At 63.7% G+C, this 230,686-nt stretch carries 205 protein-coding genes and 4 tRNA genes (1 of these 209 cut by a window edge); 100 read left to right on the forward strand and 109 right to left on the reverse strand.

The features are described from left to right. Positions 1–33 precede the first annotated feature (33 nt). The gene (locus tag DAAJ005_RS09090) at positions 34–843 is read left to right on the forward strand and encodes a GNAT family N-acetyltransferase (protein ID WP_151846841.1); all 810 of its coding nucleotides are present in this window, start codon (positions 34–36) and stop codon (positions 841–843) included. Positions 844–905: 62 nt separating this feature from the next. On the opposite strand, the gene DAAJ005_RS09095 is transcribed toward DAAJ005_RS09090, so the two are convergent. Further along, on the reverse strand, positions 906–2,654 hold the full coding sequence (locus DAAJ005_RS09095; RefSeq protein ID WP_226342657.1) for an HRDC domain-containing protein: 1,749 nt from the start codon (positions 2,652–2,654) through the stop codon (positions 906–908). A 203-nt stretch (positions 2,655–2,857) separates the two neighbouring features. Here DAAJ005_RS09095 and DAAJ005_RS09100 point away from each other — a divergent pair, with 203 nt between their 5' ends. Further along, on the forward strand, positions 2,858–4,069 hold the full coding sequence (locus DAAJ005_RS09100) for a VWA domain-containing protein (RefSeq protein ID WP_151846843.1): 1,212 nt from the start codon (positions 2,858–2,860) through the stop codon (positions 4,067–4,069). A gap of 171 nt (positions 4,070–4,240) precedes the next feature. On the opposite strand, the gene DAAJ005_RS09105 is transcribed toward DAAJ005_RS09100, so the two are convergent. From DAAJ005_RS09105 to DAAJ005_RS09125, 5 genes are all read right to left on the reverse strand, one after another. Continuing rightward, on the reverse strand, positions 4,241–5,320 hold the full coding sequence (locus tag DAAJ005_RS09105; RefSeq protein ID WP_226342658.1) for a diguanylate cyclase: 1,080 nt from the start codon (positions 5,318–5,320) through the stop codon (positions 4,241–4,243). 510 nt (positions 5,321–5,830) lie between these two features. After that, positions 5,831–6,928, reverse strand: coding sequence for a redox-regulated ATPase YchF (ychF, locus tag DAAJ005_RS09110; protein ID WP_151846844.1), 1,098 nt, complete (start codon positions 6,926–6,928; stop codon positions 5,831–5,833). A gap of 276 nt (positions 6,929–7,204) precedes the next feature. After that, complete coding sequence (locus DAAJ005_RS09115; protein WP_151846845.1) at positions 7,205–8,563, reverse strand: hypothetical protein; 1,359 nt, start codon at positions 8,561–8,563, stop codon at positions 7,205–7,207. A gap of 105 nt (positions 8,564–8,668) precedes the next feature. Beyond that, positions 8,669–9,241 carry a nucleotidyltransferase family protein gene (locus DAAJ005_RS09120; RefSeq protein WP_226342659.1) on the reverse strand — a complete coding sequence of 191 codons (573 nt, stop codon included), beginning with the start codon at positions 9,239–9,241 and terminating at the stop codon, positions 8,669–8,671. Next, positions 9,238–10,227 carry an ADP-ribosylglycohydrolase family protein gene (locus DAAJ005_RS09125; protein WP_151846846.1) on the reverse strand — a complete coding sequence of 330 codons (990 nt, stop codon included), beginning with the start codon at positions 10,225–10,227 and terminating at the stop codon, positions 9,238–9,240. Before DAAJ005_RS09125 ends, DAAJ005_RS09120 begins: the two co-directional genes overlap by 4 nt. A gap of 152 nt (positions 10,228–10,379) precedes the next feature. Between DAAJ005_RS09125 and DAAJ005_RS09130 the strand changes: the two genes are divergently transcribed. Continuing rightward, positions 10,380–10,859, forward strand: coding sequence for a DUF4388 domain-containing protein (locus tag DAAJ005_RS09130; RefSeq protein ID WP_255448055.1), 480 nt, complete (start codon positions 10,380–10,382; stop codon positions 10,857–10,859). Between the two features lie 19 nt (positions 10,860–10,878). Here the strand turns inward: DAAJ005_RS09130 and DAAJ005_RS09135 are convergent, their stop codons facing one another. The 6 genes from DAAJ005_RS09135 to DAAJ005_RS09160 all read right to left on the reverse strand — a co-directional run bounded on the left by DAAJ005_RS09135 (position 10,879) and on the right by DAAJ005_RS09160 (position 17,055). Further along, on the reverse strand, positions 10,879–11,172 hold the full coding sequence (locus tag DAAJ005_RS09135; RefSeq protein WP_151846848.1) for an antibiotic biosynthesis monooxygenase: 294 nt from the start codon (positions 11,170–11,172) through the stop codon (positions 10,879–10,881). 395 nt (positions 11,173–11,567) lie between these two features. After that, on the reverse strand, positions 11,568–13,151 hold the full coding sequence (locus DAAJ005_RS09140; protein ID WP_151846849.1) for a 2-isopropylmalate synthase: 1,584 nt from the start codon (positions 13,149–13,151) through the stop codon (positions 11,568–11,570). Positions 13,152–13,359: 208 nt separating this feature from the next. After that, entirely contained in the window at positions 13,360–14,697 is a 1,338-nt protein-coding gene (gene gdhA / locus DAAJ005_RS09145) for an NADP-specific glutamate dehydrogenase (protein WP_370519820.1), read from the reverse strand. Positions 14,698–14,915: 218 nt separating this feature from the next. Continuing rightward, positions 14,916–15,395 carry a PaaI family thioesterase gene (locus DAAJ005_RS09150; RefSeq protein WP_151846850.1) on the reverse strand — a complete coding sequence of 160 codons (480 nt, stop codon included), beginning with the start codon at positions 15,393–15,395 and terminating at the stop codon, positions 14,916–14,918. 28 nt (positions 15,396–15,423) lie between these two features. After that, positions 15,424–16,011 carry a DUF2231 domain-containing protein gene (locus tag DAAJ005_RS09155; RefSeq protein ID WP_151846851.1) on the reverse strand — a complete coding sequence of 196 codons (588 nt, stop codon included), beginning with the start codon at positions 16,009–16,011 and terminating at the stop codon, positions 15,424–15,426. Positions 16,012–16,071: 60 nt separating this feature from the next. Then, positions 16,072–17,055 (reverse strand): GTP-binding protein, encoded by a 984-nt coding sequence (locus tag DAAJ005_RS09160; RefSeq protein ID WP_151846852.1) that lies wholly within the window; start codon positions 17,053–17,055, stop codon positions 16,072–16,074. Between the two features lie 17 nt (positions 17,056–17,072). On the opposite strand from DAAJ005_RS09160, the gene DAAJ005_RS09165 reads away from it, so the two are divergent. The 3 genes from DAAJ005_RS09165 (at position 17,073) to DAAJ005_RS09175 (ending at position 18,427) form a co-directional block, all read left to right on the forward strand. Then, complete coding sequence (locus DAAJ005_RS09165) at positions 17,073–17,291, forward strand: TMEM175 family protein (protein ID WP_192930910.1); 219 nt, start codon at positions 17,073–17,075, stop codon at positions 17,289–17,291. 20 nt (positions 17,292–17,311) lie between these two features. Beyond that, on the forward strand, positions 17,312–17,707 hold the full coding sequence (locus tag DAAJ005_RS09170) for a hypothetical protein (RefSeq protein ID WP_192930911.1): 396 nt from the start codon (positions 17,312–17,314) through the stop codon (positions 17,705–17,707). Between the two features lie 111 nt (positions 17,708–17,818). After that, positions 17,819–18,427 carry a hypothetical protein gene (locus DAAJ005_RS09175; RefSeq protein ID WP_151846855.1) on the forward strand — a complete coding sequence of 203 codons (609 nt, stop codon included), beginning with the start codon at positions 17,819–17,821 and terminating at the stop codon, positions 18,425–18,427. 24 nt (positions 18,428–18,451) lie between these two features. On the opposite strand, the gene DAAJ005_RS09180 is transcribed toward DAAJ005_RS09175, so the two are convergent. Next, positions 18,452–19,504 (reverse strand): Lrp/AsnC family transcriptional regulator, encoded by a 1,053-nt coding sequence (locus DAAJ005_RS09180; protein ID WP_151846856.1) that lies wholly within the window; start codon positions 19,502–19,504, stop codon positions 18,452–18,454. 439 nt (positions 19,505–19,943) lie between these two features. Here DAAJ005_RS09180 and DAAJ005_RS09185 point away from each other — a divergent pair, with 439 nt between their 5' ends. The 4 genes from DAAJ005_RS09185 (at position 19,944) to sufU (ending at position 24,881) form a co-directional block, all read left to right on the forward strand. Then, the gene (locus DAAJ005_RS09185; protein WP_151846857.1) at positions 19,944–22,595 is read left to right on the forward strand and encodes a right-handed parallel beta-helix repeat-containing protein; all 2,652 of its coding nucleotides are present in this window, start codon (positions 19,944–19,946) and stop codon (positions 22,593–22,595) included. 247 nt (positions 22,596–22,842) lie between these two features. Further along, positions 22,843–23,145: an Lrp/AsnC family transcriptional regulator gene (locus DAAJ005_RS09190; RefSeq protein WP_151846858.1), complete on the forward strand. Its 303-nt coding sequence runs from the start codon at positions 22,843–22,845 to the stop codon at positions 23,143–23,145. A gap of 106 nt (positions 23,146–23,251) precedes the next feature. Further along, entirely contained in the window at positions 23,252–24,430 is a 1,179-nt protein-coding gene (locus DAAJ005_RS09195; RefSeq protein ID WP_151846859.1) for a M20 family metallopeptidase, read from the forward strand. Positions 24,431–24,434: 4 nt separating this feature from the next. Further along, on the forward strand, positions 24,435–24,881 hold the full coding sequence (sufU, locus tag DAAJ005_RS09200) for a Fe-S cluster assembly sulfur transfer protein SufU (protein ID WP_151846860.1): 447 nt from the start codon (positions 24,435–24,437) through the stop codon (positions 24,879–24,881). Between the two features lie 160 nt (positions 24,882–25,041). Here the strand turns inward: sufU and DAAJ005_RS09205 are convergent, their stop codons facing one another. Next, a complete protein-coding gene (locus DAAJ005_RS09205; protein WP_151846861.1) occupies positions 25,042–26,220 on the reverse strand; it encodes a LacI family DNA-binding transcriptional regulator in 1,179 nt (392 codons plus the stop codon). Between the two features lie 150 nt (positions 26,221–26,370). Between DAAJ005_RS09205 and DAAJ005_RS09210 the strand changes: the two genes are divergently transcribed. The 3 genes from DAAJ005_RS09210 to DAAJ005_RS09220 all read left to right on the forward strand — a co-directional run bounded on the left by DAAJ005_RS09210 (position 26,371) and on the right by DAAJ005_RS09220 (position 29,199). Further along, a complete protein-coding gene (locus DAAJ005_RS09210; protein WP_151846862.1) occupies positions 26,371–27,594 on the forward strand; it encodes an MFS transporter in 1,224 nt (407 codons plus the stop codon). 334 nt (positions 27,595–27,928) lie between these two features. Beyond that, positions 27,929–28,879 carry a ferritin-like domain-containing protein gene (locus DAAJ005_RS09215; protein WP_151846863.1) on the forward strand — a complete coding sequence of 317 codons (951 nt, stop codon included), beginning with the start codon at positions 27,929–27,931 and terminating at the stop codon, positions 28,877–28,879. Positions 28,880–29,114: 235 nt separating this feature from the next. Continuing rightward, positions 29,115–29,199: transfer RNA gene (locus DAAJ005_RS09220), tRNA-Leu, on the forward strand. A gap of 71 nt (positions 29,200–29,270) precedes the next feature. Here DAAJ005_RS09220 and DAAJ005_RS09225 read toward each other — a convergent pair. The 8 genes from DAAJ005_RS09225 to DAAJ005_RS09260 form a co-directional block, all read right to left on the reverse strand. Beyond that, entirely contained in the window at positions 29,271–30,050 is a 780-nt protein-coding gene (locus DAAJ005_RS09225; RefSeq protein ID WP_151846864.1) for a S9 family peptidase, read from the reverse strand. Continuing rightward, the gene (locus tag DAAJ005_RS09230; RefSeq protein WP_151846865.1) at positions 30,047–30,880 is read right to left on the reverse strand and encodes an RNA methyltransferase; all 834 of its coding nucleotides are present in this window, start codon (positions 30,878–30,880) and stop codon (positions 30,047–30,049) included. The genes DAAJ005_RS09225 and DAAJ005_RS09230 overlap by 4 nt, the downstream gene beginning before the upstream one ends. Then, a complete protein-coding gene (locus tag DAAJ005_RS09235; RefSeq protein ID WP_151846866.1) occupies positions 30,877–31,395 on the reverse strand; it encodes a histidine phosphatase family protein in 519 nt (172 codons plus the stop codon). Before DAAJ005_RS09235 ends, DAAJ005_RS09230 begins: the two co-directional genes overlap by 4 nt. Then, complete coding sequence (locus DAAJ005_RS09240; protein ID WP_151846867.1) at positions 31,392–31,940, reverse strand: DinB family protein; 549 nt, start codon at positions 31,938–31,940, stop codon at positions 31,392–31,394. Before DAAJ005_RS09240 ends, DAAJ005_RS09235 begins: the two co-directional genes overlap by 4 nt. Next, positions 31,937–33,322: an FAD-dependent oxidoreductase gene (locus DAAJ005_RS09245; RefSeq protein WP_151846868.1), complete on the reverse strand. Its 1,386-nt coding sequence runs from the start codon at positions 33,320–33,322 to the stop codon at positions 31,937–31,939. Before DAAJ005_RS09245 ends, DAAJ005_RS09240 begins: the two co-directional genes overlap by 4 nt. A 199-nt stretch (positions 33,323–33,521) precedes the next feature. Next, positions 33,522–34,448 carry a carbohydrate ABC transporter permease gene (locus DAAJ005_RS09250; RefSeq protein ID WP_151846869.1) on the reverse strand — a complete coding sequence of 309 codons (927 nt, stop codon included), beginning with the start codon at positions 34,446–34,448 and terminating at the stop codon, positions 33,522–33,524. Beyond that, entirely contained in the window at positions 34,441–35,373 is a 933-nt protein-coding gene (locus tag DAAJ005_RS09255; protein WP_151846870.1) for a carbohydrate ABC transporter permease, read from the reverse strand. Before DAAJ005_RS09255 ends, DAAJ005_RS09250 begins: the two co-directional genes overlap by 8 nt. A gap of 169 nt (positions 35,374–35,542) precedes the next feature. Beyond that, positions 35,543–35,791: a hypothetical protein gene (locus tag DAAJ005_RS09260; RefSeq protein ID WP_151846871.1), complete on the reverse strand. Its 249-nt coding sequence runs from the start codon at positions 35,789–35,791 to the stop codon at positions 35,543–35,545. Between the two features lie 215 nt (positions 35,792–36,006). On the opposite strand from DAAJ005_RS09260, the gene icd reads away from it, so the two are divergent. From icd to DAAJ005_RS09285, 5 genes are all read left to right on the forward strand, one after another. Beyond that, entirely contained in the window at positions 36,007–37,251 is a 1,245-nt protein-coding gene (icd, locus tag DAAJ005_RS09265; protein WP_151846872.1) for an NADP-dependent isocitrate dehydrogenase, read from the forward strand. 296 nt (positions 37,252–37,547) lie between these two features. Then, complete coding sequence (locus DAAJ005_RS09270) at positions 37,548–37,823, forward strand: hypothetical protein (protein WP_075836496.1); 276 nt, start codon at positions 37,548–37,550, stop codon at positions 37,821–37,823. Beyond that, positions 37,820–38,587, forward strand: a complete 768-nt coding sequence (locus DAAJ005_RS09275; RefSeq protein ID WP_151846873.1) for a class I SAM-dependent methyltransferase — start codon at positions 37,820–37,822, stop codon at positions 38,585–38,587. The genes DAAJ005_RS09270 and DAAJ005_RS09275 overlap by 4 nt, the downstream gene beginning before the upstream one ends. 91 nt (positions 38,588–38,678) lie before the next feature. After that, positions 38,679–39,167 carry a Panacea domain-containing protein gene (locus DAAJ005_RS09280; RefSeq protein ID WP_151846874.1) on the forward strand — a complete coding sequence of 163 codons (489 nt, stop codon included), beginning with the start codon at positions 38,679–38,681 and terminating at the stop codon, positions 39,165–39,167. Between the two features lie 7 nt (positions 39,168–39,174). After that, a complete protein-coding gene (locus tag DAAJ005_RS09285) occupies positions 39,175–39,639 on the forward strand; it encodes a hypothetical protein (protein ID WP_226342661.1) in 465 nt (154 codons plus the stop codon). 221 nt (positions 39,640–39,860) lie between these two features. On the opposite strand, the gene DAAJ005_RS09290 is transcribed toward DAAJ005_RS09285, so the two are convergent. After that, positions 39,861–40,997 carry an acyl-CoA dehydrogenase family protein gene (locus DAAJ005_RS09290; protein ID WP_151846875.1) on the reverse strand — a complete coding sequence of 379 codons (1,137 nt, stop codon included), beginning with the start codon at positions 40,995–40,997 and terminating at the stop codon, positions 39,861–39,863. A gap of 210 nt (positions 40,998–41,207) precedes the next feature. Between DAAJ005_RS09290 and DAAJ005_RS09295 the strand changes: the two genes are divergently transcribed. Next, entirely contained in the window at positions 41,208–42,644 is a 1,437-nt protein-coding gene (locus DAAJ005_RS09295; RefSeq protein ID WP_226342662.1) for an LGFP repeat-containing protein, read from the forward strand. Between the two features lie 26 nt (positions 42,645–42,670). On the opposite strand, the gene holA is transcribed toward DAAJ005_RS09295, so the two are convergent. Both holA and DAAJ005_RS09305 read right to left on the reverse strand, forming a co-directional pair. Then, a complete protein-coding gene (gene holA, locus DAAJ005_RS09300; protein WP_151846877.1) occupies positions 42,671–43,573 on the reverse strand; it encodes a DNA polymerase III subunit delta in 903 nt (300 codons plus the stop codon). Then, positions 43,570–44,433: a serine/threonine-protein kinase gene (locus tag DAAJ005_RS09305; protein ID WP_151848482.1), complete on the reverse strand. Its 864-nt coding sequence runs from the start codon at positions 44,431–44,433 to the stop codon at positions 43,570–43,572. The genes holA and DAAJ005_RS09305 overlap by 4 nt, the downstream gene beginning before the upstream one ends. A gap of 148 nt (positions 44,434–44,581) precedes the next feature. Between DAAJ005_RS09305 and DAAJ005_RS09310 the strand changes: the two genes are divergently transcribed. Continuing rightward, on the forward strand, positions 44,582–45,286 hold the full coding sequence (locus tag DAAJ005_RS09310; protein WP_151846878.1) for an HAD family hydrolase: 705 nt from the start codon (positions 44,582–44,584) through the stop codon (positions 45,284–45,286). A 28-nt stretch (positions 45,287–45,314) separates the two neighbouring features. Here the strand turns inward: DAAJ005_RS09310 and DAAJ005_RS09315 are convergent, their stop codons facing one another. The 3 genes from DAAJ005_RS09315 to cax all read right to left on the reverse strand — a co-directional run bounded on the left by DAAJ005_RS09315 (position 45,315) and on the right by cax (position 48,904). After that, the gene (locus tag DAAJ005_RS09315; RefSeq protein WP_151846879.1) at positions 45,315–46,283 is read right to left on the reverse strand and encodes an NAD(P)/FAD-dependent oxidoreductase; all 969 of its coding nucleotides are present in this window, start codon (positions 46,281–46,283) and stop codon (positions 45,315–45,317) included. A 73-nt stretch (positions 46,284–46,356) separates the two neighbouring features. Further along, positions 46,357–47,724: an FAD-dependent oxidoreductase gene (locus tag DAAJ005_RS09320; RefSeq protein WP_151846880.1), complete on the reverse strand. Its 1,368-nt coding sequence runs from the start codon at positions 47,722–47,724 to the stop codon at positions 46,357–46,359. 10 nt (positions 47,725–47,734) lie between these two features. Then, positions 47,735–48,904, reverse strand: coding sequence for a calcium/proton exchanger (gene cax / locus DAAJ005_RS09325; RefSeq protein ID WP_151848483.1), 1,170 nt, complete (start codon positions 48,902–48,904; stop codon positions 47,735–47,737). A gap of 421 nt (positions 48,905–49,325) precedes the next feature. On the opposite strand from cax, the gene clpS reads away from it, so the two are divergent. The 5 genes from clpS (at position 49,326) to DAAJ005_RS09350 (ending at position 55,620) form a co-directional block, all read left to right on the forward strand. Then, a complete protein-coding gene (clpS, locus tag DAAJ005_RS09330) occupies positions 49,326–49,655 on the forward strand; it encodes an ATP-dependent Clp protease adapter ClpS (protein ID WP_151846881.1) in 330 nt (109 codons plus the stop codon). Continuing rightward, positions 49,652–51,868, forward strand: a complete 2,217-nt coding sequence (locus DAAJ005_RS09335; RefSeq protein WP_151846882.1) for an AAA family ATPase — start codon at positions 49,652–49,654, stop codon at positions 51,866–51,868. Before clpS ends, DAAJ005_RS09335 begins: the two co-directional genes overlap by 4 nt. 215 nt (positions 51,869–52,083) lie before the next feature. Further along, the gene (locus DAAJ005_RS09340) at positions 52,084–52,656 is read left to right on the forward strand and encodes a hypothetical protein (protein WP_151846883.1); all 573 of its coding nucleotides are present in this window, start codon (positions 52,084–52,086) and stop codon (positions 52,654–52,656) included. Positions 52,657–52,787: 131 nt separating this feature from the next. Continuing rightward, entirely contained in the window at positions 52,788–53,921 is a 1,134-nt protein-coding gene (locus DAAJ005_RS09345; protein ID WP_151846884.1) for an LCP family protein, read from the forward strand. 85 nt (positions 53,922–54,006) lie between these two features. After that, positions 54,007–55,620, forward strand: coding sequence for an alpha-amylase family glycosyl hydrolase (locus tag DAAJ005_RS09350; protein WP_151846885.1), 1,614 nt, complete (start codon positions 54,007–54,009; stop codon positions 55,618–55,620). A gap of 79 nt (positions 55,621–55,699) precedes the next feature. Here DAAJ005_RS09350 and DAAJ005_RS09355 read toward each other — a convergent pair whose 3' ends face one another. Then, complete coding sequence (locus tag DAAJ005_RS09355) at positions 55,700–56,452, reverse strand: serine/threonine-protein kinase (protein ID WP_151846886.1); 753 nt, start codon at positions 56,450–56,452, stop codon at positions 55,700–55,702. Between the two features lie 169 nt (positions 56,453–56,621). Between DAAJ005_RS09355 and DAAJ005_RS09360 the strand changes: the two genes are divergently transcribed. Both DAAJ005_RS09360 and lepB read left to right on the forward strand, forming a co-directional pair. After that, a complete protein-coding gene (locus DAAJ005_RS09360) occupies positions 56,622–57,446 on the forward strand; it encodes a patatin-like phospholipase family protein (RefSeq protein ID WP_226342663.1) in 825 nt (274 codons plus the stop codon). An 82-nt stretch (positions 57,447–57,528) separates the two neighbouring features. Then, positions 57,529–58,308: a signal peptidase I gene (gene lepB / locus DAAJ005_RS09365; protein ID WP_151846887.1), complete on the forward strand. Its 780-nt coding sequence runs from the start codon at positions 57,529–57,531 to the stop codon at positions 58,306–58,308. Between the two features lie 153 nt (positions 58,309–58,461). On the opposite strand, the gene DAAJ005_RS09370 is transcribed toward lepB, so the two are convergent. After that, entirely contained in the window at positions 58,462–58,953 is a 492-nt protein-coding gene (locus tag DAAJ005_RS09370) for a hypothetical protein (protein ID WP_151846888.1), read from the reverse strand. A gap of 461 nt (positions 58,954–59,414) precedes the next feature. On the opposite strand from DAAJ005_RS09370, the gene metH reads away from it, so the two are divergent. From metH to DAAJ005_RS09390, 4 genes are all read left to right on the forward strand, one after another. Then, positions 59,415–63,164 (forward strand): methionine synthase, encoded by a 3,750-nt coding sequence (metH, locus tag DAAJ005_RS09375; RefSeq protein ID WP_151846889.1) that lies wholly within the window; start codon positions 59,415–59,417, stop codon positions 63,162–63,164. After that, complete coding sequence (locus tag DAAJ005_RS09380; RefSeq protein ID WP_151846890.1) at positions 63,161–63,901, forward strand: methylenetetrahydrofolate reductase; 741 nt, start codon at positions 63,161–63,163, stop codon at positions 63,899–63,901. Before metH ends, DAAJ005_RS09380 begins: the two co-directional genes overlap by 4 nt. Positions 63,902–64,058: 157 nt before the next feature. After that, positions 64,059–65,606 carry a catalase gene (locus DAAJ005_RS09385; RefSeq protein WP_151846891.1) on the forward strand — a complete coding sequence of 516 codons (1,548 nt, stop codon included), beginning with the start codon at positions 64,059–64,061 and terminating at the stop codon, positions 65,604–65,606. Positions 65,607–65,675: 69 nt separating this feature from the next. Next, positions 65,676–66,125: a Fur family transcriptional regulator gene (locus DAAJ005_RS09390; RefSeq protein ID WP_151846892.1), complete on the forward strand. Its 450-nt coding sequence runs from the start codon at positions 65,676–65,678 to the stop codon at positions 66,123–66,125. Positions 66,126–66,182: 57 nt separating this feature from the next. Here the strand turns inward: DAAJ005_RS09390 and DAAJ005_RS09395 are convergent, their stop codons facing one another. The 9 genes from DAAJ005_RS09395 to DAAJ005_RS09435 all read right to left on the reverse strand — a co-directional run bounded on the left by DAAJ005_RS09395 (position 66,183) and on the right by DAAJ005_RS09435 (position 75,469). Then, positions 66,183–67,481, reverse strand: a complete 1,299-nt coding sequence (locus tag DAAJ005_RS09395) for a DUF4139 domain-containing protein (protein ID WP_151846893.1) — start codon at positions 67,479–67,481, stop codon at positions 66,183–66,185. Between the two features lie 110 nt (positions 67,482–67,591). Further along, on the reverse strand, positions 67,592–68,575 hold the full coding sequence (locus tag DAAJ005_RS09400; RefSeq protein ID WP_151848485.1) for an ABC transporter ATP-binding protein: 984 nt from the start codon (positions 68,573–68,575) through the stop codon (positions 67,592–67,594). Between the two features lie 44 nt (positions 68,576–68,619). Next, on the reverse strand, positions 68,620–69,678 hold the full coding sequence (locus DAAJ005_RS09405; protein ID WP_151846894.1) for an ABC transporter ATP-binding protein: 1,059 nt from the start codon (positions 69,676–69,678) through the stop codon (positions 68,620–68,622). A 73-nt stretch (positions 69,679–69,751) separates the two neighbouring features. After that, complete coding sequence (locus DAAJ005_RS09410) at positions 69,752–70,894, reverse strand: ABC transporter permease (protein ID WP_151846895.1); 1,143 nt, start codon at positions 70,892–70,894, stop codon at positions 69,752–69,754. A 6-nt stretch (positions 70,895–70,900) separates the two neighbouring features. Then, a complete protein-coding gene (locus tag DAAJ005_RS09415) occupies positions 70,901–71,881 on the reverse strand; it encodes an ABC transporter permease (protein WP_151846896.1) in 981 nt (326 codons plus the stop codon). Positions 71,882–71,972: 91 nt separating this feature from the next. Further along, positions 71,973–73,736 carry an ABC transporter substrate-binding protein gene (locus DAAJ005_RS09420; protein WP_151846897.1) on the reverse strand — a complete coding sequence of 588 codons (1,764 nt, stop codon included), beginning with the start codon at positions 73,734–73,736 and terminating at the stop codon, positions 71,973–71,975. A gap of 342 nt (positions 73,737–74,078) precedes the next feature. Continuing rightward, positions 74,079–74,303 carry a preprotein translocase subunit SecG gene (gene secG, locus DAAJ005_RS09425; protein ID WP_075831368.1) on the reverse strand — a complete coding sequence of 75 codons (225 nt, stop codon included), beginning with the start codon at positions 74,301–74,303 and terminating at the stop codon, positions 74,079–74,081. A gap of 18 nt (positions 74,304–74,321) precedes the next feature. Continuing rightward, positions 74,322–74,403: transfer RNA gene (locus DAAJ005_RS09430), tRNA-Leu, on the reverse strand. 106 nt (positions 74,404–74,509) lie between these two features. After that, positions 74,510–75,469, reverse strand: a complete 960-nt coding sequence (locus DAAJ005_RS09435; RefSeq protein WP_192930912.1) for a nucleoside hydrolase — start codon at positions 75,467–75,469, stop codon at positions 74,510–74,512. A gap of 141 nt (positions 75,470–75,610) precedes the next feature. Here DAAJ005_RS09435 and DAAJ005_RS09440 point away from each other — a divergent pair, with 141 nt between their 5' ends. Together DAAJ005_RS09440 and DAAJ005_RS09445 are read left to right on the forward strand one after the other, a co-directional pair. Next, entirely contained in the window at positions 75,611–76,210 is a 600-nt protein-coding gene (locus DAAJ005_RS09440) for a hypothetical protein (RefSeq protein ID WP_151846898.1), read from the forward strand. A gap of 53 nt (positions 76,211–76,263) precedes the next feature. Next, positions 76,264–77,004: a S9 family peptidase gene (locus tag DAAJ005_RS09445; protein WP_151846899.1), complete on the forward strand. Its 741-nt coding sequence runs from the start codon at positions 76,264–76,266 to the stop codon at positions 77,002–77,004. A 104-nt stretch (positions 77,005–77,108) separates the two neighbouring features. On the opposite strand, the gene DAAJ005_RS09450 is transcribed toward DAAJ005_RS09445, so the two are convergent. Further along, entirely contained in the window at positions 77,109–78,017 is a 909-nt protein-coding gene (locus DAAJ005_RS09450) for a ferritin-like domain-containing protein (protein WP_151846900.1), read from the reverse strand. A gap of 202 nt (positions 78,018–78,219) precedes the next feature. Here DAAJ005_RS09450 and DAAJ005_RS09455 point away from each other — a divergent pair, with 202 nt between their 5' ends. The 9 genes from DAAJ005_RS09455 (at position 78,220) to DAAJ005_RS09495 (ending at position 86,410) form a co-directional block, all read left to right on the forward strand. Next, the gene (locus DAAJ005_RS09455) at positions 78,220–78,558 is read left to right on the forward strand and encodes a histidine triad nucleotide-binding protein (protein ID WP_151846901.1); all 339 of its coding nucleotides are present in this window, start codon (positions 78,220–78,222) and stop codon (positions 78,556–78,558) included. Beyond that, complete coding sequence (locus DAAJ005_RS09460) at positions 78,558–79,280, forward strand: HAD family phosphatase (protein WP_151846902.1); 723 nt, start codon at positions 78,558–78,560, stop codon at positions 79,278–79,280. Before DAAJ005_RS09455 ends, DAAJ005_RS09460 begins: the two co-directional genes overlap by 1 nt. A gap of 382 nt (positions 79,281–79,662) precedes the next feature. After that, positions 79,663–80,709 carry an ATP-binding cassette domain-containing protein gene (locus tag DAAJ005_RS09465; protein ID WP_151846903.1) on the forward strand — a complete coding sequence of 349 codons (1,047 nt, stop codon included), beginning with the start codon at positions 79,663–79,665 and terminating at the stop codon, positions 80,707–80,709. A 2-nt stretch (positions 80,710–80,711) separates the two neighbouring features. After that, complete coding sequence (locus tag DAAJ005_RS09470) at positions 80,712–81,506, forward strand: ABC-2 family transporter protein (protein WP_151846904.1); 795 nt, start codon at positions 80,712–80,714, stop codon at positions 81,504–81,506. Then, the gene (locus DAAJ005_RS09475) at positions 81,503–82,288 is read left to right on the forward strand and encodes an ABC transporter permease (protein WP_151846905.1); all 786 of its coding nucleotides are present in this window, start codon (positions 81,503–81,505) and stop codon (positions 82,286–82,288) included. The genes DAAJ005_RS09470 and DAAJ005_RS09475 overlap by 4 nt, the downstream gene beginning before the upstream one ends. Before the next feature lie 2 nt (positions 82,289–82,290). Further along, entirely contained in the window at positions 82,291–82,995 is a 705-nt protein-coding gene (locus DAAJ005_RS09480) for a hypothetical protein (protein ID WP_151846906.1), read from the forward strand. Between the two features lie 10 nt (positions 82,996–83,005). Beyond that, positions 83,006–83,737, forward strand: coding sequence for a hypothetical protein (locus DAAJ005_RS09485; RefSeq protein ID WP_151846907.1), 732 nt, complete (start codon positions 83,006–83,008; stop codon positions 83,735–83,737). A gap of 51 nt (positions 83,738–83,788) precedes the next feature. Further along, the gene (locus tag DAAJ005_RS09490) at positions 83,789–85,918 is read left to right on the forward strand and encodes an ABC-F family ATP-binding cassette domain-containing protein (protein WP_151846908.1); all 2,130 of its coding nucleotides are present in this window, start codon (positions 83,789–83,791) and stop codon (positions 85,916–85,918) included. Positions 85,919–85,954: 36 nt separating this feature from the next. Further along, the gene (locus DAAJ005_RS09495; RefSeq protein ID WP_075830819.1) at positions 85,955–86,410 is read left to right on the forward strand and encodes a hypothetical protein; all 456 of its coding nucleotides are present in this window, start codon (positions 85,955–85,957) and stop codon (positions 86,408–86,410) included. A gap of 69 nt (positions 86,411–86,479) precedes the next feature. On the opposite strand, the gene DAAJ005_RS09500 is transcribed toward DAAJ005_RS09495, so the two are convergent. Further along, positions 86,480–96,451 (reverse strand): translocation/assembly module TamB domain-containing protein, encoded by a 9,972-nt coding sequence (locus tag DAAJ005_RS09500; RefSeq protein ID WP_151846909.1) that lies wholly within the window; start codon positions 96,449–96,451, stop codon positions 86,480–86,482. Positions 96,452–96,574: 123 nt separating this feature from the next. Here DAAJ005_RS09500 and DAAJ005_RS09505 point away from each other — a divergent pair, with 123 nt between their 5' ends. After that, positions 96,575–96,838: an acylphosphatase gene (locus tag DAAJ005_RS09505; RefSeq protein WP_029481445.1), complete on the forward strand. Its 264-nt coding sequence runs from the start codon at positions 96,575–96,577 to the stop codon at positions 96,836–96,838. On the opposite strand, the gene DAAJ005_RS09510 is transcribed toward DAAJ005_RS09505, so the two are convergent. The 6 genes from DAAJ005_RS09510 to pstS form a co-directional block, all read right to left on the reverse strand. Then, positions 96,832–97,410 carry a GNAT family N-acetyltransferase gene (locus tag DAAJ005_RS09510; protein ID WP_151846910.1) on the reverse strand — a complete coding sequence of 193 codons (579 nt, stop codon included), beginning with the start codon at positions 97,408–97,410 and terminating at the stop codon, positions 96,832–96,834. The two genes, DAAJ005_RS09505 and DAAJ005_RS09510, sit on opposite strands and share 7 nt — an antisense overlap. Next, entirely contained in the window at positions 97,407–98,084 is a 678-nt protein-coding gene (locus DAAJ005_RS09515) for a phosphate uptake regulator PhoU (RefSeq protein ID WP_226342664.1), read from the reverse strand. The genes DAAJ005_RS09510 and DAAJ005_RS09515 overlap by 4 nt, the downstream gene beginning before the upstream one ends. A 64-nt stretch (positions 98,085–98,148) precedes the next feature. Beyond that, complete coding sequence (pstB, locus tag DAAJ005_RS09520) at positions 98,149–98,907, reverse strand: phosphate ABC transporter ATP-binding protein PstB (RefSeq protein ID WP_151846911.1); 759 nt, start codon at positions 98,905–98,907, stop codon at positions 98,149–98,151. A gap of 103 nt (positions 98,908–99,010) precedes the next feature. Then, positions 99,011–99,877: a phosphate ABC transporter permease PstA gene (gene pstA, locus DAAJ005_RS09525; RefSeq protein WP_151846912.1), complete on the reverse strand. Its 867-nt coding sequence runs from the start codon at positions 99,875–99,877 to the stop codon at positions 99,011–99,013. After that, positions 99,874–100,884 (reverse strand): phosphate ABC transporter permease subunit PstC, encoded by a 1,011-nt coding sequence (pstC, locus tag DAAJ005_RS09530; RefSeq protein WP_151846913.1) that lies wholly within the window; start codon positions 100,882–100,884, stop codon positions 99,874–99,876. Before pstC ends, pstA begins: the two co-directional genes overlap by 4 nt. 246 nt (positions 100,885–101,130) lie before the next feature. Next, a complete protein-coding gene (gene pstS / locus DAAJ005_RS09535; RefSeq protein WP_151846914.1) occupies positions 101,131–102,153 on the reverse strand; it encodes a phosphate ABC transporter substrate-binding protein PstS in 1,023 nt (340 codons plus the stop codon). A gap of 189 nt (positions 102,154–102,342) precedes the next feature. Between pstS and DAAJ005_RS09540 the strand changes: the two genes are divergently transcribed. From DAAJ005_RS09540 to DAAJ005_RS09550, 3 genes are all read left to right on the forward strand, one after another. Beyond that, positions 102,343–103,899: an ABC transporter ATP-binding protein gene (locus DAAJ005_RS09540; protein WP_226342665.1), complete on the forward strand. Its 1,557-nt coding sequence runs from the start codon at positions 102,343–102,345 to the stop codon at positions 103,897–103,899. 229 nt (positions 103,900–104,128) lie between these two features. Further along, positions 104,129–105,187 carry an ABC transporter permease gene (locus DAAJ005_RS09545; RefSeq protein WP_151846915.1) on the forward strand — a complete coding sequence of 353 codons (1,059 nt, stop codon included), beginning with the start codon at positions 104,129–104,131 and terminating at the stop codon, positions 105,185–105,187. A 36-nt stretch (positions 105,188–105,223) separates the two neighbouring features. Further along, a complete protein-coding gene (locus DAAJ005_RS09550) occupies positions 105,224–106,117 on the forward strand; it encodes an ABC transporter permease (RefSeq protein WP_151846916.1) in 894 nt (297 codons plus the stop codon). A 253-nt stretch (positions 106,118–106,370) separates the two neighbouring features. Here DAAJ005_RS09550 and DAAJ005_RS09555 read toward each other — a convergent pair whose 3' ends face one another. Beyond that, positions 106,371–106,676, reverse strand: coding sequence for a hypothetical protein (locus DAAJ005_RS09555; RefSeq protein WP_151846917.1), 306 nt, complete (start codon positions 106,674–106,676; stop codon positions 106,371–106,373). Positions 106,677–106,760: 84 nt separating this feature from the next. Here DAAJ005_RS09555 and DAAJ005_RS09560 point away from each other — a divergent pair, with 84 nt between their 5' ends. Both DAAJ005_RS09560 and DAAJ005_RS09565 read left to right on the forward strand, forming a co-directional pair. Further along, positions 106,761–107,675: a Gfo/Idh/MocA family oxidoreductase gene (locus DAAJ005_RS09560; RefSeq protein WP_151846918.1), complete on the forward strand. Its 915-nt coding sequence runs from the start codon at positions 106,761–106,763 to the stop codon at positions 107,673–107,675. After that, complete coding sequence (locus tag DAAJ005_RS09565; protein WP_151846919.1) at positions 107,672–108,655, forward strand: Gfo/Idh/MocA family protein; 984 nt, start codon at positions 107,672–107,674, stop codon at positions 108,653–108,655. Before DAAJ005_RS09560 ends, DAAJ005_RS09565 begins: the two co-directional genes overlap by 4 nt. A 55-nt stretch (positions 108,656–108,710) precedes the next feature. Here the strand turns inward: DAAJ005_RS09565 and DAAJ005_RS09570 are convergent, their stop codons facing one another. Further along, positions 108,711–109,838 (reverse strand): N-acetylneuraminate epimerase, encoded by a 1,128-nt coding sequence (locus DAAJ005_RS09570; RefSeq protein ID WP_151846920.1) that lies wholly within the window; start codon positions 109,836–109,838, stop codon positions 108,711–108,713. A 268-nt stretch (positions 109,839–110,106) separates the two neighbouring features. On the opposite strand from DAAJ005_RS09570, the gene DAAJ005_RS09575 reads away from it, so the two are divergent. The 6 genes from DAAJ005_RS09575 to DAAJ005_RS09600 all read left to right on the forward strand — a co-directional run bounded on the left by DAAJ005_RS09575 (position 110,107) and on the right by DAAJ005_RS09600 (position 116,200). Beyond that, positions 110,107–110,841 (forward strand): FadR/GntR family transcriptional regulator, encoded by a 735-nt coding sequence (locus DAAJ005_RS09575; RefSeq protein WP_151846921.1) that lies wholly within the window; start codon positions 110,107–110,109, stop codon positions 110,839–110,841. A 45-nt stretch (positions 110,842–110,886) separates the two neighbouring features. Next, positions 110,887–112,419 carry an ABC transporter substrate-binding protein gene (locus tag DAAJ005_RS09580; RefSeq protein ID WP_151846922.1) on the forward strand — a complete coding sequence of 511 codons (1,533 nt, stop codon included), beginning with the start codon at positions 110,887–110,889 and terminating at the stop codon, positions 112,417–112,419. 162 nt (positions 112,420–112,581) lie between these two features. Then, positions 112,582–113,535 (forward strand): ABC transporter permease, encoded by a 954-nt coding sequence (locus DAAJ005_RS09585; protein WP_151846923.1) that lies wholly within the window; start codon positions 112,582–112,584, stop codon positions 113,533–113,535. Between the two features lie 46 nt (positions 113,536–113,581). Further along, positions 113,582–114,469 (forward strand): oligopeptide ABC transporter permease, encoded by an 888-nt coding sequence (gene opp4C / locus DAAJ005_RS09590; RefSeq protein WP_151846924.1) that lies wholly within the window; start codon positions 113,582–113,584, stop codon positions 114,467–114,469. Between the two features lie 122 nt (positions 114,470–114,591). Beyond that, positions 114,592–115,533 carry a dihydrodipicolinate synthase family protein gene (locus DAAJ005_RS09595; protein WP_151846925.1) on the forward strand — a complete coding sequence of 314 codons (942 nt, stop codon included), beginning with the start codon at positions 114,592–114,594 and terminating at the stop codon, positions 115,531–115,533. Next, on the forward strand, positions 115,526–116,200 hold the full coding sequence (locus tag DAAJ005_RS09600) for an N-acetylmannosamine-6-phosphate 2-epimerase (RefSeq protein ID WP_151846926.1): 675 nt from the start codon (positions 115,526–115,528) through the stop codon (positions 116,198–116,200). Before DAAJ005_RS09595 ends, DAAJ005_RS09600 begins: the two co-directional genes overlap by 8 nt. A gap of 701 nt (positions 116,201–116,901) precedes the next feature. Here the strand turns inward: DAAJ005_RS09600 and DAAJ005_RS09605 are convergent. The 7 genes from DAAJ005_RS09605 to DAAJ005_RS09635 all read right to left on the reverse strand — a co-directional run bounded on the left by DAAJ005_RS09605 (position 116,902) and on the right by DAAJ005_RS09635 (position 123,739). After that, on the reverse strand, positions 116,902–117,558 hold the full coding sequence (locus tag DAAJ005_RS09605) for a CoA transferase subunit B (protein WP_151846927.1): 657 nt from the start codon (positions 117,556–117,558) through the stop codon (positions 116,902–116,904). A 1-nt stretch (position 117,559) separates the two neighbouring features. Further along, a complete protein-coding gene (locus tag DAAJ005_RS09610; RefSeq protein ID WP_151846928.1) occupies positions 117,560–118,294 on the reverse strand; it encodes a CoA transferase subunit A in 735 nt (244 codons plus the stop codon). A gap of 303 nt (positions 118,295–118,597) precedes the next feature. After that, positions 118,598–119,527 (reverse strand): acetamidase/formamidase family protein, encoded by a 930-nt coding sequence (locus DAAJ005_RS09615; RefSeq protein WP_151846929.1) that lies wholly within the window; start codon positions 119,525–119,527, stop codon positions 118,598–118,600. A 155-nt stretch (positions 119,528–119,682) separates the two neighbouring features. Beyond that, positions 119,683–121,290: an ABC transporter substrate-binding protein gene (locus DAAJ005_RS09620; RefSeq protein WP_151846930.1), complete on the reverse strand. Its 1,608-nt coding sequence runs from the start codon at positions 121,288–121,290 to the stop codon at positions 119,683–119,685. 52 nt (positions 121,291–121,342) lie between these two features. Further along, the gene (locus DAAJ005_RS09625) at positions 121,343–122,263 is read right to left on the reverse strand and encodes an ABC transporter permease (protein ID WP_151846931.1); all 921 of its coding nucleotides are present in this window, start codon (positions 122,261–122,263) and stop codon (positions 121,343–121,345) included. Further along, positions 122,263–123,153: an ABC transporter permease gene (locus DAAJ005_RS09630; RefSeq protein WP_151846932.1), complete on the reverse strand. Its 891-nt coding sequence runs from the start codon at positions 123,151–123,153 to the stop codon at positions 122,263–122,265. Before DAAJ005_RS09630 ends, DAAJ005_RS09625 begins: the two co-directional genes overlap by 1 nt. 340 nt (positions 123,154–123,493) lie before the next feature. Beyond that, positions 123,494–123,739: a hypothetical protein gene (locus DAAJ005_RS09635; protein ID WP_151846933.1), complete on the reverse strand. Its 246-nt coding sequence runs from the start codon at positions 123,737–123,739 to the stop codon at positions 123,494–123,496. 233 nt (positions 123,740–123,972) lie between these two features. Here DAAJ005_RS09635 and DAAJ005_RS18920 point away from each other — a divergent pair, with 233 nt between their 5' ends. The 5 genes from DAAJ005_RS18920 (at position 123,973) to DAAJ005_RS09655 (ending at position 125,814) form a co-directional block, all read left to right on the forward strand. After that, on the forward strand, positions 123,973–124,143 hold the full coding sequence (locus tag DAAJ005_RS18920; protein ID WP_192930913.1) for a hypothetical protein: 171 nt from the start codon (positions 123,973–123,975) through the stop codon (positions 124,141–124,143). A 143-nt stretch (positions 124,144–124,286) separates the two neighbouring features. Next, the gene (locus DAAJ005_RS09640) at positions 124,287–124,706 is read left to right on the forward strand and encodes a transposase (protein ID WP_151846934.1); all 420 of its coding nucleotides are present in this window, start codon (positions 124,287–124,289) and stop codon (positions 124,704–124,706) included. A gap of 39 nt (positions 124,707–124,745) precedes the next feature. Next, positions 124,746–125,507: a metallophosphoesterase gene (locus DAAJ005_RS09645; RefSeq protein ID WP_151846935.1), complete on the forward strand. Its 762-nt coding sequence runs from the start codon at positions 124,746–124,748 to the stop codon at positions 125,505–125,507. Positions 125,508–125,635: 128 nt separating this feature from the next. After that, positions 125,636–125,711: transfer RNA gene (locus DAAJ005_RS09650), tRNA-Asp, on the forward strand. A 27-nt stretch (positions 125,712–125,738) separates the two neighbouring features. Then, a tRNA-Phe gene (locus DAAJ005_RS09655) sits at positions 125,739–125,814 on the forward strand. 44 nt (positions 125,815–125,858) lie between these two features. Here the strand turns inward: DAAJ005_RS09655 and DAAJ005_RS19165 are convergent. The 6 genes from DAAJ005_RS19165 to DAAJ005_RS09680 are packed head-to-tail and all read right to left on the reverse strand — an operon-like array spanning position 125,859 to position 130,740. After that, positions 125,859–126,116, reverse strand: coding sequence for a hypothetical protein (locus DAAJ005_RS19165; protein ID WP_226342666.1), 258 nt, complete (start codon positions 126,114–126,116; stop codon positions 125,859–125,861). Between the two features lie 30 nt (positions 126,117–126,146). After that, the gene (locus DAAJ005_RS19170) at positions 126,147–126,323 is read right to left on the reverse strand and encodes a hypothetical protein (RefSeq protein WP_226342667.1); all 177 of its coding nucleotides are present in this window, start codon (positions 126,321–126,323) and stop codon (positions 126,147–126,149) included. Beyond that, entirely contained in the window at positions 126,320–127,729 is a 1,410-nt protein-coding gene (locus DAAJ005_RS09665) for a hypothetical protein (RefSeq protein WP_151846936.1), read from the reverse strand. The genes DAAJ005_RS19170 and DAAJ005_RS09665 overlap by 4 nt, the downstream gene beginning before the upstream one ends. After that, positions 127,716–128,564: an NAD(+) diphosphatase gene (gene nudC / locus DAAJ005_RS09670; RefSeq protein ID WP_151846937.1), complete on the reverse strand. Its 849-nt coding sequence runs from the start codon at positions 128,562–128,564 to the stop codon at positions 127,716–127,718. Before nudC ends, DAAJ005_RS09665 begins: the two co-directional genes overlap by 14 nt. Beyond that, positions 128,564–129,685: a VWA-like domain-containing protein gene (locus tag DAAJ005_RS09675; protein WP_151846938.1), complete on the reverse strand. Its 1,122-nt coding sequence runs from the start codon at positions 129,683–129,685 to the stop codon at positions 128,564–128,566. The genes nudC and DAAJ005_RS09675 overlap by 1 nt, the downstream gene beginning before the upstream one ends. A 29-nt stretch (positions 129,686–129,714) precedes the next feature. Beyond that, complete coding sequence (locus DAAJ005_RS09680; protein WP_151846939.1) at positions 129,715–130,740, reverse strand: ATP-binding protein; 1,026 nt, start codon at positions 130,738–130,740, stop codon at positions 129,715–129,717. Positions 130,741–131,021: 281 nt separating this feature from the next. On the opposite strand from DAAJ005_RS09680, the gene DAAJ005_RS09685 reads away from it, so the two are divergent. From DAAJ005_RS09685 to DAAJ005_RS09700, 4 genes are all read left to right on the forward strand, one after another. Beyond that, positions 131,022–133,874 carry a PhoH family protein gene (locus DAAJ005_RS09685; protein WP_192930914.1) on the forward strand — a complete coding sequence of 951 codons (2,853 nt, stop codon included), beginning with the start codon at positions 131,022–131,024 and terminating at the stop codon, positions 133,872–133,874. A 123-nt stretch (positions 133,875–133,997) separates the two neighbouring features. Next, entirely contained in the window at positions 133,998–137,309 is a 3,312-nt protein-coding gene (locus DAAJ005_RS09690; RefSeq protein ID WP_151846940.1) for a heterodisulfide reductase-related iron-sulfur binding cluster, read from the forward strand. 102 nt (positions 137,310–137,411) lie between these two features. Next, positions 137,412–138,251 carry a DegV family protein gene (locus tag DAAJ005_RS09695; protein ID WP_151846941.1) on the forward strand — a complete coding sequence of 280 codons (840 nt, stop codon included), beginning with the start codon at positions 137,412–137,414 and terminating at the stop codon, positions 138,249–138,251. A 129-nt stretch (positions 138,252–138,380) separates the two neighbouring features. Then, the gene (locus DAAJ005_RS09700; protein ID WP_370519821.1) at positions 138,381–139,475 is read left to right on the forward strand and encodes a serine hydrolase; all 1,095 of its coding nucleotides are present in this window, start codon (positions 138,381–138,383) and stop codon (positions 139,473–139,475) included. 163 nt (positions 139,476–139,638) lie between these two features. On the opposite strand, the gene ddrA is transcribed toward DAAJ005_RS09700, so the two are convergent. After that, complete coding sequence (ddrA, locus tag DAAJ005_RS09705) at positions 139,639–140,241, reverse strand: single-stranded DNA-binding protein DdrA (protein ID WP_075831210.1); 603 nt, start codon at positions 140,239–140,241, stop codon at positions 139,639–139,641. Positions 140,242–140,547: 306 nt separating this feature from the next. On the opposite strand from ddrA, the gene hisB reads away from it, so the two are divergent. Together hisB and hisH are read left to right on the forward strand one after the other, a co-directional pair. Continuing rightward, on the forward strand, positions 140,548–141,153 hold the full coding sequence (gene hisB, locus DAAJ005_RS09710; RefSeq protein ID WP_151846943.1) for an imidazoleglycerol-phosphate dehydratase HisB: 606 nt from the start codon (positions 140,548–140,550) through the stop codon (positions 141,151–141,153). Continuing rightward, positions 141,150–141,791 (forward strand): imidazole glycerol phosphate synthase subunit HisH, encoded by a 642-nt coding sequence (gene hisH, locus DAAJ005_RS09715; RefSeq protein WP_151846944.1) that lies wholly within the window; start codon positions 141,150–141,152, stop codon positions 141,789–141,791. Before hisB ends, hisH begins: the two co-directional genes overlap by 4 nt. Positions 141,792–141,802: 11 nt before the next feature. Here the strand turns inward: hisH and DAAJ005_RS09720 are convergent, their stop codons facing one another. From DAAJ005_RS09720 to DAAJ005_RS09770, 11 genes are all read right to left on the reverse strand, one after another. After that, complete coding sequence (locus DAAJ005_RS09720; protein WP_226342668.1) at positions 141,803–142,846, reverse strand: endo-1,4-beta-xylanase; 1,044 nt, start codon at positions 142,844–142,846, stop codon at positions 141,803–141,805. A 32-nt stretch (positions 142,847–142,878) separates the two neighbouring features. Continuing rightward, positions 142,879–145,098, reverse strand: a complete 2,220-nt coding sequence (locus tag DAAJ005_RS09725; protein WP_151846945.1) for a glycoside hydrolase family 3 N-terminal domain-containing protein — start codon at positions 145,096–145,098, stop codon at positions 142,879–142,881. Positions 145,099–145,407: 309 nt separating this feature from the next. Next, positions 145,408–148,035 carry a glycoside hydrolase family 9 protein gene (locus DAAJ005_RS09730; RefSeq protein ID WP_192930915.1) on the reverse strand — a complete coding sequence of 876 codons (2,628 nt, stop codon included), beginning with the start codon at positions 148,033–148,035 and terminating at the stop codon, positions 145,408–145,410. Positions 148,036–148,148: 113 nt separating this feature from the next. Then, positions 148,149–149,789 carry a glycoside hydrolase family 43 protein gene (locus DAAJ005_RS09735; protein WP_151846946.1) on the reverse strand — a complete coding sequence of 547 codons (1,641 nt, stop codon included), beginning with the start codon at positions 149,787–149,789 and terminating at the stop codon, positions 148,149–148,151. After that, positions 149,786–151,171, reverse strand: coding sequence for a GH1 family beta-glucosidase (locus DAAJ005_RS09740; protein WP_151846947.1), 1,386 nt, complete (start codon positions 151,169–151,171; stop codon positions 149,786–149,788). Before DAAJ005_RS09740 ends, DAAJ005_RS09735 begins: the two co-directional genes overlap by 4 nt. Positions 151,172–151,243: 72 nt before the next feature. Continuing rightward, the gene (locus DAAJ005_RS09745) at positions 151,244–152,506 is read right to left on the reverse strand and encodes a hypothetical protein (RefSeq protein ID WP_151846948.1); all 1,263 of its coding nucleotides are present in this window, start codon (positions 152,504–152,506) and stop codon (positions 151,244–151,246) included. 2 nt (positions 152,507–152,508) lie between these two features. Further along, positions 152,509–153,411 (reverse strand): carbohydrate ABC transporter permease, encoded by a 903-nt coding sequence (locus DAAJ005_RS09750; protein ID WP_151846949.1) that lies wholly within the window; start codon positions 153,409–153,411, stop codon positions 152,509–152,511. Further along, positions 153,408–154,352, reverse strand: a complete 945-nt coding sequence (locus tag DAAJ005_RS09755) for a carbohydrate ABC transporter permease (RefSeq protein ID WP_151846950.1) — start codon at positions 154,350–154,352, stop codon at positions 153,408–153,410. The genes DAAJ005_RS09750 and DAAJ005_RS09755 overlap by 4 nt, the downstream gene beginning before the upstream one ends. A gap of 179 nt (positions 154,353–154,531) precedes the next feature. Next, positions 154,532–155,779, reverse strand: coding sequence for an ABC transporter substrate-binding protein (locus DAAJ005_RS09760; RefSeq protein WP_151846951.1), 1,248 nt, complete (start codon positions 155,777–155,779; stop codon positions 154,532–154,534). An 84-nt stretch (positions 155,780–155,863) separates the two neighbouring features. Next, positions 155,864–156,889 carry a LacI family DNA-binding transcriptional regulator gene (locus DAAJ005_RS09765; RefSeq protein WP_151846952.1) on the reverse strand — a complete coding sequence of 342 codons (1,026 nt, stop codon included), beginning with the start codon at positions 156,887–156,889 and terminating at the stop codon, positions 155,864–155,866. A 318-nt stretch (positions 156,890–157,207) separates the two neighbouring features. Beyond that, on the reverse strand, positions 157,208–157,960 hold the full coding sequence (locus DAAJ005_RS09770; protein WP_151846953.1) for a phosphatase PAP2 family protein: 753 nt from the start codon (positions 157,958–157,960) through the stop codon (positions 157,208–157,210). A 193-nt stretch (positions 157,961–158,153) separates the two neighbouring features. Between DAAJ005_RS09770 and DAAJ005_RS18925 the strand changes: the two genes are divergently transcribed. Further along, positions 158,154–158,306, forward strand: a complete 153-nt coding sequence (locus DAAJ005_RS18925; RefSeq protein WP_192930916.1) for a hypothetical protein — start codon at positions 158,154–158,156, stop codon at positions 158,304–158,306. Between the two features lie 148 nt (positions 158,307–158,454). On the opposite strand, the gene DAAJ005_RS09775 is transcribed toward DAAJ005_RS18925, so the two are convergent. Both DAAJ005_RS09775 and uvrC read right to left on the reverse strand, forming a co-directional pair. Then, positions 158,455–159,369, reverse strand: coding sequence for an SDR family oxidoreductase (locus DAAJ005_RS09775; protein ID WP_151846954.1), 915 nt, complete (start codon positions 159,367–159,369; stop codon positions 158,455–158,457). Between the two features lie 122 nt (positions 159,370–159,491). After that, positions 159,492–161,342, reverse strand: a complete 1,851-nt coding sequence (gene uvrC / locus DAAJ005_RS09780) for an excinuclease ABC subunit UvrC (protein ID WP_151846955.1) — start codon at positions 161,340–161,342, stop codon at positions 159,492–159,494. 132 nt (positions 161,343–161,474) lie between these two features. Between uvrC and DAAJ005_RS18930 the strand changes: the two genes are divergently transcribed. Then, positions 161,475–162,188, forward strand: coding sequence for a spheroidene monooxygenase (locus tag DAAJ005_RS18930; protein WP_192930917.1), 714 nt, complete (start codon positions 161,475–161,477; stop codon positions 162,186–162,188). A 17-nt stretch (positions 162,189–162,205) separates the two neighbouring features. After that, positions 162,206–162,820, forward strand: coding sequence for a histidine phosphatase family protein (locus DAAJ005_RS18935; protein WP_192930918.1), 615 nt, complete (start codon positions 162,206–162,208; stop codon positions 162,818–162,820). A gap of 73 nt (positions 162,821–162,893) precedes the next feature. Here DAAJ005_RS18935 and bshA read toward each other — a convergent pair whose 3' ends face one another. Then, the gene (bshA, locus tag DAAJ005_RS09790; protein ID WP_192930919.1) at positions 162,894–164,018 is read right to left on the reverse strand and encodes an N-acetyl-alpha-D-glucosaminyl L-malate synthase BshA; all 1,125 of its coding nucleotides are present in this window, start codon (positions 164,016–164,018) and stop codon (positions 162,894–162,896) included. A gap of 209 nt (positions 164,019–164,227) precedes the next feature. Here bshA and DAAJ005_RS09795 point away from each other — a divergent pair, with 209 nt between their 5' ends. Beyond that, the gene (locus DAAJ005_RS09795) at positions 164,228–165,067 is read left to right on the forward strand and encodes a DegV family protein (RefSeq protein ID WP_151846958.1); all 840 of its coding nucleotides are present in this window, start codon (positions 164,228–164,230) and stop codon (positions 165,065–165,067) included. Positions 165,068–165,127: 60 nt separating this feature from the next. Here the strand turns inward: DAAJ005_RS09795 and ileS are convergent, their stop codons facing one another. Together ileS and DAAJ005_RS09805 are read right to left on the reverse strand one after the other, a co-directional pair. After that, positions 165,128–168,307 (reverse strand): isoleucine--tRNA ligase, encoded by a 3,180-nt coding sequence (gene ileS / locus DAAJ005_RS09800; RefSeq protein WP_226342669.1) that lies wholly within the window; start codon positions 168,305–168,307, stop codon positions 165,128–165,130. A 41-nt stretch (positions 168,308–168,348) separates the two neighbouring features. After that, positions 168,349–168,678, reverse strand: a complete 330-nt coding sequence (locus DAAJ005_RS09805) for a DHCW motif cupin fold protein (protein ID WP_151846959.1) — start codon at positions 168,676–168,678, stop codon at positions 168,349–168,351. Positions 168,679–169,337: 659 nt separating this feature from the next. Between DAAJ005_RS09805 and rho the strand changes: the two genes are divergently transcribed. The 3 genes from rho (at position 169,338) to pdxT (ending at position 172,292) form a co-directional block, all read left to right on the forward strand. Beyond that, a complete protein-coding gene (gene rho, locus DAAJ005_RS09810; RefSeq protein ID WP_370519822.1) occupies positions 169,338–170,591 on the forward strand; it encodes a transcription termination factor Rho in 1,254 nt (417 codons plus the stop codon). Positions 170,592–170,785: 194 nt separating this feature from the next. Then, complete coding sequence (pdxS, locus tag DAAJ005_RS09815; RefSeq protein WP_075831192.1) at positions 170,786–171,685, forward strand: pyridoxal 5'-phosphate synthase lyase subunit PdxS; 900 nt, start codon at positions 170,786–170,788, stop codon at positions 171,683–171,685. Then, positions 171,675–172,292, forward strand: coding sequence for a pyridoxal 5'-phosphate synthase glutaminase subunit PdxT (gene pdxT / locus DAAJ005_RS09820; RefSeq protein WP_151846960.1), 618 nt, complete (start codon positions 171,675–171,677; stop codon positions 172,290–172,292). The genes pdxS and pdxT overlap by 11 nt, the downstream gene beginning before the upstream one ends. 85 nt (positions 172,293–172,377) lie before the next feature. Here the strand turns inward: pdxT and DAAJ005_RS09825 are convergent, their stop codons facing one another. Genes DAAJ005_RS09825 through DAAJ005_RS09845 form a run of 5 tightly spaced genes read right to left on the reverse strand, consistent with a single transcriptional unit; the run spans position 172,378 to position 177,150 of the window. Then, on the reverse strand, positions 172,378–173,568 hold the full coding sequence (locus DAAJ005_RS09825; protein ID WP_151846961.1) for a Gfo/Idh/MocA family protein: 1,191 nt from the start codon (positions 173,566–173,568) through the stop codon (positions 172,378–172,380). Next, positions 173,565–174,593: a dipeptide epimerase gene (locus DAAJ005_RS09830; protein ID WP_151846962.1), complete on the reverse strand. Its 1,029-nt coding sequence runs from the start codon at positions 174,591–174,593 to the stop codon at positions 173,565–173,567. The genes DAAJ005_RS09825 and DAAJ005_RS09830 overlap by 4 nt, the downstream gene beginning before the upstream one ends. Next, positions 174,581–175,447 (reverse strand): C40 family peptidase, encoded by an 867-nt coding sequence (locus DAAJ005_RS09835; RefSeq protein WP_151846963.1) that lies wholly within the window; start codon positions 175,445–175,447, stop codon positions 174,581–174,583. Before DAAJ005_RS09835 ends, DAAJ005_RS09830 begins: the two co-directional genes overlap by 13 nt. 27 nt (positions 175,448–175,474) lie before the next feature. Further along, positions 175,475–176,452, reverse strand: coding sequence for a dipeptidase (locus DAAJ005_RS09840; RefSeq protein ID WP_151846964.1), 978 nt, complete (start codon positions 176,450–176,452; stop codon positions 175,475–175,477). After that, entirely contained in the window at positions 176,449–177,150 is a 702-nt protein-coding gene (locus tag DAAJ005_RS09845) for an HAD family hydrolase (RefSeq protein ID WP_151846965.1), read from the reverse strand. The genes DAAJ005_RS09840 and DAAJ005_RS09845 overlap by 4 nt, the downstream gene beginning before the upstream one ends. A gap of 190 nt (positions 177,151–177,340) precedes the next feature. Here DAAJ005_RS09845 and DAAJ005_RS09850 point away from each other — a divergent pair, with 190 nt between their 5' ends. Beyond that, positions 177,341–178,498 (forward strand): alanine--glyoxylate aminotransferase family protein, encoded by a 1,158-nt coding sequence (locus DAAJ005_RS09850; RefSeq protein ID WP_151846966.1) that lies wholly within the window; start codon positions 177,341–177,343, stop codon positions 178,496–178,498. Between the two features lie 68 nt (positions 178,499–178,566). On the opposite strand, the gene DAAJ005_RS09855 is transcribed toward DAAJ005_RS09850, so the two are convergent. Next, entirely contained in the window at positions 178,567–179,271 is a 705-nt protein-coding gene (locus DAAJ005_RS09855; RefSeq protein ID WP_151846967.1) for a metallophosphoesterase, read from the reverse strand. An 85-nt stretch (positions 179,272–179,356) separates the two neighbouring features. Between DAAJ005_RS09855 and lnt the strand changes: the two genes are divergently transcribed. After that, positions 179,357–180,841 carry an apolipoprotein N-acyltransferase gene (gene lnt, locus DAAJ005_RS09860; protein WP_226342670.1) on the forward strand — a complete coding sequence of 495 codons (1,485 nt, stop codon included), beginning with the start codon at positions 179,357–179,359 and terminating at the stop codon, positions 180,839–180,841. Here the strand turns inward: lnt and DAAJ005_RS09865 are convergent, their stop codons facing one another. Genes DAAJ005_RS09865 through DAAJ005_RS09875 form a run of 3 tightly spaced genes read right to left on the reverse strand, consistent with a single transcriptional unit; the run spans position 180,842 to position 183,415 of the window. Next, positions 180,842–181,888 carry a tyrosine-type recombinase/integrase gene (locus tag DAAJ005_RS09865; RefSeq protein WP_151846969.1) on the reverse strand — a complete coding sequence of 349 codons (1,047 nt, stop codon included), beginning with the start codon at positions 181,886–181,888 and terminating at the stop codon, positions 180,842–180,844. Positions 181,889–181,943: 55 nt separating this feature from the next. After that, complete coding sequence (locus tag DAAJ005_RS09870) at positions 181,944–182,423, reverse strand: hypothetical protein (RefSeq protein WP_151846970.1); 480 nt, start codon at positions 182,421–182,423, stop codon at positions 181,944–181,946. A gap of 35 nt (positions 182,424–182,458) precedes the next feature. Next, positions 182,459–183,415: a diacylglycerol kinase family protein gene (locus DAAJ005_RS09875; protein ID WP_151846971.1), complete on the reverse strand. Its 957-nt coding sequence runs from the start codon at positions 183,413–183,415 to the stop codon at positions 182,459–182,461. A gap of 39 nt (positions 183,416–183,454) precedes the next feature. Between DAAJ005_RS09875 and DAAJ005_RS09880 the strand changes: the two genes are divergently transcribed. From DAAJ005_RS09880 to aspS, 3 genes are all read left to right on the forward strand, one after another. Continuing rightward, on the forward strand, positions 183,455–183,823 hold the full coding sequence (locus DAAJ005_RS09880) for an IPT/TIG domain-containing protein (protein WP_151846972.1): 369 nt from the start codon (positions 183,455–183,457) through the stop codon (positions 183,821–183,823). Positions 183,824–183,930: 107 nt separating this feature from the next. Further along, positions 183,931–185,274, forward strand: a complete 1,344-nt coding sequence (gene hisS / locus DAAJ005_RS09885; protein WP_151846973.1) for a histidine--tRNA ligase — start codon at positions 183,931–183,933, stop codon at positions 185,272–185,274. Then, positions 185,271–187,001 (forward strand): aspartate--tRNA ligase, encoded by a 1,731-nt coding sequence (gene aspS, locus DAAJ005_RS09890; protein ID WP_151846974.1) that lies wholly within the window; start codon positions 185,271–185,273, stop codon positions 186,999–187,001. Before hisS ends, aspS begins: the two co-directional genes overlap by 4 nt. 88 nt (positions 187,002–187,089) lie before the next feature. On the opposite strand, the gene DAAJ005_RS09895 is transcribed toward aspS, so the two are convergent. The 5 genes from DAAJ005_RS09895 to sucC all read right to left on the reverse strand — a co-directional run bounded on the left by DAAJ005_RS09895 (position 187,090) and on the right by sucC (position 191,588). After that, complete coding sequence (locus DAAJ005_RS09895) at positions 187,090–187,839, reverse strand: alpha/beta fold hydrolase (protein ID WP_151846975.1); 750 nt, start codon at positions 187,837–187,839, stop codon at positions 187,090–187,092. Continuing rightward, on the reverse strand, positions 187,836–188,573 hold the full coding sequence (locus DAAJ005_RS09900; protein ID WP_370519813.1) for an alpha/beta fold hydrolase: 738 nt from the start codon (positions 188,571–188,573) through the stop codon (positions 187,836–187,838). The genes DAAJ005_RS09895 and DAAJ005_RS09900 overlap by 4 nt, the downstream gene beginning before the upstream one ends. Before the next feature lie 214 nt (positions 188,574–188,787). After that, entirely contained in the window at positions 188,788–189,357 is a 570-nt protein-coding gene (locus tag DAAJ005_RS09905; RefSeq protein WP_151846976.1) for a hypothetical protein, read from the reverse strand. Between the two features lie 150 nt (positions 189,358–189,507). Further along, on the reverse strand, positions 189,508–190,413 hold the full coding sequence (sucD, locus tag DAAJ005_RS09910; RefSeq protein ID WP_151846977.1) for a succinate--CoA ligase subunit alpha: 906 nt from the start codon (positions 190,411–190,413) through the stop codon (positions 189,508–189,510). Beyond that, complete coding sequence (sucC, locus tag DAAJ005_RS09915) at positions 190,413–191,588, reverse strand: ADP-forming succinate--CoA ligase subunit beta (protein WP_151846978.1); 1,176 nt, start codon at positions 191,586–191,588, stop codon at positions 190,413–190,415. Before sucC ends, sucD begins: the two co-directional genes overlap by 1 nt. 197 nt (positions 191,589–191,785) lie before the next feature. Between sucC and DAAJ005_RS09920 the strand changes: the two genes are divergently transcribed. From DAAJ005_RS09920 to DAAJ005_RS09930, 3 genes are all read left to right on the forward strand, one after another. Beyond that, positions 191,786–192,835 (forward strand): Xaa-Pro peptidase family protein, encoded by a 1,050-nt coding sequence (locus DAAJ005_RS09920; RefSeq protein WP_151846979.1) that lies wholly within the window; start codon positions 191,786–191,788, stop codon positions 192,833–192,835. A 47-nt stretch (positions 192,836–192,882) separates the two neighbouring features. Next, positions 192,883–193,185, forward strand: coding sequence for a septal ring lytic transglycosylase RlpA family protein (locus tag DAAJ005_RS19295; RefSeq protein WP_151846980.1), 303 nt, complete (start codon positions 192,883–192,885; stop codon positions 193,183–193,185). 159 nt (positions 193,186–193,344) lie between these two features. Continuing rightward, positions 193,345–193,806 (forward strand): YbjN domain-containing protein, encoded by a 462-nt coding sequence (locus DAAJ005_RS09930; RefSeq protein ID WP_151846981.1) that lies wholly within the window; start codon positions 193,345–193,347, stop codon positions 193,804–193,806. Between the two features lie 157 nt (positions 193,807–193,963). Here DAAJ005_RS09930 and pepF read toward each other — a convergent pair whose 3' ends face one another. From pepF to DAAJ005_RS09960, 6 genes are all read right to left on the reverse strand, one after another. Then, on the reverse strand, positions 193,964–195,787 hold the full coding sequence (pepF, locus tag DAAJ005_RS09935) for an oligoendopeptidase F (protein WP_151846982.1): 1,824 nt from the start codon (positions 195,785–195,787) through the stop codon (positions 193,964–193,966). Between the two features lie 66 nt (positions 195,788–195,853). Beyond that, positions 195,854–196,720 (reverse strand): lysine biosynthesis protein LysX, encoded by an 867-nt coding sequence (gene lysX / locus DAAJ005_RS09940; RefSeq protein ID WP_151846983.1) that lies wholly within the window; start codon positions 196,718–196,720, stop codon positions 195,854–195,856. Positions 196,721–196,799: 79 nt separating this feature from the next. Continuing rightward, positions 196,800–196,973, reverse strand: coding sequence for a lysine biosynthesis protein LysW (gene lysW / locus DAAJ005_RS09945; RefSeq protein ID WP_029476825.1), 174 nt, complete (start codon positions 196,971–196,973; stop codon positions 196,800–196,802). A gap of 49 nt (positions 196,974–197,022) precedes the next feature. Further along, positions 197,023–197,379 (reverse strand): hypothetical protein, encoded by a 357-nt coding sequence (locus DAAJ005_RS09950; RefSeq protein ID WP_192930724.1) that lies wholly within the window; start codon positions 197,377–197,379, stop codon positions 197,023–197,025. Between the two features lie 23 nt (positions 197,380–197,402). Then, positions 197,403–197,915: a homoaconitate hydratase gene (locus DAAJ005_RS09955; protein ID WP_151846984.1), complete on the reverse strand. Its 513-nt coding sequence runs from the start codon at positions 197,913–197,915 to the stop codon at positions 197,403–197,405. A 94-nt stretch (positions 197,916–198,009) separates the two neighbouring features. Next, entirely contained in the window at positions 198,010–198,717 is a 708-nt protein-coding gene (locus tag DAAJ005_RS09960; RefSeq protein WP_151846985.1) for a hypothetical protein, read from the reverse strand. Between the two features lie 89 nt (positions 198,718–198,806). Between DAAJ005_RS09960 and DAAJ005_RS09965 the strand changes: the two genes are divergently transcribed. Genes DAAJ005_RS09965 through DAAJ005_RS09985 form a run of 5 tightly spaced genes read left to right on the forward strand, consistent with a single transcriptional unit; the run spans position 198,807 to position 204,086 of the window. Continuing rightward, on the forward strand, positions 198,807–201,059 hold the full coding sequence (locus DAAJ005_RS09965; protein ID WP_151846986.1) for a heavy metal translocating P-type ATPase: 2,253 nt from the start codon (positions 198,807–198,809) through the stop codon (positions 201,057–201,059). Then, positions 201,059–201,307, forward strand: coding sequence for a glutaredoxin family protein (locus DAAJ005_RS09970; protein ID WP_151846987.1), 249 nt, complete (start codon positions 201,059–201,061; stop codon positions 201,305–201,307). The genes DAAJ005_RS09965 and DAAJ005_RS09970 overlap by 1 nt, the downstream gene beginning before the upstream one ends. A gap of 23 nt (positions 201,308–201,330) precedes the next feature. After that, a complete protein-coding gene (locus tag DAAJ005_RS09975; RefSeq protein ID WP_151846988.1) occupies positions 201,331–201,744 on the forward strand; it encodes a helix-turn-helix transcriptional regulator in 414 nt (137 codons plus the stop codon). Next, positions 201,731–202,174, forward strand: coding sequence for a hypothetical protein (locus tag DAAJ005_RS09980; protein WP_226342370.1), 444 nt, complete (start codon positions 201,731–201,733; stop codon positions 202,172–202,174). Before DAAJ005_RS09975 ends, DAAJ005_RS09980 begins: the two co-directional genes overlap by 14 nt. A gap of 40 nt (positions 202,175–202,214) precedes the next feature. Further along, positions 202,215–204,086, forward strand: coding sequence for an ABC transporter ATP-binding protein (locus tag DAAJ005_RS09985; protein WP_151846989.1), 1,872 nt, complete (start codon positions 202,215–202,217; stop codon positions 204,084–204,086). Here DAAJ005_RS09985 and DAAJ005_RS09990 read toward each other — a convergent pair. Further along, positions 204,070–204,996, reverse strand: coding sequence for a hypothetical protein (locus DAAJ005_RS09990; RefSeq protein ID WP_226342371.1), 927 nt, complete (start codon positions 204,994–204,996; stop codon positions 204,070–204,072). The genes DAAJ005_RS09985 and DAAJ005_RS09990 overlap by 17 nt on opposite strands. A gap of 148 nt (positions 204,997–205,144) precedes the next feature. On the opposite strand from DAAJ005_RS09990, the gene gmk reads away from it, so the two are divergent. The 4 genes from gmk to DAAJ005_RS10010 all read left to right on the forward strand — a co-directional run bounded on the left by gmk (position 205,145) and on the right by DAAJ005_RS10010 (position 208,342). Continuing rightward, positions 205,145–205,870 carry a guanylate kinase gene (gene gmk / locus DAAJ005_RS09995; protein ID WP_151846990.1) on the forward strand — a complete coding sequence of 242 codons (726 nt, stop codon included), beginning with the start codon at positions 205,145–205,147 and terminating at the stop codon, positions 205,868–205,870. Positions 205,871–205,878: 8 nt separating this feature from the next. Next, positions 205,879–206,397 (forward strand): macro domain-containing protein, encoded by a 519-nt coding sequence (locus DAAJ005_RS10000; protein WP_151846991.1) that lies wholly within the window; start codon positions 205,879–205,881, stop codon positions 206,395–206,397. Positions 206,398–206,635: 238 nt separating this feature from the next. Then, on the forward strand, positions 206,636–207,451 hold the full coding sequence (locus DAAJ005_RS10005; RefSeq protein ID WP_226342372.1) for a hypothetical protein: 816 nt from the start codon (positions 206,636–206,638) through the stop codon (positions 207,449–207,451). Between the two features lie 210 nt (positions 207,452–207,661). Continuing rightward, on the forward strand, positions 207,662–208,342 hold the full coding sequence (locus DAAJ005_RS10010; protein ID WP_151846992.1) for a PspA/IM30 family protein: 681 nt from the start codon (positions 207,662–207,664) through the stop codon (positions 208,340–208,342). Positions 208,343–208,682: 340 nt separating this feature from the next. Here the strand turns inward: DAAJ005_RS10010 and DAAJ005_RS10015 are convergent, their stop codons facing one another. Both DAAJ005_RS10015 and DAAJ005_RS10020 read right to left on the reverse strand, forming a co-directional pair. After that, on the reverse strand, positions 208,683–209,180 hold the full coding sequence (locus DAAJ005_RS10015) for a pyridoxamine 5'-phosphate oxidase family protein (protein ID WP_151846993.1): 498 nt from the start codon (positions 209,178–209,180) through the stop codon (positions 208,683–208,685). Between the two features lie 109 nt (positions 209,181–209,289). After that, positions 209,290–210,549, reverse strand: coding sequence for an MFS transporter (locus DAAJ005_RS10020; RefSeq protein ID WP_151846994.1), 1,260 nt, complete (start codon positions 210,547–210,549; stop codon positions 209,290–209,292). 173 nt (positions 210,550–210,722) lie between these two features. Here DAAJ005_RS10020 and DAAJ005_RS10025 point away from each other — a divergent pair, with 173 nt between their 5' ends. Further along, the gene (locus DAAJ005_RS10025; RefSeq protein WP_151846995.1) at positions 210,723–211,646 is read left to right on the forward strand and encodes an aldo/keto reductase; all 924 of its coding nucleotides are present in this window, start codon (positions 210,723–210,725) and stop codon (positions 211,644–211,646) included. 339 nt (positions 211,647–211,985) lie between these two features. Here the strand turns inward: DAAJ005_RS10025 and pgl are convergent, their stop codons facing one another. From pgl to gnd, 4 genes are read right to left on the reverse strand one after another with little or no spacing between them, the layout of a single operon-like run. Then, the gene (gene pgl / locus DAAJ005_RS10030) at positions 211,986–212,660 is read right to left on the reverse strand and encodes a 6-phosphogluconolactonase (protein ID WP_151846996.1); all 675 of its coding nucleotides are present in this window, start codon (positions 212,658–212,660) and stop codon (positions 211,986–211,988) included. Between the two features lie 11 nt (positions 212,661–212,671). Continuing rightward, a complete protein-coding gene (locus DAAJ005_RS10035; protein ID WP_151846997.1) occupies positions 212,672–213,622 on the reverse strand; it encodes a glucose-6-phosphate dehydrogenase assembly protein OpcA in 951 nt (316 codons plus the stop codon). Beyond that, the gene (gene zwf / locus DAAJ005_RS10040; protein WP_151846998.1) at positions 213,622–215,394 is read right to left on the reverse strand and encodes a glucose-6-phosphate dehydrogenase; all 1,773 of its coding nucleotides are present in this window, start codon (positions 215,392–215,394) and stop codon (positions 213,622–213,624) included. Before zwf ends, DAAJ005_RS10035 begins: the two co-directional genes overlap by 1 nt. After that, on the reverse strand, positions 215,391–216,467 hold the full coding sequence (gene gnd, locus DAAJ005_RS10045) for a phosphogluconate dehydrogenase (NAD(+)-dependent, decarboxylating) (protein ID WP_151846999.1): 1,077 nt from the start codon (positions 216,465–216,467) through the stop codon (positions 215,391–215,393). Before gnd ends, zwf begins: the two co-directional genes overlap by 4 nt. 209 nt (positions 216,468–216,676) lie before the next feature. Here gnd and mqnC point away from each other — a divergent pair, with 209 nt between their 5' ends. Further along, a complete protein-coding gene (gene mqnC, locus DAAJ005_RS10050) occupies positions 216,677–217,873 on the forward strand; it encodes a cyclic dehypoxanthinyl futalosine synthase (protein ID WP_151847000.1) in 1,197 nt (398 codons plus the stop codon). A 111-nt stretch (positions 217,874–217,984) separates the two neighbouring features. Beyond that, positions 217,985–218,305 (forward strand): hypothetical protein, encoded by a 321-nt coding sequence (locus DAAJ005_RS10055; protein WP_151847001.1) that lies wholly within the window; start codon positions 217,985–217,987, stop codon positions 218,303–218,305. Here DAAJ005_RS10055 and DAAJ005_RS10060 read toward each other — a convergent pair. Next, positions 218,295–218,816, reverse strand: a complete 522-nt coding sequence (locus DAAJ005_RS10060; protein ID WP_151847002.1) for a GNAT family N-acetyltransferase — start codon at positions 218,814–218,816, stop codon at positions 218,295–218,297. The two genes, DAAJ005_RS10055 and DAAJ005_RS10060, sit on opposite strands and share 11 nt — an antisense overlap. Then, complete coding sequence (locus DAAJ005_RS10065; protein ID WP_151847003.1) at positions 218,816–219,748, reverse strand: hypothetical protein; 933 nt, start codon at positions 219,746–219,748, stop codon at positions 218,816–218,818. Before DAAJ005_RS10065 ends, DAAJ005_RS10060 begins: the two co-directional genes overlap by 1 nt. Positions 219,749–219,902: 154 nt before the next feature. Here DAAJ005_RS10065 and DAAJ005_RS10070 point away from each other — a divergent pair, with 154 nt between their 5' ends. Continuing rightward, positions 219,903–220,787 (forward strand): NAD(P)-dependent oxidoreductase, encoded by an 885-nt coding sequence (locus DAAJ005_RS10070; protein ID WP_151847004.1) that lies wholly within the window; start codon positions 219,903–219,905, stop codon positions 220,785–220,787. After that, the gene (locus DAAJ005_RS10075) at positions 220,784–221,692 is read left to right on the forward strand and encodes a DegV family protein (protein WP_151847005.1); all 909 of its coding nucleotides are present in this window, start codon (positions 220,784–220,786) and stop codon (positions 221,690–221,692) included. Before DAAJ005_RS10070 ends, DAAJ005_RS10075 begins: the two co-directional genes overlap by 4 nt. Positions 221,693–221,699: 7 nt before the next feature. Here DAAJ005_RS10075 and DAAJ005_RS10080 read toward each other — a convergent pair whose 3' ends face one another. After that, entirely contained in the window at positions 221,700–223,166 is a 1,467-nt protein-coding gene (locus tag DAAJ005_RS10080) for a glycoside hydrolase family 3 protein (RefSeq protein ID WP_370519699.1), read from the reverse strand. A 142-nt stretch (positions 223,167–223,308) separates the two neighbouring features. Between DAAJ005_RS10080 and DAAJ005_RS10085 the strand changes: the two genes are divergently transcribed. The 6 genes from DAAJ005_RS10085 to DAAJ005_RS10110 all read left to right on the forward strand — a co-directional run. After that, a complete protein-coding gene (locus tag DAAJ005_RS10085; protein ID WP_151847006.1) occupies positions 223,309–224,562 on the forward strand; it encodes a sugar ABC transporter substrate-binding protein in 1,254 nt (417 codons plus the stop codon). 76 nt (positions 224,563–224,638) lie between these two features. Beyond that, on the forward strand, positions 224,639–225,154 hold the full coding sequence (locus DAAJ005_RS10090) for a hypothetical protein (RefSeq protein WP_226342374.1): 516 nt from the start codon (positions 224,639–224,641) through the stop codon (positions 225,152–225,154). A gap of 1 nt (position 225,155) precedes the next feature. Further along, positions 225,156–227,180: a glycoside hydrolase family 20 zincin-like fold domain-containing protein gene (locus DAAJ005_RS10095; RefSeq protein ID WP_151847007.1), complete on the forward strand. Its 2,025-nt coding sequence runs from the start codon at positions 225,156–225,158 to the stop codon at positions 227,178–227,180. 156 nt (positions 227,181–227,336) lie between these two features. Beyond that, a complete protein-coding gene (locus DAAJ005_RS10100; RefSeq protein WP_151847008.1) occupies positions 227,337–228,914 on the forward strand; it encodes an ABC transporter substrate-binding protein in 1,578 nt (525 codons plus the stop codon). Positions 228,915–229,158: 244 nt separating this feature from the next. Continuing rightward, positions 229,159–230,187, forward strand: a complete 1,029-nt coding sequence (locus tag DAAJ005_RS10105; RefSeq protein WP_151847009.1) for an ABC transporter permease — start codon at positions 229,159–229,161, stop codon at positions 230,185–230,187. Positions 230,188–230,320: 133 nt separating this feature from the next. Next, a protein-coding gene (locus tag DAAJ005_RS10110; protein WP_151847010.1) for an ABC transporter permease crosses the window boundary here: on the forward strand, positions 230,321–230,686 show its beginning. The gene runs 639 nt beyond the window's last position; only the first 366 of its 1,005 coding nucleotides appear in the window; the start codon lies at positions 230,321–230,323; the stop codon falls past the right edge of the window.

Raw genomic sequence — 230,686 nt, forward strand, 5'->3', positions numbered from 1 at the left:
CTGTTGCCCGGTGGCTCTTTTCAGAGGTCATCCATGAACACCTTCACCGTTCAGCCCGCCACTGCCGAAACCCTGCCCGATCTCGTCGCCCTGATTGCAGACCGGGAGGACGCCGCCAGACGCCTGAACTTCATGCGTGAACGCCTTGCCGTAGGGCAGTTCAAGCTGGAGAACACGTTAATCCTGCGCTTGGGGCGGGGGGTGGAGGGGCACGCGCTGATTAATGCTGTGCCTCAGATTCCAGTCTTTCCGAACCTGCGGGCCGATGTGTTTGAGGAGGCTGTAATAGCGCTGGGAGGCGCGATTCTGGAGGGAGCTGGACCCGGACAGGGACTGATTCTCGACGATAACCTTGCCCCGCTTCAAGCTGCACCGTTCGAGGCTGCCGGGTGGGTGCTGGACAGTCGGCACGTCATGTACGAAACCGACTTACGCGCCCGAACTTACCCACTAGACTCGCAGGCGCAGACCGTTGACGCGGATCAGCCCGAGATCCGCGAACTGTTGAAACGACTGGGTCAGCCGGACCTCGAATTGTCGGTGGGCTGGATACTGATCGTCCTGCCCGGCGCAGACGGACTGACTGCCGCCCTGGGTGCAGTCGGCCCCGGCGGACGCCTGGACACCGCCAGCATCAACCTGCTCGGCGTGCTGCCGCCGTTTCGTGGACAGGGCCTGGGCACGCGCCTGCACGCGCATCTGCTGGCGCTGGCGGCGCAGCAATTCGCCACCCATGCTGGAGGCACGGAGGCGGAGAATGCCGCCATGCGCCGCATTTTCGATAAGCACGGCTCACGGCTGGCGGCGACGCAGATGTATTTCGTGCAGGGCAGTCAAGACTGAGCTGCTGAGCGCAAAAAAAGCCCTCTCTACGCGGAAGAGGGCCGGGTGCAAAAAGCTTCAGCTCAGCCGCGCACCACTTCCAGAATCTTGTCGCCGTATTTCTTCATGCGCTCCGGCCCCATGCCCTTGACGGCTTTCAGATCGGCGTCGGTGTAGGGCACGCGGCGGGCGATCTCGGCCAGGGTGGCGTTGCTGGCGATGATGAAGCGGCTGATTTCCTGCCGTTTAGCCTCGGCGTTGCGCCATTCGCGCAGGCGGGCGTATACGGCGGCCTGCTCGTCGCTGAGGTTGGCGGCGGGGTCTTCCTTGGCGGCGGGCAGATCAGGGGGCAGGATCACTGGGGTGGAATCGGGCATGTCCTGCGGTTCCTGCCGGGGCTGGCGCTGCCGCCCATTGCCGCGCCGCATGGACTGTTCCTGCGGGGCCGGGGACTCGGGCGCGGCAGTGTTCTGTGGGGCGCTGCTCTGCGCGGCACTTTCCGGCGCGTCATGGTCTTCCGGCGCGGGCGTGCGCTCCGGCTGGTGGCGCACGTCCGGCACCCCGGCGTCCAGGGGCGTGAAATCCGGGCCAGAGCTGATCGGCGTGGGCAGGCGCACGGGCGCACGTTCTGAAGAGCTGTAGACGATTTCCGGCTCCCAGCTTTCCTCGGTCTGTGCGGGGGAGGACTGTGGAGCAGAAGGGGGAGCAGTGGGGGCCTCGAAGGTAAAGCGTTCTGGGGCGCTGGACTGTGAGGGGTTTTGCTGGGGCTGATTGGACTGGAACTGGCTGGACTGGTTCTGATTGGATTCGGCCTGATCGGGCGTGCTGGGACGGTCTCCCCGCTCCGGGCGGTCTCCCTGGCTATCGCTGCGGCTTTCCTCGTTGCGACCCTCCTGGCGGGGTTTGAAGTCGCGCCTTCCATCCCGCTCCCGGCGGCTGTCCCGGCGGCCTTCATTGCGGCCCTGGCGTGAATCACCGTCGTCGCGGGGCTGCTCCTGCCGTGGCGTGGGCTGGGGGGCTTGCACTTCCTCGCGCCCCGCTTGTTCCGCTGCGCCATAGAGCAATGCCAGCGCCATTTCCACGTCTTCCAGGCCAGGAGTCAGGATCACCCCGGCGGGGACGCTGCGGGCGGCAGCCTGCACCCCACCTGGGGGCTGGGCGGTGTCGGGGGCGGCGTCGGGGGCCAGCAGCAGGGCGGTGGGGCCAGCGCCCTGGGCCGCGCCTCCAAGGCGGTCTGCCAGCGTGGACACCGTGCGGGCCGCGCGGGCCAGCCGCAGAGGCAGGGTGGTTACGTCGCGCAGGGCCAGCGCCACGCTCAGCTCGCTGGGGGGATCGGTGACGGGGTCCGGGGCCGAATCTGCGCCGAACAGGACGGCCAACGACACGTCGCCGTGCCCGGTCAGGGTGGCCCCGTCGCGGTACACGATCAACTCTGCGCCCAGGCCCAGCCAGCCGCCGCCGGGGGCCAGCGTGGCATCGGCGATCACCGGCACGCCAGCGCGGCGGGCGCGTTCGATGTCCCCGGCCTCTGGTTCCAGCAGCCACACGCCTTTCGCGCCGCGCCAGTCGCCGTCCAGCGGTGCGGCGGCCAGTCCGGCCACGGCCAGGAAGTCTCGGTTCAGCCGCAGCCGCGAGTCCACGCGCAGTGTGCCCTGGCCCAGGTGGGCGGCCAGTTGCTTGGCCAGCGCCGCCTCGCCGGGCAGCAGCAGACCCCAGGCCGCGCCCTCTAGCGCCGCCAGGGCAGAGGAAAGGCGGGCGTGTGGATCGCCGCGTTCGGCGTGCAGGCGGACCAGCCGGGCATCGGGGCGGATCGAAGATGAAGAGGAGGTCATGCGCCCTATTGTGCCGCACGCGTGGGCCGGGGGAGGCATGTTCACAGTGATGGCCGGGATCTGGTGGAAAAGGTGAACACCGCCCCACTTTCTGTCCAGCGCCGATTCCCGCAACGCTGCCCTCCCGCGCCCAGCCTTACAAACGCCGCTTACAAACGCTGTGGCCCACACGCGCCATGCTGTACGCATACGGAGGTCAAGACATGGCGCGAATTACGCGGTACAGCAAGTTTGAAGGTGAGCTGGATCAACTCGATTCCAGCGAGCTGATGCAGATGATCCAGGAAGCTTTGCTGGGACAGGGCATGAACGATCCCTACGACCCCGATCCCAATGCGCGCCCCAGCATGGACGATCTGTTTGACGCCATCCTGGAAGCCCTGGCCGAGCGCAATATGATTCCCGAAGAGCAGCTCATGGAAGCCATGCAGTCGGCGGACATCCACGACACGGCGCTGGGCCAGCAGATTAAGAACCTGATGGAGAAGTTGCAGCAGGACGGCTTTATCCGCAAGGAATTTGAGGATCAGGACGGTCAGGGCGGTGCGGGCCAGGGCGGCGAGGCCACCTTCCAGCTCACCGACAAGAGCATCGACTTTCTAGGCTACAAGTCCCTGCGCGATCTGATGGGCGGCCTGGGCCGTAGCAGCGCGGGCGCGCACGACACGCGCGAGTACGCCAGCGGCGTGGAGATGTCCGGCGAACTCAAGAATTACGAGTTTGGCGACACCCTGAACTTGGATACCACCGCCACGCTGGGCAACGTGCTGAGCAAGGGCATGGAAAACATGGAGGAATCCGATCTGGTCATCCGCCAGGCCGAGTACAACTCCTCGGCGGCCACCGTGGTGCTGCTGGACTGCTCTCACTCCATGATCCTGTACGGCGAGGACCGCTTTACCCCTGCCAAGCAGGTGGCGCTGGCCTTGGCCCACCTGATTCGCACCCAGTACCCCAGCGACACCGTAAAATTCGTGCTGTTCCACGACAGCGCCGAGGAAGTGCCGATCTCCAAGCTGGCGCAGGCGCAGATCGGGCCGTACCACACCAACACGGCGGGCGGCCTGCGGCTGGCCCAGCAACTCCTGAAGCGTGAAAACAAGGACATGAAGCAGATCGTGATGATCACCGACGGCAAACCCAGCGCCCTGACGCTGCCCGACGGACGCATCTACAAGAACGCTTACGGCCTCGATCCCTACGTGTTAGGCGCAACGCTGCGTGAAGTCGCCAACTGCCGAAGAAGCGGCATTCAGGTCAACACCTTCATGCTGGCCCGCGATCCCGATCTGGTGGGCTTCGTGAAACGTGTCTCCGAGATGACGCGCGGCAAGGCGTACTTCACCACGCCGCAGAACATTGGCCAGTACGTGCTGATGGACTTCGTGACCAACAAGACCAAACTGGTGAATTAAGGTCTGGAAGGAGAAGGGCGGCGGCGAGGGCCTGCCGCCTTTTTTATGGCCCCGTCACAGGCAAACAGCAGGGACGAGAATCTCATCCCGGACAGCCTTCAGAGAAAGTGTCGTGTGCTGCGGAAGCCGCTTGTGCTTCTTCTGATCAGGCAGGACTTCTAAGGCTGTGGCTCAGTACACCGTATTGCGCCGCCACTCGGCCAGACGGATGTCGTTGCGGCCCTGCTGCTTGGCGCTGTACATCGCCTCATCGGCACGGCCCACCACGTCATCGGACGATTCCCCAGCGGCGGCGCTGGCCACTCCGAAGCTGGCCGTGACGCCCACCACCTCGCCGTGGCGTTGCTGCCGTAGTTCGTTGCGCAGATTGTTCAGCAGCTTTCTGACCTGGGTGTCACCCAGCGCGGGCAAGATCAGCAGGAATTCCTCGCCGCCCCAGCGGGCCACCATACCCCCTTGCGGCAACAGGTCCCGGGAGAGTTGTGCCACCGCCCGTAACACCTGATCGCCCGTGGCGTGGCCGTGACGGTCGTTGATCTGCTTGAAATGGTCCAGATCAAAAAGCACCACCGTGTAAGTGGCTCTTTTGCCCGCCAACTCCCGCAGGCGTTCCTCGGCGGCGCGTCGGTTGGCGACGCCCGTCAGCACATCGATCAGCGCCGCCGAGCGCGAGGCCAGAAGCTGCGCCCGCTGCACGCCGAAGGTGGCCTGGATCAGGATCAGCACGCTGCTGCTCAGCAGAAACTGTGCCGTGGCACTGAGCAGATTGAGCTGCATTTCGGGCGGAACCGTCAGGAGCAGGTGCCCGCCGCAGATCGCCGTGGAGATGCCCAGGATCAGCAGAGCGCGCTTGGCGGCGCGGCGCGGCGGGTAGATGTAGAAGATTGACGTGTAGAGGACGGCAAACCAGTAGGTGTTCTCCGAGAGCCGTCTGACCCCTGCGGGCAATGGATCAAACTGGTGGCTCAGGGCCAGCAGCAGATACAGGCCTGCCCCCAGGAAAGCCACTGAAGTGGCAGTCTCAAAGCGGATGACGCCCCGGGCGAGCAGCAGTTGGACCCCCAGCATCGTGACCGACAGCAGCGGCAGCGCCCACACGTCCAGAGTGTCAAAAGCTGGTGCCTGCGACCACAGCGCCATCAGACTGGCACAAACCTCGATGACCACCACCAGCAGGAACATCCGCCGCTGCCCGGTTGGCCAGGCAGGCGGGGATGAAGCGGCTGATGGGCGGCGAGAAGGGGTAGACAAGAAAACTCCACAGGAAGGGGGTTGACAGGTCCGGTCAACGAGAGCGGACACCTTCACACTCTGGCTGACTGGACCACGCATGAATACCAATGCGGGCTGAGAAGTGGGGAGACCGACAGAATGCTGTGTGCAGAATACACGCGTGGCTGCCTGACCATTAGGCTGTTTCGTTCATATAGCGTCTAGGCCAACGGCCCTCCCCCACGATGGGCCGTGGCCGTTCTAGACAGGGCCGCCAGCAGGGAGAACCAGTCCTCTGGGCGCGGAGTGGAGGAGAGCTGCGCTGTACCGATTTTCGCCCCGTTCTGGACGCAATCCGTAGCAACAGTCTGCGCCAGAGGTGCATACTGCCCGACTGCGGCCAGACAGAAGAATCAGAAAAAAGGGGGTGGGAATCTCTTCACTTGAGATTCCCAGCCTCCATCTGAACTACCAGTCTTGTTCAGGAGATGGCAGACCTGCACAGCAGGCGTGCCCAAAAATAAAGTGTGGTCCGCGAGAAGTGCCGCCCTAGGAGCTGTGCAGCACGTTCATGATGTCGCCGTCCTTCATCACGTATTCCTTGCCCTCGGTGCGGACCCAGCCCTTGCCCTTGGCCCCCACCCAGCCCCCGGCTTCCACCATCTTGTCCCACTCGATGACCTCGGCGCGGATAAAGCCCCGCTCCAGATCGCTGTGGATTTCCCCGGCGGCCTCCGGGGCCTTCTCGCCGTCGCGGATGGTCCAGGCGCGCACTTCCTTCTCGCCACTGGTGATGAAGGTGATCAGGCCCAGCGTTTTGTAGCTCACCTGGACCAGTTGGTCCAGCCCACTTTCGGTGACGCCCAGATCGGTCAGGAACTCGCGGGCCTCGTCCTCGGGCATCTCGGCCAGTTCGCCCTCAATCTGCGCGCTGATCTTGACCACCGAAGCGCCTTCGGCGGCGGCGTACTCGCGCACCTGACGCACGAAATCATTGTCGGCAGTCAGATCGTCCTCGCCCACGTTCGCCACGTAGATCACGGGCTTGATGGTGATCAGACCGAATTCTTTGGGAATGGGGGCGTCGTAGCTCCCGGCGCGGGCAGGTTTGCCCTCGCCCAGCACAGCCAGAATGGCCTCGGCCAGTTCGGCGTGTTCGCGCGCTTCCTTGTCGCCGCCCCTGCCCTTTTTCTGGAGGTTGCCCAGGCGTTTTTCCAGCCCCGACAGGTCCGCCAGGATCAGCTCGGTGTTGATGGTCTCGATGTCGTCCAGCGGGTCCACGGTGCCCGCCACATGCACGACGTTGTCGTCGGCGAAGCAGCGCACCACATGGGCAATCGCGTCGGCCTCGCGGATGTTGGCCAGGAACTGGTTGCCCAGGCCCTCACCCGTGCTGGCCCCCTTGACCAGACCCGCGATGTCCACGAATTCCACGAAAGTGGGAATGATCGGCGGCACGCGGTCGCCCTTGGTAAAGACCCGGCTCAGGGCGCTCAGGCGCTCGTCCGGGACCATGACGCGGCCCACGTTCGGCTCGATGGTGGCAAAGGGGTAGTTGGCCGCCAGCGCCCCGGCGCGCGTGATGGCGTTGAACAGCGTGCTTTTTCCGACATTCGGTAATCCGACAATTCCAATCGCTAATCCCATTCGTTCTCTCCTCCGCCTGCGCCAGCCTGACCCGGACTGGGGCGGCGGCGCGGCAACCCTAACAGTGTACGTGATGGCGCGATCTGGCGCAGGTTGACCAGAAGTCCTGTCAGGTCAGACGAAGATGGGGGCCACCCGCCAACGTCCAGCCGACCCTTCGACTACGCTCAGGGTGATCCTGCTGCTCTTGAAATCTTTTCCAGAAAGGTGGACAGCGCAGGCTTCAGCTTTTGCGGACTCTGGCCTGTTCTGGACATTGACCGGAGATGCGCCGGCTCAGGGCCGCGTCGTGGCTGTCTTGGGCGTTCCGGCGACGCCCACCACGATATTCGCGTCCCGCAGTTTCTTCTGCCACAGGGTCAGTTCCTGGCGCTCGACCTCCTGACTGATCGGTACGGGCCAGTCTTGGTTGTCCTTGCAGATATTTCCGCTGGCTGCCAGACAACTGGGTGCCCACAGGTTGTTGTAGTACACCTGACCCCTGGAATCGAAGCGGGTCCAGCCGATCAGGTTGTTCTGCACCGAGTTGTTGAAGAAGGTCGCGGAGCCTTGTGCGCCCCTGGCCTGGCTGTTCCAGACGTAGATCCCGACGTTGGCGTGGGGATTGATCTCGCCTCCCGGAAGCCGGCCACTGGAGATGATCCGGTTGCCGTAGACCCGCTGGTTGTGCCCGCCCGCCACGGCGATTCCCTGATTGGAGGTGCGCAGGATCTGGTTGTTGTACACATCGACGTAGCCGCCGACCACGTTCATGTCGGTCTGAAGCCCGTCGCCCAGCATGATGCCCCCGCCCGAATACTCGCGGTCATCCAGCGGGCGGACGGCGTAGGCCCCGTCGATGTAGTTGTCGTGAATCTGGACCGGGCTGGCCGCCGTGCCCCCGGACTCGTACATGCTGATGTTTTCCTCGACGGCGCTCTGGCCCGGCGCATTGATGATCTCGTTCCACGCAATCTCGATGCCGGGAACCCGGTTGACCGCGTTCAGTTGGATGGCCTGGACGTAATAGCGCTTCCCGGTCAGCTTGCCCATCTGCGTGACATACCGTCCATCGACATTGCTGACCCGGTTGCGAAGAAACTTGAGGGTCTGCCCGGCGGCGGAATCGCCCACGAACAGGTTGACGTACATGCCAGACGTTCCGCGCAGCGTGTTGTTCTCCACCACCAGATTGACCGCCCTGTAGACCGACAGGAAGCGCCCCGGAAACGCGCCGCCCGTCAGGGGATTGAGGCCGTAGCCGGTGGTGTTACGCAGCGTCAGGTCGGCTTCCTCGCCCCGGATCAGGTCGCCCCGTCCCCGCACGACCGAGTTCTCGATGATCACGGGTTCGCGGGTGCGGACCATCACCGCCGGAACCGCTGGGTCGAAACTCTGCCAGTTGCCCTGATAGGTGCCGCCCCGAGTGATGACCAGCGGGCCGGAATAGATTGGCCCCACCGAGGGATCGTTGTCGGGAACGATGGTGCGCGGGTCGGTCATCTGCGTCGGTACGCAGGCGGTCAGCGCCAGCGTGAGTGTCCCCAGGAGGAAACCGGCCCGGAACAGGGTCCGTCCGGTTGCTCTGGCGGGAGCGTGTGCGGCCCTGGCGTTCTCTGTCACAGATCTTTCCTCGTGGTTATTGATGGCTTTCACTTGTGCGCCAGTGTAGGGCCTGGAGCTGACGGTTGTCTGCGTGTGCGCCAGCAGCGGTGCAGACCGGGGCCTGAACCCAGATAGGCAGCCCCCAATTCTCCGCCGTCATGGCGTCCGCAGCCAGGGCCAGCGCCGCACGTAATCGGCGATCTTGGCGGCGCACAGGCCGGGCGTGTGGTTGAGGGGATTGGGGCGCAGAATCCCGGCGGTCATGTCGTCCAGGCCGTAAGGGGCATATACCTCGCCGCGCGCACTGACGCCCACACAGGTGCATTCCACCAGAAACTGATCGATGCCCTCGCGGACGCTGCGTAGTGCCGGGCGGTCCTGCCCGAATTTTTGCTTAAACCACAGGTGGACGCGCGCCTGATTGCGGACCTCGATGGGGGCGTCCAGATGGGCGAACAGCGCCCCGGCCCGGCGGATCACGGCGTCCTCGGCGGCGTAGCTGGGGTCGTCATCCCAGTAGAAGATGTCGTAATCCCTGATCTGGGCGGCTGGCGGTTGCCCGCTCTGCACGTTCCAGACGGTGCCGAACAGCGCCCCAGCCACCAGATGGGCCTGCGCCACACCCAACTCGGGCAGGCGCTCCAGGAGGGACGCATTGACCGGATTCAGGCGCACCAGCCGCAGGAATTCGGCGTCGTTCATGCCCGCCCGTTCATCCTGCTCATTCACTTTGCCTGGGCGGCCTGCACCACGGCTGGAAAATGCCCGGTGCAGGCCCAGTCGCGCTGCCAGCCCGGCCAGGTGTGACCCAGGCGCAGGGGCGCGAGCAGATGGGGGGGCACCTCCAGCCCGCGCGCCCCGGCGACGGCTCCCACCACGCAGGCCACCGTATCGCTGTCGTCGCCCAGCAGCACGGCGGGTTCCACGCAGGCGTGCCAGGTGTCGGCCCCTGCATGTTTCACGGCGGCTTCCAGCGTATCCAGCACGAAACCGCTCTGGGAGGTCAGGTGGCCGCCCAGGCTGGAGCGCACGCGGGCGCGGACCTCGGCGCGGGCCTGCCGCTCGCGGTCCCGGAACGCCGTGTGGGCATCGCGGGTGTCGATCCCGAACAGGCCAGCGTCCAGCAGGGCGGCGCGGGCATCGAAATCGTCGGTGAGTTGCAGCGCGGCGGCGGCGGCCCCGGCGTAGGGCTGCCCCCCAGCCAGCGCCTCCAGAAAGGCCGTCAGAAACACCGAGGCATACACGCAGCGGGGATCGGCGTGGGTCAGGGCGGTCACGGCAGCCGATGCATGGGCCAGCTCAGCGCCCCGGTATCCGGTGATCCACACGGCGGCGATTCGCATCAGACCGCCGTTGCCAGCGCTCTGGAAGCCGCTGCCCTGCCACGCGCGCACGCCCCCATCCAGCGCCGCAAAACGCAGGGCCGCGCCGGTCAGGCCGCCCACGTCCGGTGGCCCCGCCGCCAGCCATTCGCGCAGGGCGGCCAACACGCCTTCCAGGCCAGTTTTGCGGGCGTATCCCAGCAACGTCGCCACCACCATCTGGGTGTCGTCGGTGGCCTCGCCGGGCGCGAAGCCGAACACGCTGCCCGGTTGATAGTCCGTGAAGGTCGGCCCGTAGCGGGACGCGATGGCCTGGGGCGTCTTGAATTCGGTGGCGGCCCCCAGCGCGTCGGCTGCTGCCAGCGAAAAAAGCGTCCTGGTCACATCGGTCATGGAACATTCTGGCATGGCCGCCCCGCTGCGCTTCCCGGCGACCCGCCCACTGGGGGGGGCAAGGACAGCGCGCCTTTCAATTCAAAATCGCATTACACTGTGCTTACTTTATGGTGCGCGGCGACCTTGCAGTTTTCCCCTTCCTTTCCGTCATGCAGATGCTTCTGACCAGTGGCCGCGATGGGCTGCTCAGTGTGGACCATGTGCGCGGGGGTCAACTGTGGCTGGAGCGCGGCGAGATCGTCCACGCCCGCTGCGGCCAGTTGAGCGGCGACCCGGCCCTGCAACTGCTGGCCAGCCTGAGCAGCGGCTCGTTTATTTTCGAGCCAGGGGTCAGCGCCCCCGAACGCAGCCTGCACCTGCACCGCGATTCGGCGCTGCGCCGCCTGTTCGAGGAAACCGACGCCTGGGAGCCGCTGCTGCGGACCTTCCCTGACTGGCAGCGCCGCCTGCGCTTTACCCCCCGCTGGTCCGAGGCGCAGCCCGTCACGCAACCGCAGTTCCGCGCCCTGAAACTGGTCTCACAGGAACTGGATATCCGCAGCATTCTGGAACGCAGCGGCGATTCACCCCGCACCGTGCTGGAAATCCTGCGCCCCTTCGTGATGGCCGGGCTGATCGAGGAATTCTAGCCGCCTGATCTCTAATCCGTTAGAGGTCCACCCGTGCGTAATGCTCCACCGTCGGGAACGGATCGTAGAAATGGTGCAACAGTGAACGCCACTCCCCATATTCCGGGCTACCGCGAAAGCCCTGGGTGTGGTCTTCCAGGGTCTCCCACCACACCAGCAGGGCGTATTTGTGGTCATCTTCCAGGCAGCGTTGCAACTCGTGGCGCACGTAGCCCCCCATGCTGGCAATGATCTGCTGCGCCCTGGCAAAGGCGGTTTCAAACTCGGCAGTCTGGCCGGGGCGAATGTGGAGGAGGGCGATTTCGTGAATCATGGTTGGCCCAGTGTATCCACGCAGAACATCAGCCCACTCACTCAGCCCAGATACACGCTGCCCATGCCTACGCCCGTGCCGAGTTCCAGTATCTGTCCGCCCGGCTTGCTGGCAACCAGGGTGCTGAGAAACTGGCCGGTCAGCGCCTCGCAACTGGCATTGAAACCGAGTTCGGTGGCTTGTTTGTGGAATTGATCGGCGGGGACAGCGTGAGCTGTCTTTTCTGTAGCTGCCTCTGAACTCGTCAGGATGAACTGCGGAGTGGGCAGTCCAGTGGGCTAGGAAACCAGATGTGTTCAAAAGCCGGACAGGAACTGATAAAAGATTCCCGTCCGGCTTTTTTGGCGTTGTTTAAGAACTCAAGATGCTCTCCGCCTCATCTACTGCTCTAAGTCTCAAATCCGCCCCGGCGCAAATTCTCCCTGCCGCCGCTCGGCCCCCATCCCGGCCACGATCATGTTCTGAATACGGATCCAGGCGCGGGCGCTGGCCTCCACCACGTCGGTAGCGACGCCCAGACCGTGCAGCAACGTTTCGCCGTGGCGGGCACTGATGCTGACCTCGCCCAGCGCGTCGCCGCCCTGCGTGACGGCCTGAATGCGGTAACTCTCCAGCGTGGGCGACAGACCGGTGATCTTGTTGATGGCCCCGAACGCGGCCTCCACCGGGCCGTCGCCGTGGGCCGTGGCGTCAATCGGGCCGTCCGGCGTTTGCAGGCGCACAAAGGCCACCGGGGTCATGTTCATGCCAGACGTAATCTGGAAGCCTTCCAGGGAAAAGGTCTGTGGCACGTCGCTGCGGGAATCCACCAGAGCGCGCAGATCGTCACTGAAGATCTGGCCCTTGCGGTCCGCCAGATCCTTGAAGCGTGCGAACAGGTGCTGCACCTTGTCGTCCGGCATATCCGCGTAGCCCAGATCGGTCAATGCCTTGCGGAAGGCGGCGCGTCCCGAGTGCTTGCCCATCACTAGCACGGCGGCCTCGCGGCCCACCAGTTCGGCGTTCATGATCTCGTAGGTCTCGCGCGCCTTGATCACGCCGTCCTGGTGGATGCCGGACTCGTGTGCAAACGCGTTGTCGCCCACGATGGCCTTGTTGGGCTGCACGGGCATTCCGCTCAGGCGGCTGATCATGCGGCTGGAGCGGTACAGCTCGCGGGTCTGAATCCCCGTGGTGTATCCGTAGTGATCGGCGCGGGTATGAAAGGCCATCACAATTTCTTCCAGGCTGGCGTTCCCGGCGCGTTCGCCAATGCCGTTGACCGTACATTCGATCTGCCGCGCCCCGCCCTCCGCCGCCGCGATGGAGTTCGCCACCGCCATGCCCAGATCGTCGTGACAGTGGCTGCTCAGGATGACGTGGGCGGGCAGTTCGGCCTTCAGAAACGCGAACAGCTTCCGCATCTCGTCGGGGGTGGTGTAGCCCACGGTGTCGGGCACGTTGATGGTGGTTGCACCCGCTTCCACCGTTGCCTTGAAAATCCGGCTCAGGAAATCCCAGTCGCTGCGGGTGGCGTCCTCGGCGCTGAATTCCACGTCGTCCACGAAGGAGCGGGCCAGCGTCACGGCCTGCACGGCGCGTTCCACCACGGCGTCGGGTTCCAGATTCAGCTTTTTTGCCATGTGAATGGGACTGGTGGCAATAAAGGTGTGGATGCGGGGCTTCCCGGCAGCTTCTACCGCTCTGGCTGCCGCTTCAATATCGGCCTTCCCGGCCCGCGCCAGACCCGTGATGATCGGCCCACGTACCTCGCGGGCGATGCGGGACACGCCTTCCAAGTCGCCGGGGCTGGCGATAGGAAAGCCCGCCTCGATCACGTCCACGCCCAGCCGCGCCAACTGGTGCGCGATTTCCAGCTTCTGAGAGTGGTTCAGGGCCACGCCGGGAGACTGCTCACCGTCCCGCAGAGTGGTGTCAAAGATGATGATGCGGTCATTACTCTGGGGCTGATGCTGTGTCTGATTCTGGGGCTGTGTCATGTGGACTCCTATTTTTTAGACTTGAGGTAAGAGGCGGCACAAGAAATCCCCCGAAGGGGACTCCTCCGGGGGACTGGGCGGGCCATATTTGCCTGGCCGTTCACTCCACCGGAGGACGGGTAAGCAGGAGGCCAGAGCGGATCATGGGGGGAATGTAACTGATATGGGTGTTGGGAAGCAAGAGGAGTCGTCTAACCTGCTGCGCTCATCACACCACGCCCTGCTCCAGCATCGCCTGAGCCACCTTCACGAATCCAGCCACGTTCGCCCCCTGAAGGTAGCTGAGGCTGCCGTCGGGCCGCCGTCCGTGGATCAGGGCGGCCCGGTGAATGCCGCGCATGATCTCGTGCAATCTCGCGTCTACCTCGTCGCGGGTCCAGTGCAGGCGCTGGGCGTTCTGGCTCATTTCCAGGCCGCTGGTGGCCACGCCGCCAGCGTTGCTGGCTTTGCCAGGGGCATACAGCACGCCTGAGTCCTCAAATCGTTTGGCCGCTTCAAAGGTGCAGGGCATGTTGGCTCCCTCGGCCACGGCCACCACGCCGTTCTTGATCAGGGTGGCGGCGTCGTCCTCGTCCAGCTCGTTCTGGGTGGCGCAGGGCAGGGCCACATCCACCGCTACGCCCCAGGGCCGCGCCCCCGCGTGGTACTGCGCTCCCACCAGCCGGGCGTATTCCTCCACCCGGCCTTGCTGTACGTTGCGAACTTCCATCAGCGTTGCCAGTTTGTCGGGCGTGAAGCCGTCCTCGTCCACGGCAGTTCCGCCCGAATCTGAAACCGTGACCACCTTCGCCCCCAGTTGCATGGCCTTCTCGATGGCGTACTGCGCCACATTGCCCGAACCGGACACCGAAACGCGCATCCCCTCCATCCCACGCCCCTCGTGTTCCAGCATTTCCTGCACAAAGTAGACGGTGCCGTAGCCAGTCGCCTCCGGGCGAATCAGCGAGCCGCCGTAGGTCAGCCCCTTGCCCGTGAACACCGAGTCGGCGCGGTTGGTCAGCTTTTTCATCATGCCGGTCAGGTAGCCGATTTCGCGCCCGCCCACGCCGATGTCCCCGGCGGGCACGTCGGTATCTGCACCAATATGCCGGAACAGTTCGGTCATGAACGCCTGACAGAAGCGCATCACTTCCAGGTCGCTCTTGCCCTTGGGGTCAAAGTCGCTGCCGCCCTTGCCGCCGCCCATCGGCAGCGTGGTCAGGGCGTTCTTGAAGGTCTGTTCAAAGGCCAGGAACTTCAGAATGGACAGGTTGACGCTGGGGTGAAAGCGCAGCCCGCCCTTGTACGGCCCGATGGCGCTGCTGTGCTGGATGCGGTAGCCCCGGTTGACCTGCACCCCGCCGCTGTCGTCGATCCAGCACACTCGGAAGATGATGACGCGCTCGGGTTCTACCAGCCGCTTGAGCAAGCTTTGCCGGGCGTACTGCGGATGCTCCTGAAGGAAGGGCCACAGGCTCTCCATCACTTCCTCAACGGCCTGAAGGAACTCTGGCTGATTGCGGTTCATGTGTGTGACGCTGTTCAGAAAGTCCTGCACGCTGCCCAGGCTGCTGCTGCTCACGGCGTGGCTCAAGCGGAGGCTCCCGGTAGCGGGCCACACAGAAGGGCGACAGGGCGGCGCAATTCAGGGCCGCGCAATTTATGGAGGGGTCTAAGCATCATGTCCCACTATGGCAAAGGGCCGACTTGCACGCGAAAATGCGTCGAGACAGCTCTGGAGATTTGTCTAACCCGGGTGCTGGAAGTGCAACACCGAATCTGCGCTCAGTTCCCCACCGACACCACGTTGCAGGTGCAGCGGGCCAGGCTGGTCAGCCGTCCGCGCCCGTCCCTGATTTCCACTGTCCAGACCATCACGCTGCGCCCCCGGTACGCCAGCGTCGCCTCACCGGTCACCACGCCGCCCGATACGCCCCGAACGTGCGTGCCGCTGAGGTCCACACCCACGGCCACCTGCTTGCGGGGGTCCAGATTGATCCACGAACCCACGCTCGCCAGTTCCTCGGCCAGCGCCAGATTCGCGCCGCCGTGCAGCCGTCCAGCGGGCTGAAGGTTGCCCTCCACCGGCATCTCCGCACGCAGACAGTCACGGGTCACGCTGAGAAAGCGGATGCCCAGTCGTGCGCCCAGGGTGCCGCTCAGGCCGTCCCCCTGCGGGCCGTTGATGCGGGCGGCCACTTCCTCCGGCGTCAGGTGGGCGAAGTCCTCGGGGGCGGGGAAATTGAGATCCGGGTGCAGGGTCATAACGCGAGGATAGGGTGCCGGCGCGGCCTCAGCCCTGCGGGTGATCCAGGGTCTTGCCCACGCCCAGGCCGTGTCGGTAGACTAGTTCGCCGCCCAGGAAGCCCCCGGCCAGCGCCAGCCCCAGCGCCGTCCCCGACAGCACTTTGCCCAGCCCCCGCTTGTTTTTACGTCGCGCCACAATCGAGCCGATGTTCAGAAAAAAGGCCGTTTCGTTCAGCAGGCCGTGAATCAGGCCAGTGCGCCGGGCCTCGCCGCGTGCGCCCGCCCAGTCGGTCCAGCCTGTGGCGATGGTGGCCACTGCGCCCACCGTGCCCAGCGTCAACGCCAGATCGGCGGCCCGCTGGGTTTCCTCCGACTTCTGGCTGGGGAAGAAGTCCAGCATCCCGGCGATCATCCAGCCGCCCAGCGGCAGATGCACCAGAATCGGGTGAATCGGGTGGCCCAGCGGAACGCCGTGCAAAATATCGGTCACGCCGTCTGGCAGCAAGCCTTCCGCGCCGCGCAGGGCCAGTTGAAGTTTCCCGGCCAGTTCCTCAATGGCGTCGTGGTTGACCACCGCGTCCTCGACGACGGAACTGGACTTGTCCTGATCGGCTTGCCAGGGAAGAAGACTCATGCCCAGAGCATAGGCTGGTCATCCCGTTTCGACGTGCCGTCCACGCTCAAGATCGGTTCATCAATCTGGAATCAGGTCTGCCGGATCAGGGGTCAGGCAGGCTTCAAAGGCCGTCGCGTACTCCTCCCGTTCCAGCCCACGTCCGATGAAGACCAGTTCGCTGCCGCCCTTGTTATCGTCCCAGGCGTCGGCGGTGAACAGATCGCGAACCGCCTGAAACAGGATGCGCTGCGGGTAGCCGTGCAAATCCAGCCAGCCTTTGACGCGCAACACCTCGGCAGGCCGGGCCAGGATGAACGAGGTCATGAAGCGCTGCCACTCGTAGGGATCCAGCGGACGGTCTACGCGCAGGGTGAAGGTCTTCAGGTCCGGTGTGTGGGCGTGTGTCTCGGTCTCCTGGCCGTCCAGCACGCGCGGATCGAAGTCGTCGCGGGCCAGCAGGGCGTCGGCATCGATCTGGCCGCGCTCCACGCTGATCACACGGGCCAGCGGATTGACGCCGCGTAATGTCGCTTCGGCCCGTGCCAGTGCCTCCGGGTCGGCCAGATCGGTCTTGTTCAGTACCACCACGTTGGCATAGGCCAGTTGCCGCGCGGCCTCCGGGTGTTCGCGTAGGGTTTGCAACACGTGGCGGGCGTCCACCACCGCCACCAGCGTCGTGACCCGGAAGGCCGCGCGCACCCCGCGTTCCAGCAACGTTGCCAATACGGGCGTCGGGTCGGCCACACCAGACAGTTCCACGATCACGGCATCGGGTTTCTGCTCACGCATCGAGATCGTCACCAGCGCCCGCAGCAGGTCATCGCGCCCGGTGCAGCACAGACAGCCCGCCGTCAGCTCGGTCACGTCGTCCTGCAACCGTTCGATCAGGCTACCGTCCACCCCGGCCTGTCCAAATTCATTGACGATCACGCCCAGCCGGTGCGGCAGGCTGCGGATCAGGTGGTTGACCAACGTGGTCTTGCCCGCGCCCAGAAAGCCGCCGATGACGATGATGGGAATGCGCGGATTGGGAGTGGGGGAGGCGGATGGGGACCGAATCATGCTTTACCTTAAAGCCGATGCCCTCACCCGACAGCAGCATGGCCCTGTTCTTCAGAAGTCCGCAGCGATTGGAAGCCCTCAGCGACGGCGTTTTTGCCATTGCCATCACGTTGCTGGTACTGGAAATCAAAGCGCCACAGGTGGGCGAACATGCCAGCCCGGCGGCATTGTGGCGCGGCCTGGGGCAGCTCTGGCCCTCGTATCTGGCCTATGTCCTGGCGTTTTTACCATCCTGATCGCCTGGATCGGGCATCACATGACCATCGGGCAGGTCAAACGGATGACCCACGGGCTTCTCTATACCAACGGCTTCTTTCTGCTGACCATCTCATTCCTGCCGTTTCCCACATCTGTCGTGGCCGAACACCTGCGTTCTGCATCGGCCAGCGCTGCCGTGGACTTCTATGCTTTTGCCAATCTGCTCACGTCGCTGGCCTTCTATATCCTGCTCCGGGCCTTGATCCAGCAACATCCCGAAAGCCGTAGCCTGCTCCGGCCCTCCAGTCTGAAATCAGCCGTTGGCGGCGTCTGGTGGGTACTGTGCGGCATTCTGGCCCTGCTCAGCCCGTTCCTTTCTCTGCTGCTACTGGGACTGATGTGGCTGTGGTGGACTTTTCCATTCTTTGTGCGGCGGGTTCAGAAGGTGGTCTAAGGGCGTGCTCATGAGGTTATGACCGCAGCACCAGCGCTTTGGTCGGGTGATGATCGTGAGCCGTGATAAGTCTCATGAGCGTTCTCATTCACCTGCCCCGTACCGTGAGGCATGAGAAAGCAAACGGCTGTCCTGACCCTCGTCTCTCTGCTGAGCGCCCCGGCGCTGGCCCAGGCCACCCAGCAGATTTTTATCAATGGCGTGGAGCTTCAGGCCACCGCCACCACAAAAGACGGCGAGACGTACTACCAGTTCAAGGCCAGCGATCTGAAGCGCATCGGGGCCATTACCGCTGGGGGCGTGATCTCCAATATCGAGGCGGTCAAGGGCTGCGTGGGTGACACCCTATTCAATGGGGTCTACACCGTGCAACTCGTCAAGGCTGGGAATGAGGACGGCACCTTTGGCGTCACCCTGAAACTCAGCAGTGCTTCCAGACAACAGCTTTACAATTTCATGGCGTTCTCGCCCTCAGAAGTCGTGGCAGCCACCGATTCCAGCGCTGATCCTCTCAACAACCATGTAGGACCATGGATTGATACGCTGCTCCCCGGCACGTCCGTCACGCTTCACACCAGAACGGGCAATCAGGGAGCGGCGACAAAATGGACGCGCCTGCTGATCCGGCCTGGTGCGGAGTCCATCAAAGAGTTGCAGAAGGCCAAGATGCCACTGGCGAAGGTCTACAACATGGAATTTGACCTGACCTGCAAGAAGTAGGCGGCAGGGCGTTTTTCGGGCCAATTAGGCCAGATGCGCCCGCTCCCACTCGTAAAATTCCGGCTTGTAAAATTCAAGCCGGATTTTCTTGTATTCCTTCGTCGAATACAGGATGTCGTAATCGACGCCATTTGCCACCTCTTCCTCAATGGCCGCGATCTTGCCGAATGCCTCTTCCTTGCTGCGTCCGTGGACCATCGTGAAGATCGTGTAGGGCCATTCCGGGTAGGTGGGGCGCAGGTAGCAGTGAGAGACCGCCTTGAATTCGGCCATCTGGCGGCCCACCTCTGATACGTCCTCCTGCGGCACGGCCCACACGCCCATTGCGTTGAAGGTAAAGCCTGCCTTCTGGTGGCGGAACACGGCAGACACGCGGCGCAAGGCTCCGGCAGCCTTCATCTTCTCGGCGTGCGCGGCCACCTCAGCGATGCTCAGGCCCAGCGCGGCGCAGGCGTCGGCGTAGGGTTCCTCGGTCACAGGCAGGTCTTTCTGAAACTCGGTCACGAAGGCGCGGTCTAAATCGGTGACTTCATAGCCGATATTGCGCTGCTCAGAGGTGTACTGGGGCTTGGATTTGGCGTTCCAGTCTTCCTTTCCGGTCATATCAAATTCCACACCGATCTTGAACAGGTGCAGCGTGGGCATCAGCCGGGTCAGGCGCGCGCCGCTCATTTCGTGCAGCTTTTGCACATGCGCTTCCAGATCGCTCTCGGGTGGCACAGCAATCGTGTACCACAGGTTGAAATCATGGTTTCGCCTGTAGTTGTGGCTGACTCCGGGATGACCGTTGACAATTTCCGCTCCGGCGTCCAGTTGATCCACGTCATGAACTGCCGCTACCAGACTGCTCTGATAGCCCAGCGTGCGCGTGTCGAATATGGCGCTGACCTGTCGCAGCACGCCTTCCGCCTTGACCTCACGCAGAATCTCCAGCGCCTCGGCCTCACTCAGCCCGACTTCCTCGGCAATCACCTGATAAGGGCGCTGCACGATGGGAATGTTTTTCTGAATGCGGTTGAGAAGCTGCTCACGCGCCGTGGGGAGCGTGGTTTCTGGGGCGGGCGAGGTGGCGGTCATGGCCGTAGAATAGGCCGACTGGAGCGGCGAAACGTCCCCGAACGAGCGGTCAGGCGGGGGGGAATCATCGTTGAGCCTGGGGAAGTCGGTCCTGGCTTTCTGAGAGCCGTGTTATAGAGGCAGGTCTCCTGGCGGCAAGCAGAGGAAATAAACGTGTTCCTGGCACAGCAAGAAGGGTCCACGGTACAACGTCTGGCATCTCGCGGCTGCCCGCATTGCGATGCGTTGGATATGTCACAATGTGAATCGTTATCAAATCACATTCACTTCAAAAGTGTGGACTCAGGTCGCCAGAAAATTGGCCCGCCCACGCGTCTCCAAAGTCGAAAGAGGTTGGTCTGAACGGTGCAGGAGGAAAGCGCCGCTACAGTCCTTTCTAACTGGAGTTCTCAGTGTTAATTGACTGCCGTCTAGGGAAGGAACCCCATAGAGGAGATGCATGTACAGGATGCCTTTCAGCCCACTTCGTTCACTGCTGATGTTGCTGATGTTCTGGCTGGCGGCGGCCTCGGCACAGGCCCAGATCAAACTCAACTCGACTGCCGATGTGCTGCGCGTGGTGGTCCAAGTGAGACCAACGGGTATGCCGGGAGTGTCTGGCTCCGGCACGTTGATCAGTCCACGGGGTTACGTGCTGACGAACTGGCATGTCCTGGCCCAGGATCCCAACAAGCTGGACAGCCCTGTTTCCAAATCTGCGCTAATTTTTCTCTCGGATACAGCGACCGCCTCACCAACGCCCCGTTATCTGGCCCGAACGGAAATTGCCAGTGCCAGCCTGGACCTGGCGCTGTTGCGAATTGTGTCAGATGTCAACGGAGATCCCGTGACGTCTGCAACAGTCTTCCCGTATGTGGCCGTCGCTAAACGGGACACCATTCAACTGGGGGCCACCGTCAACGTTTGGGGGTATCCAGGTATTGCTGGACCTACCATCACCAATACCGTGGGGGTCGTCAGTGGCTTTACCGGCGAGAACCTGCAATCGAATGGCGACCGCTGGATCAAGACCGATGCCAAGATCGATCCGGGAAACAGTGGCGGGGCCGGTTTTATCGGGAGCGTTCTTGCCTATGTTCCTACCAAGTTGACATTCAGGCAGATGGGGGAAGACAAGACGCTATTGTCGCAGCAGAACTGGGGGCGTCCAGCCGATCTGCTCAGCGAACTGAAAGTCAGTGTTCCGGGGCTGATGATGGCCGACAGTCGGGGCGCGGCAGCGGGCAGCACGCCCACCAACAGTCCGCCCAGCGGTTCGGCCTCGGCCTCCCCGGCCCTGCCAAAAGATGGAGTCGCCCGCAACAGTGAACAGCTAACCGCCCTGATCGCCCGTGGTGGCACGGTCAAGGTCGCGCGGGGAACATATGCGTTGCTGGACCCGATCATCGTCAACCGGGATCTTGTGCTGGTGGGCGATGGCAGCAAATCCACGGTGATTACCTCAAACGCGGCAGATTTCGTGATGACCGGCGAGGAAGAGATCAATCTTTCTCTGGAAGGGGTCACGGTGCGCCACACGGAAACGCGGAAGGCGGAAGTGCTGTATTTCAAGGCGCTCAAGAGCCTGAGCCTTAAAGACGTAGTAATCAATGGGGCCACCATTGAAAAGGATATTAAGGGCGGTGGATCAGGATTGTGGGTGGAACAGGTGGGAACTGCGATTTTGGAGAATGTCAATAGCTCTGATAACGCATACCAGGGCGTTCTGATAGATGATGCCCGTGCAATCAGCGTCAAGGATTCGACATTTGCCCGCAACGGCACAGAGGGAATCAACGGGAAGGCAAGTGACACTTTTACGGTGCAGTCCACAACCTTTATCAAGAATGGAGGCGTTGGCCTTGCTGCCTTTGGCGATGGGCGACTGACAGCCAGCAAGCTGGAATTTGATGGTAATGGACGTGGCGTTTATTGCGAGATTAAAATATGCTCAGCTCGTGATGTTCAGGTTAAAAGCAACTTCTCCTCTGATAAACTTAACCTTTTTTCTTGTAGGAAAAATGCCAACTGTATATTCACTGCTGTTAAAGTTCGGAATTCTGATATAAATGCAGTATATTGTGGAGAGGATTCAAAATGTGAACTTGATGGATTTGATGGGATTGATACTGCATCGAACAATTCTACATTGACTTGCGCGGATGATGCTGAATGCAACTTCAAGAATATCAAGAACCGCGCTCTTAATTTTACTCTCTTCGTTACTGGCCGTGCTAAAGCCAAACTGAGCGAAGCTGAACTTGATGATCGTGGCTGGCCGAATCTGGTTAAGGGTGACGCTCAGCTCACGATCTCGAACAGCAGTTTCCGCACCCAGGGCATCGTCGCCGATGAGAACGCTCAACTTACGCTGTCTAAGGTTGTGTTTGACCGGAGTGCCAATGCATTGCTTGCCAAAGGACGAAGTAGTGTGACACTCAGTGATATAGATTTTAACGAACCAGGACTCATTAAGGATACAACTTGCAGTCTACTTTTTACTGATCAATCAACTAGTGTGCTGGCGAATGTGAAGATAGATCGAGCTGTCGAGCGCGGCCTATGTGTGGGTGGTACATCTATTTTAAACGGGGCGAAAATTATTATACAAAATTCTCACGGTTCGGGTATGGAGATATACGAGCGTACAAGAGTAGGTATCAATGACCTTAAAACCAAATCAAACGGTGGAACCGGCATTTCCTCAGATAGCGAAACTGAACTAAATATTCAGAAGCTTTATGCGGAAGATAATGCTGGTAGTGGAATATATAGCTTAGGAAGATTGATTTTATCTGATAGTAGTCTAATTAATAATAAGAAATTTGGGGTCAACCTAGAGACATCTAATGCTTCTGTTTTTAATTCTTTAGTGAGCGGCAATACTAGTGGTGGAATATCTATCGGTAAATTCGCTCCCAGCATTCAAGGGTGTGAGATCAGAAATAATCGTATTGGCATCATTCATTCACGGCAAATATCTGTCATTGCGACACCTGCTATGGATGGGTCTTACACTCTTTCGGATGATTATCTAAGTAGGATCGGTAAAGAAAATAGCTTTAGAGATAACCAAGTCGAAAATATCTATACAGGAATATATGGGAAATAATTAAAATTCATGATATGTACTTAGATTCTCAGCCTATCCCCTAAGATTACCTGACGACCGGGACAAAGTTTCATTTCCGCTCTTTGATATACTGGGTAATGATAATTTCAGTTGTCTCATCTCAAAGGCATGGATAGCCTATTTTATAATTAGATAACACTCAATTTATAGCTACAAGGTGAACCCCTTCCCCCTACCATCCTTACCTCTCCTGATCCGTCACAATGTCTTTTATGAGGAATTCAAAATGGTAACGGCCATCGTGATGGTTCAGGCAGACCGCCAGCGCGTGCAGGAGACCGCTGAGGCGCTCGCGGCTATTCCCGCCGTGCGCGAGGTTTATAGCGTCACCGGCGAGTGGGACATTGTGGCAATCCTGAAACTGGCCGAATATGACCAGCTCGACGACGTGGTGACCGGCCACCTGCGAAAAGTGGAGGGCATCGCCCGCACCCAGACCATGCTGGCCTTCCGCACGTACAACGACGCGGTGCTCGATCAGGGCTTCGGCGTGGGGCTGGATGAGGGGCGAGCGAACGGAAGAGGCTAGGTGGCCTATCCTCTGTTGTTCATCCGGTCAGTCTGAGCCGTCCCACATGAATGAATGGTTGCCGGGTGGGCTGACGGCGGTGCTGCCCCCGCGCTAGGCTAGCCCCATGACAGCAACCCAGGAGAGGACGGTGGAGCTGCGCGATCAGCTCGTGGCTTGGCGGCGGCATCTGCACATGAACCCCGAGGTGGGCTTTCACGAGCATGAGACCTCCGCGTACATCGAGGCCGAGCTGAACAAGATGCCGGGCCTGACAGTCACGCGGCCCACCGAAACCAGCGTGCTGGCGGTCCTGAAGGGCGGCAAGCCGGGGCGCACGCTGCTGCTGCGGGCCGACATCGACGCGCTGCCGATCACTGAGGAAAACACCTTCGAGTTTGCCTCCAAGAATGCGGGCGTCATGCACGCCTGCGGTCACGATGGGCACACCGCGATTTTGCTGGGCGTGGCGAAACTGCTGTCCGGCAATCCTGGCGAGGTGCCCGGCGAAGTCCGCATGATCTTCCAGCACGCCGAGGAAATTGGCCCTGGCGGTGCGGAAGAACTGGTGATGCAGACTGAGCTGATGGACGGCGTGGACCTGGTGACGGGCCTGCACCTGAGCAGCCAACTTCCCGCCGGAATGGTGGCGGTCAAGCCGGGGGCGTTCATGGCCTCTCCGGACATGCTGGAACTGACCATCCAGGGCCGGGGCGGGCACGGCGCGCACCCGGAAGAGGCCATCGATCCCATCGCGGTGGGCGCGCAAGTGGTGACCAACCTGCAACACATCGTCAGCCGGGGTGTGGCAGCGCTGGAACCGCTGGTGATCAGCATCACCTCGTTTCACAGCGGCACCACCCACAACGTCATCCCGGACCGCGCCACGATGTTGGGCACCGTTCGTACCTTCGACGCTGAATTGCGTAAGCGTGCGCCGGAACTGATCGAACGCGTGGTCAAGGGCGTGTGCGAGGCCCACGGCGCAACCTACGAGCTGAAGTACGAATTTGGTTACCGCGCCCTGATCAATACCGACTGGGTGGCCGAGCAGCTCAAGGAAATCGCGCTGGAAACGGTGGGGCCGGACCACTTTCGCGACGCCAAGCCCACGATGGGCGGCGAGGATTTCAGCGCTTATCTGGAAAAGGCCCCCGGCGCTTACTTCAACGTCGGTTCTGGCAGCGATGAGCAGGACAGCCGCTGGCCGCACCACCACCCTCGATTCACCATCGACGAGGACAGCCTGGAAACGGGCGTCAAGATGCTGCACGCCGCTGCCCTGCGCCTAACGCTGCCGGAGTAACGCTGTGCTGCCTGACGCCATCTCCCGGCAGATCATCGACGATCACGCGCGGCGGCCCCGGCACGTCGGGGAGTTGCCGGGCATCGCGGGCGTGTCGCGTGACAATCCCGGCTGCGGCGATCAGTTGACCGTCTGGGCCGACGTTCAGGATGGGCAGATCTCTCAATTGAGCTTCAGGGGGCGTGGCTGCGCGATCAGCCAGTCGGCGGCCAGCCTGATGACGGTGGCCTTGACCGGCAAAACGCTGGCTGAGGCGCGGCAGGTGGCTGCCGCCTACCAGGCTATGGTCATGGGCGAGGCAGAACCCGGTGCGTCGCTGGGCGATCTGCAAGCGCTGGCCGGAGTCAGCAAGCTGCACGCTCGCCGCAAGTGTGCACTGCTGGCCTGGGACGCGCTGGCGGAGGCACTGGACGGGGCCTCTGCTCAGGTGGGTGTGGATTCGCCATCCTGAAACAGTTCGGAGGTCAGGAGGGTTTCTACGTTCCTGTCCGCCTTGACCTCCGATAGTTCTGGCCGGTTTCGGCCTCCGGCCTTGGCGGCGAACAGCGCGTCGTCGGCGCGGGAATTGTGGGCTGCTTTATGGGAGCGGGGAAGTTCGGGTGGCCTGAGCGTCAGTCGGGCGTGGCCCTTGCCGCCGTGCTACCGCGCACCACCAGCCGGGTGGGCAGCCGGATATCTGGTGGGGTCTGGCCGCCCAGCAGTTCCAGCATGGCCTCGCCTACCCGTTGCCCCTTCTCCGACGTGGGCTGCCAGACGGTGGTCAGCTTCAGGTCGGCGCTGCCCGGCAGATCGTCGTAGCCGATGACGCTCAGGCGGTGTGGCACGCTCAGGCCCAGACTGTGGGCGGCCCGCAGCGCGCCCTGTGCCAGCACATCGCTCATGCATAGTAGAGCGGTGATCTCCGGCTCAGATTGCAGCAGCTCCAGCGCGCAGGTCTCGCCGTCGCTGGGGGTGTTGCGTTCGGCCTCGGTCAAAAACAGCCGGGTTTCCGACGGCCCGGCAGTCAGCGCTTCACGGTATCCGCGCAGCCGCTCGGCGGTGGGGTGATAGGCCACCTGGCGTTCCCGCTCCGGCGTTACCGGGCCGCCCCCTTGCCGGGGACCGAGTTCCAGGCACAGCACCCCGATGTGGGTGTGGCCCAGGTCGATCAAGTGCTGCGCCGCCAGCCTTGCCCCCCCGGCGTCGTCGATCTGGACGCCGCTGGTCTGGGCGCGGTGGTCCTGTGCTGGCTGACCATCCTGATCTGTCAGCACGGATCGGTCCACAGGCCCTGCCTGATCCACCGGCACAGGCTGATCGACAAGGACCGTGGGCAGGCTGCGCGCCAGCACCGCACGCAGCAGTTCGCTGTCCTGCGCCGCACTGTAGACGATCAGGCCGTCTACACTGGCCCCCTGGACCGGGGCCAGTGGATCGGTCTGCGGGTCGCCGGGGCTGGCCAGCAGCAGCAGATTCAGGGATGCGGCCTGAAGCGCCTGCGCCAGACTGCCCAGGAACAGGGCGGCGGCTGGGTCGGCAAAGGCGTATTCCAGCGGTGCGTCGTACACCACGCCGATCACCCCGGTGCGCCCCCGCCGCAGACTTCGGGCCAGTGGATCGGGACCCCCGTAGCCCAGCGTGCGGGCCGTGTCCAGCACCCGCTCACGTAGCGCAGCCGAGAGCTGATCGGGACGGTTGTAGGCGTTGCTGACGGTGGCCACGCTGACGCCCAGCGCACGCGCCACCTCCCGCAGGGTGATACGCCCGCTGGAGGGGGGCGCGCTGGACGGTGACGCAGACCTGGAAGACATCGTGCGAATAGACTACCCTACTTTCAGAGAGTCTGAATCGTTTCAGATTCCAGACTTGAAGGATTGTGCAAGCCTGCCAGCTTCGTTTCTGAGGGTATTTCGTTAAGTTCTTCACCTTTTCTCTTTCCCCGCTTCTATTGAGGAGTCAGCATGTCCGTCAGTCCTCTCCAACTTGGCCGCGCCGAATCTGCCCGGCGCGCCGTCAGCCTGATCTTTCTGGTCAACGGTGCATTCTTTGCCACTTGGGCTGTGAATATTCCGGGGGTCCGCGACGCCCTCAGCCTCAGCGAGGCGCAGATTGGCGGGGCCTTGCTGGCGATTGGCCTGGGCGCGCTGATCACCATGCCCTTGACCGGTGGCTGGACGGCGCGTTACGGCAGCGGCCCGGTCACGCGCGTGGCCGTGGTGGCCTGCATGGTGTCGCTGGCCCTGCCTTTTCTGTCCCCGAATTACCTGGGCGTGGTGCTGGGCCTGACCGTCATGGGGGCCGCCAACGGCTGCCTGGACGTGGCCATGAACGCGCAGGGCGTGACGGTGGAGCAGGCTCTAAAACGCCCGGTCCTGAGCCGACTGCACGCCTATTTCAGTCTGGGCGGCGTGCTGGGCGCGGCACTGGGAACCCTGCTGGTGGGCCGCGTGCCGATGCTGACGCATGTGCTGCTGGTGGTGGTCATCACGACAGTGGCCGGCGTGCTGGCGGGCCGCCTGATGCTGCCGGATTCACCTGTCACGCAGACGCAGGAAGCGGGGCCGGCGGCTCAGCCTTCCCGCCGCCGCATAGGCATCAGTTCCGCCGCGTTGCTGCTGGGCCTGCTGTGTTTTCTGGGCATGCTCTCGGAGGGGGCCAATTATGACTGGGCCGCGCTGTATTTCCGCGACGTGCTGGGTCAGGCGGGCGGCAACGCGGGCATCGGGTATGCGGCCTTTGCCGTCACCATGACGCTGGGCCGCTGGTTTGGTGACCTTGCGCGCACCCGGCTGGGCGACGAGGCCATCGTGCGGGTGGGCGCGGCAGTGGCGGGCCTGGGGCTGGGAGTCGCGCTGCTGGCGCAGGGGCCGGTGGTTGCCACAATCGGCTTCGCGCTGTCGGGCCTGGGCCTGAGCAACGTGGTGCCCGTGCTGTACGGCGCGGCGGGGCACGCGCTGGCCGGACGCGGCATCGCGCAGGTGGCCACCCTCGGCTACGGCGGCTTTCTGCTGGGGCCGCCGCTGATCGGCTTCGTGGCGCAGGAGGTGGGGCTGCGTCCGGCGCTGGGCGTGGCGCTGGCCGGGGCCGTGCTGGTGGCGCTGCTGGGCGGCGCAGCCTTCGCGCTGGTGCGGCGCACGGGCGCGGGACCGGGTCAGGCGGTGGCTGAGAACAGCTCTCCCTCATGAGCGCGCGTTAAAGGTGCGAGTCCAGCAGGGATGTCAGGCCCGTCAATCCCGGACAGGACGGCTATTCCACTCTTTCTTTTCCGATGGAAAAACAGCGACTGGCAAGGCTATTCTGCGTTCAGAAAGGGCTGGATTGTCCGTGCGGCTCCCATGAGGCTTTACCCAATCTTAAGGCCCACGTTCATGTTGATCCAACCGGCTCCCGCCTGCTTATAGCTGGCCAGAAGGACAACATGGCGAAGGGGTCAATTTCTGAATGACTGGGCAGATCCACCCTTTTGCGTCCTTACTTTGCCCGCTTGTCCCCTCGCCTCTCACCCTTTGGAGGAAGACCATGAGCAACGAAATCAATGAGAAGACACTGAACCGCCGTAAATTCCTGGGAGCTGCTGGCGCTGTCGGCGCAGGCACGCTGTTGGCAAGCTGCGCGCCCGGCATGACCGGCGGCGCGATGGCGGCAGACAAGAAGCCCAACCTGGACGGCACCATTTTCAACTTCGCGCTGAACCTGGAGTACCTGGAAGCGGCCTTCTATCTGGCCGCCGTGGGCCGCCTGGAAGAGCTGGACGCGGTTGGCGGCGACAGCAGCAAGGTCATCCTGCCCGCAGGCTTTACCGGCAAGGGCGGCAAGGGCATCAAGTTCGAGTCGGCAGACGTGGCGGCCTACGCTAACGAAACCGCCTCCGACGAGCTGAACCACGTCCGCATCATCCGCACGGTGCTGGGCAAGGGTGCAGTGGCCCAGCCGATGATCGATCTCGGCCCGGCCTTCCTGGCAGCGGGCAACGCAGCTTCGGGCGGCGCGATCACCGGCTTTAATCCCTTCGCCAACGATCTGTTCTTCCTGCACGGCGCATTCATCTTTGAAGACGTGGGCGTCACCGCGTACAAGGGCGCAGCCCGCTTCCTGTCCGATACCTCGGCAGGCGGCAACCTGGAAAACGCCGCTGGCATCCTGGCCGTCGAGGCCTACCACGCCGGCATGATCCGCACCCTGCTGTACCAGCAGCGCAACACCCAGGTCACCCCGGCCCTCAAGGTCAGTGACGTGGTGGCCGCCATCAGCAACCTGCGCGACTCTGTGGACGGGGCCAGCGACGTGGACCAAGGCATCCTGGACGCAGCGGGCGGCTCGAACATCGTGCTGGCCGACGCCAACTCCATCGCCTTCAGCCGCACCCCCCGTCAGGTGGGCAACATCGTCTTCCTGAAGGTGGACGCGGTCAAGGGCGGCTTCTTCCCCGAAGGCCTGAACGGCGACTTCGCCGCGATCCTGGCCCTGTAAACCTGATTTCTACGCTCCCACGCGCTGTCAACCTCCCTTGACTGTGTCCCGGAGAAGTGAGCGCCCCAACCCCGTTGCGGGCTGGGGCGTTCGCCTTTGTTTGCCACGCTTCCGTGTGCAGACCTGCCGCGCCCCTTGACAGTTGCCAGACTCGCCAGTAAAGTAACTGAGCCTTCCGAAACGCCCCCACGGGCGCAGCTACCAAGCGGGAGGGCAGCACCAAACGAGTAGGATTGCCGAGGTGGCGGAATTGGTAGACGCACTAGTTTCAGGGACTAGCGCCGCGAGGTGTGTGGGTTCAAATCCCATCTTCGGCACCACAGAGCAGGAAAGGAAGACCCCCGATAGAGATGTCGGGGTTTTTCCCATGTGTTGTGAAAGACCATGCGTGTCAGCGCTCCAATACGGGTTCCAGAAAAGCCACCACGGCGTCGCGCATCCCCTGGCTGGTGTAGTGGCCCACGCCCGCGAAGATGAGTTCCTGGAAGAGGTCCGGCTGACCTGCCTGCCTGTACGCAGCTCTCAAAGCCCCAGCAGTGGGTTCATGGTGCGCGCCGGGTGGGAAAGTCGGGTCATTGCCTCCGCTGGCCAGCAGCAGAGGTGTGGGCGCAAAGTTGTCCGCGTGGGTGTTGGGGCGATTGGCCTCCAGAAACGCCCGGATCTCCGGGTCTCTGACTTCTGGCTCGTCCCACACCCCCGAGGTGATCAGCGCCGCCACCTTCTCGATCTGTTTCTCGGTGCGCGCCAGCGTCAGCGCCACGTAGCCGCCCATGCTGGAGCCGACGACGCGGGTGGGCAGTGGGCCGTGCAGCTCCGCGAGTGCGTTAAGCAAAGCCGGAGCCTCGGCCACCGAGCGGCGCACGCTTTCCCAGACATATTCGCGGGCGTTGAACCTGGGCGGGGTATCGGCCAGGCGTTCGCCATGCAGCGGCGCGTCGGGAATGACCACTGCCGTGCCGCGCGTCGCCAGTTCGGAATACACGCTCAGCTTGCCCTCCTTGGCGGTCCAGGCCCCGTGATAGACGAGGCAGACGGCACGTATCGCCTCGCCTTCCGGCGGCAGCTCCAGCAGGCAGGGAATTCCGGCCAGCACTCGGCGCTCAACACGGTAGGGCAGACCGTTTGCTGTGGGTGCGGCGTGCGGATCATCGGGGTTAAAGGGACGGCTCACAGTTTGCCTCTGGCCTGCGCGGACAGGCTCATCTCATACAGCAGAATGGACGTCGCCACCGCCACATTCAGGCTCGACGCCGATCCTGCGATGTCGATTCGCAGCGTCACGTCGCACAGCTCGCGCAGGGCGGCGCTCATCCCGCTCGTCTCGTTCCCGGCCACTAGCACTGTAAATCCAGCAAAGTCGTAGGCCCGTGCCGTCTGCTCGCCATGTTCATCGGTGCCCACCACGCGCACACCCTCCACCCGCTGCTGTACGGTGTCCAGCCACTCCCGGACCTCTGCCGGGCCGGGGAAATGCACTACGGGCACAGCCAGCAGCGAGCCGGTAGAGGCGCGGATGGCCTCGCGGCTGTAGGGATCGACGCCGTGTCCCACCACGCCCACGCCGCCCACCCCGAAGGCGTCGCAGGATCGCACGATGCTGCCCAGGTTGCCCGGATTTCCCGGACGGTCCAGCAGCACCACGCGCCCGTCTGGAGAGGTGGGCAGCCGGGACAGGTCATTGCTGGGCAGCCGCAGCAACGCCATGATCTCGCTGCCGTCGTTGCGGTCCGTCAGCAGTTCGTAGCCCTGAGGGGCAATCAGGAAATGCCGGGCCGCCTGCGCCCGCTCCAGCACGTTGTGTCCCCAGCGCGACAGCGAAGTGTCTTCGGGGATCAGCAGCGCGTCAAAGGTCCAGCCGTGTTGCAGGGCCAGATTGATCGGGCGCACACCCTCCACCACGAGCAGGCCATGTTTGCGCCGTTTCTCGCGGTTGCGGCCCAGCGCCTCCAGAAGCTGGAAGTCGGCGTTCTCGGAATGGATGCGGATGATGTGCGGCGTCAAGGTTCCAGTCTGACGCGTTCGGCCAGCCCCTCCGCCCAGCGCCAGACATCCGGGTTTCTCAGGTCTGCCCAGCCGCCGTAATCCAGCCCCAGCAGCAGCGCCAGCAGGTTGCCGTGGGTGAAGATGGCGGTGAGGCCATGCGGGTTGTGGGCGTCATTCAGAGCGGCCAGGGCGCGGGCCTTCGCAATCCCGCCAGATTCGCCGCCCTCCAGACAGAGTTTGGGATCAAGGAAACTGGCCTTCAGCGCCGTCTGCCAGTGGGGGAGATCGCGCCCGCTCAGCACGCGCTCGGTCAGTCGCTCGTCTGTCTCAATTTCCAGCCCCAGCGCCTGTGCCAGTGGCCGCGCTGTATCCACCGCCCGCACCCACGGACTGCTGACGATCCGGCTGACGGCGTGCTGGGAAAGCTGTTGCGTCAGCTTCTGCGCCTGCTCCTCGCCCTCAGCCGTCAACGGGGCGTCTGGGGCCTGCCCGCTGGCCTTCGCGTGTCGGATGAGCAGAAAGCCGCCGCTCATTCTTTCTTCTTCGGCGCGACGTGTTTCCGCAGAATTCTGATCTGCCCCCGGTGGCTGACCTCATCCTCCATGACGTGAAACCAGGCCCAGTGCTGATTCATGTCGTCGTAGGGGGCGGGCAGACGCGAGGCCAGCCAATCGTCATCTTTGGTCTCAAAGGTTTTCAGGGTGAGTCTGCGGGCAGCTTCCAGCTCGGCCAGTAGCGTGTCCAGACTCTGCCCGGTGGGAGGCGGCGTGCCTTCCTTGCCCATCGTCAGCCCGCCCATGATGGCCCCGTCCATTTCGCCAAAATCGCGGCCCTCGAACGACATCATCTGGTAGATCCGGTCCACCGCCGCGATATGCGCCAGAAGCATTCCGATGGAGTTGCCAAAGCCTTCTGGCACAACGTCCAATTGCTCCGTCGTTAGTCCCTCCACCGTTTGAAGTGTGGTCAGGCGGGCGTAGTTCATCATCTCTGCCAGAGCGCCGATCTGCGGCGTGTACTGCGGTTCGGGTTCAATTCGGTAGGCACGCTCGGATTGCAGGGTTATGGCTCGGCTCATATGTTTCCTCCTAGTCGTCTGAGTTCAGTTTGGAGTGCGTCCATGTCAATATCCCGCACGCGCCCCCCATGATCACGCGCGGCCCAGGCGGCGGCGATTCCGGCAGCCTCGCCCATGCTGTGGCAGTTCTGTTGAACGCGGATGGCCGATTGCGCCTCAAAGGTGCTGCTGGCCGCCCGCCCCGGAACGAGTAGATTGGAAATTCCAACAGGAACGATGGCCCGGAACGGAATCTCGTGGTAGGCGTCCTTCGCAAAATACGGCGCGGTGCCGTCGCGCTCGTGCAGCAGCTTTGCGCCGCCCTTGACGCTGTGAATGTCCACCGGATAGTGGTTGCGGCAGATGGAATCGGGGAAGCGGGCGCAGTCCAGAATGTCGTCCAGCGTCAGCGTGTACTCGCCCACGATGCGCCGCGACTCGCGCACGCCCACCATCGGGGCCACCACGCCGATAAACGCCGTCTCGCAACCGGGTAGGAATTGACGGCAGAAGGCGGTCAGGCGGTCAATCGCCTCGCGTCCGTCCACCTGCGCGGCGCTGAGTTGCCAGGGATTAGCGCCGTCATGCAGATCGGCGCGGATGCGTGGGCAGTTGAAGCTGATCTCGCCGGGCCTGCCCGGAATGCTGAAGCCCTGGAAATAGTCGCCGTCGCGCTCCAGCAATACCCCGTCTGTGACTGCCGCCCGGAACAGCGGTTCCAGCGTGCTGTTCTTGCCCCACACCATCCAGAAGTGCATGAAGTTCTCGCCCGTCTGCCCCTGCCCGTTGCTGTTCAGGAAGGCGCACAGCCGCGCCGTATCCACCCCCGCCAGCGTAAAGCGAAGGCTCATGGCCTGATGAATGCCGTTCTCGTCGCCTGCGTGGAAGGGAACGCCCGAGCGGGTGGCGAGGTCCGCGTCCCCGGTGGCGTCAATGAAAACAGCGGCACTTAAGGCTTGCAGGCCGCCTTTGTTGTGGATGACGAGGGACTCGATCTGCCGTGCCTTCTCGCCATCTGACAGCAACGGCTGAACTATGTGCGTGTGATACAAAACCTCGCCGCCTGCCTCCAGCAGCATCTGCTCCAGCACAAATTTCATGCCTTCGGGGTTAAACCAGTTGTCGTTGCCGCCAGGGTCAACTGCGCCGTCGCCGCGTGCCAGCATTCGGGCTTTCAACTCGTCCGTCAGACCCCGGTTCAGGTTCTCGCCCGCCGAGACATTCCGCATCAGCGGCGTGACCCAGGCGTTGGTTCCGGTCCCGCCCAGACTGCCCAGGGCCTCGATGACCAGCACCCGCGCTCCGGCTCTGGCGGCGGCGATTCCGGCGATTGCGCCAGCCGTGCCACCCCCGGCGACGATCACATCCCAGGTCTGGGACTGGGTGGAGTAGGGAAGGGTCATAGTCGCCCGTTTTCTGGGGTGGTTGCCACGGTTTTACCCCTCAGTCTGCTTCGCAGCCAGCTCCCCTCAAAAGGGAGCCAAGGAGAGCGAAAAACCGCGCAATTCCACAACCCTTGCCTCCCTTCTAAGGGGAGGTGGCGCGTAGCGCCGGAGGGGTTAGGCTGTGATGCAATCCCAGAACACTGAGTAAAAGACAACTTCACCCCTTGACCGCCCCCTCCAGCCCCTTCATAAAGTACTTTTGCCCGAAGGCGAAGACGATCAGGATGGGAATAATCGTGATCACCGCGCCCGCCATCACCGCGCGGCTGTTGGTGCTGAAAGTCCCGCTGAGTTCCAGCAACCCCGCCGAGAGGGGCAGCATGTTCTTGTCGGGCAGCATGATCCGCGCCCACAAGAATGAATTCCAGTACGCCACGAATTCCAGGATGGCAAAGGCCGCGATGGTGGGCATTGCCAGCGGCAGCATGATCCGCCGCCAGATGGTCAATTCCGAGCCGCCGTCGATGCGGGCCGCCTCGATCAGTTCCAGCGGAATGGTCAGGTACGCCTGCCGCAGCAGAAACAGCCCCACGATACTCGCCAACCCCGGCAACACCACCGCCATGTATTGCCGGATGGCGTCAAGAATCGGGTTGGTCTGTTGCAGCAGCCCCAGCTTGATGGTGGTGATGTAATTGACGATCAGCCCCGACTCGTTAGGCAGCACCATCAGCGCCAGAATCGCGTAGAAGATCAGATCACGGCCCGGAAAACGCATCTTTGCCAGTGGGTAAGCGGCCAGCGTCGCCAGCGTCACCGTCAGCGAGACGCCCAGCGTGCAGATGATGACGCTGTTCAGGATCAGCCGCCAGAACGGAACGGTGGTCCCCTTCCACATCTCGGCGTAATTGCGGATGCCCACCGCCTTGGGCAGAATCTTGGCCTCGTAGATGTTCCCGGTGGGTTCAATGCTGGTAATGAATGTCCAGTAAAACGGGTACAGCATGATCAGCGCAATGACGATCAGCACGGCGTAGGCCAGCAGATCAGTCAAAAAGCGGCGTTGCTTGCGCTTGGCCTTCAGTTGCGCCGCCAACAATGCATGTGGATCGTTCTGAATGGCAGGGTGAGAGGCTTTAAGCATCGACTTTGCCCCCCCGCGTCAGGCGGAAGTTGATTAGCCCGAAAATAATGGAGATGAGGGCGATGATGATTCCTCCTGCCGCCGCCAGCCCGTACTTGTAATCCTGAAAGGCCCGCGAATACGTGTAAAAAAGCGCCGTGTACGTGCTGCCCGCCGGATAGCCCTGGGTCATCACGTAAATTTCCTCGAACACCTTGATGGCGCTGATGGTGGACAGCAGGCTGCACACCAGAATCGTGGGCCGCAGCCCCGGCAGCGTGATGTTCCAGAACACCTGCACGCGGCTTGCGCCGTCGATGGTGGCGGCTTCCTCCAGCTCCGGGCTGATGCTTTGCAGGCCCGCCAGATACAGCACCATGTAGTAGCCGATGCCCTTCCACAGCGTCACGAACATCACGGCGTACAGCGCGGTGGCGGGGTTATTCAGAAAACTGCCCTTCTGCGGGAGGCCGATAAAGCCCAGCACCGTATTCACCGCGCCGTCCTGCTGATACATCCAGTTCCACATCAGCCCCACCACGGCAAAACTGGTCACGACGGGCACGTAAAAAGCGGTGCGAAAAAAGCCGATGCCTTTCATGGGCCGGTTGACCAGCAGCGCCACCAGAATGGCGATCACCTGAATCACCGGCACGATCAGGATGTATTTGAGGCTGTTCTTCAGCCCGGACCAGAACTGCTCATCGGCAAACAGCTCCCGGAAGTTTGCCAGCCCCACCCACTCTGGCGGGCTGATGATGTTGTACTTGGTGAACGCCAGATACGTGCCGAAGATGACCGGCCAGGTGTGGTAAACGACCAGCAGGATCAGGAATGGCATCAGGAAGGCGTAGGCGATCAGCGTATTGCGGGTGGTCACTTTCGCACCTGTTCCGCCGACACGGTGCTGTTCTCGGCGCGAGGCTCGCCGGGGGGTTGTGGTCATGTGCGAAGGATAAAGGTTGGATTGGGCTGCGGGGTGTGTTCCGTAGGTGGCAGGCCGCAGTGGAGAGGGTCCGCCCCATCCCTTCCGGTTGTCTGGCATTCAGACCATGAAAAAGCCCCCACCCACATGGGGCAGAGGCCGGGACTACGAGAGCCTGACGTTTCGGGACTTAGTGTCCGTCGCCGTCCTTGGCTTCGTTCTTCCCTTCGTTGTAGCTGGCATTTGCTTCGGCATTGTGGACTTCGGCCTTGGCACGGTCTTCCACGGCTTTCGCCTTGTCGCCCATGTTTTCCAGGGTGCTGCCGCCTACCTTCGATGCCAGATCGTGTCCAGCGGCGCGGGCGCGGTCAGCCCCCTCGTTAATCTTGGCCTTGGCGGCGTCCAGCATGTTCTCGGCAGTGCTTTTATCGTCACTCACGGTTAAATACCTCCTGAAATTGGATTCCTGTTTAAGGTGCCTTCACCATGCGCCCCCGCACTGGGATTGGGATGAGGTCAGGCTTCAGAGACCGTTATCACAGAAGGGTATCCCCGGTGCCAGCCGCTCAGCTTGCACACTGAACCCCCCTCAAACCCGGACGGTAACACCCGGAGCCTCTCCCCGGATGGCCGCGAGGCGCTAGATTGAAGGTTATGAGCAGCCATATTCAGCGGCCCGAACAGGGCGAGAAGATCAGCATGCAGGGCGACAAACTGAACGTCCCCAACCATCCCGTCATTCCCTTTGTGGAGGGCGACGGCACTGGCGCGGATATCTGGAAGGCCAGCGTACGCGTGCTGGACGCCGCCGTCGAAAAGGCATACGGCAACGAGCGCAAGATCGAGTGGATGGAAGTCTACGCGGGTGAGAAGAGCGTGCAGGTCTACGGCGAGGGCCAGTGGCTCCCGCAGGAAACCATCGACGCCTTCGACGAATACCTGATTGGGATCAAGGGGCCGCTGACCACCCCCGTCGGCGGCGGCATCCGCAGCATCAACGTGGCCCTGCGCCAGGAGCTTGACCTGTACGCCTGCGTGCGTCCGGTGCAGTACTTCGCGGGCGTGCCCAGCCCCCTCAAGCACCCCGAATACGTCAACATGACCATCTTCCGCGAGAACACAGAAGACATTTACGCAGGCATCGAGTACATGGCCGGAACCCCCGAGGCCGACAAGGTGCGCGATTTCCTGGTCAAAGAGATGGGCGTGACCAAGATCCGCTTCCCCGACAGCTCGTCTTTCGGTGTCAAGCCCGTCTCCAAGGACGGCACCGAGCGGCTGGTGCGCGCCGCCATCCAGTACGCCATCGACAATGACCGCAAGAGCGTGTCGCTGGTGCATAAGGGCAACATCATGAAGTTCACCGAGGGCGCGTTCCGCGACTGGGGCTATGAACTGGCCAAGAACGAATTCGGCGCGAAGGAAATCGACGGCGGCCCGTGGTGCGAACTGCCCAACGGAATTGTCATCAAGGACGTGATCGCCGACAACTTCCTCCAGCAGATTCTGCTGCGCCCCAAGGAATACGACGTGATCGCCACGCTGAACCTTAACGGCGATTACATCAGTGACGCGCTGGCAGCACAGGTGGGCGGCATCGGCATCGCGCCGGGGGCGAACATCAACTACGTGACTGGCCACGCCATCTTCGAGGCCACCCACGGCACCGCGCCCAAGTACGCGGGCAAGAACGTGATTAACCCCAGCTCCGTGATCCTGTCCGCCGAGATGATGCTGCGCTACATGGGCTGGATCGAAGCCGCCGACATGATCCTGAAGGGTCTGGACGCCACCATTGCCCAGAAAGTGGTGACCTACGACTTTGCCCGCAACATGGAAGGCGCGAAGGAAGTCAAGACCAGCGAATTTGCCGACGCGATCATCGGCAACATGGCGTAAAGCCTGAGTTGAGGGAAGGGGCCGGGGCAGGTGCTTCCGGCCCCTTCTCTTTTTGCTGTCTGGAAAACGAATCATTCAATCAGCTTCACGGCCAGCTCGCCTCAAGGGAAGCCAAGAAAGCGCTATTGGACGGGCAATTCCAAAACTCTTGCCTCCCTTCAGAAAGGAACTGGTGCGGAATGTAGGACTCGCAGAATTGCGAACCAGAGGGGGTTAAACCATGACAGCAACTCTATAAACCCACACAACACGTCTTGTGACCTCCCAGCCCCGCCCAACTGCCCTATCCTTTCAGCATGGCAAGACTGATTCTCGCTGCTGTCGGCGTCGTGCTGCTGGCCATTGCGGCCCTGGCGCTGGTGTGGCTGCTGGGCCAACTGCTGGTGGGCCTGGGCGCGTTTGTGGTGGGAACGGCGGCGGTGCTGTGGCGCTTGCTGGGCTTCTTGATCCTGGCGGGGGCACTGGGCGGGCTGGTGTATTTCCTGGCGAGCGCGTGGCGGCCCTCGGCGCGCGTGGCAGCGGCTCCCGAAACGGTGCGGTTGAAGAAGGCGGCGCGGAAGGCCAGAGCGTGACCAACCCAGACCGCTTTCTGGGCCGCGCGGGTGTGTACGCCTCCGCCCGCCCGACATATCCCCCGGCGCTGGGCGAGTGGCTGGCCGGTTTGGGCCTGCTCTCTGGCCGGGTGACGGATGTGGGGGCGGGAACGGGGTTGTTCACTCGGCTGCTGCTGGCGCACGGAACTGGGCCAGATTTCGCCGTAGACGCCGTGGAACCCAACCCGGAAATGCGCGCCCAGCTTGAAACGGCGCTGGATCATGAAGTGAAGGCAGGGCGTTTGCGGGTCCATGACGGCACTTCAGAGGCCATGTCTCTGGCTTCCGCTTCTGTCTCGCTGATCACTGCTGCTCAAGCTGCTCACTGGTTTTCCCCCGCCCCCACCGTGCAGGAGTTCCGGCGTGTGCTGGTTCCTGGCGGGCGGGTCTTGCTTGTCTGGAACGACTGGCGCGGCGTGGATACACCGTTCAATGCTGCGTACCGCGAAGTCGTAACCCTTTTCAGCCGCGAGGACGGCGAGCTGATTTCGCGCGTGCCGGAGCAGGAATTGCCTGCGCTGATGCCGGGGGGCTTCAAGACCCAGGCTTTCGACAATCCCATTCCCTTTACCCGCGAACGCCTGCGCGCCCTATCGGGAAGCGTCAGCTATCTGCCGTCTCCGAACGATCCTCAGTTTGCGGTTGTGGGGCAGCATTTGGACACAGCCTTCAAAAATCACGCAGTCGAAAATCATGTCACGCTGACCTACCAAACATATGCCTATCTGGGGCGATTGGACTGAACGGCTGGCCTCTTTCTTCTGGCAGTGTTACGCTGTAGTCAGAACGAGTTGCTCTGAATGAACAGCTTTAACACAAAGGAGGACGCCCGCCATGACCATTGCCATCGACGATCCCACACGCACCGGATACGCCGCCGAGGTGGTGGCGAACGCCTTTCTGGAACTGGCCCGCACGGAAGGCCGCAAACTTACGCAGATGCAGGTGCATAAGCTGGTGTACATCGCGCACGGCTACACGCTGGCGCTGCTGGGCCGCCCGCTGATGTACAACGCGGTGCATGCCTGGCAACGTGGCCCGGTGGTGCGTCAGTTGTGGCAACACTGGGGTGAACGGGGCAGGGTGCCGATTGCTGCCCCCCTGCCCGTCGCCCCCGGCGAACCCGAACTGAACGGTGACCAGGAGGCGATGGACGTGATTCGCAGCGTCTGGAACGGCTACGGCGGTATGGACGGCGGCGCACTGTCCGGTCTGACCCACCGCGCGGGCAGTCCGTGGTCCCAGACCTACGGGTTGCAGGACAACCTGATTCCCGACGAGATTACCCGCGAGTACTACACCCGTCTGGCTCGGAGTGCCTGACCAGACGGTGCCTGAACCTTCTGAACTGGAGCGAATTGGCCCCGTCCCGGCACCTCAGCCTCCAGCACCAGCTCTCGCCGCGCACAGTGACACTCAGGCGGCCATTGAGCGGGCCGTGCAGCAGGGTCTGGAGAGCGAACGCCGCTCGCCAGCCCAGGGTGCCGATCTGGAGCGTCTGACCCGCCAACTGCGTTACCGCGAGGCGGTGGATCAGCGTCTGTTGCGGCTGGGCGTGGGCGCAATCGTGTTTATTCTCTCCGCAGGCTGGCTGGCCGCCGACGTAACCCTGACGCTGGCGGCGGGATGGGGAGAGCTGGGCGGGCGGCCCTTCCGTCTGGAAAGCAGCGTGCTGGTGGCTTTTCTGACCACCAGCACGGCGACGGTGATCGGGTTGTTTCTGGTCTTCCTGCGCTGGCTTTATCCGCAGACGAATGGAAATGAGGAGAGGGAGCCGGAGCCGGACAGGCGGTGAAAAGCCCTCTCCGCAGGGCAGGGGAGAGGGCTGGATGTGGGGTCTTTATACGGATTCCGTCTGTTTCATGCAGAAATCGTGATAGCGCCGATTCCTGCACTCCACGCCCGGAATCCATTTTTCTCCTGCTCACTGTCTTGTCCAGAGCAGCGCCCATGAGGACGCTTGGACGTCCATTCAGATTTTCAGGTGTTGTCAACACCTTTCAATCGGAGTCCGTATTACTTCAGCAGATTCCGGGCAATCACCACGCGCTGAATCTCGTTCGTTCCCTCGTAGATCATGTTCAGCTTCACGTCGCGCAGTAGCTTTTCCACTGGGTACTCGCCCACGTAGCCGTAGCCGCCGTGGACCTGAATGCCCTCGTTGGCGGCGCTGAAGGCCATTTCCGAGCAGTATGCCTTGGCAATCGCGCTCTCGAAGCCGTGCGGCATTCCCTGGTCCACCAGCCACGCGGCCTTCTGGTACATCAGGCGGCCCGTTTCAATGCCCATCGCCATCTCGGCCAGCTTGAATTGAATGGCCTGAAATTCGGTAATGGGCTTGCCGAACGCCTCGCGCTCCTTGGCGTACTTGATGCTCTCTTCCATCGCGCGGCGGGCAATGCCCACGGACCCGGCAGCCACCGGAATACGCGTCTTGTCCAGCGTCTTCATGGCGATCTTGAAGCCGTCGCCCAGGCCGCCGAGTTGGTTTTCCTTGGGCACGCGCACGTCCTCGAACACCAGTTCGCTGGTCAGGCTGGCGCGCTGGCCCATCTTGTGCTTGATCTTGTTGTGGCTGAAACCCTCGGCATCTTTCGGCACCACCAGAGCCACCGTCGCCTTATGCCCGCCATTCTTATCGGTGGTGGCAAAGACCACGTTAAACTCGGCCAGCCCGCCATTGCTGATCCACATCTTCGCGCCGTTCAAGATCCAGGCGTCGCCGTCGTCGCGGGCCATTGTCGCCATCCCCGCCGCGTCCGAGCCGTTGCCGGGTTCGGAGAGGGCAAAGGCGGCCAGCCCAGCTTTCTCGGTCAGCGGTCCCAGGAACCGGGCCTGCTGTTCCTCGGTGCCGCCGATCAGGATGGGGGCAATTCCCAGTTCGGAAGCCATCAGCACGGTGTAGATGCCCATGCAGCCGTAGGCCAGTTCCTCGCCGATCAGGCATTCGTCGAACATGCCCAGGCCCAGGCCGCCCGCGTGTTCGGGAATGGTAGGGTTCAGCAGGCCGACTTCAAATGCCTTTTCCACCACCTGCCACGGCAGTTCTTCACGACGGTCATACTCGGCGGCAATCGGAATGATTTCTTTACGGGCAAAGTCGCGGGCGAGTTGCTGGAGCTGGCGCTGTTCATCGTTCAGGGTGAAATCCATGCTGGACACTCCTTGCAAGAGGCTGGGGGAAAAGTGGTGGGAACTTAATTAGACTGGGTTCAATTCTATCATTTCGGGAGGTGGGCGTTGTGTTCTGCCGCCCACTGCATGTCCACCTCTGCCGATCATGGCCCGGTCACGGCCCGCCGGGTACAACCGACTTGCAGCCGGGGGGAGAGCCTTTCCGAAGCCTGCAAGGAGGCGGCAGGGATGCAGAACAGAATCACGCACAGCGTCAGGATGGACATCACCGACGACGAGACCTTCGGCAGCGACGAACATGCCCATGTGACCCGTGGGGGAACGCTGGTGTTGGACACTGCCCGGCCAAAGCTGACCGATCTGACCATCGGCAAGTGCGGCGGCGAGGTGCGGGTGGAACTGAGTGTCACGTATCGGCAGGCGGCGGGCGGCGCGGTCAGTGTGTCGGGCCGCGCCCTGCTGTATGAGGGCACCAGCGAGAACACCACCGATCTGGATGGCCGCGCCAGTTTTGACGGCACGGTGGCCAGCGGGGCCTCGCGCGGCTTCAACGTGCGCGTCCGCAACACCGACGAGGGCGGCGATTTCGCGGATATTCGTGTGGACGTGAACAACCTGGCCCTGAACGAGAACGATCCCTGCCCCAACATCGACGCCAAGGCAGCAGCGCTGGGGGCGGGATTCACTGGCAACGCCGTGTCCGGCTGCGAGGCAGTGCGCGGGGGCCACCGCAAACGCTTTCAGAACGCCGACATTTACTATTCGCCGTCCAGCGGGGCGCATGAGCTTCACGGCGAAATCCGGCGCAAGTACGACAGCAGGGGGGGGCCGGACAGTGATCTGGCGTTGCCCGTCACCGATGAAACCGGCACCCCGGATGGTGTGGGGCGCTACAACCACTGCTCTGGCAACGGCAGTATCTACTGGCATCCCCGCACTGGCCCGATGACGGTGCGCGGCGGCATTCGTGCCCGCTGGGCGCAGACCGGCTGGGAGCGCGGCGCATACGGCTACCCCACATCGGATGAGCTGAACATCGGCCAGAACCCGTGGCAGTGGTACAGCGACTTTCAGAACGGCGTGATCTTCTTCGAGGGGAGCGGCGTGGTGGAACCGGCCACCGCCAGCCTGAGCGGCGCGCAGGTGCTGGCTGCTTTTGCCGCTGCCTTTCGCCGCCGCACTGCCGACGATCCCCGCGTGAACATCGATTCCGTGGTGGTCATTGGCGTCAGCGACAGCGCCTACGACTTCACGCGTAGCGGTAACCGGGTGGTTACCTACCGCGTATCCGGCGAGATCAGCAGCGGTCACTGGTACATCCCTGATCCCAATTTCGAGGTCACGATTCCGGTGCAGTTCGCCGCCTCGCCCCCGCCCGACGCCCGGCGCGAGGTGGCCCTGAGCGCGCGGCAGGCCGGGGTGATCGGCATTCATGTGGACAATTTCGCGGGTCTTGGCATCCACGACGTGGCAAACGCCCTGCATGACAAACTGGCAGCCATCTTTAACCGCCCGATAGCGCTGGGCAGCGTTCCTGCCATTGCCGGTCTGCTGAGCTTCAAGGTCATGAAGGACAGTGGCCTGACCCTGTACTTCCGCCCCGATGTGGCCGGACGTTTTGCCGCCGGGGCGGCGCAGACTATGCTGAACGACATTCGGATTTGAGGGCAAGCGCTCCGGGCGATTCCCTCCTACACGCTCAGTTGCACGATCAGCCGTTCCAGCGTGACCCCGGCGTCCAGGCCACGTTTCATGGCCAGATCGGCGTCCAGAATCCGGCCCATGTGGGTGCGAATCTTGGCCTCGTTCAGCTTGCGGGCCACGTCCAGCGCCTTCTTGGCCGGATACGGCTTGACGCCCAAGCGCTGGGCTGCTGCCGTCTCGGTGACGCGGCCTTCCTCTTGCAGCAGGGCCACGCAGCGGACCACCAGACTGTATTGCCAGACCACCGCGCCCATCAGCTTGAAGGGGTCCTCGCCGGAAGCCAGCAGGCGGCGCAGTTGCCCCACCGCCTCACCGGGGCGGCCTGCCGTCGCCGCGCCCAGCATGGCAAAGCTGTCTCCCGGCGGCTCGCGGCCCACGATGCGCTGCACGCTCTGGCGGGTGTGCGGGCCGCCCAGCAGGGCCAGCTTGGTCAGTTCGCTGGCAATGCCCGCTAGATCGGAGCCGAAGACCTCGGCCAGATAAGCGGCGGCGTCCCTGTCCAGCGGGAGCTTTTGCTTCTTGGCGTACTGCACCACCCAGCCACTGATTTCGCCGGGCTTGCTGGGCGCGGCGGAGACGATCTGCTCGCCGCGTGCCTGATACAGCTTGCTGCGCGTGGCGGGGGCCGTTTCGTCCAGCACGGCCACCGTAATTGCCGCGCCCGCCAGCAGTTCCAGCAGCGCCTTATCGGGCTTGACGCCTTCAAAGTCCACGATCACGCCGCCGTCTCCAAACAGACCGGGGGACAGGTGTGGTCCCAGGGTCTGGGCCGTCACGTCGTCACCGCCCAGCCGGGGCAGATCGCGGGGGTTCAGGCCGCGCTTAATCAGGGTTTCGCGCAGGGCTTCCTCGGCCAGAAAGCGGTTGCCGGTAAAGGCCAGCAGGGTCAAAAGCCGCCGTCCTCCGCCGCACAGTCTTCTCGTGTACCGTGGAGGACTTTCACGGCGGCTTCGGGCAAATCGGCATGGGGCAGGGCGGGCAACCCCAGCGCCAGCCGGGCCTGACACAGCTCGTCGTGCATGCCCACGGCGCTGCCAGGGCGCTGCGCCGGATCGCGCGACAGGGCGGCGCGCAGCAGGGGGTGCAGCGCCTCCGGGCCGGGCAATTCGGCCCGCGTGGTGTGAATACCCGCCAGCCAGCCCAGCGCGTCGGCGTAGGGCGGCTCGCCGGCCAGACAGTCGAACAGCAGCACGCCCACCGAATACAGGTCGCTGCGGGCGTCGCCGCGCATACCGTAAAACTGCTCCGGGGCCATGAAATGCGGCGTGCCCATACGGGTGCCGCTGTGGATGTCCAGCGGCAGGTGCAGGGCGTGGCTCATGCCGAAGTCGATGATCCGCACCGTGTCCCAGCGGGCCAGTCCGCCCTGAAGCAGCACATTTTCTGGTTTCAGGTCCTGATGCGTCACGCCCTGACCGTGCAGGTAAGCCACGCCGCGCAGCAGGCCCATCCCGACGGACGTGGCCTCATCGATATCCAGCGGCCCTTTTTCCAGCCGCTCGCGCAGGGTACCGCCCGTGATGAAGGGGAAGATCAACTGGGTGGGCGAGGCCGCCAGCAGGGGCACCAGGGCCGGATGATTCAGCGCTGCCGCCACCCGGCCCTCGTGTTGAAAGCGGGCCAGGGCATTGGGATCGTCCACCATCAGGGTTTTGACGAACACCGATAGGCCGCGCCACTGCCCCGCCTCGCTCAGAACACCGCCCCGTTCGGCCAGCGGCGTCCGCGCGGTCAGCTCCTGTGGTGTCATCAGTTCCTGCACTCCTTTACTGTAGGTTAAATGCTTCACAAAATCAGTAACCTGATGTAGGGTCCGTCACTCTCGCCAGGTTGTGGCCGTTTCCCCCTTCAGCGCCACGCCACTGCGGCGCAGGGGCACGGCGTTTAGACTGCGGCCCATGCTGTCATCCTCTGCCTCCACGCCTGACGCGCTGCGCGCCGTCGTTTTCGACTTCGACGGCACCATCCTGGACACCGAGACCCGCGAATTCTGGCACTGGCAGCAGCTCTATCAGCAGCATGGGCGCGAGCTGGCGCTGACCGACTGGCAGCGCGGCATCGGCACCTGGGGGGCGTTCGATCCCTGGGCGGGTTTGCCCGAGGAGGTGCAGGCGGACCGCGAGAGCGTCCATGCTGGGCTGCATGAGCGCATCCTGGCCGACATCGCGGGGCAGGATCTGCGCCCCGGCGTGCGCGGCGTGCTGGAGGGCTTGCATGCTGCCGGATGGCCGCTGGCCCTGGCCACAAGCAGTGACCGCCGCTGGGTCACGCGCTGGCTGGAGCAGCACGGGCTGCTGAATCTGTTTGAAGTCCTGTGTACCAGTGACGATGTCCGGCGCGTCAAGCCAGACCCGGAACTGTATGTGCTGGCCGCCCAGCGCCTGGGCCTGCGCGCACAGGACTGTCTGGCCGTGGAGGACAGCCTGAACGGCGGAATCGCTGCTGTCGCTGCTGGAATGAGGCTGGTGGTGGTCCCCAACGACGTGACCCGCACCCAGCCCTTTCCCCCCGAGTGGGCCAGATTGAACGACGGCTTCTCGCTGGGACTGGTGGGCCTGTTGGAGGCGGCGGGCGTGAACGGGCCGCAGACGACTCAGTTCTAGTTCAGGCAGAGAGAGAGGGACAGAGCAGTCAGCGTTTCTCGCTGCTGTGCCCTGGTCTGACCCTCAGTTCGGGCCGGACGTGATGCGCGGCGTGGTTGGCGGCGATGGCGGCCTGCGCAAACGCCACAGAGATCAACTTGAAATCGCCGCCTGACTGCGCCAGATCGCCCACCACGTACACGCCTTCCAGCACGGTGCGTCCGCCGGGAGCGTCCGGGACGTATTCGCCGTGCCAGTCCAGTGGCCACGCTCCAATGGGGCAGAGGTCTGGCAGGTAACCACCCAGAATCAGTACGGTGTCGGCCTTGATGCTGCGGGCTGTGCCGTCCATCTCCAGTTCCGCGCCCTGCGGCGTGAGCCTGAGCAGGCGGGCGGGGGCCAGGATTTCGAAACCTCCACTGGTTCGCGCAGCCTCCAGCTTTTCCAGCGTCATTGGATTTCCCCGGAACAAGGCCCGACTGTGGGTCAGCGTGACGTCCGCTCCAGCCTCCGAAAGCTCCAGCGCCGCCCTCGCTGCCTGCGGGACGCCGCCCACGATCAGCACACGCCGCCCGTTCAATCCAGCGGGATCGGGGAGGTCCGTTTGGACATCAGGATGTGAGTCTGCGCCGGGGACGCGGGCCGCGCGGGGCAACAATGCGCCCAGGCCCGCCGCCAGAATGACCGCGCCCGCTGTGAAAGTGTCCCCGTCCGTGCTGACCCGCCAGCCGTCGTCAACTTTTTCGAGTTCGCGGGCCACCCTATTCACGCTCATGTCCACGTCCAGCCCGTCCAGTTGCCGTAGCAGATGCGCCACCAGTTCCGCCGCCCGCGCTCCGGGCAATCCTGGCACGTCGTACACGCGTTTGTCCGGGTACAGGGCGCTCAGTTGGCCACCCACCTCGCCCCGCGCTTCCAGCACGCGCACCTTCAGGCCGCGCCACGCGGCGTAGAAAGCCGCATGCAGTCCGGCTGGGCCAGCGCCGATGATCAGGATGTCGGAATGCAGGGCGTCCATCAGGGAAAAAGTATGGCAAAGCGGGCGGAGACGAATGCCCGCCCGCTCTGTTTGCCTGACGCTCTACTTCCAGCTACTTCCGGCGGTGGCCCAGCATCTCGTGCTTGTGGACCACTTTCGCGCGGGGGCGGCCCTGCGCCTGGCCCTGCGCCTGTTCATGGGTATCCAGCGCCTGCCAGTCGGCGAAGGTGTAGACGTCTACGTCGCGCTCTTGCAGCAGGGCGTCGATGTCGGCGCGGCTGGCCTTCGCAGCGGGCGGCAGCGCCTCTGCGTCCGCGATCAGGTGGGCCACGGTGTCGGTGGAGTCCTTGCGGTTGGTGCCGATCACGCCGCTGGGACCGCGCTTGATCCAGCCGGAGGTGTACTCGCCTGTGCGTCCCTCCACCCGCCCTTCCGTGTTGGGAATGATGCCGAGTTTCTCATCGAACGGCACGCCCGGCAGGGCCACGCCCCGGTAACCCACCGAGCGCAGGACCATCTGCACGGGCAACACCTCTGTTTCCCCGGTGCCCACCGCGTTGCCGGATGCGTCCAGCGTATTGCGCTCGATTTTCAGACCCGAAACATTGCCATTCTCGTCTCCCAGAATCTCAACCGGAGACACCAAAAAGCGCAGGTGGATGCGGCGCGGCTTGCCTTCCGGGGTGCGGCCCGCGAAGTCGCGGATCACCTCCAGATTCTTCCTGACCACGTTGTCGGTGATGGCGGCCTCGGCAACCTCGTCCACCGCCACCTCTCCGGGCTTGACCACCGGATCGGCGTCCGACAGCTCGCCAAATTCGCGCAGTTCCTTGGTGGTGAACTTGGCCTGCGCCGCGCCACGCCGCCCCAGAATCCAGACGTCCTTGACCGGGCTGTTCTCCAGCACTTCCAGCGCGTGGGGGGCGATGTCCGATGTCTGCAACTCGTCCACCGTCTTCAGCAGGATGCGGCTCACATCCAGCGCCACGTTGCCGACGCCCACCACGGCCACTCCGGTGGCACTCAGCACCATCTCGCGGGCGGCGGCGTCGGGGTGGCCGTTGTACCAGGCCACAAATTCGGTGGCGCTCATGGAGCCGCTCAGGTCCTCGCCGGGAATACCCAGGCGGCGGTCCCCGCTGGCCCCCACGGTGTACATGATCGCGTCGTAATGCGCCTTCAGGTCGTCGTGGGTCAGGTCTTTCCCAAATTCCACGTTGCCCAGAAAGCGCACGCGCGGATCACTGAAGGTCTTCTCGAATCCCTTGGTCACGCTCTTGATGGTCAGGTGATCCGGGGCGACGCCGTAGCGCACCAGACCGTAAGGGGTGGGCAGACGGTCAAACACATCCACTTCGGTGGGCAGGGCGGTCTGCTTGATCAGGGCCTCGGCAGCATACACGCCGCTGGGGCCGCTGCCGATCACGGCGACGCGCAGGGGTCGCTGTGCAGTAAATGGGGGGGTAAACGAATGGCTCATGGGCGCGAGTTTAGAGTCTGAGGCTGTGGACGTGCGCGGGCGGAGTGGACAAAGAGGAAATGGGAAGGGTGGCCGCCTCACCCTCCATCCTGGGCGTGACGAAGAAGAAGGCCAGTGCCAGCAGCAGATACACCGCGATCAGCAGCACGCCCTCGAACCAGGTGGCCTCGCCGTCCTTGGTCACGGTGGTCACCGTCAGCGCCGCCGCCACAATCGCCACCAGTTCCAGCGGACTGGAAAAGACCAGATTCATCGGTTTGCCGATCAGGTACGAGATGATCACCAGCACGGGCGCGGTGAACAGCGCCACCTGAATCGTGGCCCCAACGGCGATATTCACGGCCAGCCCCAGCTTGCCCTGCCGCGCAAAGTAACTGCCCGCAATGTACTCGGCGAAGTTGCCCACCACCGCCAGCACGATGATTCCCAGGAAAAACGGGCTGAGGCCCAGTTGCGTGCTGGTGGCCTCCAGCGCCCCGGACAGCATCTCGGATTCCACCGCGATCAACACGGTTGCGCCCACCATCACGGCGGCGGCCTTCCAGACGGGCCACAGGGTTAGGCTGTCGTCGTGTTCCCCTTCCTCCTCGCCGCGCGCGAACACGTCCTTGTGTGTGACCAGCGTGTACACCAGATTCAGGGCATAGACGGCGATCAGCACGCCTGCCACGCCCAGGCTGAGGTACTCGTCCAGATTGCCGCGGGCCGCTGCGCTGCCCGCCAGGAAATCCGGCAGGCGTTCGGTGTAGTCGAACAGGGCCGGGATCAGCAGGGCGATGACCACCAGAAACAGCATGGAGTTGAGCTGCCCGGCATTCTCGCGGTTAAATTTCTGTCGCTCCCGCCCAAAGCTGCCGATCAGGATGGCGAGGCCCAGCCCCAGCAACGCGTTGCCGATGATGCTGCCGGTGATCTGCGCCTTGACCACCGTGGTGTTGCCGCCCAGCAGAATAAAAATGGCGATGATCAGCTCGGCCAGATTGCCGAAGGTCACGTTCAGCAGCCCGCCGATGGTCTGCCCGGCCCGCGCCGCAATCTGCTCGGTGCCCTGCCGCAGCAGGTCGGCCAGTGGAATGATGGCGATCACGGAGGTGGCAAAAATCCACAGTGGCGGGGCGTGGAAGACCCACTCCAGCAGCAGGCTGATCGGAATAAAGGCCAGCAGCAGTTTCATCCACACGAGTTGCACCACATGGGGCGCAGTTTAGGCGCGTGGGCTGGGGGTGGGGGGAAAGTTGAGGTTTGCTTCAGAGCCAGGAAAGATTGCAGATCGAAGTGATATGGACTCCGATTGAAAGATGTTGAAAACGCCTGGAAATCCGAGCGGGACTCGCAGAGCTGCGCCGCAGAGGAAGAGCGTCCTCATGGGGAGGAGTAGCCCCATAAGGGTGCTCTTCCACGACGACAGTCTGTTGATGACGAATGCGAGAAGGAGAAAAACAGGTTCCGGGCGTGGAGTGTAGAGACCTACGCTTTCCCGATCTCTACCGCGTTACAAACGGAATCTGTATAACCCCTCACCTCGCCTGATCCCCTCAGCATCCCCACCGTCCGTAACCTCTGCCCCGCTACCTGCCCGCCGCGCCCGCTACACTCCCGGTATGACGCGCCGAGACGGTGGCCGTGACGAACAGGGCCGCACCCAGACACTTGAACGCACCACGACGCAGCGCCCCAAGCTGTACCGCGTGCTGCTCCTTAACGACGACTACACCCCGATGGATTTTGTGGTGATGGTCCTCTCCCAGTATTTCCGTAAGACCGAGGGTGACGCAGAAATGATCATGCTGGCGGTACATCACAAGGGCCAGGGTGTGGCCGGGGTTTACACCCGCGACGTGGCCGAGACGAAGGTGGCGCAGGTCACGGCCCACGCCCGCCAGGAAGGCCACCCGCTGCGTGTGGTGGCGGAACCGGAGGCACAGGAATGATCGGCGATCATCTGCAAGTCACGATTGCCCGCGCCGCCGATTACGCGCGGGAGGCCGGGCATGAATACGTGACCCTGGAACACCTGCTGCTGGCGCTGACGCATGACCCGGAAGGCCGTGACGCGCTGCTGGCCGTGGGCGCGGATGTGGAACACCTGCGCGGCGAGTTGGAGGCGCAACTGGATCGGCTGGAATCGGTGGAAGATTCCGAGCCGGATTTCACGCTGGGCTTTCACCGCGTCGTGCAGGGCGCAGTGCTGCAACTGCACGCCAGCGGCAAGGGTAGCCAGGATGCAGATGGGGCGCGCGTGCTGGTGGAACTGCTGGAGGAAGACGACTCCCCGGCCCGCGCCGCGCTGGAAGCCCAGGGCGTGACCCGGCTGGACGTGCTGGCCTACGTGTCACACGGCACCGCCAAGGTGGAAGGCCGGGGCCGGGAACGCCGCGTGGCTGGCACCGAGGAAGGTGCGCCGGAAGCTGAGGCTGAACAGGACCCGCTGGAGGCGTACACCCAGGACCTGACTGCCGCCGCGAAAGCTGGGGAATTTGACCCGGTGATCGGGCGCGACGCCGAACTGACGCGCACGGTGCATATCCTGGCGCGGCGCGGCAAGAACAACCCCGTGCTGGTGGGCGAGCCAGGGGTGGGCAAGACGGCGCTGGCCGAGGGACTGGCGCAACGCGTGGCAGACGGCAAAGCGCCCGGATTTCTGAAAGGCGCATCCGTCTACGCCCTCGATCTCGGGGCGCTGCTGGCCGGAACGCGCTACCGGGGCGACTTTGAACAGCGTTTGAAGGCGGTTCTGGCAGCGCTGGACGGCAAAAACAGCGTCCTCTTTATCGACGAGCTGCACACGCTGGTGGGCGCAGGGGCCACCGAGGGCGGCAACGTGGACGCGGCCAACCTGCTTAAACCCGCGCTGGCACGCGGCAAACTGCGGGTGATGGGGGCCACCACCCCTGCCGAGTTGCGCCATCTGGAAAAGGACCGGGCGCTGTGGCGACGCTTTCAGACCGTGGACGTGGCCGAACCTTCCGAGGACGACGCGCTGGAGATTCTGCGCGGGCTGGCCCCCAAATATGCCCAGCACCACGGCGTCACGTACACGCCCGAGGCGCTGGACGCCGCCGTGCGCCTGAGCGTGCGCCACCTGCGGGACCGCTTTCTGCCCGACAAGGCCATCGACGTGATCGATGAAGCGGGGGCCGCCCGCAGCAGCGCCGGGGTGGGCGGCCAGATCGACGTGGCCGATATGGAGGCCACCGTCGCCCGGATGGCCCGTGTCCCGGTAGGCGCGGTCAAGGCCGAGGAAATCCAGTCGCTCGCCACGCTGGAAACAGACTTGCAGGGGCGCGTGTTCGGGCAGGACGCGGCAGTTCAGGCCGTTGCCAGCGCCGTCAAACTGGCCCGCGCGGGCCTGCGCGATCCGCAAAAGCCGCAGGGCGCGTTCCTGTTCGCCGGGCCGACGGGCGTGGGCAAGACCGAGCTGGCCCGCGCCCTGGCAGACCGCCTGGGCATTCACCTCGCACGCTTTGACATGTCCGAGTATCAGGAAGCGCACACTGTCGCCCGGCTGATCGGCGCTCCCCCCGGCTACGTGGGCTTCGATCAGGGCGGCCTGCTGACCGATGCGGTAGCGAAAAACCCGCACGGCGTACTGCTGCTGGACGAGATCGAGAAGGCGCACCCGGACGTGTACAACGTCTTCCTGCAACTGATGGACCACGGCACGCTGACCGATCACGCGGGCAAGAAGGTGGACGGGCGCGGGCTGATCCTGGTCTTCACCTCCAACGCCGGGGCCGCCGACGCCAGCCGCCCGGCCCTGGGCTTCGGGCGCGAGGGCCGTGCGGGCGAGGAGGCCGAAGCGGTCAAGCGCACCTTCACTCCTGAATTCCGCAACCGGCTGGACGCCGTGATCTACTTCCGCCCGTTGTCCCGTGAGGTCATGGCCGGGATCGTGAACAAGTTCCTACGCGAGCTGGAGGCGCAACTGGCCGAGCGCAAGGTGAGCCTTGAGGTCTCGGCTGAGGCCCGCGCCCGGCTGGCCGAACTGGGTTATGACCCGCAGATGGGCGCGCGTCCGCTGGCCCGCGTGATCGAGGAACAGATCAAACGTCCGCTGGCCGATGAATTGCTCTTTGGCAGGCTCAAAGGCGGAGGCAGGGTCAATGTTTCCGTGGAGGACGGGACTTTTACATTCTCTCCATAATCCCCGGTCCACCCAGGGAAGCCCCCGCCACAAGCAGCCTGACCGCGAGGCCATGTTTCGCCGCTGACACAGGCTTTATCAGACCCGATGGCCGTTCAGCGCAATAAAGATCAGCCTGGATTTTTTTGATTTCATGTTGCCTTTAACCGGCGGGTGTAAAGGTTCATCGGGGGTTTTTTCATGTTGGGCAATGGAACAGAAAGGACAATCGAGGCATGAAAAATATCCTGCTGATCCTGCTGACCGGTTCCATGCTCGCCGCCTGCACGCCCAAGAATGACACTGCGGCCACCACGACGGACACCACCATCGGGGACGCGGCCACCACAGCCGCCGACGCGACGACCGACGCCGCCACCACTGCGGCTGACGCGACTGCCGACGCTGCCACCACCGCTGCCGACGCGGTGACCGGTGCCGCAGACAATGCCGCCGACGCCGTGAGCGACGCCACCACTGACGCTGCCGACAATGCCGCCGATCCTGGCGCGGACAGCACGCTGACCAACGCTGACGATGCAGGCGCAGGTGAGGAAGTCGATATGGCCGTGGGCGACGGCCTGGAAGGAACCGTGGCTGACTTTGACGGTACGGCTCAGACCTTCACCCTGAACGAGAACGACGCCAATTACGCGGTGACGATCAGCCCCGACACGGTGTTTGAGGGGACCGCCACCACCGCCGAGGATTTCTTCGGAACTGACCGCGCCGCCGCCAACGTGGCCGTCGAAGGTGAGATCGATAGCGCCAGCAGCACGCTGAAGGCAAACAAGATCACCCTGAACTGATCTGATCAGGAGTGAGAGGCCGGACCTGAAAAGGCTCGGCCTCTGCTTTTGCTTCCTGCGCGGCAGTTCCTCACTGCCCGTCATCCAAAAGCCGCACGCCTTCCTCACCCCGCAGCCGTTATGCTCTGGGCGTGCGTCGGCGTGTGATTCTTCTGGTGGTTCTAGCAGGTGTGGTGGCGGTGGCGGCTCCAGCCTTTCCCTTTCTGGCGCGTTATGGAACGGTTCCCCACAAGGCCGATGGGCCAGTCACGCTGCTGCTGGCCGGCGTGACCCCCAAGTACGACGAGAGTGCCCCGGTGTGGCCCTGGCCCGCCCGCCCGGAGGACTACAGCGGCCTGACCGATACCATTTTGCTGGCGCAACTGCGCCCTGATGGGACCACCAACATGCTCAGCATTCCGCGCGATACCTGGGTGAATGTGCCGGGCAACGGCTGGGGCAAGATCAACGGCTCCAACCCACACGGCGGCCCCGAAACGCTGGTGGGCGCGGTCCAGAACCTGACTGGCGTGAAGGTGGACGCCTACGCCCTGCTGTCGCTGAACGCCATGCGCGCCATGACCCAGGCGGCAGGCGGCGTGACGCTGGATGTGGCGCAGGACATGAAATACGACGACAACGCGGGTAAACTGCACATTGATCTCAAGGCGGGTCGGCAGCACCTCAGCGGCGAACAGGCCGAGGGCTACCTGCGTTTTCGCAAGGACAATCTGGGCGATATCGGGCGGGTGGCGCGGCAGCAGAATTTTCTGGGTGCGCTTCTGAATAAGATCAAAAGCCCGCTGAACTGGTGGCGTATGCCCGGCATGGTGGGTGCGGTGGACCGCAACATGAAAAGCAACCTGACGCGGGCGCAGGTGGCCGGGATCCTGGGCGCGGCCCTGAGTGGCCCGAAGGTCGCCATGCACACCGTCCCCGGCAATTTTGGCGGCGGCGGCACCTGGGTAGCGGACCGCGCCGCGCTGGCCACCGTGGTGGAGAACAACTTCACCGACCCCAACGACCCGCGCCGCCTGAGTATCGCCGTGATCAACACCGCTGCCCCCAGCGGCAGCGCCCGCCGCCTGCAAGAAAAGCTGGAGGGCCTGGGCTACCTGCGGGTCAGCGTCGCCAATGGGCCGCAGGGCAACGCCACCACCACCATTACCGGTCCCCAGGCAGGCCGCATTTTGCAGGATGTGGGCCACGGGCAGGTGGTGCAGGCCCAAGGCGTGCCGGGCGCAGATGTGACGGTGCGGCTGGGCAGCGACACCCCGGCGAACTGAAGACACCGGACGGGCTATTCCACCTTTGCTCTCTAAGTGTTCTGAATCGATTAAGTCGGTGCCACGTTCCTGCTACCCTCTGCCTATGACAGACACGGTCGAGCAACTCAAGTGGTGGCAGAGCGGCATCATCTACCAGATTTATCCGCGTTCCTTTCAGGACAGTGCAGATCAGGACGCTAGCGGCGACGGCGTGGGCGATCTGCGCGGCATCACGGCGCGGCTGCCGTATCTGAAGAGCCTGGGGGTCCAGGCCGCGTGGCTGTCCCCCATCTTCACCAGTCCCATGCGCGACTTTGGCTATGACGTGGCCGACTACTGCGACATCGACCCACTGTTCGGGGATCTGGCCGACTTCGACGCGCTGGTCGAGGAGGCGCACGGGCTGGGGCTGAAGGTGATGCTGGACTACGTGCCCAACCACACGTCCTCGGATCACGCGTGGTTTCAGGAAGCGCTGACTGGCAAAGGGAGCGAGAAGCGCGACTGGTATGTCTGGCGCGATCCCGGCCCGGACGGTGGGCTGCCCAACAACTGGAAATCTTTTTTTGGCGGCCCAGCCTGGACACTGGATGAGGCCAGCGGGCAGTACTATCTGCACCAGTTTCTGCCCACCCAGCCGGACCTGAACTGGCGCAACCCGGACGTGCGGGCCGCCATGTTCGAGGTGCTGCGCTTCTGGATGCGCCGGGGCGTGGACGGCTTCCGGGTGGACGTGATCTGGCTGCTGGCCGAGGACGAACGCTTTCTGGACGAACCCGCCAACCCGGAGTGGACCCCCGGCGACATCGAACACAACAGCGTTTCTCACATCTACACCCAGGACCAGCCGGAGACCCATCAGTACATCCGCGAGATGCGGGCGGTTCTGGACGAGTTCGATGACCGGATGATGGTGGGCGAGATCTACCTGCCGGTGGAGCAGTTGCTGCCCTACGCCGGAACCCCAGAGGCCCCGATGGTTCATCTGCCCTTCAATTTCCACCTGATCCTGCGGCCCTGGCAGGCGGCGGCGGTGCGCGAATTTGCCGACAGCTACGACGCCGCGTGTCGCAAGATCGGCACCTGGCCCAACTGGGTGCTGGGCAACCACGATCAGCGCCGCTTCAAATCGCGCCTGGGGGCGGCGCAGTACCGTGTGGCCCAGACCCTGCTGCTGACCCTGCGCGGCACGCCCACGGTGTATTACGGCGACGAGATCGGCATGCAGGACGTGGATATTCCCCGAGACCGCATGGTGGACCCGGCGGGCCTGCAACAACCCGACGCCCCCGCTGCCAGCCGCGACCCGGAGCGCACGCCGATGCAGTGGGACGCTTCGCCCAACGCGGGATTCAGCGCAGCGGACACGACACCCTGGCTGCCGCTGGCGGGCGACTTCGCCACCGTGAACGTGCAGGCGCAGGAGGCGGACCCGCAGAGCGACCTGAATTATTTCCGTGTGCTGACACAGCTTCGGCAGCAGCATCCTGCTCTCGTTGGCGGCGACTATCAGAGCGTGGACAGCGGTCACAAGGACGTGTTCGCCTTCCGCCGCACGCTGGACGGGCAGAGCGTGACGGTGCTGCTGAACTTCGGCGCACACGAACGCGATCTGAGCGAGGTGGCAGCAGGTCAGTCGCTGCTCAGCTCATTCAACGATCAACCCAGTAGCGGCGCGAAGCTGCGGCCCAACGAGGCGCGCATCCTGCTGGAGTAGCAAACGGACATTTGAGGCCGCCAGCGGGAAAACTCCTGCTGGCGGCTTCTTTCGCTGTTCTGTTGCCAGCTTCTCAGGTTCAGGAGTTCACACGGGACAGCTTCAGAATCCGGGCGCGAACCCAGGCAGCGTCGCTGGGGCGCTGCTGAGGATCCCGGCGGGTCAGGGTCAGGTACAGCGAACACAGCGGGTCCGGGTGGTACGGCGCGGGGCGGGTGGGGTCCGGCAGCGAGCCGAAGATCCCCCAGCCCAGCAGCATGCCCACCCCGTACAGGTCTGCCTCCGGCCCCAGCGGTTCACCGCGCGCCGCCTCGGGACTCTGGAAGGCCGCCGTGCCGAAACGGGTGGGCACCGGGAAGGTTTCCAGCAGCGGGCCAGCCAGATCCAGGTCCACCAGTTTGGCGCTGCCGTCCGGCTCTACCACGATGTTTTCCGGCTTGATATCGCGGTGGACTAGCCCGCAGGAATGCAGGTACGCCAGCGCGTCCAGCACGTGCGCCAGCGTCAGCAGAAAGGCGCGGCGCTCGGTGTGCAGGGCGGGCCGCCGCACGTAGCGCGAGAACAGCACCTCGCCGCGTGCCAGGGTGCTGATCAGTACTGGACGGTCCTCCAGGGTGCCCCGGCCCAGCACGGAGGCCAGCCGGGGATGGTCCAGCCCGCTGGCATGCTCGAATTCACGGTCAGCAAAGGCATTCATATCGGAGCGGAAGACCTTGACGGCACAGGGCTGACCGAACGCATCCACCGCAAAATAAACCAGACTGTGAGAGCCGCGCCCGATTGGCCTGACCAACCGCACGCCCTCTCCAACCACCTGTCCTGCCAGAGCCATTCACCACATGTTAATCCAGTTGGACCGGGCAGACTGAAGCAATTGACATAGACGCTATCAGACTGACATTTCCAGAGGTATTTTGCACTCATGGACGTGCCGGTGCCTGCGTTCCTGGCAGCCGGATTCGGTTTCCAGCAGCAGCGCGGCAGGACTACAATCCCTGCATGTGCAGCGGCAGGCGCGGGAAATGAACGGTTACGGTCTGGTGCTGGGCGGCGGCGGTGCGCGTGGGCTGGCGCATATCGGCGTGTGGCAGGTGCTGGAGGAAGCGGGACTGAGGCCCAGCGTGGTTACCGGGACCAGCATGGGCGGGCTGGTGGGGGCGTTTATCGCGGCGGGCTACAGCGGGGCTGAATTGGAACGCATCTCGGGCACGGTGTCGTGGCGTCGCTTGCTGGACTGGCGGCCCGGCACCGGCCTGCTCAAGATTTCAGCGATGGAAGGCTGGCTGGCCCAGAACCTGCCACAGACCTTCGAGGAACTGCCCATCCCCCTGGCAATCACGGCCACCGACATGCTGACGGGCCGGGGCGTCTACCTTACGCGCGGCAGCCTGTTTGATGCGCTGCGCGCCACCAGTGCCTATCCCGGCGCACTGGACAGCGTGCCCATGCGCGACATGCTGCTTTCGGACGGCGGCATTCTGAATCAGGTGCCGGTGGACGCCGCGCTGTTTTTAGGGGTCCGCAAGGTGCTGGCGGTGGACGTGACGGCCCCCGATCCGCTGGAGTTGCACGAACGCCGCGTCCTACTGTGGAAGCGCGAGGCCCACCTGAGTCCGGTGCGGGCGCTGAGGCGTGCGGTGGAGATCATGCAGGCGCAACTGACCGACGCGCGCCTGAGCCTCTACCGCCCCGACGTGCTGCTGCGCCCCCGCCTGGGCAACATTGATCTGATCAACTTTAACCGCACCGATCAGGCCATCGCGGCGGGCCGGGACGCGGCGCTGGAAGACCTGCCGCGCCTGAAAGCGCTGCTGGGCGAGAGCTGAGAGCTGAACCGCGCAACAACCCGGCAGCCGCCGCCCGTCTTTAACCTTCCATCAACCCTTAATCCGCTATCCTGCGCGGTGCATGACCAGACTCCAGTCCACCGCGCCCTCCACGTTGCAAAAAGTTTGGAAGGATTTTCTAGAACCCATTGTTTTTGCCGTGGTGATCACCCAGTTCGTGGCCACCCTGGTGGGCGTGGACGGCGTGAGCATGATGCCCAACCTGCGGGACCGCGAGCGGGTCTTCGTGCCCAAGTACGAGACGTGGCTGCATAAGGCAGGCGTCGGTGATTTCAGCCGGGGCGATATCGTCATCTTCAAGCCCCCGGCGGCGGCGTCCGCGCAGATCGGCAACCTGAACAAGAACTTTCTGGGGTTGTGGGACTACCGCCCCTTCCTGATCAAGCGCGTGATCGGCCTGCCCGGTGACACCGTCAAGGTGCAGGGCGGCGAGGTCACCGTGAACGGCGTCAAGCTGGATTCCGGGTGGACCACCGATTACTGGCGGCAGCAGGGCTGCTGGGACAACCAGAGCGAACTGGCGAACAACACCACTTCCAGCCGCGCGGGCGTGATGCCCGATCAGGCCGAGATCACCGTACCGCCCGCCCAATACTTCGTGATGGGCGACAACCGCACCGCCAACGGCTCGGAGGACTCGCGCCTGTTCGGCACGGTGCAGAGGCGTGATGTGGCCGGACGCGCTGCCGCCGTGATCTGGCCGATCATGCGGAAAACCAACGCCACCTATGACTGTGCCAGCGAACGCGTGGGCGAACTGAGCGGCGCGAACAAGTTGAACTGGCGCTTGCTGAGCCGCCCCGCCGCCTTCGACACATTGAAGAGTGAATTGAAGAAGTAACCGGAAGAGTCAGCCGAAGCGCCGCCCCATCAGTCGGTAAACCTTATCGTCGTTGCGGGCGGCGATGACAAGAAAAATGAAAATCAGATTGGTCACATGGCATATACCAAACGCCCAATCTGACAAGTTTAAAATTTGACCCATCCGTAAAGCCTAGTTGGCAGATTTGTAATCCTTGAGAAACGAGTTGATTATCGTTTTACCTTCATTGATTAAATAAACAGCCAAACCATCATTGCTGGCTAATACACCATAGGAGGCTGATCTCCAGATACTCACGGCCTCAGTGTAATTATTTTTGGTGTTTGGCGACGCATAGGCAGAGAGATCCCAGATATTGAGTTCGCCGGACCACGCGCGAGGTGTTCCAGTCGTTGCTCCGAAATTGAGGGTAAGCGGGTATTCTTCACAGGTAGTGGCACCCATCTCTTCAAAAGGAATGCCCTGAGCCTTGGCAGAAGCCACGAAATAATCATAAAGCGATTGGGCCACACTGCTACTCGTCGAGCCAAGTGAGCCAATGTCAGCGGTAAACGATTCGTCATCCACACACAGGGTTGTGCCAGTGAGATTAGAGGTCTCAGCGGAAGCCGCGCAAAAATTTAACAAAATACCAGTAACTAACAATGGAAAAAATAATCTCATATTATTCCTCTCTTCGACCGGAAAGCAGCGCCACAGTACACATGGTTTCGACCAAGTCGGACTCTCGCAGGACGGTTTAGGCTATAAAGACTCATATCTCAGAATTCTTACGAGATATCTATCGTCACCTCTTACGTTGTTGGCTCTTGATATTGATCCATCGACATGTCCACCCCACCCCCCTGTTGTCCCCTCTGTGCCGCGCTATCCTCCCCCTATCGCGCCTCCAAAGCGCGGTCATCCAGAGCGTCCGAGGGTTTTTTCTGCCCACTGACGACGCGGCAACCCGCCCCCATAGCGGCAATGGTGCCTGACAGAAAAGCCTCCTGCTGGGGTGCGCCGACGATGGCGCGGGCAGGACGCGATGGCCGGAAGCGGGCGCTGTGTTGAATTTGGGCGCATCAAGACTCTCAGGCCGCACACGCGGTCTGTTTTTTTGAATTAATAATGAGAGGTGGACAATGAACAGGGACATTCGCGCTGCGGCGCGTGAACGAATCTTGGTGCTGGACGGCGCGTGGGGCACCATGCTTCAGCGGGCCAATCTGAACGAGGCCGATTTCAGGTTTGAAGGCGCAGACCCCCTGCGGATGTACCGGGGCAATTTTGACCTGCTGCAACTCACCCGCCCCGACGTGATCCAGGGCGTTCACCGCGAGTATTTTGCGGCGGGTGCGGATATTGCCAGCACCAACACCTTTAACAGCACCACCATTTCCCAGGCGGATTACGGCACCGAGGCCCTGGCTTACGCCATGAACGAGACGGGCGCACGGCTGGCCCGCGAGGTGGCCGACGAATTTGAGGCCCAGGACGGCAAACCACGCTGGGTGGCCGGGGCCATCGGGCCGACGAACCGTACCGCCACCTTATCCCCGGATGTGGAGCGCCCGGAATTCCGCAACGTCACCTTTGACAGTCTGGTAGAAGCCTACGCCGCCGCCGCCGATGGTTTGATCGCGGGCGGGGCTGATCTGCTGCTGCTGGAAACGGTGTTTGACACGCTGAACGCCAAGGCCGCGCTGTTTGCATGCGAGGAAGCCTTCGCACGCACGGGCAAGACGCTTCCAGTGATGCTGTCCGGCACGATCACCGACGCTTCGGGCCGCACGTTGAGCGGGCAGACGCCGGAAGCCTTCGCCATCAGCACGGCCCACGCCAACCTCTTCAGTCTGGGCCTGAACTGTGCGCTGGGGGCAGATCTGCTGCGGCCCCACCTGCGGGCGATTGCCGCAAATACCGAAACGCTGGTATCCGTCCACCCGAACGCGGGCCTACCCAATGCCTTTGGCGAGTACGATGAAACCCCTGAACACACTGCCTCCGTGCTGGCCGACTTTGCTCGCGAAGGGCTGGTCAATATCGTGGGGGGCTGCTGCGGCACCACGCCGGAGCATATTCGCGCCATTGCCAACGAGATGGCGAGGATCACGCCGCGCACCCCTGCCAAGTTGCCGCCCTTCCTGCGCCTGAGCGGTCTGGAAGCCCTGACCGTCACGCCAGAACTGAATTTCGTCAACGTGGGCGAGCGCACCAACGTCACGGGCAGTCCAAGATTCAACAAGGCAATTCTGGCCGGGGATTACGACACGGGTCTCAAGATCGCGCGGCAGCAGGTGGAAAACGGCGCGCAGATCGTGGACATCAACTTTGACGAGGGGATGCTGGACGGCGAGGAAGCGATGGTCAAGTTCCTGAATCTGCTGGCCGGGGAGCCGGACATCAGCCGGGTGCCGCTGATGCTGGACTCCAGCCGCTGGGACATTCTGGAAGCGGGCCTCAAGCGGGTGCAGGGCAAGTGCGTGGTGAACAGCATTTCCCTCAAGGACGGTGAGGAAAAGTTTCTGGAGCGGGCGCGGCTGCTGAGGCGTTATGGCGCTGCCGCCGTGGTCATGGCCTTTGACGAGCGCGGGCAGGCCGACAACCTGGAACGCCGCAAGGAAATCACCTCTCGCGCCTACAAACTGTTGACAGAACAGGCCGATTTTCCGCCGCAGGACATCATTTTTGACCCCAACGTGCTGACGGTGGCGACGGGCATGGAAGAACATGACCGTTACGCACTTGAATTCATTGAGGGAACGCGCTGGATCAAGGCCAATCTGCCGGGTGCGCTGGTGTCGGGCGGAATATCCAACGTGTCGTTCAGCTTCCGGGGCAACAACCATGTGCGCGAGGCGATGCACTCGGTCTTTCTATATCACGCCATCCGCGCCGGGCTGGACATAGGCATCGTGAACGCGGGGATGCTGGCGGTGTACGAGGACATCGAGCCGAAACTGCGCGACGCTGTGGAGGATGTGATCTTGGCCCGTACGCCGGACGCTACCGAGAACCTGCTGGCGCTGGCCGAGGAGTATAAAGGCGTCAAGCGCGAGGCCGCCGCCCAGAGCGAGTGGCGAGAGCGTCCGGTGGGCGAACGCCTCAAGCATGCCCTGATTTCCGGCATCACCGATTTCGTGGTGGAAGACGCGGAGGAAGCGTACCGCGAACTGGGTTCGCCGTTGAAGGTCATTGAGGGGCCACTGATGGACGGCATGAACGTGGTGGGCGATCTGTTCGGGGCCGGGAAGATGTTTCTGCCGCAGGTGGTCAAATCCGCCCGCGTGATGAAACGCGCTGTGGCCCACCTGACGCCGTACATGGAGGCCGAGAAGCAGGAGGCCGGGGGGAAAGGCAAAGTCCTTCTCGCCACCGTCAAGGGCGACGTCCACGACATCGGCAAGAACATCGTGGGCGTGGTGCTGGCCTGCAACGGCTATCAGGTCACCGATCTGGGCGTGATGGTCCCCACTGAGAAGATTCTGGACGAGGCCGAGCGCATCGGCGCGGACGTGATCGGATTGAGCGGCCTGATTACGCCTAGTCTGGACGAGATGGTGGGCGTGGGCCGTGAGATGACGCGACGGGGCGTGACGCTGCCGCTGCTGATTGGCGGGGCCACCACCAGCCGGGCGCACACGGCGGTCAAGATTGACCCGGCCTACGCCGGACTGGTGGTGCATGTGCTGGACGCCAGCCGCGCCGTGACCACCACCGCAGACATCCTGGCCGATCTAGCAGGCGTGCAGGCGCGCATCAAGGTGGAATACGACGCCCTGCGCGAACGCCACGGCAAGCGCGAGGTGCGGCTGATTCCGCTGGAGACGGCCCGCGAACGTGCGCCGCGTATTTCTCCCGCCGTGCCACCCGCGCCGCGTGAACCGGGACGCCAGATCATCGAGCAGCCGCTGACCGGGTTGCTGGATTACATCGACTGGACGCCATTCTTCATCGCCTGGGAAATGAAGGGCATCTACCCCAACATTTTGACTGATCCGATCCGTGGAGAGCAGGCTCGCACGCTGTTTGACGACGCTCAGGCTTTGCTACGGCGCGTGATTAACGAGGGATTGCTGACCGCCAGAGGCGTGATTGGCCTGTGGCCTGCCGAGCGGCGCGGCGACGACATCTTGGTGGAAGTCCATACCCATCAGACGGAGCCGCTCAGCGACACGCTGGACCACCAGACCCATGAAATCGCGGCGGGACGCGAACCGCTACCGGAAATGGCCGTCCTCCACACCCTGCGCCAGCAGCGCGAACAGGCCACCCCCAATGGCGCACTGGCTGACTTCATTGCGTACCGGGGCGATCACATCGGAGGCTTCGCCGTTGCCATTCACGGCGCGGAGGAACTGGCCCGCGAATTTGAAGCCGATCACGACGACTACAATTCCATTCTGATCAAGGCGCTGGCAGACCGACTGGCCGAAGCCTTCGCCGAGAAACTGCACCGCGACGTGCGGGTCAAGTACTGGGGCTACGCGCCCGACGAAACGCTGGACAACAACGACCTGATTCGCGAACGTTACGACGGCATTCGCCCCGCCCCTGGCTACCCGTCCCAGCCGGATCACACTGAGAAGCGCACGCTGTTCTCGCTGCTGAATGCTGGGGAAATTGGGCTGAAACTCACCGAGTCCTGCGCCATGACTCCTGCCGCCGCCGTGTCAGGCCTGTACTTCGCCCACCCGGAAGCGCGGTATCTGGCCGTGGGCCGCATCGGGCGCGATCAGGTGGAGGATTACGCCGGGCGCAAGGGCTGGGCTGTGGAGGAAGCGGAGCGTTGGCTTGGGCCGCTTTTGGCCTACGATCCTGCGGCCCAGGCCGTCACAATCGTCGAAGCCCCTCAGACCCTTGAAACCGTCGCCGCAGGTAGCCCACAGTGACCCGCATCTCCATCGAACTCGTGCCCCGCTCGCGCTCCGGTTTAAGGGCCGAGCTGGCAACAGTGGCCGAACACCTGCCCGGCGCAGACACCATCAACATTCCTGACTTCCCGCGCTTTTCCACGCGCTCATGGCATGGCTGTGGCTTTGCTCGTCCGCGTTACCGGGCCATTCCACACATCCGGGCTGTTGATCTGAATCCACGCGAGCCGTTGCCGATGGCTGCGCATCTGGAGGAACACGGCATCGACGAGATCATTGTGATCACCGGGGACGCCCCCAGCGATATGAGCGCGAAGGTCTACAACGTGGACGCCGAGGCCGCCATCCGCCGCATTCGCCGGGAATTGCCACACCTGAAGATCTATGCGGGCCTGGACCCCTACCGCCAGTCGCTGTCGCGCGAGCAGGATTACCTGGAGCGCAAGCTGGAGGCCGGGGCCTGCGGCTTTTTCACCCAGCCGTTCTTCGATCTGCGCCTGATGGACGCCTACGCCGACCTGTTGCCTGAGGGTGCAGAGGTCTGGTGGGGGGCCACCTCGGTCACCTCCGAGGGTTCAGAGGGGTACTGGCGCACGCGCAACCACGCGGTGTTCCCCCGGCAGTTTCAGCCCACGCTGGAGTGGAACCGCCGCTTTGCGGGCGAGCTACTGACGTTTGCCCGTGAACGCGGCCAGCACGCCTATTTCATGCCCATCAAGGCAGACGTGGTGGAGTACCTGGGCGGGATCGTTTAGTCGCCTAAGCAATTCATGGGGGGATGTTCATCCTTTGTGGTGGACATCTTAATTCATAATCATTATGATTAAGGAGACTGGGTGCGCGGGCGTGCGCCCGGCTTTTCCCTGTTCCGGCAGCCCGTCCACTGCCACCCCTCCCCAAGGAGTGTTCCCCATGATCGAAGCCAGAGACAGCAAGCAGAACAAGGACAACAGCGGCCAGACCCTGACCACCCGCCAGGGCCACCCCGTCAGCAACAACCAGAACCAGCGCACCGTGGGCACCCGTGGCCCGGCCACGCTGGAGAACTACCAGTTCCTGGAGAAGATCAGTCACTTTGACCGCGAGCGCATTCCCGAACGCGTGGTACATGCACGCGGCGCAGGCGCACACGGCGTCTTTGAGGCTTACGGCAAGGTGGGCGACGAGAGCATCAGCCAGTACACCCGCGCCAAGCTATTTCAGAGCGAGGGCAAGGAAACGCCTGTGTTCGTGCGCTTCTCCACCGTGATCCACTCGGGCCATTCCCCCGAAACGCTGCGTGACCCGCGCGGCTTCTCGGTCAAGTTCTACACCGAGGACGGCAACTGGGATCTGGTGGGCAACAACCTCAAGGTCTTCTTCATTCGCGACGCGATCAAGTTCCCAGATGTCATCCACTCGCTGAGACCTGATCCGGTGACCAACCGCCAGGACGGCGGGCGCATCTTCGACTTCATGAGCAACACGCCGGAATCAATGCACATGCTGACCTTCCTGTTCTCGCCGTGGGGCATTCCCGCCAACTACCGCCAGATGCAGGGCAGCGGCGTGAACACCTACAAATGGGTCAACGACAAGGGCGAGGGCACCCTGATCAAGTACCACTGGGAACCCATGCAGGGCGTCAAGAACCTGACCCAGCTGGAAGCCGAGGCGATCCAGGGCAAGAACTTCAACCACGCCACCGAAGACCTGTATAACGCCATCGAGCGCGGCGACTTTCCCCAGTGGGAACTGCGCGTGCAGATGATGACCGACGGCGAACACCTCGAGCTGGACTTCGACCCGCTGGACGACACCAAGATCTGGCCTGAAGACCAGTTCCCGATGATGGCGGTAGGGATGATGACCCTGAACCGCAACCCCGAGAACTACTTTGCAGAGGTGGAGCAGGCCGCCTTCGGCACCGGCGTGCTGGTAGACGGGCTGGAGTTCAGCGACGACAAGATGCTGGTGGGCCGCACCTTCTCGTACTCGGATACCCAGCGCTACCGCGTCGGTCCCAACTACCTGCAACTGCCGATCAACTCGCCCCGCGCAGCAGTGGCCACCAACCAGCGTGACGGCCAGATGACCTACCGGGTGGACAGCGTCCCCGGCCAGAACCCGCACGTCAACTACGAGCCGTCCAGCATGAATGGCCCGAAGGAAGCCCCGCGCGATCTGCCCGAATACAGCCCGCACGTTGAGGGCCGCGTGCAGCGCGCCAGCATCGAGCGCACCAACGACTTCAAGCAGGCGGGCGAGCAGTACCGCGCCTACGATGACCGCGAGCGCGACGACCTGATCAACACCCTCGTGGCGAACATCTCGGCGGCCATTCCCGAGGTGCAGGCCCGCATGGTGGAACTGTTCACCCAGTGCGACGCCGATTACGGTCGCCGCGTGGACGAGGGCCTGAAAGCCGTCCGCGAGAATAAGAAAAAGATGGAAGGCAAGCGCGAAGCCCAGATGGCCTGAAGCTGATCAGCGGTGGAAGAACAGTGTGAGATTTTCCACGCTAGAATGGGGTCATGAACGTGATGTGCCTTGACCCTCTCTGAACTCCAGCGGCATCTGGAACGGCGGGGCCTGCGGACCACCCAGCCCCGCCTGCGTTTATTACAATTCTTCTCGCACACCGATGGGCACTTCACGCCGGAAGAGATCGCCGAACGCTTCCGGCTGGCCGGAGAACCCATTCCCATCGCCACGCTGTATCAGAATCTGCGCGTGTTCAGCGAGCATGGTCTGATCGGCGAGGTGATCGGCCACGGCGGCGAGTTGCGGTATGACACCAACCTGACCCCGCATTCGCATCTGCGTTGTAACCAGTGCAACAGGCTCCTAGACGTCTTCCTCAGTCTTCCTGACTTGCAACCTCAGGGCCAGGGCCACGACTGGCAAATCACCGGGGCCAGGGTAGAATTTCAGGGCATCTGCCCGGCCTGTCAGGCTGGAGGCGTTCCTCAACTGCCGCCAACGCTCGAATCAGACTGAAGCTGAAAAACCGCCGCCAGAGCATTTGCGCTCTGGCGGCGGTGCTATTTCCTTAGCTTACGAGTTGTCCACCACTACCGTGAAGCTCTTACTGGCCTTGCCCTTGGCGGGAACATCCACCTTCAGGCTGGCAATACCTCCGTTCTTGGTGGGCGCGGTGCTGTCGATGATGATGATTCGCCCGCCGACGCGCTCGGTAACCTCTGCCCGGATGGGGCGGTCCTTGCTGCTCTCGAAAGCGTAGGTGACCTTGTAAGTGGTCTTGATCACTTCACCCTTGCTGTTTTTGGCCTGATTGACGGTCTGAACCGTGCGGGTGTATTCCACATCGGGGTCATCGCCCAGACTGAACTCCACCGTGCCGCCCTCGCGGGTTTCGTCCAGGCGGGTCTGACCCACCAGACGGCCCTCCTCGCGCACGGTGATCGGGCCAGCGGGCAGGCGGGCGTCGGCCTTGAAGCGGTAGGAACGGTCCAGCGTGCCCGTCTGGGTGGCAACGTTAAAGTAGGTGTTGAGGCCCACGTAGCGCTCGAAATTGGTCAGCTTGGGCGTCAGAAACGGCAGGGTCACCACGCTGTTGGCGGGCAGCGTGAACGGTGTGGACAGCGCGTAGCGGTACAGTCCACGCAACTCCGAACCACTGCCGATCTTGGGGGCCGACGCGGTAACGGGGGCTGGGGCCGCCCGCATCACCATGTCCGCTGCCTCGAAGTTGGCCTGTGCGTTCGGGTTGGCCTGGACGCTCACATCGCCGGAATACAATTCGGTGTCTTTCACGTCATACGGCAGTTCGGTGGTGTTGCGAATGTCGGCCAGGGCCGAAAGTTGCGCGCCCGCGTTGCTGGCCTTGAGCGTGTAGCGCGGAGACCAGCCCACGCTACGGGTCAGGTAGACCAGCGTGCCGCTTCCCGCTTTCGGCAGGTTGTAGGTCAGCGTCTGCGAGGGGCTGACGGGATTGGTGGGCGGCGGCGTATCGAAGCGCAGTTGCTCGTAACGGACGTTGAAATACCGGCCTGCCGCGTCCTTGACCAGCAGGTCGCTGGCGCGGATCAGGGTCACAGGTTCGGTCTTTTCACCCTCTGACGTCGCCTTGACCAGATACACTGTCTTGCCTTCCAGCCCACTCAGCCAGTTGGCCTCTAGCTTCTGCACGGCGCTGCCGAAGGCCAGCCCGTCCAGTTCCAGCGAGCCGGGCAGCACGTTCTGCCATGCCTGCTGCGGCAGCGACACATTCAGGGTATTGCCTGTACTGGTCACAGGCTGCCGCACCTCGGCGAATGAGGGATAGATCCGCAGGTCGGTGGCGTTCGCCGTTCCCAGAGCCAGGGCAGCGGCCAGCAGCAGTGTCGTTTTCATACACGCATAGTTGCCGATGCCACTTTATGAGATGTGAGAGGGTCAGTCAGACGAGAATTAGAAAAGTCCGTCCCCAGCCAAGGAGACGGACTCTTGTGGAAAAAACCTGTCTACAGGACGTCGTCGCGGATACACGCCTTGAAGTGCTGGGGCGCGATCTCCCGCAGTTCGGGCACCACCTTGGCGCAGTCGTCAATGGCATAGCGGCAACGCGTGCGGAACACGCAGCCGCTCGGCGGATTGATCGGGCTGGGAATGTCCCCCTCCAAGATGATGCGCTGGCGCTTGATGGTGGGATCCGGCACCGGGGCGGCAGACAGCAGCGCCTCGGTGTAGGGGTGCTTGGGATTGTTATTCAGTTCGTGGCTGGGCGCGATCTCCATGATGCGGCCCAGATACATCACGATGATGCGGTCGCAGATGTACTCCACCACGGCCAGGTCGTGCGCGATGAACAGCACGGTCAGGCCCAGCTCTTCCTGAAGGTCCTGCATCAGGTTGACCACCTGCGCCTGAATCGACACGTCCAGCGCCGAGACCGGCTCGTCAGCCACGATGAACAGCGGATCCACCGCCAGCGCGCGCGCGATCCCGATGCGCTGGCGCTGACCGCCGGAAAACTCGTGCGGGTAGCGGCGCATGTGTTCCGGGCGCAATCCCACCTTTTGCAGCAGTTCGGCGATCCGGTCGATGCGGCCCTTACCTGGATTGAGGTTGTGAATCTGCATGGCCTCGCCAATGATGTCCGAGACCGTCATGCGCGGATTCAGCGATGCGAAGGGATCCTGGAAGATGATCTGCATCTCGCGGCGGTAGTCGCGCATCTGCCCCTTGGACAGCTTGGTCACGTCGGTGCCGTTGAAGATCACCTCGCCGCCGGTGGGTTCGATCAGGCGCAGGATGGCGCGACCCGCCGTGGTCTTGCCGGAGCCAGACTCGCCCACCAGCCCCACCACTTCACCACGCGCCAGCTTGAAGCTGATGTCGTTGACGGCCTTAACGTTGCCCACCACGCGCGACAGCAGGCCGCCACGAATGGGAAAGTATTTTTCCAGATTGCGGACTTCCAGCAGGGTTTCGCCCTTCTGGGTCATGCCGCGTGAATCTGCGGCGGAGGTTCTTGCGGCGACGGGAGCGGTCATGCGCTCACCTCCTGATCGGCCTTGGCAAATTCCTGCCAGCGAATACAACGGGACATGTGGCCGCCGCCGGTATCCTCCAGCGCGGGCACGGCCTTGGCGCAGTCAGGAATGGCGAACTTGCAGCGCGGCTCAAAGGCGCAACCGGGCGGCAGATTCAGCGGATTAGGTACGTTGCCGGGAATGGCTTCAAGACGTTTGCGCGGCTGACCCGGAATATGCGCGTCCACGCCAGGGCGTGGGATGCTGTTCAGCAGGCCCATGGTGTACGGGTGACGAGGAGCCTTGAAGATCTCGATCACGTCGCCTTCTTCCACTACACGCCCGCCGTACATGACCACCACGCGGTCTGCCATCTCGGCCACCACGCCCAGGTTATGGGTGATGAACAGGATACTCATGCCGATGTCTTTTTGCAGCTTGCGCATCAGGTCCAGAATCTGCGCCTGGATCGTCACGTCCAGCGCCGTCGTCGGCTCGTCGGCAATCAGCAGGGCCGGGTTGCACGACAGCGCCATTGCGATCATCACGCGCTGGCGCATCCCGCCGGACATCTGGTGCGGATACTCGTTGACACGCTTCTCCGGGGCAGGAATGCCCACGAAACGCAGCATGTCCGTCGCCACGCCCATCGCGTCCTTGCGGTTCTTGTCTTGGTGCAGCATCACCGCCTCGGCGATCTGGTCGCCCACGGTGTACACCGGGTTCAGGCTGGTCATGGGTTCTTGGAAGATCATGGCGATGTCGTTGCCGCGAATCTTCCGCATCTCGGCTTCGGACATTTTCACGATGTCGCGGGGCTGGCCGTCGGTCCCGGAGAACAGAATCTCACCGCCGGCGATCTCTCCCGGCGGCATGGGAATCAGGCGCATGACGCTGAGGCTGGTCACGCTTTTGCCCGAGCCGGACTCGCCCACTACACCCAGGGTCTCGCCCTTATTGAGATGGAAGGTCACGCCGTCCACGCTCTTGACGACGCCATCATCGGTGTTGAAGTAGGTTTTGAGACCTTTGACGGCCAGCAGCACTTCAGCCTTATTGGTGGCGTGATCGGTCATTTTTCCTCCATTGTTCGCACGTCACGTATCATACATGCCTGCGACACAATTCTCGCTGTTTGCGTCATGGATCTCACTGCCGCTTGCGCGGATCGAAGGCGTCGCGCAGGCCGTCACCCAGAAGCTGGAAGCAGCCCACCGTGAACACGATGAAAAAGCCAGGGATCAGGACCCAGGGCCGCGAGTTCAGGCTGGACAACCCACCCTCCTGCGCCTGTGCCAGCAGACTGCCCCAACTGACGTAGGGTTCCACCGCACCGATGCCCAGGAAGCTCAGGCCCGATTCCAGCAGGATGAAGCCTGGAATACTCAGGGAGAGCGTGACGATGATGTAGGTGGTCATGGTGGGCAACATGTGCCGCCACATCACGCGGTTGTCGCTGGCCCCCAGCGCGCGGGCGGCAGACACGAAATCCTGCTCGCGCACGCTCAGCAGTTGCCCGCGCGTCACACGTGCCAGCCCGCCCCAGCCAATGAACGCCAGAATGCCCAGAATCACGTATAGCGCGAAGATGGGGTTGATGTTCTGCGGAAAGACCGAACGTAGCAGCAGCAGCAGGAACAGGTACGGAATGGCCGAAATCACCTCGACCAGACGCATGATGATGGTGTCCACGATGCCGCCGAAGAAGGCGGCCATTGCGCCCATGAACAGGCCAATGAAGGTACTCAGCAGTACCGCCGCCACCCCGATGGTCAGGCTGATCTGCGAGGCGTACAGCGTGCGCGTCAGCAGGTCGCGCCCCAATGCCTCGCCGCCGATTAGAAAGACGTTGCAGCCAGCGCTGTCATTGCCGGTGCCGTACAGGTGCAGGTTGCCGGGGATAAAGCCCAGGATCTTGTACGATGCGCCGCGCACGCCGAAATAAATCGGACATCTGTCCGCCGTGGGCTTGTACTCGTTGACGAAGGTGTCCATGTTCAGTTGCTGGGTGTACTTGTTAACGAAGGGCCGGGTAAATGCGCCCGTCTCGGGGTCGCGGATATGCACCGGGGTGGGCGGGTGAAAGCGCGTGATATCAGAGGTGGAATAGCTGTTCAGACCGTCCGGGGCAAGGAACGGCGCGAACATCGCCATCAGGTAAATCAGGATCAGCAGCACGCCGCCGGTCTGGGCCAGCCTGTTCTTGCGAAACTGTTGCCAGGCGACCGAGAACTGAGACTGACCCAGCGAGCGGCGTTCGGCCTTCTGTGGGGTGGGAGTGGCGGTGGTCATGTCACCTCACCCGACCTTGATCCGTGGGTCAACCACGGCCAGCAGGATGTCCGAGAGCGCGTTGCCGATGATCAGCAGAATGGTGGAAATTACCGTGAATCCGGCGATCAGATACAGGTCCTGCGCGGTGATGGCGGTCAGGAGCATCGGGGTGATGCCCGGATAGGCGTACACCACCTCCACGAATCCGGCCCCGCTGATGGCGGCGGGCAGCAGGCCCCCGATGCCCGCGACGATGGGCAGGATGGCGTTGCGGAAGGTGTGCTTCCAGATGGCGCTGCGCTCGCTGACGCCCTTGGCCCGCGCCGTGCGGATGTAATCCGAGCGCATCACTTCCAGCATCAGGCCCCGGATCACGCGGGTCAGGCTCGCCGCATCCGTGACCGCCAGCACCAGCGCCGGAATCAGCAGGTGCTTGAGAACATCCCAGAACTGACCAGAGGACGACAGTTGATCGTAATTTCCACTGGTCATGCCCCCCAGCGGAATGTCCCAGCCGGTGGCGTTGCGAACATTCAGGATCAGGTAAATCACGATCAGGAACAGGAAGAAGCTGGGAAAGCCCAGCAGGAAATACAGCACCACATTAACAGCCTTGTCGCCAAAGCTGTTCTGCCGCACTGCGCCGTACACGCCGATGGGAATGGCGATGGCGTAGAAGAACACCAGATTGAGCAGCACCAGATACACCGAGTTCACGATGCGCGGCCAGATCACTGGCAGCACCGGCTGGGTGTACTGAAACGACAGCCCGAAGTCGCCGTGCAGCAGGTTTTTCATCCAGTAGAAGTACTGCACGTAAGCGGGTTTATCCAGCCCGAAAGTGGCGCTGAGGTTGGCGAGTTGCTGCTCGCTGATGCCGGGGTTCAGGCGGGCCGGGGTCAGGAAGTCGCCGGGGGCCAGCGAGATCACGAAGAAGATCAGGACGCTGGCCAGCAGCAGCGTGGGAATGGACTGAAAAAAGCGCCGGATCAGAAATGGAAACATGCCTCACCCCGTAAGACCGTGGAGATTATTCAAAGGAGGAAGGGGCAGTCCGCCCACAGCAGACCACCCCCCAGAAAAGAACGTGGCTGGATTACTTGATAAACGTCAGGGGATTGCTGCGGGTCCCGTAGTAGGCATCCATCAGATTGGCCGGGAACTCGCCGCCCACACGCTCATTGAAGGTGACGTGGAAGCTATTGCCCACCAGGTAAATGACGGCTTGCAGTTCACCTTCGGTCTTCATCAGCGTACCGCCGATAGCGAGGCGCTTGGCCGTGTTCAGCTCGGCGTCGCCCTGGTAATACAGCTTGGTCATTAGTTGTTCCTGACTGGTCAGGCACTTGCCATCGGTGGGGTTGTTGTAGCTGTGCAGGTTGGTTCCGCATGGCACCACGTTCTGTCCGAAGGACCAGACGTTATCGCCACCGTTCAGGCCCAGCAAAATTGCGTCGAAGGGGCGGTTCTCACCCTTGGCGGTCAACTGACCCACCAGCGTGTTGAAGTCAATGGGCGTAAAGTTAACCTTGACGCCCACTTTCTTGGCCTCGTCCTTGAAGATCTGCCCCAACTGCTCGCGGGTGGTGTTACCGGAGTTAGTTGCCAGATTGAATTCCAGCACCTTGCCCTTGGCGTCCACCAGGTAGCCGTCGGCGTTCTTCTTCTTGTAGCCGATCTGCGCCAGCAGCTTGGTGGCCTGCGCCAGATCGTACTTGTACTGGGGCGCACCCGCCTTCTGTCCCGCATCGAGCTGAGACTTGAAGATGGGGTAGGTGCTGAAGTACGTCTCAGTTCCCAGGCCGCCCAGCGCCAGCTTGATCATGGCGTCACGGTTGGCAATGTGGCTCATGGCGCGGCGGAAGCGCACGTCGCGGAACAACGTCTGCTTGGCAGTGTCAGCCGACTTGTTCCAGTTAAAGACAATCCAGGAGGACTGTGCCTGCGGGCTGACGTTGGCCTTGAGGTACGCCTTGAGGTTGCCCGCGTCGATGGCCTTCTTGATCTGCGCCAAGTCGTCCGCGTTGCGCGGCGCAAAGGTATCGATCTGACCGGCCAGATAGGCGGCCAGAGCGGCATTTACGTCACCCGTAATACGGTACGAGTATTTGTCGAGGTAAGGCAGTGCGTTGCCCTTGCTGTCCTTATTCCATTCGCCAAAGAACTTGTTGGCCTTCAGTACGGCACGCTCGCCCGCCTTGTAGCTTTCCATCGTCCAAGCGCCGGGGGAAACGATCTCGCTCGGGTTGGTTCCCACACCCCACATCTTCTTGATGGCTTCCGCGCCGCCCGCCTTGTACGCCTTGCCGAAAATATGGTCAGGCCAGGGGGTGTAACTCATCAGGACTAACGCCTTGCTGCTCTGCGCCGGAAAGTCGAATTGCAGCGTCATGTCGTTGATCTTCTTGATGACAATGGGTTTGTCGTTCAGGAAAAAGTTGTCATAGGTGTTGCTGCCCACCTTGTCGTCGGTATGGATCTTCCAGGTGGTGATCCAGTCGTCAGCGGTGATGGCCTGACCGTCACTGAACTTCATGCCGGGACGAATCTTAACCACGAAGCGCTTGTTGTTGTTGCTGACCACGGCGGGGCCATCGGCCATATCGGGGATGAACTCGTTGGTTCGGGGGTCCTGGGTGAACAGGCCGGTGCCGTCCGACATCTGGGTGGGCAGACTGGGTGATTCGGCGCTGGTGAAGGGATTGATGGTCTTGAAATCCGAGATGGTGGAATTGCGGAACTCGCCGCCGCGCTTGTTGGCGGTGTTCTGTTCGGCGGTCCAGGCAGCGGGGTAAACGAAGGGGGCGGCCATCGAGGTGGTCGCGGTCATGGCCAGGGCCAGGAACAGGGCTTTTTTCATGTGAATCCTCCAGAGGAATGGGGCGGGTCAGCGCCCTGATACACCTTGTGAACGCGGGGCTGCGCTAATGACAATCTGGAAATGGCGACGTTCCGGCGGTGGCCGGGCGCTTGGCCGAGTTGTCGTGGGGTTTCCAGCGCGGTCAATATATGAAGTGGCCTAGTCAAGGTCAAGCATAAAAACACCTTTCCTTGACTTTGCGTCGATCCAGACAACCCAGCCTTACGAATGAAATGTGAATTAACCGACAACAACGGTCAAAAACCCGGAGACAGCTCTCATGAGCCATATCCGGGCTTAAAAATTGCTTTCAGCTCTGGAAACATGTCCAGAGCAGGACAATCAGCGAGAAACGATACCGATCAGCAGGGCAATCAGCATAAAGAAGCCGCCCAGCACACTGGTAATGCGGACCAGCCCGCCTTCCACGCCGCGCCCGCCCAACAGAGAACCGCCAGACGCCATGCTGGCCGACAGACCCGCCTGACGCGGAACCTGCAACAAGATGAAAAAGACCAGCGCCACGCAAATCAGCGCGAACAGGACAAGAAAAAGATTCAGAATCATGGTTGACCTCTTGGTGTGTGGTGCCGATGGGGGGACTCGAACCCCCACGGTTTCCCGCTCGATTTTGAGTCGAGTGCGTCTACCATTCCGCCACATCGGCCTGCTTTGCAGGGTTTGTGCGCCCTTGAGCGCGCACGGAATCTTAGCGCGCCGGGGCGCGGGTGGTCAAACCCTCCCCGACAGGGGTCCATGCCGCAGAGTATTCCTCAGGGCAGCGTGGCGATCCGCTCCAGCAGCAAGGCAAAAAATGCCTCGTCGCGCACGCCCACGGCCACCCGCGCATTTGGGGCCTGTTCGGTCACGCCATGCAGATCGCAGACAGTGCGGCCAAAGTTGAGGCCCTCCTGAATCTCGATATCCACCCGCATGGCCTGCCAGTCCAGCAGCTCCGGGCGGATCACCGCCGCCGCCGCCAGCGGATCGTGCAGCGCGCCGCCGCTGGTGCCGTAGCGCACGCGGTACACGCCCGCATAGAAAGTCAGCAGTTCAGCACAGACCTCGCCCGCACGGTTACCCAGGCCGCGCAGAGCGGCGATTCTGTCGGGGTCTGCGATGCACTGCATGGTCACGTTCAGACCCACCATCCGCAAGGGGACGCCGGACTCAAAGACGATCTGGGCCGCGTGCGGATCGGCCAGCGCGTTGAATTCCGCTGCCGGGGTGCGATTGCCGCCCGTGGTGCTGCCGCCCATCCAGACCACCTCTTTGATAAGGGGCACGATGTCCGGGGCCAGACGGAAGGCCAGCGCCAGGTTGGTCAGCGGCCCGGTTGCCAGCAGCGTGACCTCGTGCGGGTGCGCCTGGACGGTACGGATGATGAAATTGGCGGCGTGTTCGGCCTCGGGCGCGTGCGCGGGTTCGGGCAGATGGGACGCGGGCAGGCCGGAGTCGCCGTGGACCGACGCTGCCGAGACCAGATCGGCCACCAGCGGGCGGTCCGCCCCGGCAAAATACGGCACGCCCGCGCCCGCCTTGCCCGCCAGGGCCAGCGTGACCCCGGCGTTGTAGACCGTCAACGGCAGGCCCACGTTGCCGTGCGTGGCGGTGATGCCCAGCACCTGCACTTCCGGGCTGGCCAGCATCAGCAGCCACGCCACGGCGTCGTCCAGACCGGGATCGCCGTCGAGAATGACTTTCAGGGGAGACGGGATACTGGGATGGCTCACCTCCCGATTGTAGGACGGACGGAGCGCTACACTTGACCCACATTCCTTCTCTGACCCCGGAGGTCGACCATGTCAAGATTGATCGTTCTGAGCATGTTGTGTGGCCTTTCGGTGGCATCTGTGGCGCAGGCTGCCTGTGATATGCAGACCTATCTCCCGCCCGGCACACGCACCTATCAGATGAGCAGCGGCCAGATGGCCAGCGGTGCGGACAAGTCGGTGATGACCATCAAGGCCACGCCGCTGTCCGGGGACCGCATGAACGTACAGACCACCATGAACGGCAAGACGACGCCCATCGTCTGGACATGCACGGCCTCGGGCATGAAGGCCAGCATTCCTGCCGGAGCGGGGGGCGCGCAGGTCAATGTGGACGCGGGATTCTTGCCCGACGCCCGCAAGTGGAAGGCGGGCTATAGCTGGAATAGCAGCAGTAAGGTCAATGTCAACGCCCCTGGAGTGGGCGGCATGAACATGACCAGCACCACGGTGAGCAAGATTGTGAAACAGGAAAAGGTCACGGTGCCCGCTGGAACCTTCACGGCCCTGCGCGTGGACAGCACCACCAGCATGAAAATGAGCCTGCCCGCCGGAACCAAGCTGCCGCCGGGCATGGATCTGAACCAGATGACTGGCGGCAAAACCTCCACCAGTGCGTGGTATGTCCAGGGGGTTGGGATGGTCAAGACCACCTCGGCAGACGGCAGCTTCAGCATGGTGTTGACAAAGATCGGGAAGTAGGCTCCAGCTCTACGTTCGCCACCCACTGCGCCACGTTCTGCCACAATTCCAGCATGGAACAGTTCGCGCAGTTTTCATTGGATGGGCAGCGGATGTACGGCATGCTCCACACCCCCGACGCTGACGCACCATCCCAGGGCTGGCCCTCGGTGGTCTTCGTCCACGGCTTCACCGGCAACCGGATTGACCACCACCGATTGCTGGTGCTGATGTCACGGCTGCTAGACGAGCGGGGCATCGCCAGCCTGCGCTTCGATTGCCGGGGCAGCGGCGATTCGCAGGGCGATTTCAGCGAGATGACCGTGATGCGCGAGGTGGAGGACGTGGCCGCCGCCGCCGAATACCTCCGCAATCAGCCCGGCATCGATCCCGAGCGCGTGATGCTGCTGGGCTACAGCATGGGCGGCATGGTGGCCTCTCTAGCAGCAAAGCAGGTCCGCGCCCACCGACTGCTGCTGTGGGCACCCGCACTGCCGGAGCTGTGGCTGCCCCTGCTGCGCGGCGGTGTGCTGCCCCCCACCATCACGGACAGGGACGGCTGGCCGCTGGGCCGCGCGTTCTTGCAAGAGATGCCACGCCTGCGCCCGCTGGAGGCTGCCGCCGACTGGAGCGGGGTGGCCCACGTCATCCACGGCGACGCCGACACGGTCTGCCCGCCCGAGTGGGGCGTGCGCTACGCCACGGCTCTAGGCTGCGACGCAGCGGCGATTCCCGGCGGCACCCACAACTTCACCAGCCTGGAAACGACGGAGATGCTGTACGCCGAAACGCTGCGGTTTTTAAGCGGAGGCTAGGAGCGGTCCAGCACGGCAAAACAGCCCGCGTGCAAGCGTGGGCTGTTTGTCGAACTTTTGGAGATGGGAGGTGGGCGCAGTAAAGGCCCACCTCCCACCCAGTTTTACTTGATCGCGCCGTTCAGGCCGTTGGGGAAGAAGCCGCCCTTGTTTGCGCCGGGGGCCAGATACACGATGTTCAGCACTTCGCGGGTGCTACGACCATAAGCGATGGCGTTCTTGTCGGCGGGGGCAAACACGGCGTTTCCGGCGTTGTCGGTCAGGCCCATGTCCTTGCCGCCGCCCACCTTGCCGCGCAGGTTGCTGATGGCCTGCACGACCTGGCCCACGTATAGCCCCGCCGCCGCCGTGATCTGGCGCTGCTGGTACAGCATGGTGCGGATCGCGCCGCCGTGATACGCCTCGACGGCCAGAATGCCAGCGGCAGCCTGAAGGTACGCGGGGTTGGTGATCAGCGTGGCCGCGCCGTTGTAGGCAGTGACGCCCACGTCCTCGAAGATGAACGCGCCGTGCAGAAAGAACAGGTCATTGGCGTAGGGGTTGAAGCCCTTGATGGCCCCGCCGCTGGCCGCGCTGCCTGCCGCCAGGAACGCCCCGTTCAGGTCCAGCACCGGACGCATCACGGCACCCTTGCCCAGCGCGCCGTACAGGAACTTGACGTGCGACAACTCGTCCTCGGCGATGTCGTTGGCCATCGCCTGCACGGTGCTGTCCTTGAACTGCATGCCACGCGCCATGTCCAGCCCGGCGGGCACACGGATGGCCGCGTCGCCGCCGATCTTCTTCAGCTCGTCCAGACGGCCCACGGCGGCCAGATAGAACGCCGCTTCCAGGTATTCCAGGTTCAGGGCAAAGTTCAGCACGTCGCCGTCGATGTCCTTGGCGGGGGCGGCCAGCGCAGGCGCGGCGAGGCCCAGTGCGGCCATACCCAGACCCGCCTTGCCCAGGAATCCCAGGGCGGCGCGGCGGTTGAGGGCGGTGGGGGCGGTCTGATCGGTGTCGTTGTGGGTCATGGGGAAAACTCCTTGGTGGCAAGAGGGCGGGGCGGGACAGCGCAGTGAGCGTGTCCTGATCGGAAGACGGGTGGGCGGGGCTGGAAACTGAAGTCGGTCTCTCCTGACTCAACCGGGTATATGCGGCGCTTCCCCAACCGGATCAGCCGCCACCAGAACATGAACGCCGCATGAAGGCCCGCCGCCTCGTTAGAGTGGGCGCATGACCGCCTCCCCCACCCTGTTCACGCGCATCATCGCCCGCGAGATTCCCAGCGACATCGTGTACGAGGACGAAAATTACATCGCCATCCGCGATATTGCCCCCAAAGCGCCGATCCACCTGCTGGTCATTCCCAAGAAGGTCAGCGCCCGCCTGGACGAGATCACCGACGCACAGGAGATGGGCCACCTGTGGCTGACTGCCGTGAAAGTGGCCCGCCAGCACGCCGCCGACTACCGCCTGCTGGTCAATTCCGGCGAGAAGGGCGGGCAGGTCGTCTTTCACACCCACATTCACATCCTGGCAGGCTGGGAAAACGGCCCGGATTCGGACACCTGATGAGCGATTCTGAATTTCAGGCTGTTCTCTTCGATCTGGACGGCGTGCTGGTGGACAGTGAACTCCAGGCGAACACCGTCTGGGTACAGTTGCTGGCCGAGCATGGGCTGGAAATCGATCTGCCCACCTTCATGGCCAATGCGGTGGGCGGCACGCACGTCGTTCTGTTCGAGTGGCTCAGACGCGACTACGGCTGGACGCGGCCCGAAGGCTTTATCCCGGAGATGGACGCCCGCCTGCATGAGGCGTTCGGCAGCACGCAGGCCATTGAGGGCGCGGCCCGGACGCTGGAACTGCTGCGCGAGGCTGGGATGCCCTTCGCCGTCGCCAGCAACAGCCTCCGCAGCCGCCTGAAGCGCAAGCTGGAAGCGTCGGGCCTTGCACAGTTGGTAGGCGAACACGCTTACGATCCGGCGCACGTCGGCGGACGCGGCAAACCAGCCCCTGATCTGTATGCCTATGCCGCCGCCCAACTGGGCACGGACATCACCCGCTGTGTGGTGATCGAAGACAGCATGACTGGCCTGAGCGCGGGTGTGGCGGCGGGGGCGACGGCCTGGGGCCTGCTGGCCGGGGGCCACGTCCACCCCGACAACGCCGCACATCTGATGGGGGCGGGGGCGAAAAAGATTTTGCAGACGCATACGGAATTGCAGGAGGCGCTGGAGTTGGAAGGTGAACCTCACGGCTTCAGGGCCGGGCCAGCCAGTCAACCTGGATAAAACACAGTATTTACATCCGTGAATAATGCAGGAGTATCGTCCCAGACGATCAATCTTGATCTGCTCGCGTGGGGCGGTTGCTGCCATTCTCTGCCTTCACACCCATGCCCGGAGGGATGTTTTTCTCCTTCTCGCTCTGCGCCTCCCTCTGCGCATCAAGCGTTCGGGGGGAGGCAAGTAGATAGCTGCGTACGCGATCAATTGCGACTCCCGGCTTTCCCTGGAGATCTGACGGCGAAGCCGACTGACTGGTACAGCTCCGCAGGAGAGGGTGTTCGTGGGAGCCACCCCATCCCCCCAACCTCGTCTTTTCTCAAGCCCATTACGCCATTTCGCCTACTGGTCCCGGAAAATCCGTTTCTGACATATCCTATGCAGACCTATGACCACATCATCCCCGGACGCCTCCGTTCACGTCCGAGACCTGAAAAAACAATACGCCGTCCACGAGAAGGAGCCGGGGTTTATGGGCAGCCTCCGCAGCTTCGTGAGCCGCAAGACCAAGTATGTGGAGGCCGTCAAGGGCGTGTCCTTTGACCTCGCCCCCGGTGAAGTCGTGGGCTTTCTGGGGCCGAACGGGGCAGGGAAGACCACCACCCTCAAAATGCTGTCCGGGCTGCTGCATCCCTCGGACGGCGTGGCGAGGATCGCCGGATTCGAGCCGCGCAAGCGTGAAACCGCCTTTCTCAAGCAGATCACCCTGGTGATGGGCCAGAAACAGCAATTGATCTGGGATTTGCCCGCGCTGGACAGCTTTCTGGTCAATCAGGCCATCTACGAGATTCCCGACGCCCAGTACCACGCCACCATGCGCGAGTTCACGGAAGTGCTGTCATTGGACGGCATCCTGAAAAAACAGGTCCGCAAGCTGAGCCTGGGCGAGCGCATGAAGTGCGAACTGGCCGCCGCGCTGCTGCACCGCCCGCGCGTGCTGTTCTTGGACGAGCCGACGATTGGCCTGGACGTGAATATGCAGGAGGCCGTGCGTGCCTTTATCCGCGATTACAACGAGCGTTACGGGGCCACCGTGATTCTGACCAGCCACTACATGGCCGACGTGACGGCGCTGGCCCAGCGAATCCTGGTGATTGACAGCGGCCAACTGGTCTTTGACGGCGATCTGGCGCGGCTGGCCGAGCAGGGCAAGGGGGGCGGCAAAACCGTGAAACTCAAGCTGCGCGAGGCCGTCAGCGCTGCACAGTTGGCCCCGTATGGAGGTGACGTGAAAGTGGACGGCCTGAGCGTTGAACTGACCGTTCCCCGCTCTGAGGTCAGCGCCCGCGCCGCCCGGTTGCTGGCTGATCTGGACGTGGCGGACCTGACCGTGGAAGACCCGCCCATTGAAGCGGTGATGGCGGAGTTGTTTGGGGCGGGAGAGAAGACGGCAGCTTTAAATGAAGAAGTGGAGAAGGAGGTGGTGAGCGGGTGAGCATGATCCGCAAAACCCGTGTCCTCTTCGCCACCCGCTTTGCCGAAATGGCCGAATACCGTGCCGAGGTCATCATCTGGATGCTGTCCGGCACGATTTCTCTGGTCATGATGCTGGTGTGGATGGCGCAGGCGGCGAATGCTCCAGGTGGGCAGATCAACGGCTATGACGGCTCCCAGTTCGCCACCTACTTTTTGAGTGTGTGGCTGGTGGGTCAACTGCTGGTGGTCTGGGTGGGCTGGGAGCTGGATTTCATGATCCGGCAGGGCACGCTGTCGCCCAAGCTGCTGCGTCCGATGGACCCGATGTGGCAGGAATACGCCGCTCACGTCGCCGAGCGTTTTGTCCGTATTGGGCCGATGCTGGTGCTGCTGGTGATCTTTGCGGCGCTGTCCGGCGCGTCGTTTACCCGCGAGTGGTGGGCCTACCCGGTCACGCTGGGCCTGTGCATCCTGGGCTTTACCTGCCGCTTTCTCTACGAGTACACCCTGGGTCTGCTGGCCTTCTGGACCGAAAGCAGCACCAGCTTTTCGGAAGTGGCGTGGTTGCTGTACGCCGCACTGGGCGGCCTGTTCGCCCCTCTGACCTTCTACCCGCAGTGGGTGCAGGACATCGCGGTTTGGACACCGTTTCCCTACATGCTGGGGCTGCCTGCGCAATTGCTGGCGGGCAAGGCCACGCTGGCGCAGGCAGGCTCTGGCGCACTGATTCTGTTCGGCTGGGTGGTTTTCTTCTGGTTCGCACGGCTGCTGGTGTGGCGGCTGGGTCTGAAGAAATACGGGGCAGTGGGGGCGTGACCCGTTACCTCCGCCTCGTCCGCATCTTCACCGGGGCCACGGTCTCGGCACAGCTAGAGTACCGGGCCAACTTTATCGGGGCCGTGCTGAGCAGTCTGGGACAGGTGGGCGTGGCGCTGCTGGCCATTGGCGTGCTGTTCGGGCAGGGCAGCGACACGGTGGGCGGCTGGAGCTTCCGTGAGGCACTGCTGGTCACCGGTTTTTTCATCCTCACCGAAGGGTTTATCGCCGTGTTCATCCAGCCCAGCATGAGCCGTATTGCCGAGGCCATTCGCACTGGGAGCATGGATTTCACGCTCCTGAAGCCGGTAGACGCGCAGTTCAGCGTCAGCACGCGTTACCTGAACGTGCTGCGCGTGCCCGACATCCTGATCGGGCTTGGATTGATCGTGTACGCGGCCTCAGCGTTGACCATCACGCTGGGGGGCGTACTGATCGCTGCCGTGCTGTATCTGTCGGCGCTGACCATCGTGTATTGCATCTGGCTGGCGCTATCCACCACGGCGTTCTGGTTCGTCAAGACTCAGAACGTGGCCGAGCTGTTCAACGGCGTGTTTGGCGCGGCGCGTTTTCCCGTCACAGCTTTTCCAGTGCCTGTGCGTTTCGCGCTGACGTTTGTGGTGCCCATCGCCCTGATCACCACCGTCCCCGCACAGGCCATGACCGGGCGGCTGTCGCCCGCGCTGGCGATTGCCTCGCCGCTGGTGGCGCTGGCGCTGTTCGCCGTGACGCGCTGGTTCTGGCTCAGGGCCGTCGCCAGTTACACGAGTGCCAGCAGTTGAACGTGGAAGACAGGCTAAAACGCCTGACCGCCGCACTGTCACAGCAGGGGTTTGAACTTTGTGCGGAGGCGGATTTCTCCAGTCTCGCCACTCTGGATGCTTCGTTGCAGGTGCAAGACATCATTCTGGAGGCCACAACCCTGCGTGACGCGGCCTGGGCTGCACTGGGCCAGCCTCGCCCCCGCAGCGTCACACTCACGCCCGAAGCCCGCGTTCGCCTGTCCCACCTGACCGACTTGCGCGACGTGTTCTCGCCTGCCGACGCTGAACGGGTGGGGCGTGAATTCGCGGACGAGAAGTGGCTGGCCCCCGATCTGCTGGCCGCGCGTCCGTGGCTGATGTCTACCACGCCTCCAAAGCAAGTGATTTCCGATGTGATGCACTCGCAGTGGTCTGGATTAGTGGCGCTGCTGGGGGAATACGGTCCGTGGGTCTATGCGGCGAATGTGGCGGATTTGCAGATTCTGGGGCGGCTGTACGGCGAACTGGTCAGGACAGCGTCCGTGTCCTCCGAAGACGAGGTGCTGGACGCGGCTTTCAAACAGACGGAACATCCCTCGCTGCTGGCCCGGCTGGAGGCCACCGACTACCGCCAGCCATCTGCTCTGGACGCTGATCTGATGGCGCTGGAATCCGCTTTCTGGGCGGCGGTGCGGGCACAGGCACGGCGGGACTGGGAAGCGTGGCAGGCCCGGCGCAGCGGTTAAGCTGAGTAGCATGACGAATCTTCTTGCCAATCGGTGGGGCATTCGCTCGTGGCCTGGGCGTTCCCTGAGTCTCTCCCTGCTGCTCTCTGCTGGCATGGCCTTGGCGCAATATTCGCCTTCCGGGACTTTCGATCTGGGCGTGGGTTTCGGCCAGACAGCGCTGAGCAGTTCCATCCTTCAGGGAACCCTCGAACTGCCCCTCAAGTCGGGCAAGACCACAGTCCCGCCCGCCTACAGACCCGATCCGCGACTGGCCGTGACGTTCAGTGAAGCCCGTCTGGCGCTGTTCCGGCAGACGCTGGCCGATCAGGCCCTGAAGGGAAAGTCCCAGCAGGAGAAGCAGAGCTTCGTTGCCCACCTGAAGGACAACGATCTGGTGAATGGCCTGTGGGTCTTCAATGCGTTCGATCAACGCAGTCCGGGCCTACCGGAACTGGTGGCCACCTATCTGGGCGGGATGTGGAAGCAGGTCTCTGGCAGGAGTCCTGATCCGGCCAAGCTGGACATCCTCAGAAGCCAGCTTCAGCGGTCTATGCTTCAGCCAGCCCATTTCTCCAGAATCAAGGCCATGTCAGCCGATCAGCGCCTGGACTGGATGTTTGGCCTGTCGTATGACCACGACGCTCTGGCTCAGGACGGTCTCTTCAACAATGATCAGACAAGTCGGCAGCAACGCGCCCGTCTGGCCCTCGAATCCAGCAGGGGCAACGGCTTTGATCTGAATGGACTTGACCTGAAGTAAGCGTGAGCCTCGCCGATTTTTCCCCGTCACATGTGCGCTAGCCTCCTCCCCGTGTCCACGCTGATCACTGCCGAAAACCTGACCGTGTTCTACGCGGAGCGGGCGGTGCTGCGTGACGTGTCCCTGAGCGTTTCGAGCGGTGAGCGTGTGGCGCTGCTGGGCCGCAACGGGGCGGGCAAAACCACCCTCCTGCGTGTGCTGACGGCGGAGTTACTGCCCGAGGAAGGCACGGTCTGGCGTGCGGACGGCCTGCGCCTGGGCGTGCTGGAGCAGCACCACACGCACCCGCTGGGCAAGACGGTGCGTGCCCTGGTAGACGCCGCGCACCCCTACCGCGAGCTGGAAGCCGAGCTGCTGGCGCTGGAGGCCGATCTGGGTGATCCGGCAGTCCTGGCCGCCTGGACGGACCTGAACGCTCGCCTGGAGGACGCCGAGGCTTACGCGTGGCCCTCGCGCGTGGCCCGCGTGCTGGGGATGCTGGACCTGACCCGTTTTCTGGGCCGTGAGGCCGCCACCCTGTCTGGTGGCGAGCGCACCCGGCTAGCGCTGGCCCTGGCCCTGGCCCGCGAACCCGATCTGCTGCTGCTGGACGAACCCACCAACCACCTGGATATCCGTATGCGCGAGTGGCTGGAAGGCTGGCTGCGGACTTTCCGGGGTGGCGTGATCCTGACCAGCCATGACCGCGATTTTCTGGACGCGGTGGCCGAACGTAGCTTGTGGCTGGAGGCAGGCGAGGCCACCCCGTATCCCGGCGGGTACACCCGCGCCAGGGCACAGCGCGATCTGGAGCGGCGCACCCAGGAACGCGCTGCAAAGCTCTCGGCACAGGAACAGCGCCGACTGGTGGGCAGTGCGGAGAATCTGGACCGCTGGGGCCGCCGCTCACGCGGCCTCAAATCCCGTGCCGAGCGGCTGCCAAATGCTGAGGCCCCACTGCCTGAACGCCAACTGCGAATGCGCCTGCTGGCCGGAAGCGCCCGCGCCCCGCTGGTGGCCTGGGGCGATCACCTGTCCAAGTCCTACGACGGGCGCAATGTCATTTCAGGCGTGGCCTTCAAGCTGCGCCAGGGGGACCGCGTGGCTTTAATGGGCGCGAACGGTACGGGCAAGACCACCCTGATGAAACTGCTGTCGGGCGAGGAACACCCGGACGCAGCCGCTGGCCTGGGCGAACCCGCCCCCGTGCTGCGTGTGGCTGGCGGCGTGACCGTCGCCAGCCTGGACCAGACCTGGCACGGCCTGCTGCCCGGTGAGGGCCTGCACGCCCAGTTCACGGGCCGCTTCGGCAAGCAGGCCACCACCCTGCTGGGCCGCGCGGGCTTCACCGAGGCCGACTGGCCCAAAACCCCGCGTCAGCTCTCCGGCGGCGAGCGGGCGCGGGCGGGTCTGGCGCTGGTGAGTGCCCTGCGCGCCGATCTGCTGCTGCTGGACGAACCTACCAACCATCTGGACATTGAGGCGCTGGACGCGCTGGAGGCCGCCGTCCATGCCTACGGCGGCGCGGTGGTGATCGTGACGCATGATCGCCGCTTTGCCCGCGAGGTCAGCAACCGTCTGTGGGTCATCGAGGACGGCCAGCTCCGCGAGGTCACGGGCTGGGGCAGCCGCGAGTACACGGACCCGGCGCGGCACCTTCAGGGCGATCCGCCGCCACCCCCGCCGCGTCCCAGCGCCCGGCAACGGCTGGTCCACATCGAAAACCAGTTGGCCGATGTCCGCACGGCGCTGGATTCCACCCCCGGCGGCCTCAGCGGGCGCGAGGAAGGGCGGCTGCGGTCCCAGGCACACCAATTGCAGCAGCATCTCTATGACCTGTATGCCGAGGCGTTCGAGTGCCCGCAGTACGACATCCAGGTCCGTGAGCCGCCGCTGACGGTGCGTGCCCAGCGGCTGGGAGAGGCGGGCGGCATGTTCTGGGCCGCGCGGGATGATACCTGCCCGCATCTGGCCTGGGACGGAACGGTCCTGCGCTGGAGCGCCCTGCCCCCCGACTGGTACGGCGCGGCGCTGCTGGGCGGAGCGCTACGAATCCTGTTCGAGCGCTGGAACGCGGGCCGGGTCCAACTGGGTGAGGGCGGCCCCACGCTGACCCGTCGCCAGTATTTCGAGCGGCTGGGATTGATCCGCACGCCAGCGTCCTCATCTGCACCGTCCTCACCGGCATCACCACAGGCGTAACCCCACGGTCATGCGCCGCCCGCTATACTTCCGCGCATGGACGACCTCATCAAAGGACGCCTCGGGGGCACGGACGGATATGACATCCGCTGCACCATCGAGGGCGACAGTATTTCGGGCCGCGCAGGCGGCAAGTTACACGGCAAGGACATCGATCTGGAAATCACCGAGCGCGGCGTGCAGGGCACCGTGGGCAACGATCCGGTCAAGATCGAGCTGGACGGCGGCGAACTGCGCGGCAACGTGGGCAGCCAGAAGCTGGTGCTGCGCGGCGTGGACCGCGTGACCGGCTTCATGGGCGAACCCATCGTCGGCTGGAACGTGGTGGCGCAGCAGACCGGCGAGCATCTGAGCGGGCAACTGGGCAGCACCGTGCTGGGCCGCCCCTTCGAGATGGAACTGGGCAGCGCCCCCGGCTGGGTCGGCACCCTGGTGGCCCTGGTGGCCTTCTACGCCCTGGAACCCCGCGCCAGCGTGACCGTCAGCCGCTAAACCTGATCTTTTCAGAAGAGGGCCGCCGATGCTGGGCGGCCCTTCTTCTTTGCGTGTGGTAGGAAAGCCCTATCTCCCCCCAATCCGGTACGTCACCCCGAATCTGACCCTGGTGCTGACGTCCGCGTTCGTCACTCCGATGCTCAGGTTGGTGCGCGGGTTGATGTTGTACCCGGCGCTGAAGCTGGGGCGCAGGCTGCCCAGGTCCAGCCCGGTCAGGGGCGTGCTGACCCGGAAGGTGAAGCGGTCGTCTGGCGTGCTGTAGGTGGCGTCCAGCAGGCCCTTGCCCGCCAGATCCACCTGATATTGCAGGTACAGGTCGCGGGTCAGGTACGAACCCAGCGTCAGGGTCGCGTTCACGCTGCCGTCCACGCCGTTCAGGTTGGGGGTCAGGCGGAATACGTCCAGGCCAAACGCCCGGGCCAGCGTGCGCTCAAGCTCCCCCAGCACGAAGACGTTCAGGGCGGTCTGCACGGCACTGGCCCCCAGCGCGCCGATGTTGCCGGGCAATGCGGTCAGGTTGGGCACGCCCGTGGCGACCAGGGCATACAGTTCCGGCTCGGTGTACCCCTGCCCGGTGTCGGGACCGTTGCAGGCCACGCTCTGGGCGGTGCAGCTCAGGGTGGTGGTCAGGTTCAGGGCCGGCTGACCATCGGCGCGTGCCGCAAATTCGCCGCTCAGATTCAGGGTCACGGGCACGCGCTGGCGGGTGGTCACGGCCAGTACCTGTCCGGTCGCCGTGATGTTGAAGGCGGGCAGCAGGCTGTCTCCGGCGAAGGTCACGCGGCTGTCACCCAGCGTGAATTCGTTCTCGCGCAGGTAGATGAAGCCGCGCTCAGAGCGCACGCTGCCGCTGATGCGGGGCCGCGCGCCGCTGCCGGACAGGGTCAGGCCCGCCGTGCTGAACTCGGCGCGGGCCAGGCTCTCGTCCACCCGGATGCCGCCAGGAGCGCGGATGGGAATGTCTTCAAAGACCACCCGTTCCAGAAAGGGCCGCGCGGGTCGGGGGACCGCCTCGCCCGTGTTCATCGCCGGGGCCGGGAACGTGGAGTAGACCTCGGGCAGCGGGCTGACATAGTTGTCGGTGGTGCGCCCTGTGCTCGAGTTCGGGCCGCTTTCTGTGCCGTTCACAGCCTGTCCGTTGGATTTGCCTGGAGTGGGGATGGCGGTCTTGGCATCGGCACGGCCCAGCGTCAGGCGCAGGAAGTCCGCCGCGCCGCTGACACGGATCAGGGTGCCATCGTCCACTGCGCGCAGATCGGCGTTCAGGGCGCTGTCGCGGGCGAAGATCACCGACAGCGGCAGGTTGTAGTTGCGTGCCGCCAGCGTCAGATCGATTGTGGGCGAAACCTGACCACTCAGCCGCAGGTTGCCCGCCCCGGTGGCCGCATTGGTGCTGCGGCTCTGGGCGTCCAGCGTGAAGCCCTCCCCGTCCTGCGCCAGCACCACTGTGCTGTTCGGCAGCGCGCCCAATCCCTGCGGGGCCAGCAGACCCGCAAAGCCCACCCGCGCGCCGCTCAGCTTGCCCAGTGTGAGCTGCCCCGTGACGTCGAGTTTGCCGTTGGCTCCCAGCGCGCCGCCCGTCAGGACTGTGCCGCTCGCCGTGAACGCGCCGCTGTCGGGCAGGTCGCCCGTGAAGTTGGGAATCTCCAGGCTCAGGCCAGCCACACTGCCGCTGACGTTCTGCACGCGCAGCAGCCCGCGTGGGCGGTCATAGGTGCCCGCCGCGCTGAGGGTCAGGCTGCCGCGCAGGCTGGGGTCCAGCTCGCTCAGGCCGGGAATGAGGCGCAGCACTGGGGTAAAGGTGGTGTTGGTGAAGCGGGCGTTCACGTCTACCTTCTGGCGGGTGTACTGCCCGCGCACGTCCCAGGTGCCCGCCCCCGTGAGCTGCACATTCAGGCCGCGCAGTTCCCCCGCCGCGTATTCCAGCGTGCCGGTGCCGGTGAGGGTCTCGGTGGAGGCCGCTTCACCTGTCTCGTTGGTGGCGCTGACCCGGATGCGCTCGGCCACCACGCTGAGGCTGCCGGAGGGCGGATCGGCCAGCGGGAAACGGAAGCGGGCCACCCCGGTCACGACGCCCTCGCCGGGGGCCGCCCCCGTGAAGGCCGCCACCAGCGCGCCCACCGGTAGCGCCCGCAGGCTGCCCTGCCCGAAGACCTCGCCGCCGTTGAGGCCCGCCGTGAAATCCGACTGGCCCAGGAACCCCCGGATGCGCCAGCTTCCCCCGGCCAGCGTGCCTTCCAGCCGGGCGGGCAGCGTTTTGGACCCCACCATCAGGCCCTCCGAGCGCAGCACGAAGGTGCCGCCGCCGTCCTGCAAGTTGGCATTGCCGCTCAGGCGTCCCGACAGATCAGGGGCGATCTTCAGGTTGCTGACCTCCAGATCGTCCAGCACGGCCTTAACGCTGTAGCCCTCGCCAGTGGGTTGCAGCGCCAGTGCGCCCAGTGGAGTCTGCGGCAGCAGATCGGCGATGCCGCCGGACGCGTCCACGCTGACCCCGCCCACCTCGTTGCGGGCGGTCAGTGCGGCCCCAAAGCTCTGGCCCTTCAGATTAACCTCGCCGTCCACCGTGAGCTTCTGATTCGCCACATCCACCGGATAGGTTTTGACGCCCAGCAGCCCAGTCAGGCCGCCGCTGTCCAGTCCGACATTCACGTTCAACGTGCCGCCTGCCTGCTTCAGGCTGCCGCTGAGGCGTCCGGTCCAATTCTTCTCGCCCTGCAAGGCATTGAGTTGCAGCGTGCCAGAGGGCAGCGTGACCTGCGCCGCCACGCCTGTACGCCCGCCGCGCAGGGTCACGTTCGCGCTGGCCTCGCCGGACAGTTGCAGCCCCAGATACGGAATCTCGGCGGGCGAGGTGAAGTTCGTGACCTTCAGCGCCACCTGCCCGTTCTGCGTGTTGGTGTTCAGCGTGCCGCTGGCGGTCAGTACGCCGTTGAGGTTGGGAATCCCCAGCCTTGCCAGTTGCAGCCCCGGCAGATTGGTGGCGAGCTGCCCACCCCTGAAGCTCAGGCTGCCGTCGCGTTCGCCGTCGCTGACGCGCAGATCGGCCCCTTCCAGCGTGGCCGTGCCACTGGCCCGCCACTCGCCCCGCCGCACGCTCAGGAGGACGTTGGGATCAGCCAGTGCGCCGCTGGGGGTCACGCTCAGGCTCAGTTCGGGACGGGTCAGACTGGCCGCGCCGTTCCAGCGCCATTCGCCTGCTCCGTTTGGACGCACGCCTACCGCGCCATTGGCCGTCGCGCCGGGGCCGTCCACCAGCCGCACCTGCACGCCAGTCTGTGACGCCACGATGCGTGCCCCCGCCCCCAGCAGGCCCGCCGTGCCCTGTGCCAGTGGGTGCGCCAGCGGCCCGGACACGTCCACTACCGCCGGGGCAGTCAGCACGTCGCCGCTGCCACCCAGGGATGGACCGCCCGTCACACGCACGCCCCCGTGCCAGCCGGTAAACGGATCGGCACGCAGGTCCACTGCTGCCGCCAGTTTCTGCGGCCCGCTCAGGTTGCCCGCCAGAGACAGGGACCGGGCACGGTAGACGGCTTTCAGGTTGCCGCTCAGGGTTCCGCTGGCGCTCAAATTCAGGTCCGCGCTCCCATCCAGGCCCGCCGTGCCGCTGGCGCGGAGGATGCTGCCCGCCGCGTTCAGACGCAGGCCATTCAGGGTCGCCTTGCCGCCGTCCAGCGTCGCCACCGTCCCGCTCGCCTGATTCAGCGTTCCCGTCAGCGCATTTAGGGTGCCGCCCAGCCGCCCTGTCGTGTCCGCCAGCGTCACCCCGTAGGCGGAAGCATTGCGCGAGGTCACGGTGGCCGCGAGCATCGGAGCACTTAGCGTCCCGGCCAGTGTGGCGGCGACACTCAGTTGCCCGCTGCCGCCCACCAAGGGCAGAGGCGTCAGGTTCAGGCTGCCGCTGAGGCTGGGAATGAAGCCCTGACCCTTCTGAAGCCTGACTGAACCGCCGCCCAGCTCGCCGCCGTCCAGCACATAGGAGCCGCGTCCATCAGCGTTCAGCGCGAGTGGTTCTTTCAATCCAGCCAGCGTCGCTTCCACGGTTCCGGCCAGTTGGGGCCAGACGCCATTCAGATTCACCTTGGCGGTGTTGCCGCCGCTCTGGACCGTGCCATACAGCTTCGCCCGCACCGTGCCTGCATCCAGATTCAGGTCCTGCGCGTCGGCGTAGAGGGTGCCGCCCGCCGCGCCGAGAAGATTGACGCGGGCCAGTGCGCGGGGATCGCGCACCCGCCCGGAGAGGGTGGCCAGCGCGTCGAAAGCGTCGGTTCTGGCCGTGACCGAACCTTCCAGCGCTGGATCGCCCACCGCGCCGCGTAGGGTCATGTCCGCACCCACGGTGCCGCCGTTCAAGACCGGGGTGTTCAGGAATGAGGTGCCCAGACCACGCACGGTCACGCGCACGCCGTCTGGCAACTGCCCGTCCGCCTTCAGGACGCCGCCGCGCAGGCTGCCGCTCAGGGCGGTCCTGAGTTCATCGGCTCCGCCCGCCCGCCAGCGGTAACTCGCACTGCCGTACAGGCTGAACGGCCCGGCCTGTTCCTGCTGGCCTTTCAGTGCCAGATTCTGCACGCTCACCACTTGAGGTCCCTCTGCCAGCGTGCCCGTCGCCTCAAGGCGGCCCGCGAAGGTCAGGGCGTCCACATCCAGCTCACGCGGCAGTAGACGGGCCAGCCGCAGGGTGTCGGCTTTCAGGCTGGCCGTGTAACGCCCGTCTACCAGCGTGCCGCCCCCCGCCACTTTCGCCCCATTCAGGCGCACGCTGAGGTCCCCGGCGCGGTAGGAGGCCCCCAGATCGCCCGTCAGCTCATTGCCGCTGTCGGCCAGTTTCCCGGCGAAGGCGGCCTCGGGAGCGGTCCACGACGCGCCACCCACATTCACGGCTCCGCTGACGCGCAGTTGCTCCGGGCGGCCCCACAGTGCCCCTACGTCAAAGGCCAGCAGATCCAGCGTGCCGCCGGGTTTGAAGGCCAAGTCGGCGGGCAGGCTGCCGGTCAGGCGGGCCTGGGTGTTGCCCGTTCCCACGAGTGCGGCCACCTTCAACGCCCCGTTCCCGTCCAGCACCGCGTCCAGTGGCCCACCTGGAATGTCGCCCGCCACGCGCAGGGTGCCGCTCCAGCCGGTTCGGGCGTTCCAGCCGGGGTTGCCGTTCAGGCGCACATTGATGGGCGCGTCGGGACTGCCCCCCATATACGCGGCGTTGACACTCAGATCGGCGTTGGCCAGACCGCCCAGCGCGTTCGTTCCCAGTTGGCCGCGCAGGGTTCCGGCCAGCTTCTCGCCGCTCAGGCCCACCTTCCAGTCCTGGCCCAGCAGGCGGGCGGTCAGGCGCGTTCCCTGGGCCTGGAGACCCGCAACCCCTTCACTCAGCGCGCCCTGAACGTTCACGTCTGGCTTGCTGTACGCGCCCGTGATCCGCGCCGTGTAGTTGCCCGGCAGCAGATCCGTCACCCTGGCTTTCGCGCTCAGCTTCAGTTCTGGAAAGACGGGTCCGCTGGCCCGCACAGTTCCCTGCGGCAATGTGGCCGTGGCCCCTTGCAGGCGCAGCACACCGTCACGGTAGGAGGCTGGGGCCTGGAACTTCACGCCCGCCCCAGTTCCCACAGATAGTGTGCCCGCCGTATCCAGTCGCAGATCGGCCAGCGTGCCGCCCAGGGTTGCCGTGACATTGCCCACCGTCTCCGAGAGCAACACGGTCCCCAGGTCGGGAACGCTGACGCTGCCCGCCGTTTTCCAGGCCGCCAGACCCGTGCCCGCACCCTGATTGACGGCCAGATTCAGCGCCGCCCCTGCCACCGTGCCGCCGAGCTGGACGCTGGCCGTGCCCTTCGTGAGTCCTGTGGCCGTCGCTGTCACGTCCACCCCACGTTCAGCGTACTGGCCCGTTAACTGCAAGGTCAGCGTGTTTTCCGCGTTGCCGCGCAGGGTGGCGTTCAGGCCGTCCAGCGTCAGCCGCGCGTCGGCCTGTGGGTACAGCGACCCGCGCACGCCCACGTTAAGGCCCGCCAGAGTGCTGTTCAGATCCGCGCCCAGTTGCCCCTTCGCCAGAGACACGCTGCCCGCCGCGCGCTGTCCCGCTGCCCTCAGATTCACGCGCGCCTGACCGCTGGCCTGTTCGAAGTCCAGCCCAGGCACGGTCAGATCGAGGCTGGCCCGGCCCGTCAGGTCTGCCAGTTGACCGCTCAGCACCGGCCCCAGCGCGCGGGCGTCCAGCGTGGCCCCCTGGATGCTCAGGTCCCGCCCGTTGTAGGCGAACGGCAGCCGCGCCCACGGATGCCGCAGCGTGCCGGACGCGCTCAGGGTGTCCTTCCAGTTCACGCGGGCATTCAGGGTCAGCGGTTGGTTCAGATACCGCGTGCCCGTGCTGGTCAGGGTGGCTCCTGTGGCTGTCAGTTGCGCGGTCAGGCGGCCCGGCACCACCTCGGCGCGTAGGGTTTCAGGCAGCAGGGGTAGGGCGGGCGCGAGGGCGGTTGTGACCCCGCCTCTCACCTTCGGCAGCACCTCTACCCGGCCCGTCAGCGGCCCGAATGGCAGCGCCGCCAGGGTCTGGCCCGCGCCCAGCAGCTTGACCGTGCCAGGAGTGCCGGACAGCGCATATTTCGCCTGCAAACTGCCGCTCCACTGGCCGCCCGTATACGTCAGTCCACCCACCGTCGCCCGCGCCCCGGTCAGTGAAGCCGTCAGCGGAAAGCTCTGCGCTGGAACACTCACGGTCAGCGGTGCCGTGCCAAAACGCTGTGCTTTCACGTTGACCGTGCCGCGCAGATCGGCCACGCCGCCCCCCGCCGTCGCGCTGAAGTACGGCCCGCTGACCTTCAGCTTCAGGTCCTCCACCGTCGCCGGAAGGGTCAGGCGTCCGGTGGCGCTGACCGTCTGCCCGGCAATCTCGCCTTTGGCGCTGATGCGTCCGTTCTGTGCGTTGACGGTAAAGGGTCCGGCCTGCAAGGTGCCGCTGAGGACGCCTCCGCGTGCCTTCAGATCGCCCACCAGCTTCTGCCCAGCCAGCGTCAGCCCGCGTGCCTGCACATCGAAGTCCGAGAAGCCGCGCAGGTCCAAGGTGGCCGCGCCGCCCCCAGCGTCCCGCACGTTGATTCGCCCGCGTGGCTCGGTGCCGCGCCCGGTGACGTTGCCCTCCACGAACAGCCCGCCCGCGATGGGGCCGCGCACCTGCACGTCATACCGCCCTTCCGGCAGCGAGGCGGTGCCGCGTGCGCTGAGGCCCTCGCGGTCTGTCAGCAGCACGTTCAGATCGCTCCAGGGGCCGCTCAGGGCCACCGTGTACTGGTCCAGTTGACCGCGTGCGTCCACTGCGCCACGGAACGTTCCGTTCTTACCCGGTCCCCAGGTGGCGCGGCCCTGCACGTTTCCTTCCTGCCCGAAGGCGGTCAGCGGTTGCGCTCCAGTCACGCGGGCCAGCCCGGTTGCGCCGTCGTAAGTGACGTTCAGATCGCCCCAGGTGCCATTCACGGCCAGCTTGGGCGTCAGCGTTCCGGTCAGGTCCACCGCCTGTGCGGGCAGGGTCACGCCGCTGAACGACAGTTCGCCGCTACGGCCCGTAACCCGCGCCTGCAACGCGTCGTAAGGACCATTGACCGCCGCGTTTAACGTTTGGCCCTGCGCCGACACCGTGCCGCTGACGCCCACCTGCGGATAGACCTGACCGCTGACGCGGGCGGTGGCCCCGGCGTAATTGGCCTTCAGATCAGCCGTCAATGCTCCGTCTGTGCGGGTCACTGTCCCCGCCACGTCCGCGCCCGCCACGCCGGCGTTCACGGTTGCTGTGCCGCCCCGCCCGGCCAGATTCAGGTCCAGTGTGCCCGAGAGGTCCGGCAGATTCACCAGTGGACGCAGCGCGGCAAGGTTCACGCGCCCGCTGGCGTTCACGTTCTGTCCGTCGATCATGCCCCGCGCGGTCTGCCCCGCCGTGGTCAGATCGAAGCGCACACCGCCCGTATCCGTCAGGCTGAGGTTGCCCGCGATGTCGGCCCCCTGGATGCGGGCGGTGGTGTCGTAGGGCGCACTCAGGCTGGTGTCGGCCAGCACGGTCACGCCGTTTGCCGCGCTCCCATTCACCGTGCCGCTCAGGCTGGCACGGCTGCCGCGTCCGGTGGCGGTCAGGTCAAAGCCGTTTCCGCGCACCGTCAGCGTGCCGAACGCCTTGAGGGTGTTGGTCACGGTCACGTCGCCGCTGACCTTCAGGCCGCCCAGGACTTCCAGCCCCCGCGCCGTGATCGGGAAGGAATCGCCGTTCCAGCGCAGCACCTGCTGGCCCGAAGTAAAGGTGCCACTTTGGCGCAGATAATTCACGTCCAGCGGCCCACTGAGGGTCTGCACCAGTCCGGGCACCTGCGCCGTCAGGTTGCCGGTCACGTCCCCGGCTTCCAGATCGAGTTGCCCCGCGCCGGAAAGCGTCAGTCCTGCGCCTTGCAGATTGCTGGCGCTCCAGCTCCCGCGAAATTTCGGGTCCAGATCGAGCTTTACGGTTCCCAGGTCCGCCTTCAATCCCTGTTTATTCAGCCGCGCCGTGCCTGCCAGCGCGAACGGTCCCGCCGTGCCACCCGTGACCACGGCCCGCATGTCGCTGGGCTTGCCGCTCAGGGTCACCTTTGCCTCTGCTGCGCCGTAAGTGGGATTGAGGACGGCGTTTAGCCGCTCGCCCTTCAACGCGAACGTGCCCGACAGTGGGCCGCCCAGCCCTTGCCCCCGGAGGGTGATCAGGTTCTGCGCGTCGATGCTGGCCTGCACGTTCAGCGGCTTCTGCCCGAACGCGCCCACCAGTTCGGCCTGCCCGGGCCGGCCAAGGGTCCAGGTGCCGCTCAGTTTCTGCAAGGAGTTGCCCAGCCGGGTGTCGGCGCTGAATGTCAGGTCATTGTTCTGCGGGGCTTTTTCCCCGGCGGCATGCATGAAGGCGTAGCTGGCCTGCACATTGCTGAAGGCGACGCCCGATAGCTTACCCGCGCCCCCCACCTGCGCCGACACCTGCACGTCCTGCCAGCCGCCCGCCGTGACGCGCAAGTTCAGTGCGCCCTCGCCCGTGGTGCCCAGCGCCCGCGCCAGCCCGGAGACGGTGGGCGAGGCGTCCGCCGTGACGGTCCAGTTTTTCGCTTTCAGGTTCACATTGCCTGTGGCCTTGATCGGGCCGTTCCAGCCCTGCCCACTCAGCTTCAGATCGATGTCGTCGCCGCGCTGGATAACCGTCCCGCCAATGCCCGTCACGGTCACGAACTTCGCCTCCGGCACGCGCACGGCGGCGTCGCTGATCCTGAGATCGCCACGCACTGGGCCGTCGTTCAGCACGTATTTTCCGCTAATGCGCCCCGCTGTCACTCCCGGCCAGTAAAAGTTCAGGACCCGTGCGTCCGCGTCCAGATCGGCGGTGACCACATTGTTTTCGCCCAGTGTTACCTCGGCGTTCAACTCGCCCTGCGGCGTGCGGCCCGTCACACTCAGCCCTCCATCCTGGCGTGGCTTGATCTGGAGTTGCGCGTCGGGAATCTCGCCTTTTTTGCCGTCCACGTTCAGGCGGATGTTCTGCACATTCAGCTCGCCCAGCGAGACCTTCCAGCCGCTGCCCGTCTTGTCGCCCTTGCCTGCGTTTTCCAGACTTTTGATCAGCTCGTCGGCATTCAGGTTCACGGTGGTGTCCCGGACACTCGCACCCAGCCGAAGCGTTTTGTTGAAGGGATTGAATGCCTCCACAGTTACGCCCGCTTGCCCCACCTGCGCCTCCACGCCGGGCTGCCGCACGGTCACGCCTTCCAGCCGGGGGGACCAGATCGGTCCGCTGACCCGCTGTGCGCTGACACCCAGTTCCGGGCCGTAGCGTGCCAGCAGCCAGCCGCCGAACAGGGTGGGGGAGAAGACGATGATCAGCGCCAGCACGGCCACCACGCCCAGCAGCGCCCACGGCCAGCGCCGCCGCTGGGCCGGGGTGCGGGGCGATTTTTTCAGTTCCGATGCGGTGGAAACGCGCTGGGCCGCCGGATCGTCGGTCACGCGCTCCCCACGCCGCGCCCGGTCCTGTTGCTCCTGCATTGTTCCGGGACCGCGCGCATTGCCGGTATTCTAACGGCCAGCGCGTGAGTTGGCAGCCCGCAGCCTCACCGGACCGTCAGATTCCCACCCTCTGCCTGCACTCCGGGCGTTACTCTGGACCCCATGCGTCTGACTGCCCTTGTGATCGGCCACGTTCAGGGGGTTGGATACCGCCTGTACGTCCAGAGATATGCCCGTGATCTGAAGTTGCAGGGTTATGCCGAGAACCTGACCGATGGCCGGGTGGAGGTCGTCGCAGAGGGCCATGAGGCCGATCTGTCGCGCCTGCTGCACTGGCTGCGGCGCGGCCCGCCCCACGCCCGCGTGCGCGATGTCCAGACCCAGACCAGCGAGGAGACGGGCCTGAAGGATTTTCACATTTACTGAGCGGTGTTTTGAGCCGGGCGGATCATGTGGTTATAGACGTGACCGCCCAGTGTCCTCTCTCCGGCCACCTTAAATCCCTCACACTCGTAGAGCCGGGCGGCGCGGTTGCCGTGTTCCACCAGCAGGCCCACGCGTTCCAGGCCATTGGCCGAGGCTTGTGTGGCGGCTTCCCGCAACAGCCGCGCCCCGACGCCGTGCCCACGCGCCGCCTCCGTGACGGCCAGTGTATCCAGATACCATTCGCCGGGCAGGCCCTCGGAAACGATGTCGGTGGGCAACCCACGTCCACGTAAATGTTCGCGGAACGGCTCGTCCAGCGCCCCGGAGTTGGCCCCTGCGTACCCCAGCAGCAGGCCCAGCGCCTCGCCGGAGCGCTGAGCAATCCACACGTTCTGAAAGCTGAGGCGGTTGCCAGAGCGCGCGAAGAACTCCAGTATCACCCCCTCGGCCTCGGCTTCAGTGACTGCGCCAGTGAGGGCTAAGCCGATGTGGCCGATGGTCTCCTGAATCAGTGGGACAGCGAATGCGGCGTCGTCGGCGTGCGCAGGGCGGACGGTCACAACCTGGGTCATTGGCTCGCCACCCGGCCCAGCACCAGCGCTTCCAGCCGCTCGGCCACGTTGACCAGATGGTCTCCCAGCCGCTCCAGATTGCGGGCGATCTGCCCGGCGGTCAGGGCCACCTCGGTGTCCTCGGGGCGTTCCAGCAGGCGGGTCAGGCTGGCGCGCTGCATCTGCTCGTACAGGGCGTCCACCTGCTCGTAATCCAGGCGCATGACTTCTCTCGCTGCGCCCAAGTCACGCTCGGCGAAGGCGTAGGCCAGCCGCTCCAGCATCCGCGACAGCAACCGGACCAGCGGCAGCACATCCTGCAAGGTAGCGCTGCGGGCGCGTGGGGCAAAATGTTCCAGGTCACAGGCCAGTTTCAGCGCGTAGTCGCCCACCCGCTCCAGATTGGTCAGGCTGCGGAACACCACCAGATGAAAGGCCAGTTCCCCGGCGCTCAGGGGCGCGGCAAAGGCGCTCAGGCAGGCGTCCTCGATCTCGCGTTCCAGTTCGTTGGTTTCCTGCTCCAGCACCCCGGCGCGGGCACCCAGGCCAGAGAATTCGGAGCGGGCGTCGGCGTCGCGCACGGCCTCCAGTTGCTCCAGCGTGATACTCAGCATTCGCAGAAAACGGGCCGTGACCCGTTCCACGCTGGCCGCGCCGCCCGGAGTCGGGCGCTGGGGGAAGGGTTGCACGCTCATGGGGCCAGTATCGCGCCTCCGTGTGATGCGGCGGTCAAGAAAGCCGGACGCCAACTTTATCCCCTCAGCCGAAACGCCCGGTCACGTACGCCTCGGTGCGTTCGTCGCGCGGCGACTGGAACAGTTGATCGGTGGGGCCGTGTTCCACCAGATCGCCCACCAGAAAAAACGAGGTGGTGTCGCTGACCCGCGCGGCCTGGTGCATGTTGTGCGTCACGATGATGATGGTGGTGACCTTCTTCAGATCGGTCATCAGTTCCTCGATCTTGGCCGTGCTGGACGGATCGAGGGCGCTCGTCGGCTCGTCCATCAATAAAATCTCGGGGTCTACCGCCAGCGCGCGGGCGATGCAGAGCCGCTGCTGCTGCCCGCCCGATAGCCCAGTGGCCGGAGTATTCAACCGTTCGCAGACTTCCTCCCATAGCGCCGCGCCCTTGAGGCTGCGCTCGGCCACGGCCATCAACTGGTCCTTGTTCCGCATCCCCGCCAGCTTGAGGCCCGCCACCACGTTGTCGAACACGCTCATGGTGGGAAAGGGGTTGGGTTTCTGAAAGACCATGCCCACGCGGCGGCGCATGGCGACGGGATCGACACCCGGCGCGTAGATGTTCTCGCCGTCCAGCAGAATCTGCCCGCTGACCCGCGCGCCCGGCGTCAGGTCATGCATGCGGTTAATGGCCCGCAGGAAGGTGGTCTTGCCGCAGCCGCTGGGGCCGATCAGGGCATTGACAGTGCCGGGCTGCACGTCTAGATTCACGTTCTGCACGGCCTGCTTGTCGCCGTAGAAGATATTGACGTTCTTGGCACTGAGAATGGGGGTCATGGGAACTCCTTCGGAGTGGTCTAAGGGTCAAAGGGTCTAAGGAAAAGAGAAAGAGCGCGTCGTCGGGTCTTGTTTCTGCCTTAGACCCTTCGACTCTTGACCCTTAGACCTTCCTACTGAAACGCCGCGCCAGCAGACTCGTGACAAAGATCAGCACGATCAGCAGTAGCGCCCCGGCTTTGGCCATGCGCTGGTTCTCGTCGTAGGCACTCGTTGCGCCCCGGTAGATTTCCAGCGGCAGGGCGCTCATGGGCTTGCTGGGGTCAAAGTTGACGTTGGGGTTGCCGAACGCGGTGAAGATTAGCGGGGCTGCCTCGCCTGCCACACGGGCCAGCGCCAGCATCACGCCAGTAATAATGCCCCCGGCGGCAGCGGGCAGCACGATCCGCAGCGTGACCAGCCACTGCGGCAGGCCCAGGCTCAGGCCCGCCTCGCGCACCGTCTGCGGCACCAGTTTCAGCACTTCCTCGGTGGTCCGCACGACAATCGGGATCATCAGGAAGCCCAGCGCCAGCGCCCCGGCAAAGCCCGAGAAGCCGAAGTTCAGCACGATCAGCCCGTAGGCCACCAGTCCCATCACGATGGCCGGGATGCCCGCCAGCACGTCGCTGACGAGGCGGATGCCGGGCATCAGTGGATGGCGCGGGTACTCGGCCAGAAAGATGCCCCCGGCCAGCCCGATCAGCACGCCAAAGACCGAGGCCATCGCCAGCATGATCAGACTTCCGGTGATGGCGTTCAGCAGGCCGCCGCCCGTCTCGCCTTCGGGGGCAGGCACTTTGGTAAAGAAATCGAGATTGATCGCGCCAATTCCCTCGCGGATCAGGTAAACGAAGATCAGGATCAGCGGCGCAACCACCAGCAGGGTGGCCAGCAGGATCAGGCTCCCCATGAACATGTTCTGTGCCTTGCGCGCCGTGCTGAGGCCAGCTTTGGCCTTCGGGCGGGCAGAGGTGGCGACGCCCATCATTTGACACCCTTGGGCGTCAGTCGCCCGATCAGCACGCGGGCCAGCAGGTTAACGGCCACGCTGACGAAGAACAGGATGAAACCCAGGGTCACGACGCTGGAGCGGTGCAGCAGTTCCTGTGCGTCCCCGAACTGGTTGGCGATCACCGAGGCCATCGTGCTGGCGTTGCCCCACAGGCTTTTTAGGATGTCCTGACTGTCCCCGATCACCATCGCCACCGCCAGTGTCTCGCCCAGCGCCCGCCCCAGCGCCAGAATCACGCCGCCCATGATCCCGGCCCGTGCATACGGCAGGATGGCCCGCGAGATGACCTCCCACTTGGTTGCGCCCAGGGCGTACATCGCCTCGCGCTGATCGGCGGGAACCAGCCGGATCACGTCCCGCGCCACCGAGGCCGTGTACGGCAGGATCATCACCGTCAGAATGATGATCGCCAGTGCCAGCCCGCGCCCCGCCCCCGACGACGGCACGAAAAAGCATTGCAGGGTGGTCTGATCGTTGGCCCAGATACCCGCGCATTTGGTGTACAGCGCCAGCCGCTCCGGGTACTCCGGGCTGAAGAAGGTGATCTGCCACCGTGCCAGCACGGGCGCGATTACGAACAGCGCCCACAGTCCGTAAACCACGCTGGGGATAGCGGCCAGCAGCTCGATCAGGTAGCCCACCGGATTTGCCAGCCATTTCGGCGCGTACTCGGCCACGAACAGCGCACTGGCAATCGCCAGCGGCACGCTGATGATCAGCGCCACGAAACTGGTCACCAGCGTGCCCGTGATCATGGCGGCGGCCCCGAAGGTTCCGTTGACTGGATTCCAGGTGCGCGTGGTAAAGAAGTCGATGCCAAAGCGTTGCAGCGCGGGCCAACTGTCCTTGCCCAGCAGGTACAGGCTGACCACGAACACCAGCACGATCACGCTGGCCAGCGCCAGGATCAGGTACTGAAACACGCGGTCACTGCCGCTGGACATTGACGCACGGGTGGGCAGGCGGCGGGCGGGGTCACTCATGGTCGTCTCTCATTGACTGTGGGGTCTCACAAATCGGGTGCATGTCGGCAGTTGACCGGAGGGGCGTCAGCGGGATGTCAGGGGAGCTGGGGGGTGTTGGATGTGGGTTGAGGAACAACGGAAGAGGGGGGCGAGATGCCCTCGGAATGCCTCGAAAAGAAGCGGGGCGCAGGGGAAAACCAACTCCCCGCACCCCGCCAATCTGGGTTTTGTCTGTTCCTATAACCCACATCCAACAACCGACTTCTACAGCTTCTTGCCGCCGTAGGTCATGCTGTTGATGATGCTTTTGGCCTTGTTCGCCGCGTTGCTGGGCAGCTTGGCGTAGTCCAGCGGTTCGTTGTACTGCTGCCCGGTGGTGGTCATCCAGCTCAGCATTTTCTTGAGTTCCGTCGCCTGTGCCTCGGTGCGGTTGCCGTACTTCTGATCCTGATAAAAGATCACGTAGGTAAAGCTGGCAATCGGGTAGGCGTCGGCATTGGGGCTGTTGGTGATGCTGACGCGGGTGTCGGCGGGAATCACCACGCCCTCGGCGGCCTTGCTGGCGGGTCCGTTGTCAGCCAGGATGAACGTGCCCGCGCGGTTCTGCACGCTGCCGTAGGGTAGTTTGTTCTGCTTGGCGTACACCAGTTCCACGTAGCCCAGCGCGCCGGGTGTGCTTTTCACGACGCCTGCCACGCCGTCATTGCCCTTGGCCCCGGTGCCCACGGGCCAGTCCAGGCTGTTGCCGGTGCCCACCTTGGTCTTCCACTCGCTGCTGACCTTGCTCAGGTAATCGCTGAAGACGAAGGTGGTGCCAGAGCCATCACTGCGCCGAGCCACGGTGATCGGCAGCGGGGGAATGGTCACACCGGGATTCAGGGCGGCAATCGCCTTGTCGTTCCACAGCTTTATCTTGCCCAGGTAGATGTCGGCCAGTACCTTGCCCGTGAACTTCAGCGGCGCGGTCACGCCGGGCAGGTTATAGGAGGGCACCACTGCGCCGATGGCCGTGGGGATGTGCAGCAGCTTGGCCGGGGCCGTCTTCAGGGTCTCGTCGCTCATGGGGTTATCGGACCCCGCGAAGTCCACGGTGCGCTCGATGATCTGCTTCTGGCCGCTGCCGCTGCCCACGCTCTGGTAGTTGACGCTCACGCCCTTATCTTTCTTGTATTCGGCGAACATCTTGCTGTACAGCGGGTACGGAAAGCTCGCGCCCGCCCCGGTCAGGCTCTGGGCCGAGGCAGTCGTGGCAATCAGGGCGAGGCCCAGCAGAAAGGTCTTCTTCATGCCCCCGAGTCTGCGGCCCGAGTGTCAGCCCCCGGTCACTGGGAAGTCAGCGGAATGTCAGGCCGGATCGTTAAAGGTGCGGATCAGGTTTTCTGGGTCTGGGCCGGGTCAGATGCAGAGTGCAGTGTCTGGCAATGACCATCTGAACCCAGAATTCATCAAGCCTTCAGAATCTGTCAAACTGCGGGCGTGACCCAGCCACAACCCACGTCCAGTCCGCCCGCGCTGGAGCTTCGCGGCATCACCAAGCGTTTTCCGGGCGTGGTGGCCAATGACGGTGTCGACCTGACTGTTGCTACTGGCGAGGTGCTGGCCCTTCTGGGCGAGAACGGCGCGGGCAAAAGCACCCTGATCTCCATCCTGTACGGCCTGTATCAGCCCGACGAGGGCACCGTACAACTGGGCGGTCAGACCGTCCGCATCGGCAGTCCGGCGGAGGCCAGGAAGCTGGGAATTGGTCTGGTGCCGCAGCACCCACTGCTGGTCTCAAGGCATTCGGTGGCCGAGAATCTGGCGCTGGGCGGCGGCTCCGGTTTGTTCCCTGCGCGGGGTGTGGCGGGCCGCGTGCGCGAACTCTCTGAAAAATATGGGCTGGAGGTAGACCCCGCCGCCCGCGTTTCTGACCTGTCCCCTGGCGAGAAGCAGCGTGTGGAGATCATCCGCGCCCTGCTGGGCGGCGCGCGGGTGCTGATTCTGGACGAGCCGACGAGCGTGCTGACCCCTCAGGAGGCGTCTGGCCTGTTCCGCGTGATGCGAGAGCTGAGGGCCGATGGGCGCAGCCTGATCTTCATCTCGCACAAGCTGGATGAGGTGCTGGACGTGGCGGACCGCGTGACGGTGCTGCGGCGCGGCAAGGTGGTGGGCGGCGTGCCCACGGCGGGCGCAACCCGTGAAAGTCTGGCCGAACTGATGGTGGGCCGGGGCGTGGACTTCACGCGCAAACGTGGTGCAGCTCCGGCGACGACAGAAGTGTTGCTGAACGTGCAGAATCTGACCGCCAACGGCTCACGCGGCTTGCCCGCCCTGCGCGGCGTCGGCTTCACACTGGGGCGCGGCGAGGTGCTGGGGGTGGCTGGAATCGCTGGAAACGGTCAAAGTGAACTGGTGGAGGTGCTGGCGGGGCTGCACCCGGCGCGCGGCACCGTCACACTGGACGGCCAGTCTCTGGGCGGCGGTGCGGCAGAGCGTTTTCAGGGCGGCGTGGCCCACATTCCCGAGGACCGCATCCACAGCGGCACCGTGCCCAGCATGACCGTGGCCGACAATCTGGCGTTGCGCGGCTATGACCGTTCACCCCTGGCGCGCGGGCTGGCCCGTGATCTGAAAGCCACCGACGAGCGGGCGCGGCAGGATGTTGAGCAGTACAGCGTTGCTACCCCCGGCATCCACACGCCCAGCCGCCTTCTCAGCGGAGGCAACATCCAGAAGCTGATCCTGGCCCGCGAGCTACACGGCAATCCCCGGCTGATCCTGGCGGTTCATCCCACCTATGGCCTGGACATCGGCGCAACCGATCAGGTCCACCGTGTGCTGCTGGAGCGCACCAATGAGGGCGCGGGCGTCCTGCTGGTCAGCGAGGATCTGGACGAACTTCTGAGCCTCTCGGACCGCATCGGCGTAATGGTGGGCGGCGAATTGCGCGGCCCCTTCCCGGTCTCGGAGGTCACGCGCGAGTCGCTGGGCCTGCTGATGGGCGGCGCGCATCCGCACAGCGTTCCGGGCGCGGATCAGGGGGTGGTGGCGTGAGGTTAGGGATGTTGACGGGTGGTGTTCAGAGGTGGGTCCCACGGTTTAACCCCTTCCCCCCTGCGGGGGACCTCCCCTTAGAAGGGAGGCAAGAGTTGCGGAATTGCCCGGCCACCGCCGCACTCCTGGCTCCCTTTAAGGGGAGCTGGCTGCGAAGCAGACTGAGGGGTTTTCGTGGGACCCACCCTGAAACCCTAACCCTCCTCATCTCTTCCATACAGGTGACCCCATGAGATTCGTCCCCCTCGCCGCGCCCTCCACCGCCCGCGCAAGTCTGGTCACGCTGGCCTCCGTCGCCGTGGCGCTGGCCCTGTGCGCGCTGATCTTCGTGTTCTACGGCGTCTCTCCCGCCGAGGTCTACTCCACCATGTTGCGCGGCACGCTGGGCGATTCCACCGGGCTGGCTGAAGTCGGGCGGCGCACCATTCCGCTGCTGCTAATCGGCGCGGGGCTGGCCATCGCTTTTCGCGCGCAGTTCTTCAACATCGGCGGTGAGGGTCAGCTCTTATTGGGCGCGGTCTTCGCGGCGGGCACAGCCTTGTTCGTCCCGCTGCCAGGGCCGGTCCTGCTGCCTGTCGTCTTCATCATGGGTGCGGTGGGCGGCGGCCTGTGGGCACTCATCGCCGCGCTGCTGCGCCGATTGAACGTCAACGAAATCCTGTCCACGCTGATGCTCAATTACATCGCCATCGCGCTGGTGACGTACCTGATCGCCGGGCCGTGGAAGGGCAAGGACGTTCGCGGCTACATCTACACCGATTCCTTTCCAGACGCGGCCAACCTGCCCGTCATTGCCGGAACGCAGGTGCATTGGCCCACGCTCGTTCTCGGTGTGGTGGTGGCGCTGGGCCTGCAATGGCTGCTGAGCCGCTCCACTTTCGGCTACGCCCTGCGCGTGGTGGGCGAGAATCCCGGCGCGGCGCGCTACGCGGGCATCAGCTCGGCACGCGTGATGACCGTGGTGGCCCTGATCACGGGCGGCGCGGCGGGTCTGGCCGGTGCGGGTGAGGTGGCCGGAATCCATCACCGTCTGCTGGAAGCCGGGCAGATCAGCCTGGGCTACGGCTTTACTGCGGTGATCGTGGCGTGGCTGGCGCGCGGCAATCCGGCGCTGTGCCTGATCACCGCCCCGGTCATGGGTATCATCCTGGCCGGGGGAGACCTCCTGAAAATCGACCTGAACATGCCCTTCCGCGTGGTGGACGTGTTTTCCGGTGTGATCCTGCTGTGCCTGATCGCCTCGGAAGTGTTCGTGCGAAACCGGGTGGTCTGGGGAGTGCGGGCGTGAGGGACCAAATGAAAAGAGCCTGTCTGGAGGCCCTGAATGGATAACATCGTCGTCGAAGCCCTGATCCGGGCGCTGTCAGTGGGCACGCCGCTGCTGCTGGCCTGCCTGGGTGCGATCATCAACGAGCGGGGCGGCGTGGTCAATCTGGGCGTGGAGGGCATGATGGCGGTGGGCGCACTGGCCGCCTTCGCGGTGGCCTCCAGCAGCCCGGACGCGAATTTATGGCTGGCGGTGGGCGCGTCCATGCTGGCGGGCGCGGCGCTGGCGTCTCTGCACGCGCTTGCCACCGTGACCCTGCGCGCCAATCAATTTGTCAGTGGACTGGCGTTGGCGCTGATCGGCACCGGGGCGGCGGGCCTGCTGGGCAAGAAATTCGAGGGGCTGCCGCTGTTCAACAAGGTCAACGACTGGAATTTGGGCGGCTTCGTCATCAACCCATTCACGGTGGCGGCATTGCTGCTGGCGGTGGTCATGGCCTTTTACCTCAATTCCACCCGTTCGGGGCTGACCCTGCGCTCGGTGGGCGAGAACCCGGCGGCGGCGGACGTGCTGGGCGTCAACGTGGGCGCGGTGAGAATCTGGGCGGTGCTGGCGGGCGGCTCGCTGTCGGGGCTGGCCGGGGCGTTTCTGGCGCTGTCGTACCGCGCGTCGTGGGCCGACAACATGACCGGGGGCCTGGGCTGGATTGCCGTGGCGCTGGTGATCTTCGTGGGCTGGCGTCCGCTACGCGCCGTGCTGGGGGCGCTGTTCTTTGGGTTCCTGTATTACCTGCAATTCCGCCTGCAAGGCAACAGTCCTGTGCCCACGGAGGTCTTCAACGCTATGCCCTTCGTGCTGGTGCTGGTGGTGCTGGCATTGGCCGGACTGCGCGGCCAGCAGGGCGACGCGCCCGCCGGGCTGGGACGGCCCTACGTGCGTGGCGAACGGTAAAACAGTGTTCCAGATGATGTCACCGGATAGCTTGTGATCCGGTGACGTCATTCGTTTGAGGGCAGCCTGCCCACAAACTTCCTGCTCAGCAAAAGTCATACTCAGGAGCTGCACCTGATACGGACTCCGAAAGGGGTTGAAGACGTCTGGAAATTAGCGGGGACTTGCAAAGCTGCGAAGCAGAGCGACGAGGAGAGAAACATCCCTCCGGGCGTGGAGTGTGGAGACCTACCCTTTCCCGATTTCTACCGCCTTATAAACGGAATCCGTATGGGTCCGTGGTCACGAAGACCGACTGTTCGGCGTAATGGGTGGACCCGTACACCGCGTCGAACTGCCGCCACCCGGCAGGGGCGATCACGAAACCTCGCCGGGTCAGGGCCGCGCGCTGTGCCGCGTTCGGAGAAGGAAAATTCAGGTCCAGGTTTTCCCTGAGCAGGCCGGGGTTGCTCAGGGCGCTGAGGTTGACTGGAAGCGTGGACGCCACTTCAGCGCCAGCAATAAGGGTCGTGCAACAGGACAGGGCCAGCGTCAGGCGACAGGGCACCATAATGTTCATTCCATACAGAACACGGCACACAGGACACACCGCAAGCCAGACGCACTGAATATTTTAAATGTCAGACATCTGATAACCTGTCGTATGCAGATTGTTCTTTTTGATCGTGGCCACTGGCATCGGCCCATGTATCTCCAGGCATTTGGGGCCGTTGGCCAGCCTCTGCGCGACAGCAGCGTCGCAGACGGTGATCTGGACCGACTGCTAAAAAGCCGTCCTGATCTCGTGATCCTGCTGGGGACCCCGCAGGACATGCTGCGCGACGTGCGAATGTCCGTCGAAGCTGGGGTGGCCGTGGCTGTTGAAAAACCCGTTGGTCGCAACACCGCCGAGTTGGAGCCCCTGGCCGAGCTGGCCCATCAGCGCGGCGCGTTCGTCAGCGTGGCGCAGCCCCATCTGCTGAATGAATTCTGGGACGTGTGCACGCCAGAGTCGGGCGGACCGCTCTCGCACCTGCGTTTCCGGCTGGTCAACGGCTCGCCGGAGCGGTACGCCGCGTGGGGGGTTCCCTGGGTCATGCAAACGGAAGTCGCGGGGGGCGGGGCTTTGCGGAATCTGGGCGTCCACGGCGTCAGCGCCTTCCTGAAGGCCACTATCGGTGAGGTGCAGATTCATTCCTGCGTCCTGAGCCGCAGGCTCTACCACACTGAAGCCGAGGAATATGCCGCCGTGACTCTGTCGGTAGGCGGGGTGATCGGGCAGATCGAGGTGGGCTACACCGCCGCCCTGGACGACGCCAGTGACTTTGAGCTGAGCGGCCACCGCCTTAACCTCAGCGTGCGTGACGACGGGCAGGCGCTAACCGTCTTTGATCGCCACTCCGGTCAGACCTGCGTACAGCCAGCCTTGCCCCTGGCCCGCCGCTATGAGCAGTTCGCCGCCGCCACGGTGCGGGCGCTGGAAGCTGGCGGTCCCGCTCCCCATTCCCTCACGGACCATCTGGCCGCCATGCGTGTGATTGACGCCTGTTACGCCCGCGCGGTCTGGGCGGACGCGTGAGGGTCGGCATTCTCGGCGCAGGATGGTGGGCCGAACAGCACGCGCAGGCCCTCGCCACGCTGGAGGGTTTTGCGGTCACGGGTGTCACCAGCGGCTCGCTGGAATCGGCCACCGCCTTCGCTGCCCAGTATGGTGGAAGCGCCTATCGGACCGCCGGGGAACTGCTGGTCGCCCCAGATGTCGACGCTGTGCTGATCACCGCGCCGCACGAGTATCACGCCCCGCTGGCCCTGCAAGCCATTGCCAGCGGAAAGCCGCTGCTGCTGGAAAAACCTGTCGCTACCAACGCTGAAGATACCCACGCTGTTCTCAATGCGGCGCGGGCAGTGGGTGTGCCCTGTCTCGTCGGTTTCACCAGCCACTATTTTCCAGGATTCAGCCGGGCCAAACAGATCATTGACAGTGGCGAGTTGGGCCGCCCCCTGAGCGGGCAGAGCGTGTTCCAGAAGCGCTGGATGGAGGCCAACCGCCGCGACTGGCACCTGAACCGTGAACGCGGCGGCGGCATGCTGTTGACCGCTGGCATTCACGCTCTGGACCGCCTGATGTGGCTGATGGACGCGCCCGTGCAGGCCGTGAGTGCGGTGATCGGCACCCATCTTCACGATCAGCAGGCCGACGATCTGGCGAGTCTGTTCCTGCGCTTTGCGGGCGGCGGCGCGGGGATGGTAGGCAGCTACGGCTACGCACAGGGCGGGCCGATCAACGCCACCACCATCCTGTGCGAGGCCGGCAGCTTGCGGGTCACGCCCGACAGTCTGGAGACCGGCCAGGAGGACCGCTGGACTGCTGTGCCGCTCATCCTCCCGGACAACCTGACGCTTGCCGCGCTGGCGCAGGAATGGCTGGAACTGCGTGCCTGGGCTGAATCTGGTCAGCTTCCCAGGGTCACACCGGAATTTGCAGGCTCTGTCATGGATGTCGTCTTCGCCGCCGAGGAGTCTGCCCGCCAGGAGCGTGAAATCAGGCTGAACCCATAAGCCAATAAAAAGAAGCCGACTGTTGAAGTAGTCGGCTCCTGCATCATCCTGCGGCTCAGTCCTTGATTTCCACTCCGTCGCCCTTCAGGGAGATGGAAAAGACCTTCGTGCTGGCCTCGCCGCCCTTCAGTTCACCGCCCACCAGAATGACCTCGTCGCCGCGCTGGATGCTGATGCCCGAAGCCTGGGCCTGCGGCAACTGACCTACCACGCTCCACTTGCCATCACGCAGCGCGTAGATGTCGCTGCGCCAGGTCTTGGTCAGACCCTGGTGGGCGTACTGCACACCGCTCTGGAACTTGGCGGTGCTGCCGGGGAAATTGGCCCCGCCGGCCACCAGCACAGCGCCCATGCTGGAACCGGTAAAGGCCCCGGCCACGCCCTCCTGCACCGCGCCGTCCGCTGCACTCGGCAGGTTGGGCACCTCACTCCAGGTCACGCCCCCGTCCTTTACGGTGGCGCGGCCCGCCTGGGCGGTACGCAGTCCGGGCTTGATCTCGCCGCTGACCACGGTCAGGATGTCGCCCTGAAGGCTGATGGCGGCCCCGGCGCGGCCCGTGAAGGGCGCGGTCCCCAGCGACTGCCAGGTGTTGGTGGCCGGGATGTAGCTCTGCACGTCCTTGCCGAAGAAGTAGTCCTGGGGGCGTCCGCTGAAGTACGCCAGGGCCACGGCGTCGCTGGCGGCCTTATCAGTTCCGGCGGCGGCAATGTCGCTGAAGTACCCGTTGAAGATGTTGCGGTTGACGCCGCCGAACAGCAGGATGCGGTCCCCTTGGGCCACTGCCGTGCCGCCGCCGATCTCCAGGGGGGCGCGGGTCTTCAGTTCCTGCCAAGTGTTGCTGGCTGGATCGTAGGCGTGAACCTGGTTAAAGACCGACGTGGTGGCCTCGGGTGTGGTCTTGCCCATGCCGCCGAACACGTACAGTTTGCCGTTGACCACGGCAGCGGATGCCTGATCGCGGGCTGGGCCAGGAAAGGCGGCCATCTCGGCCCAGCCTTTGGCTGAATCCGACAAGTTCAGGGCATAGAGCTTCTGGCCCGCCGTTCCCAGTCCGGCGTAGATGGTGGTGCCGATTAGGCCGCCCACACCGTTTTTGATGCCGGTGGGCAGGTCAGGGTAGGTCTGGGTCTGTGCGGCGGCGGTGGTGATCAGCAGTGCGGCAAGCAGGGTCACGGTCTTCATAGGGCCTCCAGAACGTGGAAAGAGTGGGGCGATGGACGCGAACACCATGTTGGGCCGGTCCTTAGATATCTGATATCTGACTTGTGGTGGCATGAACTGTACTTTGGGTGAGCGGAGGATGTCAAGTGCGTCTTTCCGATGAAAGACGGGATGGGCGAACTGTTGACAGAACCTCTACTGGGCGAGTAAGCTTTTCCTACCTATCAGATATCTGATGTCAGATTCACTCCAACGTTGAAGTGGCTTGGCATCGCCCACAGGAGGTTTAATGGCTGCCCGCATTCCCGCATACCGACAGGCCCAGACGGCCATCAAGCAGTACATTGAGGACCACCACCTGCAACCCGGCGATCCCCTGCCCTCCGAAGGTCAGCTTGCCAAGGACATGGGCATGAGCCGCCTGTCGCTGCGCGAAGGGGTCAAGACCCTGGAAGCCGTGGGGATTCTGGAGGCACGTCAGGGCGAGGGCATTTACGTCAAGGCGTTCACCTTCGACAGCATTTTCGAGAACCTGCCGTACTCGTTTGCCAGCGACGGCCAGTCGTTGCGCGATCTGCTTCAGGTCCGCACCGCGCTGGAAGAGGGACTGGTGGGCATGGTGACCAGCAAGGTCTGCCCCGAGCAGATCGCGGAGCTGGACGCCCTGGCTCAGCAGATGGTGCAAAAAGCCTGTGACGGACAGACTTTTGAAGACGAGGACCGCGAGTTTCACCTGACGCTGTACCGCCCGCTGAACAACCCCTTCCTCAACCGACTGGTCGAGCTGTTCTGGGAAGTGTTCCGCCGCCTGCACGGCAGCACGGGCGTGACCCACTGGAACCTGGAACAGACCGCGCAGGACCATGTCGCCATCGTCGCGGCGCTGCGGGCTGGCGAAGCAGAGCAGCTCACGCGGGCCATGCACGGCCACTTCCGGCAGATCAAGGAACGTCTTGATCCCCAGACTTCAGTTGATTCACAAACTCCAGTTCAACCCAAACCACGCCAACCGATCCAAAAGTAACGTTACTCCGTCCATTCGCCCCAATTCAGAAACAGGAGACCCACCATGATGAAACGTTCTTTGCTCGCCCTGACCTTTGCTCTCTGCACGCTGGGCAGCGCTTCCGCCGACAAGGTGATCACCGGAGCCTTCGATCAGGGACCCGGCGGCGCACCGGGGCAGTTCAATCCCCTGACCAACACGGCGGGCTTTACCTGGCTGAACAAGTACTTCTCAACGCTGGTACTGTACGATCCGGCTTTCAAGAAGATCAGCGGCGATCTGGCCTCCTCGTGGACTGTGGCCGACGGCGGCAAGAAGTACACCTTCGTGCTGCGCGACGGCGTCAAGTGGCACGACGGCCAGGCGTTTACTTCCGCCGACGTCAAGTTCAGCCTGAACCTCGCCAACAACCCGGATTCCGGCAGCGGCTTCGCGGCCAAGTTCGGCAACATCACCAACATCCAGACGCCCAACGCCCGCACGGTGGTCCTCACCCTGAGCAAGCCCAACGCCGCGCTGCTGGACGCCATGACCAACTTCATGATCCTGCCCGAGCATGCGTTGAACAAGATCGCGCCCAAGGACCTGCGCAACTCGGCATGGTGGCGCACCAACCCGGTGGGCACCGGGCCGTTCAAGTGGAACAAGCTGGTCCCCGATCAGTACGTGGAACTTGTCGCCAACCCTACCTACTTCCGGGGCAAGCCGAAGGTGGACCGGCTGGTGAACCGCTACTTCAAGGAGCAGGCGGCGGCAGTGGTGGCCCTCAAGAGCGGTGACATCGAATTTTCCTACCTAACGCTGGACGACACTAAGACCTTTAACGGCAATGCCGTCAAGATTCTCGACGGTTCCTCGCAGGTGGCCAATTACCTGGGCTTCAACAATGCCTCACCGCTGCTGAAAGACGTGCGGATCCGGCAGGCCATCTTGCTGGCGGTTGACCGTGCCACCATCGTCAAGCAGCTTTACGGCGGCGGCGCGGAAGTGGCCAACTGCCCAGTGACCAACAGCAAGTACGTGCCCAAGGGCATCAACGCCTACGCCTACAACCAGGATCAGGCCAGGCAACTGCTGAAGGCGGCAGGCTGGGACAGCGGCAAGTCGGTGGAAGTCATCACGTACTACTCCGATCAGCTCAGCAAGGACGTGCTGGTCACCCTGCAGCAGATGCTGGCGGGCGTGGGCTTCAAGATCGCGCCGCGTTTCGTGGACGTGCCCACCTACAACCAGATCACGGGCGGCAGCGACTTCACGATGGTCTACGCGGGCATCGGCAACGGCCCCGATCCCGACACGCTGTACCCCAGCATGCACTCGGATTTCATCCCGCCCAACGGCACCAACCGCATGAAGGTCAGCATTCCCGCGCTGAACAAGCTGTTTGAACAGGGCCAGGAAACCACCTTGGCGTCCACGCGGACCAAGGCGTACCAGGACATGTGCGCGCTGGTGAACAAGCAGCTCCCCTGGGACGTGCTGTGGAGTGCCAAGCGCTTCGGCGGCGTCAGCACCAAGCTGAGCAACTTCATCTGGACACCTGCGCCCGCCGGGGGCCGTTATGACGACAAGGCCTATCTCTGGGATACCAAGTAAGAGGGGATTGGAGGGGGCGGGTTCGCTGCTGAATTGCCCCCTCACCCCCCGCCGCTGCGCGGCTCCACCCTCTCCCACATGGGGAGAGGGGATACAGCGAGTCACGTGGCATATCACTGACTCGCGTTTCTCTTTCCACACCACAAAGGAGCTGCTGACCGTATGGGCCTGTACACCCTCCGCCGCCTGCTGATCAGTATTCCGCTGCTGCTGGTGATCAGCGCCGTGGTCTTCACGCTGCTGCAATTCACCCCTGGCGATCCGCTGGACGCCTACATTCCCCCCGATCAGGTCCTGAGTGCCGAGCAACGCCAGATTCTGAAGGTGGATCTGGGCCTGGACCAGTCCAAGCCGGTGCAGTACTTCAAGTGGCTGGGCCGCGCCGCGCAGGGCGATCTGGGCTACCGCATCAAGAACGGTCAGCCGGTGATCGAGGAATTGGGCCGCCGCCTGCCTCCCACACTCTTGCTGATGGGCCTGGGCATGACTGTGGGCGTGACCCTGGGGATCTTCTTCGGCATCGTCGCGGCGGTCAAGCGCTACACGCTGCTGGACAACACGCTGACCTTTTTGGCCTTCCTGGGGATCTCCACGCCTGCCTTCCTGGCCGGGTTGCTGGGCATGTACGTCTTCGCACTCAAACTCGGCTGGTTTCCTGCCGGGGGGTATCAAACGCCGGGGGACGGCGGCGCGCTGGACATCTTGCGGCACCTGATCCTGCCCGCCATGATCCTGTCGGTCACGTACATCGCCATCCTGATGCGCTACACCCGCTCCAGCATTCTGGAAGTGCTGTTTCAGGATTTCGTCCGTACCGCCTCGGCCAAGGGCGTGCCGTCTTACCGGGTGATCAGCAAGCACGTACTGCGCAACGCGTTGATTCCGGTGGTCACCGTGATCGGGGCCAATGTCGCCAACCTGATTGGCGGTGCGGTGTTCCTGGAGAGCATCTTCTCGTGGCCTGGCACTGGACAGTTGTACCTGGACGCCATCGACTCACGCGATTACCCGATGATCATGGGCACGACGCTGATGCTGGCGATCATCATTTTGCTGGCCAACCTGATCACGGACCTCATGTACGGGCTGATTGATCCCCGGATCAGGTACTCGTGAACGCGATTTTTGAGCCGAGCAAAATTGAGATGAGGAGGCTGAACCCATGACCGCCACCGCACCTGTCAAACCCGAGAAGGTTCGCGTCAAAACGCCGGGCAGCATGGCCCTCAAGCGCTTTCTGCGCCACCGGCTGGCCGTCGTCGGCCTGATTCTGCTGGGTGTCATCGTCCTGCTGGTGGTCTTTGGCCCACTCATCGCCCGCTTCGGCCCCGACGAGATTGACCTGCTCAACCGCAATCAGCCGCCCGGTGGGGCGCACTGGCTGGGCACCGATCCCACCGGGCGCGATATCTTCGCCCGCACCCTGTCCGCCGGGCGCGTATCGCTGATGGTGGGTCTGTTCAGCACGCTGATCTCGGTGGTGGTGGGCACCACGCTGGGCGCACTGGCCGGGTATTTCGGCGGCTGGGTGGACAACGTGATCATGCGCTTTGTGGACGTGGTGATGACCTTCCCCAGCATCGTGGTGCTGCTGACGCTGGCCGCCATCGTCGGCCCCGGCATCGACAAGACCATCATCATCATCGGGCTGCTGGGCTGGCCGCTGGCCGCGCGGCTGGTGCGCGCCAAGCTGCTTTCCGTGCGTGAGCTGGACTTCATCTCGGCGGCCACCGCGTTGGGAGCCAATGACCGCCGCATTCTGCTCAAGCACGCGCTGCCCAACGTGGTGGACGTGCTGGTGGTGTTCGTCAGCCTGGGCGTCGCCAGCGCCATCCTGACCGAGGCGGGCCTGAGCTTTCTGGGCCTGGGCGTGCAGCCCCCGCAGGCGAGCTGGGGCAACCTGCTGAGCAGCGCCCGCGAGATCAATATTCTGGAGGCTTACGTCTGGCAGTGGATGCCCGCCGGGCTGCTGATCATCCTGACCGTGCTGGCCACCAACTTTCTGGGCGACGGCCTGCGCGACGCGCTGGACCCCAAGGCCAAGCAGTAAGGCGGGGCCGCCCTCTCTCCCTCGGACCTGATCTGGCTCCAAAGGAGAGAGGGCAAAACGCCGCCCTTGAATTTCTCTGACAGCCCTCAATCATTCGCCCCACTCTCCTCCCGAGGTTCCCCATGACTACCGCTGACTTTCCCGCTAATCTGCACGGCATTATTCCCCCCGTCGTCACCCCGCTGACCCCTGACTTCCAGGTGGATGAGGCGTCCCTGCGCCGCGTGATCAAGCACCTGCTGGACGGCGGCGTGCATGGCCTTTTCCTGCTCGGCTCCACCAGCGAGGTGGTGTTTATGGACGCCCCACAACGCCGCGAGGTCTTGCGAATAGCCGTGGATGAGGTGGCCGGACGCGTGCCGCTGCTGGCAGGGGTAATTGACCCCACCACGGACCGCGTGATCAATCACGCCCGCGACGCCCGTGACGCCGGGGTGGATGGCCTGGTGGTCACTGCGCCGTTCTACGCCCGCACCAGCCAGACCGAGATCGTGGAACACTTCCGCGCGGTGCATGAGGCCGTGGGCTTGCCGATCATGGCCTACGACATCCCGGTGTGCGTGCAGGTCAAGCTGGAGCGCCCCACCCTGCGCCAGATGCGTCAGGAAGGGCTGATCGTGGGCCTCAAGGACAGCAGCGGCGACGACACCAACTTCCGCCTGCTGGCCCGCGAGTGCGCGGATGACCCTGAATTCCGCATGTTTACCGGCTCGGAACTGATGGTGGACACGGCGTTGATGGTGGGCGCACACGGCTGCGTGCCGGGACTGGGCAATGTCGATCCCGCCGCCTACGTGGCCCTTTACGACGCCGCACGCCGCGAGGACTGGCGCGAGGCCCGTCAGATTCAGGAACGCCTGATCCGGGTGTTCGCGGTGGCCTTGCAGGGCACGCCGCGCACCAGTGCCGGAGCGTCCGGCGTGGGCGGTTTCAAGGCGGCCATGCGCCTGCTGGGCCTGATCACGCACCACCACATGAACCGCCCGAACCTGCCCCTGAACGATCAGGAAATGGAACGGGTGCGGGCCATCCTGGAGGCCGAGGAGCTGCTGGTCCATGCCTGAACGTGGCTTATTTGACCAACTCAAGGGCGGCCTGATCGTCTCGTGTCAGGCCAACCCGGACTCGCCGCTGCGCGATTCGTACATCATCGGGCAACTGGCGCTGGCCGCCGAGCGGGGCGGCGCGGTGGGTCTGCGGATTCAGGGTTTTGAGGACATGGCGGCGGTGCGGGCCGTAACAAACCTGCCGATCATCGGCCTGACCAAGACGGACCGCGACGACACCGACGTCTACATCACCCCCACCGCCGCCGAGGGTGTGCGGCTGGCGGAACTGGGCGCGCAGATCGTGGCGTTTGACGCCACCTCCCGCCCCCGCCCCGAACCATTGGCCGAGATGTTCGCCGCTGTTCATGCGGCTGGCGGGCTGGTCATGGGCGACATCAGTACGCTGGACGAGGCGCGGGCCGCCTATGACCACGGCGCGGACATCGTCAGCACCACCCTGAGCGGCTACACCCCCCACAGCCGTCAGCTTGCCGGGGCGGACTGGGAATTGATGCGGGAGTTGCGCGACGCCGGACTGTCCTTCGCCGCCGAGGGCCGACTGAACAGCCCGGCGGACGCGGCGCAGGCTATGAGCCTGGGGGCAAGTTTTGTGGTGGTGGGTAGCGCGATCACCCGGCCAGACGTGATTACAGGGTGGTTCAGGCAGGCGCTGAAAACCTGACTGCCTATTGGCCGTATCTGGCCGGATTCTGAGCGTGGCGGGTTCAGAAGTTCAGTCATCTCTGCGCCTCACCCGCCTGCATGGACAGACCAGCCATGCGGCCCGGACCATTCCGACTCCCCCTGAGTTTTCCGGCTTTGTGTAGGTGTGCGGAGCGAGGGACACAACCTTCTCTGGCCAGGGAAAGTAGCCTCTCGCTTTTGCAGTTAAAGCATTTGTCCGAATTACTGCATCAGAAAAAGAGACTTCTGACGCTTCCATTCTCCCAAATGCTCCACAGAATTCACTCACTCCGTTCTGTCAAAAGTGAACATCTCTTTTGACAGATGCTCTAGGTCGTCAACTATTTGCGGAGCAGTGAGGCATGGAGGCCCAACTCGGGGGCGGTATAGGAGAGGTTATACAGATTCCGTTTGTTTCGTGCAGGAATCGGAGCTGTCCCGATTCCTCCACTCCACGTCCGGGGGGATGTTTTTCTTCTTCTCGCTCTCGTTATGAACAGCCTGTCGTCGCGGGATAGCAGCCCTATGGGGCTTGCTCCGCTGCTGACGCAGCTTTTCGGGACCCCTTCAGATTTCCAGGTGTTTACATTTCAATCGGAGTCCGTATAATTCGGACACGAATTCGAGCGGGACCCGCAGAGCTGCGCCGAAGAGGTTGGAATCAGGGCAAGTCAGTTTCCCGGATGTTTCCATCACCTCTCAGCCGGAGTCCTTACCAGCCGCGTCCTGGCCCTGAAGCTGCGCGCCCGTCTGTTCCCGCATTTCCTCCAGCGTGACGCCTGGCGCGAGTTGCACCAGCTTTAACCCACCTTCAGTCACGTCCAGCACGCCCAGATCGGTGATGATGCGGTCCACCACGCCCACGCCGGTCAATGGCAGGTTGCAAGCCTCCAGAATCTTGTGCGCGCCGCCCTTCGCGGTGTGTTCCATCAGCACGACCACGCGCTGTACCCCGGCCACCAGATCCATCGCGCCGCCCATGCCCTTGACCATCTTGCCGGGAATCATCCAGTTGGCCAGATCGCCATTCTGGCTGACCTGCATGGCCCCCAGAATGGCGAGGTTGACATGCCCGCCCCGGATCATGGCAAAAGAATCGGCGCTGGAAAAAAAGCTTGCCCCCGGCAGCGCCGTGACTGTCTGCTTGCCCGCGTTGATCAGGTCAGCGTCTACCTGATCGTCCGTGGGAAAGGGGCCGATGCCCAGCAGACCGTTTTCCGATTGCAGCATCACGGATACGCCGTTCGGGATGTGGTTGGCCACCAGCGTGGGCAGGCCGATGCCCAGGTTCACGTAAAAGCCGTCCTGCAATTCCTGGGCGGCGCGGGCCGCCATCTGGTCACGGTTCCAGGGCATCTTAAATCTCCTCTCCGGCGGTGGACGAGGCTGGAGCTGCTGAGACCCGGACCGTCCGCTGCTCAATGCGTTTCTCGGGTGTGGCGTTCAGCACAAGGCGCTGCACATAAATGCCCGGCGTGTCGATGCTGTCGGGATCGAGCTGGCCGACTTCCACGATTTCCTCCACCTCGGCCACCGTCACCCGCCCACACGTCGCCACCACCGGATTGAAGTTCTGCGCCGTCTTGCGGTAGACCAGATTGCCGCTCTTATCCGCCTTCCACGCCTTGACCAGACTGACATCCGCCACGATGCCGCGTTCCAGGATGTAGCGTTCGCCGTCAAACTCCTTCTCTTCCTTGCCCTCGGCCACCACCGTGCCCACGCCGGTCTTCGTGTAAAAGCCAGGAATGCCCGCCCCACCCGCGCGCATCCGTTCGGCCAGTGTGCCCTGCGGCGTGAATTCCAGCTCCAGCTCTCCAGCCAGATACTGGCGCTCGAATTCCTTGTTCTCACCGACGTAGCTGCTGACCATCTTGCGGATCTGCCGCGTTTCCAGCAGCAGGCCCAGACCGAAGCCGTCCACGCCCGCGTTGTTGCTCACGGCGGTCAGGTTTTTCGTGCCGCTGTCGCGCAGGGCGGCAATGAGGGCCTCGGGAATCCCGCACAGGCCAAAACCCCCCACCGCCACGGTCTGCCCGTCGGCCACCACATCTGCAAGCGCCTCGGCGGCGCTGGGAAACACTTTATTCATGTGCCGCCCAGTCTAGCGGCCCAGCGTTACGGCGGGGTCACGCGCTCCATAAAAAACTCCTCCGTGATCAGATCGCCCTGGCTCGTTTTTGACTCGACGATTTGGGTACTCACGTCAGGAATGACGTTTCGGATGGCGCTCCTGCTGTCCCAGGAGGTGGGGTTGGCCGTGGATTCGATCTGATTGCCAGTGGACTAGGCTCCACTCCTGACGGCTCCATAATGCTGGACGCAATTTGAGCAGCGCTACGGGCAAGCGGTTCTGGTATCCATTCAGGACATCCATGGGCCGCGCGGCCCGCGCCTACGTAAAGATGCTCCGGGGCAGGTACAGGCTGACCAGCCAGTTGGGAGCGTCCACGATCTCGCTGATCCGCAGGTCCGCTGCCACACTGCACAGCAGATAGGCTTCCTGCGGTGACAGGCCATACTCGCCAGTCATGAAATCCACCATTGAGCGGGTGGCGTCCTGTGCGGCGGCGTACAGGTCCGGGCCAATCCCAGTGGTGACCTGATAGCCCGCCCGATCAATGTGGCCTGTGACGGGGCCGGGTGTCGAGAAACGCGGCGTTTTCAGGTGTGCCGCTTTTTTCAGGGTGAAGCGCAGCGTCACGTGCATGGCCGATTCGATGGCGGTGCCGCAGACCTCGCCGTCACCCTGGGCCGCGTGGGTGTCGCCCACCGAGAACAGTGCGCCGGGTACAGCCACCGGCAGATACAGCGTGGACCCTGCCGTCAGGTCACGAATGTCCATGTTGCCGCCCACAGCCCGGGGCGGCACAATCGAGTGTGGCCCAGCCTCGGCGGGCGCGTTGCCGATGGTACCGGGGAAGGGCCGCACCGGCACCCGGATGCCCGGCAGGAACTCCGCCGAGGAGTCGCTGTACTGCCATAGCTTGAGGTACGGATCAGCGAATTCATCCGCCAGCAGGCCGAAGCCGGGAATGATGGCCGTCCAGCCGAAGCCCGAGGGCCGGAATTCCAGAATGTCGACCTGCAACGCGTCGCCCGGCTCCGCGCCGTGGACATAGACCGGGCCAGTTACCGGATTGATCTTCGAGAAGTCCAGCGCCGTCACATCTGAAGAGGTGGACTTTGGCGTGAACTGACCGCCGCCAGAGTCGATGACCTCGAATTCGATGGTCTCGCCGCTCTCGACTTCCAGCGCGGGGGGCAGGCTGTTGTCCCAGCCGTAATGGTGGTCGTGGATGGTGCATTTGGGTCTGTTTGTCACTGGAATCCTCCTCTTATACGAATTCCGCTTGATTCCTTAAACCTTCTGGAAAGCGCCGAAGATTTAATCCATACGCGGAACCCGTCTTCTTTCCCATTCGCGTCCGCTCGGATTTCAAGGTTTTTGCAAACCTTTCAATCGGAATCCGTATACTTTTACTTCTTGACCGAGAGCCGCTCGTAGTTGATGAAATGCGTTGGGTCGAGCAGGTCGTCCACGCCGCCCACCAGTCGGTCGGACTTCATGGTGTAGCGCACCTCGTGGAACACGGGCACCCACACCGCCTGCTTGTTCAGGGCCGCAAAGATGCTGGCGTACTCCTTGAGACGGGCGGCCTGCTGAGCGGGTGCCACCATGCGGTCGCCCTTCTCGGCACGGGCGTCCAGCGCCTTGTCACACACGAAAGGCCAGTTCCAACCGCCCTGCACCGCGCTCCGGCACGACAGGATCGGCCAGTAGAAGTCGCTGGGGTCCGGGTAATCCTGCGTCCAGGCCAGACCCCCTGACCAGACCATCGCCGCCGTTTTAGGCGTGCTGGCCGCGTCGATCACGCTGCTCTGGGCCAGGCTCTTGAGCTGCACCTTCACGCCAATCTGCGCCAGATCCTGCTGGATGCTCTGGGCGATGCGCGGGTTGGGGTCGGTGGAGGTGGTGTAAAGGGTTGTCTCGAAGCCGTTTTTGAATCCGGCTGCTGCGAGCAGCGTCTTGGCCTTGGCCGGATCGTAGGCGTAGCCCTTCTCGGTCTTGTCGTAGCCGGGCATCAGCGGCGGCAGGACACCCCTGGCCACCACGCCACGCCCGTTGATGATCCGCAGAATCTTGGTCTTGTCGATGGCCATGTTGATGGCCTGCCGCACCCGCACGTCCTTCAGCGGCCCCACGCCCGTGTTCAGGCTGAGATACGTCGTGTTCACTGACGTCTTGGAAAACACGTTGGCCTTGAGCTTGGGATCGCGCGTCACCTGCAAGAACTGGGCGGGCGGAATGCCGTCGCCGAGCAGGTCGATCTCGCCGCGCTGAAGGCTGAGGTAGGCGACGCTGGGGTCCAGCCCCACCTTGACCGTGACCCCGTCCAGATACGGCATGTCCGCCATGAAGTAGTTCGGGTTGCGCTCGAACTGAAGCTGCTGGCCGCTGACCCAGGATTTCAGCTTGAACGGCCCGGTGCCGACGGGTTGATGCCCGAAGTCCTCTCCGGCCTTGGCCACAGCCTCTTTAGGCACGATGAACGCGAAATTCATGGCCATGATGTTGAGGAAGGCGGCGTTGGGGGCGTTCAGCGTGATCTTGACCTTGTCGGGGGCCAGCACCGCAATGCCTGAAACGGCCTTGGCCTTGCCGTCCACGAACGCCTGCGCGCCTGCGATGTCGGTGTAAAAGCTCTGGCCCGGACTCTTGGTCTTGGGATCAAGCACCCGTTCCAAGCTGTACTTCACGTCGTCGGCAGTCATGACCCGGCCATTGTGGAACTTCACGCCTTTTCGCAGGGTGAAAGTGTAGGTCTTGCCGTCCTTGGAAACGTCGGGCATTTTGGCGGCCAGACGCGGTGTCAGCGTGGTTCCGCCGGAGGTGTAATCCAGCAGGGCGTCGAAGACCATCTTCTCCATCGGCCAGTTCTGGTAGTCGTAACCGACGGCGGGGTCCAAGGTGGTCACGTCGTCCTTGTACGAGACCGTGATACTGCCGCCCTGCTGAGGCGCGGCGTGGGCAGTTCCGAGAAGCAACGTCAGGCCGAGCAGTGTCCGTCCGGTGAATCTTTTCATGGCTCTCCTTTCCAGCAAAAGAACGTGCAGCACTAGAATTTCCAGCACAACATCACGAGTAGCGAATCCGGGGATCAAGGGCGAGCTGAACGAGATCGGCGAGCAGATTGGCCAGGGTAATCACCACCGCACTGAAGATCACCACCCCCACGATGACCGGAATATCCACCACCCGGATGGCGTCCCAGACCAGTCGGCCCAGGCCAGGCCAGCCGAAGACGCTCTCCACCACCACCACCCCGCCCATGAAGACGCCGATGTCCAGGCCAATCATGCTGATGATGGGTGGGGCGGCGTTCCGCAGCGCGTGGCGCACCACCACCCGGCTCTGCGACAGCCCCTTGGCGCGGGCGGTGCGCACGTAGTCGCGCGCCAGCACTTCCAGCAGGCTGGAGCGGATGACACGGGCGTACCACCCGGCCCCGCCCAGGCCCAGCGTCAGGGCGGGTAGAAACAGGTGCGAGAGGCCGCCGTAGCCGCCCAGCGGAAAAAGATTCAGCCCGTAAGCCAGCAGATAGACCAGACTCAGGCCCAGCCAGAACTGCGGTGCAGACGCCCCCAGGAAGGCGAACCCCATCACCAGCCGGTCCGGCCAGCGCCCACGTTTCAGCGCCGCCCAGATGCCCAGCGGCAGCCCCATCAGCAGTTCCAGCGCCACGGCCCCCAGCATGAGCTGGAACGTGGGCCACACCCGCGAGGCGATCAGCGGGCGCACCGCTGTCTGCTGCTTGTAGGAGCGTCCCAGATCCCCTTGAAGCAGATGGGTCAGGTACAGCGCGTACTGCGCGACGAAGGGCCGGTCCAGTCCCAGTTCCCGCCGGATACTGTCGACTGTCTGCACGCTGGCACTCGGCCCGGCCACCAGCCGGGCCGGGTCGGCGGGCAGCAGGAAGATCAGGCTAAAAGTGAAGACCGAGGCGACTAACAGCACGCCGAGGCTCTGCAAGACCCGCGACACCGTGAAGGTCAGCATCAGTTCGCTCCGTTGGGGTCAAGGGCGTCGCGCAGGCCCTCGCCCAGCAGATTGAAACCCAATGAAGTAACCAGAATGGCCGCGCCGGGAAACAGCACCAGCCACGGCGCGGTGGTCAGGTAACTCTGCGATTCGTTGATAATGCCGCCCCAACTGGGGGTCGGCGGTTGCACCCCTACACCCAGAAAGGACAGGGTGGCTTCCAGCAGCACGGTGGTGCCGATGCCCAGCGAACCCCACACCAGCGCGGTAGGCAGCAGGTGGGGCACGATGTGCCGGCGCAGGATGCGGCTGCCGGAGGCCCCGACGGCCTGGGCGGCCTCCACGAACTCGCGCTCACGCAGCGAGATCACCTGGGCATAGATCACCCGCGCCACCGCCACCCAGTTGAGCAGCGCGATCACCAGCGTCACGATCCACAGGCTGGGCCGCAACACCGCCGTGAGCGCAATGGCAAGAAGCAAAACCGGAAAGGCCATCATCACGTCGGTGAAACGCATGATCAGCGTGCCGATCAATCCGCGTCCCATTCCCCCCAGCGCCCCCAGCAACACGCCGATAACAACGGCAATGCCGTTGGCGACGATGCCCACCAGGAGCGAGGCCCGCGCCCCCCACAGCAGCCGCGAAAGCAGATCCCGTCCCAGCAGATCAGTTCCGAGCAGAAAGGCCGTTCCTGGCGGCTGGGGTGCCCCTTCCAGTGAGATGCCGTCCGGGAACTGAAAGTTAGGATCGTGTGGCGCGATCCAGGGGGCCAGCAACGCGGCCAGAATGATCAGACTGCACAGGACCAGGCCCAGCAGGGCGGCCTTGTCGCGGGAGAAGCGTCTCCAGGCCACTGAACGCGGCTTTGGAGCGCGGGCTGCTGGGGCAGTCGGCAGTGCAGTCAAGTTTGCCCCAATAAGCTGGTGCCGTGGGAAGTTCGCCCGCTATAGACGGGCGCGCAGGACTGGACAAAGGACGGACAAGCTGACATGACGGATGGGCACAGAAAACGTCGTGGTGGGGCCAGATCCAGGAATGTGGCGGGATGCACTCTGGGAAGATACTCCTCCGACAACCGAAAGGGGTGAAGAAGCGCGCCAGACCGTCAATTCGGGCCATGCTGTCTGAATCCCGCGAACAGGGATACACCCCCCTGCACCTGATGCACGACAGCCTGTCCGAGCTGTTGCGGCGCAGCATTTTCCAGGTATAGCTCAACCAGATGACGCTCAGTCCCCAACAGTTTTAGAGGGTGCTTGAAATCTGTCGTCCAGCAAGTGAGAACAGGGAGCGTCTCCCACTGCCCTGAAATCGCTGAGTCACTGCTTGGCTTGTCACTTCTCCCGATACCGCAAAAATCACGTAGAACTGCTCGCCCTGGCGTTGATCGGAGCCAGAGACGTTCGCCACGTGGCACTGGCCGAGTGCTTCCCCGGCAACGCTCAAACGGCTTCTCTCATCCGACAGATCAAGTGCTTCTTTCACCAGCATCTGCTGTGTCCTTTGGAAGTTGCGCGTCTGGTTCTGGTGTTGCTCCCTGATGTGACACGGCAGGAATTCACCCTTGACCGCGCCTTCTTGGGCAGAACAGACTATCGTCGTGAGATGGCACCCGTATGGGGCTACTCCTCCACATGAGGACGCTTGCCCGCAACTGGGAATCGGGGAAGACCGCTGTGAACGCGCTGCATAGAGGTAACAGTGGGACGAGTACCCGCCTAGCCTTGCTGGACGAGGCGCTGTTGCTGTTGGACTGCGGCGAGGTTGCCACGATCTACGCAGCCCGGGAATTTATTGGCCAGGCGTGGATTCAGGGATTGGCCGAACGAGATCTGCTCATCACCGTCCGGCTCTGCGTCGATATTCGCATTGAAGACCTGCCAGCGGGCGATTAGGCTGATCGGCCTGCGGTCCGGAAAGAAGGCGATGCTGCTCAACGGTGTGGAGGTAGTCTTCGGCACTGACCGGGCGGCGCGGGGCAGGCCAGTGGATCAGGGTCAGTCCACGGCGTCCAGCCCCAGCTCTCTACGGTCTACCGATGAACGTCGCCACAGACCCAGATAGATCAGGGATTCCCCTGATCGTGGCGAGCAACGCCACCGCCGCCCGTTGCATTCTGAAGGGGGACCGCCAGCGCTGGGAGATCGAATGTCTGTTCAGGGCGCTCAAAACCAAGGGCTTTCGGTTGGAAAACACCTATACGACGCTCCCCGGTCATGTGACGCGGCTGCTCTGTCTGCTGACCCTGGCGTATGTGTGGAGCGTTTTGGTCGGCATCGACCAGGACATAACCCTTAAAAGCCATGGACGACGGGCATGGAGTGTCGTGACTCTGGGCCTCCGGTCGCTCGTTTGGGCGTCTTCCCGTCAGGTCGGGGCTTCGGTAGATGAACTGCTCCACCTCATTGGACTCTGGACGCTGCACCAGACGGCGGGCGCGGAAAGTGTTGGATACTGAGGTCCTACTGACCCCCACGCCTAGTAAACTGCACTCCAGATGCGTAAGTTCATGGCCTTTGGCGACGTACACGCCGATTTTGAGACATTGTGGTCCGCCCTGCGCGCCGCGAGTTGCGTGGACGGCGCGTTCCTGCCGACGCCCCCGGTGCAGGCCGGACTGTTCCAGGTGGTGATCATCGGTGATCTGGTCCATCCCAAGAACGAGCGCGAGTATGCTCGGCTGACCGGCCTGCCGCGCTTCGATATGTATGACCCGGAACATCTGCTGGTGGCCGCCCGCAATCAGGCGGCGCAACTGGACCTTCTGCGGGCCTATCAGGCTGCCGCGCCGCACTCGGTCCATATCCTGCTGGGCAACCACGACGACGCGGTACTGAACGGTAGCTTCACGCTGGGGACCAGCGGCGGCCTGGTGCATCTTGAATTCGATCCTGAGCGCGGCGGCGTCCTGCTGCCAGAGCACCTGCGAGCCTGGATCGCTCAGTTTCCCCGCGAACTGCGGGTGGGGGCGGTCCAGTTCTCTCACGTCTCGCCGCTGCCCGCCCATACGCATTACGACGACCTGTTCTATGCGGATCGGAGCACCAAGCACTGGTTCCGTGACACGCCGGAATACGTGGAGATGGCGGGTCTGGACTTCGGGGTCTACGGCCACACGCAGGTCGATGACGGCATCCTGCTGGACCAGGACCACCGTTTTGCCATGATCGATGCGCTGCACGCCCGCGAGTACCTGGAACTGATGCTTGGTGACTCCGGTGACGGAACACTTCAGGCGGTGCGGGCCGTTCCCTTCTGAGCCGGCCCCGGCTGAAATCTGCCCGCAGGGCTGCTGTGCTTGTTGACAAGTTCCCAGAGCGCGGCTATCCTTAACCCCGCTGCTTTTCGCGGGCAGCACAATGACAATCAAGCACCAGAAAAAGTATTGGTCCGGTAGTGTAGCGGTTAGCATATCTGCCTGTCACGCAGAAGGTCGCGGGTTCAAATCCCGTCCGGACCGCCACTGTTTTCTCTCCTGTAGGGAAAGCAAGGCTGGATAGCTCAGCTGGTAGAGCAAACGATTGAAAATCGTTGGGTCGCCGGTTCAAGTCCGGCTCTGGCCACCAAGTTTAAACCTCGTCTTCGGGCGGGGTTTTTTCATTATTCGAGCTTATGCTTCCCGATTCACGATGTGCCGCACTGTTCCGTCGTCCCCGTCCAGCAACTCCCCAACGATCAGCGGGTAGACGGGGCGGGATTCAATTTCGGCCAGCGGAATCCACTCGCAGATCACGTCGTTGTTGTCCAGGACGCTGAATGAATCGCCCGGCAGTTCGGGCGGTGCGTCCATGCGGAAATAAAAGCCGATCTCATGCTGACGCCCGTGCGCTGGGCCAAAGAAGCTTGCCACGATGCCCAGCAGGCGCAACTCGCCGGACGTTGTTCCTGTTTCCTCGCGTCAATCCCGCTCGGCGCAACTGTGGGCGTCTTCATCCGTGGCGAGTGCGCCGCCGGGCAGATACCAGAAGCCGATGCCGCGTTCGGTGTTTGCCAGCAGCATCCCGTCCCGCACGCAGACAATCGCCACCCGCACGCTGAATTTCAGACCGCCCAGCGGAATACGGATGTCGGTCACGCGTCTGCTCTGGCCAGTTCCGCCTCGGCGCGCACGCTGGGGTCTGCGTCACCTTTCAAGCTGTCGCGCAGAGCGGGGGAGAGGTCCGCACGGCCAGCCACGGCCAGCCGCACCCCGGCGTCTGAATCCTCGCCCAGCGCCTGAAGCAACTCGGGCGGGAGGTCTTGATGGGCAGCAGCGGCCCGGCGCACCCCGACATTTGCGTCCTGGGCCAGCGTTGCCAGTGTGTTTGCACCCGGCGCAGCGGCATAAGCCACCGCACGCCGCACTTCCGCATTCTTATCTGTCGCCAGCCGTGCCAGCCGCTGCGGTCCCAGATCAGGCCGCACCGCCAGGATGGTGCGGATGGTGGGATCGGCGTCGGCCAGCAGCACATCCAGCACACTGGCGGGCAGGGGATCGGCACTCGCCACATGCAGGCGGATGTCCTGTTCCGGGGCGCGGGCCAGCGCCAGGATCGCACCCTCGGGCAGATCGTCACGCTCCAGCACGGCGCGGCGCACGGATTCCGCCTCATCGTGTGCCAGCTTTTCCAGAACGGCGGGTGTGGCGTCCGGGCGGCGGGCCAGTGCGGCGCGCACATCCGGGTCTGCATCAGTTTCGGCCTTGAACAGCCACGCGGCAGGCACGCTCCAGGCTTGCAGCGCCGCCGCGCGGACGGGGGCTTCATCACTACTCGCCAGCCATTCACGCACGTTATGCGGCAGATCTACCCGGCGTGCCAGGGTGGCCAGCACGTCCGTATCTCCGTCCGCCGCCAGAGTCAGCATGCAGTCCAGCGGCAGGTCCAGACGGCGGGTAATACTGGCGCGCACCAGACCGTGGCCGTCCTGCACCAGCGTCCGCATCACGTCGCCGGGCAGATCAGGGCGCGCAGCCACGGCCTTTCTCACGTCGTAATCATCGTCGGCGGCCAGTTGGCGGGTCAGCAGAGGCGAGAGTTCGGCACGCCTCGCCACCGCCTCTCTGATCTGCCAGCCCGCGTCTCCGGCCAGCGCCGCCACCCGCACCTCGCTCAACTGTGGGCGCGAGGCCAGCGCCGTCCGCACGCTGTAGTCCTCGTGGCGCAGGGCAGCGTCCAGCACCCATTCAGGAACGGTGTGCAGGGATAGCAACGCCGCCACCCCCTCTCCCGGAAACACATTCAGAAAGCCGGGACGCGCCAGCCGTAGCAGCGGCAGTCCCGGATTGTCCATCACGTCCTGTGGGTAGGCGGCAGCCAGCGCGCCCAGCACCTCCAGTGGCGCGTTGGGATGCCGCGCCACCCGTGCGCGTACCCGCGCGTCCGGGTGGGCGCTGAGGCCCGACAGCACAGACGCCGTGGCGCGGGGGTGCGCCGCTGCCTCCAGCGCGCCGTCTGGCCCCAGGGCGGTCAGCGTGCGCGGATCAAGTTCAGAGGAGGTCATGGGGGACAGGATAGGGGTCAGGCGATCCGAGGCTCAGGGAAACGGCGCGGTCAATGAGCTGGCGGGCGATGCTGAAGGGTGCTGGAAGGGTGGGCAAATTGGAAACAGAGAACCATTGGGCATCCTCAATCTCCTCCGGCTGTAACACGATCTTGCCGCCGTCGTACTCGGCGTCAAAGCCGATCATCAGCGAGTGAGGGAAGGGCCAGGGCTGACTCAGGACGTAACGGAGGTTCCTGATCTTCACGCCCACTTCCTCCAACACCTCGCGTGCGGCGGCGGCTTCCAGTGTTTCGGAAGGCTGCACGAAGCCTGCCAGCGCGGAGAACATGTCGGGGGGGAAATTGGGGCCGCGCGCCAGCAGCAGCTCCGTGTGTGCGCCCGCGCCGCGCTGGATCAGCACCATCGCCACCGGGGCCACGCGTGGGTAGACGCTCAGGCCGCACTCCGGGCAGGCTTTGGCGTACTCGTATCCCGTGAAGGCCAGCGGCGTGGCGCAGTGCCCGCAGAACCCGTGTGTGCGGTCAAACTCCACCACCTGCGTGGCAAATCCGGCCAGCCCGAACATATTCTCGCTCAGGCGGCCAAACAATGAACGCAAGGGCGATAGGGCATATCCAGCGGGAACTTCGCCTGCCAGTTGTGCGGTAGCGTAAGCCTGACCGTCCAACTGGCCCAGCGAGTTGGTCAGCTCAAGTGCAAAATCCTCCGCACGGCCCACTGGCAACGTATCGTCCTCCCGCAGCAGCAGGCGGCCCTTCTGGAAGATGAACCAGTGGGCCTCGCCCTGCGGCACGCCCGATTGAATTTCAAGGTTTGTGGGACGCGAAACCATTACCCTTCCTCCAGCCGCAAGACCTCGCCAAAGGGAAAACCCTCGTCCTCCAGTCCGCCCGGCGGGACCACCCACAGCGTCGGCATGCGCGGGGCCGTCTCGGGGAAATCGCCGTAACCGTCGGTCAAGTAGATCAGCACGTCCGGCTCATGGTCATCCAGCAGGGCAAAAATGGGCCGGAAGTCTGTACCGCCGCCCCCCTGTGGCGGGGGAATATCGCTGCCAGGGGTCAGTTCGTGCGGCCCATACGCTTCGGTGTCGGCGTAGTAGAGGGTGGCCCGGACGTGCGGATACGCGCCCAGCACGCCCTGAACCTCGCTCACCAGCGCTTTGACCGCCTCGTCGTCCACGCTGCCGGAGGTGTCCACGGCGATCAGCGCGGTCAGGCTCTCGTCGTCCAGCGCCTCCAGATACAACCCCCGTCCCACGAAGCGGCGGTCAAAGCCTCCAAAATCCACCGGAGTCCGCGCCAGAAAGCGCCACAGGTGCGCCCGCCAGTCCAGCCGTGCCGGGGCCAGCCGCGCCAGTTCACGGTGCGCGCCCAGCGGATCGTCGCCCTGGCCGCCGCTCATGGCATCCATGCTGCGGGCCTTGGCCATTGCCTGCTGCCACTGCTTGGCGGCACTGGAGGGGTTTTTGCCGTTCTTCGGCGGTGCGTCGCTGGGGGGACCGTCTAGCAAGTCGTCCGCGCCCTCGTCTCCCTCGCCTTCTTCCTCGCCCTCGGCCATTAGCGCGGTGTAGACCTCCTCCACGCTCAGCTTTTCCAGGTGGTCATCGCGGCGGGAAGTTGGTGGCGTGGGTAGGCCCGCCGCCTCCACCATGCCGTTCACGATCAGATCGGCGGATTTGTTCCAGCGCTTCTTCTCGCGCGGGCCACGGCGGTCCACATGCGACAGCGCGGCGTGCAGAACTTCATGCAGCAGCAGCCCGTCCAGCACGTCGGAGGGCAACGAGGCCGCGACTTCGGGATTCACGTACACCCGTTCGCCATCCGTTCCCGCCGCCGCGACTTCCTTTGACGGCACAAATTCCGCGTGCAGCAGCAGCGTGGCGAAAAATGCCGACTTGCCCCGAATGCGGAGGCGTGAGCCGGAGATTAGGTGCTGGAAGTCGGGGGTCATTGCGCCGCCGTCAACCCTTGACCATCCACCTACATCCCCTCCGACATCGCCAGCGTGCCTTCCACCAGCGCGGCCAGCCGCTCGTCGCGGGCCACCAGTGCGGCCAGATCGCCCAGTTGCCCGATGGCCTGGAACTTGCTGACGAGGGTGGCGACATACAGTTGCAGCCACTCCGGCCCGGCGCTGTCGGCCAGCCAGATAAAGGCGTGGTAGGCGGCGTCGGCGGTGGCGGCGCGGGCGGCCAGCCCCACCACGGCGGCGTAGCGCACGCTGGGTTCGTCCGGTAGCTTCAGGCCACTGCCCCGGCCTTCCAGCACGATGCCCAGATCCGGCAGTTGCTCGTACAGCCGCACGAAGGCACTGAACTCTGCCCCCGATGCCTCGCCAATCGCGGGGGCCACGTCCAGCCCGGCGCGGTGCAACGCGCTCGCCATTTCCCAGGCACGCGGGCTGGGCCACGCGGGCTGCTGGGGGTCCAAGCGGTGCAGCAGTTCTGGGCGGAAGGTCAGGAAGGCGATGATGTGTTCATGCAAACTGCGGCCCAGCGCGTAACTGCGCCATGAATCAAAGTCGGGCCGCACGGTCAGGTGTAGAAATCGGTTCGCCAGCGGTGCGGGCATGTCAAACACACTGGCGCGGTCTTCCTTGCGGTTGCCTGCGGCCCACACGAACCAGCCGTCGGGCAGGACGTAACTGCCCACCCGGCGGTCCAGAATCAGTTGCTGCGCCATGCCCTGCATGGTGGGTGGGGCCATGTTCACTTCGTCCAGAAAGAGGATTCCGTGGCCGCCGCGTGGCAGGAATTCGGGTGGATACCACTTGCTCACACCGCCGCCCTGGCCGTCCGCTTCCGGCACGGGCAGGCCGCGCAGGTCGGTGGGGGCCAGTTGGGACAGGCGCACATCCACGAAATCCAGCCCGCGCTCACGGGCCACCTGCGCCACTACCGCGCTCTTGCCGATGCCGGGCGGACCCCAGATCATGGTGGACAGTTTGAGTTCGCCCGTGATTAAAGCGGACAGGTAGGTCTGAAGTTCATTGGCAGTGAGGGACAAGGCAAAAGCTCCTTTGAGGGTGTGAGGGAAAGGACGATCAGGGTTCAGAGGCTAGCGTGCCTGACGGGATTGCAATGGTGCGATCAGCAAGGTCTGTGACTGTCTGGCTCAGGTTGGGGCGTGGGCTGTGAAGGTCTCCCGTTCGTGTCACACGCGGTGCAGACATTCGCCGTCCCACCCGGCAGACCCTGGCCGACTTGAACCCGGTTCAATTTCCCTGCGCGCCGGGTCTGCTCGTGCACCTCGCGCCTCACGTTGCACCACCCTTCTAAACTGTCCGTATGCGTTTTCTGACCTACCGCGATCTGGATTCGGGCCGTGTCAAGAAGCAGCTCAGGAAGGTGCAAGAGGCCATTGAGCGCGACGACTTCAAAACGCCGGATGTTAAGAAGCTGGCGCAGGGCAACTACTACCGCGCCCGGCTGGACGACACCAACCGCCTGCTGCTGACCTTTGTCAAGCACGGGCCGGAAACAGTGTGTCTGGCACTGGAAGTGATCCACCAGCACGCCTATGAGAAGTCGCGTTTCCTGCGTGGGGCGCGGATTGACGAGGCCAGATTGCCCGATCTGTCCCGTGAGACTGCGGAGGCCGAGGCCCAGCCGCTGCGGTATCTGCACCCCACCCGCAGCGAGTTTCACCTGCTGGACAAGGTGATTTCCTTTGACGACACCCAGGACGAGGTCTACCGCACCCCGGCCCCGGTCATCCTGGTGGGTTCGGCGGGCAGCGGCAAGACGGCCCTAACGCTGCAAAAGCTGCGCGAGTTGCCGGGGCAGGTGCTGTACGTGACCCTCTCGCCGTATCTGGCCCAGAGTGCGGCAGGCCTGTACGCCGCCCACGGCTTTGAAAACGAGGCCCAGGACGTGCAGTTCCTGTCGTTCCGCGAGTATCTGGACACCATCCGGGTTCCGCCGGGGCGCGAGGTCACGTTTGAGGACTTCCGGGGCTGGTTTGCGCGCCAGCCCGGCTTGAAATTCACCGATGCACACCAACTGTTTGAAGAATTCAGAGGCGTGCTGAGCAGTTCCCCCAATGGCCCGCTGGGGCGTGAGGCTTACCTGGGCCTGGGCATCCGGCAATCCATCTACGACGCTGAACACCGCCCGCTGGTGCATGAGCTGTTCGGCAAGTACCTGAACTGGCTCTCTGAGAGCCGACTCTACGACTCCAGCATCGTGGCTTCGGGCTATCTCAAATCGGTCACGCCGGACCATGACTTCGTGGTGGTGGACGAGGTGCAGGACCTGACGGCAGCGCAACTGGCGCTGATTCTGGCCTCGCTGAAGGTGCCGGGGCAATTCCTGCTGTGCGGCGACAGCAACCAGATCGTGCATCCCAATTTCTTCTCGTGGGCGGCGGTCAAAACACTGCTGTGGAAAGACCCCGATCTGGCCGAGCGGCAGGCCATCAACGTGCTGCGGGCCAATTTCCGCAATGCCTCGCAGGTGACGCGGGTGGCCAACGATCTCCTTAAAATCAAGCACGCCCGCTTCGGCAGCGTGGACCGCGAGAGCAATTTTCTGGTGCATGCGGTGGCTGACGATCCCGGCAGCGTGATCTTTTTGCCCGACGACGCCCGCGTGAAAAGGCATCTGGACGAGCAGACGCGCGGCAGCACCGATTATGCCGTGCTGGTGCTGCGCGACGAGGACAAGGCCGAGGCTAGGAAGTCCTTTGGCACACCGCTGGTGTTCAGCGTGCAGGAGGCCAAGGGGCTGGAATACCCCAACATCATCCTGAGCAATTTCATCAGTTCCCAGCGGGCCACCTACAGCGAGATCGTGGAGGGCGTGACCGCCGAAGACCTCCAGAAAGAGGACCTGAAATACAGCCGCGCGAAGGATAAATCCGACAAGTCGCTGGAAATCTACAAGTTCTATGTTAATGCGCTGTATGTGGCCGTGACCCGCGCCGTCAACCGCGTGATCCTGGTGGAAAGCGATACCCGTCACCCGCTGCTGGGGCTGCTGGGCGTGACGCTGGGCAACGAGGCCGAGCAACTGGGGGTCAAGCAGGCCAGCCGCGACGACTGGGAGCGCGAGGCCCGCAAGCTGGAATTGCAGGGCAAGAAGGAGCAGGCCGGGGATATTCGCCGCCGCATCCTGAAGCAGCAGGACGTCCCGTGGGAGGTCTGGACACCCGAGGCTCTGCGCCGCATGGAAGCTGAGGTCCGCGCAAATCCGGGCGATCCCAAACTGGCCCGCAATTTGCTGGATTACGCGCTGCTCAACCGCAGTGAAACCCTGCTCTCCGAGATGAGGGATCTCAAGATCAAACCCGCGCAGTCGTACCTCCGCAACAACGATAAGGACCGCCGGATTCAGCGTCAGGCCGTGCTGGACAAGCACCGCAAGGCGTTCGCGGATCCCAACCTGCGCTCCGTGCTGGGCGACGCCGACAAATACGGCGTGGACTACCGCACCCCCGAGAACTTGACCCCACTGATGCTGGCGGTGCTGGCGAGAAATTTGCCTCTGATAGACGCCCTGCTGCAACGCGGCGCGGACGTGACCCAGACCGATCTGTTTGGACGCACGCCACATATGCTGGCGCTGGAAACGGCCATGCAGGACGCCGACTACGCCCGTCTCTGGCTTGGGCCGATCTATGAACGGGTGCGGCACGGTGCGCTGGACGTGCTGGTGGGAGACCGTCTGGTGCGTCTGGGTCACGAGGGCGCGGAGTTTTATTTTCTGAGCGTGATGCTGGGTCTGTTTCCCGGCTTTGCCTCCGCGTTGCACCACCCGGATCTCACTCCCGCCGCACTGCGCCAGAGAAGTGACGGGTTCAATGTGGCCGCCCTGCGAACCCATCTGGAGCATTTCCCCTTCACTGTTTTGCGCGAGGCCCGCCACAAACGCCCGTACTTTAATCACGTCCTGGCGCGGGCCGAGGTGGACAGCAATTATGTTCCGGCCCGCAAGTTGTGGCAGCGCACGCAGACAGGTTTTTATGTTCTGAATCCTGCCTTGCAGGTGCGCGTGAAGCTGGCCGCCAACAGCGAGAGTGAATGGGTGAATGTGGCGTTGCTTACGGACCCGGTGGCGCGGGCGTGGCTGGGGTATGCCGGGCAGGAACCCATGGATCAGAAAGGGACAGTCAGGCCGCCGGGCAAGAAGGCCAGAGCGTAAGCTGGGACGATCTTCCTCCTTCTTTCTAGCAGTCTCCATAGTCGCTATACTTCGGACATTCTTTGAACCGAGTGTAACAAATCCCGTTCACCCGCGTCCTGTCCGCATCCCCGGAGGTTTCCCATGCTGCCCCTGATCCATCAGATTCTGTTTTTCCTCTTTGCTGTCATCACCGGGGCGTTTGGCCTGTGGGGCTTTTACCGCCTGTACCTGCGGATTCGCCGGGGCGCACCCGCCACCGAGCGCCGCTTTGACATTCCTGGTAAGCGCATCCTGGATGCCGTCCGCGTCAGCCTGACCCAGGAACGCACCTTCCGCCGCCGCACCACCATCAGCGTGCTGCACGCCTTTATCTTCTACGGCTTTGTGTTTTACCTGCTGGTCAACGTGGTGGACGGGCTGGAGGGCTATCTCAAGTTCGGCATCTATTCGGATAATTTCCTGGGCGCGATTTATAACCTGCTGGCCGATGTCCTGAGCTTTCTGGTGCTGTTCGGCGTGGTGGCACTGGTAGTTCGCCGCCTGTTCACACCGTCCAAGCGCGACTTCCGTTTCACCGAGAAAACACTGCTGCACCCACTCTTGAAGAACAACTACATCCTGCGCGACAGCCTGATCGTCTCGGCATTCATCTTCTTCCATGTGGGCAGCCGGGTACTGGGCAATGCGGCGAAGGTGATGGCCGAGGGCGGCGACGCCTTCCAGCCGTTTTCCAATGCGGTTGGCTCTGTACTATTCGGCAATCTGAGCGAGACCACTTTGCAGGGCTGGCGCATCTTCGGCTTCTGGGGGGCGCTGGGCAGCGTGCTGGTCTTCCTGGCCTATTTCCCGTTCACCAAGCACATCCACATCTTCATGGCCCCGCTGAATTACACCCTCAAGCGCCCGGTGGGCAGCGGCGTCCTGCCTCCCATGAAGGGTCTGGAAGAGGCGATGGAGGCCGACGAACCGTGCCTGGGCGTGGAAAAGCTGGAGGAACTGGAGTGGCCGCGCCTGCTGGACGCCTACGCCTGCATCCAGTGCAACCGCTGCCAGGATGTCTGCCCGGCCAACGCCACCGGCAAGGCGCTGTCGCCCGCCGCGCTGGAGATCAACAAGCGCATGGAGCTGAACGTCATCGCGTCGCATCCCAGTCCCTTCACCCTCAAGGCCGCGCCGTTTGAGTCTGGGGCCAGCACCGCGCACCCGCTGCTGCATTACGCGATCAGCGAGGAAGCCGTCTGGGCCTGTACCACCTGCGGCGCGTGCATGGAAGTTTGCCCTGTGCAGGACGAGCAGATGCTGGACATCATTGACATTCGCCGTCAGCAGGTGATGGTGGCCGGGGAGTTTCCGCAGCAGCTTCAGACCGCCTTCCGGGGCATGGAGCGAGCGTCAAACCCTTGGGGCATCTCGCGTGACAAGCGGATGGAATGGGCCGAGGGCCTGAAGGTTCCCACCATTGAGGAGAACGCCGAGCCTGACGTCATTTACTGGGTAGGTTGCGCCGCCGCCTACGATCCGGGGGCGCAGAAGGTGGCCCGCTCCTTCGTGCAACTGCTGGACAAAGCCGGGGTGAATTACGCCGTGCTGGGCAAGAAGGAGGCGTGTACCGGCGATAGCGCCCGCCGCGCCGGGAACGAATTCCTGTATCAGACGCTGGCGCAGGAAAACGTGGAGACGCTGAACAGCATACGCCCCAAGCTGATCGTCGCCACCTGCCCGCACTGCATGAACATCATCGGCAACGAGTACCCGCAGATTGGGGGCAATTACAGGACCGTCCACCACACCGAATACCTGGAAACACTGGTGGCCGCCGGAAAGCTGCCGCTGGCGCAGTTGGCGGACAACGTGACCTATCACGATCCCTGCTACCTGGGGCGTCACAACGGCGTGTACGACGCGCCCCGCAACCTGATTACCAAGATGGCGGGCGAGGTGCTGGACCTGGAACGCCAGCGCGAGAACAGCTTTTGCTGTGGTGCGGGCGGCGCGCAGTTCTGGAAGGAGGAGGAGGAGGGCCGCGAGCGTATCTCCGATAACCGTTTCCGCGAGTTGCAGGAGCGGCTGGACGGGGCGAAATCTGCCTCTGACGAGTTTGAGCAGACCGGGAAAGTGGTGGCCGTGGGTTGCCCCTTCTGCAAGGCTATGCTGAACAGCACCCCCGAAAAGCAGAAGCGCGACGACATCGTGGTGAAGGATGTGGCCGAGTTGATGCTGGAAAGCATGCAGCGGGCCACCGGGGAGTGGGTACAGCCCACCGGGCCAGTCGCAGACGCCACTCCCACCGAGCAGCCCGAAGTCGTGAGCGCCCCCAATGCGGAAATGCCGATGCACCGCACGGGTGAAGTGCGCTCTGCCGATGCGCCAGACGCTGTGGTGGGCGAAACCTCCGCCGACGTGGTGAACGCGCAGCCCGGTAGCCCCGTTGACAATGCGGATACTCAGCCAGAAGCTCAGGCCGCGCACCCCGAACAGGCCACGGAGCGCAAGGCGTGGAAACCAAAAGTGGAAGCTGATTCCTCTGAATCAAAGGCGGAAGAAAGCGCTGCGCCCGCCCGCAAGAGCTGGAAGCCCAAGGCCGGGACGGATGAAGTCAGTGCCGAGCCAGTCGTGGAAACTCAGGCCGAAACCGTGGAAGCTTCAGCACGTAAAGCCTGGAAACCCAAGGCGGGTGCCGATGACGTGGCCCCGGTTGCCCAGGCTCCGGCGGAAGAAGTTGCGCCTACTGAACCTTCCTCCCGCAAAGCCTGGAATCCAAAGGCCAAAGTAGATGATGTGAGCGCCGTTCCCGTTTCGTCTGAATCTGCCACTGCTGAACCCACTGCCGAAGTTCCAGTCCGCAAGGTGTGGAAGCCCAAAGCCAAGACCGATGACGTGAGCGCGGAAGCTGTCGCGGATGCACCTGCGTCTGCCACCGAAATTGCCGAAACCGCGCCTGTACGCAAAGCCTGGAAACCTCAAGCGAAGGCTGAAGCCAGCGAGGAAACTGCGGTCCAGCCGATTGCGGCTGAAACCCCAGCCCAGCCCGCAACTGCGCCTAGTGGGGGAGAACGCAAGAAGTGGACGCCGAAAGCGAAGGCGGACACGGGGGCAACCGAACAGGTTTCAGCTCAGGCCGAAGTTGCGGAACCGGAGCAGATTGTTGAGCCTGCTTCATCTCGTACAGGCGAAACTGGGGTCATTGAGGAGACGGTCAAGGCTCAAGTCGCGCCTATCTCTGCCTCCACCGAGCGTCCCAAATGGCAGCCCAAAGCGAAGGTGGAAGCTGCTCCAGTCCCCGAACCTGTCAGGGCAGAAGCCACCGACGAAACGCCCATCACCGAGCATATCCATCTGGCCGAAGTCGGCGAGAACAGTCTGGAAGAAGGCCAGCAGGCTACCTCTAAACCTGACACTACCGAACCCAGCGAGAGCGGGCGAAAGAAATGGGTGCCGAAGAAGAAAGACTGATCCCTAAAATTCGTCATACCAGCGCCGTCCACACTGGGCGGCGTTTTCCGTTGCACTGGGTTCAAATTCAGTCAGACCTTAATGTCACGCTAAGATCACCCCATGACCATTGCCATCGTCACCGATTCCACGAGTGACCTGACCCCTGAACTCTGCGCCCAGCACGGGATTGTCAGCGTGCCCCTGTATGTGCTGTTTGATGGCAAGATTCATAAGGACGGCATAGAAATCACGCCGCCTGAACTGTTCGCGGGTCTCAAGGCGGGCAAGAAGACGCCCAGCACCTCCCAGCCCAGCCCAGCCGAATTTGCTGCTGTATACACGAAAGCGCTGGAATCGGCGGATCAGGTGCTCAGCATTCATATCAGCGGGCAACTGTCAGGCACGGTGGGCAGTGCCCGACTGGCGGCGCAGGATTTTGAGGGCAAGGTCACCGTGCTGGACAGCGGTTCGGTCAGCATGGGACTGGGCATGCGCGCATTGCGGGCCGCCGAACTGGCCAGGGCCGGAAAATCCATGCCGGAAATTCTGGCCGAACTGGAGCGAATAGCCAGAGAGGCCGATATCCGTTTCACGGTGGATACGCTGGATTTTCTGAAGATCAATGGGCGCATCGGCGGGGCGCAGGCATTACTGGGCGGCCTGCTGAACATCAAGCCGATTCTGGTGGTCAAGAAGGGCCGCGTGGAAACGGGTGGGCGCGTGCGTGGCCACAAGAAGGCCGTTCAGGATCTGGTGGACTACACCCGCAAATACGTGATCTCGCACGGCGGGGCGCGGGTCACGTTCCTGTCCACCATTGGCGGCGAGGACTACGTGCAGGAGGTCCGCGCGGGGCTGGCTGGACTGGATTTCGCGGACCTGGGTAACCACAGTATCGGCGCAGTCGTCGCTACTCACAGCGGGCCAGGAACGATGGGCGTGACCCTGGAACCCCTCTGAACAGTGGGATGGGATGACTTCAAATGGAGCCGAGTTGCTGCCGTCATGGTGTGCAGCCTGCTCCTGTCGGCCTGCCGCCCGCCTCCCGCTAAAACCACGGCGGCCCCAGCGAGTCAGGGGTCCGTGGCGCTGTCCCATACAGAGGTGGTGGCTGCCACTCAGGATCAGCGGCCCGTCCAGACCCGCCCAGATGGCTGTCTGGCTGCCGCCCCCACTGTCACCAAAGCGCCGCCGCCCCCCTTTGACCTGAGCGGGCGGCTGGGGCTGTGGGTGGCCGAGATCGATCCCCGCACGCTGCAACCCATCAAGGCGGTAGGCACCAATCCCAACAGTGTTTTTCCACTGGCCAGCACCTACAAGCAGGCCGTGCTGTGGGCGCTGCTCAAAGAGTTTGACGCGGGCCGCCTCAGCCCCAACGAACGCTTTGACGTGACCCGCGAGAACCAGAGCCTGGGTCAGTACCCCTACGACGGCACCAACGTCAAGGCCCTCAGCATCCGCATGATCGCCAACAGCGACAACACCGCCACCGATATCCTGCACCGCCGCGTGGGCCTGGGGCGCGTGCAGGACGTGGCCGACGGCCTGGGCCTGTGCCGCACCCGCCTGATCCTGCCCACCCGTGACTGGTGGGTGGCGGAGGCGGGGCTGTCGGCCACCTTCAACGGCACAACGCGCTGGGCTTCGGCCACCGGGGAGGACCGGGCACGGCTGGCCGCCCTGATTGACGCGGACGCCCGCAAGTACCGCGCCGATTACGTGCAATACAAACTGGACCGCTACTTCGACACCCGGCACGATCCTGCCGACGATCTGCGCGTTCATAACCTCAGCACGCCGTATGAGCTGGGCACGCTGCTGGCCCACGAATTTCTGCGCCCCGACCTGTCGCCCCGCGCGGTCAAATGGCAGCGCGACGTGATGGCGCTGGGTTTCGGCAAGTCGGCACTGACCTGGAAACCGCAGATCAACTTTTTTGGTGGCAAGGGTGGCAATGGCTGGGGCATCCTGACCTACAGCGGTTATTTTCAGACCAGAGATGGGCGGCGCGTCGTCTACGCCTTCATGCAGCATGGCGCGGACCAGACCTACACCATGCCCAACACCCGCCGAGCCTTCGCGTGGATCAACGCGGGGATCGAGGCGGTGCTGGGACCGGTGCTCAGGGACGTGAAGCCGGAAGCCGATCCGCCCAAGGTGGGGAAAGCTGTGCCGAAGACCTGAATTTTTCAGCTTCAGACCAGAACAACGCCGCCGGGATGTAATTCCCCGGCGGCGTTGTGTTCTCTCTTCAGCTAAAGCATTCGCGCCAGCGCGCCGCTCATCAGCATCAGCATTAACAGCCCCAGGGTGACGGTCAGCAGGTTGCGGGTATTGGGCGAGGGATTCATGCAGCCTGTCCCTGGCTCACGGGCACGGGATGGATGCTGCCCAGCGCGGCCTTGAGATGCTTGTAGACTTCCCGTTGCAGGTCCAGGTCTTCAGGCAGTTCGTAACGAAGCTGCTCCATCGCCTGGACCAGATGTGCGCCGCCGGGGCTGCGTTCGTGATCGGGTCGCGCCCAGTCGGGCAGCTCGGGGGTTACTTTCGGGCCGCGTCTGGCGTCGTCCCAGTCCACCCACTGCTTGGGCAGATCGTAGAGGTAGCGCCCGATCCCGAACTGCACCGCGCAGCGCTTCAGGGCGTCCGAGGAAGCGGCTTTCAACGTGCCCAGATTGCCGTCGCCTGCCTCACCGATGTCCTCGCGGGTCACGCCCAGCACGGTCAGGCGGCCCTTGACAGTGGCAGTGGCGGTGCCAGGGATCACCTCGATTTCAAAAGACCACGCGTCGGGGCAGATGGCGTCCAGCCGGTCCTGCACCGCACGGGCGTCCACATAGGACAGCATCAGCGCCCGGCTGCGGTCCTTGGTGTAACTCTGGGGTTTCCAGCCCACCAGATGGGACGGAAACGGGGCCTGGAGTCGTTTCTGAACATCACTGAGCTTCATGCGTTTAGTCTATAACAGAATCATATTATGGTCAAGGCGTAATTTTCTCTCGGTTAAGGCCCGGCTGGCGAGCCAGACTGAGAGCTTGAGGACCGTGGAAAATGCGTGTCAGAGCAATCTTTCTAAGTATGAACGTTGCTGGAGCAGCCCAGACACTTGCCGATTCGCTTTATATCGGATGATAAATGACAAAACTGCCAGGCAGGCCGGGATCTTGATTGTTGCCGCCCAGCATAAACGCGCGATCACGGGTCAATCTCAACAAGTTCCCCGAAAACTGCCCCCGCATCATCTACACTCCTCACCATGAGCCGCACGGCCCCCGATTCCCGCACCGCCACTGTGACCCGCAAGACTGCCGAAACCGAGATCACCGTTCGTCTGGATCTCGATTCCTCTGCGTATGACACGCCGGAGACCGGGCACGGCTTTTTTGACCATATGCTCGATGCTCTGGCCCGCCACAGCCGCCTGGGCCTGAGCGTATCTGCCACGGGCGATCTGCACATCGAACCCCACCACTTGATCGAGGACACCGGCATCACGCTGGGGCAGGCGCTGTCGCAGGCGCTGGGAGACCGCAAGGGCATCGAGCGCTACGGCAGCGCCTTCGTACCGATGGACGAGACGCTGGCGCACGCCGTCCTTGACCTGTCGGGACGCCCCCACCTGGCCTTCGAGCCGGAGACGTTGGACGTGTGGGGCGACGCGGGCGGCATGACCCATTACCACCTACGTGAATTCCTGCGCGGCTTTTGCAACCACGGTGGCGTGACCTTACATGTGCGACTGCTGGCCGGGCGTGAGGCGCACCACGTCATCGAGGCCGTGATCAAGGCTGTGGCCCGCGCCCTGCGTGACGCGGTGGTCGTAACTTCTGCCGAGATGCCGAGTACCAAGGGCAGCTTGTGAGCGCGCCCGCCTCAGCCCGCCCCGAAGTCCTTCTGCTGGACTACGGCGCAGGCAATGTCCGCAGCGCGGCCAAGGCGCTGGAACGGGCCGGAATGCGGGTGCGTGTCTCTGCTGATCCCGCAGACGTGCCGCACGCCTCCGCGCTGGTGGTGCCCGGCCAGGGCCACTTCCGACAGGTCATGGAAGCTTTTGAGACGGGCGGCTTTCACGGCCCCGTCACCGGTGCAGCGCGGGCGGGTGTGCCGCTCCTCGGCATCTGCGTGGGCATGCAGATGCTCCTGAGCGACTCCGAGGAAGCGCCGGGAGTCCCGGGCCTGAACCTGATTCCCGGCACCGTCCGCAAGTTCACCGCTGCCCCCGGCCATAAGGTGCCGCAGATGGGCTGGAACGCCCTGGAACGCGTGGGGGATTCGCCGCTACTGCGGGGGCTGAATGGTCTGGCCTACGCCTACTTTGTCCACAGTTATTACGTGCCAGCCGACATGGCGGTGCAGCACGGTGCACTCGCTGATTACGGCGTCCCCTTCTGGGCAGCCCTCAGCGTGGGCAATCTGCACGCCACCCAGTTCCACCCAGAAAAAAGTGGCGCGGTGGGGCTGGCTCTGCTGGAGCGCTTCAGGCAGAACGTGCTGGGCTAGGCCGACAGCAACTACTTTCCAGCCGTCTGTAGCACCCGCAGCAGCGCACCATAAGCGGGTTTCTTCGCGTACTCATCGTCAAAGACCAGCGGCTTACCCCCGGCTCGCCACGAGATCCGGTCCGAGACGCCCCACATCATGAAGGCGCTGCATTTCACGGCCAGACAGGTGGACAGCAGCTCGCCGTAGACCTGCGCCTGACGGGCCAGCTTCTCCTCGTCGCTACCGCTGCCCACCATCTGCACATCCACCTCAGTCAGTTGCACGTCCAGCCCCAGATCGCGGAAGCGTTGCAGGTTTGCCAGCATTCCCGAATCTTTCACCGAAAAATTGGTGTCCAGATGCGCCTGAAAGCCGACGCCACTAATCGGTACGCCACCGGCCAGCAATTCTTTGACCAGCGTGTACATGGCGTCGCTTTTGCCGTTCAGGCCTTCCACGCTGTAATCGTTGTAATACAGTTTGGCCGCCGGATTGGCCGCGTGCGCCGTGCGGAAGGCCAGTGCGATAAAGTCAGGCCCCGCCACTGTAAAGGGGTTATTGTTCCGCAACGGATTCCCCGGTCCGTCTGAAATGGCCTCGTTCACCACATCCCAGATATTGATCCTGTTGCCAAAGTGCTTGACCACGGTGGTGATGTACTGCGTCATGGCCGCGCGCATGGCGGCCTTTTGCTTGATCTCGTACACCCAGGCCGGGGCGCTGTCGTGCCAGACCAGGGTATGGCCGCGCACCGTCTGGCCGTTCTTCTGGGCAGAGGCCACCATCGCGTCCGCAGTGGCAAACAGGTAATTGTCCGGGTCCGGCGAGTTGGCAATCGCCCGCATTTTCATGGCATTCTCGGCCACCACCGCGTTGTACTCGCGGTTGACTGTGGCGGCCTCATCCGGGTTGTCGGCGTTGAACAGTTCGCCGCTGATGGCCCCGCCCAGCAGCAGCCCCCGTGCGCTGGCGAGGGACCGCAGGCTGGGGGCCTGACCGGAGGCGAGGGCGGGTGTCAGGCTGAGGCTCAGGGCCAGAGCTGCGAGGCCCAGACGACTTTTCTGTTGGCTCATTGTTTTCTCCTTTTGATCAGGTGTGGAAGTGGTCAGGGCAGGCTGAGCCGGACCAGCTCGTCCCCGATTCCAAAGGTGTACTGGCCCGGCAGAACCTTGCCCTGGACCGCCCCGAACGCGTCCCCCGTGAAGGCTTCCAGCCGTTCCGCTGGAATGTCGAGGCTCAGCGCGCGTGCTTCTCCCTTCTTGAGTTCTGCCCGGACCACCCCCACTGGGCGTTTCACCGCTTCCAGATTTCCGGCGGGCGGCAGGCTGGCGTTGACGATCAAGGTCGCCGTGCCTGCCTTTTCTCCCGTGTTCGTCACGGTGACGGTGACTTTCACGCCGTCCGCTGTCTTGACCGCCTGTCCATCACTGGTGCGGTAAGCCGTGTAATCCAGCCCGAAGCCCAACGGGTACAGCGGCAGCGGTGCGTCGCCTGCCCCTTCGGGGGGACGGTCTGCGGTCAGGCCCACTTCGCCCAGACTGCCGGGCCAGGTAAACGGCAGGCGGCCTGGAAACCCGGCGCGGCCATACAGTGCGTCAGCCAGGGCTGCGCCGCCCTCGCTGCCAGGAAGGTACGCCATCACAAAGACCGGGAGGCGGTTTTGCAGGTCTTCCGGCTGCAGGATCGGACGGCCCGCCATCAGCACCAGCACCACGGGCTTGTCTGTTGCCATCAAGTCGCGGAGCAGTTGTACCTGCTCAGCGGGCAACGCCAACTTGGGATTGTTCGCCTGACTCTCGGCAGCCGGAGCCTCGCCCAGCGCCACAACGATGGTGTCAGCAGTCTTTGCAGCCCGTAGCAGCGCCTCGCGTTTGCCGTCGGGCAGGGCACTGACGGTCACACCCGCTGGGGCCGAGGCTTTGAGTGCCGTCGCCAGCGTGCTGACTTTCGGCACGTAGCCCACGTTGCCCTTGCCCACGCCCTGCCAGTTGACGCTCCAGCCGCCCAGTTGAATGGCCGCACTGTCCATCGCCGGACCCGTGACCAGCACCCGGCCTGTTTTGATCGGCAGCGTCCCATCATTTTCCAGCAGCGTCAGGGTGGCTGCTGCCGCGCGTTTTGCCAGCGCCCGCCCCTCGGTGATCACGCCACTCCCCGCAGGCCGGGCGTCCATCAGGCCCAATTGCGCCTTGAAAGTCAGCATCCGCAGCGCCGCCTCGTCCAGCCGCTGCTGAGACACCAGACCGCCTGTCACCGCTTCTTTCAGGGCCGCCCCGTACTTCTCCACATCGTTGGGAACCATATAAAGGTCAATCCCCGCATTGATGCTAGCCGCCGTCGCCTTCACCAGATCGGCGTGTGTTTTGAAGGTGTTCACCAGCCGGTCAATGTCGTTCCAGTCGCTGACCACCAGCCCCTTAAACCCTAATTCACCCCGCAGAAGATCGGTCAGGATTTTTTGAGAGGCATGCACCGGCACACCGTTGACGCTGCCGCTGTTGGCCATCACCGACATGGCTCCGGCCCGGATTCCGGCCTTGAATGGGGGCAGATACAGTTCGTGCAACGCCCGCAGGCTGATCTCCGCATTGGCGCGGTCCCGGCCCAGACCCGGCGAGCCGTAGCCCACGAAATGCTTGAGGGTGGCGGCCACCCCACCGGATTGCAGGCCTGTCACGCTGGCCGTGATCTGATCGGCCACCAGCCACGGCGATTCACCAAAGGTCTCGTAAAAACGGCCCCAGCGCGGATCGCGGCCCAGATCGGCCACCGGGCTGAAATCCCAGTCCATGTTCATGTCCCGCATATCGGCGGCAGTGGCGCGGGCCAGCTCCTGTGTCAGCGCTGGGTCAAACGCCGCACCCAGGCCCAGGTTGTGTGGGTAAAGGGTTGCGCCGGGGACGTTGTTCACGCCATGCACTGCGTCGGTGCCGAAGACGGCAGGCACACCCCCTGGTAAGTTTTGACGGCCCAGCATCTCCAATCTGCGCAGCGCATCGGCCCAGCCGCGCGGGGTATTGGGCTGCGGGGCGTCTCCACCGCCGTTCAGCGTCGCGCCGGGCAACAATTGGGCAAAGATGTCACCCGCGTTGGCAGCTATCGGCCCGCTTTTCCCACCTTCCAGAAAACGGAAGAAGTGCGCCATGCTCACCTGCCCGATTTTCTCCTCCAGCGTCATCTTTTCCAGTACGGCATGGGCGCGGGCTTCGGCCTCTGCCTGCGGCAGTCTGGGGACGGTCTGCGCCGTGGCTGAGGCGGAGAGGAGGAGTGCAATGCTCAGGGTAAGGGCCACCCGGACGCCTGTTTTCTTATGTATGAACTTCAAAAGGTCCTCCACTGGGCCGATCTGCTCCGCTCAACTGGACTCCGGGAGGAAGTTGAATCTCTGAGAGTCCGAACAACGCAAGAGAGAGAAAACATCACTCCTGATACGGATTCCGTCTGTTCCGTTAACAGACCGGGAAAGCTCCGGTCTGTTAACTCCACGCCCGGAACCCGTTCTTCTCCTTCTCGCGTCCGCTCGGATTTCCATCGTTTTGCAAACGATTCAATCGGAGTCCGTATGATGTGTAAAGAGTCTTGCTCTGTCCCGCATACCTACCAGGACAGAGCAGGAACCCGTACGCTTAAACCTTCAAGGTTGGGTTGACTGCTTCACAAAGCCCGCTACCCAGGCCAGCGGCGCGTTCCAGTTGATGGTGATCTCGTTCATGCTGTACGCGCCGATGTCGTCGGTGTAGCAGCCCAGCCCGGTGCATTTGCCCTTGAGTTTGGCGGCCACCGGATCGCTGAAGCTGACCGAGTTCGGGCCGCCCGACACCACACCCTTCGGCGGGCCGGGCAGCGTGGCGTCCAGCGAGTGCGCCCAAAAACGGTGGTGGGGGTTCATCAGGGGGCGCTCGCCGTAGCCGGAGATGTACGACTTATCCATCGGGTTGCGGCCCAGCAGGTAATTCATTCCTTCCAGCACGCTGTTCTGATAGGCCGCCTTGCCCGTAAAGTCGTAGGCCAGGGCCATGACCAGCGAACGGTTCAGCACGCCGCTGTTGGAACCCCAGTCGGCCACCGCACCCTGGAGTGGCAGGCGGTAGCCCTGCGTGGCAATGTCGCCCTGGTAGCGGTCAGCGGCGGCCACGATGTTCTGCTGGGCCTGCTGCACATCCGCTGCTGGAAGGCTGCTGGGAACTGTCGCCAGCGTGATGGTCGCGGCCTCGGCGAGTTCAAACCACGACAGCTCCCGCCCGGCTGGCATTTGCAAATACAATGGGCTGGCCTTGAGGAAGCTCAGGTACTGCGCGTCGCCCGTGGTGACATACAGCTCCGCCGCTGCCCAGTAGAACTCGTCATCCACGGTGAGATCGTTGTAGGGGCCGCCACCGACAAACAGATCGTAGGCGTACACGTCGGGGTTGGCCTTCGCGGCGGCCCACGCACGGGTGGCGGCGCTCAGGCACTTGGCACTGAAAGCCGGGTCTGCCGTGCGGTACACGCGGGCGCACTGCGCGGCGTTGGCAGCCAGATTCAGGGTGGCGGCGGTGGTGGGGTAGAACAGCACGCGGGGCTGTGGGTCCTGGTCCGGACGCAGCGGCAGGCCAGTCCAGGCCACGTCGGTGAGTTTCTGGTGAACCATGCCGCCCGCCGCAGTGGGGGTCAGGGTCAGGGCGCTCTGGCTGGCGCTCTGATCGCCGCGCGGCAGGGCCAGGGTCTGGCCGTCAGGAATCTGTATGCCCAGCATGAATTCCAGTTCCCAGCGCACCTCGTCCAGCAGATCGCTCTGACCGTTGGCCTTTTCGGGAATACTCAGGGTTCCGTCGGCATTGCTCACGCCTTTGCGGGTGTCGCGTTCGGCCAGGTCCAGCAGCGTCCACACGCTCACGCCGCCGTTCACCACATATTTGCCGTGATCTCCGGCGTCGTACCAGCCCTTTGAGCCGTCCAGCGTGTACGCGCAGCCGGGCCAGACGTTGCCCTTGGCATCGGTTCCCTTGAAGCAACCCACCTTGCTGTCTCCCTGGTTGGGGGCCACGCCAACGTGTCCTGCTGGCCGCGCCCATTTGGCGTCCCCTACGTACTGCGCCTCAATCGGAATGCCGCTGCGGTTATGGTAAAAGTACGCCAGCGCGTCGGTTTTCAGGGTGCTGTACACCCCCGTCCCAATGTCAAACGGATGGCTTGTGAAGCCCGCCACGTCCAGCACATACCCGGTCCCGGCAGTGGTCACGGCGCTGAAGTCCGCCTGATGGATGAACTCGCCACTGGCGGCGTCGTCGCCAAACATGCCTGTCAGGCCGCTTTTCACAGCCTTGCGGCCTGAGTCGTACAGCGTCCAGGGCAGCGGCTGGGCCGATTCAAATGGCACGCTTGCCAGTTTGGGCTTCTGGGGCAGATACCCGGTCTGGTTCACGCGCACCAGCGCTGGTTGCTCGGTGGCGGTTGACGGTGTGGCCGCGCCCACCGCTGGCCCTTTGATGGAAACGTTGCTCAGACACACCTTCGTTGCCAGTTTGGCCCCCAACTGAAACTGGAAGGTGGCCTTGGGATCGCTGGCTTCTTTCATGGTGAAGGTGTACGAGTAGTTCTTGGGTGCGGCGGTCACGTCCACATCGGCGGCAAAATAGCTGGTGTAGGGTGCGCCGTCAAATTGCAACAGGGTCTTGAACCCGGTGGGCTGATCGGCCCGCGCCGTGAAGTTCAGCGTGTAGGTGCCGCCCTCGTTCAGACCGATGCCCGCCTGCCCAAAAATCACATCGTAGGGGTTGGCTCCGGGTGTCTTGATGTCCAGGCACGCCTCGCCGCCCGCGACGCCCACCTTCATGTCGCCAGAGGTCCACCACGGGTCCTGGCCGGGGCTGAACTTGCCGTTGGTCAAGAGTTCCACGGTGCTGTTGTCCACGATCTGCACATTGACTGCCACCGGGGCCGAGATGCCTGCCGCGCCCGTCGTGGTGATCGCCTGCGCGGAATAGGCGTGTGCGCCGTTCTGGGCTACGTCGGCCATCACCATGAATTCGTAGGGCGCGGCAGTGTCCTCGCCAATCTTGTGTCCACGGTCATAAAAGATCACGCGGGCCACGCTGCCTGTGCCAGCCGTCTTTGCCACCAATTGAACATTGCCGCTGGCCGTCACCGACGACATATCGGCGCTGAGCATCACGGTGGGCGCATCCGGCGGTATGACAGGCTTGGGCTGGCTGGACGCGCAGGAGGCGAGCAGCAGGCTACAGGTCATGGAAGTCAGTAGATGGGGGGAAAGTCGGGGCATCTGGGAATCTCCTGTGAAATTGCACGTTGGAATTTGGCGGGTATAACGGGCGGTGGAGTGCGGATTAACGCGTGCTGGCGCGGCAGCGGCCAGACGACTGCGTTGAGGGTGGTTCACTGCTCGGTGTACTCGGCCCAGTGAAACTCGGCGGGCAAGTTGCGCCCGCTCAAGTCCTGACAGGTCAGCGCCAGAAAGGTGCCGGTAAAGCTGAGGCCGCCGCAGTGTTCGTCGCTCAGCAGTCCGGCGCTCAGTTTGTCGCCAATCGGCTGCCAGTTCTCGCTGTCCACGCCGTACTCAAACCAGAATTGCCCGCCGCCATACACGATGCCCAGATGCACCGGATCGGCGTCGCCTACTGCCACTTCTGACGCAAGCAGTTCGCGGTAATCGCCGTTTTCAGATTGAAGGATCGCCAGAGTGCGGCCCTGTTCCTCGTCCCGACTCAGGCGCAGGTACACCCAGTTGCGGGAGTCGTAATAGGCGCACACGCCCGCCATCTGCTGAAAGTCCTCCGGGTCAAAGCTGACGGCGGTACGGAAACGGGCGTCCAGCGCTTGCAGGCGGCGGCCCACCAGCGCCAGTTGATGCTTGCTGTTCAGCGACTCGTGCCCGGTCAGTTTCAGGCTGTTGCCCGTCAGTTCCACACCCATCAACTCGGCGGGCGCACGCAGGGTCATCCACTCGGAGCGCAATTCAGAACTGTCAAAGTCGTCGCGCGCCGCAGCCTTCGGCCAGGAATGGGGCGGCAGTGCGGGCAATTCGGCGTGAAGCTGCGGATGGTGTCCGCCGGAAGCCAGACGGGGCCAGCCGTCTTCACCCCACACCAGCGATTGCAACGCCGTTTCCCGTCCCAGTGGACATTCCCCTTGCTCGCTGATAGGCCGCCCGCACAGATAGGCAATCACCCACTCCCCGTTCGGCGTGTTGGTGAAGCTGGCATGTCCGCTCTTCTGAATGGGCAGATCTGGCGCGTCCACGGCAGTCAGAATGGGGTTGTTGGGATGCACTTCATATGGGCCGTGCAGGCTGCGCGAGCGGGCCACGGTGACGGCGTGTTCCCAACTGGTGCCGCCCTCCGCCGTCAGCAGGTAGTACCAGCCGTCTTTGCGGTACAGGTGCGGCGCTTCGGTCACGCCCAGTTCGGTGCCCTCAAAGATGATCTCGCGCGGGCCAACCAATCGCTTTTCTTCCGGGCTGTACTCCTGCAACACGATGCCGGAAAACGCGTTGCGCCCCGCGCGGTGGTCCCACCGCATGTTCACGAACCATTTGCGCCCGTCGCCGCCCTCATCCACAGACGTACTGCCCTCGGTGTCGTGAAATAGGCTAGGATCAAAGCCGCTGGAGTTCATGTAGATCGGCTCGGACCACGGTCCCTCAATGTTCTCGGCAGTCGTCAGGTAGTTGTGGCTGTCCTTGAAGACCTCGCTGCTGCCCCAGCTCTTGACATCGGTGTAGATCAGGTGGAATCGCTGGCCGTCGTGCGACAGGGCCGGTGCCCACACGCCCCCGGAATCGGCGTTGCCGCGCATGTCCAGCAGACTCGTGCGGTCCAGCGGTTGCGCGGCGGGTCGCCAGTTCACCAGATCGCGTGAGTGATAAATTGCCACCCCCGGAGACCACTGAAACGTGCTGGTGGCCAGGTAATAGTCCTCGCCCACTCGCAAAATGCTGGGATCGGGGTGAAAGCCGCGTAGCACTGGATTGGTGATGGTCACAGTGGCCTGAGCGGGCCGCTCCAGTTGCGTGGTCATGCGGGCTGTCCCTCCTGTGCGCGAACCAGGAAGTCGCGGTACCACTGCCCCGACTGCTTGAGGGTCCGTGCCTGGGTGTCAAAATCCACATGCATGATGCCGAAGCGCTTGTCGTAGCCTTCTGCCCACTCAAAATTGTCCATCAGGGACCACGCGAAGTACCCGGCCATCTTCGCGCCGCCTGCCAGCGCGTCCCCCACCGCCGCTATGTGCTGCTGGAAGTAGCGGGTTCGCGCCCCGTCATGCACGGTGCCGTCGTCTGCCACGCTGTCGGGGTACGTCGCGCCGTTCTCGGTGATGTAGAGGGCCGCCGGGTTGTAGTCCTTTTGCAGCCGCAGCATCAGGTCCGTCAGGCTCTGGGGGGCCACCTCCCAGTCAAAGCCCGTGTACTCGCTGCCCGCCACATGGACCTGCCGCAGGTCCAGGAAGCCCTGGCCGGGCGCGTCCTCCACCACGCTGCGCGAGTACATGTTGACGCCCAGAAAGTCCGTCGGCGCGGCGATGGTCTCCAGATCGCCTGGCAGCACCAGTCCCTGCGCCTGCGGGCTAGCGGCCCCCAGCAGATCCACGAAGTCCTGCGGGTAGTCGCGCCCGAACACCGGGTCCAGATACCAGCGGTTGGCGAAGCCGTCCTGACGATGGGCCGCCGCTTTATCCGCCTGACTGTCCGTTGCCGGATACGCCCCCGCCAGATTCAGGGTGATGCCCACCTGCGCGCCGGGCGCATTCGCCCGCACTGCCTGGACGCCCAGCCCGTGCGCCAGCAGCAGGTGGTGCGAGGCGGCAAAACTCTCGGCCAGATCGGTGTGGCCCGGCGCGTGGATACCGTTGCCGTAGCCCAGGAAGGCGGCGCACCACGGTTCGTTGATGGTGATCCAGTGCTTCACGCGGTCCCCCAGTTCGGCGGTCACCACCTCCGCGTAGTCGCCAAAGGCCAGTGCCGTGTCGCGGGCAGGCCAGCCGCCCCTGTCCTGCAAGACCTGCGGCAGATCCCAGTGGTACAGCGTCGGCCAGGGGGTAATGCCGCGCGCCAGCAGGCCGTCCACCAGTCGGCTGTAGAAGTCCAGCCCGGCCTGATTGGTGGCTCCACGCCTGCCGGGAATGATGCGCGGCCACGCCACGCTGAAGCGGTAGGCGTTGACATCCAGGCTTTGAATCAGGTCCAGATCGCTGTCCAGGCGGTGGTAATGGTCACAGGCCACGTCGCCGTTCTCGCCGTTCAGCACCTTGCCGGGGGTGGCGCAGAAGGTGTCCCAGATGCTCTGGCTCCTGCCGCCCTCGTGGGCCGCGCCCTCAATCTGATAGCTGCTGGTGGCGACGCCCCAGGTGAAGCGGGGCGGGAAACTTGCAGGGTTGGGCTGTTTGATGTTGGGCTGGGTCATGGAAACTCCTGGGGAAGTGATCCTGTCTGAGAATGAAAGCGAGGGGCGAGAGTCGGTGAATACGGCTTGGCGTCAGGGTGAAGCCTTCAAAACCACGCGCGTGAAGCTCAGCGGCGGCAGTGTCAGCGCTTCGCCAATCCTGAGCGCACGCGGCGGCTTATCGGCGTTCACGTCCCCGTCGGTCACGGTTTTGGCCCCGATCACGCGGTAGCCGGGAAGATTGAGGTTCAGAGTCTTGCCGTCCGATTGCGTGTTGATGGCCAACAGGGTCAGAAGGTTGTCCTGCTTAGAGGCGTGAACCCACAGGTCAGCGTCGTCGCTCTGCACGCCAAAAGTCTGCCCCCGGTAGTTCGCCAGTTCGCGGAAGGCGGCGTAGGACATGCGGGGAAAACCCGCGTCGTCCAGCAGGCCGTGGTTGCCGGTGGCCATCAGGGAAAAGTAGGGATTGAAGACCGCGCCGGATTCCGACATCCGCAGCGCCGCCTCCGCCGCCCACAAGCCGCCCACCGCGTCCGAGAGGTGGGTGCCCCGGTCCGAGCGGTAAGACTGCGCGTACTCGGTCACGCCCTGTGCGAGTGGCTTGCCCTGTCCCTTCGGATTGGTGGCCGGGTCCGCCCACAGCTTTTCCACGCGCTCCACGGTGTCCGTCACCCTGCTGATGCTGGCGAAAGCTTCCGCGTCGCTGCCGTCACCGTTGGAGGGATACAGATGCCACGTCACCAGATCAAAGGCGTCGCCGCATTCTTTAATCGCCGCGTCCAGATACGAGTTTGGGTTGCTGACGGCTGGTCCGGCAATCTTGGCCTGCGGGTCAACCTTCAAAATGGCGGCCCTCTGCGCCCGCACCACGCCGCAGTATTTTTGGGGTGTCCAACTGGGATCGCTGCGGTTGGTGGCGTACAGGTCCGGCTCGTTGCCGATCTCGTAGTAGGCGACGTTCAGGCCCAGGCCCTGCGCCATCCGCACCAGCTCGGTAGCGTCTTCGGGGGTATTCTTCGCTTCCTCGCCGCTCCGGTTGCCCGCGTCACGGGAAAAGACGCGGGTTTGTAGCATCAGCGGCGGCTGACCCAGCAGCGTCCAGTTGGATTTCAGCGTCTGCATGGCTTCGGGCGTGCGGTTCTGCTCGTCCCCGATATTGCCGCCGGGCCAGCGCAGGGCAGCGGGTTTCAGGGCGTTCAACCCGTCCAGCGCTTCGGTTACCGGCATCCAGTTGCCCAGATTAAAGGCGCTGACACTGGCGGGAAGAATCGGTTTCGGTGTTGCATCAGAAGGTGTGACTGTAGCCGCCTGGGCCGACAGCAACAGCCCGAGACTGAGAGCAAAGATCTTGCTCACGCTCAGTCCTTGACCGCGCCGCTGGTCAGGCCCGAAATCACCTGTCGGCTGGCAAACAGAAAGATGATCAGCAGCGGAATCACGGTCAGCACCACCATCATCAAAGTCGCGCCCCAATCGGCGTTCACGTTCGTCGCGCCGCCGGTAATCTTTCGCAGCGACAGCGGCAGCGTCATGGTGCTGTCCTCGCTGAGACGCATGATCAGCGCGCCCTTGAAGTTGTTCCACGATCCCACGAAGGTCACGATGCCCAGCGTCGCCAGAATCGGGCGGATCAGCGGGACCACCACTTTCATAAAGATGCCGAATTCGCTGGCCCCGTCCAGCCGCGCGGCCTCAATCAGAGATTTGGGCAATGCGGAAACGATGTACTGGCGCATCAGGAAGATGCCGAAGGCGTTGGCCATACCTGGAACCCACAGCGTGCGCGGCGTGCCGATCCAGTGCAGGAAATTGTTCATCACCAGAAAGCTGGGAATGTCCATCACCAGCGGCGGAATCAGCATGGTAATGAGAATGAAGCCGAACAGGTACTGCTTGCCCTTGAAGTCGTACATGGCAAACGCAAAACCCGCCAGCGAGCAGAAGAACAGCGTGGTCACGGTTGACAGCCCCGCGATGTACAGCGAGTTCCAGAACTGGCGCAGGGCGAAGTTGTCGGTGGCCGTCATCATCTTCTGGAAGTTGCCCACCAGCGCGTCCCCGAACCACAGGTGGGGCGGCACGGCGAAGATCTGGGAACTGGGCAGTGAGGACCACACGAACATCAGGTAAAACGGCACCAGCGACAGGAAGCAGGCGACGCCCACGAAAAGCCACAGGCCCGCGCGTCCAAACGAGAAGCGGGATTTTTGCTGGGGAGGTCTGGGCGTGGCGATGGGGGTTTCAAGCGGTTGTGTGGTCACTGGCGGCCTCCGCCCCTGGAGAACAGGTAGTTGTTGATCATGCTCAGCACAAAGATCGCCAGGAATAGCAGCCAGGCCATCGCCGAGCCGTAGCCCATGTCCAGGTCACGGAAGGCGACATTAAAGATGTGCATGGCCGAGGTCAGCGCCGCGCCGCCGCTGCCGCCCGCCTGACCCACCATGATGAAGGGTTCTTCAAACAGTTGCATGTTGCCCACGATGGTGAGGGTGAAGGCGTAGAACATCATCGGTTTCAGCAGCGGCAGCGTGATGTAGAAGAATTTCTGCACCTTGCTCGCGCCGTCCACCGTGGCGGCCTCGTAGACGTCCTCGCTGATGGCCTGGAGGCCGCTCAGATACAGGATGACGTTCCAGCCCACGTAGCGCCAGAACACCACCACGGCCACCGATACCGGCACCAGATCCGGCTGCGCCAGCCAGCGCACCGGCCCCAGCCCCACCACGGACAGGGCGTAATTCAGCAGCCCCAGATTCTCGGAATACAGCATCCCGAAAACAATCGTGATCGCCACCGCGTTGGTGATGTACGGCAGAAACAGGATGGTGCTGATGCCGCTCTGCCATCTGCGCAGCGACTGGTTGATCACGAAGGCCAGCGGCAGCGCGATCAGGTGCTGCGGCACTCCCGAAAGCAGCCCGATCCAGACCGTGATCTTCAGCGAGACCCAGAACTGGTCCGGTGCGCCCAGCGCCAGCTTGAAGTTGTCCCAGCCCACGTACTGCCAGTTGCCCAGCCCGTCCAGCGGGTTCCACAGGTGAAAGGCCAGGAACAGGCTGAAGCCCAGCGGAAACAGTCCGAAGATCAGAAACAGGATGAAAAACGGGCTGACGAACATGTACGGCGCGGCGCGCTGCTGAAAGCGGTCATAGCTCCAGCGGCGGCGTGGGCGGCTGGTGGGCAGGGGCACTCGTTCTTGCATGGGGGTCATCCTTCGCGCCGTGCGCCAGGGGCAGCGCTTTTAGAAAAACAGTGCTGTGAGAGCAGCAGCGCTGGTAAAGCGGCACCCTGTAGGAATGGGAACGGGTGGGAATGGGAACGGGGGAGCTGCCTTTCTCGCTCCCCCGGACGGTCATGACATTCGGGTCAGGCCAGCCAGACTCAGCGGGCGCGGCGCAGGATCTGGGTGCGGGCGTCGGTCAGGGCCTGCTTGATGTCCTTGCCCTGCTCCAGCACGTTGGTCAGCTCGGTGTTCACGATCTGATCGGCCACCGAGTCGTACTTGTTCACGTCAATAGGCTGGGTCTTGCGGGCGGCGTCGCGCCACAGCACGCGGGCTTTCTGGTTGCCCAGGAACGGCACGCCCTGGCTGAAGATGTTGTCGTTCTGCGCGGTCAGCAGCGCCGGGAACGCGCCGTTGATGGTGAAGGCCGCGAGCTGCTGGGACTTGTCCATGGTCATGAACTTGATGAACTCCCAGGCCCACTGCTTGTTCTTGGCGGCGGTGGGAATGGCGTAGAACGAGCCGCCCCACGAGGCGTAACCGCCTTCGGGCAGGTTTTCCACGCGCCACAGGCCCTTGGTGTCGGGGGCCATGTAGCTTTCCAGCGAGCCGGTCAGCCACGCGCCGCTGAACTGCGAGGCCACGGTGCCCTTCTTGAAGGCGTCGTACCACTCGTTGCTCCACTCGCCGATCTTGGCGTCCAGCCCCTCGGTGCGCACCTGCTTGGCCAGCGTGAAGGCGCGCAGAAAGCGGGCGTTGTCCGGGCCGACCAGCAGGTTGTTCTTGCTGTCAAAATAAATGCCCTCGCCGGCCTTGAGGTTGGTGCGGCTGACCACACCGTAGATGCTCTGCGCGGTGTTGATCAGCGAGGCCCCGGTCTTGGCCTTGATGACCTTGCCTGCTGCGAGATAGCTTTCCCAGCTCTTGTTGAGCTGCGCGGGATCGACTCCGGCCTTGTCCAGCACGTCCTTGCGGTACAGCAGCGTGCCGGGGCCGATGTCGGTGGGCATGGCGATAAAGCGCTTGTCAGCGCTGGTGGCCTGCGCCACCGTGAACGGCGTGAACAGCTTCTTGTACTGCTCGGCGCTATAGGGGGCCTTGTTCAGGTCTTCCAGGCCCTTGCCTTCGGCGAACTTGCCCACGTAGCCGATTTCCACGGCCATCACGTCGGGCAGGCCCTGTCCGGTGGCCAGCGCGGTGGTCATGGCGTTGTGGTGATCGGCGAACTCCTGCGCCACCAGCTTGATGGTGATGTTGGGGTGCAGCTTGTTCCAGGCGGGCAGCACGGCCTTGATCGAGGTGTCCAGGCTGGGGAAGGCAGCGACAGTGATGGTGACCTTGTCCTGGGCGTGGGCGGTACCGGCGAGCAGGGCGGAAACAAGGGCGAACATGGCGATTTTCTTCATGGGAGACCTCCAGGGGTCAGAGTTGAAAGCGCTTTCAAGGTGGGCATGGAACGGAACGATGCATGAATCACGAACTGTCGTGCATCAGTGGCCTCCAGTGGCAGGGGAGAGGGGCGCTGGCCCGGTGGATTCGCGGATGACCAGTTGCGGCACATACGGGGACATGCTGGGCTGTTCCCCGGCCAGCAGGCGCAGGACCGTTTCGGCGGCCAGTTGCCCCAGTTCGTTGACCGCCTGATGCACGGTGGTCAGCGGGGGCGTGGTGTAGCGTGAGGAAAACAGATCGTCGAAGCCGGTCAGAGAGATGTCCTCGGGCACACGCAGGCCCCGTCGATACAGACTCAGGCGTGCGCCGAAGGCCATCTGATCGTTGGCACAGATCAGCGCCGTGAAGGGAGGATTTGCCCGGAGCAGCTCATCGGCAGCCTGCTCGCCGCTGGCCTCGGTGTAGTCGCCGCGGCGCATCAGGCGGGGATCAACCGATAGGCCCGCCTCACGCATGGTGGCTTCAAATCCCACGCGGCGTTCCACTGCGTCCTGCTGGGCTTCGTCTCCACCGATATATGCGATGTCGCGGTGGCCCAGCTCGGCCAGATGATGAACCACCTGCCGGATACCGGCGTGGTTGTCGATCAGGACGCAGCGTTCGGGCAGACCGCTGACCTCACGGCCCACGGCCACCAGCGGCACCTGCGCCGCCACCCGGCGTAGGGCCGCGTCCTCTATCACGCCGCCCAGCACGATCAGCGCGTCCACCCGGCGGCGCATCAGCAGATCGAGGGCCTGCTGTTCCTGTTTTGCCCGCCAGTGGCCGCTAACCACCAGTGGGTGGTAGGCACTGCCGTCCAATCCCTGCTCAATGCCTGCCAGGGTTTCTCCGTAGAACGCGCTGCTCAGTTTCTGGGTCAGCACCCCCACCGAGAAACTCCGTCCGTTCGCCAGTGCCTGGGCTTGCACGTTGGGGGTGAAATTCAGTCGCTGGATGACCGCCTCCACCCGCTCACGCTTGTCCGGCGTGACGTTGGCAGTGCCGTTGAGTATGCGCGACACGGTGCTGGGTGAGACACCCGCTTCCCGCGCCACATGCATCAGCGTGACGGTTGCAGACATAGGACAGCTCCTGACAGGCACAGTCGCCTGTTCATGAATATGAATTAAGACTTGTTGAACGACTTGAGCTTAGACGATTTTGAAAGCGCTGTCAAGAGCAGGCCGATCAGGGCTGCTGGAGTCGATCTGAAGCGTTGTCGAGGCGGATCGCCCCTCTGCTAGATCAGCCTGCTGAGGTTCTGCGAGGCGCACGACACGCTCAGAAGACCGACTTTTTGCCACTCTGATGGACCTGGTTGCCCTTCAGCTCGTCCGCTGCTCAGCACCACTTGTGAGAGGAGCAGGGAGGCCGGGCTGTCATCTGCTGGAGCTGCGCTGTTAGCGTGTCTGGTCCTTCTCGCTGAGCGGACTCGTCCTGGCGTCTGTTTTCGTCGTGCCCAGCGTGTCGTTCTCTCCACCCGGTGAATGCCGCAGCGTGGGCCAGCGCCGGGCCATCAGCAGGTACAGGCCGTAAGCCCAGGCGGTAGAGGCCAGAAAACCCACGATCACGTCGGTGGGATAATGCACGCCCAGATAGTTGCGGCTGGCGGCCAGCAGCACGCCCCAGAACACGCCCAGCACCGCCACCGGCCAGCCCAGCCGAGAGCGCCAGAAGATCAACCCCAGCGCGATCCCGAAGGCCGCGTTCGCCATCGCGTGGCCGCTGGGAAAGCTGAAGCCCGATTCCACCAGCACCGCCCCCAGTTCATCCGGGCGCGGACGCTGAAAGATCAGCTTGGCCAGCAGATTGAGCAGCGCCGCCCCGGACAGGGCGAAGACCAGATACCACGCGTGGACGCGTGCGCCCGCCCGTGCCAGCAGCAGCGCGACGGCCAGCGTGATGAGAGGCAGCACCCGCACCCCACCGATGACCCCCAGCGCCAGTGCGGCAGAGGTCAGCGTCGGCGTGCGGTGCGCGCGGTACCACTCCAGAATCGCCGTGTCCCAGGCAAAGCCGCCGTCGCGGAACACGTCTTCGGTCAACGAGGCGATCAGCACCAGCGGTAGCAGTACGCCCAGCAGTAGCAGCAACAGGCCGCGCCAGTGGCCCTTGGCGAACGTCACGATCTCATGGAGCAGGTTGGAAAGCACGGCCCCATTACACTCTGTCGACCCTTATCTGCGCGCTTGGCGGATGCTTAACGCTTTCGTCGCTAGGCCAAACCATGCAGTTTCTATGCGCCACCTGCCGGATGTGCGGCATGGCCCCTGCGGCGCACCATAGGTCTATCAGCGCTGGACCCACGGATGCCGCCCCCGGCAGCCAGCGCCCCCAGGACACACCATGCATTTTGACCTTCAGCGCAGCCAGCAGCGTGTTCAGGCGTTCCATCAGGAAGCCGCCCAGGATCGACAGGCCCGCGAAGCCCGCACCCCGCAGTTGCCCCCCCCGCGCCCGCAGTTCCTCGCCCTTTTACGTCGGTTGCGCCCCGCGTGATCCTCCATTCAGCGCAGACCAGATGCCGCCCACTTCGTCACTCAAGTGGGCGGCTTTCGTTATCAGCGCCGTGTCTCAGTAGGACGGAAGAGGGGCGCGCAGCTCTTGTGGCTGCGCGCCCTCGATTCTCAATTTCTATCCTGAATGTCTAGTAGAGCGTTCCCCCGGTGCTGGCATACACGTTTCCGGTCATGTAGCTCGATTCCTGCGAGGCCAGTAGAACGTACAGCGGCGCGATCTCGGCGGGCTGTCCGGGGCGGCCCAGCGGAGTTTGCTGGCCGAAGGTGGGAATCTTGTCCTGTGGCTGCCCGCCGCTGGGCTGCAAGGCCGTCCAGTATGGGCCGGGGGCCACGGCGTTCACACGGATGCCCTTCTCAGCCACCTGCTTGGCGAGGCCGCCCGTGAAATTGGCGATGGCGGCCTTGGTCATGGCGTAGTCCAGCAGGTTCTTGGACGGTTGGGTGGCCTGAATCGAGGTCGTATTGATGATGGTGGACCCCGGTTTCATGTGCGGCAGCGCCGCCTGCGTGATCCAGAACATGGCGTAGATGTTGGTCTTCATGGTGTCGTCGAACTGCTCGGTGGTGATGTCGGCAAGGTCTTCTACCGCCGTCTGCTTGCCTGCATTGCTGACCAGAATGTCCAGCCCGCCCAGGCCATCCACGGCTTTCTGGACCAGTTCCTTGCAGAACGCCTCGTCCCTGAGGTCACCGGGAATGACCACCGCTTTTTGCCCGGCGGCCTCAATCAGTTTGATGACTTCCTCCGCGTCGCTGTCCTCCACCTTCAGGTAGTTCAGCGCCACGTCCGCCCCTTCACGCGCGAACGCGATGGCCACAGCCCGCCCAATGCCCGAGTCGGCCCCGGTGATCAGCGCCTTGCGGCCCTTCAGGCGGCCAAAGCCCACGTAGCTGTCCTCGCCATGATCCGGGGTGGGGTCCATCTTCTCGGCCAGTCCCGGCGCATTCTGCGGCTGCTTGGGAAAGGGCGGGCGCGGGTACTGGGTCTGGGGATCGCGCATCTCGTACTGGTTTTTCACGGGGGGGTTGCTGTCCTTGGTCATGCCCGCAAGTCTTGTCGCCGCTGTGGTGCCAGAACCCACCCTCCCACACACTTGAAAGGTTGCCTCAAGAGACGGTGGGCAGACGCTGAATCCCCGATTTGGATGATCAGCCCATCGGACTGCTAGCCCAGCGGTACCCGGTTGGCCTCACGCTGCACCAGAAAATCCTTGACACTCTGCGCCGCCCGCGCGTTCATTCCCGGCACGGCGGCGATCTGCGTGACGGGGGCGGCGGCCAGATCCTCCAGGCTGGAAAATTCCTCCAGCAGCGCGTCGCGCCGTTTCTGCCCGATCCCCGGCAAATCGTCGAACACGCTGCGGAGCATGTCCTGACCGCGCAATTTGCGGTGGTACGTGATGGCGTACTGGTGAACCTCGTCGCGCACGGCGATCAGGATTCTCAGCGCTGGATGCGTTTGCAGCAGCAGCATCTCGCGGTTCACGCCCACCTCGGTCCCCGTCTCCAGCCACCACTGCGCCCCATAGCGCCCCGGCAGGATGATGGTTTCCTCGCGCTTGGCGAGACCCACCACCGGCACCTGAATGTTGGCCTCCTTCAGCGCGTCCAGCGCCGCGTTGACCTGCCCGCGCCCGCCGTCGATCACGATCAGATCGGGCAGCGGCAACTTGTCCGACAGGCTGCCCGTGAAGCGGCGATGCACCGTCTGTTTCATGGCGGTGTAGTCGTCCGGGTGGTCCAGCCCCTTGACCTTGAAACGGCGGTGTTCCCCACGCCGCGCCCGTCCGCCCTCGAAAACCACCATGCCCGAGACGATGTTGGTCCCGAACAGGTTGGAGTTGTCATAGCCCTCAATGCGCCACGGACGGTCCGGCAGCGCCAGCATCTCGCGCAGGGCGTCCAGGCCCGGATGATCGCCGCGCCGCTCCAGCACCGCCAGTTCGGAGTCCAGGCCGTTGACCGCGTTGCGCTGGGCCATCTCGATCAGATCCACCTTGTCGCCGCGTTTGGGCGTCCGCATGGCGGTCTTGCGCCCGGCCTTCTCGCTCAGGAATTCGGACCATAGCGGCGCATCCTCGAATTCGGCGGGCAGCAGGATCAGGGGCGGCACATGCGTCGCCTGGGTGTAGTAGTCCTGCACGAAGGCCCCCACGATCTCGCCAGGGGTGCCTTCCTCGGCATTGGTCAGGAAACGTTTGTCGCGCCCCACCACGCGCCCGCCGCGCATGCGGAACAGTTGCACCATCGCGTATTCCCCGGCCTGCGCCACCCCCAGGAAATCCAGATCGGTCTCGTCGCTGACAAAGGCGTGTTGCTCGGTGCCGAATAGTTTCTGGACCGCCAGCACACGGTCCCGCACACGGGCAGCCTGCTCGAAGTCCTGACCCTGTGCGGCCACTTTCATGTCTTCCTTCAGGCGGGTGATGACAGCGGCGGCGCGGCCCTCCAGCAGCGATTTCACGTCGTCCACCACGCGGGCGTATTCCGGCGGATCGGCCCGGTCCACGCACGGTCCCAGGCAGCGGCCCATATGAAAATTCAGGCACGGGCGCGGCTTTTTCTGCATGGGCAGTCCGCTGTTCTTGCGAAGCGGAAACATGGTGTCGATCAGGTTCTTAACCCGCCGTACCGCCGAACTGTCCGGGTACGGTCCGTAGTAGCTGCCGCCGTCCTTCAGCACCCGCCGCGTGACCACCAGCATGGGGAATTTTTCGTTGGTCAGTTTCAGGAAGGGGTAGTGCTTGTCGTCCTTCAGCGTCACGTTGTAGTGCGGGCGGTGCTGCTTGATCAGGTTGGCTTCCAGAACCAGCGCCTCGACCTCGTTGCGTGCGGTAATAAATTCCAGCGACTCGGCCAGCGAGGTGAACTTGCCACTCTTGCCCCCGGCCTTGAAATGCTGTCCCACTCGGCTGCGAATGTTGTTGGCCTTGCCGATGTAAATGGGCACGCCCCCCTTGCGGAAGAGGTACACGCCAGGGGTGGTGGGCAGCACAGGCAGATCGTCGAAATGCACGCTCCAAGCATAGGGGAGAGGAGGTCCGCGCACCGTGACAGGGGTTTCCGAGAATCTTGAGCGTCCGTGCTGACACGTCAACCGTAGGTCAGGCCAAAGTCTGCGCCCACGCGCGGCATAAACTGTTCTCTGATGTCTGTTCCGCCTCCCGGCCCACTCGTGACCCTGACCATCAACCGTTTCGCGCCCGCCGATCTGCGCGCGGGAATGCGGCGCATGGCGACCGATCACAGCCACCTGCGCGGGCTGCCGGGCCTCGATTTTTACCGCCTGCTGGGCACCGGACAGGGCGCGAAACTCTCGCTGAGCGTGGATCTGCGCCGCTGGGGGCGTTTCGCCGTGTGGCAGTCGCGCGCCGCCTTCGAGCTGTTCGAGGATAGCCCCTGGCGGCAGCACGAGCGCGAGGAAGTGGCCGACACCGTGACGCTGTTGCTGCGGCCCCTGCGCTGGCATGGGCAATGGGCCGGACAGGAACCGTTCGGCCCCGCTATCTCACGCCATCCCTCCGGCGAATTTCCCGTCGCGGTCCTGACCCGCGCCGTTATTCGCCCAACCAGTCTGGCGGCCTTCTGGCGGGCGGTGCCAGGAACGCAGGAATTCTTGCCGGAGCAGCCCGGCCTGATCTCCGCACTGGGGCTGGGCGAGTGGCCCGTGGTGCAGCAGGCCACTTTCAGCGTCTGGCAGGACGAGGCGAGCATGCGCGCTTACGCCTACCAGAGCGGCGCCCACCGTCAGGTGATTGCCCGCACCCGCCAGGAAAACTGGTACAGCGAGGAACTGTTCGCTCGCTTCGAGGTGCAGCAGGTCCGGGGCGTGTGGGAAGGGCTGCCCTCCGGCCCGTCCTGACTGTTTACACTCCCCCAGTGACTTTCTCTCGCCTTTTTTTAGCCCGTCACGGGCAGACCACCGGAAATGTTGCGGGCGTGCTGCGTGGCGTGGACAGCCAGCACGATGAATTGACCGCCGAGGGCCACGCGCAGGCCCAGGCGCTGGCTCGCAAGCTTGCTGCCCTGAATCTGGATTCGCCGCGCATCTATGCCAGTACCTATACCCGCACCCAGCAGACCGCTGCACCTGCCGCTGAGTTGCTGGGTGTGTCCGTAACCGTGCTGGAAGGCATTCAGGAAATCGATCCCGGCGACTGGCGTGGGCGGCCTTACAGCGATCTGAAGACTGGATTCGATGAACTCGTCGGCCCAGATGACAACGTTTCTTTCCCCGGCGGCGAAAGTCAGCGTGACGTGGCGGACCGTTTTGAGACGGCCCTCAGATCAGTTCTGGGTCTTCCCGGCACGCCCATCGTCGTCTCGCACGGCGGCGCATTGACCTCACTGTTGATCCGTCTGCTGCGTGTCCCGGTGGTGGAAAGCTGGCGCTCAGACCGTTTCGCACAGGCCAACGCGGAGTTGACGGAATTGATTCAGACGATAGATGGTTGGCAGATCAAGCAGAGACCCGAAAAGATTTGGCGAATCTAAATTTCACGATCAAGAATTATCGTGAATCTTTTCACTTACTAATCCAAATACATTGGTCAGTAGCACCCAGACCTCAATTACCCCGCAAGACCCTTTCATATGCTTCCAGATACTGCGGCACGATCAGGGCAGGGGAGAAACGGGTAACCGCTGCCTGCCGTGCCGCCGCGCCCATGCTCAGGTACAGCTCGCGGTCCCGCAGCACCCGCAGCGCCGCGTCGGCCATACCGTCCACATCGCCCACCGGGCAGAGGAAGCCAGTCACGCCGTCCTCGACGACTTCGGGAATGCCCCCGGCGCGGGCGGCCACCACCGGCACCTCGCAGCTCATGGCCTCCAGCGCGGCCAGACCGAAGCTTTCATTGCTGCTGGGCAGCAGAAACAGGTCGCTGATGCCCAGCACAGTTTCAACGTCCGGGAACGATCCCAGGAAATGCGTCCTGCCGATCACCCCGAGTTGCTGCGCCAGCTCGAAGGCGCGCGGGCGCTCCGGGCCGTCGCCGATCATCAGCAGGCGGGCGGGCAGTTCGGAGGCCACGCGGGCAAAGATCTGCACCACGTCCTCTACCCGTTTGACCGGACGGAAGTTGCTGACATGCACCAGCAGCGCTTCCTCCGGGTGGGCGAACCGCAGGCGGACCTCGGGATCGGTGATGCGCCGGAAGCGCTCGGCGTCCACGAAGTTATGGATCACCTCGATCTCACGGTCAATCCCGAAGACTTCACCCGTCTGCTCGGCCAGAAATTGAGATACGGCGGTCACATGGTCACTGCGCTCGATGGCGTGGCGGGTGGTGTGCCTGAAGGCGGGTTCGGCCCCCACCAGCGTCACGTCGGTCCCGTGCAGCGTGGTCAGCACCCGCCCCTTGCCGACAATGGCGCGGGCATGGATGGCCGCCGTCGCGTGCGGAATGGCGTAGTGGGCGTGCGCCAGCTCCACGCCGTATTCCAGCATCACTTCCGTCAGGGTGTTGGCGGCGGCCAGTTCCGGGTACGGCTGCTCGAACAGCGCGTAGGCAAACCCGCTGACCTGATGGAAATACGGCCCGCGCATCCCACACTGCCCCGACAGCCGGAAGGGTTGCGCCGAGCCGATGAAATGTACCTCATGCCCGGCCCGCGCCACCTGGAGGCCCAGTTCGGTGGCAACGACGCCGGAGCCGCCTGCGCTGGCATGGCACAGCACCGCAACTTTCACAGGTGTACTTCTGGTTGACAGACTTCAAGGGCATTCGTGGTCACGGCTGGGAAGTATAGTGCTGCTGCCAGGACCTTACTGTTGGAAATCACCTTCATGTTGAGCGGGCTATTCGGGCCGAATGTACCCCCCTCCTCCCTCCCCCAACGGCGGGAGACACGCGAGAAACGATACAGAAACTGAGATGAGTACAGACTGAGAATGGATAAATGATTGCTGTTCTCACCGATTCCACCTGTGATCTGCCCCCCCAGGAAGCCCAGAGACTTGGTATTCACATCATTCCCCTGACTGTTCACATGCAGGAGCGTGAGCTTCTGGACTGGCAAGAAGTCGACCCCGACGCCGTCTACAGCCACATGAAAGCGGGTGGCACGGCCAGGACGACACCAGTGGCCGTGAATGCTTTCGCTACGCGTTACCGCGAACTGCTGGACACCCACGACGAGGTGGTCAGCATTCACCTATCGGGCAAGCTCTCGGAGACTGTGGAACACGCCCGGAGGGCCGCAGCACTGCTGAATCTGGAACGGCGTATTCATGTGGTAGACAGCGGTCTGGCCTGCACGCCCCTGGCCGAGGCGGTGCTGGCTGCCCGCGCGACCCTGCTCAGCGGCGGTGATCCGGCCAGTGCGGTTCGGGCTGCCGAGGCCGTGCGCGCCCAGATTCACGCCGAATTCAGCGTTCCGTCGCTGGACTACCTGCGCCGGGGAGGGCGGATTGGCCGCGCTCAGGCTTTCTTCGGTAACATGCTGGGGCTGCGCCCGATCCTGGGGTTCGAGGGCGGTGAGTTGAAGGCCCTGCGGCGCTGCAAGGTGGACCACGCCATTGAAGACATGCTGGATGGCCTGCGCGAACGCTTCGGCGATGACGCCCTGTGTATTTCGGTGATTCATGCGGGGCGTGACAGTGGCCGGATGCAGGCACTGCGCCACGCCGTGACCAGCAGCGGTCTGAATATCAAGAACGCCCGCATGCATCTGATGGGTCCAGTCATCGGCGCGCATGTGGGGCCGGGAACCTTTGGATTCATGGCACGGCCTGCGTAAGAGCGTGAAAGAAAAAGGGACGCGGCGTAATCTTCGTCGCGTCCCTTTTTATGAGCCGTTCTAAACCGTCAGCCCGTCTGCCTCCAGTTTCTCCAGATACGCTTCTCCGCCTTCCACCTCGGCCTTAAATCCAGAGGCCGGCCCGAAGACCAGCGTTTCAGCCAGCGTCTCAGACATCAGGTACTCCTGCCACGCCTCGGCAGCGGCGCGGGCGTCGCCTTCCAGCTCCAGATGCAGGGTGATGCGGTCCTGCACCTCGAATCCTGCCTTCTTGCGCCCGTCCTGAATGCCGCGCACCAGATCGCGGGCCAGGCCCTCCAACTCCAGCTCGCGCGTCAGCGTGGTGTCGAAGGCCACCAGATACCCGGCCTCCTCCTGCGCGGCGTAGCCTTCGGGGGACTGGGCGTCCACCAGCACCTCGTCCGGCCCCAGCTCGAAGCGTTCGCCTGTGGGGGCCACGACTTCAAACTGCTGGCCATCGCGCACTGCCCGCGCGATCTCGGATGCGTCCGCCGCTGACAGGGCTGCGCGCACCTGCGGCACCGCCTTGCCAAATTTCTTGCCGAGGAGCTGAAGGTTGGGGCGCAGGGCGTAGCTGACCAGTTCGGCGTACTGATCTAGAAGTTCAACTTCCTTGACGTTCAGTTCCTCCCTGATCTGCTCACCGAAACGGCCCAGCGCCGCCGTCATCTCCGGCGTGCGGGCGCGCAACATCACACGCGGGAGGGGTTGACGCTGGCGCATCCCACTCTTGGCACGCACGGCCCTTCCCAACCCCACCACCCGCAGTACGGCGTCCATCTCGCCCACCAGCGACGGAGCTGATAAGGATTCGTCTACCACCGGCCAGCTCGACAGGTGCACGCTTTCTGGCGCGCTGTCGTCCACACTCCGCACCAGATTCTGATACAGAGTCTCCGCCAGGAATGGTGTGAACGGCGCGGTCAGTTGCGTGACCGTCACCAGTGCGTAATGCAGCGTGGAATAGGCACTCAGGTCCACCTGCCCGTCCCCGCTCCAGAAGCGCCTGCGGTTGCGCCGCACGTACCAGTTGCTCAGGTCCTCGGTCACGAAATCCTGGAGGGCGCGGCTCGATCCGGTGGGATCGTAGTTTTCCAATCGCTCGGTCACGGTGGCGATCAGCGCCTGCACCTTCGCCAGCAGCCAGCGGTCCACCTCCGGGCGGTCCTCCAGCGGTGGCGCGGCCCGCAGGTCCGGCTTGTCCAGATTCGCGTACAGCACGAAGAAGCTATAGGTGTTCCACAGCGTCAGGAAATAGCTGCGGAACGCCTCGCCCACCAGATTCATGCCGAAGCGGCGGCTCAGTTCCGGCGGGGCGGACACGTACATGTACCAGCGGGCGGCATCGGCCCCGCACTGCTCGAACACTTCCCAGGGGTCCACGATGTTGCCCTTGCTCTTGGACATCTTCAGGCCCTTCTCGTCCAGGATGTGGCCCGAGCAGATCACCGATTTGTAGGCCACCGAATCGAAGACCATCGTGCCGATCTGGTGCAGGCTGTTAAACCACCCGCGCGTCTGATCGATGGCCTCGGCGATGTAGTCGGCAGGAAAGCCGCCGTTCTCGAATTTCGCCTTATTTTCAAACGGATAGTGATGCTGCGCGAACGGCATCGAGCCGCTGTCGTACCACACGTCCATCACGTAGGGCACGCGCTTATAGGTCTCACCTTCCAGCTCGAACATGATGTCGTCCACGAACGGGCGGTGAGGATCAAAGTCCGGCCCGGTCAGCTCAGGCCGCCCGCTGAGTTCCGCCAGTTCGGCGTAGCTGCCCACCACCCTGTATTTGCCACCATCCGCCGTCTCCCAGATCGGCAGCGGCGTGCCCCAGTAACGGTTGCGCGACAGGTTCCAGTCGATCAGGTTCTCCAGCCAGCCGCCGTAGCGCCCGTTCTTGATGTGCGGCGGGTGCCAGTCGATGGTCTGGTTCAGCTCGATCAGCCGCTCTTTCATGGACGTGTTGTTCAGATACCAGCTCTCGGTGGCGTAGTACATCAGCGGGGTGCCGCAGCGCCAGCAGTGCGGGTAGCTGTGCATGAAGTTCTTGTCGCGCCACATCAGACCGCGCGCCTTGAGATCACGGATGATGTCCGTGTTGGCGTCGCGGAAGAACACGCCCTTCCACGGGCCGTAACGGTGCTTGCCTTCCGGGTCCACGCCCACGATCACTGGGAAGCCGTAATTCTTCGCCAGTCGCATGTCGTCCTCGCCAAAAGCTGGTGCGGTATGAACGATGCCGGTGCCGTCGCTGTCGGAAACGTAAGTATCCAGGCCGCTCATCCAGATCGGTGCGCCTTCGCCCTCTGCCTCATACGCCTCGGTGTAGAGAGGCTCGTAGCTCAGCCGATCCAGCTCTGTCCCTCTGAACGACTTCACCACCTCTGCGCCCTCGCCCAGCACCTCGTCCAGCAGCGTGCGGGCCAGGATCAGCACCTTGCCTTCCTTGTCCTTTGCGGCCACGTACTCGAATTCCGGATGGATTGCTACGCCCACGTTGTACGGCAATGTCCACGGTGTCGTCGTCCAGACCAGAAATGCTGCGCCCGTTTCCAGCCCGATCTTTTCTGGCTCTTTCAAATCAAAGGTGATGTAAACGCTGGGGTCCTGGATGTCCTTGTAGCCCTCGCTGACCTCAGCGTTGCTGAGCGTGGTGCCGTCTTTCGGGCAGTACGGCGCAACCCGGAAGCCCCGGTATAGCAGCCCCTTCTTCTCCAGCTCGGCCACACTCCACCACACGGATTCGATGTAGTCCTTGTGCAGCGTCATGTAGGCGTCGTCCAGGTCCACCCAGTAGCCCATGCGCTCGGTAAATCTGCGCCAGTCGGCCTCGTAGACGAACACACTCTGGCGGCATTCGGCGTTGAATTTGTCGATCCCGTACGCCTCGACTTCCCGCTTTGAATTCAAGCCCAGCTTCTTCTCGACGCCGATTTCCACGGGCAGGCCATGGGTGTCCCAGCCCGCCTTGCGCGGCACGTGAAAGCCCTGCATGGTCTTGAAGCGTGGGAACAGGTCTTTGAAACTGCGTGCCTGAACGTGGTGGATGCCCGGCTGACCGTTGGCGGTGGGAGGCCCCTCGTAGAAAGTGTAGACCGGGCCATCCTGCGTGCCTTCCAGGCTGCGCTCGAAGATTTTCTGCTCGTTCCACCACTTGAGGGTGGTTTCTTCCATCAGGGGAAATTTAGGATTGGGTTCGACGGGATTAAACATGGACATGGGGAAACCTCGGTGGGGGAGAGTGGGTTACAGAAACGGTGCTAATCGACGATAAAAAGTTTCGCCCCACTTGCCGTGCTGGAGCGGTGCGCCTCGGCGTGATCGGCCACCTGATAGCTCTGGCCGGGGAGAAGGGTGAAAGTGCGGCCATCTTCCAGTTCGGTGTCCAGTTGGCCGTCCAGCACCAGCAGGATGTGACCCTTGCTGCACCAATGGTCCGCCAGATAGCCAGGGGAATACTCCACCATGCGGACGCGAATGCCGCCGAAGTTTTGGGTGCGCCAGTGGGCCACGCCCGTCACGCCGGGATGTTCGGTCATCGGCACCGCAGACCAGTCGGTGACGCCAAATGGAATGTCCTGTATCTGCATAGCTTTCCCTCCCAACCACACCAAAAAAAGACGACACGCCTCAGCTTCACTGCTGGGACGCGCCGCCTCTTAAAAGCGTGTGCGTGGTACCACCCAACTTCGCCGCATTCTGCTACGGCCTCGTTGCAAGACCCTCTATCGGGGGGCGTCCGGGCGGGTCTAATCGGCCTGTGTGGGCCTTTCTTCCGTCTGCGCGGGAGGTGATCTTCGCTTGCGGTGGCGGTGTCTGTCAGGCTCCCACCATCCCTGACTCGCTCTTGAACGACGGCCCTGCCGAAGCTACTGTCCTCGCGTTCGCATCTGTTTGCTCACCCCATTTTCAGGAGTGGCCTTCATGGTAGGGCGGCGGGACTGTGCGGGTCAATGCGCCAGATGACAGACCAAAGAAAGGGTCGCTCCCGCCTTAGACGGGCGGTCTCCAGGCATACCTGCCTAGAATCTCCATAAATTCGCGTTATGCTGTGGGTTGATCCGCCCGCTGCCGCCCGTTTTTACCCACGATGCCCTATGCCTGGGGCGCTTATATTCCTTGCCAGGAAGTGCCACATGAACCTTTTGTTCCCCGTTTTATCTCAATTCATCCAGAAGACCTCGCCATACTTAGCGGGGGGCGGGCGGCTGTGACGGAAATGAGCGGAATCAACGCCTACACCGCCACGCTGCCGTTTCAGGAGCTGCAGCAGAAAATTCTGCCAGAGCTGCACCTGATCGCCGCCGGGTACGGCATCGACAACTACCGCAAGCTGAAAAAAGATGCCCTGGCGCTGGCGATCATGGAGCACCAGGCCGACGCCGAAGGCCAACTGCTGGCGCGCGGCTACCTGGAAATCAGCGCCGACGGCTACGGCTTCCTGCAATCGGACCTGCTGGACCCCAACAGCCGCACGGTGCTGGTCACGGCGGGGCTGATCAAAGCCAACCATCTGCGGACCGGTGACGACGTCATTGGCCGCGCCCGCCGCCCGCGTGAGAATGAGCGTTTCGGCTCTCTGGTGCAGGTGGAGGCGGTCAACGGTCTGGACCCCGAAGCCGCCCGCCGCCGCCCCCGCTTCGATGACCTGACCCCCACCTTTCCAGAACATCAACTGGTGCTGGAAGACCCCGGCAACACGGATGGCCTGAGTCTGCGCGTCGTCGATTTGCTGGTCCCCATCGGACGCGGGCAGCGGGCACTGATCGTCGCCCCGCCGAAAGCCGGAAAAACCACCCTCCTCAAGCAGATTGCCAACTCCATCGTCAAGAACTATCCCGACGTGACCGTGATGGTGCTGCTGGTGGACGAGCGCCCCGAGGAAGTGACCGATTTCCGCGAGAGCGTGCAGGGCGCGCAGGTGGTGGCCTCTACCTTCGACGAGCCGCCGCAGCACCACGTCCGGGTGGCCGAATTCGTCCACGAACGCGCGCGCCGCATCGTGGAAGACGGCGGCCATGTGGTCATCCTGCTGGACAGCATCACCCGTCTGGCCCGTGCCAACAACCTGGTCACGCCGCCCACCGGGCGCACCCTCTCGGGCGGCCTGGACAGCAATGCGCTGCACTGGCCCAAGCGCTTTCTGGGCGCGGCCCGCAACATCCGCGAGGGCGGCAGCCTGACCATTCTGGCGACGGCGCTGGTGGAAACGGGCAGCCGCATGGACGATGTGATCTTCGAGGAATTCAAGGGCACCGGCAACGCCGAACTCGTTCTCTCGCGCCGTCTGGAAGAACGCCGAATTTTCCCCGCGTTGGACATCATCAAGTCCGGCACCCGCCGCGAGGAGCTGCTGCTTCAGCCCGAAGTCCTGAAAAAGATGTGGCTGCTCCGCAAAGTCATCAGTGACATGGACCCCGCCGACGCGATGGAAATGCTGCTCACGCGCATGGGCAAGACCCGCAACAACGTGGAATTCCTGCAAAATCTGGCGGGCGGCTGAGCCTCTTTTGTCGGCGGCAAGCTAACACCTGATTTTTCTCTTCTGATCCTGGATGGCCGATGCTACCGGGGTTCTTTTTTCCTGTGTGTGGACTTCTGCGCCAATCCTAGACGCAAGTTTAAAACCGAACTGACCCCACTCTCCTTTCATTTCTGGCCCTATGCAGGGGGTCAGTCGCGGCCTATGCTTTCTCCATGAGCGATTCCCAGAACGGTATGCCCCAGCAGACAGACCTCAACTTCGGCTTCGCCGAGATGTTCAAGGGCGGCGTGATCATGGACGTGGTCACCGCAGATCAGGCCCGCATCGCCGAGGCGGCGGGGGCAACTGCCGTAATGGCGCTGGAGCGCGTGCCTGCCGATATCCGTGTGGACGGCGGCGTGGCCCGCATGAGCGATCCGAAGATGATCAAGGAAATCATCGCGGCGGTAACCATTCCGGTGATGGCCAAGGTCCGAATCGGCCACATCGTGGAAGCGCAGATCTTGCAAGCGCTGGGCGTGGATTTCATTGACGAATCCGAAGTGCTGACTCCCGCCGACGAGCAGTTTCATATCCTCAAGACGGAGTTCAAGGTGCCGTTCGTCTGTGGGGCCAAGAATCTGGGCGAGGCGCTGCGCCGTGTGGCCGAAGGAGCCAGCATGATTCGCACCAAGGGCGAGGCGGGCACCGGCAACGTGGTGGAAGCTGTCCGGCACGCCCGCACCATCCTGGGCGAGATTCGCAGCATCCAGGCCCGCCCCGTTGAGGAGCTGATGACGGTGGCCCGTGACCTGCAAGCCCCCTACGAACTGGTGAAATATGTCCACCAGCACGGCAAGCTGCCTGTGGTGAACTTTGCTGCTGGTGGGATCGCAACGCCTGCCGACGCGGCCCTGATGATGGTGCTGGGGCTGGACGGCGTGTTCGTGGGCAGCGGCATCTTCAAGAGCGACAACCCCGAACGCCGCGCGCAGGCCATCGTCAAAGCCGTGACCCATTATCAGAATCCTGAACTGCTGGCCGAGATCAGTGAGGATCTGGGCGCACCCATGACCGGTATCAACATCGACGATCTGATTCCTGCCGAACGCCTCGCCTCGCGTGGCTGGTAAACCGCTCAGCATTGGCGTCCTTGCTCTCCAGGGGGCATTCCGTGAACACTGCCGCCTGCTGGAATCACTGGGGGTGGCGGTGCAGGAGGTGCGCCTGCCCGCTGATCTCGCGGGCCTCGATGGCCTGATCCTGCCCGGCGGGGAGAGTACGACGATGGCCCGCCTGCTCACGGAGTATGCCCTGTGGGAGCCGATCCGGGACTTCCACGCGGGCGGGGGAGCCATCTGGGGCACTTGCGCTGGGGCCATCCTGCTGGCCCGCGAGGTCCAGGGTGCGCCGCCGCAATTTGGTGGTCAGCAGGAAAGCCTGCGTCTGCTGAACACTACTGTGCAGCGCAACGCCTTTGGGCGGCAGATCAATTCCTTTGCCGCCCCCCTGATTGTTCAGGGCCTGGATTTGCCGTTTCCCGCCGTTTTCATTCGCGCGCCAGCCTTTAGCGGTGCTGGCGTAGAGGCCACGGTTCTGGCCGAGTGGGACGGTCAGGCCGTAATGCTGCGTCAGGGCCGGATTCTGGCGACGGCATTTCATCCTGAACTGAGTGGAGATGCCGGAATCCACAAGCTTTTTATGGAAATGGTCCAGGAAGCGCAAATCGCAAACGCATAGCAAAGATAATATTCACGAATTAGATTTATCGTGAAGCTATTCACTTAATCGTTCCAAGCTATGAGCTTCTAGAAATTTAAACAACTCAGAGAAGTCGGGAACACTCCGCCGCAAACGCTATCCGGTGGGAATCCAGCGATTCGGAGAGGGGAGTGGGAAGCCCCACCTCACCCCGCAGCAAGGCCAGCCAGCCGCGCACCAGCCCCACGTCGCCGCCACCGTGGTTGCCATCCGCTACCACCGTCCAGCATTCCACGGTGCCATGCCGAAAGTCATGGAGTTCCAGCTCGCCGCGCTCCATCTGCCCGCGCAGTTCGCCATGCGTGCCGAGCAGTTTGAAGGTGCGGGTGTTGTTGTGCGTGAAGGCACTGACGGTCAGCCCAGCAGTCACGCCATTCTCGAAGGTGACGGTCACGGACTGATGATCGGCCACGTCGTTCAGGCCTAGGTAGACGCATTGGCCGTATGGCCCGGTCTCCAACGCCCCGGCCAGCGTCTGACCCCCGGCGGTCAACACCGTGTTGGGCCAGCTTTCCAGCGGGCGACTGCCGTAAATCTGGCGCGCGTCGTAGGGGCAGGCTACCACCGGGCAGGTTACGCAGCGGTCAGAAGCTGCTGCTGGCGCGTTCTCGGGGCGAAAGTGGTGCAGGCTGCCCTGACTGTCCACCCGTGACGGCGGCGCACCCGCGAACCAGCGCAGCAGGTCCAGATCATGGCAACTCTTGGCGAGGAGAAACGGTGCTGCCGGGGGAGAGGCCCGCCAGTTGCCCCGCACGTAGGAGTGCGCGTAATGCCAGTAAGCCACGTTCTCCGCGTGCTGGATGCCCACCAACTGGCCCAACCGCCCGGAATCCAGGACCTGCTTCACCTCCTGGAAGAACGGCGTGGCCCGCAGCACATGACAGACGGTCACACTCCCAACCGACTGGGCCTCGGCCTGAAGCAACACGTTTAGTTCGGCCTCGGCCAGACAGATCGGCTTCTCCAGCAGCACGTCGTACCCCAGCGCCAGAGCTTGCAGGCATGGCTGAACATGCTGATCATCGGGGGTGGCGATCACGACGGCGTCGGCCACACGTCCCAGTGCGAAGAAGTTATCCCAGTCGGAGAAACAGCCTTCCGGCCCAAGGCCATGTCGGGCGGCCACTTCCGACAACCGGGCCGCGCGGGGGTCTACCAGATGCGTGATCCGCACGCCCTGTGCAGCCAGATGCCGGGCATAGACATCTGCCCCCCGGTTGCCGCAGCCGATGACGGCGACGGTGACTTCATTCATCCCCTTGTCACGCCCCAGCCCACGCCCTGCGGCCTCGCCAGTTCGCCCGCCGTCCATTCCAGCCCGGTAAATGGATCGTCGGCCAGCAGCAGCGCCCCGTCCAGATCGGCCCAGTCGCACAGTCCGGCCAGATGCGCGGCGGCAGAGATGCCCAGGCTACTTTCAATCATGCAGCCGATCATCACGCTCAGGCCGTGGGCGCGGGCCAGTCGCAAGGCCGCGAGCGCCTGGAGTGGCCCGCCCAGCTTGGCGAGTTTGAGGTTCACGCCATCAAAAGCTTCAGCCAGCGCAGTCACGTCGCGGACATGGTGTAGGCTCTCGTCGGCCACCAGCGGCACGCGCGACAGGCGGCGCAGTTCGGCGTGGCCCTCCAGATCGTCCGCCGCCAGGGGTTGTTCCACCAGTTCTACCCCCACCGCTTCCAGCACACCCAGCATGCGTTTGGCCTGCGGGCGCGTCCAGGCGGCGTTGGCATCCACACGCAGGGCCACGTCTGGAGCCTCCCCGCGCAAGGCTTCTAGAATCGCCGTGTCCCGCTCCGTCCCCAGCTTGACCTTGAGAACCGTGTGCCCGGCGGCCACCGCCTCACGCGCCTGCCGCTGCATGTCGGGGATGTCGGCCAGACTGACCGTGTAACTGCTGCGGGGCAGCGGAGCGGGGGAGAGGCCCAGCAGTTTCCAGACGGGCAGACCCACCGAGGCCGCGCACCATTCTAGCGCCGCCATCTCCAGCGCGCATTTGACCGAGGGGTGATCGTGCGGCATCCGCGCTGAAAGGCTCGCGTGCAGGCCATCCCAGTCCCAGGGATCGGTTAAAGCCTGGGCCAGCAGAGGCAGCACCGCCTCCACCGTGCCGCGCGTCTCGCCGTAAAAAGCGTTTGGAGCCGCCTCGCCCCGGCCCACGATTCCATCCCGTGTGAAAGTGACGATGGTGCGCGGATAGATGCTGTGTGTCCAGCGGGCGATGCCGAAGGGCTGCGCGGTGTGCAGCTCCAGGGTTTCCCAGGCCACGCTCACGCCGTCCACCGTCCGAAGCCCGTGCAGCCTTCCGCCAGCTTCTGTCCGTACTCGCCCTCGCTCAACGTCTCCACGGTCACACGCATATTCGTGGCATTGGCGTGGACCATCCGCCGTTCGTCCAGCATCAGGCCGACGTGACCGGGGAAGAAGGCCAGATCGCCGCGCTGGGGCCGTTCCACCACACCCAGAAATTCCTGCTGCTGATCGGCGTCACGGGGAATGGGTTGTCCGAACGCGGCGAACACCAGTTGCGTTAATCCCGAGCAGTCTAGTCCCCAGGCGCCGCGCCCCCCCCAGACATACGGCGTGTCCAGAAAGCGCAGGGCCAGCGCAGCCGCATCGGCTTCACGGATAGGGGAGATGACAGCCTCGCCCACCCATGCATCTTTGCCGCTGGGAAGTGAGACCGGCAGCCAGCGCCGCCCACCTTCGGTCACGGTTTCGCCCGGTGCGTGAATGATCCTGGCCCCCAGGCACAGCTCTCCAACAATCGGCTGGCTGACCTTCGGCCCGGCGTAAGCGTGGGCGCGCAGGGCGGTCACCGTCAGTAAATCGCCGTGCTGTGGCCCGGTCAACCCCGCTGCCGGAGTCCAGCCCAGGTAGCGGTCATGGACGGTGCGGATATAGGCCCAGCCATTTCCGTCTTCCCAGAGCAACTCCAGCGCCTCGCCGAGCAGCGCCTCCGAGACCTGGGCCGCGTCGGCGCGGGGTCCAGAGCGCAGGCTTAGACGGCTGATGGCGGCCATTGGACGTGGGGTGATATAGGTCCAATCGGCCTCTGAAAGTTGGCCGCGCAGGGCGTCCTCGGCCAGGAGGGAGTCGGGCTGATAGGCGTGGGTGCGAGAATCGGGGAGGGACATGTCCGACAGGGTAGCGGGAAACGGGCGTTACAGGTACGCCGTCAGCCAGCGCAACCAGTTTTCGCCCGCCACCCCCGCGCGGTGTTCTCCGGGCACTTCATCCAGAAAACGGGGCAATTCCGAGTATCGCCCGATGCCCACGGGTGTCTTCTCGGCCCCGAAACCGCCGTCCATGTCGCTGCCTATCGCCACCCGGTCCCAGCCGACAAGTTCGGCGTAATGGCGGGCATGTGCGGCCAGATCGTCCAGCGTCGCCCCCGTTTCCATCCCCTGTTTGATAAACGAACTCAGGAACACCAGCCCGATCACGCCGCCGCGCTCGGCAATGGCGCGGGCCATCTCGTCATTCAGGTGGCGGTTGCCAGGGACCAGCGCACGGGAATTGGAATGCGAGGCGATCATCTTCGGGCCAATTTCAGCGGCGTCCCAGAACGCGGCGTCGTCCAGATGGGAGGCGTCTAGGGCAATGCCCAGATCACACATGGCCGTCACCAGCGCTTTACCCGCATCCGTCAGAGGCCCCGGCGCACCCGTGCCGCCTGCGTAAGCCGTCACGCCCCACGCCGGGCCAATCAGCCGCACGCCCGCGTCCACCCAGAATGGCAGGTCACCCTCGTCCCGCAGCGGGTCCGCCCCCTCCATCAGCAGCACGACACCCAGTGGAGCATCTGCTTGAGCGAGATGGGCGCTGACCTCGGCCCCAGAGCGCAGAAGCCGGAGAAAACCCCCGTCCTCCCAGCGGCGGTACACGTCCAGTTGAGCCAGCGCCTGTGCCCGCGCCCCGGCATGATCGGTGTAGCCCTGCGGCGAGTCGGGCGTGCGTGGCAGCGCGAACAGCGTGCCGAAACAGACCCCCACGCCCGCTGCCCGTAATTCCGTGAAAGTGGTGGTGGCGGTCTGCCCCTCCACCGGGTCAACGCGCCGCAACTCTTCCAGCGTCAGCGTCAGATCGCGCCCATTCAGCGCGTTGTAGGCGAGGTCCAGATGCCCGTCGATCAGCCTCACGCGCGCACCAACTCGCCCACCAGATTCAGCACCGCCCGCAGATCATGGATGGCGTCACGGTCCTGACCATGCAGATCAATCACGGTGGCCGTCATGCCCAGGGCGCGGGCAGCATCCACATTTTCCTGCTTGTCGTCCACGAACAGCACCTCCTGCGGGCGCAGTCCCAGTGCCTCGGCGGCGTGCAGGAACGCGCCCGCGTCCGGCTTGTGGATGCCCAGCGAACACGTCGCCACCGCCACGTCCACCAGATCGGCCAGCCCCACCTCCTCCAGCGTGCGGACGATGCTGGGCAGCGTGTTGCTCAGCACCCCGATCTTGAGGCCACGGGCGCGCAGTTCCTGCAAGACCTCGCGAGCGTGCGGCACGGGCTTCATGAACCGCTCGTAGGGATAGGCGGCCATGAAAGCGGCAGCGTCGGAGGCGGGCAGGCCCAGCCGTTCCATCAGCTCCAGACCATAGCTGTCCCAGAAAGCCGTCTCGTCCTCCTCGGTCCGCAGATCCCACCACGTCAGCGCCCGCTCCTGCCACTGCCCCAGCATCGCCGCGCCCACTGCGTGGGCGTCCAGGCCATACTCCCCGGCGGCCCAGCGCGCAGCCTCGGCGTAGACCGCGCCGTCTGTGTAGGCGATGGTGTCGTCGCGGTCAAACAACACCGCTTTCAGTGGAACAAGGAGGGCCGCAGGCGGGGTGGTCATGGGGTTAATCCTAGTGACTTTGCGCGCCGGGGAGGTGACGGCGGACTGAATCGAGCCTGAATTTGCATCCGGGCCATCTTCCTGCTCCATTTTCAGAATCTATACGCAATATTTATAATATATTTCAGTCCAAATTCTATTTTTACGCAATACTATTGCTAAATCGGTGTTTAAAACCTATTCTGATGTCATGCCTCTGGACGCCTATCCTGAACACATCCTGCTCACCCCCGGCCCCACCCCGATCCATCCGCGCGCCATGCACGCCATGACCCGCCCGATGCTGGGCCATATGGACCCGGAGGTGTTTGCTCTCAACCGCGAGATTCAGGCCGATCTGCGCGTGATGTACGGCGCGGAACCGGAAGGCTTTACCGCACTGCTGGCCGGAACGGGGAGCCTGGGCATGGAAGCAGGATTTGCCAATCTGGTGGAAGAAGGCGATGAGGTCCTGGTCTGCGCCAACGGCAGCTTTGGCTGCCGCATGGCCGAGATGGCGGCCCGCTACGGCGCGCGGGTGCGGCTGGTCACGGCCCCGCTGGGCGAGGCGATTCGCCCGGAGGACGTGGCTGCGCAACTGGCCCACGGCGGTGATATCCGCATGGTAGCCGTGGTCCACGGCGAGACGAGTACTGGCGTGCTGAATCCGGTTCCCGCCATTGCCGAACTGGTGCGTGGCACCGGGGCGCTGCTGACCGTGGACGCCGTGACCACCGCTGGAATGGAACCCTTCCACATGGCCGACTGGGGTGTGGATTACGCCTATACCGGCGCGCAGAAGTGCCTGAGCGCCCCTCCTGGTGTGGCCCCGGTGGCGATCAGCGAACGGGCGCTAGCACGGTATGCCGCCCGCCGCACTCCCACCCCGCTGTGGTACTGCGATTTCGAGGGCCTGCGCGATTACTGGACCCGCCATACCTACCATCACACCGTTCCGGTCAACCTGCATTTCGCCTTTCACGCCGCGTTGCAGGCCGCGCTGGAGGAAGGGATGCAGGCCCGTCAGCGCCGCGTGCAGCAGGTGGGCGAGGCGATTCTGAGCGCGCTGAAGCCGTTGGGCTTCTCGCCTTACGTTCGCCGCCCAGAAGACCGCCTGCCCACCGTACTGGCCCTGCGGTTGCCCGAGGGTTTTGACGATGCGGGCGTGCGTCAGGCCCTGCGGAAGCGCGAGATCAGCGTGACTGGCGGCCTCGGCCCCACCACAGGCGTGATCTGGCGTCTGGGCTTGATGGGTGAGGCCGCTCGGCCCGGCCCATACCGCGCACTGATGACCGCTCTGGAAGACATTCTCGGCGAACGTGGACTGGTGGAACGGTTCGACGAGTCACTGGACGGCGTGCTGGTCTGATATCCAAAACGAGAAAAGGAGGTGGGCAAGCCATTCGAGCTTGCCCACCTCCCGTTCACGCACCCCCGCTACCCCATCCGTCCCGTCTTGATCACATCCGCAATGACTGGCGGCAGATTCCAGGCCATGATGTCGAAGGCGCTGGAGGCGTAATCGTAGGTCACCTTGTGCAGCGAGACCTTCGGCTTGCGCCCGACGCAGTCCACGATCACCACGTCCGCACCCGGCTCGTGGTTGAGGCTGAGGCCCACGCTGCCCGGATCGACGAAGGTGGTCTCGCCGATCACGCGGCTGAACGGCACGTGCGAGCCGCCCACCACGATCACCCGCGCGCCCAGCGTCTCAGCTAGCTCCTCCAACTCGCGTTCACTCGCCATTAGATCCAGCCGCTGTTCGGGGTCATGGGGGCTGCCGTGGAAGTAGCGCACCCGCCCAACCGGGGTCACGATCCGTCCGCCCGGCGGCAGGCGGCGCAGGAAATCGGTCTGCTCGGGTGCCAGCATCTTCTTGGTCCAGGTCAGCACCTGATCGGCCACGCCGCGCCGTCCCTCACGGTCCCCCAGATCGATGGCGACGCGCATGTCGCTGGACCCCAGGCCGGTGGGCCAGCCCTCGCGCTTGACGAAATCGATCACCGGGCCGGGGCTTGCGCCGTAGCCGACCAGATCACCCACCACGATCACCTGATTGACGATGTTCTCGGTCAGAAACCGTTTGACTGCCGTCAAGGCATGGATATTTCCGTGAATGTCGCTGATGAAAGCCAATCTCAAAGTGCCGTCATCTTAACCCACAGCCCGCGTGAGGGACAGGCATACCCCCTGACCTTTTCATTTACTGCCCCCTATCATGGCGGGCGTGCCGCCCCTTCCCCCACCCGTTCTGGCCCTGCTGCTGGGCGCGCTTCTCGGCCTGTGTGGCCTGCCACTGCCGTGGAGTGTCCTGAGCATTTTTCCCCTGTCGGGGGTTCTGGCCTACGCCGCCAGCGCCCGCACCACCGAAGGCGTGCCGGGGCGGCTGTTCTGGTCCGGCGTGGGCTACTTCACCGTACATCTGTGGTGGCTGACCGCCTTTCTGGGCAAGCTGTTCAGCTTTCCCCCAGCGGGCGTGCTGGCTTTTGCCCTGTTCATTCTGGAGGGTCTGTTCTTGGCGGTCATGGCCTATCCACTGGCCCGGCTGGTCCGCTCGCCCGTGGCCCGCGTCTGGGCGCTGGCGGGCGGCTGGGTGGTGCTGGAATGGACGCGCTTCCTGGGGCCGCTGTCCTTTCCCTGGCCCACGCTGGGCTACACGTTGCTGCCCACTCCTGCCATCCAGATTGCAGACCTGGGTGGCGTCTTGCTAGGGAGTGTGCTGGTGGCGGGCACGGCGGCGGCGCTGGCTGGAGCGTGGCTGGGTGGTTGGAATCTGGATAAGCAGGGGAGAGGCCGCCCGGTGGTCCTGGCTGCCGTGTGCTGGGCTGCTGCCCTCGCCTATGGCCTGACGCGCACAGCAGGCGAGGGACCAGTTCAGCCAATGCTGGTACTGCGGACCGATTTCGATTCGTTTGGGCGCGCAGTGGGCAGCCTGACGGCGGGCGAGCAGCTTCAGGTTCAGCGGGAAGCCTCCGCCCGGCGCAGCCCCGGTGAAATCCTGGTCTGGAGTGAAACGGCTCTGACTGCTCCAGCCACCGAAGCTGTGCTGCCGGAATTTCCGGGACCGGGGATCAGTGGGCTGGGGGTGCCGCCCACCCAGACCGAAAAAGAACAGAACACGGTGGTTGCCATTGATGCTGGCGGTCAGATCACGGCCCGTAACCGCAAGGCCAAGTTGGTGCCGTTTGGTGAGTATTTTGTGCTGTACGACAGTATTCTGCGCCCCGCATACGGCCTGATCGAGAATATCATCGGCTTCAGGCTGCCCGCTGTGGAACCGGCCCGGTCCATCGCCCCATTAATCCTGAACGGCGTGCAATACGGTGCGTACATCTGTTACGACAGCGTGTTTCCGTGGGTGGCTCGCAGCCTGACCCGGCAGGGCGCGCAACTCCTGGTCAATCCCAGCAACGACGGCTGGTACGATGGCTGGGGCGTTCAACAGCATTTTATGATGGGCCGGGTGCGCGCCATCGAGAACCGCCGCTGGCTGGTCCGCAGCGTGAATAAAGGGGTAGCGGGAGCGGTCAACGATCTGGGGCAGGCAGTGCACGTGATTTCCAGCGGTGAGACCACGCAGGCGCTGAGCGTGCGGCCTCTGCTGCTGAGCGGGCGAACGTTGTTTAACCGCCTGGGCGACTGGCCTGCGCTGCTGCTGGCGCTGGGGATGATCGGGTATGGGGTGCGGGTGGACCGGCGGGAGGGGCGTTAATCAATCCTGTGGACCACGCAAGCGCTCCATTGCTTCCATCGCCTCGCGTCTGACTTCCGTGTCCATCTTGGCGTAGATGGCTGAGGTGTTGACTGAAGCGTGGCCCAGTACGTCTGCAACAACGTGCAAGTCACGCGTGGCGCGATAAAGGTGGGTGCCCGCTGTGCGCCGCAGGGTGTGCAGACCCCACAACTCGGGCGCCAGACCCAGTTCCTGATAGTACGTGGCAGCAATCGTGCGTGCCCCCTTGGTGGTCAGCCGCCCTCCATAGTTGCGTCCACTCAGCGAGACCAGAAGGGCCGCCGTACCCAGCGTGTTCAGGGCTTGCAACGACGAGCGCGACATCAGCCACAGGCGCAGGCTGCGCTCCACCCGCGCGGTCAGCGGCACCGTCCGCCCCTTGCCGCCCTTGCCCAGCACCCGCAACTGACGTTCGTTGAGGTCTATGTCTGTGGTATTCAGCCCCACCAGTTCTGCCGCGCGCAGGCCCAGGCTGCCGCCGAGTTCCAGTAGCAGCAGGTCCCGGTGGGCGCGCAGGGTGTCGGCAGGGTGCATCGAGGTAGGCAGGGTCAGCAGTTCCGCATACCGCGCCACGGACAGGGCCTGTTTCTTGGCGTGGGCGGGTGTCGTGTCACTGGGAGGCCGTACCCCGGCACTTGGATCGCCGGCAATCGCCCCGGCCCACACCAGCGCCTTCATCAGGTTCCGCACTCCGTAGACATGGCGTTTAATGCTGGATGCGGCCAGACCCGCCTGCTGCATGGTCAACATCCAGACCTCGAAATCCTCGGCAGCCAACTGGTTCAGTGCCCGTTCAGGTGATTCGGGCGGTCCGGTGAACGCCAGAAAGCGCCGGACCGATTCGCAGTAATGGTCCAGTGTCATCTGACTGACCCGCGCGCCCCGGCTGGATTTCAGGCGCATATAGGTCACCAGCAGATCGGTCAGGGCGTCGGCATTTTGCTCATGCGCGGCCCGCAAACCTTCACGTCGACGGTTGGCCGCGTTTGACCAGCGCGAGGCTAGGACCAGGGCACCCTCGGTCATTGCTGACTCATCTCCAAACTTCTACTTCCCATAAGTGAAATTATAGGATATAAGATTATTCTTTGGAGCCGATAGTTAATCTGACCGCCGCCTCACGCAGCCAGTCCAGATATTCGGCCTCTGTAGAATCCCATTTGGCACGGTTGCAGCGGTCACAGCACAGCGCGATGTTACCGGGTCGTGGAGGCCGCCCTGGACAACGGGATGACGTGATCAAGCTGAAAACGCGTCCCGAATTTTCATTGGGCAGACCACAGTATCGGCAGGTTTTCGTTGTCATCATGATCTCGACAAGTTGCTCGGGCGGCAAGCGCTCCAGATCTGGAAAGCGCCGCTCCACACTTCCGTTCATGCTGTATGCAATCTGAAAGGCGCGGCGGCGATCATCCTGGTGATATCTCGTTTTATAAGACTCGGCCTGACAGTCCAGACAGCGAAAGAATCGACTCCCATCGGGACGGTTCTTTGGAAAAAGTGTCAGGAGCTTGGTCTGGTGACAGACCCGGCAGCTTCGCTCGTCTTCGGTCACGAGCATAGGGGTCGCCATTGCTGGAGCATCACGCCCTGCGCTTAAGTCTCCACCTCCTCCTTCCTGGCCGCCGTGATGAACAGCGCTGCGCCAGGTAAAATCCGCGCGGTGAACGGCGTCGTTTCCACCATCAGTTCGCCGTCGTATTGCAGCGGAAAGGGATCGGCTGCGTCCACGGTGATTTCGCGGGCGTTCAGGGTTTCGAGGTTGCTGCTGAACATAGGGTCTCCCAGATTCAGCTTGGCGCGCAACGAGTCGATCAGGTTAGGAATCAGGCGCAACAGGTTGCCCGCCTTGAGCAGCACCACCGTGAACTGACCGTCACTGGGGTTGATGTCCGTGGTGATCGGCATCCGGTAATTGGCCATGCCGAAGTTGGCCACCATCACGCCGATGCCCTCGAACTCGCGTTCCTGGCCGTCCACGGTCAGTTTGAAGGTAGTCTTCCTGGGATTGAGCTGTTTCATGGCGCTCAGGACATAGGCCATCACGCCAAACTGTTCTTTCAGTTCCTCGCTGCCCTTGATCATGGCGGCGTCCGCGCCCGCCCCGGCCAACATGGCAAAACCGTTTTTCTCCCCGCCTACCTCAATCTCGCCCAGATCGACGGTAATGCAGTGTCCGGCCAGCACCAGGGCCGCGAGTTCCGGCGCAGAGGTGGGCAGATCCAGATTCTGTGCGATCAGGTTGGCCGTACCGGCGGGAAAGGCCAGCAGGGGCACGCCACTGTCCCGGATGGCATAGGCCAGGCTGCTCACTGTCCCGTCTCCCCCAGCCGCGACCAGGATGTCGAAGGCGTGCAGGTCATTGACCTGTTCTGCCAGCGGCGTGTCTTTTTTAGTTTCCCGCTGCACCACCTCGGCCCCGCCCTCCCGCAGCAGGCGCACGAATTCCGGCAGATCGCTGTCGCCCTTGCCGCTCTTGGGATTAAAGACGACCAGCACGCGCTGGGCCTTGGGAGTGTTGGGGGGGCCGGGGGGGGAGGTTTGACCTGTCATCTGACCTTTCATTAGACTGTGAATTCGGAGGCTGTTGCTATGCTGCGTTTCTTGGTTGCTTCTTCACTCATGGTAGGCGCTCTGGCGTCCTGCGCGCCCTCTCAATCCACAGACCGCTTCGTGACGGTTACGCCTGTACTGATCAAAGTTTCGGAAGCCGCCACGCGCGGCGGCTCACTCACCGTTCAGGGCCGTTATCTGGGTGGCCCCAGCACTGGGCAGGTTCGCCTAGGGGCCGACGAAACGGGGAAGGGCGGCTACGTCTTCCCTGCTTCTGCTATTCAGTCCTGGACCGACAGCGAAATCGTCATGACCATTCCCGCCGACGCCCCGGTGGGCGGAAGCTGGCTGTTCGTGGAAGTCGCGGGCAAGCAGTCTACAGGTCTGCCTTACAGCGTTCGCCAGTAAACCCTCACGCCAGAGGCCGCCTGTCCTGAATTGGGGAGGTGGCCTCTCCCCTGTTTGCGCCCCGGTCTTTGACCCTTTGACCTTCAGACCCGTAGACTCCGCAGGTTATGGCGATTCACCGCCCCAAGGGGACCAACGATCTGCTGCCACCAGGCAGTCCCAAACTCTCACCCGTCACCAGCGCCGCCGCGCATATCTGGCTGACCGAAACTGCGCGGCGTGTGCTGGAGCGGGCCGGAGCGCAGCGCATCGACACGCCCATTTTCGAGGAAGCCGAACTGGTCAAGCGCGGCGTGGGCGACAGCACCGACATCGTCCGCAAGGAGATGTTTACCGTCTACTACTTCGGGGACCACGGCGGGTTCATTCTGCGCCCGGAGGGAACGGCGGCCATCGTGCGGGCCTACCTCCAGAACGGCCTCAAGCAGTTGCCCACGCCACTGAAGCTGTGGACTTCCGGGCCGATCTTCCGCGCTGAGAACGTGCAGAAGGGCCGCTACCGCCAGTTTCATCAGGTGGACTACGAGGTGCTGGGCAGCGCCGATCCGCTGGTGGACGCTGAGGCGATTGCTTTGATGGTAGATGTGGTGCGCGAGCTGGGCCTCAAGGAAGTGCGCGTCAAGCTGGGCAGCATCGGCGATCCGGCGGATAGAGAGGCTTATAACGCCTATCTGCGCGAGCTGTTCACGGCCCACCACGACCGCCTGTCCGACGATTCCAAAGATCGCCTGACCCGCAACCCAATGCGGATTCTCGATTCCAAGAGCGAGGGCGATCAGGACTTGATTGCCGAGCTGAGCGTCAAACCCATGCTCGATTTTCTGGGCGAGGAAGCGCGCACGCACTTCGGGGCCGTTCAGGGCCACCTGAAGGACTGGGGCGTGCCGTATGACCTCGATCCCAGCATCGTGCGCGGGTTGGACTACTACCGCCGCACCGCCTGGGAGCTGCACCATGAGGGCGTGGGCGCAAAATCTGCGCTGGGCGGGGGCGGACGCTATGACGGTCTGGCCGAGATTCTGGGCGGACAGGCCACGCCGGGAATCGGCTGGGCCTTCGGTGTAGAGCGGCTGTTGCTGGCGCTGGAAGCGGAGAGCATCGAGCTGCCTCAGAGCGAGGGGCCGCTCCTCTATGTCGTCGCGCTGGACGAGGCGAACGTGCCCCATGCAGCGAAGGTCGCGATGGATGCCCGCCGTGTGGCCCGCACCGAATTCGCCTACCGTGCCATGAAACCGGGCGGGGCTTTCAAGGATGCTGAACGCCGGGGCGTGCGCTGGATCGCTCTGCTTGGCTCACAGGAAGTCGAGAACGGAACACTCAGCCTCAAAAACCTGATGAGCGGTGAGCAGCGCGTCGTCAACGTCTCAGAACTGGCAGCATTTCTGGAACAGGAAAGCCACGATCCTGCCGTATCTCCGCCAGCCACAGTCCCTCCCCAGGAGTCCAAATGAAACGCACCGCCATGATCGGCCACCTCTCCCCCACCCATGCCGCTCAGACCGTCACCTTGCAGGGCTGGGTCAACCGCCGCCGCGATCTGGGCGGCCTGATCTTTCTGGAACTGCGGGACCGCAGCGGCCTGATCCAGGTCCAGGTAGAGCCGGATTCCCCCGCCTTCGCTGAGGCAGATCGCCTGCGCGCCGAGTACGTGGCCGAGGTGGAGGGCACCTATCAACTGCGCCCGGAGGGCCAGCGCAAGGGTGGCGCGGCGGATTACGAGGTCATCGCCTCGCGCGTGAAGGTCTTGAATACGGCCAAAACCCCACCCTTCGAACTGGAAAAGGGCGCGGACGTGGCCGAGGACATCCGCCTCAAGTACCGTTATCTGGACCTGCGCCGCCCAGAGATGCAGCGCTCTCTGATGCTCCGCAGCAAGGCGACAGCGGCGGTCACGGCCTTTCTGGACGCCGAGGGCTTCGTTGCCGTCGAAACCCCTATGCTCACCAAATCCACCCCGGAGGGCGCGCGGGATTTTCTGGTGCCCAGTCGCCTGAATCCTGGCGAGTTCTACGCCCTGCCGCAGAGTCCACAACTGTTCAAGCAACTGCTGATGATCGCCGGATTTGACCGCTATTACCAGCTCGCCCGTTGCTTCCGCGACGAGGATCTGCGCGCCGACCGCCAGCCGGACTTCACGCAGCTTGATATGGAGATGTCCTTCGTGGATCAGGAGGACGTGCTGGAGCTTCAGGAACGTCTGCTATCGCATGTGTTCAAGACCGTGCTGGATGTGGACCTGCCTATCCCCTTTCCCCGCCTGAGCTATCAGGACGCGATGGACCGCTACGGCTCCGACAAGCCCGATCTGCGTTTTGGAATGGAGTTCGCGGACGTGACTGGGCTGTTCGCGGGCGGTGAATTTGCTGCTTTCGCTAACGCAGATGCAGTCAAGGTGCTGGCTGCATCGGAGTTGACCCGCAAGCAGATCGACGAGCTGGAGCGGGTGGCCAAGCAGAACGGCGCGAAAGGTCTGGCCTGGGCCAAGCGAAACGGGGACGGACTTACCGGGGGCATCAGCAAGTTTCTGGGCGAGCAGACGGCGGCGCTGCTGGAGACGACAGGGGTGCAGGACGGCGGCACGCTACTCTTCGCGGCGGGCGAGTGGAAGCGGGCGGTCACGGCGCTGGGAGCGGTTCGCCTGAGCCTGCGCGATCTGTTTGGTCTGGCGGCGGCTGGTCCACAGTTCCACGTGTCCTGGGTCACTGATTTTCCCCAACTGGAATACGACGAGGACAACGCGAGCTGGACCTACATGCACCATCCTTTCACCGCCCCGCACCCCGACGACGTGGCCCTCTTCGGCACCGAGCGTCAGGGCGAGATTCGCGCGCAGGCCTATGATCTGGTCCTCAACGGTTTCGAGATCGGCGGCGGCAGTGTCCGTATCCATGATCCGGCGGTGCAGGAACAGATGCTCGCGGCCATCGGCTTTACCTCCGAAGAAGCCCGGCGGCAGTTCGGCTTCTTCCTGACCGCGCTGGAATCCGGCACGCCTCCGCACGGCGGCATTGCCTGGGGCTTTGACCGTCTGTTGATGGTCATGGCCGGAGTAGGCAGCATCCGCGAGGTGATCGCCTTTCCCAAGAACAACCGTGGCGCGGACCTGATGGCCCTGGCCCCCTCCCCCGTTTCGCCGGCGCAGATGGCCGAGGTGGGATTGGCTCTGGTACAGGAGTAAAGAACAGGGAGGCAAGTGCCTCCTCACTCTTCTGAATTCAATTAGTGAATCTTTTCACGATAAATCTAGATCGTGAAAGTTTTATGCCCTACTGGTTGACCGCCTTCAGAAAGTCTAGAGTGTAGCGGGCCACTGTGCGCGGAAAGACGTCGGTCAGAGCGTGCGTTCCGCCCTTAATTTCGCAGAAGTAGGCAGAGGGAATCGCTTCGCGGATGGCCTCCAGCGTCCACAGGCGAATTACCGGATCGGAGGTTCCGTCGATCAGCAGGGTCGGCACCTTGATCTGTGGAAGCAGGGGGCCAGTGTAGTGATGGTCCTGATCCTGGGCCAGCTTGAGCATCCGGCGCACGCCGCAGTGGGCGTAGGCGCGCAGGCCGGGAATAAGCAGGCCCAGCCTCTCGCGGGGAAGGTCGACGAGCAGCCGGACGAGCTGGGCAAACACGCTGGGATTCTCGGGAATGCCGGTGGGGGCACAGGCGATCAGTGCACCCACGTGCGCTGGATAACGGGCGGCCAGATCAAAGGCCACCTCTCCCCCCAGCGAGTGCCCGAAAACAGATGCGCCCTTCAGTCCCGCCGCGTCCAGCCAGCCCGCCAGATGATCGGTCAGTTGCTCAATGCAGTCCGGCAGATGGCGCATCCCCTGGCTGTAGCCGTGGCCGGGCGGGTCATAGACATAGACCGTGCGGCTGCGCGCCAGCTCACGCGAGACGCGCACATACATCCACGAGGCGCAGCCCAGGCCCGGCACGATCACCAGCGGCGGCCCACTGCCACGCACCCAGGCGTGGGTGGACAGGCCATCGACATCCAGATACAGCGCGTGTCCCTGACTCATTCTGCGGCCTGCGGACCATCGACAAAATTCAGCACGGCGGCGTTGAATTCCTCTGGCGCGTCCACCATGACCACATGCCCGGCGTGCGGAATAACCTTCAGCCGTGCCCCGGCAATCGAGTGGGCCAGCATCTGTCCCAGCGGCAGCGGCACCAGGGCGTCACGCTCGCCCCAGACCACCAGAGTTCTGGACGTGATCATGGGCAGGCAGTCCTGCACACTGTCCTTGAGCAGATCACTGGCGTTGCGCCACAGGTTCAGCGGGCCGGCCAGCAAAGCGTCGGTCAGGATGCGTGGCACAAAGCGTTTACGTCCGGTGATCAGCGCACGCGGCAGATTCAGGGCAGTGCGGTAGGCGCTGGCCTTCAGCAGACCACTGGCACACACCAGCACCAGATTCTCGATGCGCTGCGGGTGACCCGCCGCCAGCCGGATACAGATGTGGCCGCCCATCGAGTGACCGATCAAGGTAATGTCCTGCAAATCCTCGGCGTCTAGCCAGTCTGCGATCAGGGCCGCACTCTCGCGCACGGATAGGGAACGCTGGCGGCGGGATGAACCGTAGCCGAGCAGGTCCAGAGTGTAGACCCGGTGACGTTCGCTCAGTGCCTTGAGGTTTCTGCGCCACCAACGTCCAGAGCCACTCAGCCCATGCACCAGCACTATCGGCGACCCCTCCCCCGAGACGCGGTAATGCATCTTCACTCCTGAACGCTCGTAGATACCGCTGGACACGCTGGGAAGGATAGCGTGTCGCTTCTGGAGGGTTGCGACGCGACAGTAAAGATAAAGAATATCAACAAGTGAAATTATTCACGATAAATCTAATTCGTGAAAATAATATTGTCTTTGCTCAACCTATTGCTCTCCATTCGTTTTGTTACCCGCTCGAAGCTAGGTGAGGGCCTCTGCATTCCCTCCCCACCCTGTTTCTTTGCCAACAAGTGTGCTAGCGCCCAAGCGAGAGGGTGACCACAGTCCCGTCAGGATAGGTTTTCACGTTGACTGCGCGCCCCACATCCACCAGAAAGGCGTTCCAGCCCTTTTTGAGTGCCACCTGGTAGCCCTTGTTCGCACTCACGGTCACATCGGCGCTGACCCAGGGAACGAACAGCGAAGCCTTGCCCACCATTGGGCTGACTTCACGCAGGGCCTCGTTGTCGTCGTGACGAGCGTTACCGTTCTGATCGCGGTACACGAAGAATTTCAGCTCACCTGCCTGCGCGGCGGCGCTAATCTGCACCGGATCGATCACGCCAGGCCAGGACACGTTCTGCGCGGTCAATATGGCCTGCGCGCGGGCGGGCGGCGCGGCGGCGGGAATGTCGAGCCGAAAGCTTCCGCTATCCAGGGGCGCACTGACCAGTTCCTGCACGGGCTGCCCGAACGGCGTGACCGCGAAGCCCCCGATCCGCGACTCCGGGGTGACGCTGCCCTGCACCATGCCCGTGACGGTCAGGGCCGACGCTGTGGGCATGGTCAGGCCCAGCGCCAGAGACAGCAGAAAGCGGGTATTCATGGGTCCAGTGTATTCCGTGCGGCTGATCTGGACGTGACTCCCACGTTTATCAAGCTGGCCAGATCGAAGGCAACGTGCCAGAGAAGACACATCAGGGAATAGAAAAGGAGAATGCCAATCTAATGGCATTCTCCCCTCAAACAGCTTGAATTACTTGTTCAATGCGGCCTTGACCAGATCGATGATCTCGGGCATGGTGTCGGCCACCGGCACATTGGCGTCCGCAAAGGCGGCCAGCTTGCTCTCGGGGGTTCCGACGTTGCCCATGATGATGGCTCCGGCGTGCCCCATGCGCTTGCCGGCGGGGGCGCTGCGCCCGCTGATAAAGGCCACGACGGGCTTCTTCATGTTGTGCTTGATGTACTCGGCGGCGGCTTCCTCATCCGCGCCGCCGATTTCACCGATGACCACAATGGCGTCGGTGCCTTCGTCGGCCTCGAACATGGGCAGCACGTCAGCGAAAGTGGTGCCGATCACGGGATCGCCGCCGATGCCCACGGTGGTGGAGGTGCCCATTCCGGCGTCGTTCAGCAGCTTGGCCGCTTCATAGGTCAGGGTGCCGCTGCGGCTGATCAGGCCGATGCGTCCGGGTTTGGTGTAGATCTTGTTGGGCATGATGCCCACCTTGGCTTCCCCATTGGTGACCAGACCGGGGCAGTTGCCGCCGATCAGACGCACGCCCTCGCCGCCGTGTTCGCGGCTCTGGGCGTCGAGCATCTTGACTTCCTGCACGGCCTTCATCATGTCCACCGTGGGCACGCCCTCGGTAATCAGAATGACCAGCGGAATGCCCGCGTGGGCCGCTTCCAGCACGGCGTCAGCGGCTCCGGCGGGGGGCACGAAGATGATGGACACGTTCGCGCCCGTCGCCTCTTTGGCCTCGGCCACCGAGTTGTAGATCGGCCAGCCCTCGAAATCCATACCGCCCTTGCCGGGGGTCACGCCTGCGACGACCTGGGTGCCGAATTCCTTCATGGCGCGGCTGTGGCTTGCGCCCTCGCGTCCGGTCATGCCCTGAACGATGACCTTGCTGTCTTTGTTAACGAGAATGCCCATTACTTGTTCTCCACAGTTTTGGCTGATGCAGCGTTGGCTTCCTTGGCGGCTTCGGCGGCGGCATCGAACATATTGGGGTACATCTGGATCAGGGGGCTGTTGACTTCCGCCAGCAGCGCCTTGGCTTCTTCCTCTGCCGTGCCCGCGATCCGCATACGAACGGGCTTGGTCAGAATGCCATCCTGAAGGGCCTGAATGACACCCTTGGCCACTTCATCGGCGCGGGTAATGCCGCCAAAGATGTTGATGAAGATCGCCTTGACGTCCGTGTCCTTGGAAACCAGCTTGACCGCGTTGTAGACGATCTCGGCCTTCGCGCCGCCCCCGATGTCCAGGAAGTTGGCGGGCTTGGCCCCGGCGCGGTTGACCACGTCCAGCGAGGTCATCACGATGCCTGCGCCGTTGCCCAGCACACCCACGTTGCCGTCGTCGAGTTTGACGTAGGCGAAGCCGTACTTGCTGGCCTCGATTTCCAGGGGGTGTTCGGCCTCCATCTCGCGCCAGTCAGCAAGATCCTTGTGGCGGTACATGGCGTTGTCGTCGATCTCGAACTTGGTGTCCAGGGCCAGAGGGGTGCCGCTGGCATCCACGAACAGCGGGTTGATCTCCACCAGCACGGCGTCGCGCGCCAGCGCGGCCTGGCTGAGCTTGACCATCATGTCGGCGATCTTGTTCAGGTTGCCCTTGAAGCCCGCCTGAATGGCCACCGCGCGCGCCTCGTAGGGGCGCAGGCCGGTGATCGGATCGACGCGGTAATGCACGATCTTCTCGGGGGTCTCTGCGGCCACTTCCTCGATGTCCACGCCGCCCTCGGCGGAGGCCATCAGGGTAAAGCTCTGGACGTTGCGGTCCACGATCATGCCGATGTAGTACTCGACGCCCGCATCGATATCGACAGCGCGGGTCACCAGCACCTTGTTGACGGTCAGGCCCTTGATGTCCATGCCCAGGATCTTCTCGCCGTTCTCGTAAGCCTTGTCGGGGGTGGGGCTGAACTTGACGCCGCCCGCCTTGCCGCGTCCGCCGACATGGACCTGGGCCTTGACGACCACAGCGTCGCCGTAATCGCGCGCGATCTGACGAACCTCGTCGGGGGTCTTGGCGACCCGTCCTTCCTGCACGTTGACGCCGAACTGGCGCAGGATTTCCTTGCCCTGATATTCGTGAAGTTTCACGTTTCTCCCTCCTTGGGGCGGCCTGGGTGGGCCTGTACTCAAAATCTGGTGTTGTCCCGATAGAGGAGTATAAGCGTCCTGTCAGATTGGCGCGCACTTTCACGGGCAAAACCTTAACGGCGGGTTGTCTCCTGAACGGGGACAGGGGAAAGCGGCAGCACGAACGGGCGGCGGCCAAGATGTTAGCGTCTTGATTTATGAGCCGACTGGAACAGTTGAGAGACGCGATGAAAGACGCGGGCGTGACGGGATTGTGGGTCAGCCACCCGGCCAACGTGCGGGCGCTGACGGGTTTCACGTCGCCCGAGGACGGCAAGGTACTGGTCACGGCGGACGGGGCCACGCTGTATACCGACGCCCGCTACACCGTGCAGGCGCGCGAGGAATCGGAGCTGCCGCAGTTCATCGCCCGGCCCCCGGAAACGTTTAAGCACGCGGCAGAAGGTGTCAAGGGGAAGCGCGTGGGGTTCGAGGCCGACAGCCTGACGGTGGCGGGCCTGGAAGATCTGAGAGAACACTGGCCGGACGCCGAACTGGTGCCACTGCGCAGTCTGATTCAGGGTCTGCGGCAGATCAAGACGGCGGACGAGATCGCGGCAATTCGGGCGGCGCAGGACCTGGCCGATGGGGTCTTTGCTGAGGTCCGCCCCCTGATCGTCGCCGGAGCGCGGGAACTGGACATCGCGCTGGAGATCGAGACGCGGTTGCGGAAGGCCGGGGCCGGGAGTGCCTTCGGCGTGATCGTGGCGAGCGGGCCGCGCGGGGCCATGCCGCACGGACACGCCTCAGCGCGGGTGATCCAGGACGGGGAACTGGTGACGGTGGACATGGGTGCGTGTCTGAACGGTTACAACAGCGACATGACGCGCACGGTGGCCGTGGGTCAGCCCTCGGATGAGATGCGGCGGGTCTACAACGCAGTGCTGGAAGCCGAGGAAGCGGCCATCAAAGCCGTGAAGCCAGGCGTGCGTGCCGCCGATCTGGACCGAATCGCGCGCGAAATCCTGACCGGGCATGGGCTAGGCGAGGCGTTCGTGCATTCGCTGGGCCACGGCGTCGGGTTGGAGGTCCACGAGGGGCCGGGGCTGCGCGGAACGAGTGAGGACGTGCTTGAACCGGGCATGGTCATTACCATCGAACCCGGCGCGTACCTGCCGGACGTGGGCGGCGTGCGGATCGAGGACCTGCTGCTGGTCACGGAAAACGGCTATGAAGTCCTGAGCCGCTCGCCGAAAGAAACGGTTTGAGGCGGCTTGCTCTGGCTCTAGCGCTGATCCTCTCTCCTCTTGGCAGCATGAACCTGGGGACGGCCAGCGCCTCCTCGGGCGTGTTTCAGAGCGGTTCAGCTGTTTATTACGGCGGGCGGGCGGCGCGTGGAACCATCATGACCGCCGCCCACCGCAGTCTGCCTTTCGGCACCTGGGTCCGCGTGACACATTCCGGTACGGGCCGCAGCGTGGACGTGATGGTCAATGACCGGGGGCCGTTCGGCAATTCGCGGCGCATCATCGATCTTTCGCGCTCCGCCGCCGCCTCGCTGGGCATGCTGGGTCAGGGCGTCGCACCCGTGACCCTGCGGATTCTGTCCAGACCCTGAAGGCACACCCCCCGCACTCTGCACCTGGGTTCAAGGTTTCGTGATGGCGGCGGGTGTTAGAATCGTTCGGGCTTGAAATTACACCGCGACTGTACACCACACCTGCGGATCACGATTTTGTAGAGTGACGCTCTACCCCACTTTAAGGAGATGGTTTTGATGACGATGGAAACGGCACTGCTGACCCTGGACACGCTGGCGAAGTACCTGAAGGAAAAAGAAGTCCAGATGGACATGGAAGAGAACAACGGCCAGCGCTTTATTCGTATGGGCTGGCGCTTCGAGATGGGCGACGCCGCCGTGCTGGTCAGCGTCAACGACGGCCCCAACAACACCTCGCGCCTGGAGGTCACCTGCGTGACCCAGAAGACCTACACCGAACGCCGTGAAGAAGTGGTCAACATGCTCAATGACCGCAACCGCGAGCGCGCTTTTGCCCGTAGCATCGATGCCGACGGCAACGTCTGGCTGGAGTACGTAGGCTTCTACCCCACCCTGGCCGAGATGCCCCAGGAAACCTTCGACACGCTGTTCGGCGGCGTGCTGATGCACTTCCAGGACGATTACGCCACGCTGGAAGGCTTCGTCCCCGGACCCCAGTTGCAACAGCCTCAGGCCTGAGTCAACGGAGTGGGCGGGTTGATCCCCGCCTCTCTTTCATCTCTATCAAGTGAAAAGATTCACGATAATTTCTATTCGTGAAATTTTTGTCCGATATAAAAGCTAGATGGGGAATCGTGGTCCTGCAATCCACGATTCCCGACTTTCAGACCGTTCTTTACTGCCGTTCTGCCAGCAACTCTTCCAACCGGTCCACGTACCCGGCCAGCGTGCGGAAGGTGGCCTCCACAGGCTCCGGACTGAGCATGTCCACTCCGGCCTCCTTCAGCGCGTCGATGGGATCGAGACTGCCGCCGGACTTCAAGAAACGCAGGTAATTCTCGCGGGCGGCGTCCTCATTCTCGCCAAACTGTTCGAGAAGCTGATGCGCCGCGCTGATACCGGTGGCGTACTGATAGGCATAGAAATTGGCGTACAGGTGGGTGGAAAACTGCGCCCACAGGATGCCGCTGCGCTCGCGGTCCATCTTCACGCCGTCGCCGTAACCCTGTGAAAGCAGATCGGCGGTCAGGGTGTTCAGATCGGGGGCACTGAGGGTGCCGCCCGCCTCGATGCGGCGGTAACACTCCAGCTCAAAGGCCGCCAGCGTGGGCATGATGAAGAAATAGCGGTGGAAGTTGCCCAGCGCCTCCTCGATGATGGCGATTTCCAGCGTGGTGTCCTCGGCGGCGCGGGCCTGCTTGAGCAGATGCTGGCGGACCATAGCCTGGTTGAAGTTGCTGGCGACCTCGGCATGGAACAACGTGTAGCGCGGCACCGAATACGCGTGTTCGCGCATGGACAGCAGCGAGTGCATGGAGTGGCCGATCTCGTGGGCCAGGGTGCTGTAGCTGCCCAGCGTACCGTTCCAGGTCATGAAGATGAACGGCTTGACCCGTCCGCCACCGTTGCTATACGCGCCCTGGCGTTTGCCGTCGTTCTCAGCGTAGTCAGTCCAGCGGTCCTCCGTGAGGCCGAAACGCATGTCCTTAACGTAGTCCTCGCCCAGCGGGGCCATACCTTCGGCGATCCAGTCCACGGCCTGCGCGTACTCCACCTTGCGGGGCGGGACCAGGGAGGCTTTCACGTCGTACTCACGCAGCTCTTTCAAGCCCAGCCAGTCGCGGCGCACCCGCCAGTAGCGGTGCCAGATGGGGGTGTTGGCGCGGTAGGTGTCCAGCAGCGTGGTCAAGACTTCGGTGGGAATACGATCTGGGGCCAGCGAGGCGGTGATGGCATCCGGATAGTTGCGGGCGCGGGCCAGGAAGACACTCTGGCGGACGTTGGTTGCGTACATCGCGGCCTGGGAGTGGCGGGCGGCCAGATGGGCGTCGGCGTAGTTTTCCCAGGCTTCACGCCTGACCTCGCGGTCCGGGCCGCTGACCAGACTGTCCACGTTTCCCTGCGTGACCGGGGTGCCGCCTGCCGTGCCGAAGCGCAGGTCCATGTTCGCCAGTGCCGGATGGATGCCGCGCTCAGAGGCGAAGGGGGCGGCCACGGCGCCCAGCAGTTCCTCGATTTCGCCGCTGCGGACGTGGGGGCGGTTTCGCAGAATGCGTTCCAGGCGCACCCGCTGATCGGCGAAGTCGGGCTGAGACAGCCAGCCGGACACCGTGGCCTCGTCCAGCGCCAGCAGTTCGGGCCGGAAGAAAGCGGACACGCTTCCGTAGCGGGCGGCAATGCTGCTGGCACGGTCCCGGCGAGCGGCAGCTTCCGCGTCGTGGCCGTCCACGCTGGCGGTCATGCTGGCGTAGGAAAAAAAGCGACTCAGACGCAGCTCTACGTCGTCGGCCACTTTCAGGTAGGTCAGCAGGGACTCGGGGCTGTTCAGTTGCCCGGCATAGGCCGCTAGGGCGTCGATGGACCCCGGCAGCGCCTGAGCCTCGGCTTCCCAGGCCCCAGGCGTAGCAAACAGCGCCTCAATGTCCCAGGTCTGTTCACGCGCTACGTCGGCGCGGGCAGGAAGAGTGCGGGGCTGACTACTGGATTGTGATGCTGTCATGCTCCCGAGGCTAGAGCATTCGGGATGAAAAAGTCAGCGGGGAACGTGAATCAGATGTCTAACTCATTATCCAAGCAGCCCAATCGCGTATTCGCCCATCTTGCGGGGAATATCCACGCCCGTGGTGGACACGCTGTTCTTGAATTCCATGGTGTGATTGATCTCGATGACCAGCAGACCGCCCCACTCGTTCTGGCGTTGCGGGTCCTCTACCAAGTCGATGGCGACGATTCGCCCGTCTACAGCGGCAGCAGACCGGACGGCGAGGTCCGCGATTTCGGGCGTGACCTCACAGTTGCTGGCCTTCGCGCCGCGCGCCGTGTTGGTGATCCAGTGTTCAGACGTGCGGTAGATCGCGCCGATGCACTCACCGCCGATCACGAAGGCGCGGATGTCGCGCTCGGGCTTGTGGATCAGCTCCTGCACGTAGAAGATGCCGTGCTGTGGGCCGCCCAGCACTTCCTTGTGTTCAATCACGGCCTCGGCGGCGTCGCGGTCATTGAGCTTGCTGACCATGCGCCCCCAGGACCCGACGGTGGGCTTGAGAACCAGCGGATAACCCAGAGATTCGATCTGTTCTAGCGCGGCGTCGCCGTCGAAAGACACTCCGGTGCGCGGCGTGGGCAGGCCAGCGGCGTACAGGCGGGCATTCGTCGCCAGCTTGTCGCCGCACAGTTCGATGACGTGGCCGGGGTTGATCACCTGCACGCCGAAGCCTTCCAGCGCGCGGGTCACCGCATGGCCGCGCGTCTGGCTGACACAACGCTCGATGGCCACCTTCCACGGCACGGCGGCTGCGCCCGCATCATCGAAGGTCAGTTTCAGGTGGGGAACGTAGACCTTGTCGTAGGGCGTGCCCAGGGCGTCCAGCGCCTCAAAGAGCATCTTCTCGTCGGGGCGGATGCGGTCATAAAGAACGGCAAGTTCGGCCATAGCAAAAGCAGGGAGAGAGCCTCTCAGCAGAGGGCGGTCAGCGCAACACTGCTCTGACCGCCCGACACTGAAAAAGGCTCTACTCTCCCCAGTCCTCCGCTTCCTGCGGGGCGGCTTCCAGGCGGGGCGGGTCCACCGAAACCACTTCGTATTCCACGCCAGTTTCGTCGTCGATCACCAGTTCGCCCAGTTCGGGGTTGTTCAGTTCGATGGGTGCGCCGGTATCCGGGTTTTCAAATTGAATGGCAGTCATAGTTTCTCCTCTCGTTTGACAGGTTAAAGCGTATCAGTCTTTTCGGTTGCTATTGGCTAGACAGAGGATTGGCGTCCGGTCCGTCCTCGAACTCCAGTTCGATCCCCGCCTGACAGTGCGGGCAGCTCACGATGCTGACCTCGGAGCCGTCGTCGGCCTGTACGGTGGGCGCGGTGGCGAGCATGTCCTCGGTGACCTCAAACTCCTCGCCGCAGTTGGGGCAGGTGGTCAGGATGCCCAGCAGTTCCAGCTCGAAGTCCTCGCCGCCGCCGCTACGGGTGACTTCCATCTCGGCGTTGCACGAGTCGCACACGATCACGTCCCCTGGCTGCAATTCGGCGCGGTCCTGATCGCTCAGTTCCAGCACCTCGCCGCAGACGGGGCATTCAATTTCCAGCGTTGCCATAAGGCACAGTTTAAGGGGTCTGGTTACGGGGTCTGGTCTGAAGTGGGCTTCTCGCCCGGAAAGCGTCCGTGCTTCTTGAAGAAGGCCAGAATGCTGCCCTCGGCCAGTGCCTCGCGCAGAAATTCGGGCGGGGGCGGAAGCTGCACGGTGCCGCGCGGGTGGGTCAGGACGCCCGTGTCGATGTTCAGCGTGACCTCTTCCCCGTCTTCCAGCACGCCAGTGAGGTCAGCCTCGAAGGCGGGGATGCCCAGATTCAGCAGGTTGCGGTAGTGGATGCGCGCGAAACTGGGAGCGACGATGGCCCCTACCCTCAGCTTCTTGAGGGCCTGCGGAGCGTACTCGCGGCTGCTGCCCAGGCCCCAGTTGCGCCCGCCGATCAGGAGGTCGCCGGGCCGCACCTCTGCGGCAAATTCGGGGCGGGTGTAGTGGAAGGCGAAGGTCTGGAACACGTCCTCGCCGGCCATGAACGGCGCGAACTTGCCGGGCAGGATGTCGTCGGTGTTCACGCTGTCGCCAAATTTCCAGACGCGGGGCATGGGGGAGTATGGCGCGCGGGCGCGGGTCTAAGGGTCTAAAGGTCTAAAAGTCTAAGGAAAAAGCAGTTCGTCTTTCCTTGGGACCCTTGACCCCTCACGGCTTTTCCCAGTCGATCACGTCGCGGTGGCGCAGGTAAAAAAGAAACTGGGAACCCAGCAAGACGATGTTGAACAGGACAGCGGACAGCACCCGGCCCGACAGCTCGTAGAACTTGCCCAGCGTGGTGTAGGGGCGCTGTGGCGTGATGAACAGCATCACCGCGAGGGACAGCACGAACACCACCAGCATAACGAGCAGGACGTATTTGTTCTCCTGGTAAAAGCCGCTCCAGGCCCGGCCTCTCGACGTGTGGATGTGCCCGCTGGTCAGGTTCGTTCGCACACCGTCCACGCTCAGGGCCAGGGTCACGCGGGTTCCGGCGGAAAAAGCGAAGGTCTTCTCCCGGAGCAACCGCTCCGTCAGGCGTTCGGTGCGGTCCTGGACCTCGGTCAGGTGGACCCCAAACACGCGCACCACCACGAACTTGCCGCCGTCGAGGGTGTTGACCAGCCCCGGCAGACTCTGACCCGCCTGCGGCCAGGACAGCAGGATCAGTGCCCCGGCCCGAACCTCGGCGCGGTCATGGGCGATCACCAGATTGATGACCGCCTCGCCGTGTTCCGTGAGCGAACCGTCGGCGTTACGCAGGGGCATGAAACGCCAGCCGCTGAACACCCGCTCCCACAGCGCATGATCGTGAATATCCGCGCCAGGGGCCACGGGAATCACGCAGATAGAGCGCAGGTAGTTGGCGGCGGGCATGACCCAGAGGCTACTTCAATCTGCCTGCCGTCTCTCCGGTGCCCCGCTGATTCACGATATCTGAGCAGTCATTCATATATACTCCCCGTATGGATTCCTCTTCCCCAATCTCCGGTGCCGCGCCCCTGGTGTACTTCGTGGATGGCATGGACTGTGCCACTTGTGTGCAGAAGGTGGAGCAGATGGTGAACCGCCTGCCCGGCACGGCGGGGGTCAAGACCAGTTTCTCGAAGCAGACCCTCAAGCTCGAACTGGACGAAACGCAGACGCCGCGCGCCACGCTGGAAAAGAACCTCAAGGCCCTGGGCTACACGCCGTCCGTGCTGGAAACGGCGCAGTCGGCGCAGAGCAAAACCGCCTCCTCACACGCGGATCAAGACGGCGAGGGACAGGACCACGCTGGACAAGTCCATGAGGTGCTGTCCGCCGGAACGCCGTGGTACGCGGGCAAGCAGGGCAAACTGGTGATCTTTTCGGGGGTGCTGCTGGCGCTGGCCTGGGGCTTCGGCTTTATCGAGCCGGGACTGTCGGTGTACGGCTATGTTGCGGCCACGATTCTGGGGGTGTGGCCGCTGGCAAAGCAGGCGTGGGCCAGCGCGCGGCTGGGCGATCCGTTCTCGATCAACATGCTGGTGTCGCTGGCCGCCATCGGCGCAGTCGCTATCGGGCAGGCGGCAGAGGGCGCGGTGGTGGTCTTCTTCTTCGCCATCGGGGAACTGCTGGAGGGCGTGGCGGCGGGCCGGGCGCGGGCGGGGATTCAGGCGCTGGCGGCGCTGGCTCCCAAGACGGCTTTGCTGGTGGAAGGCAACGGCACGCGCGAGGTTCCCGCCAACTCGCTCCAGATCGGGCAGACCGTGCAGGTGCGCCCCGGCGGACGGGTTCCGGCAGACGGCACCATCACGGCAGGAACCTCCAGCCTGGACGACAGCCCGGTGACCGGCGAGAGCATGCCCGTGACCAAGACCGTGGGCGACAGCGTCTTTGCGGGCAGCATCAACACCGACGGCGTGCTGAGCATTCAGGTGGACAAGGAAGCCAGCGACAACACCATCGCCCGGATTATCGAGCTGGTGGAGGAAGCCGAGGGCAGCAAGGCGGCCACCGCTCGCTTTATTGACCGCTTCAGCCGCTACTACACGCCGGGGGTGGTGCTGGTCTCGGCGCTGGTGGCTGTCGTTCCACCGCTTTTCCTGGGAGCCATGTGGGAGCCGTGGCTGTACAAGGGCATCACGCTGCTGCTGATCGGCTGCCCCTGCGCGCTGGTGCTGAGCGTGCCTGCGGCCATTACCAGCGGCATCAGCGCGGGAACGCGGCGCGGGTTGCTGATCAAGGGCGGCGCGGCGCTGGAAACCATTGGCACGGTCAGGACGGTGGCCTTCGACAAGACGGGCACGCTGACGGCAGGCAAACCGCGCGTGACGGATGTGCTGGGAGCGGGCGTGTCCGAGAGTGAAGTCCTGCGGCTGGCTGCGGCTGTGGAAGCGGGCAGCTCTCATCCGCTGGCGCAGGCGATTGCGAAGGAGGCCGCACGGTTGAATGTCACGGCCCCCGCCGCGCAGGACGCCAAAGCCATTGCGGGGAAAGGCGTGACCGCGACGGTGGAGGGACGCACCCTGTTCATCAGCTCGCCCCAGCATGCGGCCAGCACGTTAAATGTGGCCCCCGATCTTCAGAGCAAATTGACCGCGCTGGAGGAGGCGGGCAAGACAGCAGTGGTGCTGCACAGCGCAGACGAGATTCTGGGCGTGCTGGCGATCCGCGACGAACCCCGCGCGGACGCCCGCGAGGCTATTGCCCGCCTCAAAGCGATGGGCGTGAATACCGTCATGCTGACGGGCGACAACGCACGCACGGGCCGGGCTATCGCTGCCGGGCTGGGGCTGGAGGTGCAGGCGGAGCTGCTGCCCGAAGACAAGCTGCGCCTGATTGCCGAGCTGAAGAAACATGGCGGCGTGGCGATGGTGGGCGACGGCATCAACGATGCCCCGGCGCTGGCGCAGGCCGATGTGGGGATTGCGATGGGCGGCGGCACCGACGTGGCGCTGGAAACGGCGGACGCGGCCCTGCTGCGCGAGCGGGTAAGCGACGTGGCCGATCTGGTGCAACTGTCGCGCGACACCATGAGCAACATCAAGTGGAATATCGCCTTTGCGCTGGGCCTCAAAGCCATCTTTCTGGTCACGACGCTGCTGGGCTACACCAACCTGTGGATGGCGATTCTGGCCGACACCGGGGCGACGGCAATTGTCACGGCGAACGCGCTGCGGCTGCTGGGCTGGAACGGCGGCTCCGTCAAAAAAGCCTCAGCGCCGTCTGGCCTGCCCGCGCCTGGGAGCGTGTGATGCCAGACATCACCGTTTACACCGTGCCCAACTGCGCCGATTGCGAGGCGGTCAAGCGGCTGCTGAAGAGCAAGGGAGCCGCCTTCACCGAGAAGAACGTGCAGGAAGACCCGGCGGCGCTGACGGAGATGCAGCAGAAGGCCAACGTGCGAATCGCACCCGTGACGGTCATTGGTGATCAGGTCTTCTACGGCTTTTTTGATGACCAGCGGCCCGGCATTCTGGCGGCGCTGGAACCTGCAAAATGACGGGCCTGCGCTACACTGAGCAAATGATAATCGCCTCTCAAGAAGGCACAGTTCCGCAGGAAGGTACAGTTCTGCAAGCAGGCACAGGTCCAGAGGGCATCTGCGAAGTCAATTGCGTCCATCCCGAAGCGGTGGCGGAGGCGCGGGCCGCCTTGCCGGACGGGCGCGACGTGGAAACCGCCTCCGCGTTTCTGAAACTGGTGGCCGATCCCACGCGCCTGCGGCTGCTGAGTGCCCTGAACACCCGCGAGCTGTGTGTCTGCGATCTGGCGGCGGTGGTGGGCCTGTCCGAGAGCGCCGTGAGCCATCAGCTCCGGCTGCTGCGGGCCGGGCGGGTGGTGGCCTTCCGCAAGGCGGGGCGGGTGGCCTATTACCGCCTGCTGGACCACCACGTCACCACGTTGATCGAGAGTGCCCTTGAACATGCCAGGGAATAGAACTGGACAGTGGCTCAGGCTGGGCGCATTTCTGGCTGCGTTCGCCTTGCTGGGGGCCTTCGCGGGCGGCTGGCTGGCGCGGCAACTTCAGGCGCGGGGGCCGCTGTACTGCATCTCGCAGACGGGAAAACTCTGGAACGGCGTTGCTCCCCTTCCATCCGGCTTTCAGCCTGAATGCCCGCAGAGCGGGAGCTACCGGGCGGAAGTGCGCTCCGGCGATACGCGCGTGGAGCAGTACCGCATTCAGGGCTGGGAACCCCGCGCCCTGCTGGCCGCCATGAAAGCCGGAGGCTACCTCCAGATCACCGACGAGCCGATTGGGCCGGGCAATTACTCGGCGTTCCTGGGCCGCGCGGGCGTGCCGGAAGTTCAGTATCTGGCGAATCAGGAAGGCGACACGACGCTGATCACGCTGAGCGGACGGCCTTAATTACCTTCGCCACCACGGAATTGCGGCAGACTCGGCGCGAATGACCCGGCCACCCAGATTCGATACAGCTCCAAAAACTCCAATTCAAAGTGAAAATCTGCCCCTCTCGCACCGGCTGCGTGATCTGGCCGACACGCTGGGGCTGGTGTGGCGGGCCAGCCCCCGGCACAGCATCATTTTTGCGGCCACCACCTTGATCGCAAGCGCCCTGCCTGCCGCCAACCTCTACGTGGGCAAGCTGCTGCTGGACGAGGTGGCGCAGGCGGCGGGCGGCGGCGTGACCTACGCGGCGCTGCTGACCCTGCTGGCCATTCAGGTGGCGCTGGGCGTGTTCGGCAGCCTGCTGAGTACGGTGGGCACGGCCTCGCAGCAACTGCTGGGCGACAGCCTGCAACACAGCGTCAGCCGCCGGATTCTGGACAAGGCGTCGGGCCTAAGCGTGGAAGCCTTCGAGAACGCCGACACGTATGACCGGCTGCAACAGGCGTACCGCGAGGTGGGTTCGCGTCCGCTGGGGGTAGCGACGCAACTGGTGGGGCTGGCGGGGGCCGCCGTCACCCTGATCTCGGTGGGCGCATTGATGGCCCGGCTGGGCGTGTGGGTGCTGCCCCTTGTGCTGCTGGCCAGCGTGCCGGGGGTGATCGTCAGCAACCGCTTCGGCATCCAGGGCTACCAGATGCTGCGCCGCCAGACCCACGACGCCCGCGTGCAGAACTACCTGGGCAGCCTGCTGACCTCGGACACGCTGGTCAAGGAAGTACGCCTCTTCGGCTTCGAGGGCCACCTGTTGGAGCGCTGGCGCAGCTATTACCTGGGCTTCCGCAAAACGCTGGAGGATCTGGTGCGCCGCCGCTCGGGGTGGGGCTTTGGCGCGGCGCTGGCTTCCGCGCTGCTGATTGGTCTGGCGAGCGCGCTGATTCTGCGGCGGGCGGCAGACGGTCAGATCAGCGTGGGTGACTTTTCCATCTTCGTGCTGGGCATCGTGCAGGTGCAGGCCACCGTGAGCAATCTGCTGAACGGCGTCAGCGGCATTTACCAGAACCTGCTGTATATGCGAAACCTGTTCGGCTTTCTGGAGCTGCCCAGCCGCGATCTGGACGCCGGGGAGGTTTGGGCCGGCCCAATCGACACGATTGAATTCAAAGAGGTGGGGTTCCGCTATCCGCTGACCGAGCGCGACGTGCTGCGCGGCGTGAACTTCACCGTGCGGCGCGGGCAGGCGCTGGCGCTGGTGGGCGAGAACGGCGCGGGCAAGACCACCCTGGTCAAGCTGCTCACGCGGTTGTTCGAGCCGAGCAGCGGAACCATTTTGCTGAACGGCATGGACGCCGCTCTGTTCAGCCCGCGCAGCGTGCAAAAGCAGATGAGCATCATCTTTCAGGATTTCGGCCAGTACCAGATGAGCGCCCGCGAGAACGTCGCGCTGGCCGAGGTGGCGCGGCTCTCGGAGGAAGGCGTCGTGGAAAGCGCCGTGGAGCGGGCCGGCGCAGAGTTCGTGGACGACTTGCCGGAAGGGCTGGACACGCCGCTGGGCCGACTGTTTCAGGGCGGGCGGCAGCTCTCGGGTGGGCAGTGGCAACGGCTGGCGCTGGCGCGGCTGTATTTCCGGGACGCCTCGGTGCTGGTCTTCGACGAGCCGACGGCGGCGCTGGACGCCCGCGCCGAATCGGAGACCATCGAGGCGCTGCGGGCGCAGACCACGGACCGCATCACGCTACTGATATCGCACCGCTTTTCCACCGTCCGACTGGCCGATCAGATCGTGGTGCTGGACGGCGGCGTGATCGTGGAATCGGGCAGCCACGCGGAGCTGCTGGCACGCGGGGGGCAGTACGCGGCGCTGTACAACTTGCAGGCGCGGGGCTACGGCGTCACGGAGCACGGGACGGCGGAAGTCAGCGGCCCGGCTTGACGTCGTTGCGGGTGTCTTCCGCCTTCCAGGCTGCGGCAATTTCGGCGGCCTTGCCCGCCACCCAGGCCAGCGCGTCGCTGTTGGGAAACGAGATGGCGCTGTGGTCTTCGCGCGAGGAGATGAAACGCTCGATGCCCGTGCGGGTGCCGTCCAGGCGCACATTGGGCGTCAGCTCGAACAGGTAGTTGACCGGCCAGCCGCCGCTGACGCCAGGGCGGGCGGGCAGGCGTTTACTCTGCACCTCCAGATCGCGGGCGACATTGGGCCAGACGATGTCCTTGACCCCCACCGTGCGCCCGGCCACCGAGAAGGCGTCGCAGGCGTGCATCGGGGAAGGCTCGCTGCCATACACGTCGCCCAGCGCCCGGATCCCGTTTCCGAAATCGCCCTTCCAGGCCACACAGATGCCGTCCAGATCGACTTGCAGGGCAATCGGCACCCCCGGATTGACGCGGCTTAGATGGTGCAACCACACCGATCCCTGCGAGTGGCCCAGCAGCACCAGCCGGGGCGGTTTCGCCGACTTCATCCAGGTGTTTTTGATCCGCTCGAAATCTGAACGCAGCGCCTCATAGCCGTGCTGGGGACCGCCGATGTACTCGGAGGAAAAGGTGGCGGCGGCGTTGCTGGCGTATCCCGAGACCTGGGTGCGCTCCCCCGCTGCCGTGAACACATCGGCCAGTCGGTCCAGCGTGCCGCGCGATCCCAGGTAATCCCAGTTGTCGCGCGGGGCGAGACAAGGCGGCGCGCAACGGCCCGACATGCTGAAGATCACCACGTCCGGCGGCGGGCCGTTCAGGTTCAGGGCCGGGGTGCGGGCCGGATGCACCACATACAGCGGCGTGCAGCCCACCAGCGCCAGCACGCACAGCAGCGGGGCCAGCAGACGGAGGGGGGGACGCAGAGACACCCTCCAGTTTAGGCACGAACAGGCGACCCGGATATGGGCGCGGCTTTCCTTTGCGGCCACACCCGGCGGGGGCAGGCCACCGCCACGGCCCCTAGGCCAATTGTTCCCCCTTTCCCGCAAGTGCGCGTTGCGGGTATTCTGGACGGCAATGACGCTCGATCAGGCCGAACCTTCCACACTTTCCACCGAACCTTCCGCCTCCCGCCGGGGCCTGTTGATCGTGATCACGGGCGCGTCCGGCGTCGGCAAGGGTACCCTGCGCGAACGCTGGCTGGCCGGGCAGGACGTGTTCTACAGCACGTCGTGGACCACCCGCGAGGCCAGGGCCGGGGAACGTCACGGCGTGGATTATGTGTTCGTGCCGCCGGAAGTCTTCGAGAGCAAGGCCAGGGCAGGCGGCTTTCTGGAACACGCCGCCTTCGTGGGCAACCGCTACGGCACGCCCATCGAACCCATCGAGGCCGCGCTGGCACGCGGGCAGGACGTGGTGCTGGAAATCGAGGTGGAGGGGGCCATGCAGGTCAAGGCCCGCATGGGCGCTGAGGCCGTGCTGGTCTTCATCATGCCGCCCAGCCTGACCGAGCTGCGCCGCCGTCTGGAGGGCCGCGCCACCGAGACCCCCGAGCGCGTCGAGAAACGCCTGCGCCGCGCCCGCGAGGAGATTCAGGAGGCCCACGCCTTCCGCTACGTGATCGTGAACGACGATCTGGACCGCGCGGTGGACGAGTTGCGGGCCGTGCAGCGCGCCGAGCGGGCCGCGCAGGTGCCGCGTGAGGAGTGGAGCGACGAGGACCGGGCGGCGGTGGCAGCGGCGCAGGCCGTGAAAAGTGAGAGTCTGGACGCGGCACATTTGCAGCGCGTCGTGGATTCTTAAGGCCGGGTGTGCCACTTGAAATTGTTCAGGGGGATATCGCCGCGCAGGACTGCGCCGCCGTCGTCACAGCCGCAAACAAGGAACTGATGGGCGGTGGGGGCGTGGACGGAGTGATCCACCGTGCCGCCGGGCCGGAGTTACTGCGCGCCATTCGCAGGATCGGCGGCACGCCCACCGGAACTGCCGTGATCACCCCAGCGTTCGAGCTGGAGAAAAATGGCGTGCAGTACGTGATTCACGCTGTCGGCCCGATCTGGCGCGACGGTCAGAGTGGCGAGGCCGAACTGCTGGCCGGGGCGTACCGCCGCAGTCTAGAACTGGCGGTGGAGAATGGCTGCGCGTGTGTCGCCTTTCCCGCCCTCAGCACGGGGGTTTACGGGTATCCCGTCCAGAAAGCCGCGCCCGTGGCCCTGGCGACGATTCTGGAATTTCTGAACGGGCAGCCTGAACTGACGGTCCGCATGGTGCTGTATGACGTGGGCAGCCTGCATGTCTTTCAGCGGGCGCTGGCACGGCTGGCGGGCTAGTCGGGCAGCGCAGTCATACGGATTCCGTCTGTTTCGCGCAGAAATCGGGACAGCGCCGATTCCTGCACTCCACGCCCGGAACCCGTTTTTCTCCTTCTCGCCATCGTCGCGAACAGACGCCCATGAGGACGCTGCTCCTCCCGTTCGGATTTCCAAGTGTTTTCAACACCTTTCAATCAGAGTCCGTATCAGCCGCCTCAAAGTCCACGCTCATGCGCGGCGCATAGCATGCGGCCATATGTCCCCGCACCCCAATCTGCCCCATCTGCCCTTCCGGCGAACCCCTGCGCAGGCGTTGTTTCTCAGCGCGGCCCTGAGCCTCGGCGTCCTGCTGCCGGGGGCTGCCTCCGCACAGACCGCCGCGCCTGCGCCCAAGCCCGCTACGTCGTCCGCCGCTACCACTGAAGCGGCCAGCGCGATTGCCATTGAGGTCAGCGCCGCCGTGAAGGGGCAGATCGTCAGTTGCCCGACTGGTCTCAAACTCAGCCCGCGCGCGGTGTGCCTGTACGTGCCCAGCAGCGTGGCGTCGCTGCGTCCGCTGATTGCGGGCAAGCTCAGCGGGCGCACGGCGGGCGGATGGAAGACCAGTGGCAAGGCCAGCACCCTGCTGGTCAGCCAGAAGGCGGGCGGACCGCTGGGGGCCTTCGTGCTGCTCAGCGCCCTGAACGACAAGGAAAGTCTGGTGGTGGTGGACGCCGCACAGGCCAAGGTGTCCGCCGCCAAACCCGCCACCCCGGCAGGCGTGACCAAAGGCCAGCCCTACGTGCTGGGACGCGATCTGGCCGGAGTGGTGAGCGTGACCAGCCAGGGCGGCGGCAACTACCGCCTGACCACCGAGGACGGCTCGGTGCTGACCGTCACGGTGGGCCGCAAGGCCGCGCAGACCAGCAACGGCACGGTGGAACTGCCCCTCGCGCCCGCCACCGACGGCACCAACCTGATCTTCCCGCTGGACGGCCTGCGCTCGCTGGGCTGCACCGTCACGCCCGCCGGGACCAACCTGACCGTGGCCTGTGGGGCAGACAGCGTCGGATTGCGGCCCATCGTTTTCTAAGTCGATTGGAAAAGAGAGGCGGGCGTGTCAGACACGGTTCCCGCCTCTTCTTCTATTTTCCAGACGGCCTCGAAAAGCCTTCAGACGGTCTTAGGGTCCGGCTCATGACGCCTGTGGGGGCAACCCAGCGGGCGTGAAGTGCGTAATCATAGCTGCAATCGCCCGCCACACAGAAGGGGCGTTGTCCATACTCTCAAGGAGGATTTACCCATGAGCATTCTCGACCGACTGTCCCGGCTCCTGCGCTCCAACGTCAACGACATGATCAGCAAGGCCGAAGACCCTGGCAAGATCATCGAGCAGGCCCTGCGCGACATGCGCGCCGCCTATGGCGAGGCCCGCAGTGAAGTGGCCGACGCCATGAGCCAGAACGCCAAGCTGGAACGCGAGGCGAACACCAACCGCCGTCTGGCCGACGAATATGGCAAGACGGCCGAGGAAGCCCTGCGCGGCGGCAACGAGGATCTGGCCCGCGAAGCCCTGCGCCGCGCCCAGAACTCCAAGGATCTGGCGACGGGCTTTGACGAGCAACTCGCCACCCAGACCAGCACCGTGGACCAGCTCAAGACCCAACTGCGGGCACTGGAAGCCAAGATCGACGAGATGGAATCCAAGAAGTCGCTGCTGGCGGCCCGCCAGAAAACCGCCCAGGCCAGCGAAACCCTGGACCGCGCCACGGGCTTCAACAAGGCTGGGGGCGCGATGGACGCCTTCGAGGAAATGGAGCAGCGCGTATCAGGCATGGAGGACCGGAACAAGGCCATGACCGAGTTGCGAACCGACAATGACATCGACGCGCAATTGAAGGACCTGGGCCGGGACCGTGACATCGACGACGCGATGGCCGCGCTGAAGGCCAAGGTTCAGGGCGATTCGGGAGCCAAGAGCTGATACGGATTCAGCTTGATTCCTTGTACGGGTTCCGTTCGTAACGCGGCAGGAATCGGAACAGCTCCGATTCCTGCACTACATGTCCGAAACCCGTTTTCCTTCTTCTCTCTATCGTCGCGAAGAGACTGTCGTTGTAGGAGAGCACCTGTATGGGGCTACTCCTCCCCATGACGGGTACAGCCCGAAAAGAGGACGCTGCTCCTCTGCTCCTCTGCTTCGCAAGTCCGCTCGGATTACAGCTATTTTCTACATGATTTAATCGGTGTCTGTATCAGACATAGAAAATCCCCGCCATCCAGAAAGTCAGGTGACGGGGCACAGCTTAAAGTCGGAGACAGGGTTACAGATTGACAGTTTCGTTGTTGCCCATATCGCCACGCTTGCCCGTCACTGCACCTTTGGCCAGCTCGTACAACGCCTTGACCTTGCCGGGACCTTCCCACAGCTCTGCGCCGTGGGTACTGATCTTGATCAGTTGGACGTTGGGATCTTCCTTGCCGCCCTCGAAGTATGTCTTGTAGAAGTCGCTCCACAGCTCGTCCAGCTTGGCGCGGTCCTCCACCAGTTCGGCGGTGCCAGTCAGGCTGACATAGTTGCTGTCGTCTGGGTTGGAGTAGCTGACGTTCACCTGCGGGCGCTGGCCCATGTCATGGACGCCCTCGGTGTCCTTGCCGCCGATGAACCACAGGTCGCCGTCATACTCGGTCTGCTGGGTGGTCATGGGGCGGGCGTGCATATGGCCAGCGTCGGTCACGGTGGTCAGCATGGCGAACTTGACGTCCTTGATGATGCTGGCAATGTGCTTGATGGATTGCTCGCGGCTCAGATCGTCACTCATAAGGCTGAGCTTGCCACGCACAGGCCAGGGGCTGTAGGATTTTCCGCACCGTCTAAATGAGAGATCAAGGAACCCGGCAGGGAGATTAAGTACACTTCCGCCAGTACGGCTATGCCGCTGCCTGCTGCCCCTGGTGCGCGTTGTCCGGCACCTTGCGGACCAGCAGCACGCCCGCGATGAAGAACAGAGCTGCGATGCCGAAGACCAGTGTGTAGCCGAAGTTGCCGCCCCGCGCGTTGCCCCAGTCCAGCAGCGCCCCCTGCGGCGCACTGCTCATCTGCGGCGCAACAAAGGCCACGTGCCAGATGCCCATGTCGCGGGCGTAGCTGCTGGCACTGGGCATGGCGTCGCTGCCCAGCGCCCAGTCCACGCTGGTAAAGGCCCCGAAGCCCAGCCCGAAGAACAGCGCCAGGGCCAGCGCCACCGGGTAATTGGGCGCGACGAGCAGCAACAGTGCAGCGGCGGCCATCGCCCCACCCGCCACGTAGATCACCGGCTTGCGGCCCACCCGGTCACTGATGCGCCCGCCGATCAGCGCCGAGACGATGCTGCCCACGATGATGCAGGCCAGCATGATGCTGGTGCTGGTGGGGGCGTCGGCCTGGCGCAGCACGTCGCGGTTGTAATACTGAAGGAACGGCTGCACGCTGTACTGCCCCAGCGAGAACAGCACCCGTGTCAGAAAGACCCACAGGAACGCCTGATGGGCGAACAGCTCCCGGATGCTCAGGGTCTTGCCCCCGGCTGTTGCCAGAGGTTTGGGATTGGTGGCCTCGGGGATGCCGCGCATGGTAACCAGGGCGGGAATGAGCAGCACCACGGCGATCAGCACGAACGACACGATCACCGGCAGCTTGAGAATCCCCACCGCGAAGGCCGCCACCGCGCCCAGCAGTTGCCCCGCCGCCTGAAGCAGCGCCATCACACCGCTGTAACGCCCACGCTGCTCAGGCGGCACCAGTTGTGGGATTAAAGCCGAGTACGGCGCAGTGGCGTAGTTGTTGCCGAACTGGACAAAGAGAAAGCCCAACACGTAGACCCAGAAGCCGTTCATGCCCGTCAGGGTCATGGCGGCGAAACCCATCACCGCCAGACCCACCAGATTGACGGTCACGCCCAGCCGCATGTACGGCAGCCGCCGCCCGGTACGGTCACTGTGCGCGCCCACCAGTGGCGGTAGGATCAGCGCCATTACCGCGCCAATCGCAACCAGTGCGCCCAGGTAGGTGCCCTTGCGAGCCTCGCCCACGAACATTTCCACGTTGGCGGGCATCAGGATCAGCAGCAGCACCAGCCAGTGGAAGGCCGTGCCGAACCAGAAGGCGGACAGCACCCACGGCTGGGGCGGACGGGCAGTGTCGGAGGTCATTGCGCGAAGTATAAGCGCGCCGTGAAGGGAACAGCTTCAGACTCGAACGCGGCTGAGATGGCGCGGGACCCCGTTGTCTGCGCGATTGTTGTGCCCAGAAAAGACACCCTCCACCAGGGAATTGTGGCCAGCGCCTCATGGGCGGGCCGCCCCCCCGGCACACAATGGGGGCCATGCAGCAACGCAAACTCGGCAAGAATGGTCCCAACGTCTCTCTGGTGGGTCTGGGGTGCAACAACTTCGGGGGCCGACTGAATCAGGAAGCCACCAATGCGGTAGTGAGGGCGGCACTGGACGACGGCATCACTCTGTTCGACACTGCCGATATCTACGGCAATCAGGGCGGCTCGGAAACCATGCTGGGCAAGGCGCTGGGATCAGAGCGTGGCAACATTATTCTGGCTAGCAAATTCGGAATGGACATGGGCGAGGCGGGCCAGGGAGCCAGACCCGAGTACATCCGCAAGGCGTTGGCGGCCAGCCTGAAACGCCTGGGAACCGATTATCTGGACCTGTACCAGCTTCATAAGCCGGACCCACAGACGCCGCTGGCCGACACGCTGGGCACGCTGAACGAACTGGTGCAGGCCGGGCAGGTGCGGGCCATCGGCTGCTCCAATCTGGACGCGGCGGGGGTGCGGGAAGCGGCGCAGATTGCAAAGGACCACAATCTGACCCCCTTCATCTGCGCCCAGGACGAGTACAGCCTGCTGGTGCGGGACGTGGAGGCTGAATTGCTGCCCACCCTGGAGGAATTGAAGATGGGCCTGCTGCCGTACTTCCCGCTGGCAAGCGGTCTGCTGAGCGGCAAGTATGGCCCAGATAACATTCCCGAGGGCACGCGCTTCGCCTCCTCACAGGGCGCGCAGGATAAGTACATGACCCCGGACAACTGGCGCAAGGTGCAGGCGCTGGAAAAGTACGCCCAGGCGCACGGCCATACCCTGCTGGAGCTGGCCTTTAGCTGGCTGGCGGCCCAGCCCACGGTCGGCAGCGTGATCGCCGGGGCCACCAAGCTGGAACAGATCGCCCAGAACGTGAAGGCGGCAGGCTGGGAGCTTGACACCTCGGAAGTGGAGGCCATTCTCAAGGGCTGACTTGGCGCGGCGGTGGACAGGCAGATCATGGCTGGCGGATAACGGTTCAGCCCACCCCATACAGATAGATTCCCTCTATTTCGTGCAGGAATCGGGACAGCGTTGGGTTCTGCACTCCACGCCCGGAACCTGCTTTTCTCCTGATTGATCCCTTGTCCAGAACATCCTGTCGTCGTGAGATCGCACACATGCAGGGCGACTCCTTCACATACGGGCGCCTGGACGCCCGTTTGGATTTTCAAGTGTTGCCGACACGTTCCCACCCGATGAGAACAGGAGTCTGCACGACATCACAGACTCCTGTTTTCCCCAGACGAGCATAAGTTTAGTGGTTCGCCCTCAACTCTCCAGTTCGCGTGTGGCCGCCGCATCTACGAACCAGACTGGATTCTCAAGACGCGCCACAGGATGGTCCCCGCGCCCCGCCTGCACGTCGGCCAGCGCTTCGGCTTTCTTGTCGCCAGACACCAGCAGCCAGCGCTGCCGGGCCGCGTTGATCTCGGGAAAAGTCATGGTGAGTCGCCCGGTGTCATGCTGTGGCACCCAGTTGGCCACCACGCGCCCGCCCGCCTCCAGCGCCGCCGTGCCGGGAAACAGGCTGGCGGTGTGGCCGTCATCGCCCATGCCCAGCAGGTTCACATCCAGGCACTCGGGCAACAGGGCGGCGTAAGCGGCGGCGGCCTCTTCCAGCGGGCGGCGTTCGCCCTCCATCCGGTGAATCTGGGAGGCAGGTACCGATACATACGACAGCAACTCGCGCTGCGCCGTGCCGTAATTGCTTTCGGGACTGTCTGGGCCGACGCTGCGTTCATCGCCGAAGTAGATGTAGACGGCTTTCCAGGGAATGTCCGGCAGGTCACGTAAGGTGGCGTACATCAGCTTGGGCGTGCTGCCGCCCGAAAGGGCCACATGAAAGGCCCCGCGCGCCGTCACCGCTTCGCGCGCCACGCGGGCGAATGCCTCGGCAGCCGCGTCCGCTGCCGCCTGGGCTGTAGGAAAGACACGTAAGTTCATGGCTGCCCCATTCACAGCGTCGCCTTGGCCAGCTTCCAGGCGCGTTCAAACATCTCGCCGCGCTCCGGGCGGGCCATCACACGGCCCAGACCCTCGGCCAGCGACATGGTGGGAACGTTGACCTCCGTCACATGCTTCTTGTCGTCCCAGACAGATTCCACACGAACAGTCTCAGCCTCACCCGCCGCCAGCGTGAAGCGCACACCGTCGCCGGAGAGTTCCACGCCACACAGATCGCCGTTCTCACGGCCACAGCGGGCCGCCTTGAACTCGACATTCTCCAGGTTCTTCCAGCCCAGTGTGTCGGCCACGAATCCGGCATACAGGCGGGCAGGCAGGTCCTTGCCCCCAGCATGGCGCACGGTCAGATGGTCCACTCGCGGCAGTTGCCGGGCGGCGTCGGGGCTGTCGAAGATCTGGGCCAGTGCCTCGCGCCAGCTTGCGGAGCGGCTCCAGCCCAGATCGGCCAGGGCGTAATGCCGCGCCGGGGGAATGTCCAGCGTCAGGCTGTCCGCGATCACCTGATCGGCGATATCGGTCAGCTCGCGCATCAGCAGACCCTCGGGCTTGGTGTCCGAACCCCACCAGACATGGTTGACGGTGGCGGGGCGCAGCAGCGGCAGAATCGCGCCCTGAAGCTGCTCTGTGCTGGCGTCGATGGTCAGCCGCTCCACGAACGTCCCCCGGCGCTGGGACACCAGACTGGCGTGGACCATCAGATCGTCGGTGCCGTCCATCACGCCGATGATCTGCCGCCCGGCGTAGCGGCCTTCCAGGCCCGCCAGCGCCTCCTGAACCCGAGAGAGGTGTTTGCGGACGGTCAGCGCGATGATGTTGCCGGTGTAGGCCCGCGTTTCCACGTTGGTCTGGGACCACAGCTCGTCCAGCGTGATCTGCGCCTTGCGGACGCTGGTCTCGACCGGGCCGACGGTGCTCGTCGCAGGAGCGGTGGGGGCAGCCATCACAAGCGCCTCCAGCGGCGGCCCTCGCCAATCAGCGTCTCGGCTTCCTCGGGTCCCCAGGTTCCGGCGGCGTAGTTGGGGAAGTCGGGGGTCTGGCCCTTGCCGGGGCGCACGTCCCAGGCTTCCAGAATACCGCTGACGATCTGCCAGGCGTGGTCCACCTCGTCCTCGCGCGGGAACAGGGTGGCGTCGCCGATCAGCGCGTCCAGCAGCAGGCGGGAGTAGGGGCTTTCCAGTTGCGCCCCGAAGGCGTCATAGCGGAAGTCCATGACCACCTCGCGCAGCACCATTTCCTGACCGGGGGACTTGGAGCTGAATTTGAGGCTCACGCCCTCATCCGGCTGGATGCGGAAGGCCAGCACGTTGCGTTCCAGGCCCCCAGGGAAGATGCCCAGCGGGGCACGTTTGAAGACCACGGCGATTTCCGTGACCTTCTTGGGCAGCCGCTTACCGGTCCGCAGGAAAAACGGCACGCCCTGCCAGCGCCAGTTGTCGATCTCCAGCTTGACCGCCACGTAGGTAGCGGTGCGGCTGCCCTCCTTGACGCCGGGTTCTTCCTGATAGCCCGGCACCTTCACGCCGTCCATGCTGCCTGCACCGTACTGACCGCGCACCGCCACTTCTTTCACCCGGCCCAGTGGAATGGGCTTGACGGCCCTCAGCACCTTGGTCTTCTCATCGCGGATGGCGTCGGCGTCGAAGGCGGCGGGCGCCTCCATCGCGGTCAGCGCGAACAGTTGCATCAGGTGGTTCTGGAGCATGTCGCGCACGATCCCGGCTTCCTCGTAGTACCCGGCGCGGCCCTCCAGACCCAGATCCTCGGAGGCGGTGATCTGCACATGGTCCACGTAACCCCGGTTCCACAGCGGCTCGAAGATGGCGTTGCCGAAGCGAATCGCCATCAGGTTTTGCACCGTTTCCTTGCCCAGATAATGGTCAATCCGGTAAACCTGCGACTCGTCCCAGGTGTCGTGGATGGCCGCGTTCAGCTCGCGGGCACTCTCCAGATCGCGTCCGAAGGGCTTCTCGATCACCAGTCTGCGCCAGCCCTCCGACTGATCGGACAGTCCCAGGCGGCCCAGGCCATTGCTGATCGGCTCGAACAGGCTGGGCGGCGTGGACAGGTAGAACAGCGCGTTCTTGCGCCCGCCGTGCGCTTCCTCGGCGCGGTCCAGCTCCTTGCCGACCAGCTCATAGACCTCGTCGCCGCCAAATTCGCCAAACTCGTAATACAGCAAGTCGCGGAATTTTTCCAGGCTGCCGGGCTGGATGGCGTCCGTTTCCTTGCTCTCCTGAAGGGCCTTGATCGCATAATCCTTGAACCCCTCGTCGGTCATCTCCTGACGGCCCACACCCACAATGTTGAAAGCACTCCCCAGCAGGCCGTCCTGCCACAGTCCGAAGATGGCGGGCAGCAACTTGCGGCGCGACAGATCGCCGGTCACGCCGAAAATGACCATTGTGGCCGGTTCGGGGGCGCGACTGCGGCGCATGGTGGTGCGGAAAGGGTTCTGGCCGTCTGCTCCCGGTTTGCCGGTGGATTTGCGCGGCCTGGCGGCAGCTTTCGGGGGCGCTTTTGTCTTCGGTGCGGCCTGCGCCACGCCCACTTTCTGCGAGGCGACTTTTTCCTTCACGGCCTTCTTGGTGGTGGAGGCAGAGTCTTTTTTGGTGACAGGCTTCTTAGGAACGGGTTTCTTAGTAGCTGCCCCACTGGAGGCTGGCTTGGACGGCTTCTCCGGCTCCGCCGACTTCTTGCCGCGTTTTAAGGTCATTTGTCGCCCTTAACGCGTTCGTGGCCCGTTTCACCCAGTTGTTCTTTCATGGAACCGTCGCCCTGATTTTTTCCTCTGGATGAGGGGATATTTTGTGGCGCGGCCATGCTGGGGTGATCGCCCGGCTGAACTTCGGGCACGAAGCCTTCCTTCTTGGGTGTTTCCAGGGTCTTGACCGCGTGACCCCCGAAGGCGCGGCGCATGGCCGAGAGCATCTGCCCGGCATAGCTGGTCTCCTGCTGGCTGCGGAAGCGCATCTGCGTGGCCAGGGTCATAACCGGTGTGGGCACGCCCTGCTCGATGCTGTCGATGATGGTCCAGCGTCCCTCACCACTGTCGGCCACGTAATCCGAGAGCTGATCGAAGTCTGCCGAATTCTTAAGGGCCTCGGCAGTCAGGTCCAGCAGCCAAGAGCGGATGACCGAGCCATAGCGCCACAGTTCGGCGATCTGGGCCATATCCAGTCCAAATTCTTCCTTGTGGCGCATGAGTTCAAAGCCCTCGGCGTAGGACTGCATCATGCCGTACTCGATGCCGTTGTGGACCATCTTGACGTAGTGGCCGGAACCCGACGGTCCCATGCGGCCCCAGCCCTGGGTGGGCGTGGGGGCCAGCACTTCCAGCACCGGGCGCATGCGCTCCACGGCTTCCTCGTGGCCGCCCACCATCATGGCGTAACCCTCCGAGAGGCCCCAGACGCCGCCGGAGGTGCCCACGTCCACCATATGGATGCCTTTCGCACCCAGTTCCTCGGCGCGGCGCATGGTGTCCTTAAAGTTGGAGTTGCCGCCGTCCACCACGATGTCGCCGGGGGCCAGACGCTCCCCCAGATCATCGATCACCGACTGCGTGATCTTGCCGGACGGCACCATCACCCACACGGCGCGACTGCCGGGTTCGCCCAGCGCCGCGATCAATTCGTCCATCGTGCGGGCGCCCTTCGCGCCCTGCTTCTCGATCAGGGCGACGCTGTCCTCGCTGCGGTCATAGCCCACCACTTCCTGGCCGCCGCGTGTCAGTCGCAGAACCATGTTGCCGCCCATCTTGCCCAGGCCGATCATTCCCATTTTCATAGCGTTTACCTCCGGGTGTGGGAACCGCTTCCAAAAATCCTCTCCAGCAGTTCCCGATGTCGCTCTCACTTTTCAGAAAGCATGATACGCGCGCCCTTTCTTGGGAGAAACTTGGGCTGATCTTCATTGCGGCGGGCGTGACCCGTTTCACGGCGCTGAGCGTGTTTCAGGGGGCAATAGACCACCTCTGGGGGTGATAACTTGACCGCATGACCGCCCTTTCCCCCACTTCACCTGCCCAGGCATTGGGAACACAGATGCTGGACAAGGCCGCGCGCGGCGAACGCCTGAATGCCGCCGAGATCGAGGCGCTGTATGGACTGCCGCTTCCAGAAGTCGCCGGAGTCGCCAACGCCCTGCGCCTGGACCGCCGTGACCCGGATACCGTGACCTTTCTGATCGACCGCAACATCAATTACACCAACGTCTGCAACGTGGGCTGTAACTTCTGCGCCTTTTACCGCACCAAGCGCCAGAAAGACAGCTACACGCTGGACTACCAGGAAATCAGCGCCAAGATCGTGGAACTGGAAGAGGTGGGCGGCACCCGCATCCTGATGCAGGGCGGCGTGAACCCGGAGCTGGGGCTGGACTACTACACCGGGCTGCTGCGCCACATCAAGGCGAATCATCCCACGATTCGCATTGATGCCTTCTCGCCTGAAGAAGTGCTGTTCATGGAAAAGAATTTCGGGATGAGTCTGGACGCGCTGCTGGACACGCTGATCGAGGCTGGGCTGGACGGGTTGCCGGGGGCGGGCGGCGAGATTCTGGAAGACGACGTGCGCGCCCGCGCTGCCCCCGCCCGCATCCGCAGCGAGGACTGGTTCCGCATCATCGACGCGGCCCAAAGCAAGGGGCTGTATACGATTGCCACAATGGTGATCGGCTTCGGCGAGACCTTCGCGCAGCGCACCAGCCACCTGCTGAAGCTCCGTGAGCAGCAGGACAAGGCCAACCACGATTACAACGGGAACGGCTTCTCGGGCTTTGCCATGTGGACGCTGCAAACCGAATACACCCGCCTGCACGGCAAGGCTCCCGGCGCAACCGCGCACGAGTACCTGCAACAACTGGCCGTGGCCCGCATCGCACTGGACAACTTCGCCAACATTCAGGCGTCGTGGCCCGCGCAGGGCTTCAAGGTGGCGCAGGCCGCGCTGTATTACGGCGCAAACGATCTGGGGTCCACCATGCTGGAGGAAAACGTGGTCTCGGCGGCGGGGGGCGGCGGACGCCACAAGGCCACCGTGCGCGAACTGGTGCGGATCGCGGTGGACGCCGGATTCACCCCGGCCATCCGCAACAGCCGCTTCGAGATCATCGAATGGCCCGACGTGCAGGCCGCACTGGGCCGACACGAGTCCAACCCCGAAGAAGCCCGCGCGGTTGGGGCGGCTGGTTAAAGAGTGCTGGCGCTGGCCGTCGTTATCTGTGAGAGCGGTCCAACCGAAACGCAGGAGCATTCGCTCCCGGCCACGCGGGTTTCAGCCGCGGCGGAGGCCGGGGAACTGCTGGTGCCCGAAGACCCCAGCCCCTGGCAGGCCGAGGCCCGCTTCATGGTCAACAACGCCGACGAACTGCTAGAGCTTTTGGAGGTCTCAGGCGTGGCGGGCCGCCCGCACCCCCCGCAACTCAGCACGCTGGTCAGCGCCGATCTGCTGTTCGAGGACGGCGACATCACCGGGAAAACCTGGCTGACGCGCCCTGATCTGTCCCGGATGCAACCCCATGCCACGCCGGAATTGAAAGGGCGAATCAATGCCTGGGACGCCTTCGCGGGGGCGCTGGAAAATGCTGGACAGGCCAGTCGCCTGATCATCTGGTTTATCCGCTGATCTGATCCGTTTTACCGTTCAGGAGCAATTCCACGAAGGCCAGATCCAGCCAGCGCCCGAATTTGCGCCCCACCTGCCGGAAATGCGCCACCTGCACGAAGCCCAGCCGCGCATGAAAGGCCAGACTGCCCGCATTGTCGGCGGCCACTCCACCTACCATGACGTGAAAGCCTCTGGTGCTGGCGTCTTCAATTAGTGCGGTCATCAGGAGCGTTCCCAGGCCCGCGCCACGCAGGCCGTCACGGATATAGACGCTGTGTTGCACCGTGCCAGCATAGCCGGGCTTCTCACGGAAGGGGCCGTAGGTGGCCCAGCCGATGATCTCGTCTGCATCTTCCAACACGAGGATGGGCCAGCCTGCCGCCCGCTTATGGTCAAACCACGCCAGCCGGGTGGTCAGCGAAACAGGTTCCAGGTCATATGAGGCGGTGGTGTGCCACACGGCATAGTTGTAAATCTCCAGCGTGGCGGGAATGTCGGCGCGGGTTGCGGGGCGAACGACGGGCAGCATCAGACCTTGAGATCGTCTGCGTTCCGGGCATCCGCCGACTTGCCGAAGCGGTCTTCCAAAAAGCGCTTGTGGGTCAGCATCTCGCGCCCGCCCGCCATCAACGTGGTGTCGATGATGCCCTGCACCGCGTCCAGCAGCAGATCGAGCTGTTCGCGCAGCAGATCACGGCCCGTCTTGCCGTCCTCAATGATGGCCGTGTCGGCACGGGTAGGCGGCAGCTTCAGGTAGGCGTTGACGGCGGTGGGCACGTACTCCTCGCGGATGGCGCGTGCTAAATACTCAGCTTCGCTGCCCTGCTGGCCCAGCCCGTGCAAATGCGTCAGCGCTTCTTTTGTCCGCAGGTTCAGCGCGATCAGTTGCGCGCGGGCCTCGCCGGGCAGGCGGCTGTCGCGCATCCAATCCGTGTAGGGTTCAGGAGCGGGCGCGGCAATTTTGGAGAGGGGAACCTTGCCCTGGGCCTGCGCTGCCGGAACCACCACTTTCTCCTTTTCGCCAAACCACGAGCCGAATGAAAAGCCCCCGGCGTGTTCGGGCAGTTCGGCGGGCGACTTGCCTTCTTCGACAGATTTGCTGCCCCGTCCCATGTACGAGAAGGCGGCAGTGAACAGCCAGATCATGAACATGATCGCCAGTGGATAGATCATCCAGCTCGCGCCTCCCAGCATGAAGAAGCCTGAGGCCACCAGCGCCGCCAGCAACGCGGGCCAGCGCTTCTGCCAGTGGCCGAACGCGGTGGACCCGAAATAGCCCAGCAGCATCCCCGCCGCCGGATGTACGTCCCAGTCGGCACCCAGCACCGCCAGCAGCAGCAGCAGAGATGAGGCGAAAGCCACCGCCTCCCACTGCTGCCCGCGTCTAGAGAACAGCACCGAGGCGAACAGGGCCAGTGCCATTCCCGCCGCTGGATGAACGATCCAGGCGATAGCCTCCATCAGAATTGCTCCGCCGTCATGCCCCAGCCTACTGCTCTGGCAAGGCGAAAGAATGGGAAAGCACAGTTTGAAAGCCAAACCAGCCCCGCCTCTAAAGATTGCACCGCGTTCAATTTCAGACATTGACCCGGCCATTGCGTCTAGCCTGTACAGAATGAGAACTGCCGCATTTCTGGGCTTGGGCGCGATGGGCGTGCCGATGGCCGCCGCGCTGGGCCGCCGCGCCGCCGAAACCGGGGGCCGCCTGCTGGTCTGGAACCGCCATATGGAAAGGGCGCAGGCACACGCCGCCGAGTACGGCACGCAGGCCGCCACCCTGGAGGAACTCGGGCAGGCCGGGCTGATCTTTACCTGCCTGCCCACCAGCGCCGACGTGGACGAGGTGATCGGGCAACTGGAGGCGCACCTCAAACCCGGTACGGTCTGGGTGGACTGCACCAGCGGCCACCCGGACGCGGCACATGCACAGCGCGCACGCCTGCTGGAACGCGGCGTGCGGTTTCTGGACGCCCCGGTCAGCGGCGGCGTGAACGGCGCAGTCGCGGCCAACCTGACCGTGATGCTCGGTGGCCCGGCGGACGAGGTGGAGGCGGTGCGCGGCGAACTGGCCTTCGCGGGCAAGATCGTGCATGTGGGCGATACCGGGGCGGGCTTCGCGGTCAAGGCGGTCAACAACGCGCTGTTGGCCGTCAACTTGTGGGCAGCGGGCGAGGGACTGGCCGTTCTCGGCAAGGGCGGGGTAGATGTGGGCGCGGCGCTGGAGGTCATCAACGCCAGCAGCGGGCGCAGCAACGCCACCGAGAACCTGATCCCCACCCGCGTGCTGACCCGCGCCTTTCCGCCCACCTTCGGGCTGGGGCTGCTGGCGAAAGATACGGGCATTGCGATGGACGTGGTACACGCAGTGAAGGGCAGCGCCCCCGTACTGGCGCAGGTGGACGCCCTGACCCGCGCCGCCGCGCAGTTGATCGGCCCGGATCAGGACCACACCGCCATGCTGAAACTGGTGGAGCAGATGAACGCACAGGAGATCAAATGACACAGGAAACCGGAAAGCCACCCCAGAAACAACACTTTGCCGTCGCCACCGATGGAGGACTGGACGCCTTCGAGGGCCTGAACAATGCCGTACCTGTCGCGCCCTTTTCTGTAAATTTCGGAGATAAGAGCTTCCGTACCGACGAGATTTCGCGCGCCGATCTATTCAGGGAACTGGAGACCAACCCCCAGCACCCCACCAGCAGTCAGCCCACGCCGCAGGAATGGGCCGACGCGATCCGCCAGGCCACCTCGACAACAGATGTGCCGCAGGTACTCGCCGTGACCATCAGCGCGGGCCTCAGTGGCAGCCGCAACGCCGCCGATCAAGCCAGGAGCGTGGTGGAGGGCGTGGACATCCGCCTGCACGATTCCGGCACCCTCAGCGCGGCGCAGGCGTTTCAGGTGCATGCCGCGCAGACGGCTGCGTTGCGGGGCGAGTCACTGGAGACGGCGCTGGAATGGGTCCGCGCCGTGCAAAAGGAAACCGAGCTGTATTTCACCATCGAAACGCTGGAATACCTGCGCCGGGGCGGGCGCATCGGGCGGGTGCAGGCCACGCTGGGCGGGCTGCTGAATCTCAAGCCGGTGATCACGGTAGACAAGGCGACGGGGGCATACACCAACGTCAGCCGCGCCCGCAGCTACAAGGGCGGCATCGAGGCAGTGGGCCAGCAGGTCACCCGGACCTACGGCGAGGGCACGCCCCTGCGCGTGGGTCTGCTGTACGGCACGGTGCGCGAGGACACCGACATGCTGCTGGAACAACTCAAGGGGCGGCATCCCATCGTGTGGTCCGGCGCAGTGGGCATCAATCCGGTGCTGAATGTCCACACCGGGCCGCGTGCGCTGGGGGTGGCGGCAGCGCCGGGCAAGTGGCCGTGGGAGCGGGAAAACCAGAAGTAGGCTGTGTTCAGGGCTGACCAAACGGGAGAATCCCATCAGCGGCGGTCTCCCCTTTCAGCCAGCCCAGCACGGCGGAGCGGGCCTCGGGGCGAAAGCCGTAGGCCAGCAGCGCGGGCGAATCCACGTCCAGCACGGCGTAGGGGTTGTACAGCGAGATGTGGAGGTCCGGCTGGACACCGATCAGTGCTGGGTGAAGATGACGGGCGATGGTGGTCAGAATGACTGGATTTCCCAGGGCGCGGGCAGCGTTCCAGTCAATCTGGTCCGGCGTCTCGAAGGGCATGAGGGTGACCTCGTAGATCTGCTCCAGTTCGCGGGCCAGCGTTTCGGCGTCCGCTCCGGCCTCGCTGACGGTTTCGCGCACAGGCTGGCGGTGCGCGATCAGGGTGATGTGGGAACCGGGTGGTGGGGCCACGGGGTTGCGGTAGGCCGTTAACCCGCGCGCCCAGGCACGGCGAAACAGCTCTGCATCATCCTGTGGGTTCAGCGAGATGTCTGCCGCCGCTGGATACTGCCGGGCCAGCCTGTGCAACCGCTCCAGACTGGCTTCCATTTGCGGGCGGTTCAGACGGCCTTCCAGCGCCGCAGCGATGGCCTCCAGCGTCGCCACCTGCGCTTCACGGCGGCCCAGGGCCATCACCAGATCAGCGCCAGCCTCCAGCGCCAGCACCCCGGCCTCGCCGCGCCCGTAGTTGTCGTCGATGGCCTTCATGCCCATGCTGTCGGTAACAGTCACGCCCTCAAATCCCCATTCCTGCCGCAATAGTCCAGTCAGAATCCGGCGGGACAGGGTGGCCGGGTACTGCTCATCCAGCGCGGGATAGATGATGTGGGCGGTCATGACGGCGGGGGTCTGGGGCAGCAAATCACGGAAGGGGGCCAACTCGGTGGCGTCCAGTTCGGCGCGGTTCTTATCCACGCGCGGCAGGGCCAGATGGCTGTCCACACGCGTATCGCCGTGGCCCAGAAAGTGTTTGACACAGGCAGCCACCCCCGCCTCAGCGTAGCCAGCCAGCGCCGCCCGCCCATGCCGCGTGACCAGCTCAGCGTCCCCGCCAAACGCCCGCTCGCCAATGACCGGATTGGCCGGACTGACATTCACGTCCAGCACGGGCGCAAAATTCCAGTTGATGCCCACACTGCGGAGTTGACGGGCCAGCCCTGCCGAAACCTCCCGCGTCAATGCCGTGTCGTTCGCTGCACCCAGACCCATCGCAGACGGGGCGAAGGGCCAGAATTCGGGGCGAAGAATTGCGCCGCCTTCGTGGTCCAGGGCAATCAGGGCGTCCTCGCCCAGCACTTCCCGCAAGTCGGCGCACAACTGGCGCAACTGCCCCGCCGACTCGATGTTTTTGCCGAACAGACAAACGCTGTGGACGCCGTACTTTTTGAGGTGCGCAACGGTGTCGGCATCCAAGACAGGACCGGGGATATCCACCATTGCGAATGCGCCGGGCAGGGGTTGGGCAGTCATGGACCGCAGGGTAACGCCCCGGAACGCAGACGGGGTGCAGATGAGGAAGCCAGACAACTTCTCAGGCAAGTGGCTTGACGGGGCGCTAGATTCACCGCATCAACCCCCAATCCATCCTCTTCGTTTGCCCAGGAGCCAACCCATGAAAAAACTGCCCGTCCGTTCCGCCCTGCTGACCGCCGCCCTGCTCGCCACCGCCTCTGCTGGGATGGCAAACGCACAGAAGACCCAGTTGGAGTTCTGGACCATCAGCCTCGCGCCGCTGTTCAACGACGAGATGAACCGACTGGTCACGCAATTCGAGAAGGAAAACCCCAACGTGTCTCTGAAGTGGGTGGACGTGCCCAGCAACGCGATGGAGCAGAAGTTGCTGGCCGCTGTCGCCTCGGGCCGCCCACCTGCTGCCGTGAACCTGTCCTCGGACATGGCGGTGAAGCTGGTACAGCAGGGCGCGCTGGAACCGCTCACGCTGGACGCGGCGGCCAAGAAGCTGTATTTCGAGTCCCCGCTGTCCACCTTCACTTTCGACGGCAAGGTGATGGGCGTGCCGTGGTACTGGGCACCCAAGGTGGTGGCGTACAACACCGACATCTTCAAGAAGGCCGGGCTGGACCCCAACAACCCGCCGCGCACCATCCAGACCATCATCGCCGCCGCCAAACAGATCAAGGACAAGACCGGGATGTACGGCTTCATGCCCAACATCGGCGGCATCAACATGCTGTACCTGTTTCAGGAAGCGGGCCTGCCCATCCTGGACAAGAGTGGCAACAAGGCCGTGTTCAACAGCCCTGAACACATCAAACTGGTGCAGCAGTACGTCGATCTGTTCAAGGCAGGCTACATCCCGGAAGACACCATGCGCCGGGGCTACACCGCCGCCACCGAGTTGTACTCGTCGGGCAAGCTGGGCATGCTGATCACCGGGCCGCAGTTCATCATCCGCGTGGAAAACGACAACAAGGCCATTTACAACCTGACCAAAGTTGCGCCGTACCCGATCAATCTCGCGGGCAACGTGATCCACACGCCGCTGATGGGGTTCACCGTGCCCAAGGGAACGAAAGACAAGGCGCTGGCGCAGAAACTGGCGCTGTTCCTGACCAACGACGCCAACCAGCTCCAGTTCAGCAAGGTCACCAAGACCACCTTCCCCAGCACGGTCAAGTCCAGCACCGACAAGTTTTTCAAGCAGGGCGGCGACTCGGCCATCGATCAGGGCAAGCTGGTGGCCAGCACGGAGCTGAAGAAGGCCAAGGACCTGACCCTGAATTACCCGGACGCCAGCAAATTGAACAAGGTCTTCAAGGACAACATTGAGGGGGCAATGGCCGGGCAGAAAACCGTCAAGGCCGCGCTGGACGACATTGTAAAAGCCTGGAACGCCAGCCTCTGAGGATCTGGACGGCCATCGGGGGTGTTCGGGGTGGCCCGGATGCTCCCGGCTTTTTGATGGTGATGGTATGAGGCTGGTGAAGCGCAAAGTTGTGCTTCAGATCACGGTTGACGGCTATCAGTTTCCTGAACTGGAAAACGTCCGATGGGACTCGGACTGGCTCAACTTGCGAATCAGCCTAGCTCTCGGTGATTTCCATTGGGAGAAGGTTGACCCGTCGTTGACGACGTTTGAGGTGCAGTGGTTGATGGACTGGATGGAGGAAGTCGCAGCTAACGCCGAAGTGTTTCGTAGCTGGCGTTCAGAACGACTCACCAGCCGGATTTTCTTCACGGAGCCTAATCTAGGATTTGAAGCACTCTCAGGCTCTTACGAGGGAGCAGCGCTCACCTTGCGCCTTTATCTGGCAGCCGAGAATTTGCCGACGTTCCAGGACAAACTTTCTGGCTACGATTCGAGCAAGGATATACAGGAAGTGTGGCTGGATTTGCCCGTTGAGGCCAGTGATCTTCAGGACGCGGCGCAATCGCTTCAGCGCCAGCTCGCCGAGTTTCCTGTTCGCGTGGGTCTGCCACCAAAATTGAAGGAGTGACATGCATTTTTCTAAAACACTTTTTTTACTCGCGGGTCTCTCGCTCTCTGTCGCACAGGCTCAAATCACCCCCATCCCCGACGCCCGCGCCCAGATTCCATCTACCCAACTCGTGCCGCAGCCGAAGCGGGCGGAGTTTCCTGCCGGAATGCTGGCGTTAACGGGCCTGGGCATCCGCACAGTGGGCAAGGCTCCTGAACTGGGCTGGGCCGCCCGTGACCTGCGCGCCGAGTGGAAAGTGCGGCTGGGCGCGACATTGCCGGATGCCGTAGCGGGCAAGCCTGCCATCGTGGTCGGCACACTCGCCGACGCTGATCTGGCCGCAAAAGCGAAGGCAGCGGGCCTGACCACCACCGCCGCCGAGGGCTACGCGCTGTGGGTGGATGCGGGCGGCGCATACATCGTGGGGGCCGATGCCAAGGGCGCTTATGAGGGCGCACAGACGCTGCGGCAACTGTTGAAGCCTGCGGGATTGCGCTTTGCCCGAATCAGCGACTCGCCCGCGTTGAAGGAACGGGTGGCGATGATCTACCTCGATCAGTACAGCAAAGGCGTGAACGACGCGCTGATTCCCATGCTGGCCGCGCTGAAGTACAACGCCGTGCTGGTCATGAGCAACTACGTGCAGTGGGATACGGCAAAGGCGGGCGGCTACGCCAATCCCGGCGGCGCGAGCAAGGCCGAGGCGAGGCGCGTGGCGGCGCTGGCCCGCGAACACGGCCTGGAGGTCATTCCCCTGATCGAGACGCTGGGGCATGTGCAGTGGATGTACTACGGCGGCGCAAACAAGGATCTGTATCAGGACCCCGACAGCCAGAATCCGTATGCCTACGACACCCTGAATCCGGCCACATATAGCCGCGTCCTCTTCCCCATTTTCAAGGAGGCGGCGGAAGCTTTCGGCGCGAAGACCATTCATATCGGTCATGACGAGGTTCGTAATCGGGACAGCTTTCCCGCGCGTCCCAATGGCAAGACGGCAGGCTTCGAGAAGCTGTTCGTGGACGACACGGTCAAGATTCACGACTACCTGAAATCGCTGGGCGTGAACACCATGATCTGGCACGACTCGGCCTTCTCGGATTCGGTGATTGCCAGCCTGCCCGCCAAACTGCCTAAGGATATTCAGGTGGCGTACTGGAATTACGCGCCGGGCACGGACTATCCCATCGTCGGACAGATCGCCAAATTAGGATTTCCGGTGCTGGGAGCATCGTGGGACGAGGCGGGCAATGCCGAGGGCGTGGCGAAGGCCGCGCAGAAAGCGCGGGCGCTGGGCATGATCCAGACGCGCTGGACGGGGTATTTCGGCAACCCCAGCATCTGGGACGGACAGGCGCAGCAGGGCGTGGCCTACGTGCGGGCGGCAGGCGCGTTCTGGAACCCGGACGCCAAGCCTGTGACGAATGCGGAGGCGCTGTACCGTGACCTGTACGCACCCGTGGCTTACAAAGCCGCAGCGGGCGCAACCGTCAGCCTGAAGCCGCTGGCCACCCGCAGCCTGAACGATGACGACGAGAAGGGCTGGATCGGCAAGGGACCGGACATTGACCTGCGGAATCTGAAAATGGGCGTCCAGCAGATCGGCGCATATAGGTTCGACATCTCGGGCGCGGTGATGCTCAAGGGCGCGCGTGAGGCGGTCAGCGATCTGCCCACGAAAGTCAGGATCGAGATCGGGCGCAGGGCAGACGCCGTCGCTTTTTTACACACCACCGGCTGGCCGTCTGCCGTCGCGCGCGAGAACATCGGGCAGTACGAGATCGAGTACGCCGACGGCACGAAGCTGGTGCAGCCGCTGGAATACGGGCGGCATATCCGCGCCTGGACGGACCTGCTGCCCACGTCCATGATCCTGGCTGCGGGCTGGGCGGGACAGACGGCGGACGGGCTGGAGGTAAATGCTCCCGTGCTGGAGTGGAAAAATCCAAAACCGGGCGTGGTTATCAAGTCCATTACGCTGGTCAGCGAGGGCAAGAACGCCAATCCGACGTTGATCGGTCTGACACTGGTCGGCGGCCCATAAGCTATTGCACAAACGTTCAGAGTTTTTCAGTGACTAGACAGCTTGACACCCCCTGCTCTCACCCCTAACCTGAGCGCACGTTCACTTTTTCTCACGGCCCTCATCTCACAGCGGCGCGTCACAGCGCCACCGCAGATGTCTGGCCCCGGAGGTTTCATGAAGAAATTGATCCTGACCGCCCTGCTCGCCACCCTTCCCGCCGCCTCTGCCGCCACCCTGGTGTTCGGCAACAACGGCGAACCCGTCAGCCTGGAATCGGGCAACATCACCGACGGCATCAGCATTCTGGTGCAGCGCCAGATCTACGACACCCTGATCGACTTCAAGGACGGCACCACCGATCTGACCCCCGGCCTGGCCACCTCCTGGACACCCAACGCCAACTCCACCGCCTGGACCTTCAAGCTGCGCCCGAATGTGAAGTTCCACGACGGCACGCCCATGAACGCCGACGCCATCGTCTTTAACCTGCGCCGCTGGTGGGACAAAGCAGACGCCTACGGCTTCCGTGACCAGGGCCGCACCTTCGAGATCGTGGGCGACCTGCTGGGCGGCTTCAAGGGCGATCCCACCGCCGTCATCAAGGACATCGTCAAGGTGGACAACATGACCGTTCGCGTGGACCTGACCAAGTCCAGCACCGTGCTGCCCAACGTGCTGGCCGCCGGCTACTTCGGCATCGCCAGCCCCACGGCGATCAAGAAAGATGGCGCGAAGTATGGCACCCCGGCCAGCAAAGCAGTAGGCACCGGCCCCTTCATCTTCCAGAGCTGGACGACGGGTGACCGCGTGACCCTCTCGCCCAACAAGTCGTACTGGGGCGTCAAGGCCAAGGTGGACGGTCTGGTCATCCGCAGCATCAAGGACGCCAGCCAGCGCCTGAACGAGATGAAGGCCGGCACCATCGACTTCGCCAACGACCTGACGCCCGACAGCCTCAAGAGCGTGCAGGCCGACAAGAATCTGGTGGCGGTCAAGCGTCCCAGCTTCAACGTGGGCTTTGTCAGCATGAACAACAACAACCAGTACCTGAAAAACCAGAAGGTGCGTCAGGCCATCAGCATGGCGATCAACAAGAAGGCCATCGTGGAAGCGTTCTGGAACGGTCTGGCCGTCAGCAACGCCAGCTTCGTGCCGCCCGTGCTGGCCTGGGCCAACAGCAGCAAGGTGCCCGCAGACTACAAGTTCGACCCAGCCGCCGCCAAGAAGATGCTGGCCGACGCGGGCTACCCCAACGGCTTTGCCATTGACCTGTGGTACATGCCCGTCAGCCGCCCTTACTTCCCCAACCCCAAGCCGATTGCCGAGGCCATGGCCGCCGACCTGAGCGCCATTGGCATCAAAGTCAACCTCAAGACCGAGGACTGGGCCAAGTATCTGCAAGACCGCAACGCCACCCCTGGCTTCGACATGTACATGATCGGCTGGACCGGCGATTACGGCGATCCCGACAACTTCTACGGCGCGTACTACGGCGAGAACGGCAGCAGCGACATTAGCTGGAACCCGCCCGAAATCCAGAAGCTGCTGGAGCAGGGCCGCGCCGCCGCCACCCAGGCCGCCAAGGCCAAGATCTACTCCCAGCTTCAGGAGCTGACCTACGACGCCGCGTACCGCGTGCCGATTGCCCACAGCCAGCCGCTGGCCGCCGCCCGCAGCTACGTCAAGGGGTGGATTCCCAGCCCGCTGGGCAGCGAAGCCTTCAACACCATCGACATCTCGGGCAAGAAGTAAAACCTGAGCCGTATCCGAGTGGGGGCAGATTTCCATCTGGGAGGTCTGCCCCTCTCTGTTGGCCAGGGACCTGACAGTCCACAGGTATATGGCACTCAACAGGTGTCTAACGGTCCGGGGGTCAAAATACCAGGACGCGGCATAGACTGCCCACACGCCATAAACTTCGGCCCGATTCCGTCGTCCCATCCTTCCGTCTTCGTTCCGGCCTTCGCCCCCACGCGCGAAGCCAAGGAGGTCTGCTTTGGGCAGTTACCTGATCCGCCGCATTCTGCGGACCGTGCTGGTCATGCTGGGTATCAGCGTGGTGGTCTTTGTCTTCGTGCGCTCCATTCCCGGCGATCCCGCCGTCGCCATGCTGGGCGAGCGGGCCACCCCGGCGGCAGCGGCAGCCCTGCGCGAACAACTGGGCCTGAACAAGCCATGGTTTTTTAATCCGGCCAATCCGATGGACGCCCAGTATCCCAAGTACATCGGCGCGCTGCTTCAGGGCGATCTGGGATCGGGGCTGAAAAGCAACATCCCGGTGGTCAATGAACTCAAGACGCGCTTTCCAGCCACCGCCGAGCTGAGCGTGGCCGCGCTGCTGTTCGCGCTGGTGGTGGGCATGCCTGCCGGGATTCTGGCGGCCCTGCGCCGCAACAGCGCTTGGGACAATCTGGCCACTGGCATCAGTCTGGTGGGCGTGAGCATGCCGGTATTCTGGCTGGGGCTGCTGCTGTCGTACTTCTTTGCCGTCAAGTTGGGCTGGCTGCCCCCCAGCGCCCGCCTGGGCTACGAGTTCACCATCCAGCCGATCACCGGCTTTTACCTGATTGACTCGGTGCTACGGGGCAACGCCGGGGCGTTCTGGGACGCGCTGAAGCACCTGATCCTGCCCGCCATTGCGCTGGGCAGCATTCCATTGGCGATCATCTCGCGCATCACGCGCAGCAGCCTGCTGGACGTGCTGGGGCAGGATTACGTCCGCACCGCCCGCGCCAAGGGACTGGCCCCCAACTCGGTCACCATCAAGCACGCGCTGAGAAACGCGCTGCTGCCGGTGGTCACCGTGATCGGCCTGCAAGCGGGCGCACTGCTGGGCGGGGCGGTCCTGACCGAGACCATCTTCTCGTGGCCGGGCATCGGCTCGTGGGTCTACGAGGCCATCGCCCAGCGCGACTATCCGATCATCCAGGGCGGCGTGATCTTTGCGGCGCTGGTGGTCAGCGTGGTCAATTTACTCGTCGATTTGAGTTATGCGGCCCTTGATCCCAGGATTCAGTACGGATGATGGCAAATTGCGATGAGACGAATCCGAGCGGAGCGAGAAGCAACAGGAACCGGATGGCTCAGACTGCAAGCTCTGCAATGGGCTGTTCGCAGAGTTGGGAGTCGAAGCCATTCGGGATGAGGAGGGAACTTCTATGACCACCACCACACCCTCTGCCACCGCGCCCGCCAAAAGACAGGAGAGCATCTTCTGGCGGCGCTTCCGCAAGAGCACCCCCGGCAAAGTCGGCGGCATTATCGTCATTCTGTTCGTGCTGCTGGCGGTCTTCGCGCAGGTGCTGCGGCCCTATGACCCCACCACGGACCGCAATTACCGCCTCAATCTCAAACCGCCCAGCATCACGGCGCTGTGGAACCCGGATGCCAAAGAGACCTACACCGACGCGGTGACGGGCAAAACGAATCTGTGGGCCGCGCCGTTCGGCACCGACAACCTGGGCCGCGACGTGTTCACGCGCGTGCTGCACGGCACCCGCATCTCGCTGAAGGTGGGCGTGGTG

It is taken from the genome of Deinococcus sp. AJ005, from assembly GCF_009017495.1.
Taxonomy (GTDB): domain Bacteria; phylum Deinococcota; class Deinococci; order Deinococcales; family Deinococcaceae; genus Deinococcus.

Coding starts and splice junctions, on each gene's coding strand:
- DAAJ005_RS09645 (WP_151846935.1), top strand. CDS start 124,746: ATGCGTAAGTTCATGGCCTTTGGCGACGTACACGCCGATTTTGAGACA.
- DAAJ005_RS10070 (WP_151847004.1), top strand. CDS start 219,903: ATGAGAACTGCCGCATTTCTGGGCTTGGGCGCGATGGGCGTGCCGATG.
- pstB (WP_151846911.1), bottom strand. CDS start 98,907: ATGACCCCCATTCTCAGTGCCAAGAACGTCAATATCTTCTACGGCGAC.
- lepB (WP_151846887.1), top strand. CDS start 57,529: ATGACCAGACTCCAGTCCACCGCGCCCTCCACGTTGCAAAAAGTTTGG.
- DAAJ005_RS10100 (WP_151847008.1), top strand. CDS start 227,337: ATGAAGAAATTGATCCTGACCGCCCTGCTCGCCACCCTTCCCGCCGCC.
- DAAJ005_RS09340 (WP_151846883.1), top strand. CDS start 52,084: ATGAAAAATATCCTGCTGATCCTGCTGACCGGTTCCATGCTCGCCGCC.
- gmk (WP_151846990.1), top strand. CDS start 205,145: ATGACGCTCGATCAGGCCGAACCTTCCACACTTTCCACCGAACCTTCC.
- DAAJ005_RS09100 (WP_151846843.1), top strand. CDS start 2,858: ATGGCGCGAATTACGCGGTACAGCAAGTTTGAAGGTGAGCTGGATCAA.
- pdxS (WP_075831192.1), top strand. CDS start 170,786: ATGAGCGATTCCCAGAACGGTATGCCCCAGCAGACAGACCTCAACTTC.
- zwf (WP_151846998.1), bottom strand. CDS start 215,394: ATGACCTTAAAACGCGGCAAGAAGTCGGCGGAGCCGGAGAAGCCGTCC.
- ddrA (WP_075831210.1), bottom strand. CDS start 140,241: ATGAAGCTCAGTGATGTTCAGAAACGACTCCAGGCCCCGTTTCCGTCC.
- DAAJ005_RS09335 (WP_151846882.1), top strand. CDS start 49,652: ATGATCGGCGATCATCTGCAAGTCACGATTGCCCGCGCCGCCGATTAC.
- DAAJ005_RS09610 (WP_151846928.1), bottom strand. CDS start 118,294: ATGAATAAAGTGTTTCCCAGCGCCGCCGAGGCGCTTGCAGATGTGGTG.
- lysW (WP_029476825.1), bottom strand. CDS start 196,973: ATGACTGCCATTCAATTTGAAAACCCGGATACCGGCGCACCCATCGAA.
- DAAJ005_RS10075 (WP_151847005.1), top strand. CDS start 220,784: ATGACACAGGAAACCGGAAAGCCACCCCAGAAACAACACTTTGCCGTC.
- DAAJ005_RS09985 (WP_151846989.1), top strand. CDS start 202,215: ATGACCCGGCCACCCAGATTCGATACAGCTCCAAAAACTCCAATTCAA.
- DAAJ005_RS09720 (WP_226342668.1), bottom strand. CDS start 142,846: ATGAGCCAACAGAAAAGTCGTCTGGGCCTCGCAGCTCTGGCCCTGAGC.
- DAAJ005_RS09950 (WP_192930724.1), bottom strand. CDS start 197,379: ATGGCAACGCTGGAAATTGAATGCCCCGTCTGCGGCGAGGTGCTGGAA.
- DAAJ005_RS09350 (WP_151846885.1), top strand. CDS start 54,007: ATGACAGACACGGTCGAGCAACTCAAGTGGTGGCAGAGCGGCATCATC.
- pepF (WP_151846982.1), bottom strand. CDS start 195,787: ATGACAGCATCACAATCCAGTAGTCAGCCCCGCACTCTTCCTGCCCGC.
- DAAJ005_RS10080 (WP_370519699.1), bottom strand. CDS start 223,166: ATGACTGCCCAACCCCTGCCCGGCGCATTCGCAATGGTGGATATCCCC.
- DAAJ005_RS09245 (WP_151846868.1), bottom strand. CDS start 33,322: ATGACCCTTCCCTACTCCACCCAGTCCCAGACCTGGGATGTGATCGTC.
- DAAJ005_RS09280 (WP_151846874.1), top strand. CDS start 38,679: ATGACCATTGCCATCGACGATCCCACACGCACCGGATACGCCGCCGAG.
- DAAJ005_RS09580 (WP_151846922.1), top strand. CDS start 110,887: ATGATGAAACGTTCTTTGCTCGCCCTGACCTTTGCTCTCTGCACGCTG.
- DAAJ005_RS09410 (WP_151846895.1), bottom strand. CDS start 70,894: ATGACCACCGCCACTCCCACCCCACAGAAGGCCGAACGCCGCTCGCTG.
- DAAJ005_RS09920 (WP_151846979.1), top strand. CDS start 191,786: ATGAGCCGACTGGAACAGTTGAGAGACGCGATGAAAGACGCGGGCGTG.
- DAAJ005_RS09930 (WP_151846981.1), top strand. CDS start 193,345: ATGACGATGGAAACGGCACTGCTGACCCTGGACACGCTGGCGAAGTAC.
- nudC (WP_151846937.1), bottom strand. CDS start 128,564: ATGGTTTCGCGTCCCACAAACCTTGAAATTCAATCGGGCGTGCCGCAG.
- DAAJ005_RS09460 (WP_151846902.1), top strand. CDS start 78,558: ATGAGCGATTCTGAATTTCAGGCTGTTCTCTTCGATCTGGACGGCGTG.
- sucD (WP_151846977.1), bottom strand. CDS start 190,413: ATGGGCATTCTCGTTAACAAAGACAGCAAGGTCATCGTTCAGGGCATG.
- DAAJ005_RS09470 (WP_151846904.1), top strand. CDS start 80,712: ATGATCCGCAAAACCCGTGTCCTCTTCGCCACCCGCTTTGCCGAAATG.
- DAAJ005_RS09850 (WP_151846966.1), top strand. CDS start 177,341: ATGCCTCTGGACGCCTATCCTGAACACATCCTGCTCACCCCCGGCCCC.
- DAAJ005_RS09740 (WP_151846947.1), bottom strand. CDS start 151,171: ATGACCCAGCCCAACATCAAACAGCCCAACCCTGCAAGTTTCCCGCCC.
- DAAJ005_RS09640 (WP_151846934.1), top strand. CDS start 124,287: ATGAACGTCGCCACAGACCCAGATAGATCAGGGATTCCCCTGATCGTG.
- DAAJ005_RS09980 (WP_226342370.1), top strand. CDS start 201,731: ATGCCAGGGAATAGAACTGGACAGTGGCTCAGGCTGGGCGCATTTCTG.
- DAAJ005_RS09440 (WP_151846898.1), top strand. CDS start 75,611: ATGCAGACCTATCTCCCGCCCGGCACACGCACCTATCAGATGAGCAGC.
- DAAJ005_RS10020 (WP_151846994.1), bottom strand. CDS start 210,549: ATGACCTCCGACACTGCCCGTCCGCCCCAGCCGTGGGTGCTGTCCGCC.
- DAAJ005_RS09965 (WP_151846986.1), top strand. CDS start 198,807: ATGGATTCCTCTTCCCCAATCTCCGGTGCCGCGCCCCTGGTGTACTTC.
- DAAJ005_RS09240 (WP_151846867.1), bottom strand. CDS start 31,940: ATGAGCCGAGCCATAACCCTGCAATCCGAGCGTGCCTACCGAATTGAA.
- DAAJ005_RS09875 (WP_151846971.1), bottom strand. CDS start 183,415: ATGACAGGTCAAACCTCCCCCCCCGGCCCCCCCAACACTCCCAAGGCC.
- mqnC (WP_151847000.1), top strand. CDS start 216,677: ATGACCGCCCTTTCCCCCACTTCACCTGCCCAGGCATTGGGAACACAG.
- ileS (WP_226342669.1), bottom strand. CDS start 168,307: ATGTCCATGTTTAATCCCGTCGAACCCAATCCTAAATTTCCCCTGATG.
- DAAJ005_RS09250 (WP_151846869.1), bottom strand. CDS start 34,448: ATGCTTAAAGCCTCTCACCCTGCCATTCAGAACGATCCACATGCATTG.
- lysX (WP_151846983.1), bottom strand. CDS start 196,720: ATGGCCGAACTTGCCGTTCTTTATGACCGCATCCGCCCCGACGAGAAG.
- DAAJ005_RS09150 (WP_151846850.1), bottom strand. CDS start 15,395: ATGACCCTGCACCCGGATCTCAATTTCCCCGCCCCCGAGGACTTCGCC.
- metH (WP_151846889.1), top strand. CDS start 59,415: ATGAACAGGGACATTCGCGCTGCGGCGCGTGAACGAATCTTGGTGCTG.
- DAAJ005_RS09635 (WP_151846933.1), bottom strand. CDS start 123,739: ATGCTGGTGAAAGAAGCACTTGATCTGTCGGATGAGAGAAGCCGTTTG.
- DAAJ005_RS09140 (WP_151846849.1), bottom strand. CDS start 13,151: ATGACACAGCCCCAGAATCAGACACAGCATCAGCCCCAGAGTAATGAC.
- DAAJ005_RS09130 (WP_255448055.1), top strand. CDS start 10,380: ATGCAGATGCTTCTGACCAGTGGCCGCGATGGGCTGCTCAGTGTGGAC.
- DAAJ005_RS09575 (WP_151846921.1), top strand. CDS start 110,107: ATGGCTGCCCGCATTCCCGCATACCGACAGGCCCAGACGGCCATCAAG.
- DAAJ005_RS09795 (WP_151846958.1), top strand. CDS start 164,228: ATGATTGCTGTTCTCACCGATTCCACCTGTGATCTGCCCCCCCAGGAA.
- DAAJ005_RS09690 (WP_151846940.1), top strand. CDS start 133,998: ATGCTGCCCCTGATCCATCAGATTCTGTTTTTCCTCTTTGCTGTCATC.
- DAAJ005_RS09415 (WP_151846896.1), bottom strand. CDS start 71,881: ATGTTTCCATTTCTGATCCGGCGCTTTTTTCAGTCCATTCCCACGCTG.
- DAAJ005_RS09155 (WP_151846851.1), bottom strand. CDS start 16,011: ATGAGTCTTCTTCCCTGGCAAGCCGATCAGGACAAGTCCAGTTCCGTC.
- DAAJ005_RS09805 (WP_151846959.1), bottom strand. CDS start 168,678: ATGCAGATACAGGACATTCCATTTGGCGTCACCGACTGGTCTGCGGTG.
- icd (WP_151846872.1), top strand. CDS start 36,007: ATGAGCAGCCATATTCAGCGGCCCGAACAGGGCGAGAAGATCAGCATG.
- DAAJ005_RS09605 (WP_151846927.1), bottom strand. CDS start 117,558: ATGCCCTGGAACCGTGACCAGATGGCGGCCCGCGCCGCCCAGGAATTG.
- DAAJ005_RS09135 (WP_151846848.1), bottom strand. CDS start 11,172: ATGATTCACGAAATCGCCCTCCTCCACATTCGCCCCGGCCAGACTGCC.
- DAAJ005_RS09510 (WP_151846910.1), bottom strand. CDS start 97,410: ATGACCCAGGTTGTGACCGTCCGCCCTGCGCACGCCGACGACGCCGCA.
- DAAJ005_RS18930 (WP_192930917.1), top strand. CDS start 161,475: ATGTCTGTTCCGCCTCCCGGCCCACTCGTGACCCTGACCATCAACCGT.
- DAAJ005_RS09505 (WP_029481445.1), top strand. CDS start 96,575: ATGCGTCTGACTGCCCTTGTGATCGGCCACGTTCAGGGGGTTGGATAC.
- DAAJ005_RS09880 (WP_151846972.1), top strand. CDS start 183,455: ATGCTGCGTTTCTTGGTTGCTTCTTCACTCATGGTAGGCGCTCTGGCG.
- DAAJ005_RS10015 (WP_151846993.1), bottom strand. CDS start 209,180: ATGAGTGACGATCTGAGCCGCGAGCAATCCATCAAGCACATTGCCAGC.
- DAAJ005_RS09895 (WP_151846975.1), bottom strand. CDS start 187,839: ATGAGTCAGGGACACGCGCTGTATCTGGATGTCGATGGCCTGTCCACC.
- DAAJ005_RS09550 (WP_151846916.1), top strand. CDS start 105,224: ATGGATAACATCGTCGTCGAAGCCCTGATCCGGGCGCTGTCAGTGGGC.
- DAAJ005_RS19295 (WP_151846980.1), top strand. CDS start 192,883: ATGAACCTGGGGACGGCCAGCGCCTCCTCGGGCGTGTTTCAGAGCGGT.
- pstC (WP_151846913.1), bottom strand. CDS start 100,884: ATGAGTGACCCCGCCCGCCGCCTGCCCACCCGTGCGTCAATGTCCAGC.
- DAAJ005_RS09305 (WP_151848482.1), bottom strand. CDS start 44,433: ATGACACCACAGGAGCTGACCGCGCGGACGCCGCTGGCCGAACGGGGC.
- DAAJ005_RS09955 (WP_151846984.1), bottom strand. CDS start 197,915: ATGCCCCGCGTCTGGAAATTTGGCGACAGCGTGAACACCGACGACATC.
- DAAJ005_RS10060 (WP_151847002.1), bottom strand. CDS start 218,816: ATGCTGCCCGTCGTTCGCCCCGCAACCCGCGCCGACATTCCCGCCACG.
- DAAJ005_RS10065 (WP_151847003.1), bottom strand. CDS start 219,748: ATGGAGGCTATCGCCTGGATCGTTCATCCAGCGGCGGGAATGGCACTG.
- DAAJ005_RS09160 (WP_151846852.1), bottom strand. CDS start 17,055: ATGATTCGGTCCCCATCCGCCTCCCCCACTCCCAATCCGCGCATTCCC.
- DAAJ005_RS09095 (WP_226342657.1), bottom strand. CDS start 2,654: ATGACCTCCTCTTCATCTTCGATCCGCCCCGATGCCCGGCTGGTCCGC.
- DAAJ005_RS10085 (WP_151847006.1), top strand. CDS start 223,309: ATGAAAAAACTGCCCGTCCGTTCCGCCCTGCTGACCGCCGCCCTGCTC.
- DAAJ005_RS09170 (WP_192930911.1), top strand. CDS start 17,312: ATGACCATCGGGCAGGTCAAACGGATGACCCACGGGCTTCTCTATACC.
- DAAJ005_RS09210 (WP_151846862.1), top strand. CDS start 26,371: ATGTCCGTCAGTCCTCTCCAACTTGGCCGCGCCGAATCTGCCCGGCGC.
- DAAJ005_RS09175 (WP_151846855.1), top strand. CDS start 17,819: ATGAGAAAGCAAACGGCTGTCCTGACCCTCGTCTCTCTGCTGAGCGCC.
- DAAJ005_RS09270 (WP_075836496.1), top strand. CDS start 37,548: ATGGCAAGACTGATTCTCGCTGCTGTCGGCGTCGTGCTGCTGGCCATT.
- DAAJ005_RS09125 (WP_151846846.1), bottom strand. CDS start 10,227: ATGACCGATGTGACCAGGACGCTTTTTTCGCTGGCAGCAGCCGACGCG.
- DAAJ005_RS09755 (WP_151846950.1), bottom strand. CDS start 154,352: ATGCAAGAACGAGTGCCCCTGCCCACCAGCCGCCCACGCCGCCGCTGG.
- DAAJ005_RS09695 (WP_151846941.1), top strand. CDS start 137,412: ATGACCATTGCCATCGTCACCGATTCCACGAGTGACCTGACCCCTGAA.
- DAAJ005_RS09870 (WP_151846970.1), bottom strand. CDS start 182,423: ATGCTCGTGACCGAAGACGAGCGAAGCTGCCGGGTCTGTCACCAGACC.
- DAAJ005_RS09315 (WP_151846879.1), bottom strand. CDS start 46,283: ATGGACGCCCTGCATTCCGACATCCTGATCATCGGCGCTGGCCCAGCC.
- pstS (WP_151846914.1), bottom strand. CDS start 102,153: ATGAAGAAGACCTTTCTGCTGGGCCTCGCCCTGATTGCCACGACTGCC.
- DAAJ005_RS09545 (WP_151846915.1), top strand. CDS start 104,129: ATGAGATTCGTCCCCCTCGCCGCGCCCTCCACCGCCCGCGCAAGTCTG.
- DAAJ005_RS09195 (WP_151846859.1), top strand. CDS start 23,252: ATGACAGCAACCCAGGAGAGGACGGTGGAGCTGCGCGATCAGCTCGTG.
- DAAJ005_RS09675 (WP_151846938.1), bottom strand. CDS start 129,685: ATGACCCCCGACTTCCAGCACCTAATCTCCGGCTCACGCCTCCGCATT.
- pgl (WP_151846996.1), bottom strand. CDS start 212,660: ATGAACTTACGTGTCTTTCCTACAGCCCAGGCGGCAGCGGACGCGGCT.
- DAAJ005_RS09620 (WP_151846930.1), bottom strand. CDS start 121,290: ATGAAAAGATTCACCGGACGGACACTGCTCGGCCTGACGTTGCTTCTC.
- DAAJ005_RS09370 (WP_151846888.1), bottom strand. CDS start 58,953: ATGAGATTATTTTTTCCATTGTTAGTTACTGGTATTTTGTTAAATTTT.
- DAAJ005_RS09485 (WP_151846907.1), top strand. CDS start 83,006: ATGACGAATCTTCTTGCCAATCGGTGGGGCATTCGCTCGTGGCCTGGG.
- DAAJ005_RS09845 (WP_151846965.1), bottom strand. CDS start 177,150: ATGACCACCCCGCCTGCGGCCCTCCTTGTTCCACTGAAAGCGGTGTTG.
- hisS (WP_151846973.1), top strand. CDS start 183,931: ATGGCGATTCACCGCCCCAAGGGGACCAACGATCTGCTGCCACCAGGC.
- DAAJ005_RS09400 (WP_151848485.1), bottom strand. CDS start 68,575: ATGACCCAGAAGGGCGAAACCCTGCTGGAAGTCCGCAATCTGGAAAAA.
- DAAJ005_RS09465 (WP_151846903.1), top strand. CDS start 79,663: ATGACCACATCATCCCCGGACGCCTCCGTTCACGTCCGAGACCTGAAA.
- DAAJ005_RS09865 (WP_151846969.1), bottom strand. CDS start 181,888: ATGACCGAGGGTGCCCTGGTCCTAGCCTCGCGCTGGTCAAACGCGGCC.
- gnd (WP_151846999.1), bottom strand. CDS start 216,467: ATGAAAATGGGAATGATCGGCCTGGGCAAGATGGGCGGCAACATGGTT.
- DAAJ005_RS09765 (WP_151846952.1), bottom strand. CDS start 156,889: ATGTCTGCAACCGTCACGCTGATGCATGTGGCGCGGGAAGCGGGTGTC.
- DAAJ005_RS09835 (WP_151846963.1), bottom strand. CDS start 175,447: ATGTCCCTCCCCGATTCTCGCACCCACGCCTATCAGCCCGACTCCCTC.
- aspS (WP_151846974.1), top strand. CDS start 185,271: ATGAAACGCACCGCCATGATCGGCCACCTCTCCCCCACCCATGCCGCT.
- secG (WP_075831368.1), bottom strand. CDS start 74,303: ATGATTCTGAATCTTTTTCTTGTCCTGTTCGCGCTGATTTGCGTGGCG.
- DAAJ005_RS10025 (WP_151846995.1), top strand. CDS start 210,723: ATGCAGCAACGCAAACTCGGCAAGAATGGTCCCAACGTCTCTCTGGTG.
- DAAJ005_RS09290 (WP_151846875.1), bottom strand. CDS start 40,997: ATGGATTTCACCCTGAACGATGAACAGCGCCAGCTCCAGCAACTCGCC.
- clpS (WP_151846881.1), top strand. CDS start 49,326: ATGACGCGCCGAGACGGTGGCCGTGACGAACAGGGCCGCACCCAGACA.
- DAAJ005_RS09455 (WP_151846901.1), top strand. CDS start 78,220: ATGACCGCCTCCCCCACCCTGTTCACGCGCATCATCGCCCGCGAGATT.
- DAAJ005_RS10035 (WP_151846997.1), bottom strand. CDS start 213,622: ATGGCTGCCCCCACCGCTCCTGCGACGAGCACCGTCGGCCCGGTCGAG.
- DAAJ005_RS09595 (WP_151846925.1), top strand. CDS start 114,592: ATGACTACCGCTGACTTTCCCGCTAATCTGCACGGCATTATTCCCCCC.
- hisB (WP_151846943.1), top strand. CDS start 140,548: ATGAGCCGCACGGCCCCCGATTCCCGCACCGCCACTGTGACCCGCAAG.
- DAAJ005_RS09385 (WP_151846891.1), top strand. CDS start 64,059: ATGATCGAAGCCAGAGACAGCAAGCAGAACAAGGACAACAGCGGCCAG.
- DAAJ005_RS09355 (WP_151846886.1), bottom strand. CDS start 56,452: ATGGCTCTGGCAGGACAGGTGGTTGGAGAGGGCGTGCGGTTGGTCAGG.
- DAAJ005_RS09685 (WP_192930914.1), top strand. CDS start 131,022: ATGCGTTTTCTGACCTACCGCGATCTGGATTCGGGCCGTGTCAAGAAG.
- DAAJ005_RS09905 (WP_151846976.1), bottom strand. CDS start 189,357: ATGAATACCCGCTTTCTGCTGTCTCTGGCGCTGGGCCTGACCATGCCC.
- DAAJ005_RS09560 (WP_151846918.1), top strand. CDS start 106,761: ATGCAGATTGTTCTTTTTGATCGTGGCCACTGGCATCGGCCCATGTAT.
- DAAJ005_RS09295 (WP_226342662.1), top strand. CDS start 41,208: ATGCAGAACAGAATCACGCACAGCGTCAGGATGGACATCACCGACGAC.
- DAAJ005_RS09495 (WP_075830819.1), top strand. CDS start 85,955: ATGGACGACCTCATCAAAGGACGCCTCGGGGGCACGGACGGATATGAC.
- DAAJ005_RS09235 (WP_151846866.1), bottom strand. CDS start 31,395: ATGAGCGGCGGCTTTCTGCTCATCCGACACGCGAAGGCCAGCGGGCAG.
- DAAJ005_RS09215 (WP_151846863.1), top strand. CDS start 27,929: ATGAGCAACGAAATCAATGAGAAGACACTGAACCGCCGTAAATTCCTG.
- DAAJ005_RS09975 (WP_151846988.1), top strand. CDS start 201,331: ATGATAATCGCCTCTCAAGAAGGCACAGTTCCGCAGGAAGGTACAGTT.
- DAAJ005_RS10005 (WP_226342372.1), top strand. CDS start 206,636: ATGTCCCCGCACCCCAATCTGCCCCATCTGCCCTTCCGGCGAACCCCT.
- DAAJ005_RS09255 (WP_151846870.1), bottom strand. CDS start 35,373: ATGACCACAACCCCCCGGCGAGCCTCGCGCCGAGAACAGCACCGTGTC.
- DAAJ005_RS09970 (WP_151846987.1), top strand. CDS start 201,059: ATGCCAGACATCACCGTTTACACCGTGCCCAACTGCGCCGATTGCGAG.
- DAAJ005_RS09180 (WP_151846856.1), bottom strand. CDS start 19,504: ATGACCGCCACCTCGCCCGCCCCAGAAACCACGCTCCCCACGGCGCGT.
- DAAJ005_RS09735 (WP_151846946.1), bottom strand. CDS start 149,789: ATGACCACGCAACTGGAGCGGCCCGCTCAGGCCACTGTGACCATCACC.
- DAAJ005_RS09665 (WP_151846936.1), bottom strand. CDS start 127,729: ATGACCTCCTCTGAACTTGATCCGCGCACGCTGACCGCCCTGGGGCCA.
- DAAJ005_RS09450 (WP_151846900.1), bottom strand. CDS start 78,017: ATGACCCACAACGACACCGATCAGACCGCCCCCACCGCCCTCAACCGC.
- DAAJ005_RS18925 (WP_192930916.1), top strand. CDS start 158,154: ATGCATTTTGACCTTCAGCGCAGCCAGCAGCGTGTTCAGGCGTTCCAT.
- DAAJ005_RS09775 (WP_151846954.1), bottom strand. CDS start 159,369: ATGACCAAGGACAGCAACCCCCCCGTGAAAAACCAGTACGAGATGCGC.
- DAAJ005_RS09570 (WP_151846920.1), bottom strand. CDS start 109,838: ATGAAGACCGTGACCCTGCTTGCCGCACTGCTGATCACCACCGCCGCC.
- DAAJ005_RS09395 (WP_151846893.1), bottom strand. CDS start 67,481: ATGAAAACGACACTGCTGCTGGCCGCTGCCCTGGCTCTGGGAACGGCG.
- DAAJ005_RS09555 (WP_151846917.1), bottom strand. CDS start 106,676: ATGAACATTATGGTGCCCTGTCGCCTGACGCTGGCCCTGTCCTGTTGC.
- DAAJ005_RS09185 (WP_151846857.1), top strand. CDS start 19,944: ATGTACAGGATGCCTTTCAGCCCACTTCGTTCACTGCTGATGTTGCTG.
- DAAJ005_RS10010 (WP_151846992.1), top strand. CDS start 207,662: ATGAGCATTCTCGACCGACTGTCCCGGCTCCTGCGCTCCAACGTCAAC.
- DAAJ005_RS09515 (WP_226342664.1), bottom strand. CDS start 98,084: ATGAGCGTGCAACCCTTCCCCCAGCGCCCGACTCCGGGCGGCGCGGCC.
- DAAJ005_RS09310 (WP_151846878.1), top strand. CDS start 44,582: ATGCTGTCATCCTCTGCCTCCACGCCTGACGCGCTGCGCGCCGTCGTT.
- DAAJ005_RS09585 (WP_151846923.1), top strand. CDS start 112,582: ATGGGCCTGTACACCCTCCGCCGCCTGCTGATCAGTATTCCGCTGCTG.
- DAAJ005_RS09730 (WP_192930915.1), bottom strand. CDS start 148,035: ATGCCCCGACTTTCCCCCCATCTACTGACTTCCATGACCTGTAGCCTG.
- DAAJ005_RS09165 (WP_192930910.1), top strand. CDS start 17,073: ATGCCCTCACCCGACAGCAGCATGGCCCTGTTCTTCAGAAGTCCGCAG.
- DAAJ005_RS09600 (WP_151846926.1), top strand. CDS start 115,526: ATGCCTGAACGTGGCTTATTTGACCAACTCAAGGGCGGCCTGATCGTC.
- pstA (WP_151846912.1), bottom strand. CDS start 99,877: ATGATGGGCGTCGCCACCTCTGCCCGCCCGAAGGCCAAAGCTGGCCTC.
- ychF (WP_151846844.1), bottom strand. CDS start 6,928: ATGGGATTAGCGATTGGAATTGTCGGATTACCGAATGTCGGAAAAAGC.
- DAAJ005_RS09825 (WP_151846961.1), bottom strand. CDS start 173,568: ATGAATGAAGTCACCGTCGCCGTCATCGGCTGCGGCAACCGGGGGGCA.
- DAAJ005_RS10095 (WP_151847007.1), top strand. CDS start 225,156: ATGCATTTTTCTAAAACACTTTTTTTACTCGCGGGTCTCTCGCTCTCT.
- DAAJ005_RS09420 (WP_151846897.1), bottom strand. CDS start 73,736: ATGAAAAAAGCCCTGTTCCTGGCCCTGGCCATGACCGCGACCACCTCG.
- DAAJ005_RS09090 (WP_151846841.1), top strand. CDS start 34: ATGAACACCTTCACCGTTCAGCCCGCCACTGCCGAAACCCTGCCCGAT.
- DAAJ005_RS09190 (WP_151846858.1), top strand. CDS start 22,843: ATGGTAACGGCCATCGTGATGGTTCAGGCAGACCGCCAGCGCGTGCAG.
- DAAJ005_RS09500 (WP_151846909.1), bottom strand. CDS start 96,451: ATGCAGGAGCAACAGGACCGGGCGCGGCGTGGGGAGCGCGTGACCGAC.
- DAAJ005_RS09625 (WP_151846931.1), bottom strand. CDS start 122,263: ATGCTGACCTTCACGGTGTCGCGGGTCTTGCAGAGCCTCGGCGTGCTG.
- DAAJ005_RS09405 (WP_151846894.1), bottom strand. CDS start 69,678: ATGACCGATCACGCCACCAATAAGGCTGAAGTGCTGCTGGCCGTCAAA.
- DAAJ005_RS09960 (WP_151846985.1), bottom strand. CDS start 198,717: ATGCCCGCCGCCAACTACCTGCGCTCTATCTGCGTGATTCCCGTGGCC.
- DAAJ005_RS09320 (WP_151846880.1), bottom strand. CDS start 47,724: ATGAGCCATTCGTTTACCCCCCCATTTACTGCACAGCGACCCCTGCGC.
- DAAJ005_RS09760 (WP_151846951.1), bottom strand. CDS start 155,779: ATGAAGAAAATCGCCATGTTCGCCCTTGTTTCCGCCCTGCTCGCCGGT.
- opp4C (WP_151846924.1), top strand. CDS start 113,582: ATGACCGCCACCGCACCTGTCAAACCCGAGAAGGTTCGCGTCAAAACG.
- DAAJ005_RS09205 (WP_151846861.1), bottom strand. CDS start 26,220: ATGTCTTCCAGGTCTGCGTCACCGTCCAGCGCGCCCCCCTCCAGCGGG.
- DAAJ005_RS09445 (WP_151846899.1), top strand. CDS start 76,264: ATGGAACAGTTCGCGCAGTTTTCATTGGATGGGCAGCGGATGTACGGC.